This is a genomic window from Bradyrhizobium sp. SPXBL-02 (assembly GCF_051853065.1).
Classification (GTDB): Bacteria; Pseudomonadota; Alphaproteobacteria; order Rhizobiales; family Xanthobacteraceae; genus Bradyrhizobium.
This window is the reverse complement of the sequence record NZ_CP182474.1, coordinates 7,283,189-7,505,354: the sequence shown is the minus strand read 5'-3', so window position 1 is coordinate 7,505,354 and position 222,166 is coordinate 7,283,189. Positions and strand designations below refer to the sequence as shown.

General features: G+C 65.1%; 214 protein-coding genes, 3 tRNA genes, 4 pseudogenes and 1 riboswitch (2 of these 222 cut by a window edge). Of the genes and pseudogenes, 114 read left to right on the top strand and 107 right to left on the bottom strand.

Features of this window, described 5'->3' with window-relative positions; genetic code table 11:
• From ACNJYD_RS34865 to ACNJYD_RS34845, 5 genes are all read right to left on the bottom strand, one after another.
• On the bottom strand, nt 1-105 hold the 5' portion of the coding sequence (locus tag ACNJYD_RS34865) for a hypothetical protein (protein WP_246708894.1). Its footprint begins 81 nt before the window's first position; the window shows 105 of its 186 coding nt (coding positions 1-105); the start codon lies at nt 103-105; its stop codon lies beyond the left edge, outside the window.
• Between the two features lie 410 nt (nt 106-515).
• Complete coding sequence (locus ACNJYD_RS34860; RefSeq protein ID WP_439364681.1) at nt 516-893, bottom strand: TadE/TadG family type IV pilus assembly protein; 378 nt, start codon at nt 891-893, stop codon at nt 516-518.
• Complete coding sequence (locus ACNJYD_RS34855; protein ID WP_257187558.1) at nt 890-1,330, bottom strand: TadE/TadG family type IV pilus assembly protein; 441 nt, start codon at nt 1,328-1,330, stop codon at nt 890-892. Before ACNJYD_RS34855 ends, ACNJYD_RS34860 begins: the two co-directional genes overlap by 4 nt.
• Before the next feature lie 74 nt (nt 1,331-1,404).
• Entirely contained in the window at nt 1,405-2,640 is a 1,236-nt protein-coding gene (locus ACNJYD_RS34850) for a TadE/TadG family type IV pilus assembly protein (protein WP_439364680.1), read from the bottom strand.
• Between the two features lie 438 nt (nt 2,641-3,078).
• A complete protein-coding gene (locus ACNJYD_RS34845) occupies nt 3,079-3,303 on the bottom strand; it encodes a DUF2093 domain-containing protein (protein WP_260381011.1) in 225 nt (74 codons plus the stop codon).
• Between the two features lie 194 nt (nt 3,304-3,497).
• Here ACNJYD_RS34845 and ACNJYD_RS34840 point away from each other — a divergent pair, with 194 nt between their 5' ends.
• On the top strand, nt 3,498-4,292 hold the full coding sequence (locus ACNJYD_RS34840; protein WP_439364679.1) for a dienelactone hydrolase family protein: 795 nt from the start codon (nt 3,498-3,500) through the stop codon (nt 4,290-4,292).
• 88 nt (nt 4,293-4,380) lie between these two features.
• Complete coding sequence (locus ACNJYD_RS34835) at nt 4,381-4,524, top strand: hypothetical protein (protein ID WP_260381009.1); 144 nt, start codon at nt 4,381-4,383, stop codon at nt 4,522-4,524.
• A gap of 258 nt (nt 4,525-4,782) precedes the next feature.
• Here the strand turns inward: ACNJYD_RS34835 and xseA are convergent, their stop codons facing one another.
• Entirely contained in the window at nt 4,783-6,402 is a 1,620-nt protein-coding gene (xseA, locus tag ACNJYD_RS34830; protein WP_439364677.1) for an exodeoxyribonuclease VII large subunit, read from the bottom strand.
• Nucleotides 6,403-6,538: 136 nt separating this feature from the next.
• Here xseA and ACNJYD_RS34825 point away from each other — a divergent pair, with 136 nt between their 5' ends.
• From ACNJYD_RS34825 to ACNJYD_RS34815, 3 genes are all read left to right on the top strand, one after another.
• Nucleotides 6,539-7,549 (top strand): alpha/beta hydrolase, encoded by a 1,011-nt coding sequence (locus tag ACNJYD_RS34825; RefSeq protein WP_439364675.1) that lies wholly within the window; start codon nt 6,539-6,541, stop codon nt 7,547-7,549.
• Between the two features lie 345 nt (nt 7,550-7,894).
• On the top strand, nt 7,895-8,449 hold the full coding sequence (locus ACNJYD_RS34820) for a hypothetical protein (protein WP_439364673.1): 555 nt from the start codon (nt 7,895-7,897) through the stop codon (nt 8,447-8,449).
• A gap of 4 nt (nt 8,450-8,453) precedes the next feature.
• Nucleotides 8,454-8,756 (top strand): winged helix-turn-helix domain-containing protein, encoded by a 303-nt coding sequence (locus tag ACNJYD_RS34815; RefSeq protein WP_439364671.1) that lies wholly within the window; start codon nt 8,454-8,456, stop codon nt 8,754-8,756.
• 372 nt (nt 8,757-9,128) lie between these two features.
• Here ACNJYD_RS34815 and ACNJYD_RS34810 read toward each other — a convergent pair.
• Nucleotides 9,129-9,314: pseudogene (locus ACNJYD_RS34810) on the bottom strand (DUF2806 domain-containing protein); the annotation flags it as partial.
• Nucleotides 9,315-10,120: 806 nt separating this feature from the next.
• Here ACNJYD_RS34810 and purD point away from each other — a divergent pair.
• Both purD and ACNJYD_RS34800 read left to right on the top strand, forming a co-directional pair.
• Entirely contained in the window at nt 10,121-11,404 is a 1,284-nt protein-coding gene (gene purD / locus ACNJYD_RS34805) for a phosphoribosylamine--glycine ligase (protein ID WP_439364669.1), read from the top strand.
• 205 nt (nt 11,405-11,609) lie between these two features.
• Nucleotides 11,610-12,512, top strand: a complete 903-nt coding sequence (locus tag ACNJYD_RS34800; protein WP_439364668.1) for an alpha/beta fold hydrolase — start codon at nt 11,610-11,612, stop codon at nt 12,510-12,512.
• A gap of 102 nt (nt 12,513-12,614) precedes the next feature.
• Here ACNJYD_RS34800 and ACNJYD_RS34795 read toward each other — a convergent pair whose 3' ends face one another.
• Nucleotides 12,615-13,073 carry a nucleoside deaminase gene (locus ACNJYD_RS34795; protein WP_439364667.1) on the bottom strand — a complete coding sequence of 153 codons (459 nt, stop codon included), beginning with the start codon at nt 13,071-13,073 and terminating at the stop codon, nt 12,615-12,617.
• Nucleotides 13,074-13,190: 117 nt separating this feature from the next.
• Between ACNJYD_RS34795 and ACNJYD_RS34790 the strand changes: the two genes are divergently transcribed.
• Together ACNJYD_RS34790 and rsmD are read left to right on the top strand one after the other, a co-directional pair.
• Nucleotides 13,191-15,215 (top strand): pseudouridine synthase, encoded by a 2,025-nt coding sequence (locus ACNJYD_RS34790; RefSeq protein ID WP_439364665.1) that lies wholly within the window; start codon nt 13,191-13,193, stop codon nt 15,213-15,215.
• Between the two features lies 1 nt (nt 15,216).
• Nucleotides 15,217-15,774: a 16S rRNA (guanine(966)-N(2))-methyltransferase RsmD gene (gene rsmD / locus ACNJYD_RS34785; protein ID WP_439364664.1), complete on the top strand. Its 558-nt coding sequence runs from the start codon at nt 15,217-15,219 to the stop codon at nt 15,772-15,774.
• A gap of 82 nt (nt 15,775-15,856) precedes the next feature.
• Here the strand turns inward: rsmD and mutL are convergent, their stop codons facing one another.
• Nucleotides 15,857-17,671, bottom strand: a complete 1,815-nt coding sequence (mutL, locus tag ACNJYD_RS34780) for a DNA mismatch repair endonuclease MutL (RefSeq protein ID WP_439364662.1) — start codon at nt 17,669-17,671, stop codon at nt 15,857-15,859.
• Between the two features lie 317 nt (nt 17,672-17,988).
• On the opposite strand from mutL, the gene ACNJYD_RS34775 reads away from it, so the two are divergent.
• Entirely contained in the window at nt 17,989-18,297 is a 309-nt protein-coding gene (locus ACNJYD_RS34775) for a hypothetical protein (RefSeq protein WP_439364661.1), read from the top strand.
• 58 nt (nt 18,298-18,355) lie between these two features.
• Here ACNJYD_RS34775 and arfB read toward each other — a convergent pair whose 3' ends face one another.
• The 7 genes from arfB to ACNJYD_RS34740 all read right to left on the bottom strand — a co-directional run bounded on the left by arfB (nt 18,356) and on the right by ACNJYD_RS34740 (nt 27,360).
• Nucleotides 18,356-18,772: an alternative ribosome rescue aminoacyl-tRNA hydrolase ArfB gene (gene arfB / locus ACNJYD_RS34770; RefSeq protein ID WP_172788784.1), complete on the bottom strand. Its 417-nt coding sequence runs from the start codon at nt 18,770-18,772 to the stop codon at nt 18,356-18,358.
• Nucleotides 18,773-18,892: 120 nt separating this feature from the next.
• Nucleotides 18,893-20,257 (bottom strand): M16 family metallopeptidase, encoded by a 1,365-nt coding sequence (locus tag ACNJYD_RS34765; protein WP_439364660.1) that lies wholly within the window; start codon nt 20,255-20,257, stop codon nt 18,893-18,895.
• Complete coding sequence (locus ACNJYD_RS34760) at nt 20,254-21,648, bottom strand: M16 family metallopeptidase (protein WP_439364658.1); 1,395 nt, start codon at nt 21,646-21,648, stop codon at nt 20,254-20,256. The genes ACNJYD_RS34765 and ACNJYD_RS34760 overlap by 4 nt, the downstream gene beginning before the upstream one ends.
• Before the next feature lie 188 nt (nt 21,649-21,836).
• The gene (locus tag ACNJYD_RS34755; RefSeq protein ID WP_439367549.1) at nt 21,837-22,562 is read right to left on the bottom strand and encodes a hypothetical protein; all 726 of its coding nucleotides are present in this window, start codon (nt 22,560-22,562) and stop codon (nt 21,837-21,839) included.
• A gap of 97 nt (nt 22,563-22,659) precedes the next feature.
• The gene (gene lspA, locus ACNJYD_RS34750; protein WP_212259353.1) at nt 22,660-23,154 is read right to left on the bottom strand and encodes a signal peptidase II; all 495 of its coding nucleotides are present in this window, start codon (nt 23,152-23,154) and stop codon (nt 22,660-22,662) included.
• Nucleotides 23,155-23,164: 10 nt separating this feature from the next.
• On the bottom strand, nt 23,165-26,173 hold the full coding sequence (gene ileS / locus ACNJYD_RS34745; protein ID WP_212259354.1) for an isoleucine--tRNA ligase: 3,009 nt from the start codon (nt 26,171-26,173) through the stop codon (nt 23,165-23,167).
• Between the two features lie 203 nt (nt 26,174-26,376).
• Nucleotides 26,377-27,360, bottom strand: a complete 984-nt coding sequence (locus ACNJYD_RS34740; RefSeq protein ID WP_212259355.1) for a bifunctional riboflavin kinase/FAD synthetase — start codon at nt 27,358-27,360, stop codon at nt 26,377-26,379.
• A gap of 230 nt (nt 27,361-27,590) precedes the next feature.
• On the opposite strand from ACNJYD_RS34740, the gene ACNJYD_RS34735 reads away from it, so the two are divergent.
• Nucleotides 27,591-27,986, top strand: a complete 396-nt coding sequence (locus tag ACNJYD_RS34735; protein WP_008567674.1) for a response regulator — start codon at nt 27,591-27,593, stop codon at nt 27,984-27,986.
• Nucleotides 27,987-28,126: 140 nt separating this feature from the next.
• Here the strand turns inward: ACNJYD_RS34735 and ACNJYD_RS34730 are convergent, their stop codons facing one another.
• A complete protein-coding gene (locus ACNJYD_RS34730; protein ID WP_212259356.1) occupies nt 28,127-28,981 on the bottom strand; it encodes a TIGR01459 family HAD-type hydrolase in 855 nt (284 codons plus the stop codon).
• A 15-nt stretch (nt 28,982-28,996) separates the two neighbouring features.
• A complete protein-coding gene (locus tag ACNJYD_RS34725; protein ID WP_212259357.1) occupies nt 28,997-30,475 on the bottom strand; it encodes an EAL domain-containing protein in 1,479 nt (492 codons plus the stop codon).
• A gap of 313 nt (nt 30,476-30,788) precedes the next feature.
• On the opposite strand from ACNJYD_RS34725, the gene ACNJYD_RS34720 reads away from it, so the two are divergent.
• A complete protein-coding gene (locus tag ACNJYD_RS34720; RefSeq protein ID WP_212259358.1) occupies nt 30,789-31,628 on the top strand; it encodes a class I SAM-dependent methyltransferase in 840 nt (279 codons plus the stop codon).
• Between the two features lie 47 nt (nt 31,629-31,675).
• Here the strand turns inward: ACNJYD_RS34720 and ACNJYD_RS34715 are convergent, their stop codons facing one another.
• The 7 genes from ACNJYD_RS34715 to uvrC form a co-directional block, all read right to left on the bottom strand.
• On the bottom strand, nt 31,676-32,806 hold the full coding sequence (locus tag ACNJYD_RS34715) for a YihY/virulence factor BrkB family protein (RefSeq protein WP_260380988.1): 1,131 nt from the start codon (nt 32,804-32,806) through the stop codon (nt 31,676-31,678).
• Nucleotides 32,806-33,390, bottom strand: coding sequence for a phage holin family protein (locus ACNJYD_RS34710; protein WP_439364655.1), 585 nt, complete (start codon nt 33,388-33,390; stop codon nt 32,806-32,808). Before ACNJYD_RS34710 ends, ACNJYD_RS34715 begins: the two co-directional genes overlap by 1 nt.
• Nucleotides 33,391-33,481: 91 nt before the next feature.
• Nucleotides 33,482-34,441 carry a 50S ribosomal protein L3 N(5)-glutamine methyltransferase gene (gene prmB / locus ACNJYD_RS34705; protein ID WP_439364654.1) on the bottom strand — a complete coding sequence of 320 codons (960 nt, stop codon included), beginning with the start codon at nt 34,439-34,441 and terminating at the stop codon, nt 33,482-33,484.
• A complete protein-coding gene (locus ACNJYD_RS34700; RefSeq protein ID WP_172788773.1) occupies nt 34,441-34,908 on the bottom strand; it encodes a molybdenum cofactor biosynthesis protein MoaE in 468 nt (155 codons plus the stop codon). The genes prmB and ACNJYD_RS34700 overlap by 1 nt, the downstream gene beginning before the upstream one ends.
• Before the next feature lie 237 nt (nt 34,909-35,145).
• Nucleotides 35,146-35,397 carry a molybdopterin converting factor subunit 1 gene (moaD, locus tag ACNJYD_RS34695; RefSeq protein ID WP_172788772.1) on the bottom strand — a complete coding sequence of 84 codons (252 nt, stop codon included), beginning with the start codon at nt 35,395-35,397 and terminating at the stop codon, nt 35,146-35,148.
• Entirely contained in the window at nt 35,394-36,011 is a 618-nt protein-coding gene (pgsA, locus tag ACNJYD_RS34690) for a CDP-diacylglycerol--glycerol-3-phosphate 3-phosphatidyltransferase (RefSeq protein ID WP_172788771.1), read from the bottom strand. The genes moaD and pgsA overlap by 4 nt, the downstream gene beginning before the upstream one ends.
• A gap of 96 nt (nt 36,012-36,107) precedes the next feature.
• Nucleotides 36,108-38,168, bottom strand: coding sequence for an excinuclease ABC subunit UvrC (gene uvrC / locus ACNJYD_RS34685; protein ID WP_439364653.1), 2,061 nt, complete (start codon nt 38,166-38,168; stop codon nt 36,108-36,110).
• A 248-nt stretch (nt 38,169-38,416) separates the two neighbouring features.
• On the opposite strand from uvrC, the gene ACNJYD_RS34680 reads away from it, so the two are divergent.
• Nucleotides 38,417-39,040, top strand: a complete 624-nt coding sequence (locus ACNJYD_RS34680) for an outer membrane protein (RefSeq protein ID WP_172788769.1) — start codon at nt 38,417-38,419, stop codon at nt 39,038-39,040.
• Nucleotides 39,041-39,111: 71 nt separating this feature from the next.
• On the opposite strand, the gene ACNJYD_RS34675 is transcribed toward ACNJYD_RS34680, so the two are convergent.
• The 4 genes from ACNJYD_RS34675 to ACNJYD_RS34660 all read right to left on the bottom strand — a co-directional run bounded on the left by ACNJYD_RS34675 (nt 39,112) and on the right by ACNJYD_RS34660 (nt 41,854).
• Nucleotides 39,112-39,327 (bottom strand): cold-shock protein, encoded by a 216-nt coding sequence (locus ACNJYD_RS34675; RefSeq protein WP_008544396.1) that lies wholly within the window; start codon nt 39,325-39,327, stop codon nt 39,112-39,114.
• 266 nt (nt 39,328-39,593) lie between these two features.
• Nucleotides 39,594-40,454, bottom strand: coding sequence for a 23S rRNA (adenine(2030)-N(6))-methyltransferase RlmJ (locus ACNJYD_RS34670; protein WP_439364652.1), 861 nt, complete (start codon nt 40,452-40,454; stop codon nt 39,594-39,596).
• A gap of 128 nt (nt 40,455-40,582) precedes the next feature.
• A complete protein-coding gene (locus ACNJYD_RS34665) occupies nt 40,583-41,275 on the bottom strand; it encodes a ribonuclease T2 family protein (protein ID WP_439364650.1) in 693 nt (230 codons plus the stop codon).
• Between the two features lie 117 nt (nt 41,276-41,392).
• Nucleotides 41,393-41,854 (bottom strand): hypothetical protein, encoded by a 462-nt coding sequence (locus ACNJYD_RS34660; protein WP_172788766.1) that lies wholly within the window; start codon nt 41,852-41,854, stop codon nt 41,393-41,395.
• 182 nt (nt 41,855-42,036) lie between these two features.
• Between ACNJYD_RS34660 and ACNJYD_RS34655 the strand changes: the two genes are divergently transcribed.
• Both ACNJYD_RS34655 and ACNJYD_RS34650 read left to right on the top strand, forming a co-directional pair.
• Nucleotides 42,037-42,345 carry a hypothetical protein gene (locus ACNJYD_RS34655; RefSeq protein WP_172788765.1) on the top strand — a complete coding sequence of 103 codons (309 nt, stop codon included), beginning with the start codon at nt 42,037-42,039 and terminating at the stop codon, nt 42,343-42,345.
• Between the two features lie 45 nt (nt 42,346-42,390).
• Complete coding sequence (locus tag ACNJYD_RS34650; protein WP_271509094.1) at nt 42,391-42,921, top strand: DUF3617 domain-containing protein; 531 nt, start codon at nt 42,391-42,393, stop codon at nt 42,919-42,921.
• Between the two features lie 188 nt (nt 42,922-43,109).
• Here ACNJYD_RS34650 and ACNJYD_RS34645 read toward each other — a convergent pair whose 3' ends face one another.
• From ACNJYD_RS34645 to ACNJYD_RS34635, 3 genes are read right to left on the bottom strand one after another with little or no spacing between them, the layout of a single operon-like run.
• Entirely contained in the window at nt 43,110-44,498 is a 1,389-nt protein-coding gene (locus tag ACNJYD_RS34645) for an ATP-binding protein (RefSeq protein WP_172788763.1), read from the bottom strand.
• 18 nt (nt 44,499-44,516) lie between these two features.
• Nucleotides 44,517-45,248 carry a response regulator gene (locus tag ACNJYD_RS34640; RefSeq protein ID WP_212259367.1) on the bottom strand — a complete coding sequence of 244 codons (732 nt, stop codon included), beginning with the start codon at nt 45,246-45,248 and terminating at the stop codon, nt 44,517-44,519.
• Entirely contained in the window at nt 45,245-45,787 is a 543-nt protein-coding gene (locus ACNJYD_RS34635) for a MarR family winged helix-turn-helix transcriptional regulator (protein WP_172788761.1), read from the bottom strand. The genes ACNJYD_RS34640 and ACNJYD_RS34635 overlap by 4 nt, the downstream gene beginning before the upstream one ends.
• A gap of 338 nt (nt 45,788-46,125) precedes the next feature.
• Here ACNJYD_RS34635 and ACNJYD_RS34630 point away from each other — a divergent pair, with 338 nt between their 5' ends.
• The 5 genes from ACNJYD_RS34630 to ACNJYD_RS34610 all read left to right on the top strand — a co-directional run bounded on the left by ACNJYD_RS34630 (nt 46,126) and on the right by ACNJYD_RS34610 (nt 50,629).
• Nucleotides 46,126-47,208 carry a branched-chain amino acid aminotransferase gene (locus ACNJYD_RS34630; protein ID WP_212259368.1) on the top strand — a complete coding sequence of 361 codons (1,083 nt, stop codon included), beginning with the start codon at nt 46,126-46,128 and terminating at the stop codon, nt 47,206-47,208.
• A gap of 264 nt (nt 47,209-47,472) precedes the next feature.
• On the top strand, nt 47,473-47,997 hold the full coding sequence (locus ACNJYD_RS34625) for a YegJ family protein (RefSeq protein ID WP_260380980.1): 525 nt from the start codon (nt 47,473-47,475) through the stop codon (nt 47,995-47,997).
• A gap of 203 nt (nt 47,998-48,200) precedes the next feature.
• Nucleotides 48,201-49,721, top strand: a complete 1,521-nt coding sequence (hisS, locus tag ACNJYD_RS34620) for a histidine--tRNA ligase (RefSeq protein WP_260380979.1) — start codon at nt 48,201-48,203, stop codon at nt 49,719-49,721.
• Between the two features lie 100 nt (nt 49,722-49,821).
• A complete protein-coding gene (locus tag ACNJYD_RS34615) occupies nt 49,822-50,025 on the top strand; it encodes a tautomerase family protein (RefSeq protein ID WP_025033847.1) in 204 nt (67 codons plus the stop codon).
• 199 nt (nt 50,026-50,224) lie between these two features.
• Nucleotides 50,225-50,629 (top strand): thioesterase family protein, encoded by a 405-nt coding sequence (locus ACNJYD_RS34610; RefSeq protein WP_439364647.1) that lies wholly within the window; start codon nt 50,225-50,227, stop codon nt 50,627-50,629.
• A 97-nt stretch (nt 50,630-50,726) separates the two neighbouring features.
• Here ACNJYD_RS34610 and proC read toward each other — a convergent pair whose 3' ends face one another.
• Together proC and ACNJYD_RS34600 are read right to left on the bottom strand one after the other, a co-directional pair.
• Nucleotides 50,727-51,551, bottom strand: coding sequence for a pyrroline-5-carboxylate reductase (gene proC, locus ACNJYD_RS34605; RefSeq protein WP_439364646.1), 825 nt, complete (start codon nt 51,549-51,551; stop codon nt 50,727-50,729).
• 178 nt (nt 51,552-51,729) lie between these two features.
• On the bottom strand, nt 51,730-52,230 hold the full coding sequence (locus tag ACNJYD_RS34600; RefSeq protein ID WP_439364645.1) for a YbjN domain-containing protein: 501 nt from the start codon (nt 52,228-52,230) through the stop codon (nt 51,730-51,732).
• 435 nt (nt 52,231-52,665) lie between these two features.
• A riboswitch (FMN riboswitch) is annotated at nt 52,666-52,825 on the top strand.
• A gap of 78 nt (nt 52,826-52,903) precedes the next feature.
• Between ACNJYD_RS34600 and ACNJYD_RS34595 the strand changes: the two genes are divergently transcribed.
• Nucleotides 52,904-53,461, top strand: coding sequence for a 6,7-dimethyl-8-ribityllumazine synthase (locus ACNJYD_RS34595; RefSeq protein ID WP_036027167.1), 558 nt, complete (start codon nt 52,904-52,906; stop codon nt 53,459-53,461).
• Between the two features lie 112 nt (nt 53,462-53,573).
• On the opposite strand, the gene ACNJYD_RS34590 is transcribed toward ACNJYD_RS34595, so the two are convergent.
• From ACNJYD_RS34590 to lgt, 7 genes are all read right to left on the bottom strand, one after another.
• On the bottom strand, nt 53,574-54,608 hold the full coding sequence (locus ACNJYD_RS34590) for a D-alanine--D-alanine ligase family protein (protein ID WP_439364644.1): 1,035 nt from the start codon (nt 54,606-54,608) through the stop codon (nt 53,574-53,576).
• Nucleotides 54,605-55,633 carry a putative zinc-binding metallopeptidase gene (locus ACNJYD_RS34585; protein ID WP_439364643.1) on the bottom strand — a complete coding sequence of 343 codons (1,029 nt, stop codon included), beginning with the start codon at nt 55,631-55,633 and terminating at the stop codon, nt 54,605-54,607. Before ACNJYD_RS34585 ends, ACNJYD_RS34590 begins: the two co-directional genes overlap by 4 nt.
• Before the next feature lie 221 nt (nt 55,634-55,854).
• A complete protein-coding gene (locus ACNJYD_RS34580; RefSeq protein WP_172788752.1) occupies nt 55,855-56,808 on the bottom strand; it encodes a ribose-phosphate pyrophosphokinase in 954 nt (317 codons plus the stop codon).
• Between the two features lie 193 nt (nt 56,809-57,001).
• Nucleotides 57,002-57,619, bottom strand: a complete 618-nt coding sequence (locus ACNJYD_RS34575; RefSeq protein WP_212259373.1) for a hypothetical protein — start codon at nt 57,617-57,619, stop codon at nt 57,002-57,004.
• Between the two features lie 113 nt (nt 57,620-57,732).
• Nucleotides 57,733-58,500 (bottom strand): peptidoglycan editing factor PgeF, encoded by a 768-nt coding sequence (gene pgeF, locus ACNJYD_RS34570; RefSeq protein ID WP_212259374.1) that lies wholly within the window; start codon nt 58,498-58,500, stop codon nt 57,733-57,735.
• Nucleotides 58,497-59,615 carry a class I SAM-dependent methyltransferase gene (locus ACNJYD_RS34565; RefSeq protein ID WP_439364642.1) on the bottom strand — a complete coding sequence of 373 codons (1,119 nt, stop codon included), beginning with the start codon at nt 59,613-59,615 and terminating at the stop codon, nt 58,497-58,499. Before ACNJYD_RS34565 ends, pgeF begins: the two co-directional genes overlap by 4 nt.
• Before the next feature lie 20 nt (nt 59,616-59,635).
• Nucleotides 59,636-60,481, bottom strand: coding sequence for a prolipoprotein diacylglyceryl transferase (lgt, locus tag ACNJYD_RS34560; RefSeq protein ID WP_172788748.1), 846 nt, complete (start codon nt 60,479-60,481; stop codon nt 59,636-59,638).
• Between the two features lie 196 nt (nt 60,482-60,677).
• On the opposite strand from lgt, the gene ACNJYD_RS34555 reads away from it, so the two are divergent.
• The 4 genes from ACNJYD_RS34555 (at nt 60,678) to ychF (ending at nt 63,784) form a co-directional block, all read left to right on the top strand.
• Complete coding sequence (locus ACNJYD_RS34555; RefSeq protein WP_100235986.1) at nt 60,678-60,938, top strand: accessory factor UbiK family protein; 261 nt, start codon at nt 60,678-60,680, stop codon at nt 60,936-60,938.
• Between the two features lie 359 nt (nt 60,939-61,297).
• Nucleotides 61,298-62,017: a 50S ribosomal protein L25/general stress protein Ctc gene (locus ACNJYD_RS34550; RefSeq protein WP_172788747.1), complete on the top strand. Its 720-nt coding sequence runs from the start codon at nt 61,298-61,300 to the stop codon at nt 62,015-62,017.
• A 58-nt stretch (nt 62,018-62,075) separates the two neighbouring features.
• The gene (gene pth / locus ACNJYD_RS34545; protein WP_439364641.1) at nt 62,076-62,681 is read left to right on the top strand and encodes an aminoacyl-tRNA hydrolase; all 606 of its coding nucleotides are present in this window, start codon (nt 62,076-62,078) and stop codon (nt 62,679-62,681) included.
• Nucleotides 62,682-62,686: 5 nt separating this feature from the next.
• On the top strand, nt 62,687-63,784 hold the full coding sequence (gene ychF / locus ACNJYD_RS34540) for a redox-regulated ATPase YchF (protein ID WP_172788745.1): 1,098 nt from the start codon (nt 62,687-62,689) through the stop codon (nt 63,782-63,784).
• A gap of 148 nt (nt 63,785-63,932) precedes the next feature.
• On the opposite strand, the gene ACNJYD_RS34535 is transcribed toward ychF, so the two are convergent.
• Nucleotides 63,933-64,229, bottom strand: a complete 297-nt coding sequence (locus ACNJYD_RS34535) for a DUF4282 domain-containing protein (protein WP_018648333.1) — start codon at nt 64,227-64,229, stop codon at nt 63,933-63,935.
• 179 nt (nt 64,230-64,408) lie between these two features.
• Here ACNJYD_RS34535 and ACNJYD_RS34530 point away from each other — a divergent pair, with 179 nt between their 5' ends.
• From ACNJYD_RS34530 to ACNJYD_RS34520, 3 genes are all read left to right on the top strand, one after another.
• Nucleotides 64,409-64,861, top strand: coding sequence for a MaoC family dehydratase (locus ACNJYD_RS34530; RefSeq protein ID WP_260380970.1), 453 nt, complete (start codon nt 64,409-64,411; stop codon nt 64,859-64,861).
• Nucleotides 64,861-65,340 carry a MaoC family dehydratase gene (locus ACNJYD_RS34525; protein ID WP_439364640.1) on the top strand — a complete coding sequence of 160 codons (480 nt, stop codon included), beginning with the start codon at nt 64,861-64,863 and terminating at the stop codon, nt 65,338-65,340. The genes ACNJYD_RS34530 and ACNJYD_RS34525 overlap by 1 nt, the downstream gene beginning before the upstream one ends.
• 280 nt (nt 65,341-65,620) lie before the next feature.
• Entirely contained in the window at nt 65,621-65,767 is a 147-nt protein-coding gene (locus ACNJYD_RS34520) for a hypothetical protein (RefSeq protein WP_027545961.1), read from the top strand.
• Between the two features lie 38 nt (nt 65,768-65,805).
• On the opposite strand, the gene ACNJYD_RS34515 is transcribed toward ACNJYD_RS34520, so the two are convergent.
• The 5 genes from ACNJYD_RS34515 to ACNJYD_RS34495 all read right to left on the bottom strand — a co-directional run bounded on the left by ACNJYD_RS34515 (nt 65,806) and on the right by ACNJYD_RS34495 (nt 69,249).
• Nucleotides 65,806-65,943 (bottom strand): hypothetical protein, encoded by a 138-nt coding sequence (locus ACNJYD_RS34515; RefSeq protein WP_007614812.1) that lies wholly within the window; start codon nt 65,941-65,943, stop codon nt 65,806-65,808.
• Nucleotides 65,944-66,222: 279 nt separating this feature from the next.
• A complete protein-coding gene (locus ACNJYD_RS34510; protein ID WP_172788742.1) occupies nt 66,223-66,645 on the bottom strand; it encodes a hypothetical protein in 423 nt (140 codons plus the stop codon).
• Nucleotides 66,646-66,891: 246 nt separating this feature from the next.
• Nucleotides 66,892-67,800 carry a hypothetical protein gene (locus ACNJYD_RS34505; protein WP_439364639.1) on the bottom strand — a complete coding sequence of 303 codons (909 nt, stop codon included), beginning with the start codon at nt 67,798-67,800 and terminating at the stop codon, nt 66,892-66,894.
• A gap of 371 nt (nt 67,801-68,171) precedes the next feature.
• Nucleotides 68,172-68,612: a nuclear transport factor 2 family protein gene (locus ACNJYD_RS34500; RefSeq protein WP_439364638.1), complete on the bottom strand. Its 441-nt coding sequence runs from the start codon at nt 68,610-68,612 to the stop codon at nt 68,172-68,174.
• Between the two features lie 199 nt (nt 68,613-68,811).
• Nucleotides 68,812-69,249: a nuclear transport factor 2 family protein gene (locus ACNJYD_RS34495; protein ID WP_172788739.1), complete on the bottom strand. Its 438-nt coding sequence runs from the start codon at nt 69,247-69,249 to the stop codon at nt 68,812-68,814.
• A gap of 633 nt (nt 69,250-69,882) precedes the next feature.
• Between ACNJYD_RS34495 and ACNJYD_RS34490 the strand changes: the two genes are divergently transcribed.
• The gene (locus ACNJYD_RS34490; protein WP_212259382.1) at nt 69,883-70,269 is read left to right on the top strand and encodes a hypothetical protein; all 387 of its coding nucleotides are present in this window, start codon (nt 69,883-69,885) and stop codon (nt 70,267-70,269) included.
• Nucleotides 70,270-70,373: 104 nt separating this feature from the next.
• Here ACNJYD_RS34490 and uvrB read toward each other — a convergent pair whose 3' ends face one another.
• From uvrB to ACNJYD_RS34470, 4 genes are all read right to left on the bottom strand, one after another.
• Nucleotides 70,374-73,334: an excinuclease ABC subunit UvrB gene (uvrB, locus tag ACNJYD_RS34485; RefSeq protein WP_172788737.1), complete on the bottom strand. Its 2,961-nt coding sequence runs from the start codon at nt 73,332-73,334 to the stop codon at nt 70,374-70,376.
• 92 nt (nt 73,335-73,426) lie between these two features.
• Complete coding sequence (locus tag ACNJYD_RS34480) at nt 73,427-73,654, bottom strand: hypothetical protein (RefSeq protein ID WP_439364637.1); 228 nt, start codon at nt 73,652-73,654, stop codon at nt 73,427-73,429.
• Nucleotides 73,655-73,702: 48 nt separating this feature from the next.
• Nucleotides 73,703-73,927 carry a hypothetical protein gene (locus tag ACNJYD_RS34475; protein ID WP_172788735.1) on the bottom strand — a complete coding sequence of 75 codons (225 nt, stop codon included), beginning with the start codon at nt 73,925-73,927 and terminating at the stop codon, nt 73,703-73,705.
• 100 nt (nt 73,928-74,027) lie between these two features.
• Nucleotides 74,028-74,942, bottom strand: coding sequence for a LysR substrate-binding domain-containing protein (locus tag ACNJYD_RS34470; protein ID WP_271509028.1), 915 nt, complete (start codon nt 74,940-74,942; stop codon nt 74,028-74,030).
• A gap of 261 nt (nt 74,943-75,203) precedes the next feature.
• Here ACNJYD_RS34470 and ACNJYD_RS34465 point away from each other — a divergent pair, with 261 nt between their 5' ends.
• The 3 genes from ACNJYD_RS34465 to ACNJYD_RS34455 all read left to right on the top strand — a co-directional run bounded on the left by ACNJYD_RS34465 (nt 75,204) and on the right by ACNJYD_RS34455 (nt 77,021).
• Nucleotides 75,204-75,983, top strand: a complete 780-nt coding sequence (locus ACNJYD_RS34465; protein WP_172788733.1) for a sulfite exporter TauE/SafE family protein — start codon at nt 75,204-75,206, stop codon at nt 75,981-75,983.
• The gene (locus tag ACNJYD_RS34460) at nt 75,980-76,210 is read left to right on the top strand and encodes a hypothetical protein (protein WP_212259384.1); all 231 of its coding nucleotides are present in this window, start codon (nt 75,980-75,982) and stop codon (nt 76,208-76,210) included. The genes ACNJYD_RS34465 and ACNJYD_RS34460 overlap by 4 nt, the downstream gene beginning before the upstream one ends.
• 115 nt (nt 76,211-76,325) lie before the next feature.
• The gene (locus ACNJYD_RS34455; RefSeq protein ID WP_212259385.1) at nt 76,326-77,021 is read left to right on the top strand and encodes a glutathione S-transferase family protein; all 696 of its coding nucleotides are present in this window, start codon (nt 76,326-76,328) and stop codon (nt 77,019-77,021) included.
• Between the two features lie 98 nt (nt 77,022-77,119).
• Here ACNJYD_RS34455 and ACNJYD_RS34450 read toward each other — a convergent pair whose 3' ends face one another.
• Complete coding sequence (locus ACNJYD_RS34450; RefSeq protein ID WP_246571893.1) at nt 77,120-77,323, bottom strand: cysteine-rich CWC family protein; 204 nt, start codon at nt 77,321-77,323, stop codon at nt 77,120-77,122.
• Between the two features lie 117 nt (nt 77,324-77,440).
• Between ACNJYD_RS34450 and ACNJYD_RS34445 the strand changes: the two genes are divergently transcribed.
• The 4 genes from ACNJYD_RS34445 (at nt 77,441) to ACNJYD_RS34430 (ending at nt 81,049) form a co-directional block, all read left to right on the top strand.
• Nucleotides 77,441-78,997, top strand: a complete 1,557-nt coding sequence (locus ACNJYD_RS34445; RefSeq protein ID WP_212259386.1) for a DUF1800 domain-containing protein — start codon at nt 77,441-77,443, stop codon at nt 78,995-78,997.
• A gap of 2 nt (nt 78,998-78,999) precedes the next feature.
• Nucleotides 79,000-80,217, top strand: a complete 1,218-nt coding sequence (locus ACNJYD_RS34440) for a DUF1501 domain-containing protein (protein WP_439364636.1) — start codon at nt 79,000-79,002, stop codon at nt 80,215-80,217.
• 70 nt (nt 80,218-80,287) lie between these two features.
• Entirely contained in the window at nt 80,288-80,659 is a 372-nt protein-coding gene (locus ACNJYD_RS34435) for an endonuclease domain-containing protein (protein ID WP_439364635.1), read from the top strand.
• 66 nt (nt 80,660-80,725) lie between these two features.
• Complete coding sequence (locus ACNJYD_RS34430) at nt 80,726-81,049, top strand: antibiotic biosynthesis monooxygenase family protein (RefSeq protein WP_260380961.1); 324 nt, start codon at nt 80,726-80,728, stop codon at nt 81,047-81,049.
• 31 nt (nt 81,050-81,080) lie between these two features.
• Here the strand turns inward: ACNJYD_RS34430 and ACNJYD_RS34425 are convergent, their stop codons facing one another.
• The 6 genes from ACNJYD_RS34425 to ACNJYD_RS34400 all read right to left on the bottom strand — a co-directional run bounded on the left by ACNJYD_RS34425 (nt 81,081) and on the right by ACNJYD_RS34400 (nt 84,967).
• Nucleotides 81,081-82,022, bottom strand: a complete 942-nt coding sequence (locus tag ACNJYD_RS34425) for an aldo/keto reductase (RefSeq protein WP_439364634.1) — start codon at nt 82,020-82,022, stop codon at nt 81,081-81,083.
• Between the two features lie 248 nt (nt 82,023-82,270).
• Nucleotides 82,271-82,726 (bottom strand): GNAT family N-acetyltransferase, encoded by a 456-nt coding sequence (locus ACNJYD_RS34420; protein WP_260380959.1) that lies wholly within the window; start codon nt 82,724-82,726, stop codon nt 82,271-82,273.
• Between the two features lie 86 nt (nt 82,727-82,812).
• Nucleotides 82,813-83,625 carry a PAS-domain containing protein gene (locus tag ACNJYD_RS34415; RefSeq protein WP_439364633.1) on the bottom strand — a complete coding sequence of 271 codons (813 nt, stop codon included), beginning with the start codon at nt 83,623-83,625 and terminating at the stop codon, nt 82,813-82,815.
• Between the two features lie 128 nt (nt 83,626-83,753).
• Nucleotides 83,754-83,912 carry a hypothetical protein gene (locus ACNJYD_RS34410; protein WP_212259390.1) on the bottom strand — a complete coding sequence of 53 codons (159 nt, stop codon included), beginning with the start codon at nt 83,910-83,912 and terminating at the stop codon, nt 83,754-83,756.
• 73 nt (nt 83,913-83,985) lie between these two features.
• Entirely contained in the window at nt 83,986-84,162 is a 177-nt protein-coding gene (locus tag ACNJYD_RS34405; protein ID WP_162832045.1) for a hypothetical protein, read from the bottom strand.
• A gap of 154 nt (nt 84,163-84,316) precedes the next feature.
• Nucleotides 84,317-84,967: a glutathione S-transferase family protein gene (locus ACNJYD_RS34400; RefSeq protein ID WP_172788723.1), complete on the bottom strand. Its 651-nt coding sequence runs from the start codon at nt 84,965-84,967 to the stop codon at nt 84,317-84,319.
• Between the two features lie 577 nt (nt 84,968-85,544).
• Here ACNJYD_RS34400 and ACNJYD_RS34395 point away from each other — a divergent pair.
• From ACNJYD_RS34395 to ACNJYD_RS34365, 7 genes are all read left to right on the top strand, one after another.
• Nucleotides 85,545-86,747, top strand: a complete 1,203-nt coding sequence (locus ACNJYD_RS34395) for a pyridoxal phosphate-dependent aminotransferase (protein ID WP_172788722.1) — start codon at nt 85,545-85,547, stop codon at nt 86,745-86,747.
• Between the two features lie 280 nt (nt 86,748-87,027).
• Entirely contained in the window at nt 87,028-87,507 is a 480-nt protein-coding gene (locus ACNJYD_RS34390) for a DUF992 domain-containing protein (RefSeq protein WP_172788721.1), read from the top strand.
• 154 nt (nt 87,508-87,661) lie between these two features.
• Complete coding sequence (locus tag ACNJYD_RS34385) at nt 87,662-89,710, top strand: elongation factor G (RefSeq protein ID WP_439364632.1); 2,049 nt, start codon at nt 87,662-87,664, stop codon at nt 89,708-89,710.
• Nucleotides 89,711-89,974: 264 nt separating this feature from the next.
• On the top strand, nt 89,975-90,247 hold the full coding sequence (locus ACNJYD_RS34380) for a helix-turn-helix domain-containing protein (protein ID WP_008566993.1): 273 nt from the start codon (nt 89,975-89,977) through the stop codon (nt 90,245-90,247).
• A gap of 104 nt (nt 90,248-90,351) precedes the next feature.
• Complete coding sequence (locus ACNJYD_RS34375; RefSeq protein ID WP_439364631.1) at nt 90,352-92,094, top strand: SulP family inorganic anion transporter; 1,743 nt, start codon at nt 90,352-90,354, stop codon at nt 92,092-92,094.
• 64 nt (nt 92,095-92,158) lie between these two features.
• Nucleotides 92,159-92,998, top strand: a complete 840-nt coding sequence (locus ACNJYD_RS34370) for a shikimate dehydrogenase (protein ID WP_439364630.1) — start codon at nt 92,159-92,161, stop codon at nt 92,996-92,998.
• A gap of 57 nt (nt 92,999-93,055) precedes the next feature.
• On the top strand, nt 93,056-93,682 hold the full coding sequence (locus tag ACNJYD_RS34365) for a hypothetical protein (protein WP_172788717.1): 627 nt from the start codon (nt 93,056-93,058) through the stop codon (nt 93,680-93,682).
• 129 nt (nt 93,683-93,811) lie between these two features.
• Here ACNJYD_RS34365 and ACNJYD_RS34360 read toward each other — a convergent pair whose 3' ends face one another.
• Nucleotides 93,812-94,948 carry an alpha-hydroxy acid oxidase gene (locus tag ACNJYD_RS34360; RefSeq protein ID WP_439364629.1) on the bottom strand — a complete coding sequence of 379 codons (1,137 nt, stop codon included), beginning with the start codon at nt 94,946-94,948 and terminating at the stop codon, nt 93,812-93,814.
• A 128-nt stretch (nt 94,949-95,076) separates the two neighbouring features.
• Between ACNJYD_RS34360 and ACNJYD_RS34355 the strand changes: the two genes are divergently transcribed.
• From ACNJYD_RS34355 to ACNJYD_RS34300, 12 genes are all read left to right on the top strand, one after another.
• The gene (locus ACNJYD_RS34355; RefSeq protein WP_172788715.1) at nt 95,077-95,244 is read left to right on the top strand and encodes a hypothetical protein; all 168 of its coding nucleotides are present in this window, start codon (nt 95,077-95,079) and stop codon (nt 95,242-95,244) included.
• Between the two features lie 219 nt (nt 95,245-95,463).
• The gene (glmM, locus tag ACNJYD_RS34350; protein WP_260380953.1) at nt 95,464-96,807 is read left to right on the top strand and encodes a phosphoglucosamine mutase; all 1,344 of its coding nucleotides are present in this window, start codon (nt 95,464-95,466) and stop codon (nt 96,805-96,807) included.
• 202 nt (nt 96,808-97,009) lie between these two features.
• Entirely contained in the window at nt 97,010-98,338 is a 1,329-nt protein-coding gene (locus ACNJYD_RS34345) for an IS1182 family transposase (protein ID WP_212257604.1), read from the top strand.
• A gap of 219 nt (nt 98,339-98,557) precedes the next feature.
• Nucleotides 98,558-99,808 (top strand): MFS transporter, encoded by a 1,251-nt coding sequence (locus ACNJYD_RS34340; RefSeq protein ID WP_212259977.1) that lies wholly within the window; start codon nt 98,558-98,560, stop codon nt 99,806-99,808.
• A gap of 237 nt (nt 99,809-100,045) precedes the next feature.
• Nucleotides 100,046-100,879, top strand: coding sequence for an outer membrane protein (locus ACNJYD_RS34335; RefSeq protein WP_172788712.1), 834 nt, complete (start codon nt 100,046-100,048; stop codon nt 100,877-100,879).
• Nucleotides 100,880-101,046: 167 nt separating this feature from the next.
• Nucleotides 101,047-101,934, top strand: a complete 888-nt coding sequence (locus tag ACNJYD_RS34330) for an outer membrane protein (protein WP_172788711.1) — start codon at nt 101,047-101,049, stop codon at nt 101,932-101,934.
• Between the two features lie 70 nt (nt 101,935-102,004).
• Complete coding sequence (locus ACNJYD_RS34325; RefSeq protein WP_439364628.1) at nt 102,005-102,595, top strand: glutathione S-transferase family protein; 591 nt, start codon at nt 102,005-102,007, stop codon at nt 102,593-102,595.
• A 17-nt stretch (nt 102,596-102,612) separates the two neighbouring features.
• A complete protein-coding gene (locus ACNJYD_RS34320; RefSeq protein WP_212259971.1) occupies nt 102,613-103,077 on the top strand; it encodes a GNAT family N-acetyltransferase in 465 nt (154 codons plus the stop codon).
• A gap of 157 nt (nt 103,078-103,234) precedes the next feature.
• Entirely contained in the window at nt 103,235-103,441 is a 207-nt protein-coding gene (locus tag ACNJYD_RS34315; RefSeq protein WP_439364627.1) for a hypothetical protein, read from the top strand.
• A 79-nt stretch (nt 103,442-103,520) separates the two neighbouring features.
• Nucleotides 103,521-104,693: a phosphoserine transaminase gene (locus ACNJYD_RS34310; RefSeq protein ID WP_260380949.1), complete on the top strand. Its 1,173-nt coding sequence runs from the start codon at nt 103,521-103,523 to the stop codon at nt 104,691-104,693.
• A gap of 169 nt (nt 104,694-104,862) precedes the next feature.
• Nucleotides 104,863-106,452 (top strand): phosphoglycerate dehydrogenase, encoded by a 1,590-nt coding sequence (gene serA / locus ACNJYD_RS34305; RefSeq protein ID WP_212259967.1) that lies wholly within the window; start codon nt 104,863-104,865, stop codon nt 106,450-106,452.
• Between the two features lie 217 nt (nt 106,453-106,669).
• Nucleotides 106,670-107,842, top strand: coding sequence for a thiolase family protein (locus ACNJYD_RS34300; RefSeq protein ID WP_172788976.1), 1,173 nt, complete (start codon nt 106,670-106,672; stop codon nt 107,840-107,842).
• Between the two features lie 180 nt (nt 107,843-108,022).
• On the opposite strand, the gene ACNJYD_RS34295 is transcribed toward ACNJYD_RS34300, so the two are convergent.
• Complete coding sequence (locus tag ACNJYD_RS34295; RefSeq protein ID WP_439364626.1) at nt 108,023-111,358, bottom strand: PAS domain S-box protein; 3,336 nt, start codon at nt 111,356-111,358, stop codon at nt 108,023-108,025.
• Nucleotides 111,359-112,019: 661 nt separating this feature from the next.
• On the opposite strand from ACNJYD_RS34295, the gene ACNJYD_RS34290 reads away from it, so the two are divergent.
• From ACNJYD_RS34290 to ACNJYD_RS34275, 4 genes are all read left to right on the top strand, one after another.
• On the top strand, nt 112,020-112,454 hold the full coding sequence (locus ACNJYD_RS34290; RefSeq protein WP_172788978.1) for a phasin: 435 nt from the start codon (nt 112,020-112,022) through the stop codon (nt 112,452-112,454).
• A gap of 426 nt (nt 112,455-112,880) precedes the next feature.
• Nucleotides 112,881-112,957, top strand: a tRNA-His gene (locus tag ACNJYD_RS34285).
• Between the two features lie 161 nt (nt 112,958-113,118).
• A complete protein-coding gene (locus ACNJYD_RS34280; RefSeq protein WP_439364625.1) occupies nt 113,119-114,312 on the top strand; it encodes a helix-turn-helix domain-containing protein in 1,194 nt (397 codons plus the stop codon).
• A gap of 50 nt (nt 114,313-114,362) precedes the next feature.
• Nucleotides 114,363-114,821 (top strand): DUF4411 family protein, encoded by a 459-nt coding sequence (locus tag ACNJYD_RS34275; protein WP_246709012.1) that lies wholly within the window; start codon nt 114,363-114,365, stop codon nt 114,819-114,821.
• A 109-nt stretch (nt 114,822-114,930) separates the two neighbouring features.
• Here ACNJYD_RS34275 and ACNJYD_RS34270 read toward each other — a convergent pair whose 3' ends face one another.
• From ACNJYD_RS34270 to ACNJYD_RS34260, 3 genes are all read right to left on the bottom strand, one after another.
• Complete coding sequence (locus tag ACNJYD_RS34270; protein ID WP_439364624.1) at nt 114,931-116,487, bottom strand: IS630 family transposase; 1,557 nt, start codon at nt 116,485-116,487, stop codon at nt 114,931-114,933.
• A 143-nt stretch (nt 116,488-116,630) separates the two neighbouring features.
• Nucleotides 116,631-117,035, bottom strand: coding sequence for a nuclear transport factor 2 family protein (locus tag ACNJYD_RS34265; RefSeq protein WP_439364623.1), 405 nt, complete (start codon nt 117,033-117,035; stop codon nt 116,631-116,633).
• 99 nt (nt 117,036-117,134) lie between these two features.
• Entirely contained in the window at nt 117,135-117,353 is a 219-nt protein-coding gene (locus tag ACNJYD_RS34260) for a hypothetical protein (protein WP_439364622.1), read from the bottom strand.
• A 328-nt stretch (nt 117,354-117,681) separates the two neighbouring features.
• Between ACNJYD_RS34260 and ACNJYD_RS34255 the strand changes: the two genes are divergently transcribed.
• Nucleotides 117,682-118,932, top strand: coding sequence for a vanadium-dependent haloperoxidase (locus tag ACNJYD_RS34255; RefSeq protein WP_439364621.1), 1,251 nt, complete (start codon nt 117,682-117,684; stop codon nt 118,930-118,932).
• Between the two features lie 133 nt (nt 118,933-119,065).
• Here the strand turns inward: ACNJYD_RS34255 and ACNJYD_RS34250 are convergent, their stop codons facing one another.
• Both ACNJYD_RS34250 and ACNJYD_RS34245 read right to left on the bottom strand, forming a co-directional pair.
• Complete coding sequence (locus tag ACNJYD_RS34250) at nt 119,066-119,989, bottom strand: HpcH/HpaI aldolase/citrate lyase family protein (protein WP_439364620.1); 924 nt, start codon at nt 119,987-119,989, stop codon at nt 119,066-119,068.
• A gap of 2 nt (nt 119,990-119,991) precedes the next feature.
• Nucleotides 119,992-121,158, bottom strand: a complete 1,167-nt coding sequence (locus ACNJYD_RS34245; RefSeq protein WP_439364619.1) for a CaiB/BaiF CoA transferase family protein — start codon at nt 121,156-121,158, stop codon at nt 119,992-119,994.
• Between the two features lie 365 nt (nt 121,159-121,523).
• Here ACNJYD_RS34245 and ACNJYD_RS34240 point away from each other — a divergent pair, with 365 nt between their 5' ends.
• On the top strand, nt 121,524-121,886 hold the full coding sequence (locus ACNJYD_RS34240) for a hypothetical protein (protein WP_439364618.1): 363 nt from the start codon (nt 121,524-121,526) through the stop codon (nt 121,884-121,886).
• A gap of 347 nt (nt 121,887-122,233) precedes the next feature.
• Nucleotides 122,234-122,911 (top strand): ParA family protein, encoded by a 678-nt coding sequence (locus ACNJYD_RS34235; protein ID WP_025032179.1) that lies wholly within the window; start codon nt 122,234-122,236, stop codon nt 122,909-122,911.
• Nucleotides 122,912-122,984: 73 nt separating this feature from the next.
• On the opposite strand, the gene ACNJYD_RS34230 is transcribed toward ACNJYD_RS34235, so the two are convergent.
• The 5 genes from ACNJYD_RS34230 to trxB all read right to left on the bottom strand — a co-directional run bounded on the left by ACNJYD_RS34230 (nt 122,985) and on the right by trxB (nt 126,960).
• Nucleotides 122,985-123,164, bottom strand: coding sequence for a hypothetical protein (locus tag ACNJYD_RS34230; protein ID WP_210268521.1), 180 nt, complete (start codon nt 123,162-123,164; stop codon nt 122,985-122,987).
• Between the two features lie 95 nt (nt 123,165-123,259).
• Complete coding sequence (locus ACNJYD_RS34225; RefSeq protein WP_172788974.1) at nt 123,260-123,415, bottom strand: hypothetical protein; 156 nt, start codon at nt 123,413-123,415, stop codon at nt 123,260-123,262.
• Nucleotides 123,416-123,697: 282 nt separating this feature from the next.
• Nucleotides 123,698-124,606, bottom strand: a complete 909-nt coding sequence (locus ACNJYD_RS34220; protein ID WP_439364617.1) for a 4-hydroxy-tetrahydrodipicolinate synthase family protein — start codon at nt 124,604-124,606, stop codon at nt 123,698-123,700.
• Between the two features lie 460 nt (nt 124,607-125,066).
• Nucleotides 125,067-125,990 (bottom strand): LysR family transcriptional regulator, encoded by a 924-nt coding sequence (locus tag ACNJYD_RS34215; RefSeq protein ID WP_025032176.1) that lies wholly within the window; start codon nt 125,988-125,990, stop codon nt 125,067-125,069.
• 4 nt (nt 125,991-125,994) lie between these two features.
• On the bottom strand, nt 125,995-126,960 hold the full coding sequence (gene trxB, locus ACNJYD_RS34210) for a thioredoxin-disulfide reductase (RefSeq protein WP_439364616.1): 966 nt from the start codon (nt 126,958-126,960) through the stop codon (nt 125,995-125,997).
• A gap of 266 nt (nt 126,961-127,226) precedes the next feature.
• Here trxB and ACNJYD_RS34205 point away from each other — a divergent pair, with 266 nt between their 5' ends.
• Nucleotides 127,227-127,706: an Lrp/AsnC family transcriptional regulator gene (locus ACNJYD_RS34205; RefSeq protein ID WP_172788989.1), complete on the top strand. Its 480-nt coding sequence runs from the start codon at nt 127,227-127,229 to the stop codon at nt 127,704-127,706.
• A 234-nt stretch (nt 127,707-127,940) separates the two neighbouring features.
• Here the strand turns inward: ACNJYD_RS34205 and greA are convergent, their stop codons facing one another.
• The 3 genes from greA to ACNJYD_RS34190 form a co-directional block, all read right to left on the bottom strand.
• The gene (gene greA, locus ACNJYD_RS34200; protein ID WP_036009537.1) at nt 127,941-128,414 is read right to left on the bottom strand and encodes a transcription elongation factor GreA; all 474 of its coding nucleotides are present in this window, start codon (nt 128,412-128,414) and stop codon (nt 127,941-127,943) included.
• Between the two features lie 212 nt (nt 128,415-128,626).
• The gene (carB, locus tag ACNJYD_RS34195) at nt 128,627-132,091 is read right to left on the bottom strand and encodes a carbamoyl-phosphate synthase large subunit (protein WP_172788990.1); all 3,465 of its coding nucleotides are present in this window, start codon (nt 132,089-132,091) and stop codon (nt 128,627-128,629) included.
• 142 nt (nt 132,092-132,233) lie between these two features.
• Nucleotides 132,234-133,403 (bottom strand): MFS transporter, encoded by a 1,170-nt coding sequence (locus ACNJYD_RS34190; protein ID WP_172788991.1) that lies wholly within the window; start codon nt 133,401-133,403, stop codon nt 132,234-132,236.
• 113 nt (nt 133,404-133,516) lie between these two features.
• Here ACNJYD_RS34190 and ACNJYD_RS34185 point away from each other — a divergent pair.
• A pseudogene (locus ACNJYD_RS34185) lies at nt 133,517-133,893 on the top strand (ArsR/SmtB family transcription factor).
• 82 nt (nt 133,894-133,975) lie between these two features.
• Here the strand turns inward: ACNJYD_RS34185 and ACNJYD_RS34180 are convergent.
• Nucleotides 133,976-134,051: transfer RNA gene (locus tag ACNJYD_RS34180), tRNA-OTHER, on the bottom strand.
• Between the two features lie 54 nt (nt 134,052-134,105).
• Nucleotides 134,106-134,807, bottom strand: a complete 702-nt coding sequence (locus ACNJYD_RS34175; RefSeq protein WP_439364615.1) for a class I SAM-dependent methyltransferase — start codon at nt 134,805-134,807, stop codon at nt 134,106-134,108.
• Nucleotides 134,808-134,921: 114 nt separating this feature from the next.
• Between ACNJYD_RS34175 and ACNJYD_RS34170 the strand changes: the two genes are divergently transcribed.
• Entirely contained in the window at nt 134,922-135,446 is a 525-nt protein-coding gene (locus tag ACNJYD_RS34170) for a Dps family protein (RefSeq protein ID WP_172788994.1), read from the top strand.
• Nucleotides 135,447-135,566: 120 nt separating this feature from the next.
• On the opposite strand, the gene ACNJYD_RS34165 is transcribed toward ACNJYD_RS34170, so the two are convergent.
• Entirely contained in the window at nt 135,567-136,088 is a 522-nt protein-coding gene (locus ACNJYD_RS34165; RefSeq protein WP_439364614.1) for a hypothetical protein, read from the bottom strand.
• 212 nt (nt 136,089-136,300) lie between these two features.
• Nucleotides 136,301-137,491, bottom strand: coding sequence for a glutamine-hydrolyzing carbamoyl-phosphate synthase small subunit (gene carA, locus ACNJYD_RS34160; protein ID WP_439364613.1), 1,191 nt, complete (start codon nt 137,489-137,491; stop codon nt 136,301-136,303).
• A 225-nt stretch (nt 137,492-137,716) separates the two neighbouring features.
• On the opposite strand from carA, the gene ACNJYD_RS34155 reads away from it, so the two are divergent.
• From ACNJYD_RS34155 to ACNJYD_RS34130, 6 genes are all read left to right on the top strand, one after another.
• Nucleotides 137,717-138,172: a GatB/YqeY domain-containing protein gene (locus ACNJYD_RS34155; RefSeq protein WP_172788999.1), complete on the top strand. Its 456-nt coding sequence runs from the start codon at nt 137,717-137,719 to the stop codon at nt 138,170-138,172.
• A 126-nt stretch (nt 138,173-138,298) separates the two neighbouring features.
• Nucleotides 138,299-139,435, top strand: a complete 1,137-nt coding sequence (locus ACNJYD_RS34150) for an epoxide hydrolase family protein (RefSeq protein ID WP_439364612.1) — start codon at nt 138,299-138,301, stop codon at nt 139,433-139,435.
• A gap of 183 nt (nt 139,436-139,618) precedes the next feature.
• Nucleotides 139,619-141,229, top strand: coding sequence for an acyl-CoA synthetase (locus tag ACNJYD_RS34145; protein ID WP_212259936.1), 1,611 nt, complete (start codon nt 139,619-139,621; stop codon nt 141,227-141,229).
• A 26-nt stretch (nt 141,230-141,255) separates the two neighbouring features.
• Nucleotides 141,256-141,723 carry a MarR family winged helix-turn-helix transcriptional regulator gene (locus tag ACNJYD_RS34140; RefSeq protein WP_172789002.1) on the top strand — a complete coding sequence of 156 codons (468 nt, stop codon included), beginning with the start codon at nt 141,256-141,258 and terminating at the stop codon, nt 141,721-141,723.
• Between the two features lie 98 nt (nt 141,724-141,821).
• On the top strand, nt 141,822-142,175 hold the full coding sequence (locus ACNJYD_RS34135) for a nuclear transport factor 2 family protein (protein ID WP_172789031.1): 354 nt from the start codon (nt 141,822-141,824) through the stop codon (nt 142,173-142,175).
• Between the two features lie 2 nt (nt 142,176-142,177).
• Nucleotides 142,178-142,621 (top strand): hypothetical protein, encoded by a 444-nt coding sequence (locus ACNJYD_RS34130; protein WP_212259934.1) that lies wholly within the window; start codon nt 142,178-142,180, stop codon nt 142,619-142,621.
• 1 nt (nt 142,622) lies between these two features.
• On the opposite strand, the gene ACNJYD_RS34125 is transcribed toward ACNJYD_RS34130, so the two are convergent.
• Entirely contained in the window at nt 142,623-144,851 is a 2,229-nt protein-coding gene (locus ACNJYD_RS34125) for an ATP-binding protein (protein WP_439364611.1), read from the bottom strand.
• Nucleotides 144,852-145,093: 242 nt separating this feature from the next.
• Here ACNJYD_RS34125 and ACNJYD_RS34120 point away from each other — a divergent pair, with 242 nt between their 5' ends.
• On the top strand, nt 145,094-145,867 hold the full coding sequence (locus ACNJYD_RS34120) for a DUF2189 domain-containing protein (RefSeq protein ID WP_172789004.1): 774 nt from the start codon (nt 145,094-145,096) through the stop codon (nt 145,865-145,867).
• Between the two features lie 183 nt (nt 145,868-146,050).
• Here the strand turns inward: ACNJYD_RS34120 and ACNJYD_RS34115 are convergent, their stop codons facing one another.
• The 3 genes from ACNJYD_RS34115 to ACNJYD_RS34105 are packed head-to-tail and all read right to left on the bottom strand — an operon-like array spanning nt 146,051 to nt 147,337.
• Nucleotides 146,051-146,563, bottom strand: coding sequence for an SRPBCC family protein (locus tag ACNJYD_RS34115; RefSeq protein WP_172789005.1), 513 nt, complete (start codon nt 146,561-146,563; stop codon nt 146,051-146,053).
• A complete protein-coding gene (locus tag ACNJYD_RS34110) occupies nt 146,560-147,030 on the bottom strand; it encodes an SRPBCC family protein (protein WP_439364610.1) in 471 nt (156 codons plus the stop codon). Before ACNJYD_RS34110 ends, ACNJYD_RS34115 begins: the two co-directional genes overlap by 4 nt.
• Nucleotides 147,023-147,337 carry an ArsR/SmtB family transcription factor gene (locus ACNJYD_RS34105; RefSeq protein ID WP_212259926.1) on the bottom strand — a complete coding sequence of 105 codons (315 nt, stop codon included), beginning with the start codon at nt 147,335-147,337 and terminating at the stop codon, nt 147,023-147,025. The genes ACNJYD_RS34110 and ACNJYD_RS34105 overlap by 8 nt, the downstream gene beginning before the upstream one ends.
• Before the next feature lie 123 nt (nt 147,338-147,460).
• Here ACNJYD_RS34105 and ACNJYD_RS34100 point away from each other — a divergent pair, with 123 nt between their 5' ends.
• A complete protein-coding gene (locus ACNJYD_RS34100; RefSeq protein ID WP_439364609.1) occupies nt 147,461-148,081 on the top strand; it encodes a LysE family translocator in 621 nt (206 codons plus the stop codon).
• 4 nt (nt 148,082-148,085) lie between these two features.
• Here the strand turns inward: ACNJYD_RS34100 and ACNJYD_RS34095 are convergent, their stop codons facing one another.
• Nucleotides 148,086-148,889 carry an N-formylglutamate amidohydrolase gene (locus ACNJYD_RS34095; RefSeq protein WP_439364608.1) on the bottom strand — a complete coding sequence of 268 codons (804 nt, stop codon included), beginning with the start codon at nt 148,887-148,889 and terminating at the stop codon, nt 148,086-148,088.
• A 76-nt stretch (nt 148,890-148,965) separates the two neighbouring features.
• Between ACNJYD_RS34095 and ACNJYD_RS34090 the strand changes: the two genes are divergently transcribed.
• Nucleotides 148,966-149,364, top strand: a complete 399-nt coding sequence (locus ACNJYD_RS34090) for a gamma-glutamylcyclotransferase family protein (protein WP_439364607.1) — start codon at nt 148,966-148,968, stop codon at nt 149,362-149,364.
• A 52-nt stretch (nt 149,365-149,416) separates the two neighbouring features.
• Here the strand turns inward: ACNJYD_RS34090 and ACNJYD_RS34085 are convergent, their stop codons facing one another.
• The gene (locus ACNJYD_RS34085) at nt 149,417-149,980 is read right to left on the bottom strand and encodes a chlorite dismutase family protein (protein WP_172789010.1); all 564 of its coding nucleotides are present in this window, start codon (nt 149,978-149,980) and stop codon (nt 149,417-149,419) included.
• A gap of 302 nt (nt 149,981-150,282) precedes the next feature.
• On the opposite strand from ACNJYD_RS34085, the gene dnaG reads away from it, so the two are divergent.
• The 3 genes from dnaG (at nt 150,283) to ACNJYD_RS34070 (ending at nt 155,764) form a co-directional block, all read left to right on the top strand.
• Nucleotides 150,283-152,283: a DNA primase gene (gene dnaG, locus ACNJYD_RS34080; RefSeq protein WP_439364606.1), complete on the top strand. Its 2,001-nt coding sequence runs from the start codon at nt 150,283-150,285 to the stop codon at nt 152,281-152,283.
• Nucleotides 152,284-152,660: 377 nt separating this feature from the next.
• On the top strand, nt 152,661-154,802 hold the full coding sequence (gene rpoD, locus ACNJYD_RS34075) for an RNA polymerase sigma factor RpoD (RefSeq protein ID WP_439364605.1): 2,142 nt from the start codon (nt 152,661-152,663) through the stop codon (nt 154,800-154,802).
• A gap of 455 nt (nt 154,803-155,257) precedes the next feature.
• Nucleotides 155,258-155,764: a DinB family protein gene (locus tag ACNJYD_RS34070; protein ID WP_439364604.1), complete on the top strand. Its 507-nt coding sequence runs from the start codon at nt 155,258-155,260 to the stop codon at nt 155,762-155,764.
• 139 nt (nt 155,765-155,903) lie between these two features.
• Here the strand turns inward: ACNJYD_RS34070 and ACNJYD_RS34065 are convergent, their stop codons facing one another.
• On the bottom strand, nt 155,904-156,272 hold the full coding sequence (locus tag ACNJYD_RS34065; RefSeq protein ID WP_439364603.1) for a hypothetical protein: 369 nt from the start codon (nt 156,270-156,272) through the stop codon (nt 155,904-155,906).
• A 1,033-nt stretch (nt 156,273-157,305) separates the two neighbouring features.
• On the opposite strand from ACNJYD_RS34065, the pseudogene ACNJYD_RS34060 reads away from it, so the two are divergent.
• Nucleotides 157,306-157,670, top strand: a pseudogene (locus ACNJYD_RS34060) (thiol-disulfide oxidoreductase DCC family protein).
• A gap of 18 nt (nt 157,671-157,688) precedes the next feature.
• Here the strand turns inward: ACNJYD_RS34060 and ACNJYD_RS34055 are convergent.
• Both ACNJYD_RS34055 and ACNJYD_RS34050 read right to left on the bottom strand, forming a co-directional pair.
• Nucleotides 157,689-157,925, bottom strand: a complete 237-nt coding sequence (locus ACNJYD_RS34055; RefSeq protein ID WP_212259907.1) for a hypothetical protein — start codon at nt 157,923-157,925, stop codon at nt 157,689-157,691.
• A gap of 415 nt (nt 157,926-158,340) precedes the next feature.
• Complete coding sequence (locus ACNJYD_RS34050) at nt 158,341-158,685, bottom strand: hypothetical protein (RefSeq protein WP_439364602.1); 345 nt, start codon at nt 158,683-158,685, stop codon at nt 158,341-158,343.
• A 512-nt stretch (nt 158,686-159,197) separates the two neighbouring features.
• On the opposite strand from ACNJYD_RS34050, the gene ACNJYD_RS34045 reads away from it, so the two are divergent.
• From ACNJYD_RS34045 to ACNJYD_RS34035, 3 genes are all read left to right on the top strand, one after another.
• Entirely contained in the window at nt 159,198-160,295 is a 1,098-nt protein-coding gene (locus tag ACNJYD_RS34045; RefSeq protein WP_439364601.1) for a hypothetical protein, read from the top strand.
• Nucleotides 160,264-160,821: a hypothetical protein gene (locus tag ACNJYD_RS34040; protein WP_439364600.1), complete on the top strand. Its 558-nt coding sequence runs from the start codon at nt 160,264-160,266 to the stop codon at nt 160,819-160,821. The genes ACNJYD_RS34045 and ACNJYD_RS34040 overlap by 32 nt, the downstream gene beginning before the upstream one ends.
• Before the next feature lie 300 nt (nt 160,822-161,121).
• On the top strand, nt 161,122-161,928 hold the full coding sequence (locus ACNJYD_RS34035; RefSeq protein ID WP_439364599.1) for a lytic murein transglycosylase: 807 nt from the start codon (nt 161,122-161,124) through the stop codon (nt 161,926-161,928).
• Between the two features lie 135 nt (nt 161,929-162,063).
• On the opposite strand, the gene ACNJYD_RS34030 is transcribed toward ACNJYD_RS34035, so the two are convergent.
• Nucleotides 162,064-162,894, bottom strand: coding sequence for an SDR family NAD(P)-dependent oxidoreductase (locus ACNJYD_RS34030; protein WP_172789017.1), 831 nt, complete (start codon nt 162,892-162,894; stop codon nt 162,064-162,066).
• Nucleotides 162,895-163,017: 123 nt separating this feature from the next.
• Between ACNJYD_RS34030 and ACNJYD_RS34025 the strand changes: the two genes are divergently transcribed.
• The 4 genes from ACNJYD_RS34025 (at nt 163,018) to ACNJYD_RS34010 (ending at nt 166,646) form a co-directional block, all read left to right on the top strand.
• The gene (locus ACNJYD_RS34025) at nt 163,018-163,392 is read left to right on the top strand and encodes a response regulator (protein ID WP_172789018.1); all 375 of its coding nucleotides are present in this window, start codon (nt 163,018-163,020) and stop codon (nt 163,390-163,392) included.
• 44 nt (nt 163,393-163,436) lie between these two features.
• A complete protein-coding gene (locus ACNJYD_RS34020; protein WP_212259901.1) occupies nt 163,437-164,048 on the top strand; it encodes a LysE family translocator in 612 nt (203 codons plus the stop codon).
• 738 nt (nt 164,049-164,786) lie between these two features.
• Nucleotides 164,787-165,986 (top strand): GGDEF domain-containing protein, encoded by a 1,200-nt coding sequence (locus ACNJYD_RS34015; protein ID WP_439364598.1) that lies wholly within the window; start codon nt 164,787-164,789, stop codon nt 165,984-165,986.
• A gap of 33 nt (nt 165,987-166,019) precedes the next feature.
• A complete protein-coding gene (locus ACNJYD_RS34010; RefSeq protein ID WP_439364597.1) occupies nt 166,020-166,646 on the top strand; it encodes a peptidoglycan recognition protein family protein in 627 nt (208 codons plus the stop codon).
• 121 nt (nt 166,647-166,767) lie between these two features.
• On the opposite strand, the gene rpoH is transcribed toward ACNJYD_RS34010, so the two are convergent.
• Together rpoH and ACNJYD_RS34000 are read right to left on the bottom strand one after the other, a co-directional pair.
• Nucleotides 166,768-167,667, bottom strand: a complete 900-nt coding sequence (gene rpoH, locus ACNJYD_RS34005) for an RNA polymerase sigma factor RpoH (protein WP_172789022.1) — start codon at nt 167,665-167,667, stop codon at nt 166,768-166,770.
• A gap of 218 nt (nt 167,668-167,885) precedes the next feature.
• Nucleotides 167,886-168,893, bottom strand: coding sequence for an RluA family pseudouridine synthase (locus ACNJYD_RS34000; protein WP_439364596.1), 1,008 nt, complete (start codon nt 168,891-168,893; stop codon nt 167,886-167,888).
• On the opposite strand from ACNJYD_RS34000, the gene ACNJYD_RS33995 reads away from it, so the two are divergent.
• The gene (locus ACNJYD_RS33995; RefSeq protein ID WP_172789024.1) at nt 168,892-169,236 is read left to right on the top strand and encodes a hypothetical protein; all 345 of its coding nucleotides are present in this window, start codon (nt 168,892-168,894) and stop codon (nt 169,234-169,236) included. The genes ACNJYD_RS34000 and ACNJYD_RS33995 overlap by 2 nt on opposite strands.
• Before the next feature lie 57 nt (nt 169,237-169,293).
• Nucleotides 169,294-169,368, top strand: a tRNA-Glu gene (locus ACNJYD_RS33990).
• Between the two features lie 158 nt (nt 169,369-169,526).
• On the opposite strand, the gene ACNJYD_RS33985 is transcribed toward ACNJYD_RS33990, so the two are convergent.
• Nucleotides 169,527-169,946 carry a CBS domain-containing protein gene (locus tag ACNJYD_RS33985; RefSeq protein ID WP_439364595.1) on the bottom strand — a complete coding sequence of 140 codons (420 nt, stop codon included), beginning with the start codon at nt 169,944-169,946 and terminating at the stop codon, nt 169,527-169,529.
• Between the two features lie 188 nt (nt 169,947-170,134).
• Nucleotides 170,135-170,605, bottom strand: a complete 471-nt coding sequence (locus tag ACNJYD_RS33980; protein ID WP_172789025.1) for an aminoacyl-tRNA deacylase — start codon at nt 170,603-170,605, stop codon at nt 170,135-170,137.
• 438 nt (nt 170,606-171,043) lie between these two features.
• On the opposite strand from ACNJYD_RS33980, the gene ACNJYD_RS33975 reads away from it, so the two are divergent.
• Nucleotides 171,044-172,861: a DEAD/DEAH box helicase gene (locus tag ACNJYD_RS33975; protein WP_439364594.1), complete on the top strand. Its 1,818-nt coding sequence runs from the start codon at nt 171,044-171,046 to the stop codon at nt 172,859-172,861.
• A 22-nt stretch (nt 172,862-172,883) separates the two neighbouring features.
• On the opposite strand, the gene ACNJYD_RS33970 is transcribed toward ACNJYD_RS33975, so the two are convergent.
• Both ACNJYD_RS33970 and ACNJYD_RS33965 read right to left on the bottom strand, forming a co-directional pair.
• The gene (locus ACNJYD_RS33970) at nt 172,884-173,837 is read right to left on the bottom strand and encodes an alpha/beta hydrolase (protein ID WP_246709015.1); all 954 of its coding nucleotides are present in this window, start codon (nt 173,835-173,837) and stop codon (nt 172,884-172,886) included.
• Nucleotides 173,838-174,023: 186 nt separating this feature from the next.
• Entirely contained in the window at nt 174,024-174,458 is a 435-nt protein-coding gene (locus ACNJYD_RS33965; RefSeq protein ID WP_172789028.1) for a hypothetical protein, read from the bottom strand.
• Between the two features lie 334 nt (nt 174,459-174,792).
• Here ACNJYD_RS33965 and ACNJYD_RS33960 point away from each other — a divergent pair, with 334 nt between their 5' ends.
• The 3 genes from ACNJYD_RS33960 to ACNJYD_RS33950 all read left to right on the top strand — a co-directional run bounded on the left by ACNJYD_RS33960 (nt 174,793) and on the right by ACNJYD_RS33950 (nt 178,163).
• Nucleotides 174,793-176,283, top strand: a complete 1,491-nt coding sequence (locus ACNJYD_RS33960; RefSeq protein ID WP_439364593.1) for an amidohydrolase family protein — start codon at nt 174,793-174,795, stop codon at nt 176,281-176,283.
• Nucleotides 176,284-176,286: 3 nt separating this feature from the next.
• On the top strand, nt 176,287-177,216 hold the full coding sequence (locus tag ACNJYD_RS33955) for a CobW family GTP-binding protein (RefSeq protein ID WP_439364592.1): 930 nt from the start codon (nt 176,287-176,289) through the stop codon (nt 177,214-177,216).
• Between the two features lie 77 nt (nt 177,217-177,293).
• Nucleotides 177,294-178,163: an urea carboxylase-associated family protein gene (locus ACNJYD_RS33950; RefSeq protein ID WP_439364591.1), complete on the top strand. Its 870-nt coding sequence runs from the start codon at nt 177,294-177,296 to the stop codon at nt 178,161-178,163.
• A gap of 37 nt (nt 178,164-178,200) precedes the next feature.
• Here ACNJYD_RS33950 and ACNJYD_RS33945 read toward each other — a convergent pair whose 3' ends face one another.
• Nucleotides 178,201-178,578 carry a tautomerase family protein gene (locus tag ACNJYD_RS33945; protein WP_212259879.1) on the bottom strand — a complete coding sequence of 126 codons (378 nt, stop codon included), beginning with the start codon at nt 178,576-178,578 and terminating at the stop codon, nt 178,201-178,203.
• Nucleotides 178,579-178,733: 155 nt separating this feature from the next.
• Between ACNJYD_RS33945 and ACNJYD_RS33940 the strand changes: the two genes are divergently transcribed.
• Nucleotides 178,734-179,330 (top strand): TetR/AcrR family transcriptional regulator, encoded by a 597-nt coding sequence (locus ACNJYD_RS33940; RefSeq protein ID WP_212259877.1) that lies wholly within the window; start codon nt 178,734-178,736, stop codon nt 179,328-179,330.
• 3 nt (nt 179,331-179,333) lie between these two features.
• On the opposite strand, the pseudogene ACNJYD_RS33935 reads toward ACNJYD_RS33940, so the two are convergent.
• Both ACNJYD_RS33935 and ACNJYD_RS33930 read right to left on the bottom strand, forming a co-directional pair.
• Nucleotides 179,334-179,809, bottom strand: a pseudogene (locus ACNJYD_RS33935) (hypothetical protein).
• A 14-nt stretch (nt 179,810-179,823) separates the two neighbouring features.
• Nucleotides 179,824-180,324 (bottom strand): hypothetical protein, encoded by a 501-nt coding sequence (locus ACNJYD_RS33930; protein ID WP_212259873.1) that lies wholly within the window; start codon nt 180,322-180,324, stop codon nt 179,824-179,826.
• A 287-nt stretch (nt 180,325-180,611) separates the two neighbouring features.
• On the opposite strand from ACNJYD_RS33930, the gene ACNJYD_RS33925 reads away from it, so the two are divergent.
• From ACNJYD_RS33925 to ACNJYD_RS33910, 4 genes are all read left to right on the top strand, one after another.
• The gene (locus tag ACNJYD_RS33925; RefSeq protein WP_439364590.1) at nt 180,612-182,294 is read left to right on the top strand and encodes a methyl-accepting chemotaxis protein; all 1,683 of its coding nucleotides are present in this window, start codon (nt 180,612-180,614) and stop codon (nt 182,292-182,294) included.
• 159 nt (nt 182,295-182,453) lie between these two features.
• On the top strand, nt 182,454-184,172 hold the full coding sequence (locus tag ACNJYD_RS33920; RefSeq protein ID WP_439364589.1) for an AMP-binding protein: 1,719 nt from the start codon (nt 182,454-182,456) through the stop codon (nt 184,170-184,172).
• Between the two features lie 12 nt (nt 184,173-184,184).
• Nucleotides 184,185-187,490 (top strand): carboxyl transferase domain-containing protein, encoded by a 3,306-nt coding sequence (locus ACNJYD_RS33915; RefSeq protein WP_439364588.1) that lies wholly within the window; start codon nt 184,185-184,187, stop codon nt 187,488-187,490.
• A 236-nt stretch (nt 187,491-187,726) separates the two neighbouring features.
• A complete protein-coding gene (locus ACNJYD_RS33910; RefSeq protein ID WP_439364587.1) occupies nt 187,727-189,580 on the top strand; it encodes a sigma-54-dependent Fis family transcriptional regulator in 1,854 nt (617 codons plus the stop codon).
• 200 nt (nt 189,581-189,780) lie between these two features.
• On the opposite strand, the gene ACNJYD_RS33905 is transcribed toward ACNJYD_RS33910, so the two are convergent.
• Nucleotides 189,781-190,302 carry a flavin reductase family protein gene (locus ACNJYD_RS33905; RefSeq protein WP_439367548.1) on the bottom strand — a complete coding sequence of 174 codons (522 nt, stop codon included), beginning with the start codon at nt 190,300-190,302 and terminating at the stop codon, nt 189,781-189,783.
• Nucleotides 190,303-190,424: 122 nt separating this feature from the next.
• On the bottom strand, nt 190,425-191,522 hold the full coding sequence (locus ACNJYD_RS33900; protein WP_439367547.1) for an LLM class flavin-dependent oxidoreductase: 1,098 nt from the start codon (nt 191,520-191,522) through the stop codon (nt 190,425-190,427).
• 234 nt (nt 191,523-191,756) lie between these two features.
• Between ACNJYD_RS33900 and ACNJYD_RS33895 the strand changes: the two genes are divergently transcribed.
• The 3 genes from ACNJYD_RS33895 (at nt 191,757) to poxB (ending at nt 195,164) form a co-directional block, all read left to right on the top strand.
• On the top strand, nt 191,757-192,671 hold the full coding sequence (locus ACNJYD_RS33895) for a 2-dehydro-3-deoxygalactonokinase (protein ID WP_439364586.1): 915 nt from the start codon (nt 191,757-191,759) through the stop codon (nt 192,669-192,671).
• Between the two features lie 14 nt (nt 192,672-192,685).
• Complete coding sequence (locus ACNJYD_RS33890) at nt 192,686-193,318, top strand: 2-dehydro-3-deoxy-6-phosphogalactonate aldolase (RefSeq protein WP_439364585.1); 633 nt, start codon at nt 192,686-192,688, stop codon at nt 193,316-193,318.
• 109 nt (nt 193,319-193,427) lie between these two features.
• Nucleotides 193,428-195,164 carry a ubiquinone-dependent pyruvate dehydrogenase gene (gene poxB, locus ACNJYD_RS33885; RefSeq protein ID WP_439364584.1) on the top strand — a complete coding sequence of 579 codons (1,737 nt, stop codon included), beginning with the start codon at nt 193,428-193,430 and terminating at the stop codon, nt 195,162-195,164.
• A gap of 76 nt (nt 195,165-195,240) precedes the next feature.
• On the opposite strand, the gene ACNJYD_RS33880 is transcribed toward poxB, so the two are convergent.
• Both ACNJYD_RS33880 and ACNJYD_RS33875 read right to left on the bottom strand, forming a co-directional pair.
• Complete coding sequence (locus tag ACNJYD_RS33880) at nt 195,241-195,633, bottom strand: hypothetical protein (protein WP_246571973.1); 393 nt, start codon at nt 195,631-195,633, stop codon at nt 195,241-195,243.
• Between the two features lie 68 nt (nt 195,634-195,701).
• Nucleotides 195,702-196,610 carry a PaaI family thioesterase gene (locus tag ACNJYD_RS33875; protein ID WP_172788451.1) on the bottom strand — a complete coding sequence of 303 codons (909 nt, stop codon included), beginning with the start codon at nt 196,608-196,610 and terminating at the stop codon, nt 195,702-195,704.
• A gap of 134 nt (nt 196,611-196,744) precedes the next feature.
• On the opposite strand from ACNJYD_RS33875, the gene ACNJYD_RS33870 reads away from it, so the two are divergent.
• The gene (locus ACNJYD_RS33870; protein ID WP_172788450.1) at nt 196,745-197,065 is read left to right on the top strand and encodes a hypothetical protein; all 321 of its coding nucleotides are present in this window, start codon (nt 196,745-196,747) and stop codon (nt 197,063-197,065) included.
• Between the two features lie 182 nt (nt 197,066-197,247).
• A complete protein-coding gene (locus tag ACNJYD_RS33865) occupies nt 197,248-198,474 on the top strand; it encodes an LON peptidase substrate-binding domain-containing protein (RefSeq protein ID WP_212259855.1) in 1,227 nt (408 codons plus the stop codon).
• Nucleotide 198,475: 1 nt separating this feature from the next.
• On the opposite strand, the gene ACNJYD_RS33860 is transcribed toward ACNJYD_RS33865, so the two are convergent.
• Complete coding sequence (locus tag ACNJYD_RS33860) at nt 198,476-199,951, bottom strand: amidase (RefSeq protein WP_439364583.1); 1,476 nt, start codon at nt 199,949-199,951, stop codon at nt 198,476-198,478.
• 119 nt (nt 199,952-200,070) lie between these two features.
• A complete protein-coding gene (locus tag ACNJYD_RS33855; RefSeq protein ID WP_439364582.1) occupies nt 200,071-201,174 on the bottom strand; it encodes a ring-opening amidohydrolase in 1,104 nt (367 codons plus the stop codon).
• Between the two features lie 1,273 nt (nt 201,175-202,447).
• On the opposite strand from ACNJYD_RS33855, the gene ACNJYD_RS33850 reads away from it, so the two are divergent.
• The 4 genes from ACNJYD_RS33850 to ACNJYD_RS33835 all read left to right on the top strand — a co-directional run bounded on the left by ACNJYD_RS33850 (nt 202,448) and on the right by ACNJYD_RS33835 (nt 207,394).
• Nucleotides 202,448-204,784 (top strand): Tex family protein, encoded by a 2,337-nt coding sequence (locus tag ACNJYD_RS33850; RefSeq protein ID WP_439364581.1) that lies wholly within the window; start codon nt 202,448-202,450, stop codon nt 204,782-204,784.
• A 301-nt stretch (nt 204,785-205,085) separates the two neighbouring features.
• The gene (locus tag ACNJYD_RS33845; RefSeq protein ID WP_212259847.1) at nt 205,086-205,541 is read left to right on the top strand and encodes a hypothetical protein; all 456 of its coding nucleotides are present in this window, start codon (nt 205,086-205,088) and stop codon (nt 205,539-205,541) included.
• Nucleotides 205,542-205,638: 97 nt separating this feature from the next.
• Nucleotides 205,639-206,331: a response regulator transcription factor gene (locus tag ACNJYD_RS33840; protein WP_172788444.1), complete on the top strand. Its 693-nt coding sequence runs from the start codon at nt 205,639-205,641 to the stop codon at nt 206,329-206,331.
• Nucleotides 206,318-207,394 carry a sensor histidine kinase gene (locus ACNJYD_RS33835; RefSeq protein ID WP_439364580.1) on the top strand — a complete coding sequence of 359 codons (1,077 nt, stop codon included), beginning with the start codon at nt 206,318-206,320 and terminating at the stop codon, nt 207,392-207,394. Before ACNJYD_RS33840 ends, ACNJYD_RS33835 begins: the two co-directional genes overlap by 14 nt.
• 11 nt (nt 207,395-207,405) lie before the next feature.
• Here ACNJYD_RS33835 and ACNJYD_RS33830 read toward each other — a convergent pair whose 3' ends face one another.
• Nucleotides 207,406-207,777 (bottom strand): response regulator transcription factor, encoded by a 372-nt coding sequence (locus tag ACNJYD_RS33830; protein ID WP_271508700.1) that lies wholly within the window; start codon nt 207,775-207,777, stop codon nt 207,406-207,408.
• Nucleotides 207,774-208,640: a S1C family serine protease gene (locus tag ACNJYD_RS33825; RefSeq protein WP_439364579.1), complete on the bottom strand. Its 867-nt coding sequence runs from the start codon at nt 208,638-208,640 to the stop codon at nt 207,774-207,776. The genes ACNJYD_RS33830 and ACNJYD_RS33825 overlap by 4 nt, the downstream gene beginning before the upstream one ends.
• 210 nt (nt 208,641-208,850) lie before the next feature.
• Between ACNJYD_RS33825 and ACNJYD_RS33820 the strand changes: the two genes are divergently transcribed.
• The 4 genes from ACNJYD_RS33820 (at nt 208,851) to ACNJYD_RS33805 (ending at nt 214,577) form a co-directional block, all read left to right on the top strand.
• Nucleotides 208,851-209,816 carry a VOC family protein gene (locus ACNJYD_RS33820; RefSeq protein WP_439364578.1) on the top strand — a complete coding sequence of 322 codons (966 nt, stop codon included), beginning with the start codon at nt 208,851-208,853 and terminating at the stop codon, nt 209,814-209,816.
• Between the two features lie 65 nt (nt 209,817-209,881).
• Nucleotides 209,882-210,757, top strand: coding sequence for a dihydrodipicolinate synthase family protein (locus tag ACNJYD_RS33815; RefSeq protein WP_439364577.1), 876 nt, complete (start codon nt 209,882-209,884; stop codon nt 210,755-210,757).
• A 170-nt stretch (nt 210,758-210,927) separates the two neighbouring features.
• Nucleotides 210,928-212,034 carry a S1C family serine protease gene (locus tag ACNJYD_RS33810; protein ID WP_439364576.1) on the top strand — a complete coding sequence of 369 codons (1,107 nt, stop codon included), beginning with the start codon at nt 210,928-210,930 and terminating at the stop codon, nt 212,032-212,034.
• 221 nt (nt 212,035-212,255) lie between these two features.
• Nucleotides 212,256-214,577: a xanthine dehydrogenase family protein molybdopterin-binding subunit gene (locus ACNJYD_RS33805; RefSeq protein WP_439364575.1), complete on the top strand. Its 2,322-nt coding sequence runs from the start codon at nt 212,256-212,258 to the stop codon at nt 214,575-214,577.
• Between the two features lie 119 nt (nt 214,578-214,696).
• Here the strand turns inward: ACNJYD_RS33805 and ACNJYD_RS33800 are convergent, their stop codons facing one another.
• The 3 genes from ACNJYD_RS33800 to ACNJYD_RS33790 are packed head-to-tail and all read right to left on the bottom strand — an operon-like array spanning nt 214,697 to nt 217,908.
• On the bottom strand, nt 214,697-215,893 hold the full coding sequence (locus tag ACNJYD_RS33800; protein ID WP_439364574.1) for an acyl-CoA dehydrogenase family protein: 1,197 nt from the start codon (nt 215,891-215,893) through the stop codon (nt 214,697-214,699).
• A 15-nt stretch (nt 215,894-215,908) separates the two neighbouring features.
• Nucleotides 215,909-217,048 (bottom strand): acyl-CoA dehydrogenase family protein, encoded by a 1,140-nt coding sequence (locus ACNJYD_RS33795; RefSeq protein ID WP_439364573.1) that lies wholly within the window; start codon nt 217,046-217,048, stop codon nt 215,909-215,911.
• A gap of 5 nt (nt 217,049-217,053) precedes the next feature.
• The gene (locus ACNJYD_RS33790; RefSeq protein ID WP_439364572.1) at nt 217,054-217,908 is read right to left on the bottom strand and encodes an enoyl-CoA hydratase; all 855 of its coding nucleotides are present in this window, start codon (nt 217,906-217,908) and stop codon (nt 217,054-217,056) included.
• A gap of 143 nt (nt 217,909-218,051) precedes the next feature.
• Between ACNJYD_RS33790 and ACNJYD_RS33785 the strand changes: the two genes are divergently transcribed.
• The 5 genes from ACNJYD_RS33785 to ACNJYD_RS33765 form a co-directional block, all read left to right on the top strand.
• A complete protein-coding gene (locus ACNJYD_RS33785; RefSeq protein ID WP_212259825.1) occupies nt 218,052-218,660 on the top strand; it encodes a LemA family protein in 609 nt (202 codons plus the stop codon).
• A gap of 132 nt (nt 218,661-218,792) precedes the next feature.
• Nucleotides 218,793-219,692: a TPM domain-containing protein gene (locus ACNJYD_RS33780; protein WP_439364571.1), complete on the top strand. Its 900-nt coding sequence runs from the start codon at nt 218,793-218,795 to the stop codon at nt 219,690-219,692.
• Nucleotides 219,693-219,695: 3 nt separating this feature from the next.
• Nucleotides 219,696-220,193: a TPM domain-containing protein gene (locus ACNJYD_RS33775; protein ID WP_439364570.1), complete on the top strand. Its 498-nt coding sequence runs from the start codon at nt 219,696-219,698 to the stop codon at nt 220,191-220,193.
• 398 nt (nt 220,194-220,591) lie between these two features.
• Nucleotides 220,592-221,578, top strand: a complete 987-nt coding sequence (locus tag ACNJYD_RS33770) for a hypothetical protein (RefSeq protein ID WP_439367546.1) — start codon at nt 220,592-220,594, stop codon at nt 221,576-221,578.
• Between the two features lie 93 nt (nt 221,579-221,671).
• Nucleotides 221,672-222,166, top strand: the beginning of a protein-coding gene (locus ACNJYD_RS33765) for a hypothetical protein (protein ID WP_439364569.1). 1,044 nt of this gene lie beyond the right edge of the window; the window shows 495 of its 1,539 coding nt (coding positions 1-495); its start codon is at nt 221,672-221,674; its stop codon lies off the right edge, out of view.

Sequence of the window (222,166 nt, the reverse complement as noted above, 5' to 3'; positions counted from 1 at the left end):
TGCGATAGCTTCTGCGCGCTCAGCTGCGATCAGAAGCTGTTTGCGCATTTCAGCGAGACGGGCGCGGCAATATTCACGATAGAGCAGTTCGAAAATGGCGGGCATGATCACCCCCATCGATTGACTTTGGATTACAGATATTCCACCGCGAATTTTCAAGGTGATCGGTAGCCCGTCGGGTGGCTCTTCGATATGAGCCCGTTCACAGACCGCGCCAATTCCAATGCTCGATGGCTGTTTGGTTGACCTGATCGTCCGTGCGATAAAAGAACAGGGCCAATTACCTAACATGCACTATAGCAGTGCTTTGTTTCAGCAGAACTTCATCAAACAACTCTAAGGCGCCGAACCGCAACAAAAAATCCAACCACAACGCGAAACGACTCACCAACGGCTGCAACGAATGTAGAACGCAATCGACCCGCACGGCAGAGACCATCTTGCCGAGTTGTCGGCAATGCGGCGCGGGCACATCGCCCTTTTCCTTCGCGCGGCAAAGCCGCCTGCCGGTGACCTCAACTCGGAAAACATGCACGCGCGGTCAGCGTCACCGGGGACAGGTTGATGATCTGCGGAAACTCGAATGAATAGGTCGCGCTGACCTGGTTGCCGCACGCGGCCGTGGCAAAGGTGAATGTCCCCGGAGGGAGCGTGAGGCCGAAGGCCTGCTGGGCAGCGTAGGTCGTGATCGCGCTGCTGCTCGGGCAGAGCGTGGTGTTGACGGTCGCGCAACGCGCCGCCATTTCGCTGCCATGCTGGATTCCCAGCTGAGTCCAGAACAGCAATCCGCATTCGACGATCCCGAATATGAACAGGAAGAACACGGGAGCGGTCAGCGCAAATTCCAGCGCCGAGGCGCCGCGCGTATCTCGCATTAGTGCGGTGAGCTTCACTGCAGCCTCGTGGTGGACTGCGCGGTGTAGGTGTAGGTGGCCGCGACGATCTGATAATCGATGATCGTATAATACGTCGCCCGCGCCGAGACCGTCGTGTATGTTCCGGCCGGCGCACCGCCGGTGCAGACCGTTCCGCAGCTGGTGGCGCTGACTCCCGCACTCGTTGGACATCCGCAGAATTGGACCGGCGGAGGTGAAGCGGTGATGTTGGTCGCACTGGTGGCGCTTGCGACCGCGTTCGCGATGCCGTTCGTGTCGAAGCCGCGCGCGATCGCGTACTGGGCTCCCGCTTGCGCGGCATTTTCGAGCTGCATCTTGCGATAGAGGGCAAGCCCGATGTCCGTGACCGAGACGACCATCAGAGACAGCAGGGGAATCAGGATGGCGAATTCGGCTGCCGCGACGCCCCGTTGATCGCCGGCAGCATTGCGCACGTGCCGCGCCAGAGAACCAAGCCATCGACGGCCGAACATGGATGAGAAATTCTGGATTTGCATCGCTCCAAACCTCATTCGACGAGCTGCGCGGTTTGCGATCCGATCGTCGCGGTGCCGAGCGCGGTGCAATTGACCTGCAGGTTCGACGTGCCGCTGAACGTCAGCGTATCCGCGATGATCTTGGTGCAGGATGTGCTGGTGCCGTTGCCGCCGCTGAAGCTGAGATTGGCCTTCGGCAGGTAGATGGCGCCGCCGAAATTCTGCGTGCTGCCGCCCGTCAGATTGAAATTGGTCCCGGCCGGCATGTTGCGGTCGCCGTACATGACGATGCCCTTCGTGGGGCCGCTGGTCGGCCCGGTCAGGTCGACGGTCGCGTTGCTGCCGATCGAGGCGGTGCCCCAGTCGCTTCCGGAGCCGGTGAACACCAGGGTGACGCCGCTGCCGGTGATGGTGGCATTTCCGGCGACGCTCAAGCTGGCCCCGTCCAGATAGTAGATGCCGGGATTGAGGTTCAGCACTGCGCCGGCATTGACCGTAATGCTGCCCATGTAGCAGCCGGGGTCGAGCGAGTTCGTCTTTCCGTTGGCGTTGACCGTGATCTTGGCATTGCTGCAGCTCGGCCGCGCCGGCGGAGAGACGTCGGCGTAGGGATCGGCGACAGGCGTGATGTGCGTCTTGACCCCGTTGGCCGCCGTGATGCTGCTTGCGCCGGAGACGTCACCGACCACGCCGACCTGGTTTGCCGCGACCGAGGCGCTGCCGGCGACATTGAGCGAGGGGCTTGCGCTCGAATTGCTGTAGAGATTGCACTTGATCAGGTTGAGCTGGTTGCCGCCGCTGACGTTGACGGCGGGGCTTGCGCTCGCGTTGAGCGCAAGCACGCAGCCGGTCCCGGAATTGGGCAGCGCGACCGAGCGCGCGGTGATTGGCACGCGGTCCGAGCCGAACAAGGCCGACAGCAGCCGGCGCTGCGGTTGGCTGACGATGACTTCGATGGCCTGCGCGTTCGACGCTTGACTGCCTGTTTTTGGCGGCTGGTTCACCGTGACCGTGACGTCGTTCGCCCCGTCGGTGTAACCGTAATTTGCCGCAACCGCTTTGGCTTCGGACGAGGGGTCGCCGCCTGCACTGGCAGCCGTCGCAGCGCTGACCGCGCCGGAATCTGCAACGCTCTGCATGTTCTTGTGCTTGTAGTACCACCAGCCCACTTCCGTTCCGAGGCCGGCGGTGCCGACCAGGACCGGCATGAGCACCGCAGAAATGAGCACGTAGCTGCCCTGCTCGTCGCGGATGAACCGTTCGAGCACATGATGCTTTGAGCTCGAAGGTGCACCGAACGAACGGCTGAAAGTTCTCCGGAGGCCCATGCGTTCCTGCCCGATTGCCATTTTATCCCGAGGCAATGTGGTGCGGGGCGGCTTAAATGCGCCCCAATGGAAGCCGGACAATTTTAAACATCGGCGAACATTCAGCCGGCATTCATGGCCGAAATCTTATCGATAAAGCCGCGTCCAGGAGAGCCAGATGAAATTGCGGTCTGCAATTCTTAACCCCAGCCTCATAGGCCTGCCGGTTTTGCCCGCCACGGAGCAGTGACAGTGCGATGCCGTGCGGTGGGCAAGGCGAAGTCTCGTAGGGTGGGCAAAGGCGCAAAGCGCCGTGCCCACCATCTCTTCGCAATCGCGACGCCCAAGGTGGGCACGCTTCGCTTTGCCCACCCTACAAGGGTCATGAGAGCCGAGGGATCACGGCTGCTTCAGCGCGCCGGGAAAATGCCGCTGCAGCACCGCGGCGGGCGTGGAATAGGCTTCCTGCAGATCCACGCTCCAGTACTTCAGCTCGTCGAGCGGGATTCGGGCGTCGGTGATCGCGCAGCGCACGAAGGTGCCCGGCGAGATCACGCGGAAATCGCCGTCGAGATATTGCACCTGCGCTTCGCCATGGCCCGAGGGGCCGAACTTGTTCAGCACGGTCGAAAGTCTCCGCGGAAGGCCTCTCCATGGAAACCCGTGGAAGGCACGATGTGTTGGACGGGATGTAGCATAGATGGGATGGCTTGTCCGCCCGTTAAACCCACCGGTTTGTGATGATTTGCCGCCGTTTTCGCGTGATAGGGCTTCAGTCGAAGGGCCACTGGTTCCAGCATCTCCTGCGGCAGAGTCCGATGCGCCTGCGCCTCACCGCTGTGTTCCTGACGCTGATGATGTCGGTTGCGCACGCCGCCCCGGCGCCGCAGCCGGTCGAAATTCCGCTCGCCTCCGGGGTGCTCCATGCGCAGCTCTACAAGCCCGAGGGCGCGGGGCCGTTTCCCGCCGTGATCGCGCTGCACGGCTGCGGCGGGCTCGGTAGCCATTCCGATCCCGTGCTGCCGCGCTATCGCGATTGGGCCGAGCGCCTGCTCAAGGCCGGTCATGCCGTGCTGCTGCCCGACAGCTACGGCTCGCGCGAGCTCGGCCCGCAATGCCGCGTCAAGGAGATGCACGTCAAGGCGCGGCGTGAACGCGTCGCCGATATCGCGGCCTCGCGCGCCTGGCTGATGCAGCAGCCTTTCGTGGCGCAGGACCGCGTCAGCCTGATCGGCTGGGCCAATGGTGCGAGCGCGCTGCTCTGGGCCGTGCGTCCGCAGAGCGCGGGACGCGATCCCGGTCCGGACTTCCGTGCCGCGATCGCGTTCTATCCGGATTGCCGGATCTCGGCGGGCCTCGGCTGGAGCACGCGGGTGCCGACGCTGGTCTTGATCGGCGCCGATGACGAGGTGTCGTCGCCGCCGGCCTGTCGCCAGATGGTGGACGGCGCGCGCGGCCGCAGCGCACTGGCGCGCATCGTGGTCTATCCCGGCGCCGATCACGATTTCGACCGCGCCACCCCACCGCTGCACGCAGCTGCCGCGCCCGAGCACGAGGATGCCGAGGCCCGCGCCGCCTCGCAGAAGGACGTCGCGCAATGGCTGGCGCGGTGAGGCGGATGAGCGGGCCTGCCGCGCCGTAGCTCGGTAGAGCGAAGGCGGGGCCATCATTCGACCACGATGTCGATTCAACGCATCTCACATGCGCAACCGCATCACACTCTTCGCGTCCGCCCTGATCGTCTTCACCGTCGCGATCCTGTTGTTCGAAGCCCAAGCCGGCGCCCCGCAGCCGGAACATTGCGGTTTCTGGACGACGATCGACGCTGGATTGTCGTGTCGGTAGGCGAACTGTCTCCACACCGTCATTGCGAGCGCAGCGAAGCAATCCAGAATCCCTCCGCGGAAAGACTCTGGATTGCTTCGCTGCGCTCGCAATGACGAGTTTGTGGCTAGGCGCGTTCCACACACGCGCTGTCATCGCCCGGCTTGACCGGGCGATCCAGTACGCCGGGGCGGCTGTGGGTCATCGAGAAGCCGCGGCGTACTGGATTCCCCGCCTGCGCGGGGAATGACAGCGAGGGCGGAGCACCGTCCTCCCTCCTCAGAACAAGCTGCCCTGATCCACCGGCTTGGCCACGCGCCTCAGTGCCGGCTTCGTCTCCGTAGCCGGCTTCGGCTGCCCCGGTGCGGGCTTGGCCGCGGGCGCCACACGATCCGCATCCGCGGTCGCGCCGACACGGCCGTCCGCGAACTCGATCTCGAGCCGCGCGCCGGGGCCGATCGCATCCGCTGCATGCAGGGGATGCCCGGCCTCGTCGCGCACCAGGGCAAAGCCGCGCGCGAGCACGCTGCGATAGGACAGCGCGGAGAGCAGCTTGCCGCTGTTCTCGACCCGCGCCTCCAACCGGTGCAGCAGCGTCGCCAGCGCGCGCTCTGCCCGTTCCGCCAGACGATGCGTGCGCTCGCGCTGGCGGAGAATCGCGTTGCGCTGCGCCTGCGCATTCACAAGCTTCGAGGCGCGCAGGCGCACCTCCAGCCCGGCAAAGCGGTCGCGCCGCCGCCGCAGCAGCGAGCGCGCGGACAGGCCCAGCCGCTCGCCGCAAACGGTCAGGCGATGATCGGCCTGCGAGATCTGGCCGTGCAGCACCCGCAGGGTCAGCTTTGAACTTGCCGCAGTAAACCTGCGGAAATGCGCATGCGTATTGGCCTTGAGGCAGCGGGGCAGGGAGCTGCCCGCCGAATCCAGCCGCTGCCGCGGGATCGCGAGCAGATCGCCGGCCGCCGGCAGCGCGCGCGCTGCGGCGCGCAGCTCGCTGCGGCGGCTCTCCCGGGCGCGTTGCCAATAGGCGCGGGTGCGGCGCCCGAGATCGCCCACCTCGACGAACAAGTCGCTGCGCACGGGCACCGCCATCTCGGCCGCCGCCGTCGGCGTCGGCGCGCGCTTGTCGGCGACGAAGTCGATCAGCGTGATGTCGGTCTCGTGCCCCACCGCCGAGATCAGCGGGATCATGCTCTCGGCGGCTGCCCGCACCACGATCTCCTCGTTGAACGACCAGAGGTCCTCCAGCGAGCCGCCGCCGCGCGCGACGATCAAGACGTCGGGGCGTGGAATCCTGCCGCCCTCGGGGAGCCCGTTGAAGCCGCGGATCGCGGCCGCGACCTGCTCGGCCGAGCCGTCGCCCTGCACCTTGACCGGCCACACCAGCACGCGGCGGGGGAAGCGGTCCTCCAGCCGATGCAGGATGTCGCGGATCACGGCGCCGGTCGGCGAGGTCACGACGCCGATCACCTCCGGCAGCCAGGGCAACAGCTGCTTGCGCGCCTCGTCGAACAGGCCCTCGGCGGCGAGCTTCTTCTTGCGCTCCTCCATCAGCGCCATCAGCGCGCCGATGCCGGCCGGCTCCAGCGCCTCGATCACGATCTGGTATTTCGAGGAGCCTGGATAGGTCGTCAGCTTGCCGGTGGCGATCACCTCGAGCCCCTCCTGGGGCTTGAAGCGCATGCGGCTATGCACGCCCTTCCAGATCACCGCCTCGATCTTGGCGCTCTCGTCCTTGAGCGCGAAATAGCAATGGCCGGAGGAATGGGCCCCGCGGAAGCCGGAGATCTCGCCGCGGACGCGGACATGGCCGAAGGCGTCCTCGACCGTCCGCTTCAGGGACAGCGACAGTTCGGAGACGGTGAATTCGGGCGCGTTGAGCAGTTGTTCCGCAGGCGGCATCTCAAAAACGATTCGGCATTTTGGGGTCAGGCCCGACGTTAAGGATTTTCGCAGGCCAGCGCCAATCCGAGGGTTGATCGGAAGAGTACTCTGTATTATAGAGTTCTCTGAAGTTGGACTAGACCGGGGGTGATCCATGGCGATGCAATTGCTGCGTGGTGCGCTGAGCTTGCTGAAATGGGGTCTTTGCGCGGTCGGCGCCGTGGCGCTGCTTCTGACCGCCCTGATCGCGACGCCGCTGCAGCGGCCAAGCGAGATGCGTTCGGTCTCCGAGTCCACCAAGGGGATCGACTGGTCCACGCTGCCCCCGCTCGAGCGCTTTCAGGCCCGTGACGGGACCTGGATCGGCTATCGCCATTATTCGCCGAGCGGCGCTTCGACCGGCGGCGGGGCGGTGTTCATCCACGGCTCCTCCGGCTCCAGCGGCGCCGTCAACCACGCGCTGACGCATGCGATCGCCGCGCGCGGGGTCGAGACCTGGGCGCTCGACATCCGTGGCCATGGCGGCTCCGGCACGCGCGGCGATATCGGCTATGTCGGCCAGCTCGAGGACGATCTCGTCGATTTCGTCGCGCATGTCCGAAAAAGTGCGCCCGACCTGCCGCTCACCCTGATCGGCCATTCCGCCGGCGCCGGTTTTTCGCTGCGGGTCGCCGCGACACCGATCATGCAGGACATGTTCGTGCGCACCGTGCTGCTCGCGCCCTATCTCGGCTATGACGCGCCGACCAACCGGCCGAGCAACGGTGGTTGGGTCAGTGCCGACATTCCACGCTTCCTGGGCCTTGCGGCGCTGCGCAAGCTTGGGATCGACTGCTGTTCCCAGCTTCCGGTGCTCGCCTTCGCGGTGCCGGTGAGCTCGGCGAAGTACCTCACCTCCACCTATTCCGATCGGCTGATGCGCAACTTTGCCACGCACGGCTATCGCATCGATCTTCCGGCGACGACGCGTCCGATCACGATCATCAGTGGCGCCGAGGACGAGATGATGATCTCGGACAAATACGCGGAAGCCGTGCACGCAGTGAAGCCGTCGGTCGACGTCAGGATCATCGACGGCGTCAACCACATGGGCATGGTCACGAACCCGAAGGCGGTCAATGCGATCGCCGAGGACGTGGCGACGCGCGGGAGCGGGCAATCATGATGCGCCTCGTGGCGGCAAGGCAATCGCAGGGAGCGGTGCTGTCACGGAGCCTCATCCTGAGGAGACCGCTGCAAAGCGGTCGTCTCGAAGGACGAGGCGCTTGCTCCGGCGTCACCGCGCGCGGGGCCATCCTTCGAGACGCCCGCCTGCGGTGGGCCCTCAGGATGAGGGCGGAGTTTGCGGCAGCCCCCTCAACGGGCATGGCTGCCACTGAGCCTCATCCAAAGGCAAAGCTCCCAATGAGCCTCATCCTGAGGAGACCGCGGAGCGGTCGTCTCGAAGGACGAGGCGCTTGCTCAGATCCCACCGCGAGTCATTTGCGATAACGGGCATAAAGAGAACGACATGATCGATAGCAAGGAGGCATCCGCAGCGCTGGCCGACATCGACGACATCGTCCAGCGCGTGAAGCAATCGCAGCTCTATGAGCTCGCGAGCCTCGCCGCGATATGGTGGGGCGTGCTGGTGTTCGCGGCCAATCTCGTAACCTGGCTTTGGCCGATCTACGCGGTCTACGCCTGGGTCTCCACGGACGTCCTCGGCGTCGGCGGGCTGGTCTTGCTCCGCTTGCTGAATCCGCCGCAACACACCAACAGCACCGCGGCCAGCATCAGGATGCTCCTGGTGCTCGTGCTGTTCTTCGCCTTCGGCTATCTCTGCACCGATGTGATCGGCCATTTCGGCCCGCGCCAGCTGGGGACGTTCTGGCCGCTCTATTTCATGCTGTTCTATACGCTGGCGGGCCTCTGGTTCGGCTCCGCCTTCGTGGCGATCGGCCTCGGCATTGCCGCGCTGACGTTGATCGGCTTCTTCTATATCGGCGAAGCCTTCCCGCTCTGGATGGCCTTCGTCAACGGCGGCGGCCTGATCCTCGGCGGCCTCTGGATGCGGCGGATCTAGCGGGATGGCCGAGCTCGACGACATCATCCACCAGCCGCTGCGGCTGAAGATCATGGCGGCGCTGAACGCGCTGCCGGCCACGGCCGCTGGCTTGGAATTCTCCCGCCTGAAGAAGCTCACCGGCGCCACCGACGGCAATCTCGGCGCGCATATCGAGACGCTGGCGAAGGCGGGTTATGTGTCGGTGGAGAAGGCGTTCGTGGGGAAGAAGCCGCAGACGACGGTGACGGCTACGGCTGCAGGGCGCGGTGCGTTCGCGCGCCATGTGGCGACGTTGCAGGAGATCATTGCGGGGAGGCAGGGGTAACCCATGGCTTCCGAAGAACTTGACTATGCGCTCAAGGTATTCCGGAGATGGATCGGGGTAGTCATTCGACAATTCGCGCAATTCGCCTCCAAAACGCGTGAGCGGAATGGAGGGGATGCTTATCCTAGTTTTTGTCTCAGCCTCTGCGACAACTGACTTTCCCCCGACCGGTAGAATGACCTTCCCCGGCTCGATTGTTACGTTCCAGTGCAATCCCGGCGATGAAGCTCCGCTCAGCACTCCAAGCTCTTCGGCAGTTATAAAATCTGTCAGATCAGGAATGCCTTGCGAGAAGATCATCTGGCCGGAGACCACGAGTGGCAAGATTTTATCGTGAATGAGCCTCGCATCATTGGCGCTTAGGTCCGCGAGGAGCCGCAATGACTGCAAGCTAAATGAACGAGGCTTACGTATCTCATTCGCGAGGATTTTCGCCCACAAGGCTTGGATGTCCGCGTTCGATTTCCCTCCTACGTGCTCGCTGAAGGCGTTCAGCCAGTCGTCATCGATTTCCGCTGACGCGTCCGGTCCGGCTGTCTTCGTGCTTGATGCTCCCATCGTAGCCTGCGCGTTCAGATGCTCCAGTGCTAGTCTCCCCACCCGCTCGCGACTCGACTGCTTCAGGATGCTATCCTTGAACGTGTAGTCCAAAGCCCTCTCCGCCAAGGCGGGGTCCGTCTTTAACTGTGCTGCAAATTTGGCGGCGGCTGACCTTATGATTGTCAGATCGGCTTCTGTCTTCACTTCTCTGATTGCGGTGTTCCTTTCAATTCTGCCAGACGCGTTGTCCAACCCCGCCGCCAGCAGCCGCCCGAAAGCCTTGTCGCCGTTCTTTATCGTTTGAGGCAAAGCGAGCTTAGGCAGTGCGAAAGGGACCCCGAGCTTACCGGCGAGCCATTCAAGGAACCCCGGGTTGTCTACGGCTGGAATATTGGGTTCGTCCATCCCTGGCCTCCCTTGTGTTGCCCATCAATTCGTCCCCCAAGGCATGTGCGTGTGCAGCATCGCAGGTGACGCGGCAACGTACGATCCTAACCGCTTCTAGTTCTGGTTGGCGAGCATCCGTCCACACGCGTCAGACGGTTCGTGGGGATAAAGCAGCCTGTGCGCACATCAGCAAACCGGAATCCTCGGATTTTGAAGGTGCGGGGCGGCCTGCCAGGCGTTGCAATTGGGGCATGTAAGTCGGCCGTCCCACGGTGGCGGGAGCAAATTCGTGGCCGAAGGAGTGGACGCCCGTAGTAGGCTACGAGATCGAAGTAGACCCCTGGGAATGACGGGCAGTTCGGCCCCATCCCCCTTGAGCCCCACCCCGATTCGTGCGACCTCCGCCCCCAGCAAAACCCCTCATTCCTGAGCCTTCGATGCACATTCTCCTGCTCGGTTCCGGCGGCCGCGAACATGCCCTGGCGTGGAAGATCGCGGCCTCTCCCCTGGTGACCAAATTCTGGTGCGCGCCCGGCAATGCCGGCATCGGGAAGGAGGCGGAATGCGTAGGCCTCGATGTCGCCGACCATGCCGCCGTGATCGACTTCTGCAAGCAGAACGCGGTCGCGCTCGTGGTGGTCGGGCCGGAGACGCCGCTCGCGGCCGGCATCGTCGATGATCTCACCAAAGCCGGCATCAAGGCGTTCGGCCCGAGCAAGGCGGCGGCCCAGCTCGAAAGCTCCAAGGGCTTTACCAAGGCACTGTGCACCGAATTCGGCATTCCGACCGGCGCCTACCAGCGCTTCACCAATGCCGACGACGCGCGCGCCTATGTGCAGAGCCAGGGCGCGCCGATCGTGGTCAAGGCCGATGGCCTTGCCGCCGGCAAGGGCGTCGTCGTCGCCAAGACCGTGCGCGAGGCCGAGGACGCCATCGCCATGATGTTCGAGGGCGCCTTCGGCGAGGCCGGCACTGAAGTCGTGATCGAGGAGTTTTTGCCGGGCCGCGAGATCAGCTTCTTTGCGCTGTGCGACGGCGAGACGGCGATTCCGCTCGCCTCCGCCCAGGACCACAAGCGCGTGTTCGACCACGACGTCGGCCCGAACACCGGCGGCATGGGCGCCTATTCGCCGACGCCGCTGGTGACGCCTCAGGTTCACGACGCGATCATGGCCAAAATCATCCTGCCGACGGTAGCAGGCATGAAGCAGCGCGGCACGCCGTTCCGCGGCGTGCTCTATGCCGGCATCATGCTGACGACGCAGGGACCAAAGCTGTTCGAGTTCAACGTCCGCTTCGGCGATCCCGAGTGCCAGGTGCTGATGCTGCGCATGATGAGCGACATCGTGCCGGCGCTGCTCGCCGCCTGCGACGGGCAGCTCAAGAATTTCGACCTGCGCTGGTATCCGGAATCCGCCATCACCGTGGTGATGGCGGCGAAGGGCTATCCCGGCGACTACCAGAAGGGCACGCGCATTGGCGGGCTCGAGGAGGCCTCGGAGGTCGACACTGTCGAGATCTTCCACGCCGGCACGGTTGAGAAGGACGGCGCGATCCTCGCCAATGGCGGCCGCGTGCTCAATGTCTGCGCGCTGGGGGCGACCGTGACGGAGGCGCAGGCGCGCGCCTATCAGGCCGTCGACCGCATCGACTGGCCGGACGGCTTCTGCCGCCGCGACATCGGCTGGCAGGCGGTGGAGGCGGAGAAGGCGAAAAATTAGCGCGCTATTCCGGACGGCGCGCCAACGCGCCGATGCGCAAATCTCGACGTTTTGCGTCACCGCGCCGCCACATCTACAATCCAGAATGTGCAATCAGCAGTTGGGGTTAGTTGCCCCGACCATAATACCGGTACTGTGCATGGGGTTGTTTTCGACGTTTGTTGTCGGGCCGGCCCCCGGGACTGACCCATAAGGATGCAACAAGATGTCCGATCTCGCCGACCTCTATCCGGACTTTGCCGCCGAATGGATCGATACCTCGTTCGGCCGCATCTTCGCCCGCGTCGGCGGCAAGGGCCCGCCGCTGCTGCTCCTGCACGGCTTCTCCGAGACCCACGTGATGTGGCACCAGGTGGCGCCTGAGTTGGCCGAGCACTTCACGCTGATCATCGCCGACCTGCCGGGCTACGGCTGGTCCGACATGCCCGCGAGCGATGCGCTGCACATCCCCTACTCTAAGCGCGCCATGGCCAAGGCCATGGTCGAGGTCATGGAGCGGCTCGGCCACGTGCATTTCGCGCTCGCCGGCCACGACCGCGGCGGCCGCGTCTCCTATCGCCTCGCGCTCGACCATCCCGGCCGGCTGTCGAAGCTCGCCGTGCTCGATATCCTGCCGACCTATGATTACTGGGAGCGGATGAACCGCGCCTACGCCCTGAAGATCTATCACTGGGCCTTCCTGGCGCAGCCCTATCCGCTGCCGGAGACGCTGATCGCAGGCCAAGGCGAGTTCTTCCTGCGCTTCAAGATGGCGAGCCAGACCAAGTCGAAGACGCTGGACGCGATCGACGAGCGCGCGCTCGAACACTACCTCGCCCCGTTCCGCGATCCCGCCCGCATCCACGCGATGTGCGAGGACTACCGCGCCGGCGCCTATTTCGACTACGACCTCGACAAGGCCGATTTCGAGGCCGGCAAGAAGATCACGGTGCCGATGCTTATCCTGTGGGGCAACGCCGGCATCGCCCAGGCCGCCGCGACGCCGCTCGACACGTGGAAGCAATGGGCCACCAACGTCGACGGCATGCCGGTGGATTCGGGGCACTTCCTGACGGAGGAGAATCCGGATGTGACTGCGAAGGCGTTGCTGGACTTCTTCTCGGCTTGATCCACCTCGTCATTGCGAGCGCAGCGAAGCAATCCAGACTGTCTCCGCGGAAAGACTCTGGATTGCTTCGTCGCTTCGCTCCTCGCAATGACGGGGAAGGGCCTACCGCCGCTCCCGAAAAAATTCCTTGAGCAGCCGCGCCGCCTCGCTCTCGCCGACGCCGGAATAGACGTCCGGCGCGTGGTGGCAGGTCGGCGAGGCGAAGAACCGCACGCCCGAGTCCACCGCGCCGCCCTTGGGGTCGGCCGCGCCGTAATAGAGCCGCCTCACCCTTGCAAACGAGATCGCGCCCGCACACATGGTGCAGGGCTCCAGCGTCACGTAGAGGTCGCAATCGACGAGCCGCTCGCTGCCGATCTTCGCGGCGGCGGCGCGCAGCGCGACGATCTCGGCATGGGCGGTCGGATCATGGTCGGTCAGCGTCCGGTTGGCGCCGGTGGCGATCACCTCGTGGTCGCGGACCACCACGCAGGCGATCGGAACTTCGCCCGATTTTCCGGCATTTTCGGCCGCCAGAAGCGCCAAATCCATGAAAGAAGGGGCTTTCATGCCTCGTATCATCGCCAGAAACCTGCTACTAGCTCCGCCTTCAGCAAGAGTGGATACCGATTTTGCCTGAGCATGCGGCTCGGAACGAGCGCGCACACTGCTCGCGCCACCCCTTAAGTGAGATTAGTCATGCCTCGCGACAGCGACAAAGACAACGATTCCCGCGGCCGGCGAGGCCCGGCCAAAGGCCGTAGCGGCAAGCCGCGCGGGCCCGAGAAGAAATTCGCCAAGCGCGGCTTCGAGGGCAAAGGCGCGCGCGACAGCCGCCCGCCCCGTGGCGACCGTGACAGCCGTCCATTCCGCCGCCGCGAGGAGGGCGATGCGCCGCGCCGCGATTTCAGTGACCGTCCCCGCTTCAAGCGCGACGACCGCGGCAGTGAGGGGCGCGGCGAGCGCAGCTTCAAGCCGCGCGGCGATCGCCCGTTCTCCGATCGCTCCTCGCGTGACGGCGAGAAGCGACCCTTCAAGCCGCGCGGTGATCGCCCGTCCTATGGTCGTGACGACCGTCCGCCGCGCAGGGATCGCGACGATGCCCGCTCGGCCGGCCGCTCCAGCGATAGGAAGTTCGGCGACAAGAAGCCCTACGCGCCGCGCGGCGACCGTCCAGAGCGCAAGTTCGACGGCGAACGGAAATTTTCGCGGGGTGGGCCGGATCGCGAACGCGACCGTGGGGATCGCGGGCCGCGCGAGGATCGTGGCGAACGCAGCTTCAAGCCGCGCGGAGACCGCCCGAATTTCGATCGCGGTGATCGCGCACCGCGCGGTGATCGCCCGCGCAAGTCCTTCAACAAGGATTTCGGCGGCCGCGATCGCGGCGAGGAGAAGCCCTGGCGTCAGCGCGACGATCGCCATGAGGGTGGCCGTGGCGAGGACCGTCCGCGTTTCTCCCGGCGCCGGGACGAGGGCGATGATCGCCCGCGTTTCTCGCGTCCGCGGGAAGAGCGCACCGGTGACGATCGTCCGCGTTTCAACCGCTCGCGCGAGAAGCGGCCGGAAGGCCGCATGGACTGGCAGGAGCATCCGCGCAGCGAGGGCCGCTTCCGCGATCGTCCGCGCCGCGACAACGAGGACGACAGCAGAATTTTCGAGAAGCGTCCGGCCTTCGGCGGCCGCGGTGCCTACCGCGAGCGCGATCGTGATTTCGAAGGCCGGCCGCGCCGCGACGACGCGCCGAAGCCGAAGAAGGCCGGCGAGCGCATCGCCAAAGTGCTGGCCCGCGCCGGGCTTGCCTCGCGCCGCGACGCCGAGGAGATGGTCACGCAGGGCCGCGTGACCGTGAATGGCCGCGTGATCAACTCGCCCGCGCTCGACGTCACCAAGAACGATGTCGTCATGGTCGACGGCAAGCCATTGCCGGAGCGCGAGCGCACGCGCCTGTTCCTCTACCACAAGCCGCGTGGGCTGATGACGACGCATGACGACCCCGAGGGCCGTCCGACCGTGTTCGACAATCTGCCCGAAGGCCTGCCGCGGCTGATCAGCATCGGCCGGCTCGACTTCAACACCGAGGGCCTCTTGCTGCTCACCAACGACGGTGGGCTTGCGCGCACGCTCGAGCTGCCGGACACCGGCTGGCTGCGCCGCTACCGCGTCCGCGCCCATGGCGACGTCACCCAGGCGCAGCTCGACGAGCTCAAGAACGGCATCGAGGTCGAGGGCGTCAAGTATGGTCCGATCGAGGCCACGCTGGAGCGCGACCAGGGCGCCAATGTCTGGCTGGTGTTCGCGATCCGCGAGGGCAAGAACCGCGAGGTGCGCAATGTCTGCGCCCATCTCGGCCTCGAAGTGAACCGGCTGATCCGCGTCTCCTACGGCCCGTTCCAGCTCGGCGAGATTCCGGAAGGCCAGGTCGAGGAGATCCGCGCGCGCGTGCTGCGCGAGCAGCTCGGCGACAAGGTGATCGAGAAGTCGGGTGCGCAGTTCGACGCGCCCTCGAAGTCATCCTCGCGCGCCGACGACGCACCGAGCGAGAAGAAGCCGACCAGCAAGCGCGCCGTCATCAACGACCGCAAGGGCCGCCGCGTGCTGGTGCAGCGCACCGGCAGCGAGGAGGCCCGCGAGCGCAACGAGATGGAGGCGAACGGCTACGGCCCGCCGCGGCGTCCCAAACGCGGCTATCACGGCAAGCGCGACCTGACGCCGCGGGAGGACTAGCTTGCGCGTCGTCGGCGGCAGGTTGAAGGGGCGCAATCTCGCCTCACCGTCCTCGCGCGACATCCGCCCGACGGCGGACCGCCTGCGCGAGTCCGTGTTCAACATCCTCGTGCACGCCTATGACGATCCGATCCAGGATGCACGCGTGCTCGATCTCTTCGCCGGCACCGGCGCGCTCGGCATCGAGGCGGTCTCGCGCGGCGCCAAGTTCACGCTGTTCGTCGACAATGGTGCGGAGGCGCGTGCGCTGCTCCGCAACAATGTCGAGGCCCTCGGCCTCGGCGGCGTCACCAAGGTGTACCGCCGCGATGCGACCGATCTCGGCCCCGCGCATCCCGTCGAGCCGTTCTCGCTGGCGTTCCTCGATCCGCCCTATGGCAAGGGATTTGCCGAGAAGGCGCTCGCATCCTTGCGCGACGGCGGTTGGCTGACGCCGGGCGCGCTGCTGGTGGTGGAAGAGGCCAAGGCCGCGCAGTTCGCGACGCCGGAAGGTTTTGAGGAGCTGGAGCGGCGGGCTTATGACGACACTGAGTTTGTGTTTTTGCGTAGGGCGGACTAGCGAAGCGTAATCCGCCACTGTCTCTCACCGCGGACGCAGAAGAGGTGGATTACGCCTTCGGCTAATCCACCCTACGGCACCGTCACCGCCTCCCGAACAGCTTCTCCACGTCGCTCAGCTTCAGCTCGACATAGGTCGGCCGGCCGTGATTGCATTGGCCGGAGTTCGGGGTCTCCTCCATCTCGCGGAGCAGCGCGTTCATCTCCTCCGGCCGTAAGCGGCGGCCGGCGCGCACCGAGCCGTGGCAGGCCATGGTCGCCGCGACGTGCATCAGGCGGCGTTCGAGCGGCAGTGCCTCGTCCCATTCAGCCATGTGCTCGGAAAGATCGCGCAAGAGGCCGCCGGCATTGGTCTTGCCGAGCAGCGACGGCGTCTCGCGCACCGCGACCGCGCCGGGGCCGAAGGATTCGATGGCGAGGCCGAACGACGCCAGCTCCTCGCTGCGCTCCAGCAGGCGCTCAACGGTGGCCTCGTCCATCTCGACGATCTCGGGGATCAGCAGGATCTGCCGCTGCACGCCGTTCGCGGCGAGCGAGGCCTTCAGCCGCTCATAGACGATGCGCTCATGCGCGGCGTGCTGATCGACGATGATCAGGCCGTCGCGCGTCTGCGAGACGATATAGGTCTCATGGATCTGGGTGCGTGCCGCGCCGAGTGGGCGATCGACGAGGTCGCTGACGGGCTGGGTCTCGATCCGCACGTCCGCGCTGGGCGCGCCGACATCGAAGGCGGCCTGCGCGCGCTCCGCGAAAGCCGGTGCGGCAGCGCCATCGAACGACGGCATTGGCGCCACGGGAGCGGATGGCGAGGTCCGCCAATCCCAGCTCGCCGGACGCTGTGGCGTGAACGCGGGCCGGAACGAGGACAGCGCACTTTCGCCGCTGTTGGCGGCGGTGCGTCGGCCCTCGCGCGCCAGCGCCTCCTTCAAACCGTGCACGATCAACGCGCGGACGAGGCCGGCATTGCGGAAGCGCACCTCGGTCTTGGCCGGATGCACGTTGGCATCGACCTCGCGCGGATCGAGCGTGACGAACAGCGCCAGCACCGGATGGCGGTCGCGCGGCAGATAGTCGGAATAGGCCGCGCGCACGGCGCCGAGAATGAGCTTGTCGCGCACCGGCCGGCCATTGACGAAGAGATATTGCCCGAGCGCGTTGGCCTTGGTTAGCGCGGGAGCTGCAGCATAGCCGGCGACCACGACGCCCTCGCGCTCGGCATGGACCTCGATGGCGTGGCTGCGGAACTCGGCGCCGAGGATGTCGCCGAGCCGGGTCAACCGTCCGGCCGCGCCGGGCAGCGCCGCAGCCCAGGTCACCGGCGCGCGCTCCTCGCCGGCGAGCGTGAAGGCGATGTCGGGCCGCGCCATCGCGAGGCGCCGCACCACTTCGCGGATCGCTTCCGCCTCGGTGCGGTCGGTCTTCAGGAACTTGAGCCGCGCCGGCGTCGCGTAGAAGAGATCGCCAACCTCGACGCGCGTGCCATGCGCCAGCGCCGCCGGCATGATCTCGGACTTTTCGCCGCCCTCGACCGACAGCGCCCAGGCGTGGGGCTCGCTGGCATGCCGCGTGGTGATGGAGAGGCGCGCCACCGAGCCGATCGAGGGCAGGGCCTCGCCGCGAAACCCGAGGGTGCGGATCTGAAGCAGGTCCTCGTCGTCGAGCTTGGAGGTGGCGTGACGCTCGACCGCGAGCCCAAGATCTTTCGCGGTCATGCCGCTGCCGTCGTCGGTGATGCCGATCCGCCGCCGCCCGCCGCCGTCGGTGAAGACGTCGATCCGGCTCGCGCCGGCATCGATGGCGTTCTCGACCAGCTCCTTGACCACGCTCGCCGGACGTTCCACCACCTCGCCGGCGGCGATGCGGTTGACGACCTGTTCTGGCAGTTGGCGGACGGGCATGAGGCTCACTCGGCGAATATTCTCAAGTCTAATGCCGCGCAGCAACAAATGCATGGGGGAGGTCGAGCTTCCCACACCCGAAATGGGGACATTTTCGGCGCGCACCGCCCGTCGGGAATGCGTGGCATGTTCCGCGCCGCCGCATATGAGGAGCACAATTCCGCGAAAGCGCCGCGAAAATCCTAAACGATCACCACACGGCGCAGCTTGCATCACACCGCGCCGTTCGAACTCTCTTTCGCGATGAACCGGTCCGGTGCAGGCGAACGGTGCAGAACGCAGCCGAACGGTTCATCGCGACATTCCAGGAGACATGGATGAAGTTGGTGAAGACCTCTGCGATCGCTTGCGCTCTCGCGGCCCTCGTTGCAACGCCCGTTCTCGCCCAAGGCACCTCGTCTGGGGCGAGGCCCGGCGGCACCGTACAAAGCAAGCCCATGCAAGGCGGTGCGTCAGGCAGCGAGGATGAGGATCTCGGTGCCCAGCAGGGCGCTGCCGGCGAGAAGGTCGGCATGAAGTCGAGCAAGGGCACGAAGGGGTCCGTCGGAACCACCGGCAGCGCGACGCGCAAGGGCACGGCCGACGATTCGGCGGCGGGTGGTGCTGCCACCGGCAAGCGCTACTGACGCCAGCGTGCGAATTGGCAAACCTCCGGTCGCTTCGCGGCCGGAGGTTTTTCATTGCCTAGTCGTCGAAACCGCGGCCGCGCTTCGCCTTGATATCGCTGCGGCGTTTCTTGCCCTCGAGCCGGCGCTGCTTGGAGGCGAAGGTCGGCCGCGTCGCGCGGCGAGGCGTCGGTCGCACCATGGCCTCCTTGAGGATCTCGACGAGACGGTCGATAGCATCCTGACGGTTGCGCTCCTGGGTGCGGAAGCGCTGGGCGTGGATCACGATCACGCCGTCCTTGGTCATGCGCTGGCCGGCAATGCGGGCGAGGCGCAGCGCCGCGTCCTCGGGCAAGGTCAGCTTGCGGGTGTCGAAGCGCAGCTGCGCGGAGGTCGCGACCTTGTTGACGTTCTGCCCGCCCGGGCCGGAGGCGCGGACAAAGCCGATCTCGATGTCGTCCTCGTCGATGACGAGATCGCGGGATATCCGCAGCATGCTGGCACCATTCGTGATGTCAGGACATACCGCGGACATCTGCCTTCAGCAATGGCGCTGCCGCGACACGCAAATGGCCGGGGCGAGCCCGGCCATTCAGAAAAACGTCCAGAAAAGAGATCAGTTCGACTTCGGTGTCGCAGCCGCCGGTTGCGCAGCGGCCTGGGGGGCCCGGCCGACCACGACAGTCAGCAGCCCCTGGCCCCAGAGCCGCCTGGCGGCCGCCTTGGCATCGTCCAGCGTCACGGCGTCGACGATGGCGTTGCGCTTCTCGATATAGTCGATCGGCAGCTTGTCCTGCTGATATTGCAGCAGCGCCTGCGCCAGCTTGGACGAGGTGTCGAGCGCCAGCATCTGCGAGCCCTTGAGGTAGGACTTGGCCTCATCGAGCTCCTTCTGCGTCGGGCCCTCCTGGGCGATGCGGCGCACCTCCTGTTCGATGGCCTCGATGGTGTCACCGGCACGATCGGCGCGGGTGCCGGTATTGCCGATAAAAACCGCGGAGTGCTGCATCCAGAGCAGCGACTCGTACACCGAATAGGCCAGCCCACGCTTCTCGCGCACCTCGCGATAGAGCCGGGAGGACAGTCCGCCGCCGCCGAGGATGTGGTTGACGACATAGGCCGCCATGAAGCTGGGGTCACTGCGCTTCACGCCCGGGCCGCCGAAGGTGATCACGGTCTGCGGCACGTCGAGCGTCACGAAGGCGCGTTGCGGCGGCTTCGCGGCCTCGACGTCGGGGACCGGCGTCAGATTGGCCTTGGCCGGCAGGCTGCCGAAGGTGTGGTCGAGCAGCTTTCCGAGCGTGGCCGGATCGACGTCGCCGACGACCGCTACTTTGAGTCCATCCTTGGCGAGGACACGGCCGACATAATCCCTCATGTCGGCGACCGTGATGGTCGGCACGCTGTCGAGATTGCCGTTGCTCTGCCGGCTGTAGGGGTGATCGCCGAACGCGACCTCCAGGAATTTGCGGCTCGCCAGCGAGGTCGGATTGGTGGTCTCGCGGCGCAGGCCCGAGATCACCTGCGAGCGGATGCGTTCGACGTCGGCCGTGTCGAAATGCGGCGAGGTCAGCGCCATCCTGAGCAGGTCGAAGGCTTCGTCCTTGTTGTCGCGCAGCATGCGCAGGCTGCCGCGGAAGGTGTCGCGGGTGGCGCTGAAGGAGAGTTCGATGGCGCGGCGGTCGAGCCGTTCATGGAACGTCTTGGAATCGAGATCGCCGGAACCTTCGTCGAGGAGATCGCCGACCAGGTTGGCGACACCGGGCTTGTCCTTGGGATCCTGCGCCGAGCCGCCGGCGAAGGAATATTCCATCGCGATCAGCGGCACGGTTGCGTCCTGCACGAACCAGGCTTCGATGCCGCCCGGCGAGATCAGGTGCTGGATCTTCGCGGCGGCCTGCGACGGCGAGGCCGCAGAGAATGCGAGGACCGCGCCGGCAGTAACGGAGAATGCAACGCGTCGAAGGAAGGAATAGGTCACGAGCGCTTCTCCTCGCGCTTGGCGGTTGCAGTGTCCTTGATCAGGTAGCCCGTCACCGAGCGCTTCTTCTCGAGCCATTTCTGCGCAACGGCGCGGACCTGCTCGGCGGTGACGGCGCGGATGCGATCGGGCCAGCTCCTGATGTCCTCGATCGACAGGCCCGTGGTCAGCGCGCCGCCGTACCAGCGCGCCAGCACAGTCTGGTTGTCCTGGGCGTAGATCGCTTCGGCGATGAGCTGGGTCTTGACGCGTTCGAGATCCTCCGCACGGATCGGGTTCTGCGCCACGTTGGCAATGACGCCGTCGACCGCCTGTTCAACTTCGGCGAAGCTGACGCCGGGTTTCGGCGCAGCCGAGATCGCGAATTGGGTCGGGTCGAGCGAGATGCTCGAATAGCTGGCGTTGGCGGAGACCGCGAGCGGCTTGTCGACGACGAGGGCGCGGTAGAGATAGGAATTGCTGCCGCTGCCCATCAGCTGCGCCAGCACGTCGAGGGCAGCGCTCTCGCCGGCCGCGGCCGTGGTCGCCGAGGGCACCAGATAATAGCGCCGCATGTTCGGCTGCTCGACGCGCGGGTCGGCAAGCGTGACGGTGCGCGGGGCGGCGGGCTCCGGCTCCTGCGGACGCACCCGCCGCGCCGGGATCGCGGGCTGGGCGGGAATCGAGCCGAAATTGCGCTCGACCAGCGGTCGGATTTCGGCGGCATCGACGTCGCCGGCGATCACCAGGATCGCGTTGTTCGGCGCATAGAACCGACGATAGAAGGCGAGCGCATCCTCGCGATCGAGCTTCTCGATCTCCTGATGCCAGCCGATCACCGGACGCCCGTAGGGATGGTTGAGATAGAGCGCGGCCATGATCTGCTCGTTCAATCGCGCATCCGGATTGTTGGCGACGCGCATGTTGTACTCTTCGAGCACGACGTCGCGCTCGGGCAGCACGTTCTCGTCCTTGAGGATGAGGCCCGTCATGCGGTCGGCCTCGAACTCCATCATGGTCGGCAGCTGCTCTTTCGGCACGCGCTGATAGTAGTTGGTGTAGTCGACCGAGGTCGAAGCGTTCTCGTTGCCGCCGACGCGCAGCACGGTCTGGGAGAATTCGCCGGCCGGATGCTTCGAGGTGCCCTTGAACATCAGGTGCTCGAGGAAGTGGGCGAGGCCGGACTTGCCGGGCGTCTCGTCGGCCGAGCCGACCTTGTACCAGATCATCTCGGTGACGACGGGGGTGCGGTGATCCGGGATCACCACGACCTGCATGCCGTTGGGAAGCGTGAAGCTGGCGGGCGGAGCCGATGTCACGGTGGTCTGGGCAAGGGCGGCGCCGGCCGAGAGGACACTCGTCGAAAGCAGCGCGGCAAGGAGGCAGGCAGCCGATCTGTAAGAGGACATCATGATCCCTGGTTGAGGTGCCGAGCCCGGATCTCCGGCTCGGAAGGCACGGCATGCTACACCGTGCGGCGGAGGCTTCGCGTCACGAAGCAGAGAACGCTAGTCAACTCGGGAGCAGCCAGCAGCTGAAGCTGCGTGCAGTGCCGGCAGCAATTGCGCGGCTGCCCAAATGTCGGGGCGGGGCAGGAGCGTTATCGCTCCTTCTCCTTGCCGGATAGGACGTCGAAATAGGTTCGCTTCGAATCATCCGGGCCGGAGCCGTAGGCGTAGTTCGGCGACGGCGTCTGATATCCGGGCGGCGGCTCCACCAGCGATTGGCGTGGCGGCTCCGACGTAAACTGCTTCGACTCGGGCGCGTTCCCTTTGAACAGTTTAAACAGCCCGCCGGTATATCCGAGTTCGGCTGGGCTCATCGTCGGATTGGCGATGTTGGTGCCTGGTTGGGCCGGATCATTGCCGGTCTTTTCGGCGGCGGCCGTCTTGTGGGCGTTCATCTCGGCGGGCGACAGCGGCTGGGCATTTTTCCAGTACTCCGTTGCCTTGTTGCCGGACTTCTTCCGCTCGGCGACAGCTTCCTTGCGGCGCTTCTCGTCGGGGTCCTTCGGCCAGTTTGGCGCAGCCGCGGCCTCGGCTGCGGCGGGTGGCGGCAGGTCGAGCTTGGGCGGCACGACCAGCGGCGAACGCTCGCGGTATTCGATGCCGGGTTTTCCCATGCTCTTGGCGCCAAGACCGGACATCAGGCCGTCGATGAGCTTCTCTTCGAAGGTCATGTCGTCGTCGTCATCGTCAGCAGCACGGGCGGCGCCGGTCGACATGACGAGGCCGATGCCGAGCGCGACGGCGGACAATTTCAGTGCCCGCCAGACCCCCGATTGGGAGTCTCGAACCATCGAACCACTGGTCTTCGAGCTGCGCATGACCGTACCTGTTTCAAATTGTAGCAGATTGCCGCTCGCACGCGGCTCAAACCCTTGCAAAAGCAGGGTTCCACCTGCCGGTCCGTATCGGCCGGGATCAGGGCGCTTTTGCGGCGGGTACCCCCAAGAAGGAATCATACAATAGCGCCGCCACCCCAGCAACGATGGCCACGTCCGCGAGGTTAAACACATACCAATTATAGGTATTTCCGGCGATCTCGATGTGGAACAGGGCGAAATCCACCACCGCGCCATAGGCCAGGCGGTCGATGCCATTGCCGATGGCGCCGCCGATGATCAGGCCGAGCGCGACGGTCGCGAGCACGGTGTGCGAGCGCGCCATCCAGATCGCCAGCGCAACCACGGCAATGGCCTTGACGGCCATCAGCGTGAGCTGCGCGGCCTGGCTGTCGTTCTGGAGCCAGCCGAAGCTGATGCCGATGTTCCAGGCCAGCACCAGGTCGAAGAACGGCGTCACCCGCACAGCGCCGCGACGGGCGAGGTCGAACACGTTCAGGAGCCAGAGCTTCGAGGCTTGGTCGGCCACGAGCGTGACCATGGCCGCGAGGATGCCGGCGCGGAGCGGGGTCATGGCCGGCCGGTCAGACCGCCACCCCCAACGCCTTCCATTCGCGCAGCGCCTTGGCGTCGCGCGGGGTGACGTCGGGATATTCGGCGTCTTCGCCGACCATCGGCGAGATCTTCCAGGAGCGGGCGCATTTGGTGCCGACCGCCTTCTCCACCGCGACCGCGACGCCGGGGACGGCATCGAGGCGGAATGCCGAGGCCGGCGCCTCGCCCTCCCGCACCTCGTAGTTCGAGGTGATGCAGACTTCAGCCAGATCGATGTCGAACAAGGTCGCCAGCATGCCGCGATCGGCGACATAGATCACAGGCGATGCCTCCAGCGACGAGCCGATGTTCTTGGCGGCGCGTTCCAGCTCGAGCGCGCCGGTGACGACGCGGCGGACGTTGCGGATCGCCTCCCACTTCGCGGCGAGCTCGTCGTCGCGCAAGGCTTCGAGATCGGCGGGGAACAGCGTCAGATGCACCGACGGTTCGGGGTCGGGCCGGTACATGCGCCACGCCTCCTCGGCAGTGAAGCTGAGGATCGGCGCCAGCCATTTCAGGATCGAGGCGCATAACAGGTCGATCGTCGTCAGCGCCGCCTTGCGCGTCAGCGAGGAGGGCGGATCGCAATAGAGCGTATCCTTGCGGATGTCGAAATAGAATGCGGAGAGCTCGCTGTTCAGGAAGGCGGACAGGATCGCGACCACGGTCTTGTAGTCGAACTCCCGATAGGCCTTGCCGATCGCAGCGGCGCGCACCGCGAGCTCGTGCAGCATCAAGCGCTCGAGCTCGGGCATCTCGGCGGGCGCGACGGCGTCGGCCGGCTTGTAATGATGCAGCGTGCCGAGCATCCAGCGCACGGTGTTGCGCAGCTTGCGGTAGGTCTCGACTGTGTTCTTCAGGATCTCGGGGCCGATGCGCTGGTCGTCGGTGTAGTCGCAGGACGCGACCCAGAGCCTCAGGATGTCGGCGCCGGATTCCTTGATGACGGCCTGCGGCTCGATGGTGTTGCCGAGCGACTTCGACATCTTGCGGCCGTCCTCGGCCTGGGTGAAGCCGTGGGTCAGCACGATGTCGTAAGGCGCGCGGCCGCGCGTGCCGCAGCTTTCCAATAGCGAGGAATGGAACCAGCCGCGATGCTGGTCCGAGCCTTCCAGATACATCACCGTGTCGGCGCCGCCGTCGACCTTGCGCTTGATGCCGGCGAGCCCGGGAAACTGCACGGGATCTTCGAGCACGAAAGCGTGGGTCGAGCCGGAATCGAACCAGACGTCGAGAATGTCGTCGACCTTCTGCCAGTCCTCGTTCGCGCGGGGCCCGAGGAAGCGCTCGCGCGCGCCCGTCGCGTACCAGGCGTCGGCGCCTTCCTTCTCGAAGGCTTCGCCAATGCGCGCATTGACGGCCTCGTCCTGGAGGATCTCGGCGGAGCCGTCACCCTTCTCGCGCACGAACACGGCGATCGGCACGCCCCAGGCGCGCTGGCGCGAGATCACCCAGTCCGGGCGCGCCTCGATCATGCCGTTGATGCGGTTCTCGCCCGACGGCGGCACCCATTGCGTCACCGAGATGGCATGCAGCGCGCGGGCGCGCAGCGTGTCGCCGCTCTTGGCCTTGCCGCCCTGCGCAATGTCCTTATCCATCGCGATGAACCATTGCGGTGTGTTGCGGAAGATCACCGGCTTCTTGGAGCGCCAGGAGTGCGGATATTGATGCTTGAGCCGACCGCGCGCGAGCAGCATGCCTCTGTCGACGAGCGCCTTGATCACGGCCTCGTTGGCATCGCCCTTCTCGCCCTTGTCGGTGATGACGCGCTTGCCGACAAAGCCCGGCGCATGATCGGTGTAGGCGCCGTTCTCGTCGACGGTATAGGGGATCGCGGTGTTGATGCCGCGCGCATCGAGATCGCGCGCCTGTGCCATCCAGGCATCGAAGTCCTCGCGGCCATGGCCGGGCGCGGTGTGCACGAAGCCGGTGCCGGTGTCGTCGGTGACATGGTCGCCGGGCAGCAGCGGCACGACGAAGTCGTAGCCACCGCCAACGCCCCTCAGCGGATGGGCACACTCGATCGCGTCCATGGTGTCGCCGGGGACGTCGCGGACTTTCTCGTAAGCCGTCACCCGCGCCTGCTTGAAGACGTCTTCCGCGAGCGCATCGGCGAGGATCAGGAGGTCGCCGGTCTTGGCCCAATTGTCGGCGGGGGCGTCCGTCACCTTGTAGAGGCCATAGGCGATCTTCGGCGAGAACGAGATGGCGCGGTTGCCGGGCAGCGTCCAGGGCGTCGTGGTCCAGATCACGACGCTTGCGGAGGCGAGCGCACCGTGCGCGGGCGAGGTCACCGGGAACTTCACCCACACCGTATCGGAGGTGTGGTCCTCGTACTCCACCTCGGCTTCGGCCAGCGCGGTCTTCTCGACCACGCTCCACATCACCGGCTTGGAGCCGCGATAGAGCGTGCCGTTGGCGGCGAACTTCATCAGCTCGCGCGCGATCTGGGCTTCGGCCGGATAGCTCATGGTGGCGTAGGGATGGTCCCAATCGCCGATGACGCCGAGGCGCTTGAACTCCTCGCGCTGCACGCCGAGCCAGTGCGTGGCATAGGCGCGGCACTCCTTGCGGAAATCGATCATCGCGGCGGAGTCGCGGAAGTCGGGCTTCTGCTTGCCCTTCTTGCGATAATGCTCCTCCTCGACCTTCCACTCGATCGGCAGGCCGTGGCAGTCCCAGCCCGGCACGTAGTTGGAATCGAAGCCGAGCATCTGCTGGCTCTTGGTGACGAGATCCTTCAGGATCTTGTTCAGCGCCGTGCCGATATGGATGTTGCCGTTGGCGTAGGGCGGGCCGTCATGCAGCACGAACTTGGCGCGGCCTTTCCCATTCTGGCGCAGCTTCTCATAGAGGCCGATCTCGTACCAGCGCTTGAGGATCTCCGGCTCGCGCTGCGGCAGGCCGGCGCGCATCGGGAATTCGGTCTGCGGCAGGAACAGGGTCTTCGAATAGTCTTTGGCTTCAGACTTTTGGGACTTTTGCGGCTTTTCGGACATGAGGCTGACTGGCTCGGAAAGGGCGCGGGAACGGATGGCGATGCGGAATCGCGGGTGAAACGACGAAATCCCGGTCTTGCGCCGAGCCTTCAGGCTCAGGCGGAAGCCGGGCCGCTAATCCCTATGATGCGCCGCGCAAACATGGGCTCTCCATAGCAGGGGGCCGGAGGAAGCGCAAAGGGCCGGCGAGGCCGGGTTTCGGCTCAATCGATCGCGCCCAGCCGCGGAAACGCGTCCGGCGCGGCGGCGAGCATGGCGCGGGCGCGGGCGGAATCGTCGTCCATCTGCCGGATCAGGGCCTCCAGATCATCGAATTTCAGCTCCTCGCGGATGAAGCCGATGAAGGCGCAGTCGAGCGCCTGTCCGTAGAGGTCGCCCTTGAAGTCGAACAGGAAGATTTCGAGGAGCGGAGCGCCATTGTCGAAGGTCGGGCGGCGGCCGAAGCTGGCCACCCCGTCCAGACGCTCCTGATCCTTTCCCTGGCCGCGGCCGACCCGCACCGCGTAGATGCCATGCTTGAGGCCGCAATTGGCGTCCAGGCGGATGTTGGCGGTGGGATAGCCGAGGTCGCGGCCGCGCTTTTCACCGTGGATCACCTCGCCGGTGATGAACCAGGGCGCGCCCAGCATGGTCGTGGCCTCGTCGAGCTGGCCCTCGGCGAGCGCGATCCGGATCGCGCTGGAGGAGACCGGCCGTTCGTCGATATCGACATGCGCCTGCACGTCGACCTCGATGCCGAGCCGGGGCGCCTCGTTGACGAGAAGGCTGGGCGAGCCGACCCGACCCTTGCCGAAATGGAAGTCGTAGCCGACGGCAATGCCGCTGACCCCGAGACGCCCGATCAGGTCATGGTGAATGAAATCTTGCGCGCTGGTTCCGGCACGGGCCTTGTCGAAGGTCATGACCACGGCGCCGGCAAGCCCGGTGCCGGCCAGAAGCCGCAGCTTGGCCCGCTCGTCCGTCAGGCGGAATTGCGGGGTGTTGGGACTGAAAAACCGCCGCGGATGCGGCTCGAAGGTCAATGCCAGCGCAGGGCGGCCATGCGCCCTGCCCATCTCCAGGGCAGCCGCGATGACGGCGCGATGGCCGAGGTGAACGCCGTCGAAATTGCCCATGGCGACCACGGCGCCCCTTGGAATCGCGGAATCCGGCGTTGTATCGCGGATGACGGTAAAAGGCGGAGCCATCAGGGGAATTCTCGAACCGGGCAGGACCGGCCCGGACCGTGGCGCGACCGGCCGTGCGAAGTCAAGCGGCGGGGCGGGCAGACATTGAACACGATTTCAGTCCTTCGGAGCTGCCCGCAGTTAACGCGCTGTTTAAGGCCTTGGTGCTAGTGCTTGAGGCGTGGAACTGCCGGGCGCCGGCCTGGCAGGTCCGATCGTAATATTCCTTGGTTTGCGTTGGGGGAGTCGAGATGGCGGTTGATTTGTCGATGCCGGTTCTGGTGGTGGATGACTACAGCACCATGATCCGTATCATCCGGAATCTGCTGAAGCAGCTTGGCTTTGAGAACATCGATGATGCCAGCGACGGTTCGGCAGCGCTGAACAAGATGCGCGGCAAGAAGTACGGGCTCGTGATCTCCGACTGGAACATGGAGCCGATGACGGGCTACGACCTCTTGCGCGAAGTCCGCGCGGATCCGAACCTCGCCACCACGCCCTTCATCATGATCACCGCGGAATCGAAGACCGAGAACGTGATCGCGGCCAAGAAGGCCGGCGTGAACAATTACATCGTCAAGCCGTTCAACGCGGCGACGCTGAAGACCAAGATCGAGGCGGTCTTCCCGGACATGGCGAGCGCGTAAGCGCGATCCTGTCCCGGACAAGGCGCGGCGCGTCAGTGACGCGACGCTGAGCCGGGACCCAGTCTATCCCACGACATCGCTCGCGGGTTCTAGGCCCCGGCTCTGCAGCTCTTCGAGCTGCGTCCGGGGCACGATATTTTCTACCACTTCAATTCGCGCATCAGCGCCTTCGGCGGGTGGCCGAACAGCTCCATCACCGAATTCGGGTCGAGCTGGTCGAGGCCCTCGAACTCCTCGGCATGGATGCCGCGGGTGACGAACAGGCAGTCGATGCCGAATTCGCGGGCGCCGGTTAAGTCGGTGCGGACGGAATCGCCGATCGCCAGCACCTTCTTCCGGTCGATCTGATAGCCATGGCGCTCCCCGGCGAGCGCCATGGCGCGCTCATAGATCGGCCGGTGCGGCTTGCCGTAGAAGATCACCTCGCCGCCGAGCTCGCGATAGAGCTCGGCGATGGCACCGGCGCAGTAGATCAGCCGGTCGCCGCGCTCCACCACGATGTCGGGGTTGGCGCAGACCAGCGTCAGCTTGCGCTCGCGCGCCTTCAGCATCATGCCGCGATAGTCTTCCGCCGTCTCGGTCTCGTCGTCGTAGAGGCCGGTGCAGACGATGTAATCGGCTTCCTCCAGCGGCGCGGTCACCGCATCGAGGCCGCGATATATCGAGTTGTCGCGCTCGGGGCCGAGCCAGAACATCTTGCGGCCGGGATGATCGGCGACATAGAGCCGGGTCAGATCGCCTGAAGATACGATCGCGTCATAGGTCTCATCGGGGACGCCGAGCTTGCGCAATTGCCGCTGCACGGAGTCGGCCGGGCGCGGCGCGTTGGTGATCAGGATCACCGTACCGCCGCGGCTGCGATAGGTGTGCAGCGCCTCGCAGGCCTCGGGGAAGGATTCCAGCCCGTTATGGACCACGCCCCAGATGTCGCTGAGCACGACCTCCACACCGCCCACGAGCTCGCGCAGGCCTTCGGCAAAATGCAGCGCGGTCATGACGTGCGCGGCCGATCAGATGCGGCGCGCGAGCGCCGCGTTGCCTGTGATGCGTTGGGACGGAGGCGCAGCGGACGTTGCGCCTGAGCTGGGTGTGGCGGAGCCATTGGATCCCTGAATGTCCTGCGCCTGGTTCGGCGAGGCCCCGCCGGTAGCAGATGCCCCTTCGGGCCGCAATGGCCGGGGCGGTGCGAACAGGAACCCTTGGCCGAACCGTACGTCATAGTCGAGCAGGTCGACCACCGCGCGCTCGCCTTCGATCCGTTCGGCGATCAGGTCGATGCCGAAGCGGCCGAGCAGGTCGGAGAGGTCGGAGGGGTGGATGTCGGAGGCGGAAGCCTGCTTGGGATCGAGCAGCAGCGCGGCCGGCACCTTGATGAAGCGGACCCCGCGATCGGCCAGCTCGCGCGGCTCGATGCGCAAATCCGTGACATGGTCGATCGAGAAACGGAAGCCGCGCTGGGCCAGTGCCGCGAGGTTCTCGGTCTCGGCCGGACCGAGATTGCGGAAGGTCGACTGCTTGAACTCCAGCACCAGCGAGGGCGCCAGCGCGCGGTTGGCTTCGAGGAAATCGAGGCATTGCGCGAAGGTGGTGGAATTGCCGACTGTGGAGGCCGCGACGTTGCAGAACACGCCGACGTCCTTGTTGCGCACCATCAGGCGCCGCAGCACCTGCACGCAGCGCAGCATCACCATGTTGTCGATGCGCCCGATCAGCCCGGAGGCTTCCGCGATGCTGATGAACTCCTCGGCCGCGATCAACTGGTCGCGCTCGTCGCGCAGGCGCGTCACCGCCTCGTAGAACCGCACCTTGCGCTGCGGCAGCGTCACCATCGGCTGCAGGAAGATATCGATGCGATTCTCGTCGACCGCATTGCGCAGCGTCGCCAGCAACTGGGTCTGGTTGCGTCCATTGGCGGCCTGAACCGGGCTGGCCGCTTGGACCTGGACCGGCGGCGGCGCCGGCCGTGGCGGGGGCTCCGGAAGCGGAGGAGGAGCGAACGGCTTCTCCTCGAAGGGGGCAGCCAGATCGATCGGCGTTTCCGGCTCGGGCCGCGTGACCGGGGCGGGTGCGGGCGCCGGCGCGTGGCCGGCGAGCAGATCCTCATGGGCCGCGACGGTGGTGGCGAGCTGCCTGACCAATCCGCCCAGTTCGTTGATCTCGCCGATGACCGACTGGATTCGGTCGGAATTGGTCGAATTCGACGAGGCGATGCGGCTCTCGATGGCAGCCAACCGGCGGCCGAACTCGGCCACCTGGCGGGCGAGGTCGGCGGTGCCGCGCGACAGGTCGGCGATCTGGCCGCCGACGTCGCTGCGGTCGCGCAGCCGCATCGACACCGCGTTGTAGAGGATCAGGAAGGTCAGCGCGGTCAGCGCCACGATCGCCGATTCCGTTCCGCTGATGCCGGCGACCGAATAGAGCACGAGCCCGAGCGAGGCCGCGACCAGGACCATGCAGATGGCGATGAAGATCGTCGAAATGCGAATCATGCCGCGCGTTATGCCTTTAAGAGCTGACTGCTTCACCCGGGAAAACACGGGTCGCGCTCGACTCCGTCACGCCTCATGCTCCCCCAAGCATCCATGAGCCTAACATCATTGTTGATTCGAGGGGATAGTGGCTGTTTCGCAGCCCGGTCGGTCCGCGGCCGAAAGCTTTCGAGGCAGCGGCTGCGAAACCTCGCACGGCCTCTGCGGCTCCGGTGCGGAAATCAAGACGCTCTCAGCGGAAAATCATGCCGCCCTCAAGGCCAGCGAGCCGCATGCGCTCTATCGTCCCGGCGTTCAACCGCAGGAGATTGCCATGTCGACATCCGCCGCCCTCAAGCCAGCTGCCCCCCAACCCGATCTTGCCGCCGTCAAGCAGCGCCAGCACGGCGCCTGGTCGTCGGGCGACTATGCCGTGGTCGGCACCACCTTGCAGATCGTCGGGGAACAGCTCTGCGAGGCCATCGACTTGCGCGCCGGCAGCAAGGTGCTGGACGTCGCCGCCGGCAACGGCAATGCGACGCTGGCAGCGGCGCGGCGCTGGTGCGACGTCACATCCACCGACTACGTGCCGGCGCTGCTCAAGCGCGGGCGCGAGCGCGCGATGGCCGAACATCTCACCGTCGAGTTCCGCGAGGCGGATGCCGAAGCGCTGCCGTTTGCCGACGCCAGCTTCGACGTCGTGCTCTCCACTTTCGGCGTGATGTTCACCCCGGATCAGGACAAGGCCGCGTCCGAGCTCGCGCGGGTCTGCAAATCCGGCGGCAAGATCGGTCTTGCCAACTGGACGCCGCAAGGCTTCATCGGCCAGCTGTTCAAGACCATCGGCAAGCATTTGCCGCCGCCGGCGGGCGTGAAATCGCCCGCCATGTGGGGCACGACGGCACGGCTCGAGGAAATGTTCGGCGGCGTGGCCGCGGAGATCGCCGCCGACCCGCGCATGTTCGTGTTCCGCTATCGCTCGCCGGACCATTGGCTCGACATCTTCAAGACGTTCTACGGGCCCACGCTGAAGGCGTTTGCTGCGCTCGACGCGAGCGGCCAGGCCGCGCTGACGCGCGATCTGCTGGCGCTGCTCGGGGAGTTCAACCACGCCGATGACGGCACGATCGTGGTGCACAGCGAATATCTGGAAGCCGTGATCACCAAGCGCTGACCGCGCCCGAGATGCGGTCGGGCCAGCTCCGGCCCGACCGCCACCGATCAAAATGGCGCGGTAGCGCCGACCGTGTCGGCGGAGACGGCGTCGCGGGTGCCGAGCGGCTTGGGAGACCCCTCGGTGGTGTCCTTGAGCGTCTGCCGCTCGATCTCCGAATTCAGCTCGGCGCCGAACATGATGACGATCGCCGACATCCACATCCACATCATCAGGCCGATCGCCGCGCCCAGAGAGCCGTAGGTCGCGTTGTAATTGGCGAATTCCGAGAGATACCAGGACAGCAGGGCAGAGCCTGCGATCCAGAGGATCGCGGCCATCACGGCGCCGAGGCTCAGCCATTGCCAGCGCGGCGCGTCACGGCTGGGCGCGAAGCGGTAGAGAATGGCGAGTGCGACCAGCAGGATGACGAACAGCAGCGGCCATCGTGCCAGCGCCACGATCAGCTTGCTTTCCGGCGCCATGCCGAGATGATTGAGCGCAAGCGGGAAGGCGACGACGGCTCCCACCATCAACAGCAGCGCCACGATGCCGCCGACGGTGAAGGCCAGCGAGATCATGTTCAGCTGGATGAAGCTGCGCTTCTCGCGTTCCTCATAGGCGACGTTGAGGGCGTCGAAGATCGCCTTGACGCCGGCATTGGCGCTCCAGATCGCAAGCAGCAGGCCGACCAGGAAGGTGACACCGAGCGTCGTATTGCCGTTCGACACCACGCGCGCGACCTGGTCCTCGACGATCTGGAACGAGCCCTCGGGCAGCATTGTCGCAAGCGTCTGGAGGTTGGCGCTGATCGTCGCGGGATCGGCAAACAGGGCATAGGAGGAGACGAGCGCGGTGACGGCGGGGAAGAGCGCGAGCAGGCCGAAGAAGACGACGCCGCCCGCCGTCGCGAGCAGGCGATCCTCGTCGATGCGCTGATAGGTCCGCCAGAAAATATCCTTCCAGCCCGCCCAGGGGATCTCGAACGGGCTTTTCGCCCGGCGGCCGCGGCCCGGCTGCATCGCCGCGCCGGCCGGGTGCGTTTCCGGGGAATTCGCTTCGCCCTTGCGGTGGTCTGGCGGAGGCCCGGGCCTCGCCAGGCCGGAATCCTGAAAGTAGTGCTCCGCGGTCAGCACGAACACGGCCGTCGCCGCCACCAGCAGCCAGGAGTCGATCTGTTCGGAGCGCCGCGCCAGCATCACGCCTCCAGACTGCGCCTGTTGCGTCGCCGCCGGGCGGCCGTCAGCCCGACCAGGCCGACCGCCGCGAGCATCAGGCCGAGCTGCACGGGATGGTTGGCGCGGGCCGGCCAGGTCTTGATGCCGCCGCGCTCGCCCGGTGCGAGCGGCGCGAGGGGAATCGTCGTTGCGACCTCCTTCACGGCCTCCTTGACCGTTCCACGCGGGATCCGGGGCGTGGCGACCGCCACGCGCAGACGGCTCGCGAGCGGCACCACCGGCTTGGCCTTGCGTTTCATCTGCGCCATGGCCACGCCGGCACAGACCGCAGCCAGCACCAGCAGCACTGCCGCGACCGCGCCAAATCCCCAGAATTGCCCGTAGGTGATCGCCACCCAGCGGTACAAGGCGATCAGTCCGACGAAAAACGCCGCGACAACGAACAGGCCCGCGACTGCGAACAGTCCGCCGGCCACCGCGTAAGACGTCAACTTGCCCGTGGCCTGGCTGGTCTGGTCACGCAGATAGGATTGAGCAGCGCGTTTGACGTGATTGAGCTTGAGCGCCATCCCGGCGCGCAGCAATTCGCCCGATGGCGCGAGCATGCGGACATCCTCCAAGGACTAGAAAATTCGTCGGGGGATGAACGTGGCGATATTTGACTTGTTCCGATTGAGCGTGACCGGCCGTGATGAATCAGGCGAGATCGGCGGCTGCGATCCAGAACACCTCGCCCTCGGAATCTTCGGTGTCGAGCCAGAGCAGCGGCAGTTCCGGAAAGGCCTCGTCGACCAGCTCGCGGCCGCGGCCGATCTCGCAGATCAGCCCGCCCTGCGGCGTCAGGTGATCGGGCGCATCGCGCAGGATCCGGCGCACCACGTCGAGACCGTCGGCGCCGCCATCGAAGGCGAGCTTCGGCTCGGCCCGGCACTCCGGCGGCAATGCCGCCATGCCCTCGGCATCGACGTAGGGCGGGTTGGTGATGATCAGGTCGTATCTGTTGCCGCCGAGCGGGGCGAACAGGTCGCCGCGATAGAGGCTGATCCGGTCCTCGAGCCCGTATTCGCCGACATTGCGCGCAGCGACCTCGAGCGCGCCCTTGGAGATGTCGACGGCGTCGACGGTGGCGTTCGGGAAATGATGCGCGGCGAGGATCGCAAGGCATCCCGAGCCCGTGCAGAGATCGAGCACGCGCTCGACCGCCGTCGGATCGTCGATCAGCGATCCGGCCTCGCCGTCGGCGCCGAAATGCGACTCCAGGAGCTCGCCGATGAAGGAGCGCGGAACAATGACGCGCTCGTCGACATAGAAGGGCAGGCTGCGCATGTAGATCTTGTTGACGAGATAGGCGGCCGGTTTGCGCGTCGTGACGCGCTGATGGATGAGATCGAGGAGGGTCTTGCCTTCCGCGGCGGTGACGCGCGCGTTGGCGAAGATCTCGAACTGGTCGGGAGTGAGATGCAGCGCCTCGCAGACCAGGAACGCGGCTTCCGCGACGGGATCGGTCGTGCCATGGGCGAAGGCGAGCTTCGCCTCGACGAAGCGGCTCACCGCGTAACGGACGAAGTCGAGCAGCGTGAGAAGCTCGCCGGGTCCCACCTTCGCGAGCTTCGGCGCGGCGCGGCCGCGCGCGGTCTTCTTCGTAACTTTAGCCATCAGGATTTCGTCCAGCGTGCGGCGGCTTCGTCGTCACGGGCATGGGCCTCGACCCAGCCGGTGCCGGTGGCGCTCTCTTCCTTCTTCCAGAACGGCGCGCTGGTCTTGAGATAGTCCATCAGGAACTCGGCCGCCTGGAACGCCGCCTGCCGGTGCTGCGAGGCGGTCACGACCAGCACGATGTTCTGGCCCGGCATGAAGCGGCCGACGCGGTGGATCACCGTGACGCCGTTGAGCGGCCAGCGCGAAATGGCCTCGTCGGCATGGCGCCTGATCTCTTCCTCCGCCATGCCGGGATAATGTTCGAGCGTCAGCGCCGCGACGTTGGCGCTGTCCTCGTCGGCGCGGCAGATCCCGGAAAAGCTCACGACCGCGCCGATATCGGTCCGGCTGCCGGTCAGGACCGAGATCTCGCGCGCGATGTCGAAATCGTCTTCCTGGATACGGATGGTGACGGGGCAGGTCATGATCGTGCCGCTTCGATGGTGCCGCACCTCTCCCATAGGGAGAGGTCGCGCCGAAGGCGCGGGTGAGGGGATCCGCCCTCTCGTGAGACCTGTGCCCCCTCACCCGGATCGCTTACGCGACATAGCCGAGGCTTTGCCTCGGCGTTCTCTAACACGGCCGCCGAAGGCGGCCTACGCCTCTCCCCTTTGGGGAGAGGTGAGCCGACACCGTACGCTCGTCTGTTCGAGAGCATCAGCCTAGCCGCCGGTCATGGGCGGGAAGAACGCGACCTCGCGGGCGCCTGCAATGGCGGCGTCCTGCTTGACGTGAGCGCGGTCGATCGCGGCGCGGATCACCTTCGGCTTCTCGAACGCATGCGCATAAGCCTCGCTTTGGCCGGAGAGCCAGGCGATCAGCTCCTCGACGGTGCGCACGCTCGCGGGCGGCTCGATCGTCTCTTCGGCCTTGCCGACGCGCTCGCGCACCCAGGCGAAATACTTCACCTTCATCCCTCGTCCTCCTTGATGAGGTGATGGATGCCGGCGCGGAAATAGTCGTAGCCGGTGTACATGGTGAGGATCGCCGAGGCCCACAGCAGTGCGAGGCCAATCATCGAGACCACTGGCACGACCTCGTCGCCGGCCGGTCCCGCGAGCAGGAACCCGATCGCTACCAGCTGGACTGTGGTCTTCCATTTCGCAAGCTTGGTCACGGGCACGCTGACGCGGAGCGCAGCCAGATATTCGCGCAGGCCCGAGACCAGGATCTCGCGGCACAGGATCACGATCGCGGCCCATAGCGACCAGCCGTGAATGATGCCATCCGCGGCCAGCATCAACAGGCAGGAGGCGACCAGCAGCTTGTCGGCGATCGGATCGAGCATGCGGCCGAAGGCCGATTGCTGATTCCAGATCCGCGCGTAATAGCCGTCGAGGTAATCGGTCACCCCAGCGGCGATGAAAATGGCGACCGCGAGCCAGCGCAGCCAGAGCGGCTGATCCAGAATCGACTGCGCATAGATGCATCCGACCACGACCGGGATCGCGGCGATCCGGCCGTAGGTCAGGATGTTGGGGAGGGACATCGCGCGGCTGGTGGTCCCTCGTGTCGTGGCGATGTTCATCCGTCCTACCAATACCGCTCAAGCCTGAAGGTCAACCGTTCCACTCCCAAATGGGATGCAGGATGCGACGACCATATGACCGCCGCCTCCTTTAGTTCACCCCGGCTGGGGATGGAAATACTCGAAAATCCTGCGGGCGCTCTCGGCGCTGACCCCCGGAACCTTGCCGAGATCGGCGATCGAGGCCCGCTCGATCTCTTTCAGGGTACCGAAATGATGCAGCAAGGCACGTTTGCGTGACGGGCCGATGCCCGGAATCTCCTGCAAGCCGGCCTCGCGGATGTCCTTCTTGCGCAGCTTGCGGTGCGAGCCGATGACGAAACGGTGGGCCTCGTCGCGCAGGCGCTGGATGAAATAGAGCACGGGATCGCGCGGCTCCAGCTTGATCGCCTCGCGCTCCGGCATGAACAGGGTCTCGCGGCCGGCATCCCGGTCCGGCCCCTTGGCCACCGACATCAGCGACACCTGGGTCAGGCCGAGATTGGCGAAGATCTCGCGCACCGCGTTGAGCTGGCCGCGGCCGCCGTCGATGATGACGAGGTCGGGCCATTGCGGGAAATCGTCGTCCTTGGCCTTGGTGGCGGCGTCCTCGGGCGGGTTGATCAGGCGCTTGAAGCGGCGCTCCAGCACCTCGCGCATCATGGCGAAGTCGTCGCCGGGCGTGATCCCTTCCGACTTGATGTTGAACTTGCGGTACTGGTTCTTCACGAAGCCATCAGGGCCCGCGACGATCATGGCACCGACCGCGTTGGTGCCCTGGATGTGGCTGTTGTCGTAGACTTCGATGCGCTTGGGCATGTGCGGCAGGCTCAGCGTCGCGGCCATGGCCTCGAGCAGGCGGCTTTGCGTCGCCGTGTCCGCGAGCTTGCGGCCGAGCGCCTCGCGCGCATTGGTCAGTGCGTGGGCGACCAGCTCCTTCTTCTCGCCGCGCTTGGGCGCGGTGACCTCGACCTTGTGGCCGGCCTTGATCGACAGCGCATTGGCGAGCAGCTCGCTCTCCTCGATCTCGTGCGAGAGCAGGATGTTCTTCGGCGGCGGCTTGTCGTCGTAGAACTGGGCCAGGAAGGACCCCAGCACTTCCTCGGGCGTAAAGCTCTTCTCCGCGCGCGGAAAATAGGCGCGGTTGCCCCAGTTCTGTCCGGTGCGGAAGAAGAACACCTCGACGCAGGAGAAGCCGCCCTCCTGGTGGATGGCGAACACGTCGGCTTCCTCCACCGTGCGTGGGTTGATGCCCTGCTGCGACTGGATCGCCGACAGCGCGGCGAGGCGGTCGCGGTAGAGTGCGGCGCGCTCGAATTCGAGCTCGTTCGAGGCCTTCTCCATCTCGCCGGCGAGCTCCTGCTTCACCGCATGGCTCTTGCCGGAGAGGAAGTCGCTCGCCTCGCGCACCAGCGTCGAATAGCCGCCGAAATCGATCTCGCGGGTGCAGGGGCCGGCGCAGCGGCGGATCTGGTGGAGCAGGCAGGGCCGGGTGCGGCTCTCGAAGAAGGAATCGGTGCAGGAGCGGATCAGGAACGCCCGCTGCAGCGCCGTGATGGTGCGGTTGACCGCGCCGGCAGAGGCGAACGGGCCGAAATAGCGTCCGGGCCGGGTCTGCGCACCACGATGCTTGAGGATCTGCGGCGCCCAATGGTCGCCGGTGATCAGGATGTAGGGAAACGATTTGTCGTCGCGCAGCTGCACGTTGAAGCGCGGCCGCAGCTGCTTGATGAGGTTGGCCTCCAGCAGCAGCGCCTCGGTCTCGGTCGTGGTCGAGACGATCTCCACGGTGACGGTGGCCGCGATCATGCGCAGGATGCGGGCCGGCAGTGGCGCACTCTGGCGCGCATAACTGGACAGGCGCTTTTTGACGTTCTTGGCCTTGCCGACATAGAGCACGTCGGCGTTCGCATTGAGCATGCGATAGACGCCGGGCGAGGTCGGCGCGAGGCGGACCGCGCGCTCGATCGCCTCGTGACCGGTCGCGAGCGGGCCTTCGCCGACGGCGCCGCTCTCTTCCAGGATGTCCGGCAGCAGCGCATCGTCCTCGTCGTCGCCGCCTGCCGCCGCGGGATCGACGTCCGGCGCGGCCAGCCGCTCGGGCGGGGCGTCGCTCGCAGCAGGCTGCGGCGGCTTGCGCGCGCGGTCGTCCGGATTGTCGGAGGAATCGTGAACCATGGGGCGAATTTAGGCGCTGGGGGTGCCGATTTGAAGTTCCGGCCATGCCGCACGCAAGAGGATGGCGGCCAGTTTCCGGTAACGCTTCCTTAAGTCTGTTAAGCGGGCGGTAACCCGACTTAACAGCCCTTTAACTTAAAACTCTCGATAAATCCTACGCGAAAAGTTCTTGGTTCCGTAACCGTCCGGTTTTGCTCGCGCGGCGGCGCGGACATCGCTCGGTTGCGACAGTTGCGTTGGAGTGAGTGATGAAGAGGCTCGTTGTGGGCGCAGCCGCGTTGGTTGCAGCCGGCTGGACAGCTTCGGCAGAGGCCGCCGATCTCAATTACGGGCAGCGTGCGCCCTATACCGTCAATCAGCCGCTCAATGCCTATAGCTGGGCAGGTCCCTATCTCGGCGGCAACATCGGCTATCAATGGGGCTCGGTCGACAACAATCCCACCAAGCCGTCCGGCTTCGTCGGCGGTGTGCAGGCCGGCTACAATTTCCAGAACGGCCCGTGGGTGTTCGGTGTCGAGGGCGACATCCAGGCCGCCGGCGCCGACGACACCTTTGCGCCGTGGAAATTCTCCAACCCATGGTTCGGCACCCTGCGCGGCCGCGCCGGCTATGCGTTCAACAACGTGCTGTTCTACGGCACCGCCGGCCTCGCCTTCGGCGAGCTGCGGGCGCAGACCTTCGGCTGGACGGAGTCGCACACCACCGCCGGCTGGACCATCGGTGCCGGTGCGGAAGTCGGCCTCACGCCGAACTGGAGCGCCAAGCTCGAATATCTCTACATCGATCTGTCGACCAGCCAGTTCGCAATTACGGGCGTATCAAACGGCTATAGCGCCAGCGTTGTCCGCGCAGGCGTGAACTATCGCTTCTGACATCCAAAGAAGAAAATACCGGACCAGCCTCCCGGCCGCTTGCGGCCGGGATTTTTTTCGCGCCAGGCTCGCTAGGAGAGGATCACAAGATTGACCGCCTTCGGTCCCTTCCCCTTCTTGTCCGGTTCGACTTCGAAAGTAATACGCTGTCCTTCGGCAAGGTCCTTCAGTCCCGCCCGCTCCACAGCGGTGATGTGAACGAAGACATCGCGACCGCCGTCGTCAGGCTTGATGAAGCCGTAGCCGCGCTCGCCGTTAAAGAACTTGACCGTTCCCGTCATGGCCATCGGGAAACTCCCCCTCATTGCTCCTCCGCCGCGACGCAGACTCACGTCGCGACATGACCGGGCCATACGGAGCCCGGGAGCTGGCCATCCCTTGGACGGACCTGATCGGTCCGGCGGGATCTTTCTTAGGGCCTTCACTCCGCCGCAACCATTCGCGGAAGCGGAACGTAAAGCCAGTCACGGAAATAGCATAATACGGTTCTTCGCAGATTGACTACCGGTCCTGCATATTTTTCCCAAGAATGCCGGAGTGTTACGGCCTGACGTTAAGGCTTGGGCGCCTCCAGTCGGAATCTGGCGGCCCCGCCCTGGCCGAGCGGTATTTCCAGCTCCGGCAGAATGGTCTTGAGCTCGCCGTGCAGCGTGTAGGGCGGGTTGACGATCAGGAGGCCGGTGGAGGTGAGGGCGGCGCTGTCGGCTTGCGGCGCGACGCTGAATTCGAGGCGCAGGCATTTTCCGGGTGGCTTTGCTGCAGCTGCGAGCCGCGCCACGGTTTGCGCCAGCATGTCGGTGGCGCGCCGGTTCTTGGCGGGATACCAGATTACGTAGATACCGGTCGGCCATTTCGCGAACGCCGCCGAGAAGACGTCGCCGAGCCGCTCGAACTCGTCCTTGGCCTCGAAGGGCGGATCGATCAGCACGAGGCCGCGCCGCTCCTTCGGCGGCACGAAAGCCGGCAGCGCCACCCAGCCGTCGAGATCGACCACGCGGGCCTGCTCGTCGCGGCGCAGCGCGTCGATCAGCGCTTTCCGTGCCTTCGGCTCGAGCTCGCAGGCGACGAGCCGGTCCTGCGGCCTGAGCAGGCCGCGCGCGATCAACGGCGAGCCTGGATAGACCTTCAGCTCGCCCTTCGGATTGAAGGCGCGGACGATGTCGAGATAGGGCTTCGTCAGCGCCGCGCTCTCGTTCGACAGGCGCGCCTGCAGCAGCCGGGCAATGCCGGTCAGCCATTCGCCGCCGCGGCGCGCCTCGTCGCTGTCGAGATCGTAGAGGCCGGCGCCGGCATGGGTGTCGATAACGCGGAACGCTGCCGGCTTGTCCTGCAGATAAGTGAGGATGCGCGCCAGCACGATGTGCTTGATGACATCGGCGAAGCTGCCGGCGTGGAAGGCGTGGCGGTAGTTCATGGGATAGGACTACGTTGTCTGGCGCGATCCCATCCCCTTGTCATTGCGAGCGCAGCGAAGCAATCCAGAATCTTTCCGCGAAGGCAGTCTGGATTGCTTCGTCGCAAGGGCTCCTCGCAATGACGGGCCTAGCCGCCCCTGATCGGCGGCATCGTCACCTGGTCGCGGCGGCAGGCGCGGCGCTCGATCTCGTCGCAGGCGCGGAATTGCAGGTCCTTGCTGAGGCAGATGCGGACCTCGGACAGCCGTGTCCGGTTGCAGGTGACCGAGACGGCGGCATTGCTGAGACCCGGATTGGCCTTGATGAAGGCCTCCTCGACGTCCGCCGGCGCGACGGTCTTGGGCTGTGACAGATCGAGATACTCGGTCGGAATCTTGATCGCGGCGCGCGCCTTGCGGATCATCTCGAAATAGCTGCGGCCCTCGAGCCCGGAACAGGTGCCGTGCTTGTCCCACTCGTTGAAGATCAGGCCCGGCGCCGGCATCAGGTCGAGCATCGAGGAGACGATGTTGCGGTTCAGGCGCGGCGCCGGCCGCTGGCAATATTCCGGAAAACCGTTCTCGTATTGCGGCCACAGCCCATGCACCACGAAGGCGTAGGGCCGGCCGCCGCATTGCATCTGGGACCGGCCGCCGCGTTCGGCTGCTTCCTCGCAGAACGAGGGCGACCACGACAGCGACAGCACATAGAAATCGAACTCGCCGGGTGCGTTCTGCCGCTTGTCCTGCGCCTTCGCACCGCCGGCGAGGGTGGCCAACCCAGTTGCGAGGGTCAGCGAGATCATCAGACGGGACAACGAACGCAATCGAGAGTGAAACATGGCGACGCCCCTCAACTAGACTGTGCACACAGCCTAGCAGGCGATGGGAACATTTCAAGAACAAAATTGGGGCGGCAGTCGTCGGCCGGCTGATCAGCCCGAATCAGCCGCTTCCGGTCAGGGCTTGGCGGCGCGGCAGGCCGGATTGTAGGCCCAGTTGCGGTCGACGCCGACCACGCACCACTCGACGCCGTTGCCGTAGCCGGCGAAGCCGCCATCCTCAATGAGCGAGAAATGCACCTTGCGTACCTTGCCGTCGGTGAGCATGGCGTCAGCGGTGCAATAGCGGCGCGGAATGTTGTCGGACTGCCAGGGGCGGAACGCGACCTCGCGAACGGCGGAGAAGCCGGTGATCTTCAACGGGGAATTCCAGAACCCGCTTTCCTTTTCCCAGAATTGGGTGGCGATCGTCGGCAGCGCCCTGTCGCAATCGGCCACGGCGCCGTCATAGCGCGGCCCGCTCAGCCAGAAATTCAGCTCGAGCGGATTGGCGGCCCTGGCCTCGCCGAGCGACAGCGCTCCCAACATGAGGCCGAGCACGGCGGCAAAGCGGAGCGATTTCTGGGAGGGGGCGCGCATGGTCAATCCGGACAGCTGGCTCTTGCGAAGGTCGGACGGTGCCGCGAAGGTTGGGGGAGGTCAAGTGCAGCGCGGCAACACTTCGCCAGGACTTGACCAAGATGTCGCGGCCAACAGGGTTCGGTTCTTTTCACGCCCCTCCCGGCACCGTAAACTGGCGCCAGCCAATTGGAGTGACGGGAATGCGAATCATTGCGGCCGCGGGCCTTCTTGCCAGCCTGGTTGTCTCGGGCATGATGGCGAGCCAGTCGGCGCGCGCCGACATCTTTGCTCCGGTGCCGCCGTTCAAGGGCAACGACACCGGCGGCATCATCGCCTATTCGATGGCGACCCAGGTCGATGCGCGTCAGGTCGCGGTCGATCACTGCGCCCGCTACGGCAAGGTCGCGAAATTCCTGGGCGTGCAGGCCTATGAGGGCGGCTACATCTCGTTCGCCTGCCGCTGGGTGCCCTATGGCGCCGCCGATCGGCCGATCCGCACGCTCTACTGAGGTGCTGTCGTAGCGCCGCACTTCTCTCAGCCGGGAGCCTTCGACATGACGCGCAAATTCGCTTTGCTCGGCTCGACGCTCTGCCTCGCGTTGTCGGCAGGCGGCGCCAGCGCCGACGACCTGCCGGTACGCAAACCCGGTCTTTGGGAGATGAAGCTGGTCACATCAGGCTCGCCGGTGCCCGAGATGACCATGCAGCACTGCACCGACGAGACCGTCGACAAGGAGATGAGCAATAACGTCTCCCCGATGGCCAAGCAGATCTGCGCCAAGCAGGAGATCAAGAAGACTGCGACCGGCTATGTCAGCGATTCCGAGTGCAGCGTCGCCGGCGTCAGCACGACCTCGCATGCGGAGATCACCGGCGATTTCAACTCGGCCTACACGGTGAAGACGACCTCGCATGCGCAAGGCGGCGTCGCCGGCACGGCCGGGCGCGATAGCACCACGACGCTGCAAGCCAAATGGCTCGGGGCCTGCAAGCCGGATCAGAAACCCGGCGACATCGTCATGCCCGGCGGCTTCAAGATGAACACGCGCGACATGGACAAGCTGAAGGCGCTGCTGCCGAAGTAGGGTCAGATGGTCGCGAGACAGTAGTCCGAAAATCGGTGCGCTCCCTCGCCCCGTTCTTACGGGGAGAGGGTTGGGGTGAGGGGCCTCTCTCCACACGTGCGGTCGTCAAGGGACCTGTACCCCCTCACCCGAATTCGATCTGCGATCGCATTCGACCTCTCCCCGCAAGCGGGGAGAGGTAAGAAAGCCTACACCGGAATCCGCACGCTCGCTCTCAATCCCCCCATCGGGCTGTCCCCCAGCGTGATGTCGCCGCCATGCGAGCGGGCGATGTCGCGGGCGATCGCGAGCCCCAGGCCGGTGCCGCCTTCGTCCTGGTTGCGGGCGTTGTCCAGCCGCAGGAACGGCTTGAACACCTCTTCGCGCAAGTGCGCGGGTATGCCCGGGCCGTCGTCATCGACGGTGACCGTCAAATAACGGTGATCGCGCTGGCCGGTGATGGCGATGTTCTTGCCGTAGCGCGCTGCATTGGTGACGAGGTTGGCGAGGCAGCGCTTGAACGAGGCCGGCTTCACCGTCACCACGGGCAGACCGTTGAAGGCGACGGTCGCGGTATGGCCGTGGCGCTCGGCATCGCTGCGCAGCTCCTCGAGCGCCTGCGCCATGTCGGTCGGTTGCGACTGCTCGCCGGAATCGCCGCGCGCAAACGCGAGGTAATCCTCCAGCATCATCGACATCTCGTCGACGTCCTTGCGCATGCCCTCGAGCTCGGGATTGTCGCCGATCAGGGCCAGCTCGAGCTTGAAGCGGGTCAGGATGGTGCGCAGATCGTGGCTGACCCCGGCGAGCATCGCGGTGCGCTGCTCCATCGTGCGCTCGATGCGCGACTTCATTTCGAGGAAGGCGACCGCCGCGCGCCGCACCTCGCGCGCGCCGCGCGGTCTGAAGTTCGGCGCCTCGCGGCCCTTGCCGAAACTCTCGGCGGCATCGGCAAGGCGCAGGATCGGCTTGATCTGGTTGCGCAGGAACAGCACCGCCACGATCAACAGGATCGAGGACGTGCCGACCATCCAGAACAGGAAAATCTCCGAGTTGGAGGCATAGGCGGCGCTGCGCTGCGCGAACACGCGCATCACGGCATCGTCGAGCTGGATGCGGATCTCGACCAAGTTAGAGCGGCCGACCGTATCGATCCAGAACGATCGCCCGATCTGGCGGCCGAGCTGCACCGACAGCGTCTGGTCGAGCAGCGAGAAGAACGGTTTTGGTCCCGGCGGCGGCATGTCGCCGGCGGGCAGGAAATCGACGACCAGACCGAGCCGCTGCTGCGCGATGCGGCGGATCTCGTTGCGGTCCTTGTCCTGCGGATAGCCCTTGTAGACGTCGATGAGTGCGGCGATGTCCTGCACCACCGCGGCCGACAGGCGTCGCGTCACCGTGTTCCAGTGCCGCTCCATGAACACGAAGGCGACGACCGATTGCAGCACCACCATCGGCACGATCATGATGAGGAGCGCGCGGGCGTAGAGGCCGGTCGGCATCCAGCCCTTGAACGCGTTGCCCATCCAGCCGTTGGCGGCGGAGACGCGGCCGGCGGCGCTCTTCAGAAGCGTCAGGCCGGTATCGATCGTGCTCATCTGGCGCGCTTCACTGGTTTATGGCGAGGCCACCAGCCGGTAGCCGATGCCGCGCACCGCCTGCAGGAACAGCGGATTGGCAGGATCGGTCTCGATCTTGCGCCGGAGGCGGTTGATCTGCACGTCGACGGCGCGCTCATTGACGCTGCCGTTGCCGGTCAGCGCGCTGCGCGGCACGGTCTCGCCCGGCGTCTCCGCGAGAATCCGCAGCATCTCGCGCTCGCGGTCGGTGAGGTGGATGACCTCCTCGCCCTGGCGCAATTCGCCGCGCTCGAGATGGTAGACATAGGGACCGAACGCGATCTTCTCGACCGCCGTGGCCTGCGGCGGCGGCGCGGCGCGCTTGAGGATGTTGTTGATGCGCAGCGCCAGCTCGCGCGGCTCGAACGGCTTTGCCACGTAATCGTCGGCGCCGATCTGCAAGCCCTCGATGCGGGCTTCCGCCTCGTGGCGCGCCGTCAGCATCACGATCGGCACCGACGACGAGGTGCGGATGAAGCGGGCGAGGTCGAAGCCGGTCTCGCCGGGCATCATGACGTCGAGGATCAGGAGATCGAAATGCAGGCCCATGAGCTTCGAGCGCGCATCGCCGGCGCTCGCCGCGGTGGTGACGCGGTAGCCTTCACTCGCAAGAAAGCGCGAGAGCAGGTCGCGGATGCGGCGGTCGTCATCGACCAGCAAGAGATGCGGGGCATCATCGGCCGGTTGCACCGGCGGGCGGGCGATCGTGGCAGCGAGCGGCACGGTCACTCCTTGGCGTCTTGGTTGACGGAAGCGAAGATCGTCTCGAGCACCTTGTCCGGATCGTCGCGGTCGATCATCGCGCGCAGGAAGCGCTTGACCGTCTCGGCATCCTGGGGCCCCATCTCGGCGAGCGCCCTGGTGATCCGCGTGGTCTGCAGTCCGGCGAGCTTCTGCACCAGCGCCTCGCCCTTCGGTGTCGCGTAGAGCAGGCGCTGGCGACGGTCATTGTCGCCGGTCTTCTGCACGATATAGCCCTCGTCCAGGAGCTGCTTCAGCACCCGGCCGAGCGACTGCTTTGTGATGCGCAGGACGTCGAGCAGATCGGCGACCTTCAGCCCGGGATAGCGGTAGACGAAGTGCATGACCCGGTGATGGGCCCGGCCGAAGCCGAATGCCTCCAGCTCCTGGTCGGGATCGCCGACGAAATCGCGATAGGCGAAGAACAGCAGCTCGATGATATCCCAGCGCAAATTGCCTCCGTCACCTGCGGCCGGCTTGGTCCCGGCGGCATCTTGAGGGGGAGTCGCGAAATTTATGTCAGGCATATTGACGTATCTTGGGTTCAATGTTACAAAAGGATCGACCCACACGAAACTTTAGATCGTTTCGCGCCGGGTGGCATCGGAGCAGGACGGCCGGAGAGAGCCGGACAGGCGGCGACGGCCGAAGCAGATCTACCGTGCGATTGTCGAGCGGCATTTCGGCAAAACATACTGGACTTCCGCCTTCCGCAAAAGCATGTCCTCGGGGACATGCTGGCCGCGGAAACCGGCCGTAACATGGCTGGTGGCGGTCCGGCCAGAAACCCAATCAAGCCAGCCGGGCCCGAACGGGCAGGCGGGCGCGAGAAACAGCGCCGCCACCGGCAGCGGGAGGCAAGGACATGAGCATGACATTCGACATCCAGCCCGCATCCAATCCGACGCCTGAGAAGGACCGTGTCGCCAAGCTGGTGGATCCCGGCTTCGGGCGGGTGTTCACCGATCACATGGCCATCGTCCGCTACAACCAGGCCAAGGGCGGCTGGTACGAGGCGAAGATCGAGGCGCGCGCCAACTTCCAGCTCGATCCCGCCGGCGCGGTCCTGCACTACGCCCAGGAGATCTTCGAAGGCCTGAAGGCCTACAAGCGCGACGACGGCGGCGTGAACCTGTTCCGCCCCGACGCCAATGCGCGGCGCTTCAAGGACTCGGCCGATCGCATGGCGATGGCGCAGCTGCCGGAAGACGTCTTCATCGAGGCGGTCGAGCAGGTCGTGCGCATCGACCGCGCCTGGATGCCGGGCGGCGAGGGCAGCCTTTACTTGCGCCCGTTCATGATCGCGAGCGAGACCTTTCTCGGCGTCAAGCCGTCGTCCGAATACATTTTCGCGGTGATCGCCTCGCCGGTCGGCTCCTACTTCAAGGGTGGGCCTGCGCCGGTCTCGATCTGGGTGTCGGAGAACTACACGCGCGCCGCGATCGGCGGCACCGGTGCAGTGAAATGCGGCGGCAATTATGCCGCGAGCCTGCGCGCCCAGGCCGAGGCGATCCAGCATGGCTGTGACCAGGTCGTCTTCCTCGATGCGGTGGAGCGCCGCTACATCGAGGAGCTCGGCGGCATGAACGTGTTCTTCGTGTTCGACGACGGCTCGCTCTCGACGCCGCCGCTCGGCACCATCCTGCCCGGCATCACCCGCGACTCCATCATCGCGCTCGCCCGGGATGCGGGCAAGACGGTGCGCGAGGAGCCTTATTCGCTCGATCAGTGGCGCAAGGATGCGGCCGCAGGCAGGCTCAAGGAAGCGTTCGCCTGCGGCACCGCCGCCGTGATCTCGCCGATCGGCAAGGTGCGTTCGGTCAGCGGCGACTTCGAGATCTCGGGCGGTGCGGCCGGCCCCGTCGCCATGGGCTTGCGCAAGCAGCTCGTCGACATCCAGTACGGCCGCACCAACGATCCGCACAACTGGATCCGCAAGGTGTTTTGATCTCGTCACCCTCCCCTGGAGGGGGAGGGTCGATCGCGCGCAGCGCGAGCGGGGTGGGGTGATCTCTCAACTCGGGCAGTGTTCGATGTGGAGAGACCGTCACCCCACCCCGTCTCTCATCTTCGCTACGCTCAGATGCGAGCCGACCCTCCCCCTCCAGGGGAGGGTAAGAAGCGCAAGGTTTGTGGACTTTTGCGCTATGAACTCCTCGCCACAACTACGCGACAAAGCCAGGACACAACAAGCATCCTGGACATCGCGATCATGGCAATGAAACTCTCCCAACCCATGAAATGGGTCGTACTCGCCGCCATCACCGGCGCTTCCGTTTTCGGCATCCTGACCATCGGCCCGACGGGCGAGGTCGCAGCGCAGGACCGCTCGCCGATCGTCGACGTGCGCACCGGCGATCCCGAGATGAATGCGGCGATCGCGCGAGCCCGCGCCACGCTCCCCACCTTCTGGACTTCCTATGAATCGCCAAAGCCGTCCGAGACCGGACACGCCCTGAAGGTACACTTTACGACCCGCAGGGGCGGCGAGCACGTCTGGATCGGCGAACTGAAGAAGCAGCCCGGCGGGACATATTCGGGCCTGTTCGCCAACGAGCCGCGCGATCTGCCGGGCAAACACGCAGGCGACGCGGTCAAGTTCACCGAGGCCGACATCTCGGACTGGATGTTCATGCGCAACGGCAAGATCGTCGGGGGCGAAACCATCAAGCCGCTGCTCAAATCCATGCCGAAAGCCGACGCCGACGCGCTCCGGGCGCGGATGGAGCAGCCGTAGAATGACCTTCTTCCTTCTCCCCTTGCGGGAGAAGGTGGCGCGAAGCGCCGGATGAGGGGTTGTTTCCGCGAACTCAGCATGGCGTTTGTGGATAGAGACCCCTCACCCGTCTCGCCGCTTCGCGGCGAGCCACCCTCTCCCGCAAGGGGAGAGGGTAAAAGCCCCCGGTTGCCGCCCCGCGCCGCGGCTGGTAAACGCCGCGCATGGCCGAGAAACCCAAAAAACCCCAGAAACTGAAGGCGCGTCTGCCGCGCGGGCTCGAGGATCGCGATCCCTCAGCGATCCGGGCGACGCGCGAGATGGTCGAGAAGATCCGCGCCGTCTACGAGCTCTACGGTTTCGAGCCGGTGGAGACGCCGGCGATGGAATACACCGACGCGCTCGGCAAATTCCTGCCCGACCAGGATCGCCCGAACGAGGGCGTGTTCTCGTTCCAGGACGACGACGAGCAGTGGATCAGCCTGCGCTACGACCTCACCGCGCCGCTCGCCCGCTATGTCGGCGAGCGCTACGGCACCGACGGTCTGGTGCTGCCCTATCGCAGCTACCGCGTCGGCTATGTCTTCCGCAACGAGAAGCCCGGCCCCGGCCGCTTCCGCCAGTTCATGCAGTTCGATGCCGATACGGTCGGTTCGGCGACGCCGGCGGCGGATGCCGAGATCTGCATGATGGCGGCGGATACGATGGAGGCGCTCGGCATCGCGCGCGGCCAGTACGTGGTGAAGGTGAACAACCGCAAGGTGCTCGACGGCGTTCTGGAAGCCATTGGCCTGGCGGGTGAGGAAAATGCGGCGCGCAGACTGACCGTGCTGCGCGCGATCGACAAGCTCGACAAGTTTTCCGCGGACGAAGTGCGCAAGCTGCTTGGTCCCGGACGCTGGGACGGTGGCGAGGAAGGCAAGGGCGACTTCACCAAGGGCGCCAATTTGAGCGCGGCGGAAGCCGACGTCGTTCTCGCCATCACCAAGCCGCGCGAGGATTGGAAAGAAGCAATTGCCGCGGCAGAAACCTATCTCGCCAAGAGCGAAGTCGGTCAGGCCGGCGTCAGCGAGCTGGAAGAGATTGCAAAGCTGGTCACGGCGTCGGGCTATGGCGCGGATCGCATCAAGATCGATCCCTCCGTCGTCCGCGGCCTCGAATATTACACCGGCCCCGTCTACGAGGTCGAACTGCTGCTCGACACCAAGGACGAGAAGGGCCGCCCGGTGCGCTTCGGCTCGGTCGGCGGCGGCGGGCGCTATGACGGCCTCGTCTCGCGCTTCCGCGGCGAGCCGGTGCCGGCGACCGGCTTCTCGATCGGCGTGTCGCGGCTGCAGGCCGCGCTGACGCTGCTCGGCAAGCTCGACACGCGGCCCGAGTTCGGCCCAGTCGTCGTTACCGTGTTCGACCGCGACCGCGTCGCCGACTATCAGAAGATGGTGGCGAGCTTGCGAGGTGCCGGCATCCGCGCCGAGCTTTATCTGGGTAACCCCAAGAACATGGGCAACCAGCTCAAATATGCCGATCGCCGCAACTCACCTTGCGTCATCATCCAGGGCTCGGATGAAAAGGCGCGCGGCGAGGTGCAGGTCAAGGATCTGATCGAGGGCGCCAAGGCGGCCGCCGCGATCGCCTCCAACCAGGAATGGCGCGAGACGCGGCCGGCGCAGTTCTCGTGCAGCGAGGCCGATCTCGTCGCCAAGGTGCGCGAGGTCCTGGCCCGCCATGACGTGAGCTGGGGCTAGCTATTCGCTGACGCCGTCATGCCCGGGCTTGTCCCTGGCATCCACGTCTTGTTTGATGGCGACCGTCAATGGCCGGTGTTCGGCCGCAAGGGAGAGAAAAATGCCTGAGATCACCATCAGCATGGCCGAAGGCCGTACCGACGAGCAGAAGGCCGGCATGATGCGCGACATCACCCAGGCGCTGGTGAAGAATCTCGGCGTCGATGCCGATGCCGTCGTCATCCAGATCAACGAAGCCCCGCTCCGCCACAAGATGAAGGGCGGCAAGACCTTCGTGGAGCGCGCGGCGGCGGCGAAGAAGTAGCCACCGCCGTTGCGGCGAGCACCGCTGTCGTCCCGGACAAGCGTCAGCGCAGATCCGGGACCCATAACCACAGGAAGTGGTTGTGAAGTGAAGCGGTCACTCCGAGTCCCCGCAACTACGACGTCCTGTGGTTATGGGTCCCGGATCGGCGCGCGCTTAAGGCGCGCTTGTCCGGGACGACACTGAGTTTGAGGTCCCCATGGACGCACGCGACTTCATCACAACAGGCATGAGCGCCGAGCGCACGCTGGTGGTCCCGGTGGAGCGCACCGTCGGACATTTCGTATCAGGCATGCCCTTTGTCTACGCGACCCCGATGATGATCCTGGAGATGGAGATGACATCGGGCGATGCGATCCGCGCCGCGCTGCAGCCGGGCTGGGTCACTGTTGGTACCGAGGTCGACATCCGCCATCTTGCCGCCGCGCTGGTCGGCGCCACCGTGCGGACCACCGCAAAGGTGGTCGCCGTCGAGCGCCGCGTCATCCGCTTCGAGGTCGAGGCGTTCGAGGGCACGCGCAAGCTCGGCGAAGGCCGCCACGCCCGCGGGCTCGTGAATGTCGAGATGTTCAACAAGCGGTTGGCCGCGGGCACGACGCCGTAGGGTGGGCAAAGGCGCAAAGCGCCGTGCCCACCATCTCTCCCGAATCTCGATCGAAATGGTGGGCACGCTTTCGCTTTGCCCACCCTACGGCACCTGATTACTTCGCCAATTCCTTCGAGCGCTTTGTCGCCGCCGCGATGGCGCGGATCATGAGATCGCGCAACCCCGGCTCGCCCATCAGCACGCCGAGCGCTGCGGCCGTCGTGCCGCCGGGCGAGGTGACGTTCTGGCGCAGCGTGGCGGGGGGAAGGTCCGACTGATGCAGCAGCTCGCCGGAGCCGGCGACGGTCTCGCGGGCGAGCTTGGTCGCCAGCGATTCGGGCAATCCCGCTTCAACGCCGGCGCGGGCGAGCTCTTCGGCGAGCAGGAATACGTAGGCCGGGCCCGAGCCGGACACGGCGGTGACCGCATCCATCAATCCTTCGTCCTCGACCCATTCGACCGAGCCGGTGGCGCGCAGCAGCGCATCCGCCACCGCGCGCTGCGCGGCGCTGACGTCGTTCGCCGCGACCGCGACGGTGATGCCGCGGCCGATCGCGGCCGGCGTGTTCGGCATCGCGCGCACCACGGCGCCGCCGCAAACCTCCTGGAGCGAGGCGATCGTGGTGCCCGCCATGATCGAGACCAACGAGGTCTTATCTGAGACGAACGGCTTCAGCTTGGCGCCGGCCTCGCGGAACATCTGCGGCTTCACCGCCACGACCAGCGTCTCGACAGCGCCTGCCGTCGTCACATCAGGATTGAGCACGACACCCTTGGCGGCCAGCGCGGAGATCTCGGGCGCAATGTGCGGCTCGATCACCGCGACGCGGCGCGGATCGAGCCCGCCTGCCAGCCATCCGGTCAGCATCGCGCCGCCCATCTTGCCCGCGCCGGCGAGCAGGATGGTGCCGGTGATGTTTTGGAGGGTGCTGTTCGCCACTGTGGTCACCACAAACAAAGGTGTCGTCCCGTCGAAGGCCGGGACCCATAACCACAGGCGGTTCTAATGGATGGAGAGCAGAGCAACAAGCATCGTGCGATACGGCGAAAATCACGCGGTATGGGTCCCGGATCTTCGCTTCGCTCGTCCGGGACGACGTTTGGGAGCGAGGCGAGCCCTACGCCTCCCCGACCGTGTCGAACATCGCCGCGTCCATGGCCTGCGCCGTCGTCTTGCCGGCCCACACCACGAACTGGAACGCGGGGAAGTAGCGCTCGCAGGCATGGATGGCGCCGGCGAGCATGACTTCGCATTGCGCGGGCGAAGCGGTGAGGCCGCCCGGCAGCACCAGGGCCTGGCGGTGCATCACCATGCCGGTGTTGGTCCACAGGTCGAAATGGCCGACCCATAGCTGCTCGTTCACGGCGGCGACAAGCCGCTGCACCTCGCCGCGGCGCGCGGACGGAATCTTCATGTCGAAGGCGCAGGCCAGATGCAGCGCCTCGATCTCGCCCATCCAGGTGAAGGAGAGCTGGTAGTCGGTCCATTGTCCCTTCGAGACAATCGTGAGTTCGTCCTCGCCGGAGCGTTCGAACGGCCAGTTGTTGCTGGCGGCGATGTCCTCGACCACCGCGAGCGGATGGTTTCTGGAATCGATAGTGCCTTCGAGCAGGGACATGCCGTCTCGACCTCTTGCCTTCTTGTTGTCTTTGATACGCACGCGGTTGGGCCCGGCACGCGCTCCCTAAACGTCGCTACGGCGTCCCCTCGGATTAGCCTATGCAATCTCCTCGGAGTCGCTGTTGCGATCCCTCGGATCAGCGCGGGCCTGTCGCGGATCAAGTGATGTGATTTGCGGAATCTGCGCAACGGGGTCGCGAGTCCGTCCACAAGCCAGGACTCGTTCGTCCACAGCTCATCTCCGCCACAATTCTTAACGGATGAGAACAAACCGGAATCGGATTCCGCAAAAAGGCGCTCGCCGCAAATTCCGCCGGGCGAGGGCGGGGCCGCCGTCCGAGCATGGGACCATGCGCTTTGCCCATGCGGAACACGCTTGCCGCGACCGCCCGCCGGCGGCATATTTCCGACTAGGCCGTTCATCCCGGACGGCCGATGTTCTCAGGGCGGGGTGAAAGTCCCCACCGGCGGTAAGGGCCGAAAGGTCCAAGCCCGCGAGCGCCTTCCGCGAGGGGTTATCCCGAAGGGAAGGGTCAGCAGATTCGGTGCAACTCCGAAGCCGACGGTTAAAGTCCGGATGAAAGAGAACGGTCGCTGGCAGACGCATCGAGACGATGCGGCTGTTTGTCGTTCCGTGTGCCCTGATTCTGGTCCTTAAACCGAGGAAAGCCATGAATCAGATGCTGCAAGATCCCCAAACCGAAACGTCCCAAACGCCGCCGCCGGTTCCCGTGGACCCGGCACCTGCGCATCCGCGCTTCGCCAAACCGCAGCGGGTGGCCTTCGTGCAGGCCTGCTGGCACCGCGACGTGGTCGCGGAAGCCCGCATCGCTTTCATGAAGGAGGCGGAAGCCCGTCACCTCACCCATGTCGACGTGTTCGAGGTGCCGGGCTCGTTCGAGATCCCGCTGCACGCGCAGGTCCTCGCCAAGACGCGGCGCTACACCGCGATCGTCGCCGCCGGCCTCGTCGTCGATGGCGGCATCTACCGCCACGAATTCGTCGCCGACACCGTGATCAAGGCGCTGATGGACGTGCAGCTGCGCACCGAGGTGCCGGTGTTCTCGGCCGTGCTGACGCCGCAGCAATTCCACGAGACCGAGGTGCATTACGACTTCTTCCGCAAGCACTTTGCGATCAAGGGTGTCGAGGTCGCGACCGCCTGCGCGGAGACGTTGCACGGCCTGGAGCGCCTGCGCGGCCAGGTCGCCGCGGGGATCGTGGGGTAGGCACACTGCCGTAGGGTGGGCAAAGCGAAGCGTGCCCACCTCTTCTCGCGAGACAAAAGGGTGGGCACAACGCTTTGAGCCTTTGCCCACCCTGCGATGCAATCGCCTCTCGTCACCCCAGCGACACACCCGCCTTGGCGCGGGTGATCCCGAGCGTCAGGATGCGATGCAGGAGATCTTTGTATTTCAGCCCGTCGTGCTGAGCCGCGGTGGCGAACTCCTGGCTCTTGGCGATCTCCGGGTTGGGGTTCGCTTCGATGAAATACGGCGTGCCGTCGGCGGCGAGACGAAAATCGATGCGCGCGTAACCGTCGAGGCCGAGCGCCCGGTAGATGCGTTTCGCGGCACGCTGGATGCGTGCGGCGACTTCGGGCGCAAGGTCATTCGCCGGCCCGTCGACGATGCCGACGCGTTCCTGGTACTCGGTGTCGTGCTTGGCTTTTTCGGTGGCGATGTGGCGTGACCTGCGCCCGCCCATGCTGCCGAACTTCAATTCCCAGACCGGCAGGACGCGCAGCCGGTTGTTGCCGAGCACGCCGACATAGAGCTCACGCCCCTCGATGAACTGCTCGGCGATGGCGGCGGTCTCCACGCGCTCATGGATGAAGGCGACCCGTTCCGCCAGCTTCTCGTCGGTATCGACGATCGAGGCCTGCGATATGCCAAAGGACCCGTCCATGTTCAGCGCCTTGACGATCAGCGGCAGCGCAAGATGTTTTGGCCGTTTCACCTTGCGGCGCATCGGGAAGACGGCGAAGGCGGGCGCCGCGATACGGCGGTGATGCGCGAGCGTCTTGGACAGATCCTTGCCGCGCGCCAGGATCAGGCCACGCGGGTTGCAACCGGTGTAGGGCACCTTCATCAGCTCGAGATAGCTGGCGATGTGCTGGTCGTAGGCGACGTTGTAGTGGAACTCCTCCAGCAGCGTGAAAACCACGTGCGGCTTGAACTCCTCGATCGCTTCGCGGATCGGTCTGATTTCCTCCTGCGCACCGAGCGGGCGCACCTCGTGGCCGGCCGCACGCAAGGTGCTGACGACGTCGTATTCCGTTTTCCAGATGTTGATCTCCTGCGGCGTGTATCCGTCGGAGGAGTCCGGCGGCAGGAAGTCCGGATGCATCAGCACCAGAATACGGAGACGTCTCATAGCGCGATCCATTTGCGCCGAGACGGGCCAAACAGCGCGTGCATCGTCTTTGCGGTCACGAGGACAATGAAATCGAGAACGAGCTTCTGTTCGGGACCCACGGCACGCAAATCGAGATCGCGGCAGCGGGAGATCATCTCGTCAAGCACGGCATCGAGCGTGAGCTGGTTCTCGCCTGTCCAGCGCGCGACCAATTGCCTGATCTGGGCGCGGTGCCGCCTGATCAGGGTCGAGGCCGGCGTTGACCGATGGTGCCGCGGATCGGCTGAAAACAGCCGGGAGAGTTCGCGGTCGTAGGTCTTTGGTGGCGTGAACGCGTAGAACGCCTGCTTTTTCTTGTAGTGCTCTTCAAGTGTCTGGTTGAGCCGGCCCAGCGGGTCGACACGCTCCCGCGTCGTGATCGACGGCCGCTTTCCGGCGATCTCGCCCATCAGCTCGTCGACATATTCGAGCTTCTTCAGCGCCGGCCAGCCGGCATATCGCGTTCGCCAGTTCGAGCGCGGCCGTAGCCACACCGCAAAGGTTTCGGCGAAATCTTCGTCCGGATGGCTCTGTGCGTACCAGAGCCGAAGGTGTTGAACGTAACGCCGGCTGGCGGGATTGGGCCGGTAGTAGCGCGGGTAGTGCTTCGACGATGGGCCGAACAGCTGCTGCCAGCGCCGCCGCCGCTGCAGCTGGTAACCATGCTGCAAGGCATGCCCGGCCTCGTGACGGAGGATGGCCATGCACTCGCGCCAGGTTCCGCCCTCGACGTCGAACATCATCTTCTTCTCGAGCTTCATCAGGCGCGGATGGGCGAGATAGAAGGGGATGGCGATGCCGGGCACGTCGCCCGGACTGAACCATTCGCTCGAGATCCATGTGTGCGGCCGCAGCCGGATGCCGCGCTCTTCGAGTTCCTCGTAGAGCGTGTCGACGCAGTCCTCGAGCCAGGTGCCTTCGACCGTAACCCTCAGGCTGCGGAGGCGTTGCTTGAGCAACTCGTCATCCGACAGCTTCTCCCAAGCAAATTTCCGGCGTGGCATCAGGCATCCAGAGGGCAGAGATGACTCGGTATCTGGATGATGTCATGGGTCGCCGACGGCAACAACCCGCGGGGGCTGTGAGGCGGGGACCGTGGCGTTGCGGGATGGTCGTCGTTCCGGGGCGTGCGTAGCACGTGCCGGGATCCATCGATCTACGCGGACCGGAAGATGGATTCCCGGTTGGCCTCCCCCAGGCGTCCGGAATGACGGCCGCAAAAAAATCAGTCGAACAGGCTCGACACCGATTCTTCCGCCGCCGTGCGCGCGATTGCATCCGAGATCAGGCTGGCGATTGGCAGCGTGCGGATGTTCGGCGCCTTGGTCACCGCCTCGGTCGGCAGGATGGAGTCGGTGATCACCAGCTCCTTCAGCCTGGAGCCGGCGATGCGGGCGGCGGCGCCGCCGGAGAGCACGCCGTGGGTGATGTAGGCGTAGACGTCCTTGGCGCCCTTGGCGAGCAGCGCATCGGCCGCATTCACCAGCGTGCCGCCGGAATCGACGATGTCGTCGACGAGGATGCAGGTGTGGCCGGAGACGTCGCCGATCACGTTCATGACCTCGGATTCACCCGGGCGCTCGCGGCGCTTGTCGACGATCGCGAGCGGGGTGTTGATGCGCTTGGCGAGGCCGCGCGCCCGGGCGACGCCGCCGACGTCGGGCGAGACCACCATCGTCTTGGTCAGGTCGAACTTGTCCTTGATGTCGCGCACCATCAGCGGCGCGGCGAACAGGTTGTCGGTCGGGATGTCGAAGAAGCCCTGGATCTGGCCGGCATGCAGGTCGAGCGTCATGACGCGGTCGACGCCGGCCTGCGTGATCATGTTGGCGACGAGCTTGGCCGAGATCGGCGTGCGCGAACCGGACTTACGGTCCTGCCTGGCGTAGCCGAAATAGGGCAGCACCGCGGTGATGCGGCGCGCCGAGGAGCGGCGCAGCGCGTCGGTGATGATCAGGAGCTCCATCAGATGGTCGTTGGCGGGGTACGAGGTCGACTGGATGACGAAGGCATCCGAGCCGCGGACGTTCTCCTGGATCTCGACGAAGATCTCCATGTCGGCGAAGCGCCGCACCACCGCCTTGGTCAGCGGCAGGTCGAGGCCTTGCGCGATCGCCTGGGCGAGGGCCGGATTGGAGTTGCCGGCGACGAGCTTGATGGAGCCGTTTTTGGCCGACATGGACGCTTCCTCCCGCGCTTTGCTGGATACGACCTTCAACATTGAAAATACCCGCTGGCAGCACGGTTACGACGGGCGAGGAAATATCAGGCGGAAGGCCGCAATGGCAACCCGGGATGATACGTTTTCCCTTTGAAAATCCTGAGTCGGGCCAACGGCTTGGCCGCAAGTTGCGGCCGTGGTTTAGCGGGGGTTATTGCTCGGCATAGCCGAGCGCAGAGGCCGGCATGTCAGGCGCGGGAGCGTCCTTGACGACGCTTGCAACTGCCGGTCCCCGCAACGCCGGAGCCGCGCCTGGTGCATCCGGCGCTCCGTTGATCATGTTGGAAAGTCCGCTGAATCCGGCCTGGGCGATCTTCCGCAGCACGAGGTCGTCGGCAGCAGCCCAGGCGTCGCGACCAGCCTTGGCCGAGGTCGGTTCCTCGCCGGAGAGGCGCAGCGCGCGCTGCTGGTTGGCGTCGTAGACGTCCCAGACCCAGGCGATCACGGTCTTGCCGCGCACCACCTGGGCGGAGAGGTAGCTGCGCACGCGATAGGCAGCCGTGCCCTCGCGGGAGACCACGGACAGGCTGCGCAGCTTGGATTCGCTGTCGAGCACGCCGACCATGCGGTCGAACACTTGCGGCGGTGGGCCGTCGATCGATTCGAAGGCAACGGTGGCCCCGCTGCCGGCGCTCGGCGCCATCGCATAGGAATTGGCGGCACCGCCGCCACCCCCGGCGCAGCCGCCAAGCGCAGCCGCTGCCGCCAGCAGCATGACCGCCAGCACGCGCGAACCCGCACGGCGGAAGATGAATGACGCATCCCTCATTATGGAGGGCAGCGATATCGTTAAAATCGATTAAGGTCTAGGGCAGGCGCGACACAGGCCACTGTCATCGTGCCGGGGCATCGCCCCGGAGAAACACGGAGTTGCCCGTGTGTTCACGCTTCCAGCGCAATGGCGTGAACGTGGCGGCCGTAATCCGGCTCCTTGCGGTGCACCGAGCGGCGATAGCTGAAGAAGCGCTCGTCGGAATAGGTGTCGAGACCGAGGTCGTCGATCATCAGGATGCCGGCGGCCTCCAGCCGCTTGCGGATGAAGCCGGCGAGGTCGAACATCGCGTGGCGCTCGCGTACCGAGGGGATGAAGAACACAGCGTTCTCCGCATCCGCCTCGATGAAGCGCGCGACGAACTCGTTGCCGACCTCGTAGCTGTCCTGGCGGATCAAGGGGCCGATCGCGGCGATGATGCCGCCGCGCGTGGCGCCGAGCTGCTCCATCGCCGCGATGGTCGCTTCCAGCACGCCTGTCAGCGCGCCCTTCCAGCCGGCATGCGCACCGCCGATCACGCGTGCCTGGGGATCGACGAACAGCACCGGGCCGCAATCGGCGGTGGAGACGCCGAGCGCGATGCCCGGCGTCTTCGTCACCAGCGCATCGCCTTTCGGCCGCGGCCCGCTCGGCCACGGTGCCTCGGCAATGAGCACGTCGGGCGAATGGATCTGGTGCAGGCTGATGAAGCGCTCCGGCGCGACGCCGACATGCTCGGCCATGCGGCGCCGGTTCTCGGCGACCAGGGCCTGGTCGTCGTTGGAGCCGAGCCCGCCGTTCAGCGCGGAATAGATGCCGCCGGAGACGCCGCCTTCGCGGGTGAAGAAGGCATGGCGGAGGCCGGGCACTGCCGACAGCAGCGACGAAGCGATCGTCATGAGGCCTCTCCTGCCTGTTCGAGATCGCTGAGGCCGGCAAGGCCCGTCAGCCGCGGCTCGGAGATGCCGAGCACCTTGAACATCGAGCCCATGCCGCCACGCCCGGTATCGGTCAGGCGCTTGAGCGCCACTGAAATGTCGGTGGCGACGTCGGGCGCAGCTTTCTGCATCAGGGCGGCGGCGCGGGTGTCGATGCCGATCCGCTTGAGGAAGTCACCTTGCGTCACCGGCCCATGCACGCGCGCGCCGACATCCTCGGCCGCGCGAGCCAGCGCCTGGAAATCGACATGGGCGGTGACGTCGGCCTGGCCCGGCGCCTTCAAGGGATCGGCGAAGGTGTGGCGTGCGATGGCCTGGAAGGTATCGCCGGCGTCGCTGCGCAGATGGCCGTAATCGATGATCAGCGCCGCGCCGTCCTGATCGCGCACGCGCGTGGCGAGCTTCATGATCTCGCCGTCGGGGCGCCACTCGAACACGGCACCGATGGGGGCGGCGCGCACCAGGGGCGGCAGCAGCACATCGAAGCGGGGCGTCGGCTCCGGCGCGGCGCCGAACTGAAGCTTGCCGTTGGGATCGATCTCGATCACGCGCTCGTGCCAGCCGTTCTCGAGCCGGACCATCTGGTAGATCGGCAGCACGTCGAAATATTCGTTGGCGAGGATGATGCTCGGTCCTTCCGGCACCTCGTCGATGCTGTCGTGCCAGGCGATGCTGCGCACGTTGGCGAGCGTCGCGCTCTGCCGGTCGCGCAACACGGGATTGACCTCGACCATGTGGATGTGGAGCGCCTGGTAGAGCGGCGGCAGCACGCGGAGAGCGCGCAGCGCATCCGCCATCATGGTGCCGCGGCCGGGGCCGAGCTCGATCAGCCGCAAGAATTGCGGCGAGCCCATCTGCTTCCACACCGAGGCGGTCCACAACCCCAACAGCTCGCCGAACATCTGGCTGACTTCGGGCGCCGTGGTGAAATCGCCCTCGCGCCCGAGCGGATCGCGCGAGACGTAATAGCCGTAGCGCGGATGCATCAGGCACAGTTCCATGTACCGCCAGACCGGCATCGGTCCAGAGGATTTGATCAGCGCCTTGATCTCGTTGAGGAGCGGCTGGTCGGTCACGGCGGTCTTCTCGAAATCAATTAACGAATGGCCTGGACGGGCGTCGGCGCACCGCGCCTGACAGCCCATACAATAAGTATGGCGCCGACGATAAGCATCGGGATCGACAACAGCATGCCCATGGTTAATCCGCCCCAGAGAAAACCGAGCTGCGCGTCCGGCTCGCGGAAATGCTCGCCGGCGATACGGGTCAGGCCATAGATCAGGATGAAGCTGCCGAGGATCATGCCGGGCCGCTTCAAGGCGCCGAAGCGGATCATGATCGCGAGCACGGTAAACAGCAGGATGCCCTCCATGCCCGCCTCATAGAGCTGGCTCGGATGGCGCGGCAGCTGTGTCGGATCGTTGGGGAAGATCATCGCCCAGGGCAGGCTCGGGTCCGTGGCGCGGCCCCACAATTCGCCGTTGATGAAATTGGCGATGCGTCCGAGCAAGAGCCCGACCGGGGCGACCGCGGTGGTGATGTCGCCGAGCGACAGGATCGAGATGCCGCCCCGATAGGCGAACCACATCACCGCGACGACGCAGCCGAGGAAGCCGCCGTGGAACGACATCCCGCCCTCCCACAATTTGAAGATCGCGGCGGGATGATCGATGAAGAAGGGCAGGTTGTAGAATAGCACGTAGCCGGTGCGGCCGCCGAGGATGATGCCGAGCGTGACCCACAGGATGAAGTCGTCGATCTGCACCAGCGACATCGGCGCCGGTCCGCCCCACAGGTGCTCCTTCTTCAGCAGCGAGCGCGCATAGAGCCAGCCGAACACGATGCCGCAGATATAGGCGAGGGCATACCAGCGGATCGCGAACGGGCCGATCTCGATCGCGATCGGCTTGAAGGCGGGAAAGTCGATCAGCAGAAACGGCATCGCGCCTTCTATGTCCAAGCGGGATCGCGGCGGTTGGGCGCCGCAGACGCCCCGTGATTCCTCTTATGCAGGGACGTTGAATACGATTGCAAGGAAACCGGCGCATGACAAGGATACCGCCGCTTCGCCCTTGAACCGGCCTCGTCGGATTGCCATTGTCTCCCGTGAGTTCGCGCAAAGTTTATCGGAGGCCAACATGACCCAGACCAGCAACCGGTTTTTCGACGAGATCGGCCGCCTGATGAACGACGCCGCCGGTGCTGCCCAGGGCGTCAAGCGCGAGTTCGATACGGTGATGCGCAGCCAGGCCGAAAAATTCCTGCGCGACATGGACCTCGTCAAGCGCGAGGAGTTCGAGGCGGTCAAGGACATGGCGCGCCTGGCGCGCGAGGAGAACGAAGCCCTGAAGGCGCGGATCGCGGCGCTGGAGGCAAAGCTGGGCGGTACCCCGACGTAAGCCGCGGTCTCTCTGACCCTCCCCTGGAGGGGGAGGGTCGATCGCGCGCAGCGCGAGCGGGGTGGGGTGATCCCTCCACACGGGGACTGCCCGAGGGGAGAGATCACCCCACCCCGTCTCACATTTCGCTACGCTCCATGTGAGCCGACCCTCCCCCTCCAGGGGAGGGTAAGAACCCGGGCCCTCTAGGGGAGGGTGCAACCCCCCGGGCTGCCAGCCCATTCTCCTTGTCATTTCCGCGTCTTCCGGGTAAAAGCCCGCCACGTCCGCGGCCCCCGCACCCCTGGAGGCTTGCTGTGGACCATGCCATGGGCCGCCTTGCGGCCCATTAACTTTTGCAAAAACAAGGACTTAACGACATGGCGACGACCGTCAAGGAATTGAAGGCGACCGCACGTCCGAAGAGCGGCAAGGGGGCCGCCCGGGCTGAGCGTCGCGCCGGGCGAGTGCCCGGAGTGATCTACGGCAACAACCAGCCCCCGCTGACGATCTCGATCGAAGATCGTGAACTGCGCCAGCGCATCCTCGCCGGCCGGTTCCTGACCACGCTGGTCGACATCGACCTCGAGGGCAAGAAGCACCGCGTCATTCCGCGCGACTACCACCTCGATCCGGTCAAGGACTTCCCGATCCATGTCGACTTCATGCGGCTGGGCGAAGGCGCCACCATCCGCATCAGCGTTCCCCTGCACGTGGTGAAGGCGGAAGGCTCCCCGGGCGTGAAGCGCGGCGGCACCGTCAACATCGTCGCCCACGCGATCGAGCTCGAATGCGGCGTCGAGAGCATCCCGCAATACATCGAGGCCGATGTCGGCGCGCTCGAGATCGGTCACTCCCTGCATCTGGCCGACATCAAGCTGCCGGCCGGCGTGAAGGCGCTGACCCGCGAGGACGCGACCCTCGTCACCATCGTGCCGCCGTCCGGTTACGCCGAAGAGCAGAAGGCCGCTGCTGCGGCTGCCGCTGCTGGTGCTGCCCCGGGCGCTGCGGCCGCTCCGGCCGCTGGTGCCGCGGCTCCGGCCGCTGCTGCTCCTGCCGCTGCCGCCAAGGCTCCCGCCGGCGGCGACAAGAAGAAGTAATCTCTCGAAGCTGGCGCGCGGTCCTTGACCGCGCGCCGAGCGGGGGGCGCGCCGCGTCATGCGACTCTTTGTTGGGCTCGGCAATCCCGGCGCGAAATACGCACGTAACCGGCACAATATCGGCTTCATGGCCGTCGACGAGATTGCGCGGCGTCATGGCTTTGCGCCATGGCGCCGCCGTTTTCAGGGCGAGACCTCGGAAGGTGCGCTCGGCACTGAGCGCGTGATCCTGCTCAAGCCCACGACCTACATGAACGAGTCCGGCCGCAGCGTTCAGGAAGCGGCGAGCTTCTTCAAGATCGCGCCAGGGGACACCACCGTGTTCCACGACGAGCTCGAGCTGCCGCCGGGCAAGGTGCGGGTGAAGATCGGCGGCGGCATCGCCGGCCATAACGGCCTGCGCTCGATCTCGGCGCATATCGGCAACGATTATCGCCGGGTGCGGCTCGGCATCGGTCATCCCGGCGTCAAGGAGATGGTGCACGGCCATGTGCTGTCGGACTTCGTCAAGGCCGACAACGAATGGGTGGCGACGCTCTGCGACGCGGTCGCCGAGCACGCCGCACTGCTCGCCAAGGGCACGGACGCGACCTTTGCCAACAGGGTGCATCTTGCGATGCAGGCGAAGGGATTTTTGACCAAGGACGAGAACGGCAAGGAATAACGCTCGTGGGATTCAAATGCGGGATCGTCGGATTGCCCAATGTCGGCAAGTCGACCTTGTTCAATGCGCTGACCGAGACGGCCGCGGCGCAGGCCGCGAACTATCCGTTCTGCACCATCGAGCCGAATGTCGGCGAGGTCGCCGTGCCTGATCCCAGGCTCGACAAGCTCGCGGCGATCGCCAAGTCGGGCCAGATCATCCCGACCCGGCTGACCTTCGTCGACATCGCCGGCCTCGTGCGCGGCGCCTCCAAGGGCGAAGGGCTCGGCAACCAGTTCCTGGCCAATATCCGCGAGGTCGACGCCATCGCGCATGTGGTGCGCTGTTTCGAAGACTCCGACATCACCCATGTCGAAGGCAAGATCGCCCCGCTGGCCGACATCGAGACCATCGAGACCGAGCTGATGCTCGCCGATCTCGACAGCCTCGAAAAGCGCGTCGACAACCTCACCAAGAAGGCCAAGGGCAACGACAAGGACGCCAAGGAGCAGCTCGATCTCGTCAACCGCACCCTGGTGCTGCTGCGCGACGGCAAGCCCGCGCGCCTCGTCGAGCGCAAGGCGGAGGAGGAGCGCGCCTTCTCGATGCTCGGCCTCCTGTCGTCAAAGCCCGTGCTCTATGTCTGCAACGTCGAGGAAGGTTCGGCCGCGACCGGCAACGCCTTCTCCAAGGCGGTCGAGGAGCAGGCTGCGAAGGAGGGCGCGGTCGCCGTCGTCATCTCCGCCAAGATCGAATCCGAGATCGCGACCATCTCGCGTGACGAGCGCGCGGACTTCCTGGAGACCTTGGGCCTCGAAGAGGCCGGCCTCGATCGCCTGATCCGCGCCGGCTACTCGCTGCTTCATCTCATCACCTATTTCACGGTGGGTCCGAAGGAAGCGCGCGCCTGGACCATCCATCGCGGCACCAAGGCGCCCGGCGCGGCCGGCGTGATCCACACCGATTTCGAGAAGGGGTTTATCCGCGCCGAGACCATCGCGTACGAGGATTACGTCGCGCTCGGCGGCGAAGCCGGTGCCCGCGATGCCGGCAAGCTCCGCCTCGAGGGCAAGGACTACGTCGTCGCCGACGGTGACGTGATGCATTTCAGGTTTAATACGTAGGCACCATCATCGGTGCCGTAGGGTGGGTTAGACGAGCATATGCGCGAAGCGCATCTGCTCGGCGTAACCCACCACTGTCTCGGTCCGCAGAGACAGAAGAGGTGGGTTACGGCTTCGCCTAACCCACCCTACGGCACTTGCGCCGACCTCACCGCATCCCGCCGCCCTGGTCCCGGATCGCGCCGAGATGCTCGTTGATGCGGAAGACGATCAGGATCAGCTCCGCGACGATGCGCGAGAACACGATGCCGACCACGACGCTGGCGATCGACGACAGCAGCACCAGGAAGCCGCCGAACGGGCTGATCGCCATCGCAGCGAGCCCTGAGAAGATGCCGGAGAGGCCGAACAGGCAGATCAGCGCGATCACCAGCCAGTAGAAGGTCTTGATGATCGTCGGCGTGATGAAGCGGTCCCATTGAAACAGGTCGCTGAATGAAAACATTGCTTTCCCCAAGGCAAATCGGGACGTCAAATTTGGGCCGCGTCGATGCATTCTGGCCCCCGGCTGATCCGACTCAAAACCGCGGCCACCCCGTATGTAGCACGAGCCATGCGGGCTGGCGGGTTGAGATTGCCGCAAAGTGCGGCCACAATCTGTCATTCCCGCAAAGCTTTCCCGAGATGACCCTGACCTTCGAAGATTTCCCGCCCGGCCGGTTCGGAACGTTCGGCCCGCGCCATGTCACCCGCGACGAGATTCTGGCCTTCGCCGCCGAGTTCGATCCGCAGCCGATGCACCTGGACGAGGCGGCCGCGGCCAAAAGCATGCTGCGCGGCCTGTCCGGGTCGGGCTGGCATCTGTGCTCGCTGATGATGCGGATGATGGCCGACGGCTTCATCACCCGCGCCGCGTCACTGGGATCTCCCGGCGTCGACGAGGTGCGCTGGCTCTCGCCGCTGCGGCCCGGCGACGATCTCACGCTCGATGTCGACGTCCTGGATGCGCGGGTCTCGAAGAGCCGTCCTGAGCTCGGCATCGTCAAGTTCAAATGCACCGCGCGCAATGCGGCGGGGCAGGCGCTCGCCGAGATGACCTCGCCGATCCTGATCAAGCGGCGCGAGGGAGCGGCCTGATGCGGTACTTCGAAGACATCGCGATCGGACAGCGCCGCGAGATCGGCGCGTACACGTTCACGGCGGAATCCATCAAGACATTCGCCGCCAAGTTCGATCCGCAGCGCTTTCACCTCGACGAGGAGGAGGGCAAGAATTCGCTGTTCGGCGGGCTCGCGGCCTCGGGTTGGCATGTCGGCTCGGCCTGCATGAGCCTGCTTGTCGCCGACGGCCAGCGTCTGGCGCGCGAGGCCGCCTCGCGCGGCGAAGAGGTTGCGGTATGGGGCCCGTCGCCGGGCTTTCGCGATCTGCGCTGGATCAGGCCGGTGCTCGCCGGCGACAACGTCTCTTACGTCAGCGTCGTCATCGACAAGCGCACCTCCGCCTCCCGTCCTGGCTGGGGCATTTTGACGGCCCGCACCATCGGCACCAACCAGCGCGGCGAGGAGGTCTATTCCATCACCGCCTCCGCCTTCGTGCCGCTGCGCAAGGGCGCGTGATTTAGAATTGATCGAGCGGTCGCGGTCCCTTCACCTCTCCCCGCTTGCGGGGAGAGGTCGAATTCTCACCCCAACCCTCTCCCCGTAAGAACGGGGAGAGGGGAAGAGAAACCGAGCGAGTGTTGCCCGCGCGCTATGGACGCGATTCCGGGTGGCTGCCATAAGCCTGCGCAACATGGTGACCCCGCGAAGCTTTTGGCGGAACCAGTGAGTTGCTAACTAATTATGAACCTGTCGCTGTCTATTTGAAACGAATTGGCAGAGACAGGGGACGAGGACCATGGCTGACCGCGGCGCACTCAAATTTGTTGGATTCATCTTCGCGACGGCGACGCTGGCCGTGATGCTGGTCGCCGGCATGGTGGTGAAAGGCTATGCCGATGGCGCCTACACGCTGGAAGCCTCGACCGTCGAAGCGGCCCGGTAAGAATTCGTTAATGATCGCGGCCGGCATCCGGCCGCAGCTCAGCGGCTGTAGACGAAGGCCAGGATGGCGATCGCAACCGCCAGCAACCCGACAAAGCGCAGCATGATCGTGCCGAACTGATTCGGCGCGGGCCGCAACGGGATCGGGTCCGTGGTGTCGGGCCGAATGCTTTCCATGACATGTCCCCTGAGCCCGGCCGCGACGGCACGGGCGCTTGGCGTTTGTCGCCGGGAAGGGGCGGTGGGTTCAAAGCGCAGTCTCGTGTCCCGGCCGCGCTGCAGCGTGCAACGCTGCTGCGCAGAGCCGGGACCCAGAAGGCCACACTGCGACATGGGCCCCGGCTCTGCGACGCGTCACTGCGTGCCGCATCGCGTCCGGGGCACGAGACCTCCCCCCAAATCAAAACCGCCGCGTCCCTTCCGGAACGCGGCGGCCAATGATGGCGTGCTGACCGATCAGCTGTTGCGCAGGCCGTCGGCGGCGCGCTTCCACTGCGCGACGTTGTCGGCGATCATGCGGGTCGACTTCATCGCGGCCTGGCTGAGCTGGGCGTAGCCGGAGATCTCGCGCTGGACGCGCTGGCCTTCGGCGTGGAGCAGGTCGCGCAGGCTCTCGAGCTCGGAGATCAAATTCTCGATCTCGGCGAGCGAGGTGCCGGCGACGCGCTGGATCAGCGAGTTGACGTTGTTGACGGTGGCTTCCGCGCTCGGATCGAGCGGCGGGGCGTCGGTGGTGGTCGCGGCCGGACGGCGTAGATAGGCGATGTCGTTGCGGACGAAATCGCGGATGCCGGCTTCGACCTCGGTCACGGCGGCAAGGTTGGTGTCGACCGTTTCGGTCTCGGTGGCTTCGACCTTTTCAGGACGCATGGCGTTCATCGTTGTTCCCCTGTTCGCGTTGAGCGCAGCGCGAGTGTCCCCCGCACGACGACGTCTGTGAGGCAGGCCGCATCAGGGCGTCCGATTTTGACCGCAAATGGGCCGAGATGCGGCAAGGACGGACCATTCGGGGGTTTTGCCGTGGCGTATGGTTAGGGATGTGTGAATCGGCGGCTGCGGCGAGGTTAGGGCGCAACTCGGCCGGTGCTTCACTCCCTCTCCCCGCAGGCGGGAGCGGCGAAGGGCTCACCAGCTCTTCTTGAAGCCCGCGGTCACGCTCTTGTTCAGCGTGCCTTGCGAGGTTTCACCAACCGAGCCGGAAACGGTGACGTTGTCGAACAGCTTCTGCTCCGCGCCGACCTTGCGCAGCCATTTGTCCTCGGTGGTCGACAGCGTCTGGCCGGCAATGACGCTGGTGCCGGTGTCGGTCACGGTGACCTTGGCGCTCTGGTCGGTCTCGTAAGTGCGCGTGACGTGGCCGCCGAGGCCGGGGACCGCACTGCTGCCCTGCTGGTTGACGCTGTACCCGTTCTGCAGCGTCAGCGAGGTGTCGCCCGACAGCGGCACCGATTTGGTCAGTGACGCCCCGATCTTGCTGTGCTCGGCGCCGGGATCGACCCTGGCTTCCACCGCGGTCTTGTCCCAGATCGCGCCCGCGCCCGGCGCGGTTGCCGTGGCCCAGGCGCTGCCCGAGGATTGCGGCAGGTTGCCGCCGTTGCTGGCCTTCTGCGCCAGCAGCTCGGACATCGTCTTGGGCTCGCTCGCCACCGTCATGTCGGCGCCGATCCGCGTATCCCAGAACGAGAAGACCGATTGCTTGACGGTCACCGCGGAGGAGCCGTTGGCATTGGGGTTCGACGACCAGTCGAGGCCTTCCCTGGCGGCGGCCTGGGCGCGCTTCTTGGCGGCCATCGGGTCGATGCCGGTCCCCGCATCGACCGCGAGCTGGCTCCAGTCGAGCTTGTCGACGTCGATGCCCTTCATGATGTCGGGATCATTGACCTCGGGAGCTTCGGCCGCCTCGGCCTGGTCGTCGGATGGCGGCGGAGAGAAGGGCGGAATGATCTGCGCCTGTAACGTCAGCGCCGAGCCCAAAATGAATGCGGCTGCCAGCAACGGCAGCCTGGTCCAGCCAAACCCTGTCGAGAATTCCATCGTCCTGCCCACGAACCCCAGCGCATGCTGTCCGCCGCACTATAGCGGCCGCAATGACCATGCGCCATTCCGGCGCTGAAGGTGCCGATTTATCGTTGCGGAATTGTGGCGGTTCGCCAGGGGACGCGAACCAACGGGCCGCGCGAAAGGCGCGCGCCCGATGACGAGCTCGTGATGCGACGGCATCCGGCGGGGCTGGAGGCCAGGACGTCGCGATCGCCTGTCATCGGTCCCGAACAGCGGGGCCCGTTGGCGTCCCCCCTAAAGCGCGATGATCTTCATCGTGCTTCAGGTTGTTGTTTGCGCATAATCTTTTCGGAAAACCGCTTCGCACTTTGCGCTAACGCGGCCCTTCGGGTCCGGATCATGCGTTAGCCGACGCTGGTCATCTTCGGCAGATGAATGGCGCGGCCGAGTGCCTGCTCGACCAGATCGAAGGTGTCGATCAGCACCCGCATGCTGACCAGCTTGCCGGCCTTGAACTGGGCGAACTGCGCCACGCGCAAGCTGATCGGCTTGTTGGAATCCAGGGCCGTCAGCGAATAGCGCAGCATCGAGGCGGCGGAATCGACGCCCAGCATGATGCTCTCGCGGTCGAAGCGGCGGACGTGGAAATTGTCGGCGAGCTGGCGGATGACGTCGAGCACGGCATTCTTGCCCTGGCGCGCGCCGAGGAACGGAAACATGTCGATCGGGCCGTAGAGCGCCCATTCGACGTCCTCGTCGATCAAGGCCTCGATATCCTCGAAATGCCGGTCGTTGATCGCGCGGTGCAACGCGCGCGAGAAACGCCAGAGGCTGTGCTCTGTCATTTGGGGCAGTCCTGAAGCTGGCTTTGCGGAAAAAACGGAAAACAACCCCACGCGCAGTCAGGCGCCGGGGCTCAACTCATTTGTATACGAATGAAATAGCAGATTTCGGCCAAAACGCAATTCACGTTTTTGCAATGCACACTTGATCGCTCTTTGTGAGATTTACAATAGGATCCCGTAATTGTCCGGGTCTCGACGCTCACCGCCCCGTGATCAGCGGCCCGATCTCCCGTTCCAGCACCTGCTGCACCAGGTCGTAGGAATCGATGATCTCGCGGATCTGCGCCACTAGCCCGCCGCGGAACGTGTAGAACACCGCGATGTCGAACTGCACGATGCGGTCGTTGCTGCGCTTCTTGAAAAATGCGTGCATGTAGGTCGCGACCGCCTCGCCCTCAGCGACGATGTGCGGCATCTTGTAGCGAATCTCCGAATAGCGCGACCAGACCGTCTGCCAGAGGTCGCGCAGCTCCTGCTTGCCATGGCGCGGCACCATGTGCGGCAGCACATCGATCGGCGCGTGGGTGAGGAAATAGACGTCGTCGGTGCAGCAGGCCAGCGCCGTCTCGATATCGCCGCGCGCGAAGGCATCGAGCAGATGCACGACGCGTTGGCGATTCAGCTGCTCCACCGTCATTCCTGCCCGTCCTCGTTTGGCCCCGTGACGTCGCGCAACGCTAACGCGCGGTGTCGCGCACCGGCAATCCGCGAAATCACAGGGATGTTGCAGACGTTTTGACGCATGAGCGCAATGCCCGGTTCATGGCACGCAACTGTGGGTTGAGTTGCGGGATGGCTGCACGAATTCGCGCCAAGTTCGGTTGCCTGGCGCGCAACGCGCATGGAGCCGTGCGCAACGTCCCGCCACGCAGGCGCCCAAACGCGAGATCTCCGCCACGCCCGCGGGCTACTCCCTCGCCCCGCTCTGATCCGCCGAAGCCTTGGCGAAGGCGGATGCTGGCCGCGACGAGCTTCGCTCGCGCTGGAAGGGTTGCCGATGAGATCGGGAGCAGCGCTCCTTCAACACGTCATTGCGAGCGCAGCGAAGCAATCCAGAATCCCGTCCGCGGAAAGACTCTGGATTGCTTCGCTGCGCTCGCAATGACGACGTTGAGAGCAGCTGCGAGCTCAACCCGGACTTTTGGCTTCCGGCCTGTCCCCGCATGCCGGGAAGAGGCGAAGCCCCGTACCGCTCCCCGCGTGACCCATCTCACATCATTCCGCCGGCGCCGCGGCTACCGTCATCGGCATGTCATCAGGGAGACGTGCCATGGCCGCCATCGCCACCGTCAGAAAGTCCCGCCTGCATAACGCGCTCGAAGGCCTCGCGCTGACCGCGACCCTGCAGAGCTTCCCGACCTTCGCCACCGCGGCCTTCCTGCTCAAGCTCGTGGGCAACCACGACCTCGTCGGCGACCCCGGCGTCGCCATCTTCGTCGCCTTCGCCTCGCTCGCCCACGCGATGCTGGCCGTGACCTTGGGTCCGAGCTTCCCGCACCTCTTCAAGACCGTCTACGAGCCGAAATTCTTCGAGGCCCATTTGTCGCTCTCCGACAAGATCACGGCATGGCGCACCCAGCCGGTCGCTTCGCTGCAACTGGTGACGATCATGCTGCTGCTGTCGGTGATGGCCGTGGTGACGGCGAGCGTGGGGTGAGGGGGAATCTCTCCGCGTGTCATTCCGCAGAGCGGCGAGCTATGATGCGCGATTGCGCATCTGAGAATCCATAACCACGAACGTCGCCGATAAACCTGCGTTGCCTACCTCTTCTTCCACCCCCCACGTCGTCCCGGTGCCCCGCCCGTCGACTTCGGCGCGGGCCCGAACTCCGGCCCCGACTGCCGCGAATCCGTCGGCTGGATGATGCGGCTGGTGCTGCCGAACGGCTTTGACGGCAGCGCGCGGCTCTCGCGGTAGGGCAGCGATTCCGGGCCGTGCATCTCGTCGAGATGCGGTTTGTGCACGCGGGAGCCCTTGCCGCCGCCGGCCTTGAGCGCGGTTGCTGCGCTCTTGTTCTTCATGGCGCTGACGGGCAGGTTGGCGGCGTCGCCATATTTCCTGGTGCCGGCATAAGCGCCGGCCTTGCCCGCGACCACGCGCTGTTTCGCGGTGGGGTCGTCGACCACGGCGAGCTCGGTCGCGCGCAGGCGCTTGACCTCGTCGCGCAGGCGCGCGGCTTCCTCGAAGTTCAGATCGGCGGCGGCCTCGCGCATCCGCGTTTCGAGATCGGCGAGCACGGCCTCGAAATTGTGGCCGATCGAGATGACGTCGTCGGTCATGTCGTGGCCGCCGACCTCGACCAGCACGTGGTCGCGCTCGTAGACCGAGTTGAGGATGTCGCCGATCTGCTTCTTCACGCTCTCCGGCGTGATGCCGTTGGCGTTGTTGTACTCGACCTGCTTCTCGCGGCGGCGGTTGGTCTCGGCGATGGCGCGCTCCATCGAGCCGGTCATCTGGTCGGCATAGAGGATCACCTTGCCGTCGACATTGCGCGCGGCGCGGCCGATGGTCTGGATCAGCGAGGTCTCGCTGCGCAAAAAGCCTTCCTTGTCGGCATCGAGGATCGCGACCAGCGCGCATTCGGGAATGTCGAGGCCTTCGCGGAGCAGGTTGATACCGACCAGCGCATCGAACGCACCCAAGCGCAGATCGCGGATGATCTCGATGCGCTCGATCGTGTCGATGTCGCTGTGCATGTAGCGGACGCGGATGCCCTGCTCATGCAGATATTCGGTGAGGTCCTCCGCCATGCGTTTTGTGAGGACCGTGATCAGCGAGCGATAGCCCGCTTGCGCGGTGGCGCGCACTTCCCCGACGAGATCGTCCACTTGCGTGCGCGCCGGGCGGATGTCGACCGGCGGATCGATCAGTCCGGTCGGGCGAATGACCTGCTCGACGAACACGCCGCCGCTCTCGTTCAGCTCCCAGCTGCCCGGGGTCGCGGACACCGCGACGGTCTGCGGCCGCATCATGTCCCATTCCTCGAAGCGGAGCGGGCGGTTGTCCATGCAGGAGGGCAGGCGGAAGCCGTATTCGGCCAGCGTCGCCTTGCGGCGGAAGTCGCCGCGGAACATCGCGCCGATCTGCGGGATGGTGACGTGGCTTTCGTCAGCGAAGATCAGCGCGTTGTCGGGCACGTATTCGAACAGCGTCGGCGGCGGCTCGCCGGGGCGACGCCCGGTGAGATAGCGCGAATAGTTCTCTATGCCGGCGCAGCTGCCCGTCGCCTCCATCATCTCGAGGTCGAAGGTGGTGCGCTGCTCCAGCCGCTGCGCTTCCAGGAGACGCCCCTGGTTGTTGAGCTGGTCGAGCCGCTGCTTCAATTCGAACTTGATCGACTTGATCGCCTGCACCAGCGTCGGGCGCGGCGTCACGTAGTGCGAGTTGGCGTACATCTTGATGAATTCGAGCTCGTCCTGCTTGTGGCCGGTGAGCGGATCGAACTCCTCGATATTCTCGATGGTGTCGCCGAACAGGTTCACGCGCCAGGCGCGGTCTTCATAGTGCGCCGGGAAGATGTCGATCACGTCGCCGCGGACGCGAAACGTGCCGCGGGTGAAATCGGCCTGGGTGCGCTTGTACTGCAACGCGACCAGGTCGGCGATGAGCTGGCGCTGGTCGATGCGCTCGCCCTTCTTCAGCGCGAAGGTCATCGCGGTGTATGTCTCGACCGAGCCGATACCATAGATGCAGGACACCGAGGCGACGATGATGACGTCGTCGCGCTCGAGCAGCGCGCGCGTCGCCGAGTGGCGCATGCGGTCGATCTGCTCGTTGATCGACGAATCCTTTTCGATGTACGTGTCCGTGCGGGGCACATACGCTTCCGGCTGGTAGTAGTCGTAATAGCTGACGAAATACTCGACCGCGTTGTCGGGAAAAAAGTTCTTGAACTCGCCATAGAGCTGCGCGGCCAGCGTCTTGTTCGGCGCCAGGATCAGGGCCGGGCGCTGCGTCGCCTCGATCACCTTGGCCATGGTGTAGGTCTTGCCCGAGCCGGTGACCCCGAGCAGCACCTGCGAACGGTCGTTGCGGTCGATGCCCTCGACCAGTTCGGCGATCGCCGTCGGCTGGTCGCCCTTGGGCTCGTAGGACGACTTGATCTCGAAGCGCACGCCGCCTTCGGACTTTTCCGGGCGCGGCGGCCGGTGCGGCGTCCACACCTTCATGGAGCCGTCGTTCTTGCGGAACTCCGGCCGGCCCTCGCGGATCAGCGATTCCAGCGCATCCGCGGTGGCCTTGACGCCCAGTGCCTCCATCTTGGAACGCGGCGGACGCGCCAGCGCTTCGGCATCGTCCTCCTCGGTGGGCAGGCCGAGCTGTCGCGCCAGTTCCGGATCGAGCGTCGGAATCGTGGCCGCGGTTCCGTAATTGGCTTGCGGCGCCTCCTCCAGCCCAGCAAGCTCACTGGACTGACGAGCGCCCGGCGGCTGCGGATTGGGCCGCAGCGGCATCGGCCGCGCCGCATCTTGCGGAAACTCCTTCGGCGTCGAAGCCCGCGCGCGATGCGCGGCGGCTTCGCCCCCGGCGCGGCGGTCGCGCGAATTGTCCGGCGGCGGCTGCAGGCCTGTGCCTGATCCCAAGCCCGCATCGCCGCGATTGATCGCGGGATTGAGCAATTCGGCGAGCGCCGGCCCGATCGGCTGCACATCGGGGCGATGCGCCTTCGAGTTCGGAGCCTTGGTTTTGGGGGATTTGGGGGGAGCAGGTTTCTTCGCCATGAGGCGAATATGGGACGAGTCTGCCCCGCAATAAAGGGTGAACGCCCGTGGCCATGCAGGCTGCTGACAGCAGGTTGGCAGCAGCCTTCCGTTCACGCCGCCGGCAGCGGCCCGTCGTCGTTCCCGGCGGCGACATTCGGCTCGAGGATGTCGAGATGAATGCCGCCGCAATCGGTGCAGCGCATGGTCCAGTACTCGCATCCGGCGCGGCCGCCGATCACGCGGAGCACTGTGAGATCGCCGTCGCATTCCGGGCAATTGGACAGCACTGCGCGGGCGTAGATCCGCGGCCGAGCTGCATCGGTTTCGATGATGGACATGACCGGTTTGCCCCCTTTTTTCGCCGCCCTGGTCCGGCTGCGGACCGCCTATTCGTCGTCGCTGTCGGCCCGCAGGCGGAAACGATCGATGTGGTGCTTGGCATCGGCAATCGCGGCATCGCGATCGGGCCAGGCGAAGCCGACTTCCATGGCCGGAAACAGCACGCCGTCGATGGCCACCGGGCTGAGATCGGCACGGCGGATCCGCGCGTGCCACAGCCCCTTGCCAGCTTCGAAGGATTCGATGTCAAAGCCGTCGTAGAGGGTCGTCATGAGTGTAGGTCCCACGTTTCTTTTCGGAGGGTCAGGGGACCACATTTGCGGATTTTGGGATGTGAAGCCGTTCACAAGCAGGCGGCTTTTTTGCCCGCCTTCAGTTCCGCGCTGCAGCGCGGCCGATCTTGCGCGGGCGGGCAGCGGGTTCCGATGCCGCCCGCATGATCCAGCGGCGGAACGCGGCAAAGTCGCGCTGCTCGGTCTGGAAGCTGCGATAGAGCAGGTACCAGCGCATGCCCTTGGGCACCGAGAGGTCGAACGGCGCCACCAGCCGGCCGGCCGCGAGATCGTCGTCGATATAGGGGCGGATGCCCATGGCGATGCCGAGCCCGTCGGCGGCGGCCTGCAGCGCCTGGCCGTAGAACTGGAACTCGGGCCCGCGCGCGCTGATCCTCGCCGTGCCCGCCGCCTTCAGCCAGATCGGCCAGTCCTCGGGTGAGTGCGCGACGCGGATCAGGCTCGGCCCCTTCAGGTCGGCCGGGCGCTTCAATCCGCCGGCCAGGCGCGGCACGCAGACGGGGGTGAGGTCGCCGGCGAACAGCGGCTCGGCGACGAGGCCGGGCCAGTCGCCGGTGCCGAGCTTGATGCCGCAGCTCCAGTCCTCGCCGAACGGCACCGCGGCGCCGCCGGTGGTGAAGCGCACCTCGATGTCGGGCTCCTCGCTGCGAAACTCCGACAGGCGCGGGATCAGCCAGCGCATCGCAAAGGTGTGGCCGACGCCGATGGTGAGCACGCGCACGCTGGCGGGCGCCGTCACCTGTGCCGTGAGGCTCGCCAGCGCATCGAAGATCGGGGTCAGCCCGCCTTGATAGGCGCGGCCCGCCTGCGTCAGCACCAGGCGATTGGCCTTGCGCTCGAACAGGGCGACGCCGAGCCGTTCTTCGAGCAGGTGCACCATGCGGCTGACGGCGGCCGCCGATACGCTCAGCTCCAGCCCGGCCGCAGCAAAGCTGCCGGTCCGCGCCGCCGCCTCGAACGCCTTGATGCCGTTGAGAAACAGCAGCCGCCGCAAATGACCCACCCTCAGGAAAGCTGATGCCAGGGCAAGATAACTCAGTTTGCGCGAGAGGGGCAAGCAAGGCACGTTCCTCTTCGCCTCTCCCCGCTTGCGGGGAGAGGCCGACGCGCGAAGCGCGGCGGGTGAGGGGACTCTCCGCGAATCCGACTGTTACAGTGATCGCGGATATAGCCCCTCACCCCACCCTCTCCCCGTAAGAACGGGGAGAGGGAGCAGACAGCCTTGCGTCCCTTGCTCGCTACCCCGGAGACCCTCGTGACGCCCATCATGATCGCTGCCCTCGGATTGCTGATGGTGGCCACCGCGTTCCTGTCGGGGCTGTTCGGCATGGCAGGCGGGCTGATCCTGATCGGCGTGCTGCTGGCCTTGATGCCGCTGCCGACCGCGATGGTGCTGCATGCGATCACGCAGATGGCCTCGAACGGCTGGCGGGCGTTCCTGTGGCGGGCGCATATCCGCTGGCGGCCGGTTGCGAACTACATGGTCGGCGCGACCGTGGCGCTCGCCGCCTGGTCGCTGACCCGCTACGTGCCGGACAAGCCGACGGCGCTGCTGCTGCTCGGCGCCACGCCGTTCATGGCGCGGCTCCTGCCCGCGAACATCAAGCCGGATCCTGACAGGCTCTGGCAGGGCACGGTCTATGGCACGATCTGCATGGGCCTGATGCTGATGACCGGCGTCTCCGGCCCGCTGCTCGACACCTTCTTCCTCGGCGGCGATTTCGGCCGGCGCGAGAAGGTGGCGACGAAAGCGATGTGCCAGCTCATCAGCCATTTCACCAAGCTGATTTATTTCGGCGGCATCATCGATCAGGCCGCGAGCCTCGATCCCGTGCTCGCTGCGGTCGCGATCGCAGCCTCGATGCTCGGCACCACGCTGGCGCGGCGCATCCTCGAAGCCATGACCGACCAGCAGTTCATCGCCTGGTCGAACAAGCTGATCACCACCATCGCCTGCTACTACATCGCCTATGGCGGCTGGCTGTTGCTGCGTGCGCCGGTTCTGGCCGCCTTCGACAAGGGAGGTTTGCAATGAGCGAGACGGCCGATCCGCTGGTGCTGGACTTCGTCGAATGGGTGGCGCGCGAGCCGCGCGCCTACGCCGAGGTGCTCGCGACCTGGAAGACCTCGTGCCCGCGCCTCACCATCTGGGAAGACGCCGCCGAGCGCGGCTACGTCGCGCGCGAGACGATTGCAGGTCTCGGGCTGGTGATCGCGGTGACGGAAGGCGGCGAGAGGCTGTTGCGCGCCAACGGGCGGTGAGACCCACTTCTGCCTCCACAAACGTCATTGCGAGCGCCAGCGAAGCAATCCAGAATGTTTCTGCGGCGGCAGTCTGGATTGCTTCGCTGCGCTCGCAATGACGGAGCACCAGCCAATGTCGCTCAAGCTCTACGAACTCGTCGGCACCGATCCCACGCGCCCCTTCAGCCCGTATTGCTGGCGCACGCGGATGGCGCTGGCGCACAAGGGCCTTGCGGCGGAGACGCTGCCCTGGCGCTTCACCGAGAAGAGCGCCATCGCGCCGCACGGCTCGGAGAGGGTCCCGGTGCTGCTGCATCTCGACAAGCCGGTGGTCGATTCCTGGACCATCGCGAACTATCTCGAGGACAATTTTCCGGATCGCCCGTCGCTGTTCGGCGGCGAGGGCGGCCGCGCCATGGCGCGCATGATCAATGCGTGGGGCGACATCGCGATCGTCGGCGGTCTCTCTCCGCTTGTTATCGCCGACATCCCGAAGAATCTGAATGAGGTCGATGCCGCCTATTTCCGCAAGTCGCGCGAGGCGCGGTTCGGCAAGGGCCTGGAAGAGGTCCAGGCGAGCCGCGACACCGGCATCGTCGCGTTCCGCAAATCGCTGGAGATCATGCGGCAGACCTTCAAGACGCAGCCCTTCATCGGCGGGAATGCGCCGAACTACGCCGACTACATCGTGTTCGGCGGATTCCAATGGGCGCGCGTGGTCAGCCCGTTCAAGCTGCTCGACGCGGATGATCCGGTCTATGCCTGGCGCGAAAAGCTGCTGGATGCGTTCGACGGCATGGCGCGCAAGTCGCCGGGATTTGCGGTGTAACGCACGTAGTTTCGTAGGATGGGCAAAGGCGCAAAGCGCCGTGCCCACCATCTCTCGCGATCGCCAAGAATGCGTGGGCACGCTTCGCTTTGCTCACCCTACGAGACTGCCTCCGCCGCCGCTTTCCTTAAACACTCCCGGCACAGGCAGTCCGCGCCCTCGATCGGCATCGGCAGCCGCGCCGTCTCTTCCGCGCACCAGCAATTGCCCGAGAGATCGCAGCCGAATTCGCTGCCGCAGCGGGAACACGTGAGACGGCGCGCAAGTGCCGGCGCTGACGGCATTTCTTTCGGATTTGTCATGATTTACGTCGAAGCTTCGCCGTCATTTTCATGTCGGGTTCATCTGTCGCTGCGGTATATTACGCGCCGCCCGCGTCGCAGGAAAGCACCTCCCAACGCGCGAAGGACAGATCATCGATGGCCCGCGATTCGCAAGCCGCCCTCATCGCGCTCAACCGCTTCGGCTTCGGCGCCCGCGGCGGTGCATCGGGCGATCTCATCAACGCAAGCTCCGACCCGCGCGGCTTCGTGAAGGCGGACCTTTCGCGTCCCAATGGCATGCTGCTGGAAGCGCCGGGCCTGCAATCGACGCCGCAGCTCGGGCAGGCCGTGTTTGCCTATCAGGACGAGATCAAGCAGGCGCGTGAGGCGGCGAAGGCCGCCGCGCCCGTCGAGACGCCGGCACAAGCGCCTGCCGATCAGAAGCCACCCTTGCGCCGCAATCTCTCGCTGAATGCAGCGGCAGAGATCACCGGCCAAATGGCCGATGCAAAGCCCGCCGACAGCGCACCGAAGCCGGAGGCCATGCAGCCGAGCGCGGCCGCGCCGCAGCCCGCCGCCAAGCCTGCGCCGCAACCGCTCAACGTGATCCAGAAAACCTTTCGCGCCGAGGCGCTGGCGCGGTTGCAGCGCGCCACGCTCGTCGAGTGCGGCTTCACCGAGCGCCTCGTCGCGTTCTGGTCCAATCATTTCTGCATCTCCGCCAGCAAGGGCGAGCTGGCGCGGATCTGGGCCGGCGCGTTCGAGCGCGAGGCGATCCGGCCGCACGTGCTCGGGCGCTTCGCCGACATGCTGAGGGCGGTCGAGCAGCATCCGGCGATGCTGTTCTTCCTCGACAACCAGCAGTCGCTTGGACCTGACTCGCGCGCCGGGCAAAACCGCAAGCGCGGGCTGAACGAAAATCTCGCCCGCGAGATCATGGAGCTGCATACGCTCGGCGTCGGCGGCGGCTACACGCAAGGCGACGTCACCTCGCTCGCGCGCATCATCACCGGCTGGACCTTTGCCGGCAGGCAGGGGCAGCTCGGAATCCCCGGCTCCTTCGTCTTCAACGTCAATGCGCATCAGCCCGGGCCGCAGATCCTGCTCGGCAAGACCTACGACCAGGCGGGCCTCGCACAGGGCGAAGCCGCGCTCGCCGATCTCGCGCGGCATCCCTCGACCGCGAGTTTCATCGCCACCAAGTTCGTCCGTCACTTCGTCGCCGACGATCCGCCGCCGGCGCTCGTTGCGCGCCTGCGCGACGTCTTCGTCAAGACCGACGGCGATCTCAAGGCGCTGGCGACGGCGCTGGTCGATTCCGATCAAGCATGGAAGGCGCCGCTCACCAAGATGCGCTCGCCATACGATTTCCTGGTTGCGAGCGGCCGGCTGCTGGCGCGCGTGCCGGAGGATCCCGGCGCCTATCTGAACAACCTCAATCTGCTCGGCCAGCCGCTGTGGTCGCCGCCGGGCCCCAACGGCTTTCCAGATACCAATGCCGCCTGGGCTGCGCCTGAAGGCATCAAGCTCAGGCTCGACATCGCGGCGCAGATCGGTGCGCGGCTCGGCAACAACATCGATCCGCTCGATCTCCTGGAGTTTGGCGCCGCCGATGCCGCCTCGGCCGAGACGCGGCGGACCATCGAGCGTGCGGAGTCGCGGCAGCAGGCGCTAGCGCTGCTGTTGATGTCGCCGGAAATGCAGAGGAGATGATGATGACCGACTGCGTCGAGAACCGGCTCCTCACGTCCCGCCGTGGTCTGCTGCTCGGCGGCGCCTCGTTTGCAGCCTGGGCCTACTTGCCGAAATTCGCCCGCGCGGCCGACGGGCGCGATCCGCGGTTGGTCGTGGTGATCTTGCGCGGCGCGCTGGACGGGCTCTCGACCGTCGCGCCGATCGGCGACCCCGATTATGCCGGCCTGCACGGATCGATTGCGCTTGCGGCCGATGGTGCGCATCCCGCGATCATGCTGGACTCGTTCTTCGGCCTGCATCCGGCGATGCCGGAATTCGCGCGCATGTATCGCGACAAGCACGCGGCGGTGATCCATGCGATCGCGACACCCTATCGCGACCGCTCGCATTTCGACGGCCAGGACGTGCTCGAAAGCGGCTATGCCGGCCCGGGCCGCGTGCAGTCCGGCTGGCTCAATCGCGCGCTCGAAGCGCTGCCGCGCGGCGAGCGCGTATCGAGCGGGCTTGCGGTCGGTCCCACTACGCCGCTGGTGCTGCGCGGCAGCGCGCCGACCGTGGGCTGGGCGCCGGTCGCGCTGCCGCAGGCCGATGACGACACCGCGATGCGCCTCGTCGAGCTCTACCGTCACCGCGATCCCGCCTTGGCCTCCGCGTTGTCGCAAGGCCTCCAGCTCGACAAGGCGGCGAGCGGCGACGACATGAAAGCGACACGCGGCAACGCCGTCACGCAGATGCGGCAGGTCGCGCGCGTCGCTGCAAAGCTGATGGCGGCCGATGATGGCCCGCGCATCGCCGCGCTCGCCTTCGACGGCTGGGACACGCATGCCAATGAAGGCGGCCCTGTGGGGCGTCTCGCCTTCCTGCTCGGCGGTCTCGACGGCGCGCTCGCCGAGTTCGAGAGCGGCCTCGGGAATCGCTGGCGCGACACTGTCGTGGTCGTCGCCACCGAGTTCGGCCGCACCGCGCGCATCAACGGCACCGAGGGCACCGATCACGGCACCGGCACGATCGCCTTGCTCGCCGGCGGCGCGGTGAAAGGCGGCCGCGTCATTTCGGACTGGCCGGGCCTCAAGCTCGCAAGCCTGTATGAGAGCCGCGACCTCAAGCCGACGACGGATCTGCGCTCGGTGATCAAAGGCGTGCTGCAGGACCAGTTCGGCCTGTCCGATCGCGTGCTGGCAGAGACGGTGTTCCCCGACAGCCCAAGCGCAAGGCCGATGAAGGGATTGGTGGTCTGACTTAAACCTCTCCCCGCACTTCTGCGGGGAGAGGTCGGATTGCGCAGCAATCCGGGTGAGGGGCAAGGCAATGCGTGGCCACAATGAAAAGTCTATCCGACTCGCGCGACAGCTGCGCGTCAATCAAACAGGCGCGGAGACGGTCCTCTGGAATCGCATCCGCAGTCGGAGGATCGATGGACACAAATTCGTCAGACAGGAACCAATTATCGGCTACATCTGCGACTTCGTATGCCGCGAGAAGCGACTCGTGGTTGAAGTCGATGGCGGGCAGCACAATGAATCTGCAGCAGATGCAATCCGCGATGAGCGCCTGAGAGAAAAGGGGTACAAGGTGCTTCGTTTCTGGAACAACGATGTCCTTGGCAACATTGAGGGCGTTCTGACTATAATTCAAACCGAACTCGCGGAGGCAGCCCCTCACCCCACCCTCTCCCCGTAAGAACGGGGAGAGGGAGCGAGAGAGCATCGCATCCCTGACGATCGCGCCTAGAGGAGACACCACCCCATGTACATCGCCATGAACCGCTTCCGCGTCGCCAAGGGCTCCGAGTCTGCCTTCGAGCAGGTCTGGCTCACGCGCGACACCCATCTCGACAAGGTGCCGGGCTTCGTCGAATTTCACCTGCTGCGCGGGCCGGAAGCCGAGGACCACACGCTGTACGCCTCGCACACCGTATGGGCGAATTATGCGGCGTTCGAGGCCTGGACCAAGTCGGAGGCGTTTCGCGCCGCGCATCATAGGGCGGGCGACAACAAGCCGCTTTATCTCGGTCATCCCCAGCTCGAGGGTTTCGAGGTGATGCAGACGGTGGGGCGCGGCGCGAAATAACGCCGCGCCGCAAAGGTCGGTCGTCGCAAAATCAACCCAGCGTGATCCTGTCGATCTCCGCCGTCTCCTCCGCGCTGAGCTTCCAGGCGATCGCCTTGACGTTCTCCTCGATCTGCTCGACGCGGGTCGCGCCCGCGATCACGCTCGAGACCTGCGGGCGCGCAGCGAGCCAGGAGAAGGCGAGCTCCAGCATCGAATGGCCGCGTGCCTTGGCGAAGGCGGCGAGCTTCTCGACGATGTCCTCGTTGCGCGGTGTGACGTAGCGATCGCGCAGCCGCGGCACCTTGCCGAAACGGGTGTCCGCAGGCGCGGCCTCGCCCTTCCGGTATTTGCCGGTCAACAGGCCGCTCGCGAGCGGGAAGAACGGCAACAGGCCGAGCTCGTATTCCGTCGCGGCCGGCAGCAGGTCCTTCTCGATGTCGCGCACCAGCAGGGAATATTCGTCCTGACAGGAGACGAAGCGGCTGACATTCATCGCACGCGCGACGTATTCGGCTTCCGCGATCCGCCAGGCCGGAAAGTTCGAGTTGCCGATGTAGCGGACCTTGCCTTGGCGCACGAGATCGTCGAGCGCGCGCAGGCTCTCCTCGATCGGCGTCAGCGGGTCGTAATCGTGCTGCTGATAGAGGTCGATGTAATCGGTGTTCAGCCTTTTCAGGCTCGCCTCCACGGCCTCCATGATGTAGCGGCGCGAGGCGCCCTGCTTGGTGCCGTCCTCGGCCATTGGCTTGGCGTATTTCGTCGCCAGCACGATATCCTTGCGGCTATCGCCGAGCACGGTGCCGAGCACGGTCTCCGAGCCGCCCATGTTCGAATAGATGTCGGCGGTGTCGAATAGCGTGATGCCGAGGTCGAGCGCGCGATGGATCACCTTGCGCGAGGTCTCGAGGTCGGTGCGTTGGCCGAAATTGTTGCAGCCGAGCCCGACCGCGGACACGCGAAGGCCGGAGGCGCCGAGATTGCGAATTTCCATGAAAGATCCTGTCGGAGATGAGCGGCGGATATTCTGACCACCACGCGCCGCAGCAGCAAGCGGGCGGCCGCGCTGCTGCCATGCCGGCAGCGCGGACAAAAAAATGCGGCCCCTGTCAGACGCGGCGACTGACGGGGACCGCTTGGGGCGCATGATCGGTGACGGGGGCCTGACCAGACGCAGGGGCAGCCTAGTCTTGCTATGTTACGCGCGGGTGACAGGCGGAGTTATCCACAGGCCCCCGGGGCTCAGAAGATCTTGCGATAGACGATGAAGCCGGAGCGCTCGGCGACCTTGTCGTACAGGCGCTGCGCCGTGAGATTGGTCTCGTGCGTCTGCCAGTAGACACGCGGCGATCCCGCCAGCTTCGCGCGCTCGTAGACGCCATGGATCAGCGCCGAGCCGACGCCCTTGCCGCGCGCGGCCTCGGACGTGAACAGGTCCTGCAAATAGCAGGACGGCTCGATCGCGGTGGTGCTGCGATGGAACAGATAATGCGTCAGGCCGAGCAGGCGGCCGTTGTCCTCGGCGACCAGCCCATGCATCGGCTCATAGGCATCAAAGAAGCGCTGCCACGTCATCCGCGTGATCTCGGGCGCGAGCGCGGTCGGACCGGAGCGGCCGTAAAAGGCGTTGTAGCCGTCCCACAGCGGCAGCCATTGATCGTAGTCCTGCCTGGTGACGGCGCGAATGATGAGCGACATGTGAATTTCCGCGATCTCGGGGGTGCGCGACGAAGGGATGTCCTTCATACGTGATGATCGTATTGCCGATCAATCGCACACTCGCCTCATTCCGCAGCGCGCAAGTACCGGATCAGCTTGCGGCCGGTCGGATCGCGCAGCGAGCGGTAGTAGTCGGCACTTGCCGGCGCATCGCTGTGGCGAACGAGGTCGGTCACGGGCGTGTAGCTCAGCATCCGCCCGCCGTCGGGCAGTGCGGTGCAGACGAAGCGCAGCACCTCGCCGTTGCGCAGCTTGATGTTGATCGGCGGCGCATCGCCGACCCGCACCATCTCCATGCGCTGCGCGATGAAGGTGCCGAGCTCGTCCTCGGGCAGCTCGAACGCGCCGGTGTCGCGGCCGTGATACATCAGCGCGATGAAGGGCGGCTTGGCGTCGGCGATCTCGTCCGGCACCGCAAAATAATCGCGGAACGCGCGGTTGATGAATTCGGCCCGGGTCTCGGCATCGAGCAGCACGATGCCGATATCGACCTTGTCGAGCGCGGCCGACAGCCGCGCGGCAGTGGCGTGGCTGCGGCGCTCGGCGGCGAAGCTGCCGAGCAGCCGCTCGCGCATCAGCCCGGTGATGCCGGCGGTGCCGAAAGCCGTGACGGCCAGGAGGCCGAGCGGCACCAGATCGGCGGCACCATGGCCGGAAACGCCGTGGCGATGGAGGAAGAACAGTGCCGCGCCGATCACCGCGACAATCGCGGTCGTCACGGCGGAGGCGAGTCCTGCGAGCGCGCCGGCGAGGGCCACGATGCCGACGAACAGCGGGGCGGGCGAGGGCGCGGGGACGAGGCGATCGAGCAGCAGCGCCGGCAGCAGGGCCGCTGCCGTCAGCGCCGGACCGGAGATCGCACGCCATCCGAACCGCATGGACCTGTCTCGCTCCTCCCGAACGAGGTAAGGCCGCAACACTGGCTGATCGTTGCGTGACCGCGCTGCGATTTCATGCGGCGTGCTTAAGATGCGCTTGTGCGCAAGCGTAAGGCTTTCGGAAGATTTTAGACCATCTGCGCGTGCTTGACGCGCTGCTGCAGCGTCGGCGCGTTCAGCGTCGACGTGCCTGCGCCCTTGCGCGTGCCGACGATGATCAGCAGCGAGGCCGCGACCAGGATGGCCGCAGTCAGGGTGATTGCAACGACTACCACAGGTGATTTCATCGACGTCCTGTCGCGATGCCGGTCGGCGCGGGCCGCACGGCGCCCTGAAGGCTGGTCCAGGATGAAACGGGAATCAGACCGGCAGGCCCATCGCCATGGTCGCCTTGGTCGACAGCACCGTGAGGGTGACGATCAGGCACAGCGAGAGCGCGGCGACGGCGAGAGAGGCCGCGACCGCATGGGTGAGCCGGGAAGACGCGACGGTAGCGGATGGGCTCTGAAAGCCCGCCGTGCCGGACGCCCGCATCATGGTCTAAATCCTTCAACACGCGAGCGAATCACCCGCGACTTTCCAGAATTTCCCAGTTTCAACCGGCAATATTGCGGCGGCGCCCGCGCCGAAAGTGGCGGGATTGCGGCAAAGACGGCCGTTATGCCCGCTATTCGCCGCAGCGGGCGCGCCGTCAGGCGCTCGCGGCGATGCTGGCGGGGTCGTCGATGTCGGCCGGGCGCCAGTCCATCGTCACGAAGCCGGGCGTGGCTTCGACGCGTTTCAGCCAGTCCCGGATCGCCGGGAAGGCCTGGAGGTCGAAGTCGCAGCGTTCGGCGAGGTGGGTGTAGCCGTACAACGCGATGTCCGCGACCGTGAGCTGGCGCGCGGCGAAATAGGGGGTGGTCTTGAGGTGGTTCTCCATCACCTGGAGCGCGCCGTAGCCGCGCTCCATCCAGTCCTCCAGCGAATGGGTCTGCAGGTCGCGACCACCCTTGACCAGCGACAGCCAGAAATAGGCCGCGCCGATATTCGGCTCGAGCGCGTGCTGCTCGAAGAACATCCATTGCAGCGCCTCGGCGCGGTCGATGCGGTTCTCCGGCGCGAGCGGTGTGCCGACGGCAACGTACCAGAGGATGGCATTGGATTCGGCGAGATAGCGGTCCTCGCCGACCTCGAGCAGCGGCACCTGGCCCGACGGGTTCTTGGACAGGAAATCCGGCGTGCGGCTCTCGCCGCGCAGAATGTCCACCTCCACAGCTTCGTAAGGCAGGTTGAGCAGCGCCAGCGCAAGGCGGACCTTGTAGCTGTTGCCCGAGCGTTGCATCGAATAGAGCTTGTACATTCTGGCGTTCGAATCCGAGGACGAGAAGACGCGGCGCTCGTTGCCCCGCGAGGCGGTTAAACAATGATGCCGATGCGAATCCGCCGCAAGAGCCGGCCGATAGAAAAACTCGAAAACCCTACCGCATTGCGATGCCTGGGAAGATCATTTCCGCGACGATGCAATTTAGTTCACGCTTGCGTCAACGCGGAGCGGGGCGCGTCGGATAGTCGTTAAGTCGGGGGACGATCGCGCACGCTCCCGCGTCGTCATGCCCGGGCTTGTCCCGGGCATCCACGTTCTTCGTGCTGCGCGGCCAGACGTGGATGGCCGGGACAAGCCCGGCCATGACGGAGAAGAACCTGACTCGCAACACGCAGAATTGCTCCGAGGACACGCTTTGCCGGATATGAGCAATTCCGGAGGCAAAGTTGTGCAAAATTGCGGGAAATCGCGGCTTGAACCGCTCCAAATCGTAAACTTTTCCGGGATCGGGCCGAAGTTTCTTGCGGCGCAGCGGCACACGTTTTAGGGTGGCTCATTCCCACAATCAGAGTCGTGAGGCGAAGGGCTTCACGACGCTCGCCAGGAGATGATGATGTCCTTCCTTGCCGCTGCGCTCGACCGTGTGAAGCCGTCCGCGACCATCGCGGTCACGGATAAAGCACGTGCGCTGAAAGCGGCGGGCCGCAACGTCATCGGCCTCGGAGCCGGCGAGCCCGACTTCGACACGCCCGCCAACATCAAGCTGGCGGCGATCCGCGCCATCGAGGCCGGCAAGACCAAGTACACCGCGGTCGACGGCATCCCCGAGCTGAAGGAAGCCATCATCGCGAAGTTTCAGCGCGAGAACGGCGTCGCCTACAAGCCGAACCAGATCATCGTCGGCACCGGCGGCAAGCAGGTGCTCTACAACGCGTTGATGGCGACCATCAATCCGGGCGACGAGGTGATCATTCCCGCGCCCTATTGGGTCAGCTATCCCGAGATGGTTGCGCTCGCGGGCGGTGAGCCGGTGCCGGTGGTCTGCACCGCCGCGACCGGCTTCAAGCTCCAGGCCGAGGCGCTCGAGCGCGCGATCACGCCGAAGACCAAATGGGTCATCCTGTGCTCGCCGTCGAACCCGACCGGAGCTGCCTACACGCGCTCGGAGCTGAAAGCGCTCACCGACGTGCTGATGAAGCATCCCCACGTCTGGGTGATGACCGACGACATGTACGAGCATCTCGTCTATGACGACTTCCAGTTCACCACCGTCGCGCAGGTCGAGCCCGGTCTCTACGACCGCACGCTCACGGTGAACGGCGTCTCCAAGGCCTATTGCATGACCGGCTGGCGTATCGGCTATGCCGGCGGCCCGGCGCAGCTCATCAAGGCGATGTCGACGATCCAGTCACAATCGACCTCGAACCCGTCGTCGATCGCGCAATGGGCTGCGGTGGAAGCGCTGAACGGGCCGCAGGACTTTATCCCCGCCAACAACAAGGTGTTCAAGGAGCGCCGTGACCTCGTCGTCTCCATGCTCAATCAGGCCAAGGGCATCGAGTGTCCGCGCCCCGAGGGCGCCTTCTATGTCTACCCGTCCTGCGCCGGCACGATCGGCAAGACCGCGCCGTCGGGCAAGGTGATCGACAATGACGAGACGTTCGTCACCGAGCTCCTGGAGACCGAAGGCGTCGCCGTGGTGCAAGGGTCGGCCTTCGGCCTTGGACCGGCGTTCCGCATCTCTTACGCGACCAAGACCTCGGACCTCGAAGACGCCTGCAAGCGCATCCAGCGCTTCTGTGGCAATCTTCGGTAAGACTGTCGCGATGGTGCAGGTTGGAAAGGGCCCGCTTCATGCGGGCCTTTTTTGTTCTGGCATGTGAAGATTTGCTTTGGGCTAAAGGCGCACCTCCATCCCCGTCATTGCGAGCGCAGCGAAGCAATCCAGAATCCCTCCGCGGAAACAGTCTGGATTGCTTCGCTACGCTCGCAATGACGGAGGATCTGGCACCATTGCCGCTCTTGTGGCATAGACCACCGCGCAACACGGGTGGGGCGCTCTCTCTGCTCGCATCACATCATCGCCGGAGATATTCATGCGCCGTTCGTTCCTCTTCGCCGGACTCACCGCTGCCGGCCTCATTGCTTCCGTCGTGAGCACTGGTGCGCAGCAGCGGATGGCGCGGGTCGGCGTGCTCGAATGCCGCGGCGGCGCCAGCGTCGGCTTCATCGTGGGGTCGGTGACCCATCTCGGCTGCGTGCTGCGCGCCGACGGCTTGCCTGACGATCGATACGTCGCGACCATCCGCAAGGTCGGTCTCGACATCGGCATCACCCAGGAGACGGCTTTGGCCTGGGGCGTGTTCGCACCGGTCGACCGGCTCGGCCCCGGCGACCTCGCCGGCAATTACGCCGGCGCGCAGGGCAGCGCCTCGATCGGCGTCGGCCTCGGCGGCAACGTGCTGGTCGGCGGCTCCAACAATTCGATCGCGCTCCAGCCGCTCAGCGTGCAGGGCCAGGTCGGACTCAATATCGCTGCGGGCCTCGAGAGCCTGGAACTCCGTCCGGGCCGTTAACACTTTTGCGTGTGATCGCGCCGCGCGAAGCGGCGCGATTTTACGGACGACGCACCGCAGCGACGTTTGTTGCTTGCCAAATCTCGGGGAGGGGCAGAGCATCGGCGTTTGCCGACCCAATCATGGGCCGAGCTCCACAAGAAGGAGGCGGCGAATGGGACAAGACGTCAGAAGTCCCCGAGGTCCACGGTGCATCGCGCTGGTGGGCCCTTTCCAAAGCGGTAAAACCACACTTCTGGAAGCAATATTGGCGCGAACGGGCGCAATCCCGCGCGCCGGCAGCGTGGACGCCGGAACGTCCGTCGGCGATGCCACGCCGGAGGCCCGTCATCACAAGATGACCGTCGGCCTCACTGCCGCCACCACGAGTTTCATGGGCGACAGCTACACCTTCCTCGATTGTCCCGGTTCCGTCGAGTTTGCCCACGACATGCGCGCCGCGTTACCTGCGGTCGACGCCGCAATCGTGGTCTGCGAGGCCGACGAGAAGAAGCTGCCGCAGCTTCAGATCATCCTGCGCGAGCTGGAACAGCTGAAGATTCCGCGTTTCCTGTTCCTCAACAAGATCGACCGCGCCAGCGAGCGCATCCGCGAAACCCTCGCGATGCTGCAGCCCGCCTCGCGCGTGCCGCTGGTGCTGCGCCAGATCCCGATCTGGAAGGGCGAGCTGATCGAGGGCTTCGTCGATCTCGCGCTGGAGCGCGCCTTCATCTATCGCGAGCACAAGGCCTCCGAGGTGATCGCGCTCGAAGGCGGCGATCTCGATCGCGAGAAGGAAGCCCGCTTCTCGATGCTGGAGAAGCTCGCCGATCACGACGATGCGCTGATGGAGCAGCTGCTCGAGGACATCCAGCCGCCGCGCGATGCCGTCTTCGACGACCTCGCCCGCGAATTGCGGGAAGGGCTGATTTGCCCGGTGCTGCTTGGCGCGGCCGCGCGCGAGAACGGCGTGTTGCGCCTGATGAAGGCGTTGCGCCACGAGGCGCCCGGCGTTGCGGAGACCGCAAAACGTCTCGGCGTTCCCGAGACCAAGGACGCGCTCGGCTACGTCTTCAAGACGCTGCACTCGCAGCACGGCGGAAAGCTGTCGCTGACGCGGCTGCTCGCCGGCCATCTCGACGACGGCGCCACGCTGCAATCCTCATCCGGCGGCGCAGGGCGCATCTCCGGCATCCTCGCCGTCAACGGCGCCTACGACACCAAGCGCGCCTCGGCCGAAGCCGGCGACACCGTGGCGCTCGCCAAGCTCGATCCGGTCAAGACCGGTGACACGGTTTCGAACGGCAAGACGGCGCCCGCGGCATTGATCACAATCGAGCCGACGCCGCCGGTGCTCGCGATCTCGGTCGCGGCCACCGACCGCAAGGACGACGTCAAGCTCGGCCAGGCGCTGACGCGCCTGCACGAGGAGGATCCCTCGCTCATGATCGTGCAGAACGCCCAGACCCACGACACCGTGCTGTGGGGCCAGGGCGAGATGCACCTGCGTGTCGCCAGCGAGCGCTTGCGCGACCGCTTCGGCGTCAAGGTTACCTCGCATCCGCCCGCGATCGGCTATCAGGAGACCATCCGCAAGCCGATCACGCAGCGCGGCCGTCACAAGAAGCAGTCCGGCGGCCACGGCCAGTTCGGCGATGTCGTGCTCGACATCAAGCCGCTGCCGCGCGGCGACGGCTTCAAGTTCGCCGAGAAGGTGGTGGGCGGCGCGGTGCCGCGCAATTACATCCCGGCGGTTGAGGAGGGCGTCGTCGATGGCTTGACGCGCGGTCCGCTCGGCTTCCCCGTCACCGACGTGCAGGTGACGCTGACCGACGGCTCCTATCACAGCGTCGATAGCTCCGATCTCGCCTTCCGCACGGCGGCGCGGGTCGGGCTCAACGAAGGCCTGCCGCAATGCCAGCCGGTGCTGCTGGAGCCGATCCACATGGTCGAGATCGTCTGCCCGACCGACGCCACCGCCAAGATCAACGCGATCCTGTCGGCGCGGCGCGGCCAGATCCTCGGCTTCGACACCCGCGATGGCTGGACCGGCTGGGACTGTGTCCGCGCCATGATGCCGGAAGCGGAGATCGGCGAGCTGATCGTGGAGCTGCGCTCGGCCACCGCCGGCGCCGGCAGCTTCACGCGCCAGTTCGACCACATGGCCGAAGTCACCGGCCGCGCCGCCGACCAGATCATCGCCGCACATCAGCACGCGGCGTGAGTCCGTCTCGCGCGCAGTGAGGGATGCACGCTCTCTCACGCCCTCTCCCCGTTCTTACGGGGAGAGGGATGTGCGGCGCTGTCTCTCCACGCGTCATTGCGAGCGCAGCGAAACAATCCAGAGTCTTTCCGCGGAGGGATTCTGGATTGTTTCGCTTCGCTCGCAATGACGGAGGAGACGCTTGCACCAGCCTCATGATGATGTATTTTACATCATTGTATATGTACAGAATATCACATATAAACTCTGATACGTGAGGCCAAGGTGATCACCTCGTTCCAGATGCGGGCAGCCCGCGCGTTGCTCGGCATCGACCAGAAAACCCTGGCCGAGCTCGCCGGCGTGTCGCTGCCGACCATCCAGCGGATGGAGGCCTCGACCGGCAATGTTCGTGGCGTGGTCGAGACCCTGATCAAGGTGGTCGAGGCGTTCGACCGGGCCGGCGTCGAGCTGATCGGCGAGCAGGCCCGAAGCGACAGCGGCGGACGTGGCGTTCGCTTGAAGGAGCCGGGGCCGCCGCGCCGCGTCGGAGCATGATCGCGCGTTGATCGTGCCCGGCATCAAGTTGGGCTAGCGCATCGTCGCACCTTGGGACGCACGATGCTTCGGAGCATCGTGGGCCAGCGGAGCACTTTGCTGACATGAGCATCACAGGCGATCAGGCAGGCCGGCTGCACCAGCTGCGTCAGCCGACCTTTGCCGAATTGTATCTGCCGAAGCTCGTCACCGTCTTTCGTGAAGGCTACGGCCTCGCGGATCTCCGCGCCGACGTCTTCGCCGGCCTGACGGTTGCGATCGTCGCGCTGCCGCTGTCGATGGCGATCGCGATCGCCTCGGGCGTGACGCCGGACCGCGGCCTCTACACCGCCGTCGCCGGCGGCTTCATCGCCTCCATGCTCGGCGGCAGCCGGTTCCAGATCGGCGGCCCGGCCGGTGCGTTCATCGTTCTGGTCGCGGCGACCGCGGAGCGCCACGGCGTCGACGGAGTCATCCTCGCCACCATGATGGCGGGCCTGTTCCTGATCGGCGCGGGGCTGCTCAGGGTCGGCACCTACATCAAGTTCATTCCCTATCCCGTCACGGTCGGCTTCACTGCCGGCATCGCCGTCATCATCCTTGCGAGCCAGCTCCGCGATCTCTTCGGCATCACGCTCGCGGGGAAGGAGCCCAGCGAGTTCGTGCCGAAGCTCGCCGCGCTCGCCGGCGGCCTCAGCACGATCAATCCATCCGCAGTGCTGGTCGCGATCGTCAGCATCGCCATCATCGCATCCTTGCGGGTCTGGCGTCCCTCCTGGCCCGGCATCCTGATCGCGGTCGTCTTCGCCGCATTCGTTTGTGCAATATTCGCGCTGCCGGTGGAAACGATCGGCTCGCGCTTCGGCGGCATCCCGCGCGAATTGCCATCGCCGGCGCTGCCCGCGTTCTCGCTGGAGAAGGCACGGGCCGTGCTGCCGGATGCGATCGCGTTTGCGCTACTGGCGGCGATCGAATCGCTGCTGTCGGCGGTGGTGGCCGACGGCATGACCGGGCGCCGTCACCGCTCCAATTGCGAGCTGGTGGCGCAGGGCGCGGCCAATATCGGCTCGGCGCTGTTCGGCGGCATCTGCGTCACCGGGCTGATCGCGCGCACGGCGACCAACATCCGCGCCGGCGCGCGCGGGCCGCTCGCGGGCATGCTGCATTCGGTGTTCCTGCTGCTGTTCATGCTGATCGCGGCCCCGCTCGCGAGCTACATTCCGCTGGCCGCGCTCGCCGCGGTGCTGGTCGTGGTGGCCTGGACCATGGCGGAGAAGCACGAATTCGCCACGCTCGTGCGCTCGTCATGGGGCGATGCCGTGGTGCTGCTCGCGACCTTCCTGCTCACGATCTTCCGCGATCTCACCGAGGGCATCCTGGTCGGCTTCGCGCTGGGTGCGGTGCTGTTCATCCATCGCATGGCGGAGATGACGGGCATCGAGGAGCGCTCGCCGCTGGTTGCGGATGATCGTCCCGACGACGGCAACGGCGACCGCGTGCGTTACGATCCCGCGCTTGCGGTCGACCGCGACGTGCTGGTCTATCGCATCACCGGCGCGTTCTTCTTCGGCGCGGCCTCGGCGATCGGCGGCGTGCTCGACGGCATCGCCGACCGGCGCAAGGCTTTCGTGGTCGACTTCGCCGCGGTGCCGTTCCTGGATTCGACCGCGGCCAACGTGCTCGGCCGCGTTGCCGCCAAGGCGCACCGCCAGGGCATCCGGCTGTTCATCACGGGGGCCTCGCCCGCGGTCCGGCGCGCGCTGCTCACCCATGGCGTCACGCCGCCGCGGGCACGCTACCGCACGAGCCTCGAGCGGGCCATCGCCGACATCAAGGGCCGGGCCGCCGACGGGTCCGCTGCGAGCTGACCGCGCGCTTGACAGAGCGGGCGCGACGCGAAATGGATCGCCTCGGAAACGACCCGAGGGAAAGATGACCGCGTCCAGGATCCCCGCAGCCTGTCTGATCGGATGGCCGGCCGCGCATTCGCGCTCGCCGCTGATCCACCGTCACTGGCTGCGCACGCTCGGCATTGAGGGCGGCTATGTCATCGAGGCGGTGCCGCCTGAGGATCTGCGCGATTTCGTGCTGCGGCTGTCGCTGCGTGGCTTCGTCGGTGCCAACATCACCATCCCGCACAAGGAAGCCGTGCTGGCGCTGTCGACCCCCGACGCGCGCGCCCGGGCCGTCGGCGCTGCGAACACGCTGTGGTTTGCGGAGGGCGAGCTGCGCTCGACCAACACCGATGTCGAAGGCTTCATCAACAATCTCGACGCCAGCGCGCCCGGCTGGGACATGGCGGAAGAGGCGCTGGTGCTGGGCGCCGGCGGCGCCGCGCGTGCGGTCGTGTTCGGCCTGCTCGAACGCGGCATCAGCTGCGTTCATGTCGCCAATCGCACCCTTGCGCGAGCCGGGACGCTGGCAAGGCAGTTCGGACCAAATGTGCATTCGCTGCCGTGGGATGCGATCGGGGACGTGCTGCCGCGCGCAAGACTTCTCGTGAACACGACCTCGCTCGGCATGCATGGCCAGCCTTCGCTCGATATCGACGTCGCGCGCCTGCCGCAAGACGCCGTCGTCGCCGACCTCGTCTATGTTCCCCTGGTGACCCCCCTGCTCGCCGCGGCCATGGCGCGCGGCCTGAAGACCGCCGACGGGCTCGGCATGCTGCTGCATCAGGCGGTGCGCGGTTTCGAGCTGTGGTTCGGGCGGCGGCCCGAGGTCACGGCCGAGCTGCGCACGTTAATCGAGGCCGATCTCACGAAGTCTTGAGAGAATAGTGCGGGGTCTTTCGGAGTTCTCTCTTCCTGGGGACAATCGGAGACCGTCATGTCTGTTCAACGTGCAACTTTCACACGTCCGCTGATCGCCGTCGCGATGGTGGCCGTCTCGACCTATTGCGCCTTCGCCCAGAAGGCGCCGGTGCCGACGCGCGTGCGCGGCACCATCGAAAGCGTCAATGGCGACACCATGCAGGTCAAGTCGCGCAGCGGTGAGGAGGTCAAGCTTCGCCTCGCCTCCGACGTGAACGTGTCGGGCGTTACCAAGATCTCGCTCGCCGACATCAAGCCGGGCTCGTTCATCGGCGCGACCACCGTGCCGGGGCCGGACGGCAGCCAGAACGCCGTCGAGGTGCACGTGTTTCCGGAAGCCATGCGCGGCACCGGCGAAGGCTCGCGGCCCTGGGACCTCAAGCCCAATTCCAGCATGACCAATGCGACGGTGGCCGAGAGCGTCGTCGGCAATGACGGTCACACGCTGCTGGTCAAGTACAAGGACGGCGAGAAGAAGGTGTTCGTCGCCGACGACACGCCGGTCGTGACCTTCGTGCCCGGCGACAAATCCGAGCTGAAGGCCGGCGCCAAGGTGATCGCCTTCCTGAAGCAATTGCCGGACGGCTCCTTCGAGACCAGCCGTGTCAGCGTCGGCCGCGACGGCCTGACGCCGCCGATGTGAATGATCGAGCGTTGAATTCGTAGGGTGGGCAAAGGCGCGCTTGCGCCGTGCCCACGCTCTCTCTCGCTCATTCGCGCACCAATGGTGGGCACGCTTCCGCTTTGCCCACCCTACGGCACCGCCGCGCACTCACACCGCAATGACGTGATCGTCGATCTCGTCGATCCGGTTGACGCCGCACAGGCCCATCGTGGTGAGCAGCTCCTTCTGGATGATGTCGATCGCCTTGGCGACGCCGGCCTGGCCGCCGGCACCGAGGCCATAGGCATAGGCGCGGCCGATCATGCAGGACTTTGCGCCGAGCGCGAGCGCGCGCATCACGTCCTGGCCGGAGCGGATGCCGCCGTCGAACATGATCTCCATCCTGTCGCCGACCGCGTCCGCAATCTCCGGCAGAACCTCGATCGAGGACGGCGCGCCGTCGAGCTGGCGGCCACCATGGTTGGAGACGACGAGCGCCTGCGCGCCGGTCTTGGCGGCTTCCTCGGCGTCCTCGACGTCGAGGATGCCCTTGATGATGAGCTTGCCCGGCCAGATGCTGCGGACCCACTCGACGTCCTTCCAGTTCAACGAGGTGTCGAACTGCGAGGCGGTCCACTCGGCGAGGCGGTTGAGATCCTCGGTGTTCTTCACGTGTCCGGCGATGTTGCCGAAGGTGCGGCGCTTGCCCTGCAGCACGCCGGAGACCCAGGCCGGCTTGCTGGCGAAGTCGAGCAGCTTCGACAGCGACCATTCGGGCGGCACCGTCATGCCGTTCTTGATGTCGGCGTGGCGCTGGCCGATCACCTGCAGGTCGACCGTGAGCATCAGCGCGCTGCACTTGGCAGCCATCGCGCGCTGGATCAATTCCTTGATGAAGCCGCGGTCCTTCATCACGTAGAGCTGGAACCAGAACGGCTTCTCGACACTGGCGGCGATGTCCTCGATCGAGCAGATCGACATGGTCGATTGCGTGAACGGGATGCCGGCGGCCTGCGCGGCGCGGCAGGCGTGGATCTCGCCGTCGCCGTGCTGCATGCCGAGCAGGCCGACCGGCGCGAGGATCAGCGGCATGGTCGAGGGCTCGCCGAGGATCGTGGTCGAGGTATCGCGCTTGGAGACGTCGACCAGGATGCGCTGGCGGAACTTGATCGCCTGCATGTCCTCGCGGTTGGCGCGCAGCGTCTCCTCGGCATAGGAACCGCGGTCGCAATAGTCGAAGAACGCCTTCGGCACGCGGCGCTGATGCAGCGTGCGAAGATCGTCGATACAGGTAATATGCTTCATGTCGTTTCCCCGGCCCGTCATGTCCCAACAGTCTTGCATCGGAAGATTTCGGGGTCATCTAGCATGGTTGGATGCACAGCCAAATCGTTTGCAGAACGTTTTGGAAGGAGAGCGCCAAGGAGAGCGTCATGACGAAGCCGCACGCGCCACCTTCGCCGGAAGAGATCAAGGAGAAGCACGATCTCGAGGAGGCGCTGGAAGAGGGACTGGAGGAGACCTTCCCGGGCTCAGATCCAGTCAATGTCACCCAGCCGGCCCCTAGCCGCGCCGACAGCCATGTGAAGCGCTCGGATTAGGCGAGTTCCGCCGCTTTTCGCTGGTCACGCAGGAATTACAATGTTAACAATATGTTATCGGGGCGGTCGCGGCGCCGGTTCCGTAACGATTCATCATATTTTTTGAAGCCAAGTTAGCCGCGATAGCTTTATAAGACCTCGGCAAATCAGGGATGCGGGTCCCGTTGGGGCAGCCCGTGGTTGTAGAGGGGACTCCCTGGTTGTTGCTTGGGGGACGATATGAGCCGCAAATATTTCGGGACGGACGGGATTAGGGGCCGCGCCAACGGACTGATCACGCCGGAGCTCGCGCTCAAGGTCGGCCAGGCCGCGGGCCTTGCGTTTCAGCGCGGCGACCACCGCCACCGGGTCGTGATCGGCAAGGACACCCGCCTGTCCGGCTACATGATCGAATACGCCATGGTCGCAGGCTTCACCTCGGTCGGCATGGACGTGCTGCTGGTCGGCCCGATGCCGACGCCGGCGGTCGCGATGCTGACCAAGTCGATGCGCGCCGATCTCGGCGTCATGATCTCCGCCTCGCACAATCTGTTCGAGGACAACGGCATCAAGCTGTTCGGCCCGCAGGGCTTCAAGCTCTCCGACGATGTCGAGCGGCAGATCGAGCAGCTGCTCGACGAATCCCTCGACAAGCGGCTCGCGCAGAGCGCGAGCTTGGGCCGCGCCCGCCGTATCGACGGCGTGCATGACCGCTACATCGAGTTCGCCAAGCGCACTCTGCCGCGCGACCTTTCGCTCGAGGGCCTGCGCGTCGTGATCGATTGCGCCAACGGCGCGGCCTACAAGGTGGTGCCCGAAGCGCTGTGGGAATTGGGCGCCGACGTGGTGCCAATCGGCGTCGAGCCCGATGGCTTCAACATCAACAAGGATTGCGGCTCGACCTCGCCGGAGGCGCTGTCGAAGAAGGTACGCGAGATGCGCGCCGACATCGGCATCGCGCTGGACGGCGACGCCGATCGCGTCATCCTGGTCGACGAGCGCGGCCATGTCGTCGACGGCGACCAGCTGCTCGCGGTGATCGCGCAGAGCTGGAAGGAGGATGGGCGGCTGTCGCGTCCCGGCATCGTCGCCACCGTGATGTCCAATCTCGGCCTCGAGCGCTTCCTCAAAGGGCAGGGGCTCGATCTCGTGCGCACGCCGGTCGGCGACCGCTACGTGCTCGAGCAGATGCTGAACGGCGGCTACAATCTCGGCGGCGAGCAGTCCGGCCACATCATCCTGTCCGATTACGCCACGACGGGCGACGGTTTCGTCGCGGCGTTGCAGGTGCTCGCCGTGGTGCAGAAGCTGCGCCGTCCGGTCTCAGAAGTCTGCCACCGCTTCGATCCGCTTCCGCAGATCCTCAAGAATGTCCGCCACAAGGGCGGCAAGCCGCTCGACGATTCCGACGTCAAGTCGGCGATCTCCGATGGCGAGAAGCGCCTCAACGGCCACGGTCGTCTCTTGATCCGCTCCTCCGGCACCGAGCCCGTGATCCGCGTCATGGGCGAGGGCGAGGACCGTCACCTCGTCGAGGACGTCGTCGACACCATCGTTCTGGCATTGGGGCAGGCGGCGGCGTAAGGTCTCTCTTACCCTCCAGGAGAGGTGAGCGACGAGCATCGTGGGGTGGGCAAAGCGAAGCGTGCCCACGCGTCTGTCGCCGTATCGGAAAGATCGTGGGCACGGCGCAAGGGCGCCTTTGCCCACCCTACGAGACTGTGAATCTTTTGTACCGCGCGTCAGACGAATGTGATTCTCTGGGCAGACTGATCTGCTGGAGAGGATGATGGCTGACGACGGACTTTTTGGTGAATTGCCGGAGCAGTCGGCACGAACCGAAGCGGTGCCGCAAGGCGCACCTCGGCTGCGCGAGCCTGTGCGCAATCAGGTCGAATTGCGAGCGGTCGATATCGACAGCCTGATCGGGCAGGATCATCCAGCGCGGGTGATCTGGGCTTATGTCGAAGGGCTGGACCTGAGCGAGCTGGAAGATCGCGTCAAGGCACGGGAAAACAGGCCGGGCCATCCGGCGCCATCGCCACGGTTGTTGCTGGCGCTTTGGCTGTACGCCGCGAGCGATGCCGTTGGCAGCGCGCGGGCGCTGGACCGGCTCTGCGACAGCCACGACGTCTACCGCTGGCTCTGCGGTGGCGTGTCGTTGAACCATCACGGGCTGTCGGACTTCCGGGTCGGCTGTGCCGACTTGCTCGACCGTTTGCTGGTTGAACATCTGGTGGCCCTGAACGAGGCAGGGCTGGTCGATCTGGAGAAGCTGACCCAGGACGGGGTGCGGATACGAGCGAATGCCGGGACCGGATCTTTCCGGCGGGAGGCGACGCTGGATCGGCAGATGGCGCAGGCCGAGGCCATTGTGGAAGAGCTCAAGCGCGAGGTCGATGCGGACCCGGAAGCCAGCAATCGGCGGATCCGGGCCGCCAAAGAGCGGGCGGCGCGCGAACGCAGCGAGCGGGTGCAAGCCGCGCAGGCCGCGCTGGCCGAGATCAAGCGCAAGCGAAAACAGCTCGACGACAAGGGCGGCAATGGCAAGAAGCCGAAGGAGCCTCGGGCCTCCACCACCGACCCGCAGGCCAGGGTGATGAAGATGGCCGATGCCGGCTTCCGTCCGGCCTATAATGTGCAGGTGGCTAGCGCGGCTGGCGAACTGATCGTGGTCGCGATCGATGTCGACAACAGCGGCTCAGATCGTGGCTTGATGCGCCCGATGCTGGAGCGAACGCGCGCTCGGCTGAAGCGCTTGCCACGCCGCTACCTCGCCGATGGCGGGTTCTGCACTGGCGACGACATCGAATGGGCGCATGGCGAGGGCATCGAGGTTTACTGTCCACCGCCCCAATCCAGGAGCGGTGTCGATCCCTTCTTACCCCGGAGCAGCGACGGTCCTGGCATAGCGGCCTGGCGTGCTCGCATGGCCAGCGAAGCCGGCAAGGCACAGTACCAGGCCCGTACCATCTGCGAATGCATCCATGCCCGCTGGCGCAACTGGGACCTCAGGCAACTGACCGTGCGCGGCATCGAGAAGGTCCGTGCCGTCGTGCTCTGGTACGCCCTCACCAACAACATCCTGCAAGGGCATCGTCTCGCAAAAGCATAGATAACCAACAGCCTGACGCCGCCGGCTTCCCCCATCAAGGGGCGATACCACCCCTTGATGCCGAAGCCGAAACAAAACGAATTGGCTCACAGGCTCTACGATATCCGACTCGCGGAGAGGGCCTCGCGCATCCCAGCCATTTGCGATTGACTGTGGTTTGACTGTTGCTTGCATCGTAATCAGCACCTCGCGGCAAACGGCCGCGCCGGGATTGCCGCCTTGAACAAGCCTGTCGTCGTCTCCGAGGAAACGCTGACCGAGCCCGTCGTCGTCGCCGACGTGGCGCCGGCCGCTGCCAAGGCGGCGGGGCCGGCTTACCTCGTGCTCGCCGGCATCAGCGTCTCGCACTTCCTCAACGACACCATGCAGTCGCTGATCGCCTCGGTGTATCCGATCCTGAAGGACACCTACGCGCTCGACTTCGCGCAGATCGGCATGATCACGCTGGCGTTCCAGTTCACGGCCTCGCTGCTGCAGCCGGTGGTCGGGCACTACACCGACAAGAAGGCGCAGCCCTATTCGCTGGCGGTCGGCATGGCCTCGACCTTCTTCGGCCTGCTGCTGCTCAGCGTCGCGCACCAATATCTCGTCATTCTCGTTGCCGCCGCGCTGGTCGGACTCGGCTCGGCGGTGTTTCACCCGGAATCGGCGCGCATCGCGCGGCTCGCTTCCGGCGGCCGCTATGGTTTTGCCCAATCGGTGTTTCAGCTCGGCGGCAGTTTCGGGACCTCGATGGGGCCGGTGCTCGCTGCGTTGATCGTGGTGCCGTTCGGGCAGGGCAGCATCGCCTGGTTCTCATCGATCGCGTTTCTCGCGATCCTCATTCTCTGGCGCATCGGGCGCTGGTACGCGCCGCAGATCACGACGAAGCAGGCGGCGGCCGCCGACACCCATCCGGGCGCGCCGAGCTCGCGTCGCGTCGCGCTCGCGCTTCTCGTGCTGGTCGCGCTGTTGTTCTCCAAGCAGCTCTACGTCTCGAGCCTGTCGAGCTATTACATTTTCTACCTGATCGACCGTTTCGGCGTGTCGACGCAGGCGGCCCAGATCTATCTCTTCGTCTTCCTCGCGGCGAACGCGGTCGGTGCGTTTCTCGGCGGTCCCCTGGGCGACCGCTTCGGCCGCAAGATCGTGATCTGGATCTCGATCCTCGGCGCGCTGCCGTTCACCCTGGCGCTGCCCTATGCCGGGCTCGCTGCCAGCGCCGTGCTCAGCGTCGCGATCGGCCTGATCATCTCCTCGACGACGTCGTCGATCATCGTGTTCGCGCAGGAGCTGGTGCCGCATCGCTTCGGCATGATCTCCGGCGTGTTCTTCGGCGTCGCCTTCGGCATCGGGGGCCTGGGTGCGGCCGTGCTCGGCAAGCTCGCCGACCACACCTCGATCGAGTTCGTCTACCAGGTCTGCGCCTGGCTGCCGGCGATCGGGCTGCTCGCGGTATTCCTGCCCAAGCTGCCGCGGCACGTGCGTTAACGCATCTCTCTTGCCGCGTTGCGGCTTCACACATCGTTAGGGAATGCGGCGCCGATGTCGCATTTTGCGCGGCAATTTTGCAACGCTCGCGCGGCGCGCGCGTGTAGGGTCAGAAAAAATCAACCTTAAAAATTAGGGTTAAGTGGCGCTTAAGCATTTGTTGGCATCGTCCTCCCCGTGAGTTTCCAGAACGTGAGGCGCCCGTATTTTGCCTCACCGGCCATAAGGACGAAGCCAATGCGTAGCGTTAAGTCTCTCCTTGCCGCGGGTGCGGCGACCCTGATCTCGTCGATGGCGTTCGCCGCCGACATGCCGATCGCCGCTCCCCCTCCCATGTACGCGCCGCCGGCTCCGCCCGCCGACTTCGGCGGCTGGTATCTGCGCGGCGACATCGGCATGACCAACCAGAGCGCCAAGCGCATCGAGAGCACCCTGCCGGCAGGGTTCACGAAGACGACAGAGGGCCTCGGCTTCGACTCATCCCCGCTGTTCGATCTCGGCGTCGGCTATCGCTTCAATAACTGGTTCCGCGCCGACGTGATCGGCCAGTACCGCGGCAAAGCCAATCTGCACGGCAGCGATAACGTCGTTGGGCCCGGCTTCGTGGGCGTTAACAACTACACCGGCAGCAAGTCCGAGTGGGTCGTGATGGCCAACGCCTATGTCGATCTCGGCACCTGGTGGTGCGTCACGCCGTTCATCGGCGCGGGCGTCGGCGGCTCCTACAACAAGATCAGCGGCTTCCGGGACGACGGCGTGTCCTTCAACCCGCTGCTCAGCAACAGCGTCGCCTACTTCGCCGATAACGGAAAGTGGAACTTCGCCTGGGCCGCTCATGCCGGTCTCGCCTACAAGGTCAATCCCGGGTTCACCGTCGAACTGGCCTACAGCTACATGAATCTCGGCGATGCGGCGCCCGGCAACTTCCGCTTGTTCGACAACAGCGCCTCCGGCCCGACCTCGATCAAGATCAAGGAGCTCACCTCGCACGACGTCAAGCTCGGTGTGCGCTGGGATCTCAACAGCCCGCCGGCCTACGTGCCGCCGCCGCCGCTGGTCACCAAGGGCTGATCGGAAGGCGGATCGGTTAGGACTTCTTAACGGCGCGGGATCATCCCGCGCCGTTTTGCTTTGCGTATTTTTCATGGCGAGCATCGACCAAAGCGCCCGCCGCAACCATTGGTTAAGGTTAACGGGCGATGATCATCGCAACAGTTCGAGTCCGATGGAGCGTGGTGATGCGTAGGCTGGTGTTGGCAGCGGCGATGTTGGGGACGGTATCGGCCGCGCAAGCGGCTGACATGCCGGACCTGCCCGTGCTGCGCGGCGGCTTCACCGACGGTCTGTCGAAGACGACCCGTAATTGGGATGGCCCCTACGCTGGCGGTCACTTCGGTTACACGACCGACTCGACCGATTTCGGCCAGAGCGTGGTCGGCCTGACCAACTACATCTTTCGTGACAGCGTGCTTCAGCAGCCGACCGCGTCATGGTCGCTCCTCAGCAAGAACACGGCACAGAGCACGAATTTCGGTGGGTTCGTTGGCCGCAACTGGCAATGGTACGACGCGGTGCTTGGTCTCGAAGGTACCTACACCTACTTCAACAACCTCAAGACCGCGTCGACCGGCTCCAACGCTCTCGACATCATCAACCCGCCTGGCGACACGGTGCCGCCAGGTGCCTTCAATCATTGGAACGTGACTCTGACCGGGGCCGCCACGGCTCAAGTCAAGGATATGGTCACGTTGCGTGGGCGCATGGGCTGGGATGGTGGTGACTTCATGCCGTATGTCTTCGGCGGCGCTGCCGTCGGCCGTATGGATGTTTCCCGCACGGTATCCAGCAACGTAACCCTGCGTACCGATACGACCACGACAGACCTATTGGGTAACACCATAATCGTGCCAGGAACGACTAATCCCGTTCCAGCTCAGTCGCAAACGCAGGGTCAGCACAAGACCAACGCCTTCGTGGTCGGCTGGACCGCCGGCATCGGACTCGAATATTGCCTGTGGGGTGGCTTGTTCGCGCGAATTGAATATGAGTACGTGCAGTTCTCGCCCGTCATGAACACGTCGGTGACGCTGAACAACGCGCATGTCGGCCTCGGCTACAAGTTTTGAGCCCTTCCTGCCTGGTTGACAAGTTTCTCGCCCCCTGATGCTCTGTCGTTCCGAAAGCGGGGCGGCAGCGATGAAGATCTATGGCGACAGCAATTCCGGAAACTGTCTCAAGGTGAAGTGGGTCTGCGACAAGCTCGCATTGCCCTACCAGTGGATCGAGATCGACACCCGCAAGGGCGAGACGCGCACGCCGCAATTCCTGAAGATGAACGGCGCCGGCCAGGTGCCGACCGTTGCATTCGGCGACGGCCGCACGCTGGCGCAGTCCAACGCCATCATCCGCTATCTCGCCCGCGACAGCGCGCTCGTTCCGCGCGACGCCTTCACGGCGGCCAAGATGGACGAATGGCTGTTCTGGGAGCAGTACAGCCACGAGCCCTACATCGCGGTGTGCCGCTTCCTCATGGTCTATCTCGGCAAGGACGCCTCCGAGCTCGATCCTGAAAAGGTTAAGCGCGGCTATGCGGCGCTCGATCGCATGGAGCAACATCTCTCATCCAGCCGCTTCTTCGCCGGTGACGAGGTGTCGCTCGCCGACGTGTCGCTGCTCGCCTATACCCGCCTCGCGCATGAAGGCGCCTTCGACCTCGGCCGCTATGCGTCCGTCCGCCGCTGGATCGGCGAAGTCGAAGCGTTTCTCGGCCTACTGCCGGCGCGTTGAATCCGGAGCTGTCTGACATGAGTGCCGAAACGGTCTCCATCCGTCCCGCGCGCCGCGAGGACGTCGCCGCGATCGTCGCGATGCTCGCCGACGATCATCTCGGCCGCGCGCGCGAGCGCGTGGAGGATCCGTTGCCCGCCGTCTATTACGACGCATTCGCGCGGGTCGAGCGCGATCCGAATCTCACGCTGGTGGTCGCCGAGAGCGAGGGCAGGGTGGTCGGCTGCCTGCAGCTGGCGATCCTGCCGGGCATCAGCTCGCAGGGCGGCATTCGCGGCCTGCTCGAGGACGTTCGCGTTGCCGCTGATTGCCGCAGCCGCGGCATCGGCGAGCGATTGGTGCAATGGGCCGTGACGGAAGCAAAGGCGCGGGGCTGCAATCTGGTCGAGCTTCTGACGCATCAGACGCGCGTCGATGCGCAGCGCTTCTACGAGCGGCTCGGTTTTGCGGCGAGTCACGTCGGCATGACTGTCCGCTTTTGATGCAGCACCACGCGGCCGTTGCGCAATCAGCGAAATCGGATCGCGCGTTCGTTCATGTTAAGAGCCGGTAAACTACCCAGCCGTCGTTCACGTTGATGAAGGAACGAACGGTGCTACGCAGCGTCAGGCACCGAGCTCGGTCGGTTCGGGGATTTCGATGACAAGCTATTCCATCATCAAGGTCGGCAACGATTACGTCGTGCAGGCCAATGACAAATGCATTTTGAAGGTCGGCAGCCGCCGCAAGGCCGCGCAATTGATCAGCGAAGCCACGGACTTGCTGAATGCGCTCGCTGTCGTCGAATCCCCTGATATTGCACCGGAAGCGCCATCATTGGCGCGTGGGGCCCCCGAACTTCCTTGACGGACCTTCCCGATTCCCGTATCAGCCGCGGCGGGACACCTCCCCCCAACGGGAGGCTTACTATCTGGAAGGGTAGATCATGACTGTAGCGAAGCCCGCTTCGCGGCCGAACGTGCCGCATTTCTCCTCCGGCCCCTGCGCCAAGCGCCCCGGCTGGAACGCCCAAAATCTCAAGGACGCAGCCCTCGGCCGCTCGCATCGCGCGAAGATCGGCAAGACCAAGCTCAAGCTCGCCATCGACCTCACCCGCGAAGTGCTCGAGGTCCCCGCCGATTACCGCATCGGCATCGTGCCGGCCTCCGATACCGGCGCGGTCGAGATGGCGCTGTGGTCGCTGCTCGGCGCACGGCCCGTCACCACGCTCGCCTGGGAATCCTTCGGCGAGGGCTGGGTCAGCGATATCGTCAAGGAATTGAAGCTCAAGGACGTCACCAAGCTCAATGCGGCTTACGGTGAGATCCCCGATCTGTCGAAGGTCGATCCCAAGAGCGACGTCGTCTTCACCTGGAACGGCACCACCTCCGGCGTGCGCGTGCCTGATGCCAACTGGATCAGCGCGAGCCGTGAAGGCCTGACCATCTGCGATGCGACCTCGGCCGCGTTTGCGCAAGCTCTCGACTGGGCCAAGCTCGATGTCGTCACCTTCTCCTGGCAGAAGGCGCTCGGCGGCGAGGCCGCGCACGGCATGCTGATCCTGTCGCCCCGTGCGGTGGAGCGGCTCGAGACCTACAAGCCGGCCTGGCCGCTGCCGAAGATCTTCCGCATGACCAAGGGCGGCAAGCTCAATGAAGGCATCTTCGTCGGCGAGACCATCAACACGCCGTCGATGCTCTGCGTCGAGGATTATCTCGATGCGCTGAACTGGGCCAAGTCGATCGGCGGTCTCAAGGCGCTGATCGCGCGCGCCGACGCCAACACCAAGGTGCTCGCCGACTGGAAGGCGAAGACGCCCTGGATCGACTTCCTCGCCAAGGACGCCTCGATCCGCTCCAACACCTCGGTGTGCCTGAAGTTCACCGATCCCGCGATCACCTCGCTTTCCGAGGACGCGCAGGCGGAGTTCAGCAAGAAGCTGGTGGCCCTCGTCGAGAAGGAAGGCGCGGGCTACGACTTCGCCTATTACCGCGATGCGCCGGCGGGCCTGCGCATCTGGTGCGGCGCCACGGTGGAAGCAAAGGATGTTGAGCTGCTGACGCAGTGGATCGACTGGGCCTTCGCCGAGACCAAGGCCACGCTAGCCAAAGCAGCGTAAGTTCTTACCCTCCCCTGGAGGGGGAGGGTCGACGCACCGTCAGGTGCGGCGGGGTGGGGTGATCTCTCCACACGGCGCACCGGCAATTTTCTTTGTTGCAGCTTCACCCCACCCCGGCGCTTCGCGCCGACCCTCCCCCTCCAGGGGAGGGTGTGAAGGACACATCCTCATGACCAAACCCAAAGTTCTCATTTCCGACGCCCTCTCGCCCGCTGCCGTGCAGATCTTCAAAGATCGCGGCGTCGAGGTCGACTTCCAGCCCAATCTCGGCAAGGACAAGGACAAGCTCGCCGAGATCATCGGCAATTACGACGGCCTTGCGATCCGCTCCGCGACCAAGGCGACTGCCAAGATCCTCGAGAAGGCGACGAAGCTGAAGGTGATCGGCCGCGCCGGCATCGGCGTCGACAATGTCGAGATCCCGGCCGCGACGGCCAAGGGTATCATCGTGATGAACACGCCGTTCGGCAATTCGATCACGACCGCCGAGCACGCCATCACGCTGATGCTGGCGCTGGCCCGCGAGATCCCGCAGGCCGACGCCTCGACCCAGGCCGGCAAGTGGGAGAAGAACCGCTTCATGGGCGTCGAGATCACCGGCAAGGTGCTGGGCGTCGTCGGCTGCGGCAACATCGGCTCGATCGTCGCCGACCGCGCGCTTGGCCTGCGCATGAAGGTGATCGCGTTCGACCCGTTCCTGTCGCCTGAGCGCGCCAAGGACATCGGGGTCGAGAAGGTCGAGCTCGACGATCTGCTCAAGCGCGCCGACTTCATCACGCTGCACACGCCGCTGACCGAGAAGACCAGGAACATCATCGATGCGGCGGCGATCGCCAAGATGAAGAAGGGCGTGCGCCTGATCAACTGCGCCCGCGGCGGCCTCGTCGACGAGCAGGCGGTGGTCGAAGCGCTCAACGCCAAGCACATTGCGGGCGCCGCCTTCGACGTCTTCGTCGAGGAGCCCGCGACCAAGAACGTGCTGTTCGGCCATCCCAACGTGATCTGCACGCCGCATCTTGGCGCCTCCACCACGGAAGCCCAGGAGAACGTCGCGCTGCAAGTCGCCGAGCAGATGTCGGATTACCTGCTCACCGGCGCGATCTCGAACGCGGTCAACTTCCCCTCGATCACGGCGGAAGAAGCGCCGAAGCTGAAGCCGTTCATCGCGCTTGCCGAGAAGCTCGGCTCGTTCGCCGGCCAGCTCACCGAGAGCGGCATCCTCAAGGTCGAGATCACCTATGAGGGCCACGTCGCCGAGATGAAGATCAAGGCGATTACCTCCGCCGTGCTGTCGGGTCTGCTGCGCCCGATGCTCGGCGAGGTCAACGTCGTGTCGGCGCCCGTCGTCGCCAAGGAGCGCGGCATGGTGGTGGACGAGATCGTCCGCGCCGCCCAGAGCGACTATGAGAGCCTGATCACCGTCACCGTCGCGACCGAACGCCAGGAGCGCTCGGTCTCCGGTACCGTCTATCACGACGGCAAGCCGCGCCTCGTCGACGTCAAGGGCATCCGGGTCGATGCCGAGTTCGGCAGGTCGATGATCTACGTCACCAACGAGGACAAGCCCGGCTTCATCGGCAAGTTCGCGGGGCTTCTGGGCGACGCCAAGATCAACATCGCGACCTTCCATCTCGGCCGCGTCGCCCCCGGCAGCGATGCCATTGCGCTGGTCGAGGTTGACGGTGTGGTACCGGCCGACGTGCTCGCCAAGGTGCAGGCCCTGCCGCAGGTCAAGCAGGCCAAGGCGCTGACGTTTTGATCTTCACCTCTCCCCGCTGGGGAGAGGTGACACAGCAGGCCAACAGAGTCGAATTCCTTCGCCTTCTACAGACATATTCCGACCCGCGGAACAACGCCGCTTCCTTCGCCGGGAGGCGGCGTTTTATTTTCCCCGCGCCTGCCAAACTGTGTACCAATGGCGCCAGAACGCCTCGTAAATACGCTCCGTTCAAAATCGTTCGACAAGGGAGAAAACAATGCGTGAAGCCGTCATCGTTTCCTATGCGCGCACGGGCCTCGCAAAATCCGGCCGCGGCGGGTTCAACATCACGCCGCCGATGTCGCTCGCGGCCCACGCCATTCACCACGCGGTGGACCGCGCCGGGGTCGAGAAGGACTATGTCGAGGATTGCTATCTCGGCAATTGCGCCCATGGCGCGCCGAACATCGGCCGCCAGGCCGCGCTGCTCGCCGGCCTGCCGAAGACCACGGCCGGCGTCTCGGTGAACCGCTTCTGCTCCTCGGGCCTGCAGACCATCGCGATGGCCGCGAACTCGATCCGCTCCGACGGCGCCGATTGCATCGTCGCCGGTGGCGTCGAGAGCATCTCGATTCCGGGCGGCGGCTCGCCGAAGGAATCGATCGATCCGGAGCTGCTCAAGGTCGCCCCCGACATCTTCATGGCGATGATCGACACCGCCGACATCGTCGCCGAGCGCTACAAGCTCAGCCGCGAATATCAGGACGAGTTCTCGCTGGAATCGCAGCGCCGCATGGCCGCGGCGCAGCAGGCGAACAAGTTCAAGGACGAGATCGTCCCGATGAAGACCAAGATGAAGGTCGTCGACAAGCAGACCAAGGCCGAATCGATCGTCGACTACGTCGTCGATCGCGACGAATGCAATCGTCCCGACACCACGATGGAAGGTCTGGCAAAGCTCGAGCCGGTGAAGGGCCCGGGCAAGTTCGTCACCGCCGGCAATGCCAGCCAGCTCTCCGACGGCGCCGCCGCCGTGGTGCTGATGGAAGCCAAGGACGCCGAGAAGCGCGGCCTCAAGCCGCTCGGCCGTTTCGTCGCCTGGGCCACCGCCGGCTGCGAGCCGGACGAGATGGGCATCGGTCCTGTCTTCGCGATTCCGAAGCTCTTGAAGCGCACCGGCCTCAAGATCGACGACATCGATCTGTGGGAGCTCAACGAGGCCTTCGCCAGCCAGTGCTTGTATTGCCGCGACCAGCTCGGCATCGATCCCGCCAAGTACAACGTCAACGGCGGCTCGATCGCGATCGGCCATCCCTTCGGCATGACCGGCGCCCGTCTCACCGGCCACCTGCTGCAAGAAGGCGCCCGCCGCAAGGCCAAGTGGGGCGTGGTGACGATGTGCATCGGCGGCGGCCAGGGCGGCGCCGGCCTGTTCGAGATCTACAGCTGATCCAGGCCGCAGCAATGCGAAAGGGCACGGCGCCGCAAGCGCCGTGCTTTTTTTTGCTCGAGCTGTATCCCCATCGTCATTGCGAGCGAAGCGAAGCAATCCAGAGTCTCACCGCGGAGGCAGTCTGGATTGCTTCGCTTCGCTCGCAATGACGGAGGACGAAGGCGATAGCCGTCGCGCCTACGCCCCCGCCAGCGCTGGCGCGAGCACCACCTCGATCAGCGTGCCGTGGCCGGCGCTCTTGATGTTGAACCGCGCGCGGTTGGCTTCGACCAGCGCTTTGGTCAGCGACAGGCTCAGCGCCGAGCTGTCGGCGGCGTCGCCCGGCGGCGGGGTGCGGAACGGCTCCATCGCGGCGGCGACCTCGCGCTCGGAAAGGCCATGGCCGGTGTCGCGGATGCGCAGCGCGATCTCGCCGCGGTCGGTCAGCGCGGTCGAGACGATGACCTGGCCGCCGGCGCTGGCAAGCCGGATCGAGTTCGAGATCAGGTTCATGGTGATCTGCCGCATCGCGCGCGCATCCACGCTCACCTGCGGCAACGCATGGGCGAGCGAGGTGCGGATGATGATGCGCTCGCGGTTGGCCTGCGGCTGCATCACCGTCACGCAGGCTTCGACCAGGTCGTTGAGGTTCAGATTCGAAAAATTCAGGTCGAGCTTGCCGGTCTCGATCCGCGACAGCTCCAGCAAATCGTCGATGATGGCGATGACGCGCTCGCCGGACGCGCGGATGTCCTTCATGTATTCGCCGTAGCGCTCGTTGCCGAGCGTGCCGAAGCGCTCGGAGATCATCACCTCGGCAAAGCCGATGATGGCGTTGAGCGGCGTGCGGATCTCGTGGCTGATCCGCGCCAGCATGTCGGCCTTGGCATTCGCCGCACCGTCGACGAGGCGGCGGGCGTGGGTCAATTCGCTCTCGCCCTTCTTGGCGTGCGAGAGATCGCGGAACACGGCGAAGAAGTTCGGCCCGTCGGGCCGCGTGCGGCCCATGATCATCGCGAGCGGAAGCACGCCGCCCTTCTTCTCGCGGCCCAGCACCTCGCGGCCGTGATCGAGCAGGCTGGAGATGTCCTGGCTCTTCAGGCTTTGCAGATAATCGGCGACGATTTGCTGGCTCTCGGGCGCGAACAGCGTCAGCAGATTCTGCTGCAGCAGCGCCTCGCCGTCATAGCCGAACAGCGCCTCCGCGCTACGATTGCAGGCGTGGATGTTGCCTTCGGCATCGAACATCACGATGCCCTCGGCCGTGGTGTCGAGGATGGCGGCGAGATCCTCGGCCTCGGCTTCGCCGGCCGCTGGCTCCGCGTCAGCTGCATCAGATTCTGCTGCCACCACGGTCTCCGCAACGGCAGGCGCGGCGATCGGTGCCGCCTCCGGCAGCGCGCAGATCAGCGCATGCGCGCCGTCGCCGTCCCAGTCGATGGTGTGCAGATGCGCTTCCGTCGTCGGAAGCGGTGCGTCGCCATTCGCAACCGCCGCGCTGATCGTGACAGGCGTGCCGCCTTGCGAGGTGCTGCTGGCCGCCGACACGCCCGGCTCGACATAGAGCGCGTCCAGCCCGCCGGCATGCTCCAGCGCGGTCAGGCTGTCATAGCCCATGCGCGCGAGGAAGGCGGGATTGGCGTAGAGCAGGCGGTCGAGCCGGTAGATCAGGATGCCCGTCGGCAACAGGTCGAGCAGCGTGCGGTCGCGTGCGCTCATCCCGCGCGGTGGTATTGCCGGCTCGGTCAGCCATTCAGCTGCGGCCTGCGGCGCCTCCGGCACTGGCGCTTCGGCTGTGATTTCCGCCACCGGCTCGGCCGCGTCGGTGGCGATGCTCTCGCGCTCGCGTTCGAGCCGCTCGGACAATTGCCGCGCGAGCTCGTTGAACGCGCTGTTCTCGACCGGCGTCAGCGTCGGAGACCGCGCATCGCCGTGCGGGCGGAACGGCACGACATTGGGAGGCGTTTCCACGGGCGTGTCCAGTTCGGTTGGGTGTGAAGTCGTCTCGCTTGTGGGCTCTGGCAGGTCGGGCTCGGCTTGCGGCGCGGGCTCGGATGGCGCGATCGGCGGCGGCGCCGCCACTGCTTCGCCCTCAACCTCTGTTTCCGCCGCTTCAGGCTCGGCCTCCGCATCGGGCGCGACGGCCTCAGTGGAGCGATCCTGCTCCGGCGGTTCGACGAGCAGCTCGAAGCGCCTGAGCGCCTCGAGCCGGTTGAGCGCATCGAGATCGCGGCAGACGCCAAAGCCGCGGAAGCCGGCGAAGTTGCGGTTGCGGTCGTAGACCGGCAGGCCCGCGAGCTCGACCGGAATGTGCTCGCCGCCGTCGGCCGGCCAGTTCACTGTGATGCCGGCCCAGGTGTCCTGGCTGTCGAGCGCCTTGGCCACGCGTCCCTCGGGATCGATCGAGAATTCCGCGGCGATCTCGCGCCAGGGGCGGCCGAAGCCGGCGGCCGTGTGCGTGCCCATCAGGCGGATGAAGTCATCGGAGCCGAGCACAAAGCGGCCCTCTTCATCCATCTGCCAGAGGAAGCGCAGCGGATGCTGACGCGGTGCGGCCGGCTCTTGCTGGCCCGAAGAGTCATGGCCTGAAGAGTCATGGCCTGAAGAGTGCTGGCCCGAAGTCGGCTCGACCATGCCCGCATTGATCGGCGCGGGCTGCGGCGACACAATGGCTTGCGGCTGGTTTTCAACCGGAGTTTTGGGCGCCTCGGGGACATCAGGCGCGTTCGTCTCGACCGGTGCCTCGGCCGGCTCGGCGAAAGCATCGAACAGCGCGATCGCAGACGGCGCCTCATCCGGCAGCGCAGGCTGCGCGTGATCCGGCACTGGGGCCGGCTGCTCGACGGGCGTGACCTCCGGCGCGGCATCGCGCGCCGCTGTGGTGGCGGCCGGCTCGATCAGCGCGACCAGCCCGACATCGGCGCCTTGGCCGACCCGTTGCAGCACCATCTGGCCGATGCCGATCGGCGTTGCGGCGCGACCGGTTGCCAGCGCATCGCTGCGCGCCCGGTCGAGCCCGGCCTCGAACAGATCGCGGAAGCCGAGCAGGGCGTGCGCAGCCTCGCTCGCGCCGACGAACAGCCCGTCCGGCGCGAACGCCGCCATCGGCACCTTGGCGCCGGCGACCAGCCGATGCAGCCGCTCGACCAGCGGCATCGTGCGCAGCGTCGGGTCCATCGCGATGATGAGCACCGCATGGCTGCCATCGGCAAAGTCGAGCCGTGCGCAAGCACAGGTCATCAGCGCCCCTAGCCGGGCGCCGAAGCCGCGCAGCCGCTCGAGCCGCATGGCGCCGCCTCCCGGCAGCTGCCGGGCGAGCCTGACGACCTGGCGGCGATGGCTGTCGGCGGGGCCGAACACCTTGTCCGCGAGCCCTGCGCTGTTGGCCGCGCCGAACAGTTTTGCGCCGACCGGATTGGCCCACAGCACGCGCGCGCCGTCGGTCGACCACAGCCAGGCCGGCAGGGCAGAGCTCGCATGCACGGCCAGCCGCGGATCGCCCACCCCTCGCAACTGGAAATCCGAACGCGTCATCAGGCCGGCTGCATCTCACGCTTCACGTGTGGCGGCTGCCGGGAATGACAGCCTTAAGAAAGGGTTAGTATCGCCCGGAAGGCGCGACCAGGTCCACGGCCCAAAGCCCGCAAGCGCCCCCCAAGCGGCGATAACCTTAATCCCGCCCACCTCGCAAGCCGAGCCGATGTTGCATCCAAGGGATTTGCGGGTTGGGGAGGGGCGCGCGGCATGCGCGCTGCCATCCTCCCTTGGAGGGGGAGGATCGGTTCGCACGCAGCGAAGCGGAGAGCGAACCGAGGTGGGGTGACAGTCTCTCCCCACGGGCGGTCCCCGAGTGGAGAGATCACCCCACCCCGCCCGCGCTTCGCGCGATCGACCCTCCCCCTCCAGGGGAGGGTAAGAAAGCCGCTCGCCTCCGTGCCTCTTCACTTCAACCCCCGGTTCCCCGCCTCCGGAACCTCATCCTCCCCGAGATTAAATTTCGCACCGCACGTCTCTGCCGCGTTGCGATGCACAATGTTGACATGATAGGCAGTCATAGTGCTTGGCGCTGGGCGAGCCATCTCGATTGTTTCGCGTTTCCAGTCTTCGTTCCCGCTCAATGCGAGGGCCCATGATGGGGGCCGGCGGGCGCGCCAGAAGGCTCACTCCATTTTTTCAATTAGCGTGAGGGACCAACATGACAGGTGCGACTGATCCGTTTTCTGCCTCGATCATCCCGTTCGAGGTTCCCGAGCAGATGCGTGCGTTCGCCGAGAAGGGCGCGGCGCAGGCCCGCGAGAACTACGCCAAGTTCAAGGACGCCGCCGAGACCCACAACGGCACCGTCGAGGCCGTCTTCACTTCCGCCTCCAAGGGCGCGAGCGAGTACACCGCCAAGCTGGTCGAGTTCATGAAGGCCAATTCGAGCGCCCAGCTCGACTTCGCCCAGCAGCTGTTCGGCGCCAAGTCGCCGACGGAAGCGATGGAGCTGTGGACCGGCCACGCCCGCAAGCAGCTCGAGACCTACCAGGCCCAGGCCAAGGAGCTGGTCGAGCTCACCCAGCGCGTCGCCGCCGAGACCGCCGAGCCGATCAAGGCCAGCGCCTCGAAGTACTATCCGTCCGCCGCCTGAGCGGTCGGATTGGTGTGAGATGCGAAGCCCGGGCCAAAAGGCCCGGGTTTTTTCTTTTGAAATGGGTTCGCTCCGCTCGCGCCCAGCACTCCGTCCACTTCTCCCGGAGGGAGAGGTCGGATCGCCCCCGGCGATGCGAAGCATCGTCCGGCGCGATCCGGGTGAGGGGCTCAGGTCTCACTGCGGGATGCGGCCCCTCACCCGGATCGCTCCGGCGCGCATTCGCGCACCAGAGCAATCCGACCTCTCCCCGCCGGGGAGAGGTGATCCCGCCCGGCCGATCGACCTGGTTTCCTGGTGTTTAAGAGGGGAAATATCGGGTTTTGCGGCCTTGCCAAACCGGGCCGTTGCACCTAGTTTCCGCCCCGTCCAGCCCCCTCAGGCGTCAGGCCCTTTCAGGCAGCCCAAGGCGCGGCTCGCAAGGATGCAGTTGTAGCTCAGTTGGTTAGAGCGCCTGTCTGTGGAACAGGAGGTCGGTGGTTCGAGCCCACCCAACTGTACCAGCGGGATCAAATCCCTAGCAGAAGTGACCCCAATATCGGGCTAGGGTGAAGAACGCCGCCCTTTGGTTGCGTTCGCGCTGCGGGCGCTTTCTCCGCAACCATGGCGCGAAGCGTTGAAACTCACATCATTCAGTTTACATTTTGCGCTAAGGTGACGCGCAATGGCTATCGCCCAGAAAAAAGAAAGAGCGCCGTTCAATCGCGACGTCCTTCAATGGGCGCGGAAGCGCGTGCGTCTGTCCGTGGAGAGCGCTGCGAAAGGAGCCGGGGTAACGCCCGATCACATACAGCGATGGGAGGCAGGCGCAGACCTCCCAACCGTGAAGCAAGCCCGTAAGCTAGCGAATGTCTACGACGTGCCGTTTATGGAGCTTCTGTCCAAGGAGCAGCCGCAGATAAAGGAGCTGCAACTGGTTCCGGATTTTCGGCTCCATTCAGAAGCCGAGGCTCCAAATGAGCAATACGAACTTCTACTAATCCAGGCAGAGGCCGAACAGACACGCCTCAATGCGCTCGACCTCTACGAAATTCTGGGAATCAAACCGCCCGTCCTTGACAGCTCATTCTACTGGCCCCTTGGGAAAAACCATGAAGCGGCGGCGGCGACTGTTCGCGAAGCGCTGAAGCTACCGATGGATGAGCAGTATTCGCGCAAGGGTAACGATAAGGCCAAGTTCGTCAGCGCATTCCGGGACTACCTAGAACGCGCGGGCATCATAACTATGAAGAATTCGGGTCTAGCGGCCTTCGGCGCGAGAGGCATGTGTCTCTTTGCAAGTCCTCTGCCCGTACTCGTCTTCAGCAAGGAAGCTCCAACCGCACAGGCTTTCACGCTTGCACATGAGCTCGGACACGTGGTCCTTAAGGAGAGTGGGATCAGTGGTCCAATAGGATCAGCGCCAAGCAAGACGCGGGCGCGGTCGGTAGAGGATTGGTGCGACGGCTTTGCGGGCGCATTCCTAATGCCCAAAACCGAAGTCGTTCGGCTACTCCAGCCAGTGCCGCGTCGACCAGAGCGCAGCATAGACGACGGAAAGATTGCAGCCGTGGCTAACGCATTCTGTGTGAGTCGACACGCTGCACTAGTTCGGCTCGTTGAGCTCGGTTACGTCGATCAAGATTTCTACTGGCGCGTAAAGAGACCTCAATTCCTTCAGCAAGAGAAGGAATTCAAGGGCGGCGGTCGTCCCGAATACTATGGTTCAAGATTTCGGTCATCCCGTGGTGACCTTTACACTGGACTTGTCCTTGAGGCGTGGTCCAACGGAATGATCACGAACCACAATGCGGCAGAATTTATGGGCATCAAAAATCTTGCCCACCTCGATGACATCCGAAATCATTTTAGAACCTGATGAAGAGATATTGCCTCGACACATCGGGGTTGAGCAACCCTCTGGAGTTCATGCCAGAGGACATCCATCCAACTATATGGGCGAAAATCGCTGGATTAGTTGTAGACGGGACGTTTGCCGTGACCGTCGAGATATTCGAAGAGCTCGAACACCTTCCCGGTCCGATTGGAGAGTGCATCAAGAATAACGCAATCGCACTTCAGATGGAAATAGAGGAAGAGAGCTGGGACTGGAAGACGTATGTGGCTCACTACGAGGAGATGAAGGTCCGACACGCGGCCGCCATCTCTGAGTACAATGGCAATCGGAAGGGTACTATCGGATTGAACGATCTAACGATCATTGCCCTGGCGAAGACTCTTGGACTTCCTGTTATCAGCAGTGAAAAGAAAACGAACGTAGATCAGGATAGCAGCAAACGACAAAAGATCCCTGATATTTGCGACAAGGAAGGTGTGATCCACCTCAGTTTCAACGACCTACTTCGCGCGGAAGGGATCAAGAACTAGGTGATCGGGTGGCAGTACATAAACCCCGATGCTGCAGAGCGCGTGCTATCTGGGGCGTTGGTCAAGATCAATTTGGTAGACCGTCATCCTAATTGCGCTTCCGTGCGTATCAACCGAGCTGCGGGTCCTTGCAGTTGTGCGACTGGAAGAATTCTGCAGGGACTCGCTCTTTCCCCCAGATTTTGTTGCCAGCCCTTCGCGGATTCGCGCGGAAATGCTCATTCCTTTCCTCAAAATATCGGTCGATCGCCGCTCTTGCCTCGTCAGGCGAATGGTAGTTGCTATTGTGAATGATGGCGCGTGCCATGCCGCTAAAGACCGATTCAATGACGTTGAGAAACTGCGCCCGAGCGGGCAACGGTGCGATCACTACTGTAGGCCCGACGATCCGGCTGTTGTGATCCTCTACCGCTTGGCTCAGCTCCTTCGAGATGTGCCAAGAGGCGGCGTCCCAAGACAGATAGATGCATCTGCAATTCTCGTATTGATCGAGCAGAATCTTCATCATCCGGATCATTTCGGCCGTGTTCTTCTTCTCGCTATAGAAGTGCGTTACCTGATTGGACGAAAGCTCGATTGCCGCCGTCAGCGTGACCTTTCCCCGAGATTTTTGCCATTGCTGAACGAGCGGCCGTTCGCCGGGACCCGTAAGCGATTTCCCGGGCTGGTGCTTGATGGCAAAGGGCCCAAACTCGTCGATTGAGAAGAATGCTTCGTCGGGGGCAAGGTTGCTTAAGATCGACTTGATGCGATCGAGCTTCTGAGAAAATTCCGGGTCGTTCGAGGTCAGCACGACGCGGGCTTTGCGCCACTTGTAACCCGAAGAGTTTATGATCTTGCGGACCGTATCCTCGCTCACTGGCTGTCCTTGCAGCGTGAGGACACCAGCAAGATCGACAACCCTCCATGTGGTGCGGTTGATCCCGAATCCGCTTGGCGGCCGGTGCAGGGTGTCAAAAAGGGCGTTCTTGAGTTCTTCTCTATCAAATTTTCGCGCAGGACTTCGGCGCCGCGCGAACAATGCATCCGCACCTCCTTCCGTGTAGATGCGAAGACACCGCCGCCAAGTGACAGGACTTAGCCCGATCAGTCCACACAACTTGCTTTGTCGAACACCGAGCCAATGTGTTATTAGCACTATGGCTCGCCTGCGGTCGAGTATCCGTCCGCTCAGCAAATGCTCGCCGACAATGCGGAGATCGAATCTGTCGATAGTGGGAGGCATCTTCGCCTTCCAGCACGCGGGCAGCTCGCCGGCTGGGTCGCCCGCGAGACGGGCGATCGCGGCCATAGCGTCCGCAGAGCTCAGTGCACCTCTTCGTGAGAGGATAGTTGAGATTGTCGATGGAGCCGGGATTCTTGCTCGACCGCTTTTGCGAAGTTCGCCCGCGATCCGCCGGGCGCCCCAGAGCGGATGAAGCGCCCGGACCGACAAGACTTCGTCCTCGATTTCTGCTGGCGTTCTCGAAGGATGGTGCCGAGGCCGCCGGGAGCGATCCTGATACCCATCAGACCCCATTGTACGAACACGCGCGAGCAGCTTGTAAGCCGTTTTGGGGCTGACGTTGAACTTGCGACAGAGGGCTCGGATGTTTGCGTGAGGCGAATTGGCTAAAGCGACAAACTCCTGCTTCGCCTCAATGAGCGTTCTGGATGTCCACGGCATGCTCTCCTCCATCGCTTGATGTTAAGAGCCGCAGCTGTTCTGAGTCAGCACAAGCGAGGGTCGCGTACCGATTTACACTGTACGCGGTCGCGCCGGCCACCGCGATCGTCGGCAGACGAGCCTCAATTCAGTCTCATCCCGCCTCACCCAATCACCGCCTTGATCTGCGCGGTATCCGCAAACTCGATCAGCTCGACGATCTTGCCATCCTGAAATCTGAACAGGTCCAGGATCTCGGTGCTGAAAGTCTTTCCGCCTGGATTGTATCTAACGAGAACCCGGGAATGGACTGCGACGCGATCGCCGTCGACGAGCTCGGCGAGGATCTCGCGGCTTTCGAAGCCGAAGGTGTCAGTGAACTGAGTGAAAGCGGCGCGCAGGGTCGGGTGCCCCTCCATGCGCCCCGTCAGTTCGAGCGCGCTCTTGTCGCCCATCAAGGTGAAGTGGCCCTCGGGATGAAAAGCCGTCACCAAGCCTTCGATGTCGCCCTTGCCGCGCGCGGCGTAGGCGGTCCTGATCAATGCGAGCATCTCTTCGCGCTGTGCCATGGGCCCCTCCCTGAAATGTGTATCGGGGCAGCCTAGCGACCTTTGCGTGCAAAGGCAAAATGATTGGGACCGTGCTGCGCGACCTCACCTCGCTACCACCTACACCACCACCGGCAACGTCACCGCCGCCAGCAGCGTCCCCAGCGCCACTGCGCCCGACACCGGGTTCACCAGCCGCTGATACTGCACGGCAAAAATGTACGCATTCGCGCCGATCGGCATCGCCGCGAACAGCACGCTGACGCCGGCAGCAGGGTCGAGCAATCTTGCCAGACGAACGCAGCGCCTGGCATTGCCGAAAGCTGGAGCGGCACGCATCACCACAATGCTCAGCCGCTCGCTCTTCACCTCGCGCGAACGAATAGATGCCGAGCTTGATCAGCGCCGTCGGCGAGCCCGAATGCACCAAGGATGTGATGATTGTTTCGGAAGACTGCCGAGATTGCAGGTCGTGCATCACGTAAGGCAGTCGATCTTACTCTTTGGGGCGCGACCTCAAACTCTTTTCGACGAAAGCGAGGACAGTGTAAACTGTTTCACAGCAGCGGGCTTGCTGCAATCTTAAGATCGTTCTGCACTTCTACGTTCTTGCGCGGCTCATCCGTACAAGATGTCGCTCTCTGTTGAAACAACGAGGAGCATGAAGATGAAGACGTTTCTTGCAACGAGATCTCCATTCCTGATCGTCGCCACTCTTGCAGTCTGCATCGGCACTGCGCGTGCCGATGTCATCATGGACTGGAACGCGAAAGCAGATGCGATTGCCGCCGAAAAGAAGGTGCTGCCTGTGCCACAGGCCCGCACGATGTCGATGCTTCACGTTGCCATGTTCGAGGTCGTCAACGCGATCGACAGGCGATACACGCCATACAAGCTGGATCTCGTAGCAGACCGCTCCACGTCCAAGGAAGCCGCAGCATCGACTGCGGCTTACAACATTCTTCTGACGATCTATCCGGACCAGAAATCTGCCCTTGATGCGGCATTGATCGCGTCGCTTTCCGGCATTCCGGACACGGAGGGAAAGGCGAATGGAATCGAGCTTGGAAAGCTTGCCGCTTCCGGCGTGATAGCGTTGCGCAGGGATGACGGCAGTGACGTTCAGGAGACTTATCGTCCCTATACTGCCCCGGGGACCTATGTGCCGACGGTGGTGCCGATCGGCACGACGGCTGGAGGAATGTCCCCTTGGGTCATGACATCGGTCTCACAATTCCGTCCAGCGCCACCACCGGCGCTTGATTCCGAGACCTGGACCAGAGACGTCAACGAAATTCGGGAGCTCGGCGCTCGCAACAGCACCAGCCGAACGGCAGAGCAGACCGCGATCGGACGAGTCTGGTTTCTGGTCGGGCCTCCCAGCTTCAATCCAATCGTCCGGCAGGTCGCCTTGGCCAAGCACATGGACGTCGTTGACTGCTCGCGCCTCTTCGCCCTCACCGAGATCGCTGCGAACGACGCAATCGTTGCCGTCCTTGATGCGAAGTACCATTACAACTTCTGGCGGCCTGTAACGGCCATACGCAACGCGGACATCACGCACAACCCGATGACGCCACGCGAACCGTCTTGGTTGCCGCTGGGTGAAACGCCGTTGCATCCCGAATACCCCTGCGCCCACTGCATCGTATCGGCGGCGGTTTCCACGGTTCTCCGGTCCATCGCCGGCGACGAGGTCGGAGAGCTGACGATGACCAGCCCTACTGCGCCAGGGGTGACTCGCAAATGGACCAAGCTCCAGGATTATAGCGATGAGGTCGCAAATGCCCGCATCTATGCCGGTTTCCATTACCGTTTCTCGACGGAGGTCGGAAAGGACATGGGCCGTAAGATCGGTGACTTGACTGTCGGGACACAGCTTCGCGGGCTGGAAGCGCGAGCTGAACCGAAGCAGTAAGCTGCTTCGCAGCCTCTCAGGATGAGGCTCAGCGCCATGGTTGACTGTTGCCGCGCCCGCCATCCTCATCCTGAGGGCCCGCGAAGCGGGCGTCTCGAAGGATGCGCCGCAGGGGGACTCGACCTCAACGCCGCTACGATCCCAGCTCGATGATCCGGCGCGCCATCCGCACATTGGCATAGTCGATCATCTTGCCGTCCAGCGTCACCGCTCCCTGTCCCAACGCCTCGGCCCGCTCCATGGCTTCGACGATCCGCCGCGCCTGCGCGAGCTCCTCGGCCGACGGCGTGAACGCGCGCAGCGTCGGCTCGATCTGGTCGGGATGGATCACCTGCTTGCCGTCAAAGCCCATCGCCGCGGCCTTTTGCGCGCTGGCCTCGGTCAGCCTGGCATCGCGGAACGCGCCGCAGGGGCCGTCGATCGCGCGCAGGCCGCACGCGCGAGCGGCGACGAGCAGGCGCATCATCGGATAGGCGAACAGGTCGAGCGGCGCGGCAGCGTAGCCGCTCTGCGCGGAGCCGACGTGGCGGTAGCCATCCGGCGAGATGCCGATGTCGGAGGTGCGGGCGCCGAGCGAGGCCGCGAGGTCGCCGACGCCGAGATGCAGCGCGGCCACGCTGTCGTGGCACGCGGCGAGGGCGTCGACATTGACGAGGCCGAGCGCGGTCTCGATCAGCAGCTCGAGCGCGAGTGGCGCGGCGCGATCCGGCGCGGCTGCGCGGAAGCGATCGGCGATGGCGACGATGTCGCTCACGCGCTCCGCCTTCGGCACGATCACAGCATCCAGCCGGGGCAGGGCCGCCAGCGTGCGGATCTCCTCTGCGATGAAGGAGCTGTCGACCGCATTGAGCCTGACCGCGACGTGCTTGTTGCCCCAGTCGAGCGAGGACAGCGCGCGGGCGGCTTCCTCACGCGCAACGCCCTTCTCGCCTGCCGGCACGGCGTCTTCGAGGTCCATGAATACCGCGTCCGCCAATGATGCCGCCGCCTTGGCGACGAGACGGGCGCGATGCGCGGGAACGGCGAGATAAGCCCGCGTCGGCCGGAGCGAGACCATGCTCACGTTCCCTTGCTGAGGCCGAGTTCGCCGAGGATCGACGCGTTGTGCTCGCCGACATCAGGCACCGGATCCATCCGCGGCGTCACGCCGGGAATGGTGAGCGCGGGCAGGAAGCTCATCACCGGCCCGCACGGTGATCCCACGCTTCTCACCCGCGCGCGGGCGTGAAGCTGCTCATGCTGCAGGAAAGCCTCGACCGAGTTCAGATGCGCATTCGCAATCGCGGCTTCGTCCAGCAGCCGCTGCACCTCCTCGCTGGTCATGGATGCAAAGCGCCGCTCGATATGGGATTGCAGATCGTCGCGGTTCTGCATGCGCAGCGGATTGGTGCGGAAGCGCAGGTCGTCGGCGAAGCCGGCATCGCCGAGCACGATGCGGCACAGCGACCGCCATTCCCGATCGTTCTGGATGCCGAAGAAGATTGTCGTTCCGTCGCCGACCCGGAACGGGCCGTAAGGCGCGATCGTGGCATGCCTGGCGCCGGTGCGCGGCAGCGGCCGGCCCGTACTCTCGGTGTAGAAGGCGGGATAGCTCATCCAGTCCGTGATGGAATCGAACAGCGAGGCCTGGAACGCCGTACCCTTGCCGGTGCGCTCGCGGGCGTACAGCGCCATCAGCACGCCGTTCAGGATGTACATGCCGGTGGCGATATCGACCACGGAAAGCCCGACCTTGGCCGGCTCCGCCTCGGTGCCGTTGATGGCGAGCACGCCGGCCTCGCACTGCACCAGCAGATCATAGGCCTTCTTGTCGCTGTAGGGGCCCCCTAGGCCATAGCCGGAGATGTCGCAGGCGATCAGGCGGGGATATTTGCGCAGCAGCGATGCGGCATCGAGGCCGAGCCGCTCCGCCGCGCCAGGCGCGAGATTCTGGATGAACACGTCCGCCCGCGGCAGCAGGGCGTCGAGCACCTTGCGCCCCTCGGGGCTCTTGATGTCGATGGCGAGGCTTTCCTTGGAACGGTTGGTCCAGACGAACTGGCTCGACATGCCGTTCATCACATGATCGTAGTCGCGGCAGAAATCCCCGGTGCCCGGCCGCTCGATCTTGATCACGCGCGCGCCCCAATCGGCGAGGTGCCGGCTCGCCAGCGGCGCCGCGATCGCCTGCTCCAGCGAAACCACCGTCACCCCGGACAGCGGCAGCTCCGCCTCATTCCCCGTCATGTGACCGCCTCCACTCCCGCTCGCTTCTGATCAGCGCGGGAGAACGAGCACCATCCACGCGCATTTTGATGATGACATGATGCCCCTGTTTTGCCCGACGAGTCAAACCGGGCTTCGAAAAATCCTAAAATTTAGCGACGTGAGTGTTTGCAATGACTTGGCTACTGTGCATGGGGTTGTTTTCGCAGTTTTTTGTTTGAGGCCCCGACGGCGGGGTCGTCGTCGCGTTCCCCGGGAACTGCCGAGGCTCCTGACCCCGCCCTGTTGCCGAGACCGCACACGTGTCGGCTTTCGCAACCCCCTCGGTTGCCAACGAACCGCCGTTCACCCACTATTCGCAACCGACTCGTCATGTGGGGGGATCGATGCCGGCGTTTCGCTTGAAGTCCTTTGCTAAGCCCTCGGCCGTTGCAAGCCTCGCGCTTGCCCTGGCCGTCCTGGCGCTGCCGCGCGCCGGTTTCGCCTATACCCAGGAGGAGCAGCAGGCCTGCACGCCGGATGCGATGCGGCTGTGCGGCGAGTTCGTCCCGAACGTCGATGCCATCACCGCCTGCATGATCAAGAAGAAGGCGCAGCTCTCGCCGCAATGCGCGGTGTTCTTCCGCCGTGGACCGGAGCCCGGCCAGGCCCGTGCCGGCAAGCCGACCAGCATCGCGCCGAAGAAGGCGTCAACGACCGCGAAGAAGAGCGCCAAGCCGGCGACGAAGAAGAAATCCAGCCAAGGCTAAGCGCCTAGCGGTCAAGGCTGAGCGACAGCCCCCGGACTCGTTTTGTTCGCACGACGCCGGCAGGCTTGCTCCGATTGACGCGCGTGGGCGCTCGAAAAGAGTCGGTGGCGGGTTTGCGCGGCAAGGTTGCATTTCAGTTTCCGCCTCGCTGCTCAAAAAACACACAGACGCCCCCACGAGCGGCCTTTCGTTGCGGCCCGTGTCTTTATCCTGCGAAGCAGTGTGACTCAAAAGCCAACACGCCTTGTTATTTCGTGGCTGTCGCGCGGCCCCCGACAAATTTTTCTTTCCCGAATCAGCGGCGTGATTCATTTTCGCGGCCTGGGGTCAATCTGGAGGCCGAAGGTATGAACGTCATTGTTTTTGCATCGCGTAAAGGCGGCTCGGGCAAGAGTACCCTGGCTGCACATCTTGCTGCGCAGATCAAGGCAAGCAAGCAGGTCATGCTCGTGGACGCCGATCCGCAGGGCTCGCTCACGTTGTGGCACAAGCTGCGCGGCACCAACGAGCCGCCGATCAAGGCGGCCGTCAACTCCGTCAGCGGCATCGTCTCCGCTGCCAAGCGCGACGGTTATGAATGGGTGTTGATCGACACGCCGCCGAACCTGTCGGCCGTCGTCGACGACGCGATCAAGAACGCCACCATGGTGGTCATCCCGGCGCGTCCCGGCGTGTTCGACGTCAACGCCGTGCAGGAAACCATCCAGATGTGCCGCGCGGCGCGCAAGCCCTACGCGGTCGTCCTCAACGGTGCTCCGGCCAAGCGCGACGAAGCCGAAAGCCCGATCGTCACCATCGCCCGCGAAGCGCTGGCGAAATTCCGCGCTCCGGTGTGGGGCGGCCAGATCACCAATCGTTCGGATTTGCTGATGGCGCTGAGCCACGGCGAAGGCGCGCGCGAGTATCAGGCCGAGAGCCGTGCGGCTCAGGAAATCGCAAGGCTCTGGGCGGCGATCGAGCGTTCGGTGAAGGCTATTCGCGGCACGGCGTCGGCATCCGGCGCGATGCACAAGCAGGCTGCTTGATTTTTCATTGTTTCATTTCGAGCGGCGAAAAACGCGCGGGAAGTCCGCGCGTTTTGCGTTTCCGGGCTTTCGCTCACGCCACCATCAGCATGTAGAACACGATGACCGGCGACAGGGTCAGGATCACCGACCAGATGCCGACGGCCCAGAGAATGTCCTCGGTGGTAAAGCCCTGCTGTTCTGCGTCGAAATGCGACGCCATTTCATTCTGACTATTCACAAACGCCCCCGCGATTTCTTCGCTTATGGGCATCAGTGATAGCAGCGATGTTTTAAGATCCGGATCGCATCGGCCAGTGGATTTTGAACACAGGTGCTACCACGGATTAACCATCCCGCGCGCCGGCCTCAGCCGACCAGCCAGACGCGAAACAGCAATACCGGCATCAGGCCGAGCATCACGGCCCAGAACCCGAACGACGAGACGACGAGAATTCCCCGCAAGAGATCGGCGGGCGCGAACTGGCTCGCGGCCGTAGGCCGGTTGCGATACCCCATGGTCATTCCCCCTTCGGTGACGTTGAGGACAACGATAGGCGCTGTCACGTAAACGAGACGTGGATGCGGATTGCGGCGGCTGCGAAGGCCGTTGGGGCGCGGTTAACCACGCGGGCCTCAACCCTCTCCCCTTGCGGGAGAGGGTGGCTCGCCGCGTAGCGGCGAGGGGGGTGAGGGGTCTCTCTCCTCACGAACAGTGTTGCGCGTCGAGAGAACCCCTCATCCGGCGCTTCGCGCCACCTTCTCCCGCAAGGGGAGAAGGAAGAGCTCGCGCGTAGAGAGAGAGCGCTACGCCGCGACCTTCATCCGTAGCTCGATCTCGCGATCGATCGTCGCCGCGAGCTCGCTGCTCACTTCCACCATCGGCAGGCGCACCTCCGGGCTGTCGATCAGGCCTGATCGCCACAGCCAGTACTTCGCCGGCGCGGGGCTCGGCTCGGCGAACAACAGCCGCGTCAGCTCGGCGACCTCGTGCCAGCGCGCCTGCGCCGCATCGTGGTTGCCGCGCTTCGCCTCCGTGTACACGGCTGCGAACGTCGCGGTCTCGACATGGGCTGACAGCACGATGCCGCCGTCGGCGCCGTCACCGAGCGCCTCGAGATAATTTGCGTCCTCGCCGGTGAGCACGCGAAAACCCTTCGGCCGGTCGCGCAAGAGCGCGATCGATTGCTCGCGGCTCGCGCCGCAATCCTTCAGGCCGATGATGTTCTTGTGCTCGGCAAGCCGCAGCATGGTCTGGTTGGTGATGTTGACCGCGCAGCGATAGGGAATGTTGTAGAGCGCGATCGGCCATGCCGCGTGGTCGGCGAGCGTCTCGAAATGCGCCAGCAGGCCGCGCTGCGACGGCCGCACATAATAGGGGCTGGCGATCAGGTAACCGTCGATCGGCCAGTCCGCGGTCTCGTCGAGGCGTTCCTGCAGGCGCGAGGTGTCGGCGCCCGACAGACCGAGGTAGATCGGCAGGTTGCCGCCGCCGGCCGCCATCTCCTCGCGCACCACGGCGACGAGGCGTTCGAGCTCGGCCGCGCGCAGCGTCATGCCTTCACCGGAGGTCGCGCCCAGGATGAAGCCGTCGATGCCGTGCGCGCCGTAGTGCCGGGTCAGCCGCCGCAGCGACCTCTCATCCAGCGCGCCGTCCTGGAACGGCGTCACCAGCGGCAGCCACAGCCCGTGCAAATGATCTCGAAGTCCGGTCATGTTTCCATCTCCTTCTCGGGAAAAAGCCTGAGACGGAGGGCACATGAAAAAACCCCGTCCAGGCGGCGGGGTTTTCGAAGATTTGCAGCGATGACGAAGTCAGCTAGCGCGCGCAAAGATCCGAGGCCCCGGGATGGGGGCCTTTTTTCGAGACGATGGCCTCGAACGAGATTGCGCACGACTTCGTGATCATTCGGAAATAATGCGGGGGATAGGTGGAACTGTCAATACACGCGGAGCGCGAAGCCACATTTTGACGAAAAAAAGCCGGACCCGAGGGCCCGGCTTAGGTATTGGCCACGTGAGGCCGACACAATCACCTTCCAAGAGGGATTACTGAACTCCCGCGCCACTGGAGGAGGGGGACAAATGCGCAACGCGAAGGCTCAGCGTGCAAACATTATGAGCTTGCCGAGTGCCTTGCAGCAACAGCCGAGGCCGCATGTCAGACATGCGGAAATCAGGACGGCCAGCGTTGCGCCTTGCTCACCACGAAGTCGCGGAACACCTGCACGCGCGCGACCGTCTTCAACTCCTCGGGATAGACGAAGTAGGTGTCGAGCTGGATCGAATCCGACTCGCCGAACAGCTGCACGAGCTTGCTCTGCTCCTCGACCAGGTAATCGGGCAGGGCGGCGATGCCGAGGCCCTGCGCGCAGGCGCGCACGAGACCGAGGATGTTGTTGACCTTGAAATAGGCTTCGCGCGGACCCGAGCCGTTGCGCCCGGCTTCGATCAGCCAGTTGCGGTTCTGCAGGTGCGGCGCGAAGTTGCCGTCCGACAGCGTGATGATGCGGTGGGAGTCGAGCTCCTCCAGCGTGCGCGGCGTGCCGAAGCGCTTGATGTATTCCGGCGAGCAATAGGCGTGGAAGCCCATCGCGAACAGCTTGCGCTGGATCAGATCCGGTTGCGTCGGCTTGCGGGTGCGGATCGCAACGTCCGCCTCGCGCATCGACAGATCGAGCTCCTCGTCGGTGACGATCAACGAGATGCGGATCTCGGGATAGAGCGCGGTGAATTCGCCGAGCCGCGGGATCAGCCAGTTGATGCCGACGCCGGGCGTGGTGGTGATCTTGAGATCGCCGCTCGGCCGCTCGCGGCTGTCGGTCAGCTTGGCGCGCGCCGCCTGCAGCTGCATGAACACGTCATGCGCGGTGCGGAACAACAGGTCGCCCTGCTCGGTGAGGATCAGGCCGCGGGCGTGGCGGTGGAACAGCGAGACCGAGAGCTCCTGCTCCAGCGCCGAGACCTGGCGCGATACCGCCGATTGCGACAGGCCGAGCTGCTCGCCCGCATGCGTGAAGCTGCCCGCTTCCGCCGCGGCGTGAAACACCTTCAGCTTGTCCCAGTCCATATCCGTAAATCCGTCGCGTGTTCGGGGCATGATTCTATTCCGCTGCCGCGCGCTCGCTGGCGCGAAGGGCCAAGAAACGTTCGGCTTCGAGTGCGGCCATGCAGCCGAGGCCGGCGGCCGTCACGGCCTGGCGATAGGTTTCGTCGGCGACGTCGCCGGCGGCGAACAGGCCGGGCACCGAGGTCGCGGTCGAGTTCGGGGCGACCTCGACATAGCCCGAGGGTTTCAGCTTGACCTGATCCTTGACGAGCTCGGTCGCCGGCGCATGGCCGATGGCGATGAAGATGCCGTCGGCCTTCACGTCCGTGAGCGCGCCGGTCTTGACGTTCTTGAGCCGGACATGGGTGACCTTGTTGGGGTTCTCGGTGCCGCAGATCTCGTCGACGGTGGCGTCCCAGATCACCTTGATCTTTGGATGCCTGAACAGGCGCTCCTGCAGGATGCGCTCGGCCCGGAAGTGATCGCGACGATGCACGATCGTGACCTGCGAGGCATGGTTGGTGAGGTACAGGGCTTCCTCGACCGCGGTGTTGCCGCCGCCGACCACGATCACCTCCTTGCCGCGGTAGAAGAAGCCGTCGCAGGTGGCGCAGGCCGACACGCCGCCGCCCTGGAACTTGGCTTCCGACGGCAGCCCGAGCCAGCGCGCTTGCGCGCCGGTGGCCAGGATCACGGTCTCGGCGAGATAGACGTCGCCGCTGTCGCAGGTGAGGCGGAACGGCCGCCGCGCCGTCTCCAGCTTGGTGACCAGATCGGTGACGATCTTGGTGCCGACATGGACCGCCTGCTTCTCCATTTGCTCCATCAGCCAGGGGCCCTGGATGACGTCGGCGAAGCCGGGATAGTTCTCGACGTCGGTGGTGATGGTGAGCTGTCCGCCGGGCTGGATGCCCTGGATCAGGATCGGCTCCAACATCGCGCGCGCGGCGTAGATCGCGGCGGTATAGCCGGCCGGGCCGGAGCCGATGATGACGACCTTTGCATGAACAGGAGCGGACATTTCGATGGACGCCTTTCACGGGGGATTTGCAGCGCGGGCGCGGAATGTGCCGGGAGGCCTCGCGGAGGCGCTGAAATATCAGAGCTAATCTAAGCCTTCTGGCGAGCCATGCAAGAATTGCATTCCCTCTCGGCGGATTTTTCCAACAGGGAACAAAAGTCGATTGCGCTGCACGCGCAATAAAATTGCGCTAGCTGTGCTGGTTAGGCTATGAGGATTTCGACAAATCACCCAATACCGCCGCAAAGGCCAGGAGTTCCAATCACGTGTCGCGGAACCTAGACGAGATCGACCTCAAAATTCTCGCCGAGATTCAGGCCGACGGTCGAATCACCAATGTCGAGTTGGCCAAGCGCGTCGGCATCTCGCCGCCCCCCTGTCTGCGCCGCGTCCGGGCGCTGGAGGAGGAGGGCTATGTCCACGGCTATCGCGGCCTCCTGGACGCACGCAAGCTGGGCTTCGACGTCACCGTTTTCGCCGCCGTGCACCTGTCCAGCCAGGCCGAGGCGGATTTGCGCGCGTTCGAGGAGTTCGTTCGCGCCGAGCCTTTGGTGCGGGAATGCTGGATGCTGTCCGGCGAGGTCGATTTCATCCTGAAATGCGTCGCCCCCGACATGGCGACCTTCCAGGATTTCGTGACGCACCTGACCGCCGCACCGCACGTGCGCAACGTGCGCACGTCATTGGTGCTGCACAATTCGAAATACGAGGCGGCGGTGCCGCTGGAGGTGAAGGGGCGGCGGTGAGGGTCTTCTCCCTCTCCCGTTCTTACGGGGAGAGGTGAAGACCGGTCCACAGTCCTCGTCATTGCGAGCGCAGCGAAGCAATCCAGAGTCTTTTCGCAGAGGCAGTCCGGATTGCTTCGCTGCGCTCGCGAGGACGTGTGGTGAGAGCGTGTGTCCACAACCCCAGCAACCCGCTGAAACAAAAAGGCCGCGCGTCGCGCGGCCTTTTCGAAACGTCAGCGCAGCGGCAAATCCTTACCGCCACTCCACCTTGGTGATCTCGTACGCCTTGGCGCCGCCAGGCGTGTTGACCTCGACCGTGGCGCCCTTCTTCTTGCCGATCAAGGCGCGTGCGAGCGGCGAGGTGATCGAGATGCGGCCCTTCTTGGCGTCCGCCTCGACCTCGCCGACGATCTGCCACACCGTCTTCTTCTCGGTGTCCTCATCGACCAGCGTCACGGTGGCGCCGAACTTGATGGTGTCGCCGGAGAGCTTGGAGATGTCGATGATGTCGGCGCGCGCGAGCTTGTCCTCGAGCTCGGCAATGCGGCCCTCATTGTGCGACTGCTCTTCCTTCGCGGCATGATATTCCGCGTTCTCCGACAGGTCTCCGTGCGAGCGCGCCTCGGCGATATGCTCGATGATCCGCGGACGGTCCACGGACTGGCGCTGCTTCAATTCTTCCCCGAGCGCGACAAAGCCGGCCTGGGTCATCGGAACCTTTTCCATCGTCTCTCTCGTCCTTCGATCGTGCGCCCCAGAATGCGGATGGGCGCCGCAACCTTGATTCGTCAGTCCTCCAGAGCCCAAAGAGGGGCTTCCGGACCTTGACAGATATGGGCTTTAGCGCCGGAACAGAACTGCCACCTGGCCGGACAGTTCCTCCGGCCATTGTGGCTTCATTGCCAATCACTTAGCGGAAGCTTCGCTGCCGCTAGCGATCAGGTTTCCGAAAAGTAGCTCTGCAGGGTACGAACCTCAAGGTCCCCGCCCAGATAGGCGCGGATGCCCTGCGCGGCCGCCACGGCCCCGGAAAGAGTGGTGTAATATGGCACTTTATGCAAGAGGGCCGCGCGCCGCAGCGAGCGGCTGTCGGCCAGTGCCTGCGGGCCTTCGGTGGTGTTGAAGACGAGCTGGACGTCGCCATTGGTGATGGCATCGACGATGTGCGGCCGCCCCTCCAGCACCTTGTTCACCTTCTCGGTCGGGATGCCCTGGTCGGTCAGGAAGCGTGCGGTGCCCGAGGTCGCCAGCACCTTGAAGCCGAGCGAATGCAATTCGCGGACGGCATCCGCAATGCGCGTCTTGTCGCTTTCGCGCACCGAGACGAACACCGTGCCCTTGCGCGGCACCCGCGTTCCGCCGCCGAGCTGACTCTTGGCGAAGGCCACCGCAAACGAGCGGTCGATGCCCATGACCTCGCCGGTCGAGCGCATCTCCGGGCCGAGCACGGTGTCGACGCCGGGGAAGCGTGCGAACGGGAAGACCGATTCCTTGACGCCGACGTGCTTGAGCGTTGCCTTCTTCAGCTTGAAATCGGCGAGCTTCTCGCCGGCCATGATGCGCGCGGCGATCTTGGCGACCGGCGTGCCGACCACCTTGGCGACGAACGGCACGGTGCGCGAGGCGCGCGGATTGACCTCGAGCACGTAGATCTCGCCATCCTTGATGGCGTATTGCACGTTCATCAGGCCGATGACGTCGAGGCCGAGCGCGAGCTCGCGCGTCTGCCGCTCCAGTTCCTCGATCATCTTCGCATCAAGCGAGTGCGGCGGCAGCGAGCAGGCGCTGTCGCCGGAATGGATGCCGGCTTCCTCGATGTGCTCCATGATGCCGACGATGAAGGTGTCCTTGCCGTCGCACAGGCAGTCGACGTCGATCTCTGTCGCGTCCGACAGATAACGGTCGAACAGCAGCGGGTTCTTGCCGAGCACGGTGTTGATCTGCCCGGTCTTGTCGTTCGGATAGCGCGCCTTGACGTCGGCCGGCACCAGCTCCGGCAGCGTGCCGAGCAGATAATCGTTGAGCTGGTTCTCCTCGCGGATGATCTGCATCGCGCGGCCGCCGAGCACGTAGGACGGCCGCACCACCAGCGGCAGGCCGAGATCGGCGGAGACGAGGCGGGCCTGCTCGACCGAATAGGCGATGCCGTTCTTCGGCTGCTTGAGGCGAAGCTTGTCGAGCACGCGCTTGAAGCGGTCGCGGTCTTCGGCGAGGTCGATGGCGTCGGGCGACGTGCCGAGGATCGGCACTTCGGCGGCTTCCAGCGCGCGCGCCAGCTTCAGCGGCGTCTGGCCGCCGAACTGCACGATGACGCCGTGCAGCGTGCCCTTGCTGCGTTCCTTGGCAATGATCTCCAGCACATCCTCGGCGGTGAGCGGCTCGAAATAGAGCCGGTCGGCGGTGTCGTAGTCGGTCGACACCGTCTCGGGATTGCAGTTGACCATGATGGATTCGTAGCCGGCGTCATGCAGCGCGAAGCAAGCGTGACAGCAGCAATAATCGAACTCGATGCCCTGGCCGATGCGGTTGGGACCGCCGCCGAGAATGATGACCTTCTTCTTGTCGGACGGCGTGCTCTCGTCCGCGGGTAGGCCCGCGAACGGCGCCTCGTAGGTCGAGTACATGTAGGCGGTCGGCGAGGCGAACTCGGCCGCGCAGGTGTCGATGCGCTTGTACACCGGGTGAACGCCGAGCGCGTGGCGCTTCGCCTTGACCTCGGCCTCCGTCGTCTCGGCCAGCACGGCGAGCCGCGCGTCGGAGAAGCCCATGGCCTTCAGCGTGCGCATGCCGAAGGCGTTGCCGGGCAGGCCGTTCTTCCTGACCTTCTCCTCCATCTCGACGATGCCGCGCATCTCGGCGAGGAACCACGGATCGATCTTGCAGGAGTTGAAGATGTCCTCGTTCGACCAGCCGAGCCGCATGGCCTGGGCGACCTGGAGAATGCGATTCGGCGTCGGCGTGCCGAGCGCGGCACGGATCGCGTTCTTGTCGTCGTCGCGGCCGAGGCCCTCGATCTCGATCTCGTCGAGGCCGGTGAGGCCGGTCTCGAGCCCGCGCAGGGCCTTTTGCAGGCTTTCCTGGAAGGTGCGGCCGATCGCCATGACTTCGCCGACCGACTTCATCGAGGTGGTCAGCGTGGTCGAGGCGCCCGGGAATTTCTCGAAGGCAAAACGCGGCACCTTGGTGACCACGTAGTCGATGGTCGGCTCGAACGAGGCCGGTGTTGCGCCGCCGGTGATGTCGTTGGCGATCTCGTCGAGCGTGTAGCCGACCGCGAGCTTGGCGGCGACCTTGGCGATCGGAAAGCCGGTGGCTTTCGAGGCCAGCGCGGAGGAGCGCGACACGCGCGGATTCATCTCGATGACGACCATGCGGCCGTCCTCGGGATTGACGCCGAACTGCACGTTGGAGCCGCCGGTCTCGACCCCGATCTCACGCAGCACCGCCAGCGAGGCGTCGCGCATGATCTGGTATTCCTTGTCCGTCAGCGTCAGCGCCGGCGCCACCGTGATGGAATCGCCGGTGTGCACGCCCATCGGATCGAGGTTCTCGATCGAGCAGACGATGATGCAATTGTCCTTCTTGTCGCGCACCACCTCCATCTCGTACTCTTTCCAGCCGAGCACGGATTCTTCGATCAGCACTTCGTTGGTGGGAGACGCATCGAGGCCGCGCTCGATGATGTCGAGGAACTCTTCCTTGTTGTAGGCGATGCCGCCGCCGGTGCCGCCCATGGTGAAGGAGGGACGGATGATCGCGGGCAGGCCGATCTCGGACAGCGCCATCATCGCCTGGCCCAGCGCATATTCCTGATAGCGCTTGCGGCGGTCGCCTTCGCCGAGGGTCCATTGCCGGTCGAGCTCTTCGAGCGCCGCGCCCGACAGCTTCTCGCGTTCGGCGTGATATTTGTCGCGGAACGACTTCTTCAGCTCCGAGGCGTTGGCAAGCCGCGACTTCGGGGTCTGCAGCCCGATCTTGGTCATGGCGTTGCGGAACAGCTGGCGGTCTTCGGCCTTGTCGATGGCATCGGCGGTGGCGCCGATCATCTCGACGCCGAACTTCTCCAGCGTGCCCTGCCGGCGCAGCGACAACGCGCAGTTCAGCGCGGTCTGGCCGCCCATGGTCGGCAGCAGCGCGAAGCCGCCGGGAATGACGTGACGTTCCTTCTCGATGATCTTGGCGACGATCTCGGGCGTGATCGGCTCGATATAGGTCGCATCCGCCAATTCCGGGTCGGTCATGATGGTGGCCGGGTTGGAATTGACGAGGACGATGCGGTAGCCCTCTTCCTTCAGCGTCTTCACCGCTTGCGTGCCCGAATAGTCGAACTCGCAGGCCTGGCCGATCACGATGGGGCCGGCGCCGATGATCAGGATGGTGGTGATGTCTGTACGTTTGGGCATCAACTCTCGCCGAAGTGGAATTTGGGCACAAAAAAAGGGCGCGCTTGCCGCGCGTCCCTTTTGCGAGAGCGCGGGGTCTTCCCTCGCGCGCGGGTGGGTCTTAGACCAGTTTTCAGGACGGCGAAACCCCGAAAAACGCCCATCAACCGGCAATTTTGACCGGTTTTGGCCGTGCCTGCCAGCCGCGGGCGAGGTGCACCAGAAGCGAGGCCGCAACGCTCGTTCCGCCGATCCAGCCGAGGTCATCAGGCGAGAGGGTGGCCAGCACCGCGCCGCCCAGCGCTCCACCAATGGCGAAGCCGAGATACATCGACGAGGCGTTGAGCGAGAGCGCGATCATCGAGGCCTGCGGCTCGATCCGGATGATGCTGGCGATCTGGGCCGGATAGAACGCCCAGCCCGAGAGTCCCCAGAGGAAGATCGTGCCGAGCACCGCATAATGCGCCTGTGCGGGCATCAGCTTCAGGACCAGCGAATGCAGGATCAGGGCGCCCGCCATGCCGGCGAGCCCGAGGCCTGCGGTCGCGAGCGTGCCGAGCCGGTCGGCCAGGACGCCGCCGAACATGTTCCCGATCGCCGCCGCGCCGCCAAACACCAGCAGAGCAAGGCTGATCTGCGAGGCGTCGAAGCCGAGGCCGCGCAGCGGGACTGCGAAATAAGTGAACACCGTGAAGCCGCCCAGGGCCCACAACATCGTGATCAGCAGCGCGACCACGACGTTGCGATGGCGCGCCACCGCCAGCCTCTCGCCGAGCGAGGCCGTATTGCGCGGCAGGCCGCGCGGCAGCCCGAGCAGCAGGCCGGCGAGCGCAACGGCGCCGATCAGGGCGACCATGGCGAAGGTTGCACGCCAGCCGAACAGGCTGCCGACGAGATTGCCGAAGGGAACGCCGATCACGGTCGCAACCGTGAGGCCCGCGGTGACGAGCGCCACCGCGCGGCCGCGCCGTTCGGGCGCGGCGACCGCCACGGACACGGCAAGCGCCGTCGGCATGCACAGCCCTGAGCCCAGCGCCATCAGCATCCGCGAGGCCAGCAGCAGGGCGTAGTTGGATGCGACCATCGCGGCGAGGTTGCCGGCGATGAAGGTCGATAGCGCCAGGGCCAGCACGGTCCGGCGATCGATATTGTTCAGCACGACTGCGAGGATGGGCGAGCCCACCGCATAGGTGAGGGCGTAGGCCGTGACCAATTGGCCTGCGGCCGAGACGGAAATCGACAGGTCGGAAGCGATCGCCGGCAAAAGCCCTGCAATGACAAAGCCTTCAGTGCCGATCGCAAAGGCCGCCAAGGCCAGCCAGAGCACGCTCATCGGAAACGTTCCTTATGTTCAAGATTCATTGAACTATCGAACGAAGCGATTTCGCTGTCAATTGGTTCAAGAACTATTGAACATTGCCGGCGCATCGTTATGATTCCCGGACCATGAGCCGCACGCCGCACCATCCCACCCGCGAGCAGATCGAACTGCCGATGGTCCTGGATTGCCTGAGCGATCCGATCGTCTGGCGATCGTCTACCAGCTCGCCCAGCAGGAACGTGTCAGCAGCGAACTCCGCTGCAGCGACTTCAGCGCGCTGAGTGGCAAGTCCAACCTCGCCTATCACTTCGCCAAGCTGCGCGAATGCGGCCTGATGCAGACGCGCATCGCGGGCACCAACCGCTTCATGCGGCTGCGACGAGAGGATCTGGAGGCGCGCTTCCCGGGCCTGCTCGATGCGGTGCTCAGCTCCGCAGCCAAGGATGCCGACCGGCTTCCGCTCGTGTCCGGCTGCGACTTGATCGAGGTCGATCGAAAATGAGACGGTTGCCCCGCCGCCGCTCTGCGAGCTACGGCGCGGCAAGGCTGGCTTGCCGAGCCGAAGCTGCGGTAGCAGCGAAGGCTGGAGACCCGGCCTGGATTTGAACCAGGATGTAGAGCGTTGCACCGCCCTCGCGTAGACGCTTCCGCCACCGGGCCGCGGCGATCATTACCGATTGCAGTGCGACAAGCCACAACGGCTAATTGTTATGCTTAACGGATCAGAGGCGGCCTGGCGATGAAGGTCATGCGCCAGCGGTTGTGGCCGATATTGCTGTGGGCGCGCTGGGGCGCGAAGCCCGCCGCCTTCAGCTTGGCCGTGACCTCGTCCTCGCTGTAGCGCTGCAGCCCGATCTTCGAGCGCAGCTGGCGATAATCCGACAGCGCGGTGCTGATCAGCCCGATCAGCGCGTCCTTCAGAAAGCCGTGGCGCAGACCGAAGCCGAGCAGCGCCATCACGTCCCTGGCCATGCCGACCTGCGGCTGGAGAATATCGCCGAGCACCAGCTTGCCGGAGGGTTTCAGGATCCGGCGGATGTTCAAGAGCGCCGCATCGAGCTCGTCCGGCGTCATGTATTGAGCGACCGAGTTCATCACGACGAGGTCGATCGATTGGTCCTGCATCTTGCGGACGTCGTCGAGCGAGCGGACGCGGATCTTGGTGTTCGGGGCAAAGCGCGCGATCAGCCGGCCGCGCACGCCGGGCGCGGGCTCGGCCAGGATCAGCTTGCCGCAGGCGGCTGCCACCTGGTTCGCCGACAGCGCTTCCCCGCAGGCATAGTCCAGCACCGTCGCATCGGGCGAGGGGATGTAGCCGATGATGTCCCGCGCAATGATCTGGAAGTGCAAGTCGCGATGCAGCTTGCTGACATAGATCGTATGCGTCGAGTCGTAATAATCGATCCAATCGTCCATGGTATTCGAAGGTCCCGGCCTAACGGTTCCGCTAGAGGAACCGGCGCTGTCCGCCTTGCGTTAGGGGTGCGACGGCGCGCCGTCAATGTCCGCGTCCTAACAGGAAGGTCTCCCGTGAGCAAAACCAACAACAAGGTCTCGCCCGAACTCGATACCCCCACCGATCTGTCGCCCGACGGGGTCAAGAAAGTCTCGGAGGCGCTCAACGTGCTTCTGGCCGACGCCTTCGCGCTTTATCTCAAGACCAAGAATTTCCACTGGCACATCAGCGGGCGCCACTTCCGGGATTACCACCTGCTGCTCGACGAGCAGTCCGACCAGATCTTCGCCACCACCGACCAGCTCGCCGAGCGTGTCCGCAAGATCGGCGGCACCACGCTGAAGTCGATCGGCCAGGTCGCAAAGCTCCAGACCATCAAGGACAACAACGAGGACTACGTCCCGCCGCGCGAGATGCTGCGCGAGCTGATGCAGGACAACAAGCTCGTCGCAGCCGCGATGCGCAAGGCGCACGACGTCTGCGACGAGGCCGGCGACGTCGCCAGCGCCAGCATTTTGGAAAACTTCATCGACGAGACCGAGCGGCGGACCTGGTTCCTGTTCGAAGCGACCCGGCAGGAAGGTGGCAACGAAGCGTAGGACACAGGGCGGTAGGGTGGGCAAAGCGAAGCGTGCCCACCAACTGGATTGTACGGATGGAGTGGTGGGCACGGCGCGCAAGGGCGCGCCTTTGCCCACCCTACCGCACCGCGCTTGTGGCTACCGCCACAACCGCATCAATGCCCCATCCTTCCCCGTCACGGGATCAGCCGGCGGCAGCGCGACGCGTGGAATCGTCTTCAGCGCTTTGGCATGATTCTCCGGCGTTGCCCGCGTGATCTCCATCTTCGCGCCCGGTGGATAGGCGCCGATCACGCAGAAATCATCGCTCGCCTTGATGCATTGATGTCCGGTGCCGGCGGGCAGGATCGCAATGTTGCCGGCCTGGATCTGAAGCTCCTGGCCATGGTCGCCGCCAAAGCGGACGCGGGCGCTGCCGCGCGCGACGCCGAGCACCTCATGCACCGTCGCATGATAATGCAGATAATCGTAGACGCCGTTGCGCCACGTCCCGCCCCAGCCGTTCGCTTCGAACAGAAGTTCGATCGTCTCTTCCGGGCGCTTTGGGTCGAGCTTCACCGCGCCCTGGTAGACCAGGAACGGAAGGATGTTGTTCGGCACGAGCCCGTCATCCTCGAACACGATGGCGAGCGGCTCGGCCTTGTCGCGGACGACGGACATGGCTGGGCTCCTGCTTCAGGGTAGCAGGAATCAACGAGAACAGTGAGGCGGCGTTCCTGGTTCTGTCATTCCGGGGCGACGCGCAGCGTCGAGCCCGGAATCCATCGTGCTGCAGAGTCTGTTGGCCGATGGATTCCGGGCTCGCGCTACGCGCGCCCCGGAATGACGAAAAAGCCCGGGCTTTGTCGTGAAGTATCCGAGGAGAACGCGTCTTACGCGCTCTTCTTCTGCCGCATCAGGTCGGCGAAACGCTGGAACAGATAGTGCGAGTCGCGCGGGCCGGGTGAGGCCTCGGGGTGGTACTGCACCGAGAACACCGGCTTGCCGTCGAGCTGGATGCCGCAATTGGAGCCGTCGAACAGCGAGATGTGGGTTTGCGTCGCGCCCTTCGGCAGCGTCGTCTCGTCCACCGCAAAGCCGTGGTTCATCGAGGTGATCTCGACCTTGCCGGTGGTCTCGTCCTTGACTGGATGATTGGCGCCGTGATGACCCTGATGCATCTTCTTGGTTCTAGCGCCGACGGCGAGCCCCAGCATCTGGTGGCCGAGGCAGATGCCGAAAGTCGGCGTGCCCGACTTGATCACGTCCCGGATCACGGGCACGGCATATTTGCCGGTCGCAGCCGGATCGCCGGGCCCGTTCGACAGGAACACCCCATCCGGCTTCATCGCCAAAATGTCTTCGGACGAGGTCGTCGCCGGCACCACGGTCACCTTGCAGCCGACGCCGGCGAGCAGGCGCAGGATGTTGCGCTTGATGCCGTAATCGATGGCGACGACGTTGAACTCGGGCTTGTCCTGCCGGCCGAAGCCCTTGTCCCAGGCCCAAGGCGTCTCGTCCCAGGTGAAGCGCTGGCCGCTCGTCACCATCGGCACGAGGTCCATGCCTTCGAGGCCCGGCCACTCGCGCGCCTCTTCCTTGAGGCCATGCAGATCGAACTCGCCGGTCTTCGAGTGCGCGATCACGGCGTTGGGCATGCCCTTGGAGCGGATCAGCGCGGTCAGCGCGCGGGTGTCGATGCCGGAGAGGCCGATGATGCCGCGGGCCTTGAGCCAGGCGTCGAGATGCTTGGTGGCGCGATAGTTCGAGGGATCGGTGATCGCGGTGCGCAGGATCACGCCGCGCGCGCCCGGCGTCGCCGCCATATTCACCGTCTCGATGTCGTCCTCGTTGGTGCCGACATTGCCGATATGCGGGAAAGTGAAGGTGATGAGCTGGCCGGCATAGGAGGGATCGGTCAGGATCTCCTCATAGCCGGTCATCGCCGTGTTGAAGCAGACCTCCCCGACGGCGTGGCCTTCGGCGCCGAGGCCAAAGCCCTCGAGTACCGTGCCGTCGGCAAGCACGAGGAGCGCGGTCGGTTTATGGTCCGGCCAGGCGGGATCGTTGTCATGTTGTGTCATGAGCGCGTTTCATAGTCCCCCCGCGCCCGCCCGTCAAAGCGGGAGAGGCCGGATTCACATGCGTTTTTGCATATTTGACAGGCGGCTTCAGGCACTTTGAGCCGGAACGGGCAATTTTGCGCCATTTCAACCGGTGGCGAGGAAACAATGAACCGGCGATCGCTCCGGTATGGCCTCTTGCCCGCGAACGGCTTAGATCAGGGGGTCAGATTGAGAGGACCCGACATGCTGCGCGACGACATCAACAATGCGGTCAAGGAGGCCATGAAGGCCAAGGACGAGCGCAAGCTGTCCACGCTGCGCATGGTCAACTCGACCATCAAGAATGCCGACATCGACGCGCGCGGCAGCGGCAAGCCGCCGCTGTCGGATGGCGACATTCTCGCGGTGCTACAGAAGATGATCAAGCAGCGCCAGGAGGCGGTCGAGCTCTACGACAAGGGCGGCCGCGCCGAGCTTGCCGCGCAGGAGCGCGAGGAGATCGCGGTGATCTCGGCGTATCTGCCGAAGCAGATGTCCGAGGACGACGTGAAGAAGGCGATTGCGGACGCGATCGCCGAGACCGGCGCAGCCGGCATGAAGGACATGGGCAAGGTGATCGCCGTGCTGCGTGCGAAATACGCAGGGCAGATGGATTTCGGCAAGGCCAGCGGTTTGGTGAAGGCCGCGCTGTCGGGTTAGCCGTCATTCCGGGGCGACGCGAAGCGTCGAGCCCGGAATCCATCGTGCTGCCGGCTCTGTTGCGAAATGGATTCCGGGTTCGCGCTACGCGCGCCCCGGAATGACAACAAAAACAAGGGAGGCACGGTGACCGCCATCCATCCATTTCGCATCGCCATCGGCGACGACATCCTCGCCGACCTGAAGTCGCGCCTCGCCCGCACGCGCTGGCCGGAGGCCGAACTGGTCGACGACTGGAGCCAGGGCGCGCCGCTGAAATGGATCCAGGAGATCTGTGCCTACTGGGCCAAGGACTACGACTGGCGGGCCCGCGAGGCGAAGCTAAATCGCTTCGCGCAGTTCACCACCGGGATCGACGGGCTCGATATTCATTTCATTCACGTGCGCTCGAAGGAGCCGTCGGCCCTGCCGCTGATCATCACCCATGGCTGGCCCGGCTCGATCGTCGAGTTCCAGAAGGTGATCGCGCCGCTCACCGATCCCGCCGCGCATGGCGGCAATCCCGCCGATGCCTTCCACGTGATCTGTCCCTCGCTGCCGGGCTTCGGCTTCTCGGGCAAGCCAAGGACCACCGGCTGGGGCGTCGATCGCATTGCCGCGACCTGGGCCAAGCTGATGGACCGTCTCGGCTATGCGCGCTACGGCGCGCAAGGCGGCGACTGGGGCTCGGCGGTGACGACCTCGCTCGGCGCGCATGACCCCGCTCATTGCGCCGGCATCCATATCACGCTCGCCTTCAACGCGGCGCCGAAGGTCGAGGGTGAGCCGACGGCAGAGGAGAAGCGCGCGCTTGCCGGCCTCAAGCATTATGTCGATCTCGATTCCGGCTACTCCAAGCAGCAATCGACGCGGCCGCAGACGCTCGGCTATGGCCTGACGGATTCGCCGAGCGGGCAGGCGGCCTGGATCCTGGAAAAGTTCTGGGCCTGGACCGATTGCAATGGCCATCCCGAGAACATCTTCAGCAAGGACGAGCTGCTCGACAACGTCATGCTCTATTGGGCGACAGAGACGGCGACGTCGTCGGCGCGGCTCTATTGGGAGAGCTTCGGCAAGCGCCGCACCACGCCGGTGGTGAAGGTGCCGACGGGCGTCGCGGTGTTTCCGAAGGAGATCATCACGCCGGTGCGGCGCTGGATGGAACCGAACTTCCCCAACATCACGCATTGGAGCGAGATGGAGAAGGGCGGTCACTTCGCCGCCTTCGAGCAGCCGGAGCTGTTCGTGCGCGATGTCAGGAAGTTCTTTGCGACGGTGCGGTGACCCCTGTCATTCCGGGGCGCCCGCAGGGCGAACCCGGAATCCATTGGGCCGCGGCAAACGCTACGCAATGGATTCCGGGCTCGACGCTGACGCGTCGCCCCGGAATGACGTCCCGAGCTCTTGTTCCGAGCATTCACAGCTCTAGACTGGGCCATAACAACACACCGGGAAACGACCAAGCCCATGCTCACCGAAGCCGCAACCTACGACGAGCTCGTCCGCAACTTCCGTTGGGACATCCCCGCGCGCTTCAACATGGTGGAGGCGTGCTGCGATCGCCATGCCGACGGCAGCGGCCGGCTTGCGCTGATCTATGTCGACGAGAACGGCGCCACCAGCCGCACCTCGTTCGACGAGGTCGCGGAGATGTCGCGCCGTTTCGCCAATGTGCTTAAGGCGGACGGACTTGTCCGCGGCGACCGCGTCGCGGTCTTCCTGTCGCAGTCGCTGGAATTGCCGATCGTGCACATGGCGGCGTTTCGCTCCGCCATGATCTCGATCCCGCTGTTCGCCCTGTTCGGCGAGGACGCGCTGGAGTTCCGCCTGTCGAACTCCGAGGCCAAGGCGATCGTCACCGACGAGGGCGGCTGGGAAAAGCTGTCGAAGATCCGCGACCGCCTGCCGGAGCTGAGGAACGTCTACATCGTTGGCGCGCGCGCCCCCGCCGGCACGAAATCGTTCTGGGCTTCGGTGAAAGCCGCTTCGCCCGACTTCGCGCGCGCGGATACCTCGGCCGACGATCCCGCGCTGATCATCTACACCTCGGGCACGACGGGTAATCCCAAGGGCGCTCTGCATGCGCATCGCGTCGTGCTCGGCCATTTGCCGAATGTGGAGATGTGCCACAACTTCTTACCCAAGCCCGGCGATCTCATGTGGACGCCGGCGGACTGGGCCTGGATCGGCGGGCTCATCAACGGCCTGCTCGCGTTCTGGTACCACGGCATTCCGCTGGTCGGCCATCGCGCGCGAAAATTCGAGCCGCAGGCAGCGATGCAGATGATGGCCGATCTTTCCGTCCGCAACGTCTTTCTGCCGCCGACCGCCCTGAAGCTGATGCGGCAGGCCGGCGTCAGGCATTCCGGCGTGAAGCTGCGCAGCATCTTCACCGGTGGGGAGTCGCTCGGCGGTGAATTGCTCGGCTGGGTGCGCGAGACGTTTGGTATCGATGCGCATGAGGTGTTCGGCCAGACCGAGTGCAACCTCGTGATCGGCAGCAATTCCAACCTGTTTCCGATCCGCCCGGGTTCGATGGGCAAGGCAACGCCCGGCTTCGACGTTCGCATCGTCAACGACAAGGGCGAGGAATTGCCGCGCGGTCAGCGCGGCATCATCGGCGTGCGCCAGCCATGTCCCGTCACCATGCTGGAATATTGGCGCAATCCGGAGGCGACGGCGAAGAAATATGTCGGCGACTTCCTGCTCACCGGCGATCTCGGCGTGCAGGACGAGGACGGCTATTTCTGGTACGTCAGTCGCGAGGACGACGTCATCATCACGGCCGGCTACCGCGTCGGCCCTTCCGAGATCGAGCACACGCTGATGAAACATCCGTCGGTGGCAATGGCTGCGGTGGTCGGCATTCCCGATCCGATCCGCACCGAATCGATCAAGGCCTGGATCGTGCTGCGTCCGGGCTTTGCCGGCAGCGACGCGCTGGCGCGCGAGATCCAGGACTTCGTCAAGGTGCAGCTCGCCGCGCACGAATATCCGCGCTTCGTCGAGTTCGCCGAGACGCTGCCGATGACGGCGACCGGCAAGGTACTGCGCCGCGAGCTGCGGGCCAAAGGCTGACTTCTGACAAGGACTGGCTTCCGACCATGGCAAAGACGTCTCAAGCCGCGGGGCTTCACCGCGCCTCGCTTGCAAAGCTGCACGAGCTCGATGCGGCGCTGGAGCTCATGTACTACGGCTGGCGCGGCATGACGCTGGAGGCCGACGCATATCTTGCCAAGCAGGGCCTGTCGCGTCCGCACCATCGCATCCTCTACGTGGTGGCGCGCCGGCCCGACATCGCCATCGGCGCGCTGATCGAGATCCTCGGCATTTCCAAGCAGGCCCTCAACCGGCCGCTCAATCTGCTCGTGGAGCGCAAGCTCCTGACCTCGAAGCGCGCGCCGGAGCAGCACCGCTCGAAACTGCTGCGCCTGACCGAAGCGGGGCGGCGCATCGAGCAACGGGCCTCGGACCACGAGCGCCAGGTCCTGCGCGAGGCGTTCGAGCGCGTCGGGGCGAGCGGTGCGGCGGGATGGATCGGCGTGATGGAGGCGATCGCCGACAACAATTGATGGAAATCTCAAGTCAACATAGTTGACATGAGGCGTGCGCTTTGCCACCTTCCCGGCCACGAGCCAAGGGGAGGATCCGTGTCGTGAGCGGACAGGCAATGAACCGCGCGACCGCCGCAAGCTTCGTCGCGGCATGGTGCGCGAATTGGTGCAGGGTCGATATCGACGCGGTCGTCGCCCATTTCGCCGACGATGCGCAGATGCGCAGCCCTCTCGCTCTCACCCTGACGGGGTCTCCGACCGTCACCGGCGCCGAGAACATCCGCGCCTACTGGCGCAAAGCCTATGGCCACATCGAAACTGCCGACCTGAAGATCCTGGGCTGGAGCTGGGACGAGGCGATCGCGCGGCTGACGGTGTGGTGGCAATTGGGCGACACGCGCGCCAGCGAATTCATGGACTTCGACGATGCGGGCCGTGTGGTGCGCAGTGAAGCTTTTTACGGGAAATAGCCATGCGGTTTTCGGACATCGTCCTGTTCCTCAACACGCTCTGGTTCGTCGGGGCGTTCATCCAGTTCAGCATCGCGCAAACCAACACGTTGAAGATCCTGCTGCCGCGGGAGGAGCGCAGCAATCCGATCGCGCCGACCCTTGCGGCGAGCGTCGCGTTCCTCGGCGGCATGAATCTGCCGATCGGGCTCTTGTCGCTCTATCTGCTGGCGGCCCGTCCGTCCTTCTTCCAGCCGGTCGAAGCGCAGCTCGCGCTGTTTCTGTTCTTTGCCGCCTGCCATTTCAGCCAGTTCGCCTACAATGTCCCGGTGCTGATGCGCGGCGGCCGCGTCGGGGTGGCCTATTGGCCGGTGTTGAAGGGGCCGATGCTCCGGATCTTCGTCATCGATGCGGCTCTGTTCGCGGCCAATCTCGCAGTGGCGCTGCAGCTCACGATCGCGTCCTGATCTACCGCGGCGGCTCCGACAGGGCCGTACGCAGCATCGCGGCGAGATCCTTGCGCCGGAACGGCTTGGTCAGAATGCGCGCGTCGATCCCGTCGGGCGTCTTGACCGGATCCTGGCTGTAGCCGGACGTGAAGAGCACCTTGAGTCCAGGCCGCAGTTGAAGGGCCTGTCTCGCCAGCTCCGGCCCGAACATGCCGCCGGGCATCACGACGTCGGTGAACAAAAGCTGGATGTCCCCGGACTGGCGCAGCGCGTCCAGCGCCGCAGGTCCGTTCGCCGTCGAGATGACGCGGTAGCCGAGCGCCCTCAGCTCGTTCTCGACATAGGCGCGCACCATGTCGTCGTCCTCGACGACGAGGATCGTCTCGTGTCCCTCGGGTGCGGCGACACGCTCTGCCGGTGACGGCTCCTCGTTCGGCGGCGTCGCGAGGCGGGGAAAGAACAGCCGGACCACGCTGCCTTGACCCGGTTCGGACTGCATCTGCACGAGCCCGCCGGATTGTTGCGCAAAGCCGTAGACCATGCTGAGGCCGAGGCCGGTCCCCTTGCCGACCTCCTTGGTGGTGAAGAACGGCTCGAATGCGCGCCCCAACACCTCGCTGCTCATGCCGGACCCGGTATCCTTCACGGCCAGCATGACGTAGTCGCCCGGGCGCGGCTCGCCGTTGACGTCGAGGTCGGATTCGCCGAGCGATGCATTGCGCACCTCGACCGTCAGCTTGCCGCCGTCAGGCATCGCGTCGCGCGCGTTGAGCACGAGATTGAGCACGGCTGTCGCCAATTGGCCGGGATCGACGCTGGCGAGCCAGAGATCCGGCGCGAACGCGAAGCTGGATTCGACGTGCTCGCCCAGGGTCCGCTGCAGAAGCTGCGTCATGCCGGTCACCTGCTCGGCGATGTCGATCTCTCGCGGCCGCAGCGGCTGCTTGCGCGCGAAGGCGAGCAGGCTCCGTGTCAGGTCGGAGCCGCGCTCGGCGGCGGTGGCAATGTCGTCGGCGATCCGGTGCAATTCCCTGTTCCCCGCAAGCCTGTCGGCGAGGTGCTCGGAATTGCCGAGAATGACGGTCAGGAGATTGTTGAAATCGTGCGCCACGCCGCCCGTGAGCTGGCCCATGGCTTCCATCTTCTGGGACTGGCTGAGCTTGTGGCTGAGATCGGCGATGGCGGCGCGCTGCTGCTCGAGCGATTCGGCCGTGCTGTTGAGCAGGGTCATCAATCCGCCGAGCTCGCCGCCCGGGTGAGGCTCCGGAATGCGCGCGCTGAGATCGCCCCGCCCGAGGCTCTTCGCCATGGCGGCGAGCCGCCCGACCTGCCGTCCGATGCTCACGGTCGTGAGAATCCAGAGGCCGGCGAGGAGCAGCAGCGAGGCCACTGCCAGAATCGCCATGTCCTCGTAGAGCCGGCGGTTCGCTGCCGCGACCAGTCCGTCCTTGGACCGCCCAACCAAAATGTAGAGTCCGGCCTTGCGGATCGCCGGCGAGCGGGCAACGCCCCAGATCTGCGTGCGGCCCCCGCGATCGGTGATCTCCCGGAATGGCTCGCCATCGGGCGCTGCCGCGAAGCGGAACAGGTCGGAGCCCGCAATGGATCCGCCGACGGGTACGCTCCAGCCGCCACCCTTGGGCGCGGCCAGGACCGTGCCTTTGGCGTCGACGAACAGGATGTCCTTCTCGGCGAGCAGCCGCTTGTGGTGAAACTCCGCGAATTTGTTCAGGTTAAACGATGCGAGCAGCACGAATTTCAGCGCGCCCGTATCCGATCGCACCGGATAGGCGATCTGCAGCACCGACAGTCCGGTGAGGCGGCCGAACACCGGCTCCACCGCGACGACGCCCTGGAGATTCTTGACCTCCTTGAAATAGCTGCGGTCGTTCAGGTCGAGCGTGCGGTTGGTCCGCAGCGAGTCACAGAACAGCCTGCCGTCGGGATCGATGGTCAGGATACCCGTGAACTGCGGATATTCCTCGCGGACATCCGACAGAAACGCCGAGCATGCCGCCTTGTCGCGCGTGTCGAGGTCGCGGGCGCGGGCGAGCCCGTAATGAAGTTGCGCAGTGCCCTGGATCTTCTCGCCGAGATCGCTGGCGATGTCGTCGGCCGATGCGGCGAGATTGGCCAGCGCCGCGTCGATCTCGCTGGCCCGGTTCTGCACGAAGCGCAGCCCGACCAGAATCGCCGGCACGAGCATGGCCGCGATGACGAGGATCAGTAACCGGGTACGCAGGCTCATCGGTGGGTGATCTGCTCTCTCGGGCGAGGGTGCTCGGAGGTACAATTTGCGGCACGAGCGTCCGCCCCGTCCATAGCCGTCGGCGCGAAAATCGCGCGAAAGGCTTAAGATTTCCGAGTGCGAGCGATGTTGCGTCGCTGCTCCTCATCGCGCCGGCCGGCCTCGAGTTGCGCCGCCGCGCGGCGGCGCTAATATCGCGGCATGCGCGCGACGAAGATCGCGCCGATGTGCGGAGGGAGCTGATGTCCATCTCGGGCAAGGTCGATCCGGTGGTGCGTCCGGTGGCGGCGGCCGACATCGCCGAGGCGCTGGTCGAGGGCCTGCGCGATTTCCAGGCGCTGCCGCTCTACGGTCTCTGCTTCGGCGCGCTCTACGCCGCCGGCGGCATCGTCATCATGCTCTGTCTCACCGCCTTCGGCATGGTCTATCTGGTCTATCCCCTCGCTGCCGGTTTTGCGCTGATCGGTCCGTTCGTTGCGATCGGCCTTTACGAAGTCAGCCGGCGCCGCGAGCGCGGCGAGCCGGTCTCGTTCTCTGCGATCTGGTTCGCAATCCGCGCGCGCAGCGAGATCGGCTGGATGGCCTTCGTGACGTTGTTCATGTTCGTGATCTGGATGTACCAGGTGCGGCTCCTGATCGCGCTGCTGCTCGGCCTCAACGCTTCGTTCTCGAGCTTGCAGGAGTTCATGACGGTGGTGCTGACGACCAGCGAGGGCCTGCTGTTCCTGGCCATCGGCAATGCCGTCGGGGCCGTGCTGTCGCTGATCCTGTTCTCGCTGACCGTGGTGTCGTTCCCGCTGTTGCTCGATCGCGAGGTCGATTTCGTCACGGCGATGGTGACGAGCGTGCGCGCGGTGGTGACGAGCCCGCTGCCGATGATCGGTTGGGCCGCCGTGATCGTGATGCTTCTGATCGTCTCGGCGCTGCCGTATTTTCTCGGCTTGATCGTCACGCTTCCGGTGCTTGGGCATGCGACGTGGCATCTGTACCGGCGGCTGGTGGCGCCGGTGCCTTAGTGTCGGCGCTCTTCCTTCTCCCCTTGTGGGAGAAGGTGGCGCGAAGCGCCGGATGAGGGGTCTCTCTCCCCGGACTCATTGAGAGAAGTGCGCGCGGAGAGAAACCCCTCACCCGTCTCGCCGCTACGCGGCGAGCCACCCTCTCCCACAAGGGGAGAGGGGAAGATGCTTGTCCTTCTTCAATCACGGCGTCTTGATGCCCATCGCCTTCAGCGCTTCCAGCAACCTCACCGGCGGGGACATCTCGATCTTCGGCGCCTTGCCCGTTTCCAGCAGGCTCTTCAATCCGGAGAGGATCGCGGGCCAGCCGGTGCGACCGCCGGAGAGGATGTCGTCGCTGAGCTCGCGGTCGTGACGTTCGCTCATGGTGAGGCGGACGGCTTCGCCGGCCTGCTCGATCTCGTAGGTGACAATGGTGGTGCCGAGCTTTTCCACGAGGCCCGGCCAATTGACGTTCCAGCTCACCGTGAGCCTCCTCGGCGGATCGTATTCGAACACTTCGCCGCGGATGTGCTCGGAGCCGTCGGGCGCGTGCACAATGAAACTGCCGCCGAGCTTCGGCTCCATCTCCACCGCAAAGCCGGAGAAATATTTTCGGCTGAACTCGGCGGACGTCAGCGCCTCCCACACCTTCTCCGGCGTCGAGGCGATGTAGATGGTGTAGACGGTCAGCGGCTTGAATTGATCGAGGTTCATTTTGCGTCGAATCCCTTGTTGAGCGCCGTGCGCGGGATGGCGAGGACCTGGCCTCTCTCCAGCAGGCTCTTGAGCCCGGACAGGATCGCCGGCCAGCCGTTGGAGACGGCGCCGAGATATTTGCCGCCCTCGACGAAGCCGTCATGCAGCACGGTCAAACGCACGAGCGGGCCGAACGGTTCGAGCGTGAAGACGACGCGCGAGGCCGGCTCGTTGCGCAGCTCCTCGAACTTGTGGTGCTTGAAGCTGTAGGACAGGCGCCGCGGCGGATCGGATTCCAGGATCTCGCCGGAATCGGTGACCTCGCCATCGAGCAGAAGCGCGAAGGGCGAACCTAGCTTCCAGTCCGAGCGAACCTCGGCGCCGAACCAATATTGCCTGGTGAACTCGCTCGACGTCAGCGCTTGCCACAGCTTCTCGGGCGTGGTCTCGATGTAGGTCACGTAGACGAACTCCGGCTTACTCATCGCGTTTCTCCAACTGGCGTTTCAATTCGCTGAGCGCGGCGAGCTTGCTGCGCTCGAACTTCTTGATCCAGCGTTCGCCGATCTGATGGATCGGCACCGGGTTGAGATAATGCAGCTTCTCGCGGCCCTGCCTGATGGTCGTGACCAGGTTGGCCTCTTCGAGAATGACAAGGTGTTTTGTGACGGCCTGCCGCGTCATGGCGAGGCCCTCGCAAAGCTCGTTCAATGTCTGGCCGTTCCTGGTGTGAAGCCTGTCGAGCAGCGACCGTCGTGACGCATCGGCGAGCGCTTTGAAGACTTCATCCATGGTCGAGATAATAGGCAACCAAATGGTTGCATGTCAAGTGAAGGCGAAGAGAGAGGGAACGTCTTCCGTTCCAACGCTAGCCATGCATTAATGCGGCGAAACCGCCGTCAGCGAGTCCCCTCCATGATGTCCATGCAAGCCTATTTCGCCTTCGTCGCCGCCTGCATTGCGCTGGCGCTGCTGCCGGGGCCGATCGTCACCCTCGTCATCGCCAATGGCTTGCGCCACGGCACGCGTGCGGCGCTCATCAACGTGACCGGCGCGCAGGCCGGGCTTGCCATCGTCATCGGCATCGTCGCGATCGGCCTGACCTCGCTGATGGCGACCATGGGCTATTGGTTCGATTGGGTGCGCTTTGCCGGCGCCGCATATCTCGTCTGGCTCGGCATCAAGCTGATCTGGGCGCCGGTCGAGGGCGTCGATATCGACGCGCCGCCTCCGCCGCCGCGCGGCGGCTTCTTCCTGCAGGGCTTCCTGGTGCTGCTGTCGAATCCGAAGGTGCTGGTGTTCTTCGGCGCTTTCATCCCGCAGTTCATGGACATGAGCCAGCCGCACTTCCCGCAGGTCGCGCTGCTGGGTGTCACCTTCATGGTGACGGCCGTGCTGACCGATGCGCTCTATGCGATTGCCGCCGGGCGCGCGCGAAAATTCTTCTCGGCGCGGCGCACGCGGATGATGTCGCGCATCTCCGGCGGCTTCATGATCGGCGGCGGCATCTGGCTGGCGCTGACGCGGGCGAAGTGACCGCTCACGCCATTCCCTGGTTGCGCAGCGTTGTCTCGATCTCTCTAAGGATCCGCGCCAGCCGCTCGGCCCATTGCTGCTGGCCGCTCGCCTCGGCGATCAGGTCCTGGCGGATCTCGATGCCGGTGTTGACGAGGCCGCGCGCCTCGCCGTGGACGGGAATGGTGTAGTCGGTGATGTCGCTCACCGCGTAAGGTTGGTTGTCGCCGACGACGAGCGCGCTCTCGTCCCGCAAATGCTGCAGCATCAGCCGCGGCAGCACGGTGTCGCGCCGATAGAGCGTGCCGATGTGCCAGGGCCGCGGCTCGCCGTAATAGACCGGCGTGAAGCTGTGCAGCGCCACCAGTACCGTCGGCTTGCCAGCGTTGACGCGCGCATCGATCGCCGCGCCAATCCGGCGGTGATAGGGATCGAAGATCTCGCGCCGGCGCATCTCCTTGGCCGCGGCCGATAGATCCTCATTGCCGGGGATGGCGGTTGCCTCGGAGATCACGGGGATCGAGCTTGCGACACCGGGCGGGCGGTTGCAGTCGATCACCAGGCGCGAATAGCGCTGCGCGATCAGATGCGCATCGAGCATCGCGGCGAGCCGCTCGGCGACGCCGGCGATGCCGATGTCCCAGCCGATGTGCCTGACGAGATCGCCCTCCGCGACCCCGAGATCGCCGAGCGCGCGCGGCAGCACCCGTCCGTAATGGTCCGCGGTGAGCAGGAACGGCGATGTCCCTGCCGTATTCACCTCATGCACCGGCGGAATGTCGCCCTCTCCGAGCAATTGATCCGCTACGTCGGCAATATCCAAAGCCATCCTGATTTGCCTATGGAATGACAAAGTGTGTAAACGGAGTAGCGGTATCGCACCGACGCCGCAACGTTGGAACAGCATGAGCTCGGATCGACTCTTCGTTTACGGCACCCTGATGCGCGGCTTCGACCACCCGATGGCGCGGCTGCTCGCGGGCCATGCCGAATTCCTCGGCGAGGCCACCTGCCGTGGCCGGCTCGTTCTGGTGAAGCACTATCCGGGATTGCTGCTCTCCGAGGCGCCGGCGGACATCGTTCATGGCGAGCTCTTTCACCTGCGCGTGCCGGACGAGCTTTTGCGCGAGCTCGACATGTACGAGGCCTGCGGCGAGGGCTTTCCCGAGCCGACGGAATATCTGCGGCAGATGATCGAGGTGACGTTGCCCGGCGGCACCACCGAGAAGGCCTGGACCTACGTCTACAATTGGCCGGTTACCGATCTGCCGCGCATCGAATCCGGGCGATTCCTGGAGCACTGACAGCGAATGCGGTTTCACCTCTCCCCGCTTGCGGGGAGAGGGAGCAGACCTTTTATGCCGACAGCACTTCCTTGACCACGCGCACGTCGACCTCGCGCTCGACATAGCTCCACTCCTCGGTCCGCCGCAGCATCGCCACCAGCTCCTCGAACAGCGAGGCGTGCGCGGGCGCGAATTCGAACCAGGTCAGGAAGTCGAAGGGGCCGCCGAGGTCGCGGCAATGATAGAGCTGGCGTGCGATCGCGGGCAGAAAGCGAAGACTGCTGGCGATGTGGTGCGACTTGTCCTCAAAAATCCTGCGGCGCTCTTCCTGGGTCAGGTCCCACCAGGCCTGCGACTTGCGGATCGGGATCAGCGCCGCGCTGGTTGCTTCCAGCCGGCCGAGGCCGGCCTGCACGGCGACGAGCTGCTGCTTCTCGGCCCGCTCGGTGTAGCGCAGGCTGCTCGCAACGCCGACCAGCCGCCAGGCATTGCGCGAGGGTACCAGCGGCAACGAGACGGCGTCGCTGTCGGTCACCGACAGCGCCGGCACAAAGGGCAGGGGCTCGCCCGTCACTGGCGAAATCGAGGTCACCCGCCAGCCCCCGCTGTGGCCGCCTCGAAAGGTCCTGAACATGGCGGTATGGAAGCGTGGAACTGGGCGCGGTTCAAGTGGCTCGTCATTCCGGGGCGCGCCCCTTGGCGCGAGCCCGGAATCCATTTCTCCGAGCGTCCCGGCGGCGCCATGGATTCTCAGGTGCGCAATTGCGCACCATAGCTCGATGCTTTCGCATCGCCCCGGAATGACGGGAGATGACGGAGGCCCTGTGCATAGGTCGAATAACCCGGATAAGCCCGACAAACCTGGCCTTTGGCCGCGCCGCACCTATATCCCTGATCCTTCGCCCGACTCACCCCGGTTCGCGCTACACAGAGCCCATGCGCTTCACGCCCCAGTTCCTCGACGAGCTTCGTGCCCGGCTTTCGGTCTCCGAGGTCGTGGGCAAGCGCGTCAAGCTGAAGAAGGCGGGGCGGGAGTGGAAGGGGCTGTCGCCGTTCCAGCAGGAGAAGACGCCGTCCTTCTACGTCAACGACCAGAAGGGTTTTTACCACGACTTCTCCTCGGGCAAGCACGGCGACATCATCAGCTTCGTGATGGAGACCGACGGCCTGCCGTTCGCTGAAGCCGTGGAGCGTCTCGCCAACATGGCGGGCCTGCCGCTGCCGGCGGTGACGCCCAACGCGGCGCGCGAAGAGCAGCGGCGGCGCTCGCTGCATGACGTGATGGATCTCGCGGCGAAATTCTTCGCCGAGACGCTGGCCTCGCGCGTGGGCGCGAAGGCGCGCGGCTATCTCGCCGATCGCGCCATCTCCCCAGTGACGCAATTGCAGTTCCGCCTCGGCTATGCGCCGGGCGAGAAATTCGCGCTGAAGGAGCATCTCGGCAAGCTCGGCGTCTCCGTCGACGACATGGTCGAGACCGGGCTGCTGGTGGCCGGCAACGACATCCCCGTGCCTTACGACCGCTTCCGCGATCGCGTGATGTTTCCGATCACGGATCTGCGCGGCCGCGTCATCGCCTTCGGCGGGCGCGCGCTGGAGAAGGACGTTCCGGCAAAGTACCTGAATTCGCCGGAGACGCCGCTCTTCCACAAGGGCGACAATCTCTACAACCACCAGACCGCGCGCAAAGCCACCCATGACGGCAGCCCGCTGATCGTGGTCGAAGGCTATGTCGACGTCATCGCCATGGTCACCGCGGGCTTTGCCGGCAGTGTCGCGCCGCTCGGCACCGCGCTGACCGAGAGCCAGCTCGCGCTGCTCTGGAAAATGGCGGACGAGCCGATCCTCTGCTTCGACGGCGACCGCGCCGGACAGAAGGCGGCGTATCGGGCTGCGGACCTTGCCTTGCCATTCCTCGCACCCGGCAAGAGTCTTCGCTTTGCGCTGCTGCCGGAAGGGCAGGACCCTGACGACCTCGTGCGCTCCGGCGGGCGCGGTGCGATCGAGGAGGTGATCGGCGCCGCCCGTCCGCTCGCCGACATGATCTGGTCGCGCGAGCTCGAGGGCGGCAATTTCGCCACGCCCGAGCGGCGCGCCGCGCTCGAGGCCCGCATCAAGGATCTCACCAACGGCATCCGCGACGAGGTGGTGCGGCGCTATTATCGCGATGACTTCGTCGAGCGGCTGCAGCGCACCTTCGCGCCCGAAGGCGGGCGCGGCTTTGGCGGCCGGGGCAATTTCCGCCCCGGTGGCGGCCGGCCGTTCCAGCCGCGGAGCGGGCCGAATCGATTCGGCGGACAAGGGTTCGGCGGCGGCCGTCGCGGCGCCCCGGGTCCGACCCTGCTGCCCTCCGGCCCCTACCAGGCGGCGAGTCCCCAGTTGGCGGCAAGCCCAATCATGCGGGGCCAGCGCAGCGCCATCTCCCGTCGCGAAGCCCTGATTCTGCAAAGCCTGATCAACCACCCCTGGCTGCTGCATGAGCATTTGGAGGAGGTCGCCGCCCTGGAGCTGGCCCATCCCGAGGCCCACAAGCTCCGGGCCGGCATCATCGCCGCCTTCGCCAACGACCATCACCACTCGCCGGACCCCGGCGAGCTGGCCGAAAAGATGCGCGGCGACCTCGAAAAGGGCGGATTTACTCAAACTCTTCAAAGGGTTGAGAATGTCATCACGACCCAGGCGGTGTGGGCCGCCCGCGAGGGCGCGGCCCGGGATGACGTTCTTGCCACCTGGCACCAGCTGGTTGCCTTGCATCGGCAATACCATTCACTACTTAGAGAGCTGAAAGACGCCGAGCTGGCCTTGGGGGAGGATCCCAGCGAGGCCAATTTGGCGTGGCTGCGAGACGTCAAGGCTCGGATAGGGGAAGTCGAGGGTACCGAGGCCCTGATCGAGGGTTTTGGCGAGCTGTCGGGCCGGCTCCAGAAGAGCATGTGATGAAAGAATCATGCGGACGGCCGCGGCCGGAACCGCTAAAAGACTCGCCAAATCCATGATTTGGCGGCAAAAACAGGGTTAATCGAGGCTTAACGGTCTTGTAGCACTTTGGCCCGGAGGCGGCCGCAGGCATAACAGACGCGTCAGGAATGAATCCGCGCAATCGCTGTTGGCACTACACCTGCATCCGCCGCGACAAAGAGGCTGACGAAGCGTTAGGCAATTCCGGCGAGAGAAAGTTGGGGGTGGCGAGAGGTTTGTGCGCCGCCCTTTCCGTGTCGAGAGCTGCCGAAGCGAGAGCGTCGAGCAACAGGTTCATGTGAATTCACGCGAAGGCGCGGCGGGCGTCTCGCATGAAGCGCGTTTAGGAGCAATGGATGGCCACCAAGGCAAAGACGCTGCAGGCGAAGGACAAGGAAAAAGACGACAAGGCAGCGGATGCGCCGGAGAAGGATTCCCAGGACGCGCCCTCGCCCTTGCTCGACCTGTCCGACGCGGCCGTGAAGAAGATGATCAAGCAGGCCAAGAAGCGCGGCTTCGTGACCTTCGATCAGCTCAACGAAGTCTTGCCGTCCGACCAGACCTCGCCCGAACAGATCGAGGACATCATGTCGATGCTCTCGGACATGGGCATCAACGTCACCGAAGCCGACGATAGCGAAGGCGAGGAGGAGAAGGACGAGGGCGAGGACGAGACCGATAACGAGCTCGTCGAGGTCACCCAGAAGGCCGTCACCGAGGTCAAGAAGAGCGAGCCCGGCGAGCGCACCGACGATCCCGTGCGCATGTATCTGCGCGAGATGGGCACGGTCGAGCTGCTCTCCCGCGAGGGCGAAATCGCGATCGCCAAGCGCATCGAGGCCGGCCGCGAGGCGATGATCGCGGGCCTCTGCGAAAGCCCGCTGACCTTCCAGGCCATCATCATCTGGCGCGACGAGCTCAACGAGGGCAAGATCTTCCTCCGCGACATCATCGATCTCGAAGCGACCTATGCCGGCCCGGACGCCAAGGGCGGGATGAACAACGCGATGATCGCAGGTCCCAACGGTGAGGGCGGCGAAGCCTCTGCCGAGGGCGGTGAAGCCACCGCATCTGCCGCCGCGCCCGCGCATGTCGCGCCGCCCGCCGCGCCGCCGTCGCCGACCCCGTTCCGCGCCGCGCCTGCCGGCGGCGGTGCTGATGCCGGCGAGGAGAAGGATCCCGGCGAGGCTGCGGCCGAAGCCGACATGGACGACGACGAGTTCGAGAACCAGATGTCGCTCGCGGCGATCGAGGCCGAGCTCAAGCCGAAAGTGGTGGAGATCTTCGATCGCATCGCCGACAGCTACAAGAAGCTGCGCAAGCTTCAGGAGCAGGACATTCAGAACCAGCTCCAGAACGAGTCGCTCTCGCCGCACCAGGAGCGCAAGTACAAGAAGCTGAAGGACGAGATCATCGTCGAGGTGAAGTCGCTGCGCCTCAACCAGGCCCGCATCGACAGCCTCGTCGAGCAGCTCTACGACATCAACAAGCGCCTCGTCTCGCATGAGGGCCGCCTGATGCGCCTTGCCGACAGCCACGGCGTCGCGCGCGAGGACTTCCTGCGCAACTACACCGGCTCGGAGCTCGATCCGCGCTGGCTCAACCGCGTCTCGAAGTTGTCGGCGAAGGGCTGGAAGAATTTCGTCCATCACGAGAAGGACCGCATCAAGGACCTCCGCCACGAGGTGCATCAGCTCGCCGCGCTGACCGGCCTCGAGATCGTCGAGTTCCGCAAGATCGTGCACTCCGTGCAGAAGGGCGAGCGCGAGGCCCGCCAGGCCAAGAAGGAGATGGTGGAAGCCAACCTCCGTCTCGTGATCTCGATCGCCAAGAAGTACACCAACCGCGGCCTGCAGTTCCTCGACCTGATCCAGGAAGGCAACATCGGCCTGATGAAGGCGGTCGACAAGTTCGAGTATCGCCGCGGCTACAAGTTCTCGACCTACGCCACGTGGTGGATCCGGCAGGCGATCACCCGCTCGATCGCCGACCAGGCCCGCACCATCCGCATTCCCGTGCACATGATCGAGACGATCAACAAGATCGTGCGCACGTCTCGCCAGATGCTCAACGAGATCGGCCGCGAGCCGACCCCGGAAGAGCTCGCCGAAAAGCTCGGCATGCCGCTGGAGAAGGTGCGCAAGGTCCTCAAGATCGCCAAGGAGCCGCTGTCGCTGGAGACGCCGGTCGGTGACGAAGAGGATTCGCATCTCGGCGATTTCATCGAGGACAAGAACGCGATCCTGCCCATCGACGCCGCGATCCAGTCCAATTTGCGCGAGACCACCACGCGCGTCCTGGCCTCGCTCACCCCGCGCGAAGAGCGCGTGCTGCGCATGCGCTTCGGCATCGGCATGAACACGGATCACACGCTGGAAGAGGTGGGGCAGCAGTTCAGCGTGACGCGCGAGCGTATCCGCCAGATCGAGGCGAAGGCGCTGCGGAAGCTGAAGCATCCGTCGAGGAGCCGGAAGCTGCGAAGCTTCTTGGATAACTGATCCGATCTCAATCAGAACGAAAACGGCGGGCCAACAGCCCGCCGTTTTTCTTTGACCCGGCTCTCGCCCCGTCATTGCGATGAGCGCTTGCGACGAAGCAATCCAGGCTGCGGTTTGTGCTCACCAGGCGATTGCCCGACCCATGTCCGCTTCTAGTCCAACAGCAACAAAAGAGCGGACGGTGCCCGACTTTCGAGATAGGCCAAAAGAGACCCTACTCCGGTGGCACACCAAATTTGATTTTACACCTCAAGTGACCGGCGATGGTCATGACAGAAATTTTGCTTTTGATCTTGAACCGTTCTGCATACACGTGCAAATTCTATGTGCGCGATTGAGCGGCCGCCAGCGCACAAGTAGCCGTCATACCAATGCAGCTCGCTGATGCCGACGCTATATGCGATCGGCATATGGAGGCTTGTTGCGGGGATTCTCTGATACGCAAGGAGAAGAACATGACGGCCAAGACCCTAATAAGCTTGTTGCTTCAATACAAAGCCGCCTCGAATGCGGAGTTGCTTCTCGCCTTGAACACCGTCGATGCTGAACCGCACACAACGGAATATCGGGCAGCACTGCGTGTTCTGAATCACGCCCACATGGTCGACCGAATATTTGCCGCCAATCTTCAAGGCGAACGTCACTCATACGCGGCGAATTGGAGCGCTGACACGCCCGTTCTTGCTCAACTCGCCCCAAGCATTCGACTAACGGACCAGTGGTACATTGATTACATTTCGCGAGCGAGTTCTTCTGACCTCGAAGAACTGGTCGATTTCACCTTTACAGATGGGACGCAGGGGCGGATGTCCCGAGAGGAGATGCTTGCTCATGTGGTTACCCACTCCGGGTATCATCGAGGTGAGGTAGGTCGTCTCCTTCCGAAAATTGAAAGTACGGCGATGCGTGATGTGTTCGCTGGATATCTGCATAGGTCCGATCCCTCGCGTACCCAGCGTTGATTGCATCAGCCGATGCTAGATGGCAGTTCTGGGTCAAAATCGGCGATCCAGATTGCTGCGATCAGCGTCCGCTCCACGCCCGACAGCCGACACCTCAACGGGCATTCTGCTTGGCCGCGACGGGCCACAAGCAGGCTTGTTACTCGCCCCTATAGACAGACACCTCAATGCCCATCCCTGCCTCGCCCGCAGCCGCGACAACATCGGCGGGGATGGTTAGATATTTGGCCATGAGCGAGTCGGGAAAGACCATAGCCACGTCCACGCTCGGTCGCCCGATCTCGCCTTTCGCCAACAGACCCGGAATGACGGCGCCAATCGAACGGATAAGATCGAGTAAAGCAGCCCATTGATCTTCATCATCTCCGTTATCGATTTGGGCATACGCAAGACGAGATGACGGTTCATAACGATCGACTTGTAGCTTCAATGATGTGTCCAGATCGGAACGCGAGAGAGCTACGTTTGGTATGCGAATTACCACGGTCAGCGGCTGGGATAGCTTCATACATAACCTCCCGTTTTTCTCAAGGCGTCCGCCGAGGTTCATAAGCGGTGCTCAGCGGGCATCGCCATGTAAGTCAGCCACCGACCGAGTGCGGACCTTCAAGACCGCCGAACTGCGCTCCCTATGATCGAAGGGGCAAACTTTTCAAATCCCAGGTAGGGCCGATCGGCTCGCGCGCTACTGGGCGTTCCACCAGCGTCGTACATTGGAGAACAGCCGTCCGAAAATGAACAGCCCAGCAGCAATGACGAGCACGGCTGTCACGAGAGCCGATACAAAGGTGATTGGGTCGCTCTCAAAGCTGACGGGTCTTGACCAGCCCATCCAACCAGGGCCGTAACCGCGCGAGTACAGTTCTCCTGTCGTGAATACGCGACATATCTGGGCTAGCCCAAGCCACGTCGCGAAGGCGAAGAAGGGCACGCCGACGGCGAGTGTGGCTATTGCCTTACCGGTTTGCAGCAATGCCCGCATTCGAACTAGTCGGTTCCCCCACACTACGATGATCGCTCAAGCGGCGGCCTTCCACAATCATAGTTGCAGCAAGGAAACCGACAAACACCCTTTGAAGGTTCACGAAAAGCCGCGACATCGATAAAGAACCGTTAAGGAAGCGATACCTCGACTGGCCGCTCGCCGCGAAAGTTTCGCTGCTATTCGAGGTCTGCATGGGTCAAAATGTGAGAACTCAAGTTTTAAAAATCAGGTCTGCTCTGCCGCCCATCCCCACAGACGCATCTCTGGATTGCTTCGCTGCGCTCGCAACGACGGGGACAGGGCCGAAGCCTACCTCTTCTTCGCCCCACCCTTTGAATCCGCTCGATCTCCAGCGCCGGCCTCGCGCTCTTTTCCGCGACTCGCGATCCTGCTCCCCAATGAAGTTGAGCGCGGCCTCGTCGCCGTCGAGGCCGCCGCGTAATTCGGCGGGCCTAGGGCGGCCGCCCTTCCTTGTGCCTTCGTATCGGCAGCTTTCAGCCAAAGACGTTTATCTAGCTTTCCCTCGGACTATAATTCCGACGAGAAAGGCGCATTGATGCCTACCCACCTCACCGTCTACTACAACACCCGCTGCCCCGTCTGCGACGCCGGCATCGACTGGTAGCGCAACAAGCTGCTGGCGTTGGTGCGCGGTTGAGTTCAGGGACATCAACGAGCAGCCTGATGCGCTGGCGCACTTTGGCGCCTCGCTCGACGACATCAGGCGCCGCCTGCATGCGACCGATGAGGCCGGCCGGCTCGTCGTCGGCGCGGATGTCGCGATTGCGCTTTCGCGGCTGACGCCGGGGGAGGGGTGGCTTGCGGCGCTATCAGGCAATCGCGTTGCCGGTCACGCGGTTTGTCTATGACCGGTTTGCCGATCTGCTGTTTGCCTGGAACAGATGGAGCGGGCGCTGGTGAGCGCCTGCCTTAGCCCGCCTACTTCTTCTTCGCCCCCACCCGCTCGATCCGCTTGATCTCCAGCACCGGCTTGCCGCTCTTTTCCGCGATCTCGCGGTCCTGCTCCATAATGAAGGCGCGGGCGGGTTCGTCGCCGTCGAGGCCGCCGAGCAGCTCGGCTGGCACGCGGCGGTTGGAGCGTTGGGAATCGTCGGCGTAGACGACGTTGAAGAAGGCGAATTCGCCTTTGGGGTTGGTTCCGGGTTTCTTGGCCATGGCGGCTTGTCCTCGATCAGGACGCCGCAGTCAAATGACTTTCGGGGTCGTCGCCACGCCCTTCAATAAACGGCGGGCCGAAGCCCGCCGTTTATCTCTTCAGCGTCGCCCGGGGCTGGCAGGGCGACAACCTAAAATAGAAGGCTATAGAAGGCGCGCCGCGATGGCAAGGCAAATCGTGGTGGCGTCGATGTCGCAGCCGGCGTATCAGATATGCACCCCTGTGCGACGTGTGATGCAGCTCCGCATCGAAACGATTGTTTGGAGTTCCAAATCAATTTGTTCATGTCGCCCGCTCTCGCAATGCAGCGAGCGCGCGACGTTCCTCCCGAGAGTGCGTTTGTCTGCACGTCTTCCCCCTCGCGTGCAAACCGTGGCATCCCACGTTCAGACGCAGGGTCGGATCGTTCGTCTTTCAATGCGCGCGCGGGCGCTGCGTCACCTCCTGCACGGCAAGGCGCGACCCGTGTCCGCCGCCTTTGGCGCCAGGCTCTCTTCGTCCCTGCGCCGTGATCGCGCTGCCCATCGCGGCCGAGCCGAAGGTGATGAGGAAGGAAGCGAGCAACAACACGAGCGTAATACCGGGCGTGCGGTCCGCGAAGATCAACTCGCGCAGATGCCCGGGGTTGAGCCAGAGCAGGCCGCCGACCAAGAGCACGGCGGCGCAGGCGCCGATCGCAAGATTGATGGCGAGCAGGCGAAACAGCGGGATGCGCAGGAGTGGCATGTGTATTAGAAGCCGGAACATCGTGGCGAACATCGCGAGTTCGAGAGGTTCAGCGCTCTCCGTACACGCTGACCGAGCATGTGCCTTGTTATTCGTGTCGATTTGTGGCGAAATTGCCATTTTTAAGGATAGCATATGGCGGACGCGCCTACATCAGACGTCGATGCGACGCGACCTGAGCGACCGCTCACACGAGCCCTGCGTACTGCCGTAGCGGACCTGAAGGGAATAGCCGGTCTGCTGTTGGCCTTGGCGGGCATGATCGGTGCCTATGTTGGACTTAGAGATGCGATCCATCTTCCACCGCCTTGGCCCATTATAGGCTGCATCGTACCTGTCCCCATCTTCTTTCTCTTTTATGTGCTGCCAGCCTGGCGGGAGGCGGTGGCCAACCGGCAGCTACACGATCTGGGCGTGAGGGGCCGGTTGAGGGAGCCTGGCTACTTCCGGTTGACGCCTTACGAAGCTCACGAAACGGACAAATACGTCAGACCGGATAAGGCCGATATCCGGGTCGACTGTTGTCGGGTTATGTGCATCGTGCGATGTCGGCCACAGACGTGCGCGCCCACTCCGCGAACATATTGCGCCCCCTCGTCACGAACGTGGGAACGAAGCGTTCGCTGCCTCTCGTCTCAATTGCGAGGGAAGCCAAAATCTCGACTGCGGTTGCGCGTGGCTGTTTGCTGCGGCTGGCGGATAGCGGTCTCGTCAGGGACATCGATCGAACGAGCGACCGCTGGGAAATCGCGCATGACTTTGTGGCGCGGCTGGTCCAGCCGATCGTCCAACACTGGACGAGGTCCTTTTGGGAGGTAGCAAGGGTGTGGGTCGCCCCGGCTGCGCTCACCCTTTGGATCATTGCGGTTTTGACCGGAGCCGTTTTCTATCCCAACTGGCAAGACGAACAGATCCGCAAGGAGCTCGATGCTGCCGGAATTGTTCCTGCGCCGTCCGATAAGAGCGGAGAAGTTGCGTTCCAATATAACGGCCAGGAAGCAGACGAAGATCAGCTGAAGCGGGCCACTCTGTTGCTGTCCAAGCTGCGGACACCCGTCGTGAAGCTCGATCTCAACAGCGCGAGTCAGCTGAAGAGTCTGAAGGGGGTCTCTTTTCCACCCACGCTTACGTCGCTAAGCCTGGGCGGGATGAGGAGCTTGGAAGGATTTCCCACCCTTCCCAATCTAAAGTTACTCGCGGTGAGTGGCTTCGCCTTGAAGAGCCTGTCGGGGCTGCCGGACCTTCCCGTTCTTGAGAGTCTGAATGTCCGATTTGGATCTTTGGAGGACCTGGTGAGCCTGCCTCCACTTCCCACCCTGCGACACCTTGCAATTTCGACCTATTCGGACAAGGCGACGCTGGTGGGAATGCCGCTGCTTCCCAGCCTGGAGAGCTTCGAGATCGACATCGACCTGCTGTCGAGCCTCAAGGGCATGCCGACGTTCCCGACCCTGCGTACGCTCTCGATCAAGGGCAACTCGCTTTCCACGCTATCGGACCTCCCGAAGCTGCCGGCGCTCGTTCGTCTTGAATATCGCCCCACTCGCACCGTCAACTTGGCTCGGTTGCCGATGTTTCCGGCCCTCAAGACCTTTGTCCTCGGCGAGCGGATTGACGACGTTGACGTCCCTGTTTGCCGTTAATCCGTCGATGGTAAATCGATGGAGAGTAACTGATCCGGGATTCGGCAGCATTGGAACGTTGGCTGATTTGCCGCCGCTTCCCAATTTGAAGGTTCTCACCGTGTCCGAAGACTTGGTCGAGAGCATCCCGGATCGCCTGAGGCCCGAGAAGATAGCGCTCTATGGCCAAGTGAAATCCCTGTATTCGCTTGCACGTTTCAAATCGACTTTGCGGGATTTGGAAGTGTATTCCGACGGGCCCGCAGACTGGAATTCCATCGCGGCACTCTCCAATTTGGAGAGGCTGAAAGTGTACTACAACAATAATTTCCGCGCGTTCAACGTCGTGCTCTCGATGCCCAACCTCAAGTCGCTGGTATTTGATGGTAGCGGCGAACTCGACCTCGAGCCTCTGGGCGGCTCAACAAAAGAAATGGAAATTGTCCTCGGGGAAGAGAACAGGAAGTCGATCAAACTTCCGTCGGCCCACCATCTCAAGGTCACGTGGCAGCGAGCGCGAAGATTCAGTCCGGCAGAAGACGACTGAGCTGGGCGCATGCAGTGGCGTGATCGGACTGACCCTGGCGGAGCTTCGCTCGGATTCCCGATCGCACGCGAGGGCCTCGCGCCGCCGGCGCAGCGCGCGCCGCCTGCTGCCGTTCCATCATGGTCTGCCACAGCGTCGCAATGCTCTCCTGCGTCTGCGGCGCGTCAGGCAGTGGCCCTCATTGTCGAAGCCGCAGAACCGCACGGAGGCGTCCTTGCCTCATGCTTTGACGGTCGCGGCGTTCCCGGGCATGATCCTTAGCACTGCTTCGCACTGGGATTCTCTAGGGGTTTGCTCCACATGCCGAGACTGCTTCTCGCCGCTGCGTTCGTCGTGTCTCTGGCCGGCGGATCGGCGCAGGCCGCCCGCTGCGGCGGCGACTTCAACGGCTTCATCGCCAGCATGGCGCAGGAGGCGCAGGCTGGCGGCGTCTCGGGAAGCGTGACCAATGCGGCGCTCAGCGGCGTGGCGCCCGACCCTGCGGTTCTCGCCTTCGACCGGCGCCAGCGTTACACCTTCAACAAGACCTTCGAGCAGTACGTCTCCACCCGCGTCGGCCCCGGCCGCATCAATGGCGGGCGCGCGCTGCTGCAGCGTCATGCCGCGCTGCTCTCGCGCATCGAGCAGCAGTTCGGCGTGCCCCGCTACATCCTCGTCGCGATCTGGGGCCTCGAGAGCGATTTCGGCAAGGGCGACACCGGCAAGCTGCCGGTGATCCGTACGCTGGCGACGCTCGCGCATGATTGCCGCCGCACCGATCTGTTCCAGGGCGAGCTGCTCGCCGCGCTCAAGATCGTGCAGCGCGGCGACCTGCCGCTGCGCGACCTCATCGGCGCCTATGCCGGCGAGATCGGCCAGACCCAGTTCCTGCCGTCGTCCTACATCAAGTACGGCGTCGATTTCGACGGCGACGGCCATGTCGACCTCCGCCACAGCATCCCCGACGTGCTCGCCTCGACCGCGAACCTCCTGAAAACGAGCGGCTTCAAGATGGGCCAGCCCTATGGCGAGGGCACGCCGAACTTCGAGGCGATGCGCGAGTGGAACCGCGCGGTGGTCTATCGCAAGACGATCGGCTATTTCGCCGACCGGCTGATGGGGCAGTGAGGGCGACACCCCGCCAGCCACACTCGTCATTGCGAGCGCAGCGAAGCAATCCAGAGTCTTTCCGCGGAGGCAGTCTGGATTGCTTCGTCGCTACGCTCCTCGCAATGACGGTGGAGAGACATTGCCTCCCCCAACTCACGTCCCCTTCGCCATCTTTTCCAGCTTCCGCTGCAACGGCGCCCAATACGTCCCAGGGCGGAAGCGCTGCAGCAGGTCCATGAAGCGGGCGTCGTTGCCGATCAGGATGCGCGGCTCGTTCCGCTCGATGCCCCGGATGATGCGCAGTGCGGCGTCCTTCGGCGAGGTCTTCGCCGCGTTCTCGAACCGCTCGATCGATTGCGCGCGGCGGGCATTGTCGGTGACGCCGACGCCGGTGCGGGCGTTGCGCGCGATCGCGGTGGCGACGCCGCCGGGATGCACGACCGACAGCTTCACGGGGCTGCCAGCGACGCTGAGCTCGTGCCGCAGGCTCTCCGAGAAGCCGCGAACCGCGAACTTCGCCGCGGCATAAGCCGATTGGCCCGGCGGGGCGATGATGCCGAAGATCGAGGAGAGATTGACGATGTGCGCCTCGCCCATCGTCTTCAGATGCGGCAGGAAAGCGCGCGTGCCGTGCACCACGCCCCAGAAATTGATGTCGAACAACCAATCCATCTGGGACTGGTCGATCTCCTCGAACGAGCCCATCAGCGCAACGCCGGCATTGTTGACGACGATGCCGAGGGCGGGATGCGCGGCGATGGCCTCGCTTGCGAATTGCGCGATGTCATCAGGCTCGCCGACGTCGACGCGATGCAGGCTGACCTTGCGCGTTGTTCCGATCTCTGCTCCGAGCGCCTTCAATCCGCCCTCGTCGCGATCGGCCAGCGCGAGGTCGCAGCCGCGTTGCGCGAGCTCGATCGCCAGTGCCCGGCCGATGCCGCTCGCGGCTCCCGTGATGGCGGCAGCGCCCCGAATCGTCGTCATGAATTTCCCCCGTCAAGCCCCTGATGATGGAACTATGCTTTACATTTTTTCAGAATGGAACCGAACCGTAGCGGGTCTCGGTTTTTAACATTCGTTATGGAGGCAATGCATTGGGAGCCGCCGATGGGACAAGCGACGCCATTTCGCGCGACAGCGCTGATCGTTGAAGACGACGCCATGCAGCGGGAGATGCTTTGCGTCCTGCTGGAGGAGAGCGGCTACCAGGTGATCCAGTGCGAGAGCGCCGAAGCCGCCGAGCGCGTCCTCGACAACAACGCCGGCGCGCTCTGCCTGATGCTGACCGACGTCCAGCTGGCCGGCCGCATGAACGGCGTCGAGCTCGCGCATGTCGCCAAGGACCGCAATCCGAAGCTCGACGTCGTGGTCACCTCGGGCCGCCCCTTGAAGCAGCCCTTGCCCGACGGCGCCAAGTTCTGGGCCAAGCCCTGGGCGCCGCTCGACGTGCTGCGCGAGGCCGAGATCGCTCAGCTGTCCTGACGCGCTCGCTTTCTCGCAGCGCGCTGCGGTGATAAGGTCGGACCATGACCTGGTCCTTCCTGCTCACCTCGCTCATCGTCGTCGCTTCGCCCGGCACCGGCGTGCTCTACACGCTGGCCGCGGCGCTGACCCGCGGTTCGCGCGCCAGCGTGGCGGCCGCCTTCGGCTGCACGCTCGGCATCGTGCCGCACATGGCGGCGGCGATGCTCGGCCTTGCCGCCGTGCTCCACACCAGCGCGCTCGCGTTCGCCGCACTGAAATGGTGCGGCGTCGCCTATCTGCTCTACATGTCCTGGCAGGCGCTGCGCGAGACCGGGGCGCTGGCGGTTGGCGGCGAGATCACGGAGCGCTCGAGCAGCCGGGTCATCGTCACCGGCTTCCTGATCAACATCCTCAATCCAAAGCTGTCGATCTTCTTCCTCGCCTTCCTGCCGCAATTCATCGCGGCGGACGAGGCCCATGTGCTGGCGCGCATGCTGGAATTGAGCGGCGCCTTCATGGCGATGACCTTCGCGGTGTTCGTCCTCTACGGCTTCTGCGCTGCCGCGGTGCGCGAGCGCGTCATCTCCCGCCCGGCCGTCATGGCCTGGCTGCGCCGCAGCTTTGCCGCCGGCTTCGCCGCACTCGGCGCCAAGCTGGCGTTGTCGGAGCGGTAGCACTTCCTTCACCTCTCCCCGCTTGCGGGGAGAGGTCGGATTGCATCGAAGATGCAATCCGGGTGAGGGGTACAGATATCTCGACGGCCGCGCGTGTGGATAGAAGCCCCTCACCCCACCCTCTCCCCGTAAGAACGGGGGAGAGGGAGCGAGAGAGTGGAGCGGGTCCAATCCAATAAAAAAGCGGGCCTTGCGCCCGCCAATTTCGATCGACCCGACGCCCGGGCGGAGCTGAGTCCACCCGGGCAAAGAAACAGAAGCCTCGTTACTTCTTCTTCGCCTTCTTGGCCTTTTTCGCCTTCTTCTTCGCCGCCTTCTTCGCTTTCTTAGCCATAGTATCCTCTCAAGGGTTAATGGTGGAACGCGACACGAGGGATGCTCGGCGGAGGGCCAGCCTCGCAACATCCTCGACGACAAACTCAGCAGATTCGGAGGCGGCTGCCCCGCGTCGTCACATCCGTGTCATCCTGTTATCCACAGCTCAGATGCATTTTCGGGTGATTTTTGGTCGCGAATCCGCCTCACGCGCCAGCACGGCCATCGGCGGCGACAGCCTTAACGATCCGACAATGGCGCGCGTCGTTCATGAATCCAAAACCAAGGGCGCGTTTTCAGAGGTCGCAGTGAGACTCCATTAAGCGCAACCGTCGCATTGTCTTCCGCAAGAAAACGGGGATGGGTCATGGACGGACGGCTGCCGGGAACGGGGGGCGGGACGCGGCGCGTGCTGTACGCGCCATGCTGAACGTACCGACATTGTGGACGGTCTTCGTCGTCAACTTCCTGGCGCTCGGCGTGATCTGGGCCTACGTGACGCGTTCCTATCCGAATTTCGCGGCTGCGCGGTTCTGGATGGCATCGGCCTTCGTCGGTGCGGCCGGCGCGATGACGGCCTTGATCCGTCTGTTCGTCGCCTCTCCCCTGCCGCTGCTGCTCGGCGCTGGCGGCGTCATCGCTGCGAGCTGCCTAGCCGCCATGGGCATTCAGCGCTTCTACGATCGGCCGGTGTCGTGGCGCCTGATGACCGCGACGGGGTGCTTGAGCCTCGTCGGCGTCGTGGTCTTCATGGTCGGCTTCGAGCACATGCAGCTGCGCATGCTGAGCTACACGTTCGGACAGGCCCTGCCGCTGGTGCTGGCGCTGCGTCTGTTGTTGTCGCCGGAAGGCCGCGTCAGTCCGGGCGCCAAGCTGTCCGGCATCGTCATCCTCAGCATCCTCGCGATTCTGCTCGTGCGCACCGTGGGCAATCTGCTCGGCTACGATCTCTCGGCGCGCGCCGGAGGCCAGGCCCATGCCATCATGGTGCTCGGGCTGCTGTTCCTGTCGATGACCCTCAATTTCGGCTTCCTGCTGATGGCGATGGACAGCTTGCGGGGCGAGGTCGCCGACCTCGCGCTGCTCGACGATCTCACCGGCGTCGCCAACCGGCGGCATCTGCTGCAGCGTCTGTCCGAGGAATGCGCACGGTCGGAGCGCAGCGGCGAGCCGTTCTCGCTGCTGGTGATCGATCTCGACGGCTTCAAGACCATCAACGACACCCATGGCCATGCCGCCGGCGATGCCTGCCTCAAGCACTTCACCCTGATGGCGCAGACCCGCCTGCGGCCCGGCGACATGCTCGCCCGCACCGGCGGCGACGAGTTCTGCGTCGTGCTGCCGTCCTCGTCCCTGCGCGAGGCTGCCGCGATCGCCCGCCGCGTGCTCGAGGTCTGCCGTCAGGACGCCGCCAGCTGCAGCGGCCGCGACATTCCGATCGCGATCTCGATCGGGGTTGCGGAGTGGGATCGCGGCATCGGCGCATTCCCCGACCGGCTGATGGCCAATGCCGACCACGCCCTCTATGCCGCCAAGAAGAACGGCAAGAACGATTTTGCGGTCTATGACCCCGCCCCGCCGCTGTCGCCCGAGTCTGTCGGGACGGTGCGGACATTCGCGTAAAGCCTGTTAGGCTCGGCGTCGCATGGGGCCTGCATGATGATGTTTCGCCTGCTCGCGGCCGTCCTCGCCGCTCTCGTTCCGATCGTCCCCGCCGCTGCTGCGGATGCCGAGCTCGCCAGGCTCGCGCGCGCCTCCGGCACGCCCGACATCCCCGGTCTGAAGATCGTCTGGCTGGCGCCGTGGGGCGAGGTCGGCAATGCAAGACCCTGGCGCAACATCATCGTGCACCAGACCGAGGGACCTGCGGGCTCCGCCCGCGGCGGCGCGCAGGCGCAGGCGAGGAACCCGACGCGGCGCGGCGTCACGGTCTGGGTCGAGACCGACGGCACGGTCTATTGGGCGGTCGCCGAGAACCTCGTGCCGACCCACGGCGACGGTGCCAACCGCAATGACAACAAGTACATCGACAACCGGCCGACCTACCGCCAGGTCGTGCGCGACAATTCGATCGGTGTCGAGTTCGCCGGCAATTATCCCGACGTGACGGCGGGGCCGACCGAAGCGCAGGTCGCGGCGTGGAAGATCCTCGTTCAGGTGCTCCGCGCGCGCTACGACATCCCGCCTGATCGCGTCTATGCGCACAACTGGATTGACTACAAGGACGCCCGCTATTGCGAAGGCTGCATCCTCGCGACGATGGCACGGGAATGGGGCGAGTAGGCGGTGTGCTCGCACACACCGCTATCGGGTGCAGCTCCCATCACAGCAACAAAAAAGCCGGCGTTGCCGCCGGCTTTCTGTCTCTTTCGATCCGCCAATCTCTGGCGCTGAACCGCCGCGCTTAATGCGCGGCTTCCAGCGCGGCCTGTTCGGCCTTTGCGATCGTGCCCTTGACCGCGGACTGCACCTTCTCGAAGGCGCGAACCTCGATCTGGCGGACGCGCTCGCGCGACACGCCGAACTCGGCAGCAAGGTCTTCCAGCGTCATCGGCTCATCGGCGAGGCGGCGGGCCTCGAAGATGCGGCGTTCGCGCGGGTTGAGCACGCCCATGGCGCCGTTCAGCGCGTCACGGCGGTGATCATATTCCTCGTGCTCCGCCATCATGGCTTCCTGGTTGGGCGTGTTGTCGACCAGCCAGTCCTGCCATTCGCCGGCTTCGCCGTCGTCGCGGATCGGTGCGTTGAGCGACGCATCGCCGCCGAGGCGGCGGTTCATGTCGATCACGTCCTGATCGGTGACGCCGAGGCGCTTGGCGATCACCTTGACCTGGTCGGGGCGGAGATCGCCTTCGTCCAGTGCGTTGATCTTGCTCTTCGCCTTGCGCAGGTTGAAGAACAGTTTCTTCTGGTTCGCGGTGGTGCCCATCTTCACGAGCGACCACGAACGCAGGATGTACTCTTGAATCGACGCCTTGATCCACCACATGGCGTAGGTGGCGAGACGGAATCCCTTCTCGGGTTCGAAACGCTTCACCGCCTGCATCAGGCCGACATTGCCTTCCGAGACGACCTCGGAGATCGGCAGGCCGTAGCCGCGATAGCCCATGGCGATCTTGGCCACGAGGCGGAGATGGCTGGTGACGAGTTGGTGCGCCGCGTCGCGATCGTCATGCTCGCGCCAACGCTTGGCGAGCATGTACTCCTCCTGCGGTTCCAGCATCGGGAACTTGCGGATCTCGGCGAGGTAGCGGGAAAGGCCGGATTCTCCATTGAGGACCGGCAAAGCAGCGGTACGGGCCATAGTGCGCCCTCCAAAAGGTTCAGGCCCCCGATAGCGGCGGGCCAGGCAGACGACCGCTGTGTTAAAGCCGGCCGTAGCTGCGATGTTCCGCGTTGGTGATTTCAACGCAGGCGCAATATACCCCATCGGGGGTCAAAAAGGGAAGGATTGCTGACGTCACGTCCCCGTGTGGCAGCTATAACTTTTTGTAATGTAAAGGCTTTCTGAAGCGGCCTGCGTCATAGCGCCGCTTTGAGGGTGCGTTCGAGGAGAAGCAAATCCTCCGGCAAAGGCGCCTCCCAGTGCAGTAATTCTCCCGTCCTTGGGTGCTCCAATACCAGCAGGTAAGCGTGTAAGGCCTGCCGCCCCAGCGCCGCCAAAGCTGCCAGCGACTCGGGGCCGAGCTGGTTGGCCTTGGTCTTGAAATGCGGGCCATAGACGGCATCGCCCATCAGCGGGTGGCCGATATGGGCGAGATGGACGCGGATCTGGTGGGTGCGGCCGGTCTCGAGCTCGCAGGCGAGCAGGGCGGCGACGCCCTTGCCGTCGCGCCCATGAAAGCTCTCCAGGATTTCCCAATGCGTCACCGCCTCGCGGCCGCCCTGGCGCACCGCCATCTTCTCCCGCGCATGCGGATGGCGGTCGATCGGCGCATCGACGGTGCCGCGATGCCGGTTCGGCACTCCCCAAGCAAACGCCATGTAGCCGCGCCGCATCGCGCCGGTTCGGCCGTGGTCGGCGAACTGGGCCGACAGCGAGGCATGGGCGAGGTCGTTCTTGGCGACGACCATCAGCCCCGTCGTGTCCTTGTCCAGCCGGTGCACGATGCCGGGCCGGCGCACCCCGCCGATGCCCGACAGCGAGGCGCCGCAATGGGCGATCAGCGCGTTCACCAAGGTGCCGGTCTCGTGGCCGGCCGCGGGGTGGACCACCAGGCCTTTGGGCTTGTTGATGACGATGATGTCGTCGTCCTCGAACACGATATCGAGGGCGATATCCTCCCCCTTGGGCTCGGCGGGCGCGGCCTCCGGCACGTCGATTATGATCGTATCGCCGGATGCGACGTGATAAGCGGGGTCGCGGACCGCGGAGGCCTTCAGGCGCACTGCGCCCGCCAGGATCAGGGCTTTCAGCCTCGATCGCGACAGCTCCGGCAGGCGCGCCGCCAGCACGCGGTCGAGCCGGGGCGAGCCCTCGGAGCCGGCGACGACAACCTCCAACCTTTGCGCTGACCCAGAGCTTTCCATGACGACGTCTGATACCGCTGTTCCCGAACCGACCCCCGAGCAGGCCGTGCTGTTCGCGCGGGTGCGGCGGATGATGCTGATCGCGGGGTTGACCACGGCGCTTGCGATCTGCGCCGTGCTGATCGCGGTGGGCTACCGCCTTTTCAAGTCCGAGGGAAGGGCGGCCGAGCCGGCGGGCGATGTCACCGCAACCCTGCCCAAGGGCGCCAAAATCGTCTCGACCGGGGTCGCCGGCGACCGCCTCGTGGTCACGCTGGATCTCGGCGGAATCATCGAGATCCGCACCTTCGACGCCCGCACATTGAAGCCGGCCGGACGGCTGAAATTCGCCAATGAGCCGTAAAAGGCCCGCCGGGGTCCTTGCGGCGGACAAATTTCGAGGCTATTGGCTAGCCCTCACGCTCCCTTCGTCTAGCGGTTAGGACGCGGCCCTCTCAAGGCTGAAACAGGGGTTCGATTCCCCTAGGGAGCGCCATATTCACGATATCCCAGCGCAAAACTCAAAATGAGCCATATCGCGACGTTGCTTCTGCGCCGCGCGATGGTTGCATGAGCGCATGAATCCGGCTCCCCTTACCGCCTGTTCGGACGGGGGATCGCGAGAGGAGCCTTGGCCATACCCTGGCCGCAAGTTCAGTGATGCGCCGAAACGCTCCTGACGGTCTCGGTCAGCATATCACCGGACGCGGAATGGCTGACGTCACCCAGGCTGATGATGCCGACCATCCGCTTGCTCTTGTTGATCACCGGCAGCCTGCGGACCTGCAGCTTCTCCATGTGATGCATCGCCTTGGCGAGGTCATCGTCCTCGCGGCAGCAATGGATGCCTTCGGTCATCACGTCACGTGCCTCCGCGCGGCCGGCATCGAAGCTGTGGCTCGCGAGTCCTTTGCAGACGATGTCGCGGTCGGTCACCATTCCGACCAGCTTGTCATCCTCGCCGATCGGAATGCAGCCGATGTCATGCGCCCGCATCAGTTTGGCTATCTCGGTGATTGGCGTATCGGGGCTGACCCAGTCGACACCCTTGTGCATCACGTCTTTGACTTTCATGGCGAGCCTCCGTTCGTGGGTTTTAAGTGCGTTGATGCAATCAATGCAGCGGCACCCCCAATTTTCCGAACTCCGACCAGGCAAGCGCAGACACTCTCGCCGCCACCTGCTGATCAGTATGACGGCGACCTCGCGGCCAGAGTTCCCGCCCAGGATCGCAACGGCAATGGGCGGTCTCCAAAAAATCCTCAGTCATGCGCGCTGAAGCGCCCATGCGGTGCGTTGGCCATCAGGCGCGCAAACTGCGCGTGACCCATATGGAGCAGGGTCTCATGGTCGCCGGCTTCCATATAGATGTCCGGCTGTGCCTCGATGCTGTCGTCGACGATCGTTTCCAATCCGTAGCATTTGCCGACGGCGGGAACCGCACCGTGTGCACAGTCGCTGAACAGCCGATTGACCTCGGTTTCATTGGCCATGTGGACATTGTCGCCGAGGCTTGTCCTCAGGTCCGCCAGGCGAAGATGATGCGAAGCGGGCAAGATCGCCAGCATGTATCCGCCGTCGCGCCGCAACACGATGCCCTTGGCGAGGCGGTCGCCCGGGATATGGCATGCCTCGGCCGTTCGAGCGGACGTCATGCTGAGTTCGTGCGGGATCACCTCGTACTGGATGTTCTCAGCGGCGAGGTATTTCTGGAGCGTGGGAGCAATGGCCATGGCATCACCTCCGATGCGGAATGCAAACCATCCACCGTGAGGTCGATCCTGCAGTCTCTCGCCATACGATGGGCGGCTGCTGACTAGACCCAACATAGGTCTTCCATCCGCAAGCTGCAATTCATCATGGTTGACCAACTTCATGGCGAGATGGTCAGCCAATCGTACGGTCCAGCGGTGGAGAGTATGGTGATGCCGCACTGCGCTTCCTCCTTCGAACCGGCGCCGCTGCGCTCCGTTTGGTGACATCAGGCATCGTCGGAGTTATATAGCAATTTCAAGGACATAAGCGTTTGCGATGTTGTTCTGAAAAGCGCGCCATCCAAATCCTAAGCCATTGAAAACCCGCACACTCTAGGCAACCATGTGAGCCTGGAGAGACCGCCCTGTTGCCCGTAGCTCACAAGGTGGTCCGCTAATGGTGCTCGCGGTCGTGACATGGCAATCCTGATCCCGAGTCTCGGCTTCGCGCGCTTCGACAGCCGTGGGGAGCTACGACTGGCGGAACGACTGAAGGACTTCCTCGAAGAGAACGCCGTCGTTTGGCACAACCTGCCCGTCGGGCCTCGCAACCGGCATCCGGATTTCATCATCATTCATCCCGCGAACGGCCTGCTCGTGCTCGAGGTGAAGGACTGGCGCCTGGAGACGATCGTTTCGGCGGACAAGACGAAGGTCGAGCTGCTAACAAGTCGTGGTGTGGTGCGGAAAAGCAATCCGCTGGAGCAGGCTCGCAAATATACGTTCGAGGTCGTGCGCACGCTGGAGCGCGACGGGCAATTGTTGTTTCCGCGGGGTCATCGCCTCGCGGGCCGGTCCATCGTTCCGTTCGGCTTCGGGGCCGTGTTCACCAACATCACGCGCAAGCAGTTCGACCAGACCGATCTCAAGGAGGTGTTCTCCGAGCATCTCTGCCTGTTCAAGGACGAGATGACGGAGGGCGCCGACCCCGAGGAATTCCGGTCGAGATTATGGCGCATGGTTCATCCGCGTCTCGAAGAGCAGCTGTCCATGCCGCAATTCGACCGCCTGCGCGCGCTGCTGTTTCCGGAGATTCGGATACGACAGATTGCCCTGCCTTTGGACGATGCGCCTCGCGCCGATTCTTCAGACCGGACGCTTGCGGTCATGGACCTGCATCAGGAGCAGTTCGCGCGCAGCCTGGGCGAGGGGCATCGCATCATTCGCGGCGTCGCCGGATCGGGCAAGACCCTGATCCTCGCCTTTCGCGCCGAGTATCTGGCGCGTGCGGCGGCAAAGCCGGTGCTCATCCTGTGCTACGCCAACGGCATTGCCGGCCGGCTCGAGGATGCCATGCAGAGCAGGGGCGTCGAGGACCGCGTTCAGGTTCTCACCTTCCACTCGTGGTGCTACCGGATGCTGCGGACTTACGGGATTCCGGCCCCGTCCGAGCGAGACTATCCAGACTACGCAGAGCGCCTGGCTGCGAGCGTTTCAGAGGTCGTGAAGGCGGTCGATCAAGGCCATATCCCGGCGGAGCAGTACGACGCCGTCCTGATCGACGAGGCACACGACTTCGAGCCGCAATGGCTCGCGCTTGCGGCCAAGATGGTGAACCCGCGCACCAAGGCGCTGATGGTCGTCTACGACGATATCCAGGCCATCTATAAGGGGCGTGAGCGCCCGGTGTGGAGCCAGCTCGGCATTGAAGCCAAGGGCAGAACGACCGTGCTGAAGGTCAACTATCGCAACACCGCCCAAATCGTTGCTTTCGCAAGACGGTTCGCCGCGGACGTCATCGGCGCTCCCGGCATCACGGCCGACGACGAGCACGCCATCCTGCTGCCGGAAGATGCGGGCCGGCAGGGATTGGAGCCGGACGTGCGGCGGTGCGTGAGCATCGACGCAGAAGCTCACTGCGTCGCCGAGTGGTTTCTCGACCGCAAAAAAGCCGGCTACGAGTGGTCGCAGATGGCGTGTCTCTACCCGGAGCACTGGATCGGCGGGCGGGTCGCGCAGATTCTCGCCAAGCATGGCGTGCCGATCGACATGGCCAAGGACAATCGCAACAGGGTTTCGGTCAAGCGGGTGGCCGTGCGGTTCTTGAGCATGCACAGCGCGAAAGGGCTGGAGTTTCCCTGCGTCGCCATTGCCGGCTTGGGCCTGCTCGGCCGCCACGGCGAGACCGTCGAGGAATGTGTCCGCCTGACCTATGTCGGGGTCACCCGGGCAACTCACGAGGCGCTCCTGACGTATTCGAGCGAGTCGGCATTGGTGCAGCGCCTGATCGCTTAGACGAATGCGTGCAGGCGCTGTTTCACGCCGTCGTGCCGTCGATCGAGCGGCGGATCACCTTCTGCACTTCCGTATTCGACAGGAACAGATCGTGGTTGATGATGCCCCAGCCTTCCTGGGAGGCATCGACCACGCGCACACCGAGCCCCGCGATGGCGGCCTTCTCGGCCGCGCCGACGCGGGTCATGCCGCCTGCGAGCTGCCCCGACAGTGCCAGTGCACGATCGTTGGTCGAGGCGATCACCGTGATCTTGCCGGCGAGCGGACCGATGCGCTGGATCGCCGACGAGAACACGTCCATGTCGATGTCGGGCGCGGCAAACACCACCGCGCCGATCTTGCTCGTCACCGTGTCGCCGTATCGCCCATGGAGCTGGCGCAGGCTTTCGAGCGTCAGCATGGTTCCCATGCTGTGCGCGACGATGTGCACGCGGCCGCCGCCTGGCGCCGACACCAGCGCAGAGAGCACGCGCTCGAAATTGTCGCGCGACCACATCGCGCTGTCGCGGTCATAGGCATAGTCGAACAGTCCTGCCTTGGATGGCCAGGAGAATGCCATGGTCCGGCCGCGGAACTTGATCCCGTCGGAAAGATGGGCCGCATCCAGCACCGCCGTCTCGAATGTCTGCTTGAAGCCGTGCACATAGATCAGCACGTCTCCTCCGCCGGCCTGCGCAGCGAGATCGCCGGCGTCAGTCGGCACCGGCTCGATCCGGTCAAGACGCCAATCCTCGAGTCCAACCGAGGCGAGGGAAAGTCGGCTCTCGTCCGGCGCCGCCAGCTTCGCCCGCGCGATCGTCATGCTCGTCGCACGCTCCGGCCCGAACCAGGGTTTCGCTCGGCCGCCGTTTACGGGCTTGCGCGTGGTGACGACGAGCAACGTGGGGTCAACGGACAGCGACGAGGCGTCAAAGCGCGCGCCGGTGGCACCGAGGCCAGCGCATCCGCCGAGCGCGAGCGCGCTCCCTGCAGACATAAGCCCACTGAGCACGGCGCGGCGCGACATGGAATGATTTGTGTGTAGAAGACGTCGGCCTATCACAAGGAACCCATCGGAACTTGCCCCCGACAGCATCGCCCCATCTGCTCTCTGAATGACAATGGAGGCGAGATCGCGGCGGAGCCGCCTCGCGCATGTCATGGCGTTCAAGTGAATGCCGGGTCAGTCGACGATCTCGATGGAATGGATCTGGCACCAGTCGCGTAATGCCCGTTCCGTCGCCTTGTTGCGGTAGTGATGCCAGGCATCGATCGCTCCTCGTCGGGAGAGCAGGCCCTTGAACTTCTGATAGGCGCCGCGTTTGCTGAAGATGTAGCGAACGTCGTCGAGATCGTTCGGCAGGAACTCGCGGACGAAGGCAATCACGAGAGGCTTGCCCAGGTCGAGGTCTCGTGTGTTCGGGATCTTCAAGTATTTGGTCTGGTCCTCAATATCGTCAGGCAGGTCGTCATCCTCGATCTCCTCCAGGTCGTCCTGATCGAACTGGTAGTAGATCTTTCCTGTCTGCCTGCAGACGAAGGTGTGGCATTGCCCCATGCCGCCGTCGATGTCGGCAAATTCAAAAGCCTGGACGATGTCTCCGAATTTTACGGGCATGGGACACCTTGCCAACGGAAGGACGGCGCAATGTCTGCGATCGACCCGAAGAGTATAGGCGGATCGTCCTTCGAGGCAATGAACCCTCCCAGTGTCCAGAAGGCAACAGCCCCGGCGTCGACGGGCAAAACACCCCGATCCGCTGTCAATCCCTCCCGCCAAAGATATTCCACTTTGCCGAAATTCTCCCAGCACGGACCTGCCCTCCAGCAAGCATGCCGCCTCGGCGTCCGTGGTGGTGGCCGTTCTCCCCAGAATCTGCACTATGCGTTCCGCCTCCGAAGCTGCTGCCGGGCCTTTGGAGATTTGGCAATTTGCTTTTCGGAGTGACGAGATGAGTGGTTTGGTGATCTCTGGCGGCCGGGTGGTGGATCCCGCGAGCGGGATGGACGCCGTCGGTGATGTGGCGGTGGTGGACGGCAAGGTCGCCGCCATGGGCACGGGTCTCGGCGACGCCGAGCGGGTGATCGACGCCACAGGCCTCGTGGTGGCGCCCGGCTTCATCGACCTGCACGCCCATGGCCAGTCGATCCCGGCCGACCGCATGCAGGCCTTCGACGGTGTCACGACGACGCTCGATCTCGAGGCCGGCGTGCTGCCGGTCGCGTCCTGGTATGAGCGCCAGGCGCGGAAGGGCCGCGTGCTGAACTACGGCGCGGCCACCAACTGGGCCTTTGCCCGCATCGGCGCGATGACGGGCTCCAACGCGGAGAGCTCGCTGGAGGCGTTCGGCAACGCCATGCGCGATCGCCGCTGGATGGACAACGTCGCGACCGATGCGGAGGTCGCAGGCATTCTCGAACGTCTCGGGCGCGGCCTCAACGAGGGCGGCATCGGCATCGGCATTCTCAACGCCTATGCGCCCGGCGCCGGCGTGCAGGAGCTGACCGCGGTGTGTCAGCTCGCGGCCGCCAATGACGTGCCGACCTTCACCCATGTCGCCTTCATGTCGCGCATCGATCCCGAGAGCGCGGTGGAAGCCTATATCCGCCTGATCGGCTATGCCGGCGCCACCGGCGCGCACATGCACATCTGCCATTTCAACTCGTCGAGCAAGACCGACATCGAGCGCTGCCGCGTGCTGATCGAAAAGGCGCAGGCGCAAGGACTGCCGATCACGGTCGAAGCTTACCCTTACGGCACCGGCTCGACCGTGCTGGCCGCCGCCTTCTTCAGCGATCCCAAATTCGTCGAGCGCAACGGCACTGGCTACGATTCCGTGCAGCGCGTCACCGACGGCTACCGCTTCCACGACCGCGAGGAGCTCTTGAAGGCGCAGGCCGAAGAGCCGTCCTCGCTGGTGCTCTGGCACATCCTCGACACCGAGAACAATGCGCATCACCGCGACCTGCTCGACATGTCGGTGCTGTATCCCGGCGGTGCCATCGCCTCCGACGCGATGCCGTGGACGCTGTCCGACGGCTCGACATATACCGGCGACGCCTGGCCGCTTCCGGATGACGCCACCTCGCATCCGCGCTCGGCGGGCTGCTTCACGAAGTTCATCCGCGAATGGGTGCGCGAGCGCAAGGCGGTGTCGCTGCTGGAAGGCGTGCGCAAATGCGCGCTGATCCCGGCCGAGATCCTGTCGCAGAGCACGCCGGCGATGCGCGCCAAGGGTCGGCTTACGAAGGACGCGGATGCCGACATCGTCGTGTTCGACTATGAGAAGCTCTCTGACCGCGCAACCTTCACGGCGATGAACCGCCCGTCGGAAGGCGTGCGGCACCTGATCGTCAGCGGTCAGCCGTTGATCAGCGACGGCATTCTCGATGTGACGGCGCGGCCGGGAAGACCGGTGCGGCGCCCCGTCGTGGAGAGCTGAGCCATGCCGGTCCCGGTTCTCCTGGTGACGGGTTTCCTCGGGGCCGGCAAGACCACCGTCGTCAACCATCTGCTGGCGCATGCGGACGGGCGGCGCATCGCTGCCGTCGTCAACGATTTCGGCGCCATCAACATCGATGCGGAGCTGATCGCGGGCGCGAGCGACGGCGTGGTCAGCCTCGCCAATGGCTGCATCTGCTGCTCGCTCGAGGGCGATCTGCTGCGCACGCTCGCGACGCTGCTGCGCCGTGATCCCAAGCCCGACTATATCGTCATCGAGACCAGCGGCGTCGCCGATCCCGCCGACATCGTGCGCAACCTGATGGACCCGGTGATCCTGCGCGAGGCGCCGCTGGAGACGGTGCTCTGCGTGATCGACGCGGGGACACCGCCATCGGCCCTGGACGACGCGGTGCTGCGGTCGCAATTGCGGGTCGCCGATATCGTGGCGCTCAGCAAGCTCGATCTTGCGGACGCGGCCGCGGGAACGCGGATGCGCGAAGCCATCCGCGCCCAGCGCGTCCCCGCCGTGGTGGTCGAGGCGAACCACGGCGAGATTCCGTCTGCGCTGCTGTTTCCGGCGAACGACGGCCGCGCGTCCACCCCGCGCGAGGTGGGACCGAAACGACCTGCGGAAGAGCGATTCGAGACGCTGAGCTGGACCTCGGACAAGCCGGTCTCTCTGCCCGGCCTGCAGCAGGCCATCAGCCGCCTTGCGCCGAAGCTGGCGCGCGCCAAAGGCCTGTTCGAGACGGTCGAGCAGCCCGGCCGCATGATGGTGTTTCAGTTCGCCGCCGGCCGCGCCACGCTCGCGCCAGGCGAGGCGCCGCCGCAAGGCGTGCCGCGGACACGGATCGTCTTCATCGCCGAGCTTGGCGTGCTCTCGAAAGCCGAGCTTGACGGGATCATGGAGGGGTGTGTTGCGGGGGGCTGAGGCAAGGCGGTAGGGTCAACCGCTACCCCCTGGAGGCACCGCCCCCTTCTCTTGCTGCGTCGATCCGAGACCGAACAATGCCCCCAAATATCCCACCCGCCCCCGCCGATGCCGCCGCGCGCCGCGCCGCCAAGCCGGCCATCGTCTATCCCGCCAGGACGATGCCCGGGCCGGATATGGCCACGCTCGAAGCTGCCCGCCGTGCGATGATCAAGACGCACGAGCTCATCGTGCCGCCACGCGATGCCCGTGCCTTTCGCGTGGCGCGCGGCCAGTTCTTCCGCATCGTCAGCATCGAAGGCCCTCAGGTCGGCGACCTCAATCTCTGGAACGCGGACAATCTCTCCGAGCGCTTCTTCAGCGGCAAGACGCGGGCGCTCCATGGCACGCATGTCGGCATCGGTGACCGGCTCTGGAGCAATATGCCCTATCTTCGGCCGATGGCGACCATCAGTCATGATACGCTCGGCTGGTACGGCTTCGACGCGGACGGCGCCGGCATTCACGATGTGATCGGCACGCGCTGCGATCCCTATACGAATCTCCTCTTGAACGGCACGGCTTACGATTTTTGCTGCCACTCCAACCTGTCGCGTGCGCTGGCGACCGAACTGAAGATGGAGCTGCATGCGGTGGAGCATCATGTCCACGACGTGCTCAACGTCTTCATGTGCACCGGCTTCACCAAGGACACGCACCAGTATTTCATGAAGGCAAGTCCGGTCCGCCCCGGCGACTTCATCGAGTTTTTCGCGGAGATCGACCTGCTCGGCGCGTTGTCGGCCTGTCCGGGTGGCGACTGCAGCGCAACCCATTCCAGCGATGCCGCGGCATGCCATCCGCTCAAGATCGAAATCTTCGAGCCGGATCGAACGACCCTGAAGGGCTGGACCTGGCCCTCGCCGAGTGCTTATCACCGTCACCACGGGACGCATGCGGGAAGCTGAATCTCAGTCCTCGACCGGTAGTCCGTCGCCGTGCACATCATGCGAATTGCGCGATGCCGTGCCCCACCGACCAGTTCTCCTTGGGGGCGTCGAGCACGTTCACGAACACGTCCTCGGGCCGGATGCCCGGGTTCTCGCCGAGCAACTCGGCGATCCGCCGGTACAGCGCCTTTTTCTGCTCGGGGGTGCGCGAGGCGAATACGGTGATCTGGATCAGCACGGCGTCCTCGCTGCGCGTCACGCCGTAAGCGTTGCCGCAGCGGAAGTTCGCTGCTTCATGCTCGGTGATTGCCATGAACGCGTCGCCCTCGGGCACGTTCAGCGCCTCGCGCATGGCGCGATAGAGACTGTCGAGGATGGCCTGGCGGTAGTCGTCAGGCTTTCCGGCACGCATCGAGATGTGGAGGAGAGGCATCGTACGTCCCTTTGCATGCGGGCCTGATCGGCCGGCCACATGGTCCGCGCCGGCCGTCGGCTTGACGAAACGGGATATCAATCCCAATTTGTTTTTGACACGATGTCGAGAAAGCATGTTCTTGACGAAGTGTCAAATATTTTGAGGAGCAACATTTGAGGCCGCGCGAGTTCGACCATGACGACGTGCTGCGCATCGCGTTCGACCAGTTCTGGCGCAAGGGCGTGCGCGGCACCTCGCTATCGGACATCGCGCGCGACGCCGGTGTGCAGCGCGGCAGCCTCTACAATGCGTTCGGCAGCAAGGAAGCGCTGTTTCTGCAGGCCTATGAGCGCTACGCCGGGGACTATCTGCTCGCCCTGCAAAAAGCGCTCGGGACGGGGTCTTTGCGCAAACGCCTCACCGCGTTCTTCGACCTCACCATCACCAATTTCCGTTCCGGCTCGCCGCCGCGGGGATGCCCGACCACGCGCGGCCTGATGGAGCTCGGCCCGGCGGAAGGCGAAGGGTTGGACGAAGAGGCGCGCCAGGCCTTTGCGAGCCTCGTTTCCCGCATCACCACGCTGGTTCAGGACACCTTGTCGGCGGGCGCCAAGCGTGGCGAGTTCAAGGGCAATCCGGCGGCCGCAGCGCTGCACATCATCACGGTGACGCGCGGCCTTGCCGTGCTCGAACGCGCCTATGGCGACGAAGCCCAGCTGCGCAAGATCGCCGCGCACGCGATCGATCTCGTGCTCGAGAAGGGAGGTTAGGTGTCAGCAGCAGGCCAGCGCCAGCGCGTTGATCGCCTGCGTTGTCGCGTCCTCTTTCCCGGAGCCGACGAATTGGCAGACCACCGACCCGAGCTCGCCCGGCTGCTTGCGGCGCGCGACTGCCAGCAGGCGCATCAATTCCGCCTCGTCCTTGGAAAGCCGCCTGCAGGACGGCGGCATGAAGCACAGCTCGCAGGGCCGGTCGCCGCGCAGGATCCTGACGAGCGCTGCCGCGCGCGCAACCAGCAGCGGGCTGTCGGCAATGCCGGGAGCGTCCTCGGCAAAGCGATAGGCCGCTTCCCAGCAATCCGATGCGCCGGTCGCATAGGCCGCTCCGATGAAGCGGAACAGTGCCAGCGCGACGCGGGAAAAATCATCGTAGCTGTCGATGCTCGGCCGGGTCGCCAGCGCGGCTTGAAGCGGACGAGCAGCGGCTCGCCCGCGTCCGGCTTCGGCGCAGAATCGCAAATGGCCCGCATCGTGAGTGATCTCGTCAATGCAACGTCGCGCTGCCCACGAACCAGCTCTTCATCGCCATCATCCGGTCATGCTCGAAAGACTGCACGTGACGGTCGGGCAGGATGAGGCCGGCCATGCGGAAGATCGTCGCAAGCCCCTGGACCGGCGCGAGCGCCCAATCGGCACCGACCGGCGGCAGCCAGCGCTCGAACTGCTCGCGCGCGACATCGACGCGATCCTGCTGGGCCGCGGCAATTGCGCTCAAGATGCCGTGCTCGCTGTCGGACATGCGCGGACAGGTGGGGCAGTGCACTTCGATCGCCGTATGCGCGGTACAGGCAAAGATCTCGATGATGGATTCCAGCGACAGCACGGCATCGCCGACGCGGAAATGGTCGTACACCTGCTTGATATCGGCCGCCGTGGGGACGGCGCTTCCGCTGCGGGCCTTCGCGCGAAATCCCCAGATGAAGAGCCGCTCCGCCGCGCACAGCGCAGGAAGGTCGAGGGGCCTTGTGTCTGTCGATCGATGCATTGTGCCTCTTGGCTCTGGCTGCGCTCACGCCAGCGCTGGCGCGGATGATCTGCGCCGATCGTTCTGCCAGAGAGCTCTCCAAGTCAACGCGCGGAGAGGCGATGTCGAGGTGTTCTAGTTTGGAAGAATTCGTATCTCGGACGCGGTCGGTCGCTCGCCCGCAGCGATGAGCAGCAGGGCCGCCCGCCCCCGCACAATTGCGGATGCCGGAACCCGAATGCTTAAGGCTTTGCTAAGGGGGGCGGGATAAACTGGCATATCAGCCCTTCCAATTCCTGTGAGCACCGATGATTTTCTCCCGCATCAGTTTCAAGCTGGTCCTGATTGTCGGCATCAGCCTCCTCGGCATGATCGCGCTGGCGCCGGTCGCGCTCTCGACCCTGCGCACGCAGATGGTCGCCGACCGCCAGGCCAAGACCCAGCACATGGTCGACGTCGGCTACGGCATCCTGGCGCACTACCAGAAGCTCGAGAGCGAAGGAAAACTCTCGCGCGAGCAGGCGCAGGCCGGCGCCATGGCCGAGATCAAGAGCCTGCGCTACGACAAGGTCGAGTATTTCTGGATCAACGACATGACCCCCAGGATGGTCATGCACCCGATCAAGCCCGAGCTCGACGGCAAGGATCTCTCCGGGATGAAGGATCCCGCCGGCAATGCGCTGTTCATGGGCTTCGTCGACGTCGTCACCAAGCACGGTGCGGGCTTCTACGGCTATCTCTGGCCGAAGCCCGGCTTCGACCAGCCGGTCGGGAAAATCTCCTATGTGAAGGGCTTTGCGCCCTGGGGCTGGATCATCGGCACCGGCATCTATCTCGACGACGTCGACGCCGCCTTCCGCCAGAACGCGATGACCTTCGCCTATATTTGTCTCGCGGTGCTGGTCGTGGTGCTCGGGGCCTCGTTCCTGATCGGCCGTAGCGTCACCCGGCCGCTGGCCCGGATCACCGCGCTCACGGAGCGCCTTGCCGCCGGCGACAGTGCCTTCGACGTGCCCTACACCGACCGCCGCGACGAGGTCGGCGGCCTCGCCAAGGCGCTCGCCGTGTTCAAGGACAATGCATCGGCGGTGAGCCGGATGCATGCCGAGCAGCAGGAGCTGAAGCAGAAGGCCGACGACGAGAAGCGCAAGACGATGGCCGATCTCGCCGGCAAGTTCGAGGCGAGCGTCCAGGCCGTCGTCCGCGACGTCTTCGACGAGGCGCGCGCGATGCAACAGGCCGCGCAGGGCATGTCGGAAACCGCCAACAAGGCGAGCGATCGTGCGAGCTTCGTCGCCACCGCATGCCAGCAGGCCTCGAGCAACGTACAGACGGTGGCCTCCGCCGCCGGCGAATTGTCGGCCTCGATCGCCGAGATCAGCCAGCGCGTGGCACAGGCCGCGACAGTGGCCGACAAGGCCGCCGCCGACGGCCAGCGCACCAACGACACCGTGCAGGGCCTTGCCGCCGCCGCGCACAAGATCGGGGAGGTCATCGACCTCATCAACCAGATCGCCTCGCAGACCAATCTGCTCGCGCTCAACGCCACCATCGAGGCGGCTCGCGCGGGCGAAGCCGGTAAGGGCTTTGCGGTGGTCGCGAGCGAGGTGAAGTCGCTGGCGAGCCAGACCGCGAAGGCGACCGACGAGATCGGCGCGCAGATCACCGCGATCCAGGCCGAGACCAATCAGGTCGTCGGCAACATCGAGAGCATCCGCGCCACCATCATGGAGGTCAACGAGATCTCCTCGTCGATTGCCGCCGCGGTCGAGGAGCAGGGCGCCGCCACGAAGGCGATCGCGCACAGCGTGCAGGAGGCGGCCTCCGGCACCGACCAGGTCTCGCACAACATCTCCGGCGTCACCGATGCGACCGCCGAGACCGGCCAGGCCGCCGGCCTCGTGCTGCAATCGAGCGGCCGGCTGACGCACAAGCTGCAATCGCTGCAGGACGAGGTCGGCGCCTTCGTTGCGGGCGTGCGGGCAGCGTAACTGAAGCGCTGCAGGTGATCTTTTTCCGCGTCGCGGCATCGGCCGTGATGCGGAGACTGTTTTCCTTGACATGAAGTCTGCCGTGCTCGACGTGTAGCGACGTCGACTGGCGGCACGTGCGTGCCGTCCCGAAAAGAAAAGCAGCACGGGAAGGACGTCATGAACGCGGGCCTCGACGAGAAGGACTACCTCGCCAATTTGCGCGGCCTGTGGGACAAGGCCTGGCCGAAGGATCTGCCGCGCTCGCCGAATTATCTGCATGGCGAAGTTCCCCTGACGGAATATCTGCGCGCCTGGGCGAAGCGGAGTCCGGAGCGGCCCGCCGTGATCTTCTATGGCCATGTGACCACGTATGCCGATCTCGATCGGCAGAGCGATCGCTTTGCGGCGCTGCTGCAGGCGAAGGGCGTGCGCAAAGGCGATCGCGTCGCCGTCTTCCTGCCGAACTGCCCGCAATTCCACGTCGTGTTCTTCGGTATCCTGAAGCTTGGCGCGGTCCACGTTCCCATCAGCCCGCTGTCGCGCGCGTTCGAGCTGTCCTACCAGCTCAACGACACCCAGGCCGATGTGATCGTGGCGCTCGACCAGCTCATCCCCGTCGTCGAGCAGGTGAAGAGCGAGGTGCGGTTGCGCGAGATCATCGTCACCAGCTTTGCCGATGTCGTGCCGGCGGCGCCTGCGTTTCCCGCGCCGGACTCGATCCGCACGCCGCGCGTCGCGATCGCTGCCGCGACTGATCTCCTGCCGGCGCTTGCGGCAATGCCCGCACCGACGCCGCTGCCGCCGCCTCACCTCGATGATGTCGCCGCGCTCAATTACACCGGCGGCACCACCGGCATGCCGAAGGGCTGCGTGCATACCCATCGCGACATGGTCTACACGGCCGCCGCCAATTACGGCATCTCGCTTCCCTCGGACGAGAGCAGCGTGTTCCTGTCGTTCTTTCCGGAGTTCTGGATTGCGGGCGAGAATTCCGGCCTGATCTTTCCACTGTTCTCGGGCGGCACGCTGATTCTGCTCGCGCGCTGGGACGCCGTCGGTGCGATGGCGGCGATCGACAAGTACAAGGTCACGATCACGGCGATGCCGGTCGATAGCGCGGTCGAGATGATGGACCATCCGCGCTGGAGCGAGTTCGACCTGTCGTCGCTGCAACAGGTGCGCGTGGTCTCCTTCGTCAAGAAGCTCAACGCCGGCTATCGCAGGCGCTGGAAGGATCTGACCGGCACGATCCTGATGGAGGCAGCCTGGGGCATGACCGAGACGCACACGTCCAACACTTTCACCGCTGGCTTTCAGGACGGGGATTTCGACCTCAACAGCCAGCCGATTTTCGTCGGCCTGCCGGTGCCCGGGGCCGAGTTCAAGATCACCGATTTCGAGACCGGCGCGCTGCTGCCTCTCGGGGCAGAAGGCGAGATCCGCGTGCGCACGCCGTCGCTGCTCAAGAGCTACTGGAACAAGCCGGAGGCGACGGCGGAGTCGCTCGTCGACGGCTGGTTGCGCACCGGCGATATCGGCACGATCGACAAGGACGGCTTTCTGCACTTCCTCGGGCGACGCAAGGAGATGCTGAAGGTCAAGGGCATGAGCGTGTTTCCGCCGGAGATCGAGGCGCTGCTGGGCCAGCATCCGAAGGTGCTGGGCTCGGGCGTGGTCGGCCGCGACGATCCTGACAAGGGCCAGGTGCCGGTCGCCTATATCCAGCTCAAGCCCGAAGCGATCGGCACGGTCTCGGAACAGGAACTGCGTGCCTGGTGCGCCGAGCGCATGGCCGTCTACAAGGTTCCCGAAGTCCGCATCATCGATGCGCTGCCCCTGACGGCCACGGGCAAGGTCAGGAAGCAGGACCTCAACCCAAATCCTCCTGCCGTATAGTTGAGAGAGACGATGTCGTTCAAGAAGCTCCTGATCGCCAATCGCGGCGAGATCGCCATCCGCATCGCACGCGCGGCGGCCGATGCCGGCATCGCGACGGTCGCGATCCATCCCGCCGATGACGCGCTGTCGCTGCATGTGCGCGTAGCGGATGAGGCGATCGAGATCCCCGGTCGCGGTGCGCGGGCCTATCTCGACATCGAAGCCGTGGTGAAGGCGGCCAAGACGGCCGGCTGCGATGCCGTGCATCCAGGCTACGGCTTTCTCAGCGAGAACGCCGCCTTTGCCAAAGCCTGCGCCGATGCCGGTATCGTCTTCGTCGGGCCGAAGCCGGAGGCGCTGGAGTTGTTCGGCGACAAGGTCGCTGCCCGGCAGCTGGCGAAACGCTGCGGCGTGCCGATCATTGCCGGCACCAGCGGGCCGTCGAGCCTCGAGGAGATCACGGCATTCTTTACCTCGCTCGGCAGCAGCGCTGCGATCGTGATCAAGGCGATGGCCGGCGGCGGCGGCCGCGGCATGCGCGTGGTGGAGAACGCGTCCGATCTTGCGGAAGCCTATGCGCGCTGTCAGTCCGAAGCCAAGGCGGCGTTCGGCTTCGACGGCGTCTATGCCGAGCGGCTGATCCGGCAGGCGCGCCACATCGAGGTCCAGATCATCGGCGATCGCCATGGTGCGATCTCCCATCTCTGGGAGCGCGAATGCACCATCCAGCGCCGGCACCAGAAGCTGGTCGAGGTGGCGCCGAGCCCGTCGCTGAGCGATGCCGTGCGCGGCCGGATCATCGAGGCGGCGAAGCAGCTGGCGACGGCGGCTTCTTACGACAATCTCGGCACGTTCGAGTTTCTGGTCGACGGCACCGCGGAGGACAGCTTCGCCTTCATCGAGGCCAATCCGCGGCTCCAGGTCGAGCACACCGTCACGGAAGAGGTGCTCGGCGTCGATCTTGTCCGCGCCCAGCTTGCGGTCGCCGCAGGCAGCACGCTGGCTTCGCTGGGTCTTGCGCAAGCATCCATTCCGAAGCCGCGCGGCTATGCCATGCAGCTTCGCGTCAACATGGAAACGCTGGACGAAGCGGGCGCCACGCATCCGACCGGCGGCGTGCTCGCCGTGTTCGAGCCGCCATCGGGCCCCGGTGTTCGCGTCGATAGCTTCGGCTATGCCGGCTACAAGACCAGCGCCGCCTTCGACTCGCTGCTGGCCAAGGTTATCGTGCACACGCCGAGCGAGGCCTGGCATGACGTGGTCGCGAAAGCCTCGCGTGCGCTACGCGAGTTCCGGATCGACGGTGTCGTCACCAACATTTCGTTCCTTCAGGCGGTGCTCGCGCATCCCGATTTCAGGACCAACCGCATCGCGACCGATTTCATCGACCGCAACATTGCCAAGCTCGTGGAAGCATCGGATGGCGCCGCCAAGCCGCTCTATTTCGCAGCAGCCGAGCGCAGTGGTGGCCACAGCGCGGAGGTGCACGTCGCGCAAGCCGTGCCCGAAGGCACGGTGATGGTCGCGGCGCCCCTGCAAGGCACCATCGTCACCATCCAGGTGAAGGAAGGCGAGATCGTCCGCCCCGGCCAGCAGCTTGCCGTGATCGAGTCTATGAAGATGGAGCATCTGGTGATGGCCGAGCAGGGCGGCCGGGTCATGAAGCTCGTCGGCGGCGACGGCGTCACGCTGATGCATGGCGAGCCGATCCTCTATCTCGAGCCCCTCGACGTCGCCGCCGACAGCACGACGGCGGAAGCCGATGTCGATCTCGATCACATCCGCCCCGACCTCGCCGAGCTGATCGCCCGCCAGGCCAACACGCTCGACGAGAACCGCCCCGCTGCGGTCGAGCGCCGTCGCAACACCAACCAGCGCACCGCGCGCGAGAACGTCGCCCAGCTCGTCGATGACGGCTCGTTCATGGAGTACGGCAGCCTCGCGATCGCGGCGCAGCGCCGCCGGCGCAAGCTCGACGACCTCATCAAGAACACGCCGGCCGATGGCCTCGTCATGGGCGTCGCCACGGTAAATGCAGAGAAGTTCGGGCCTGAAGGCGCGCGTTGCATCGTCGTCGCCTATGACTACACCGTGCTTGCGGGCACGCAGGGCCACATGAACCACAAGAAGATCGACCGCATGCTGAGCCTCGCGGAAGACTGGCGCGTGCCGCTGGTGTTCTATGCCGAGGGCGGGGGCGGCCGGCCCGGCGATACCGACCGGCTTGGCATGACAGGCCTCGACGGTCCGTCCTTCGTGCAATTCGCCCGGCTCTCGGGCCTCGTCCCAGTGGTCGGTGTCGTTTCCGGCTATTGCTTCGCCGGTAATGCCGCGATGCTCGGCTGCTGCGACGTCATCATTGCGACCAAGAACGCCTCGATCGGCATGGGCGGCCCGGCGATGATCGAGGGCGGCGGCCTCGGTGTCTATCATCCGGCCGAAGTCGGCCCTGTCTCGTTCCAGTCGCCGAACGGCGTCATCGACATCCTGGTCGAGGATGAGGAGGAGGCGACATCTGTCGCGCAGAAATACCTGTCCTATTTCCAGGGCGCGGTGACGCAGTGGGAGGCCGCCGACCAGCGCCTGCTCCGCCGCGCCATTCCCGAGAACCGCCTCCGCGTCTATGACATCCGCAGCGTCATCGATCTCGTCGCGGACAAGGACAGCGTGCTGGAGCTGCGCCGTGACTACGGCGTCGGCATGATCACTGCGCTGATCCGCATCGAGGGCAAGCCGTTCGGCCTGATCGCCAACAATCCGCGCCATCTCGGCGGCGCTATCGATGCCGACGGCGGCGACAAGGCTGCGCGCTTCCTCCAGCTCTGCGACGCCTTCGATCTGCCTGTTGTCTCGCTGTGCGACACGCCCGGCTTCATGGTCGGCCCGGAAGCGGAGAAGACCGCGATCGTGCGCCACGTCTCCCGCATGTTCGTGACCGGCGCCAGCCTCACCGTGCCGCTGTTCGGCATTGTGCTGCGCAAGGGCTACGGTCTCGGCGCGCAATCGATGATCGGCGGCGGCTTCCACGCCTCGTTCTTCACGGCGGCCTGGCCGACCGGCGAGTTCGGCGGCATGGGCTTGGAGGGCTATGTCCGCCTCGGCTTCCGCAAGGAGATGGAGGCGATCGCCGATCCCGAGGAGCGCGAGACCTATTACCGCAACAAGGTCGCCGAGCTCTACGCCAACGGCAAAGCGGTCTCGATCGCCTCCGTGTTCGAGATCGACAACGTCATCGATCCCGCCGAGACGCGGCGCTGGATCATGGCCGGTCTGCGCACAGTGCCGAAGCCCGCGCCGAGGACGGCGAAGAAGCGGCCGTGCATCGACACGTGGTGAGCGCAGTGCAGCACTAGTTGCATGATGATAGAGACGATCTATTTCCACGTCGTCATGCCCGGGCTTCCGGGCATCCACGTTCTTTCGCATTCGCGGTAACACGTGGATGGCCGGGACGAAGCCCGGCCATGACGGCGTTGAGGCATCACGCCATACAACTGCGTCCCGATTCCCGATTGACATCCCCGCCTGCGGTGCCAGACTTTGCACAATAATACAGGGTGGAGACGTCCGCGATGGCCAGCCTCTCGGCCTCGAACCATGTCGCCCGTGTCTTGTCCGTCGCCAATCATGTGGCCGACGTCGATGCCTCCTCGCGGATTGCCAATTCCTGGCGGCGCTGCCTCGTCAATCACAAGCTCGATCCCGCCCGCCAGGGCCCGCCGCAGACGCTCACCGAAGCCGAGATCCGTCATGTCGCCGGGCCGATGGAGGAGACGATCCGGCTCGTCACGCCCGAGCTCGACGATCTCGCCCGCGTGCTGCGCGACGCCGGCTATTGCGTCAATCTCGCGGATGTGAACGCGACCATGCTGTTCAGCCGTCTGCCGGGCGAAGCCGACGCAAGGATGTTTCTGGACTGGAAGATCTACACCGGCTCGAACTTCGCAGAGGCTTGCGAGGGCACCAATGGGCTCGGCACCGCGCTGGCCGAGGAGAAGCCGATTCTGGTGCATCGCGACGAGCATTTTCGCGCGCAATGGCACATGTTCTCCTGCGCCGTGGCGCCGCTGTTCGACCAGGCCGGCCGGCTCGCCGGTGCCATCAACATCACCTCCTGCCGCGAAGACCTGGAGCGCGCCGCGCATCAGCTTGCACTCGCGGTGACGATGGAAGCTACGCGGCGGATGGAGGGTGCGATCTTCCGCGGTCATTTCCGCAATGCCTGGATCGCAACCGTGCCCGGTGACGGCGGCAGCGGCCTCGTCGCTTACGACGACGACCGCCGCATCGTCGGCGCCTGCCGCTCGGCGCGTGCGCTGCTCGGCCTCACCGACGGCATGATCGGCTCCGGCATCGACCTGTCGCGCTACGTCAAGTTCGATCATCACGCCGCGCGTGGCACCGGCGAGATCGTCGAGCTGCACCATGGCGATGGCCGTCCGTTGGGGCAGGGCCATGTTGCGCCGCCCCTGCGTGCGAGATCGCAGGCGCCGCGCCGCGATGCGCCGGTCGATCGCTTCGACGCGTTGCATCGGCTCGCCGGCCGCGACCCCGGCCTGATCCGAAGTGTCAAGCGGCTGCGAAGCATCGGCGATCACAATCTGCCGGTGCTGCTGCATGGCGAGACCGGCGTCGGCAAGGACGTGTTCGCGCGGGCCATTCACGGTGCGAGCAACCGCGCGCGCAACAATTATGTCGCGCTCAACTGCGCGGCGATGCCGGAAAGCCTGATCGACGCCGAGCTGTTCGGCTACGAGGCCGGCGCCTTCACCGGCGCGCGGCGCGAGGGCTCGAAGGGCCTGATCGTGCAGGCCGACGGCGGCACGCTGTTCCTCGACGAGATCGGCGACATGCCGATCGGCTTGCAGACGCGCCTGTTGCGCGTTCTGGAAAACCGCGAGGTCTGGCCGCTCGGTGCGCTCAAGCCTGTCGCTGTCGACATCCGCCTGATCAGCGCCACGCATCGCGATCTCGGCCGCATGGCGGAAGCGGGGGCCTTCCGCGCCGACCTCTATTTCCGCCTGCGCGGCATCGAGGTGCGCCTGCCCGCCTTGCGCGAGCGTGCCGACCGCGCCGACATCATTCGCCAGATCGCGGGCGAGGAGGCGCCGAACTGCCGGCTCTCGGACGAGGCATGGTCGCAGCTCGCGGCCTATCCGTTTCCCGGCAACATGCGTCAGCTCCGCCACGTGCTGCGGCTTGCCGGCTGCACGGCGGAAGATGGCGTCATCACCGATGCCGATCTCGATCTGCCGCCGTTCGGCGGACGGACGGAGCCCGACCTTGAAGCGGCCGAGCGTGCGACGATTGTCGCGGCGCTTCGCAAGCACGGCGGCCGCGTCACCGAGGCGGCCCGCGCACTGAAGCTCAGCCGTGCCACGCTGTATCGCAAGATCAAGCAGCTGAAGATCGAGACGGCGCAGTAGCGCTCGATTCCACGCAGCGTGCGTCCTTTCCCTCTCCCCTTGTGGGAGAGGGTGGCTCGCCGCGCAGCGGCGAGACGGGTGAGGGGTTCTCTCCGCGAGCACGTCTCTCATCGGAGTTCGCGGAGACATACCCCTCATCCGGCGCTTCGCGCCACCTTCTCCCGCAAGGGGAGAAGGTGCACCGAGCGCGCGGCGCCCCTTTACGAAAAATCCGTCCAGCTCAGATGCCGTGCGTCGAGATCGCCGATCGCGATCGTCTCGCGGATTTCTCGCGGCGTGTGGAAATTGCTGCGCAGGTACACCAGCGGCGTGGCCGCAGCGGAATGCGAGGCGCTGCGGACCTCGCCGACGAAGATCGAATGCGTTGTCGTTTCGAACTCCTGCGCCAGCACGCAGTCGAACGCAGCCACCGCATCCGCCAGCACCGGTGCGCCGGTCACGCCACGCGTCCATTGCCCGAAGGCAAAGCGATCGTCGCCGTTGACGCCGTTCTGGCCGCTGAAGGTGAGGGCGAGCAGCGCGTGTTCCTCGTGCAGGAAGTTGATGGCGAAAGCACCTTCCTCGCGGATGCGGGCATGTGCGCTGGCGTTGCGGTTGACGCAGGCGATCAGCGAGGGCGGCTTGTCCGACAACGAGCAGGCCGAGGTCACCGTCAGCCCCGTGCGCTTGCCGTGATCGGCGCCCACCGTGACCAGCGCCACGGCACCGGCACATTGGCGCATCGCCTGCTTGAAATGCGTAGCGTCGAAAGAATTGGCGTCGAAAGAACTGGCGTCCACCGTCACGCGGAAATCTCCGACAATAGAAGCGGGTGCGGCACGATCGCGCCGCACCCGCTATCAGGTCAAGCCGCCTTCTTCGCGGAGCCGAGATGCGCAAGGCGCGGCATCACCTCGTTCTTCAGCAACGAGAGCGAGTGATGCCAGGCCTCCGCCTTGTGCTTATAGTCGAAGCCGAACACCAGCAGCACGCCGAAGCCGCCGACCTCGTCGTAGATCTTTTCGATCTTCTCGGCGACCGTTGCGGGCGAGCCGACGATCCAGTTCCGCTTGGCGCAATATTCCACCGTGACGTCGCTGTCGGGCACGTCAGGGGCGTGCTTCAGATAATCCTTGAAGCCGAAATGCCCGAGCAGCGGCAGGAAGTACTCGCTCATCATCCGGCCCATCATGTCGCCGGTCGAGAGCTTCCAGGCCTCTTCGTCCGTGTCGGCGACGAACACCTCGCGCACCAGCCGCCAATCCTGCCGGTTCGGCTTGCGTCCGGTCTTGGCCGCGCCGATCTCGACCGATTCCCAGTGGCTGCCGACATAGGCCGGATTGAGGTTGAGGCTCATCGGGATGAAGCCGCGCTCGCCGGCGAGCTTCAGCGTGTCCGAGTTCTTGGACAGGCCCGCAACGCCGATCGGCGGATGCGGCGCCTGCAGCGGCTTGATGTGGGGCTTGAGGAAATCGAACATGGTGTCCGGCTTGGTCACCGTCCAGTACTTGCCCTTGTGGGTGAAGGGCGCCGGCTCGGTCCACAGCTTCAGGATGATCTCCAGCGCCTCGCGCGTCATGTCGCGGTTCTGTCCGCTCATGCCGTCGACGTTGAACATCGCCCAGTCGCTCGGCAGGCCCGAAGCTGCGACGCCGAAATTGAGCCGGCCCTCGGAGAGATGGTCGAGCATGGCAACGCGGTTGGCGAGCTCGGCGGGGTGGTGATAGGGCAAGAGGAAGCCGCCCGGCCCGATGCGCAAGCGCTTGGTCTGCATCAAGGCCTGCGCGATCAGAAGGTCCGGCGTGGGATTGGGTTCCCAGGGCGCGGTGTGGTGCTCGCCGACCCAGGCCTCCTGGTAGCCGAGCTCGTCGAGCCAGCGCATGACCTGCAGGTCCCAGTCGTTCCCTTCCTTCAGGCCGCACTCCGGCGGATGCGAGGGCATCGTGAAATAGCCGATCTCCATGGGTTTCCTCATCTGATGTTGACGCGTCTTGTCGCGCGTTGACGGAGTTGAGTGATGAAGCTTGTTGAGTGATGAACCTTGAGCAAGCGGTGTGCCAGCGCGGCGGAGCCTCGAATTGAAGAGAAAGGACTGGTTTGCCCGCGCAATAGCCGGTATCTCGACGGGAGCCTGCTGGACATCGTCTCATCTGTCGCGAGACGGCGTCTTGGCCATGAGACGAGGACGAGACCTGATATGACCGAACCCGCTTATGTCGCGGTGGATTGGGGCACCAGCAGCTTCCGGCTCTGGCTGGTCGATCGCGCCGGGCAGGTGATTGCCGAGCGCCGCAGCGGCGAGGGCATGCTGGCGGCGGCGAAGACCGGCTTTCCCGCCGTGCTGCAAGCGCATCTGGCCGCGGTCGAAGCGCCGGATCATCTGCCGGTTCTGGTCTGCGGCATGGCCGGCGCCAAGACCGGCTGGGTCGAGGCCGGCTACGTCGACACGCCGGCACAGCTCCTGGCCGTCCTGAAACAGGCCGTGCGAGTGCCGGGCGAGGCGCGCGACACCCGCATCCTACCGGGCATCGCCCAGCGCGACGCCAAGGCGCCGGACGTCATGCGCGGCGAGGAGACGCAATTGCTCGGCGCGCTCGGCCTCGATGCCGCGGGCGAGGCGCTGGTCTGCATGCCCGGCACGCATTCGAAATGGGTTCGCGTGAAGGACAGCACGGTCGAAAGCTTCTCCACCTTCATGACCGGCGAGCTGTTCAGCGCTGTCTCGCGCGAGACCATCCTGTCGCTCGCAGTCGCCGGCGCTGAAGACTCCGAAGATATTGCGAGCTTCAAGGCGGCCGTGAAGGCCGCGTTCGACGCCCCGGCCTTTGCCGCCAACCTGCTGTTCACGGCGCGCTCGCGCCAGCTGCTGTTCGGCGGCACGCCCGCCGCGGCGCGCGAGACGCTGTCGGGCACGTTGATCGGCATCGAGCTGGCGGCAGGGCTCTCCGGCGCCGTGCCGCAAGCGGGCGTCCAGCTGATTGCCTCGGGCCGGCTTGCAATGCTGTATCGGCTCGCTTTCGAGGCGTTGTCGATGACCGCCAAGCCGGTCGATGCGGATGAAGCCGTCCGTCGCGGTCTGTCGATGGCGGCTGCCGCGATCTGGACGAAGTAGAAGGACTGCGAGAGATGAGTGTTCCCTTTCCGCCGATGCAGCGGCCGCTGGTCGCGATCCTGCGCGGCATCAAGCCCGAGGAGACCGAGGCGATCGTCGGCGTGTTGATCCAGGCCGGCATGACCGCGATCGAGATCCCCCTGAACTCGCCCGATCCGTTCCGCTCGATCGGGCTTGCCGTGAAGCTCGCGCCATCAGGCGTGCTGATCGGCGCGGGCACGGTGCTGACGACGGCAGATGTCGATCGCCTCAACGACGTCGGCGGCAGGCTGATGGTCTCGCCCAATGTCGACACCGAGGTGCTGGCGCGCGCGCATCAGCATGGCATGGTGACCATGCCCGGCGTCTTCTCTCCGACCGAAGCGCTGCTGGCGGCGCGCTCGGGCGCGTCGAGCTTGAAATTCTTTCCGGCGAGCGTGCTCGGCGCTGCCGGCATCGCCGCGATCCGCGCCGTGCTGCCGGCAGGCGTGATGATCGCCGCCGTCGGCGGCGTCTCCGACCAGAACTTTGCCGAATACATCAAGGGCGGCGTGACCGCATTCGGGCTCGGCTCCAGCCTCTACAAGCCCGGCACGAGTGCAGCGGATGTCGCAGCTCGCGCAGAGGTGACAATTGCCGCTTACGATCGGGCAATTCAGAGCGATTGAACCGACAATAAACTAGCCGTGATCCTGACCTGGCTTATTCTGCCATATGGTGGCGCGATGCCGACATGCGCGCATCATCTTATGCGACTGGATGAATCAGGAGACCGACATGGCGATCAACAACGTGGCCGACCTGTTCGTGGCAACGCTCGAGCAGGCCGGCGTCAAGCGCATCTACGGCATCGTCGGCGACAGCCTGAACGCGCTGACCGAGGCGCTGCGCCGCCGCGGCACGATCGAATGGATCCATGTCCGGCACGAAGAGGTCGCGGCCTTCGCAGCGGCCGGCGAAGCCGAGATGACCGGGAGCCTCGCGGTCTGCGCGGGCTCCTGCGGCCCTGGCAATCTGCATCTGATCAATGGCCTGTTCGATGCGCATCGCAGCCGCGTTCCCGTGCTGGCGATCGCGGCGCAGATCCCCACCGCCGAGATCGGCGGCGGCTATTTCCAGGAGACGCATCCGCAAAATCTGTTCCGCGAATGCAGCCATTATTGCGAGCTGGTCTCGGACCCGAGCCAGCTGCCTTACGTGCTGGAGAATGCGATTCGCGCGGCGGTGGGCTTGCGCGGCGTTGCCGTCGTCGCGATGCCTGGCGATGTCGCGTTCCGTAGTCCTCCGAAGCGCGCACTGTCGACGACGCGCGGCCTTGCGCTGGCTTCGCCACAGGTCGTGCCGCAGGCGGACGAGCTGAAGGCCCTCGCCGATCTTCTCAACGGCGCCGAGCGCATCACCCTGTTCTGCGGCCGCGGCTGCGCCGGCGCGCATGCGCCTTTGATGCAGCTCGCCGAGACCCTGAAGAGCCCGATCGTGCACGCGCTCGGCGGCAAGGAGCATGTCGAATACGATAACCCCTATGACGTCGGCATGACCGGCTTCATCGGCTTCTCCTCCGGCTACGCCGCGATGCACGCCTGCGACGCGCTGGTGATGCTCGGCACCGATTTTCCGTACAAGCAGTTCTTCCCTGATGATGCCAAGGTCGCGCAGATCGACATCCGCCCGGAAAATCTGGGACGGCGCTGCAGGATCAATCTCGGGCTCGTCGGCGACGTCAAGCTCACCATCGAGGCGCTGCTGCCGCTGCTCAAGACGAAGACGCAGCGCAAGCATCTCGACGAGGCCGTCGCGCATTACAAGAGAGCCCGCGAGGGTTTGGACTCGCTCGCCAAGGGCACGCCGGGAGCCAAGCCGATTCACCCGCAATATCTCGCCAAGGTGATCAGCGACCGTGCCTCCGACGATGCCGTCTTCACCGCCGATGTCGGCACGCCGACGGTGTGGGCGGCGCGCTATCTCGACATGAACGGCCGCCGCCGCCTGATCGGCTCTTTCGTGCACGGCTCGATGGCCAACGCCATGCCGCAGGCGATCGGCGCGCAGGCCGCCCAGCCGGGGCGCCAGGTCATCTCGCTCTCCGGCGACGGCGGCTTCACCATGCTGATGGGCGACCTGATCACGCTGACGCAAGAAAAGCTGCCGGTGAAGGTGGTCGTCTTCAACAACGGCGTGCTCGGCTTCGTCGCGCTGGAGATGAAGGCCGCGGGCTTCGTCGACACCAATGTCGACCTGGAGAACCCGGACTTCGCCGCGATGGCGCGCGCGATGGGCATCTTTGCCAAGCGCGTCGAGGATCCCGGCGAGCTTCCGGGCGCGATGAAAGAGGTGCTGGCGCACAATGGGCCGGCGCTGCTCGACGTCGTCACCGCCAAGCAGGAGCTGTCGATGCCGCCGACCATCACGGCCGAGCAGGTCAAGGGCTTCAGCCTCTGGGTGCTGCGCGCGGTGATGAACGGGCGCGGCGACGAGGTGCTGGACCTCGCGAGGACGAATCTGTTGCCGCGGTGATATCAGCTGGCGCGGTGGTTCACCTCTCCCGAAGGGAGAGGTCGGATCGCATTGAAAATGCGATCCGGGTGAGGGGTTAAGGTTTCGCCGGGTGCTGCGGCCCCTCACCCGGATTGCTGCGCAATCCGACCTCTCCCCGCCGGGGAGAGGTGAAGGTCTGCCAGTGCAGCACGATGCCGATCAGCAGCGCCGGCACGAAGCCGAGCGCGATCAGGAAATGCGGCAGCTCCTTCGGCGAGATGAAGGCGATGGCGATATCGGAGATCAGCCACAGCGCTGCGAACATCACCGCAAAATCCGTTCGCGGGCAGCGCAGGTAGTAGAACACGGCGGTGACGACGATGGCGGGTCCGATCGCGATGCCGATCATGATCGCCGTCAGCTCCTTCGGCGTCAGCGCGTCGAGCACCATCGACGCCAGCAGCCAGAGTGCGGCGAACATGGCGACGATGTCGAGCGGATGCCGCAATCCAATTCCTCTCGCGAAGCGCGCGCTATCGTTGTGGCCGGACCTGCGGCCGTCAAGTCAAAATGAGCTTATTCCTCGTCGCTTCCAGGCGTCGGACGCAGCATGAAGTGACCGAAAGCGGTGGCGATCGGCCTCTCCGGATCGTCCTGCCAGGCCCGCGCCTCGAAAGCGACGATGCGTCGGCCCTGCTTCACGATCGAGACGTCGGCAAACGTGTCGAGCGCGCGACCGGAGCGCAAATAGTTGACGGTGAGGCCGATCGGCTTGGGCGGTGCGGCAGCGCCGAGCTCGCGCGCCACCCCGATGATGGCGGTGGTCTCGAGGAAGGCGCCGGTCATGCCGCCGTGGATCGCCGGCAGGATCGGATTGCCGATGATCTGCGGCGAGAACGGCATCGTCAGCGTGCCGTCATCGTTGATGCGGATGCCGAGCGCCCGCGCGAACGGGCTGCGCGCAAAGGGCCCGTCCGGATCCTCCGGCGCCTCCAGCGTCGGGATGCTGCGCGCATCCATCCGGCGGTCGGCGAGCATGTTGGTGCGGTTGGCACCGATCATGAAGCAGGCGGTTGCGGTCGCGACCGGATCGTCTTCGGACTCCTGATAGGCCGTGGAGCGTACGAAGGCGATCGAGCGCGTAGTGCGGTAGCAGACCGAATGCGCCTTGATGTCGAGACCCGGCGTCGCCGGCTTCTGGTAGTCGATACGCAGATCGAGGGTTGCGATGGCGCGCGTGCCGTCGAGCGCAAGTTGCACCGCCATGCCGCAGCTCTCGTCCAGCATCGCAGTGACGACGCCGCCGTGCAGCACGCCGGTCTCGGTGTCGCCGACGAAGACCGCACGGTAGGGCAGGCTGGACCAGGCCTCGGCTGGCGCGAAGCGGTCGAGCTGGAGCCCGCTGATGTGGCCATAATCGGAGCGGCGGTCCTTGATGGCCTCGGCGAGTTCCTCGAAGGCAAGCGTGGTCGGTAAGGTGTTCATGGGGACGTTCTAGACCAGTGCCGGGCCGCGCAAAACCCCGAATGGGCCACGCACGGGGCGGTTTGGTCTCGACAGGGCGGGCCGAAGCGCCGATGGTGGGCGCTTCGTTCGTCGATGAACTGCAAGGAGCGCCCATGGCCGACCCCGAAACGCCCGCCACCAATCAGGGGCCCGTCACCATTTCGAGCTCCAGCTCGGAGCGGGCGCCGATCATCTATTTCGACGGCGCATCCTGCTTCGGCCACCACAACGGCGCGATCCAGATCGAGCTCGCCGCGAACCTGTTGATGCCGGTCGGCGCCGCCGTCAGGGTCGACGTGGTCCAGACCGCGCACTTACGTTGCAGTGTGGCTGCGGCGCTGGCACTGCGCGAAGCCCTCGACAAGGCGCTGGCGATGTATCAGCAGGGTCAGAAGCAGCCGGTGGCGGAGGAGATACCGGCAGTGAAGAACTGAGATCGCAATTGACAGCAAACTTTCTTTGCGCCACCTTTCGCGCAGGTTGATACGACCTGCCGGTTGCACCCTCCGTGGAATGGTGAACGTATCGAGCCCTGATCGGCCCCCTTTGCCCGAGCGACCGGGTCAGCAACGCAACCACCTGACACACCTGGATCGCTCATGCAGAGGACGAACCGATGCGCGATTTTCGCGATGCCAAGGCTATGGCGCACACCCTGCGCGAATCCCTGACCACCAAGGCCGTCACCATCAGCCACAGCGAGAGTCTCGAGCTCGTATCGAGGATGCTGGGTGTTGCTGACTGGAATACGCTCTCAGCGCTGCTTCACGCCGAACGGCGTGACACGGCGGCGCCGGTCGCACAGCCGAAGACCACAACGGCGCTCTATCCCGCTGTTCCGCTCCGCGATCTCGTTCCGTTTCCAAATGCGACATATCCGATGTTTGTGGGCCGAGAGAGCTCCTTCCAGGCCCTGAACCAGGCGTTTGAAGGCGGACGCGAGGTCGTGCTGGCGGTTCAGAGGGAAGCGGGCGTCGATGATCCCCGATTTTCCGACGTCTACGACATCGGTATCGTGGCCCAGCTGCTCGAACTCGAACCGCTCGCAGATGGCACTTTCAGGGTGCTGACGCGGGGACTGCGGCGAGTCGAGCTACGCGGCTTCGCTACCGAGTCGGCCGCCTATTGGGCTGAGGTGGTCGACGTCAGCGAGGGAGTTGCCCGCAATGCAAGGGATCTCATCCAAAGGATCTATCAGCGCTTCCAGGATTACACGGCGGTTCATGGGATTATTGTGCCGGATATCTGGCTGTTCTTTGATCAAACCCGTGATCCCGGACAGATCGCCGATATCGTTGCGACGCGGATGAAGTTGCCGATCAAGGACAAGTATGAGTTGCTGGCAACGCTCGATCCCATGACACGGCTCGAGCGGATCGAAGCATTGCTCGACCTGCCGCAGCGCCCGGTTTCGGCAAATTACGTGGCCACGAAACGACGGGCCCTCGATCATGCTGACCGGCGTCGCCATCAATACGCGACGCTCGAGCATCTGCTGCTCGCCCTGACCGATGATGCGGACGCCTCCGCCGTGATGAGCGCCTGCGACGCCGATCTTGGCAAGCTGAGACAAAGCCTTACGCAGTATCTCGACAATGAGCTCAAGCACATCGTGATCGAGGGCGGAAGCGCCGTGCCTACGCCGGCGTTCGAGCGAGTCGACCAGCGCGCCGTGCTTCACGCGCAGGAGGTGGGCAATCCCGCAGTGACCGGGGTCAATGCGCTCGTTGCTCTCTTTCCGGAGATGCGAAGCCCTGCAGCCCGCATGCTCGCCGATCAGGGCGTGTCGCGCTTTCGCGTAGACAAGGCCATTGTGCGATTGGCGGGCAAAGAGAAAGGCTAACTCACGCCTTCGTCACATGCACCTTCGCGGTCTTCCCGCCGTTCCACTTGCCGTCGAGCGCGCGCTCGATCTGGGCGGCGAGCTGCAGCAGCAGGCCGTCATTGGCCTGCTTGGCGATCGCCTGGATGCCGAGCGGCAGGCCGTGGTCTTGCGCCGCCATCGGCATCGAGATGGCCGGCATGCCGCAGAGATTGGCGAGCGGCGTGAAGGCGAAGAAGCGCCAGAGATTGTCGAACCAGTCGCGCACATCGGGGTTGTCGGAAATGGTGAGATATTCCCTGGTGCCGACCTTCGGCGTCGGCAGCGCCGTGATCGGGGTCAGGATCACGTCCCATTGCTCGAAGAAGCTGCCGAAGCCGCGCGAGGTCGTGTTGAACACGGCCTGCATCTTCGCTCGCTCGGCGAAGCTGGTGTGACGCCCGGCCTCCCAGATGCGGATGTTCATCGGCTCGATCAGATCCTCCGGCGGCTTTTCCAGTCCGCGCGCGGCGAGCATGTTGGAGATCACCACCGCGAAGTTCGAGATGTAGCAGGTGGTCTGCGCCTCGAAGGCGGCGGGGAGGTCGATCTCCGGCAGCGCGTAGTCGACGTGATGGCCGAGGCCTTCGAGGAAGCGTCCGGTCTTCTCAAGCTCGGCGGCGATCTCGGGCGTCGCGGTGTAGTTGCCCCATGTGTGAGACAGCGCGATGCGAAGCTTTGCCGGGTCGCGCTTGATCATCTCGCAATAGGGCTGCGCCGTGGTCCAGAACGGCATGAACTCGCCGGGCGCAGGCCCGCGCGCATGATCGACGAAGGCGGCAGTGTCGCGCACGCTGCGCGACTGGCAGCCCTGGATCGAGACGAGGCCGGTGAGGTCGGACATGTGCGGCGCCAGCGAGAACACGCCGCGCGAGACCTTCAGGCCGATATTGCCGTTGACGCCGGCGGGAATGCGGATCGAGCCGCCGCCGTCCGTCGCATGCGCGATCGGCACCACGCCCGCGGCGACCATCGCGGCGCTGCCCGCCGACGAGCCGCAGGTGGTGTAATCGGTATTCCAGGGATTGCGGGTGACATAGACGGCGGGGTTGTCGGCCGACGAGCACACGCCGAATTCCGGTGTCGTGGTGCGTCCGATCAGGTTGAGCCCCGCCTGGCGGAATTTACCGGTGAGGAACGTATCGGCGCTCGCGCGATTGCCGCGCATCAGCAGCGAGCCCATCTCCTGCAGCCGGCCCTTCATGGTCGGCCCGAGGTCCTTCATCAGGAAGGGCAGGCCGGCGAAGGGACCTGCGAGATTGGCGCCGTCCTTGGCGGGATCGGCGATCACGTCCTCGAACAGCTCAACCACGCCCGACAGCGCCGGATTGACCTTGGCAACGCCGGCGGCGGCCTGGCGCGCCAGCTCCTTCGCCGTCAGCTCGCCCTTGCGGACACGCCCCGCTAGCGCGACGCCATCGTGCTGCGCCCATTCATTCCAGCTCATCGGCAAAGTCATGAAGTCAAAGTCCCCTTAAGGTGCGGCGTCACCTTTTTCGCAAGGGACCGCGTGAATCAACCGAGCCGCCGCGAGGGGCAGGGTTGCATGGGACGGAGGGGTCGCAGAGGAAGGCCGTCTCAATCCGACAGTCGTGCGATCACTGCAACCGGGCCGCCACCGGCGGGTCCCTGATGCTCGGCGCCGCCGGAGACATAGACCGCGCCGGTGCCGGCAAGGCCCGCGATCAGGCCGCCGACCGCGGCGCGGGCGTGGCGGGTCGAGCTGATGTCGGTGTCCTCCAGCATGGTGTGGCGAAAGCCGCGCACGCTGCCGTCAGGCGAGGCCTCCGCCTTGGCGAAGATGTTGACGAGCGCGCGGCCCGGCTGCGGATTTGCACCAAGCCCGACGCTCTCCAATGCCGCGGTCACCGCCGCCGCATCGATGGCATCCCCCATCACGGCATGCCCGATCTCGAACTCACTCGCTGAAGATACCGAGTTGCCGAGCACGATGACGACATTATGCATCAGCTCGATCCCCGACGAGGTCGAGGCGACCTTCGAGAACAGGTCGTAGCGCCGCAGCACGTCCTCGTCCCTGATGGTGGAGGCGATCTCGCCGAGCGCGACCGCAACGCCGAGCGCGGAGGCGCCGCGCGAATAGGCCATCGAGCTGTAGGAGCTCGTCGTCGCCGTTGTGTTGCCGCGCGCATGTGCCGCCGCGACGCGGTCGCTGGTCAGCAGCGGGCATTTGATCTGCACGAAATGGACGTCCGCGGGATCGCTGATGCCGGCGTCTGCCATCGCAGCCTTCACGGCCCTGGCCGTCTCGGTGATCTGCGCCGAGCGCCCGAGCTCTTCCGGCAGAAAATCCCGCGTGTGCGCCATGCCGATGCTCAGGCGCTTGCCGGACAGGCCCGCCGGGCGCTCGGCCTCGCTGCGCGTGAACACCGTGATGTGCGGGCTCAGCACGCCCTCGGTGCCGCCGGACATCACGAAGGCGATGCGCTGCTCGACTGCCTCCGGCGACAGGCCGAGCTTGGGTGCCAGCGCCGTACATAGCGCGGCCACCGCGTATTCCCGGGTAAAATCATTGACGCCGCCATTGCCTTCGGTCTTGCCGAGAACGGCGAGGATCGCGTGGGGGTCGATCGCGCCGGACCCGATCAAGTCCATCAGGCCGGAGACGTCGCCGGGGCCCGTGGTGGCGATCCTGAAGACGCCGACCGATGTCGTTCGCATGATTGGTCCTTGGAGTTCGGTGGCCCGGCGAGCCCACCAGCCGTGGAACGGGGGTGATGTCAAGACCGTAGCCCCGACGGAAGTGCGTAGGGCGGATTAGCGAAGCGTAATCCGCCTCTTCTGTCTCCGCGGGGATCAAAGCGGCGGATTACGCCTTCGGCTAATCCGCCCTACAAGATCTTGCGTTGCCCGACGGGCAAAACACCCGATCGGCTGGTCAATCCGCATGCGCGAAAAGATTCGCCTTTACAGAATTTCCGATTTGTCGCATTCTCCCGCCACCTCATCCCTTGTCAGAGGGGCGTATCGCGATCGTCACGAACGTGGGGTGAGCCGTGGTGGACGCTCGTTACACCGGCGCGAAGGGTTTCGCAGGGCGGGCAACCGTGAGCGAAATACCTCGCGCACACGACCGGTGTGATCGGCGTACGGCAAAACCGTGTCGTCCTGACGCCCGGGGTCTGTGCGTCAAGTCTTGCGGTGATGTGGCGGCCCAACCGGGTGCGCGCGTTAGTTATCGGCAAGGCGACGGGGGCAATAGTGCAACGCTCCCCGGGGAGAGCTCGGCATAAGCCGTAAAACCACTGCGCAGGGAAGGCCGGTTGTTGGGCTTCACCTGTATGCCGCTGTGCAGCCTCTTGTAGCGCAACCTTCGCACAGTGGACCGTGGGTGCCCGGCCGGCACCCGGTCTTCCCTGCGCCCTCTGACAGAGGGTGTCGTGACCAGGCAAAGCTCGGGCCTATTCCGCCGCGAGGATGCAAAGGCATGTCTGCGCGCTGAATGCCAGCTGAAAGAACGACGTGATCGCCTCATACTCCGTCATTGCGAGCGCAGCGAAGCAATCCAGAGTCTTTCCACGGAGGGATTCTGGATTGCTTCGCTTCGCTCGCAATGACGAGGAGGAGAGTGTGCGCGACATATTCCGCTCTCGTGCCCCGGACGCCATCAGCGCGTTTACGCGCGTCTTCGACGCGCTATGGCAGCGTCCCTTCGACGGTGCGCTGCAGAGCCGGGGCCCATCTCGCCGTATTCCCGTGCCGCCTCTGGGTCCCGGCTCTGCACCGCATCGCTGGCGCGCTGCGCTGCGTCCGGGACACGAGAGCGCGGCCTCAAATCGACGAATGTGGCGAGATCGCATCGGTCGGGCAAAAAATCCTCTGTCGACGATTGCGCGCCGCACCTTGATGAATCAACCTTGGTTGGTCCATAAGCGGCGTCCCGCGGCCGGTGGTTCGCCCCCGCGCCCGCGTGCTAGGATAGAGGGAATCTCGCGTGGCCAACATCAACCAGAAGATTGCGCAGGAGCTTGGGGTTCGGGCCGAGCAGGTCGAGGCGGCGGTGACGCTGCTCGACGGCGGCGCCACGGTTCCCTTCATCGCCCGCTACCGCAAGGAAGCGACCGGTGCGCTCGACGACGCGCAATTGCGCACCCTGGAGGAGCGCCTGGTCTACCTGCGCGAGCTCGAGGACCGTCGCAAGGCCATCCTCGAATCGGTCCGCGAGCAGGGCAAGCTCGATGCCGCGCTCGAGGCCTCGATCATGGCGGCCGACAGCAAGGCCCGCCTCGAGGACATCTATCTGCCGTTCAAGCCGAAGCGCCGCACCAAGGCGGAAATCGCCAAGGAAGCCGGCCTCGAGCCGCTCGCCAATCAGCTCATGGCCGAGCCTGGCAATGATCCGAAGGTCGTGGCGGAGGGCTTCATCAATGCCGAGAAGGGCGTTGCCGATGCCGCTGCGGCGCTCGACGGCGCCCGCGCCATCCTGGTCGAACGTTTCGACGAGGACGCCGACCTGATCGGGAGCTTGCGCGAGGAGATGTGGACCAATGCGCGCATGGCCTCCAAGGTGCGCGACGGCAAGAAGACCGAGGGCGAGAAATTCGCCGACTATTTCGATTTCTCCGAGCCGCTGACCAAGCTGCCGTCGCACCGTATCCTCGCGATGTTCCGCGGCGAGAAGGAGGAGATTCTCGATCTCCAGATCCAGGCCGAGGCGGAAGCGCCGCCGCCGGGCGTGCCGAGCGCCTATGAATTGAAGATCATGAAGCGGTTCGGCATTGCCGACCTCAAGCGCGCCGGCGACCGCTGGCTGATCGACACCGTGCGCTGGGCCTGGCGCACCAAGATCCAGGTGCATCTCAATATCGATCTACGCATGCGGCTGTGGAACTCGGCCGAGACCGAGGCCGTGCGCGTGTTCGCCTCGAACCTGCGCGACCTGCTGCTGGCCGCGCCCGCCGGCACCCGCGTCACCATGGGGCTCGATCCCGGCTACCGCACCGGCGTCAAGGTCGCCGTCACCGACGCGACCGGAAAGGTCGTCGATACCGCCGTGATCTATCCGCACGAGCCGCAGCGGCAGTGGAACGAGTCGCTGGCGACCCTCGGCCGGCTCGCGATCAAGCACCGCGTCGAGCTGATCGCGATCGGCAACGGCACCGCCTCGCGCGAGACCGACAAGCTCGCCACCGAGCTGGTCAAGGGGCTGCCCGAGCTGAAGATGAACAAGATCGTGGTGTCGGAAGCCGGCGCATCGGTCTATTCGGCCTCGGCCTTCGCCTCGGAGGAGCTGCCCGGCCTCGACGTCACCCTGCGCGGCGCGGTGTCGATCGCGCGGCGCCTGCAGGACCCGCTCGCCGAGCTTGTCAAGATCGAGCCGAAGGCGATCGGCGTCGGCCAATATCAGCACGACCTCGGCCAGGCCAAGCTCGCCAAATCGCTCGATGCCGTGGTCGAGGATTGCGTGAACGCGGTAGGTGTCGACGTCAACACCGCCTCCGCGCCGCTGCTGGCGCGCGTCTCGGGCGTCGGCTCCGGCCTCGCCCAGAGCATCGTGGCGCATCGCGACGCCAACGGTCCGTTCAAGTCGCGCAAGGCGCTCAAGGACGTGCCGCGGCTCGGGCCGAAGGCGTTCGAGCAGTGCGCGGGCTTCTTGCGCATCCTCGGCGGCGAGGATCCGCTCGATGCCTCCGGCGTGCATCCCGAGGCCTATCCCGTGGTGCGCCGGATTCTTGAAGCGACCAAGAGCGACATCAAGGCGCTGATCGGCAACGGCGACGTCGTGCGCACGCTGAAGCCGAAGGATTTCGTCGACGAGACCTTCGGTCTGCCGACCGTGACCGACATCCTGCGCGAGCTCGAAAAGCCGGGCCGCGACCCGCGCCCGGCGTTCAAGGCTGCCGTGTTCAAGGAGGGCGTCGAGGAGATCAAGGATCTCAAGAAGGGCATGATCCTCGAGGGGACCGTGACCAACGTCGCCGCCTTCGGCGCCTTCGTCGACATCGGCGTGCACCAGGACGGCCTCGTGCACATCTCGGCGATGTCCAAGACCTACATCAAGGACCCGCGCGAGGTGGTGAAGCCCGGCGACATCGTCAAGGTGAAGGTGCTGGACTTCGAGGTCGCCCGCAAGCGCATCTCGCTGACGCTGCGCCTCGACGACGAGGTCGGCGCCAAGAAGGATGCCCCGGGCATGCAGCGCGACAACAATCAGCGCAACGCCAGCCGCATGACCTCGTCCGCGCCGCGCAAGCAGGAGTCTTCGGGCGGCGGCGCGCTCGCCGAAGCGCTGCGCCGCGCGGCGGAGAAGAACAACGGCAAGCGGGCGTGACCGCTTAACCTCTCCCCGCTCTCTGCGGGGAGAGGTCGGACCTCGCTCCATCCACGTCGTCATTGCGAGCGTAGCGACTTGTCCGCCGAAGCCTTCGGCGAAGGCGGAAGCAATCCAGACTCCCGCCGCGGAAAGACTCTGGATTGCTTCGCTGCGCTCGCAATGACGAGGTGAGAGTAGCGCCCCCTAACACCCGCGTCAGAATCTGGCGCGTTTGTAAGTTGAAGATGCCGGTCCCTTGCTCTCATCTGATCGTCCTCGGGCGGCGCCAAGGCGGCCGCACGGCAAGGAGGACGCTTCGATGAACAACAGGCTTCTCAAAGGCCTCACGGCGAGCGTGATCGCGGCCATGATGGCGGTCGCGTCACCGGCGCTCGCGCGCGGCGGCTTTGGCGGTGGCGGCCATGGCGGCGGCGGGCATGGTGGCCATTTCGGCGGCGCTGGGCATTTCGGCGGTGGCATGCACGCCGGCGGCTTTGGCGGTATGCGGGCTGGCGGCATGGGCGGTGCGCGCTTCGCTCACGTCGGCGGTTCCGGCTTCGGCGGGGCACGGTTCGCGCATGCGGCGATCGGGCCGCGCTTCGCCGGCGCGGGCTGGCATGGCCATCACGGCTTCCGCCATCACCACCATTTCCGTCGGTTCGCCGTCTTCGGCGCCCCCTATGTCTACGCCGGCTACAATGACGGCTGCTGGCGCAGGAGCTGGACGCCCTATGGATGGCAATGGGTCAATGTGTGCGGAGACTATTGGTACTAGCATCGCCGTGCCGCACCATTGTCGCGATCGCCACCGGGCGGTTCCGTCCAGCCCCGGAACGGGATAGTCTGGTGGCGATTGTCGCGCGGAGTTTTGCATGACCGGAGGTCACCGTCGCATCCTGGTCGTCGAGGACGATCCGGAGACCGCAGGCCAGCTCGTCGAGGAGCTGACGGTTTCGGGCTACGACGTCGACCTCGCCGCCACCGGGCGCGAAGCCCTCAGCCATGGCGCCGCGCGCGACTATGCGGTGATCACCATCGACCGCATGCTGCCCGATATCGACGGCATCAGCGTGATGCGCCAGCTGCGCGACGACGGCGTTGCCGCCCCCTTCCTGATCATCTCCGCGCTCGGCGAAGTCGACGACCGCGTGCGCGGCCTGCGCGCCGGGGGCGACGACTACCTCGTCAAGCCGTTTTCCTTCACCGAATTGCTGGCGCGGCTCGAGGCGCTCGGCCGCCGCAGCGAGACCATCGCCAAGGAGACGCTGCTGCGCGTCGGCGATCTCGCCGTCGACCTGATCGCGCGCAGCGCCTCTCGCCGCGGCCGCAAGATCCCGCTGCTGCCGCGGGAATTTCAGCTGCTCGAATATCTCGTCCGCAACGAGGGCCGCGTCGTCTCCCGCGCGATGCTGCTGCAGCACGTCTGGGACCTGCATTTCGATCCCTCCACCAACATCATCGATGTCTATGTCGGCCGCGTCCGCCGCAAGGTCGACGATGCCCAGGCCTATCCGCTGATCCACACCATCCGCGGCATCGGATATTGCCTCCGTGCTCCTGGTTAAGACGCTTCGCTCCTCGACCTTCCGCCTGGCGCTGATCGCGATCGCAGCGTTCGGAATGATCGTCGCGGCGATCATGGCGTACGTCTATTTCGGCACCTTGGCCTATGTGGAGAGCCGGCTCGGCACGGTCGGCGATCATGACGGCTTCACCGGCATGATCGAGCTCGCGATGGCTGCCGTCGCCGCGCTCCTGCTGGTGCTCGCCGGGCTTGCGGCCGTGCTGGTGACGCGGCGCACCGTGGGGCGGATCGAGCAGATCAATGCCACCAGCCGCGCCATCATGCTCGCAGGCCTCGACCAGCGCATCCCCTTGCGCGGCAGCAACGACGAGTGGGATCGCGTCGCCGAAAACCTCAATCAGATGCTCGACCGCATCGAGACGCTGATGGGCGAGGTCAAGCAGGTCAGCGACAATGTCGCGCACGATCTGCGCACGCCGCTGACGCGGATGCGCGGCCGGCTGGAAAAGGCCTATCACGCCCCGCGCAACAGCGAGGCGGATGCGGCGCTGATCGGCGACACCATCGCCGATCTCGATGCCGTGCTCGGCATGTTCGCCTCCATCACGCGGATCTCGGAGATCGAGACCCGCGCCCGCACCGGCGCCTTCCGCGCGCTCGATCTTTCCGAGATCGCCGCCGAGGTGGTCGAGCTCTACGATGCCGCCGCCGAGCAAGTTGCCACGCGCCTCAGTTTCGATGGCGACCGCGAGGTCGCGATCACCGGCGACCGCGACCTCTTGTTCGACGCCATCGCCAATCTCGTCGACAACGCGATCAAGCACGGCCGCAAGGGCGGGCAGGTGATTGTGAGCTGCCGCAGGGCCCATGGCGGCGCGGTGATCTCGATTGCCGACGACGGTCCTGGCATTCCCGCCGAGCAGCGCGATCATGTCTTCAAGCGCTTTTACCGGCTCGAGCAGAGCCGCTACACGCCGGGCAATGGTCTCGGCCTCAGCCTCGTCGCCGCGGTCGCGCGGCTTCATGGCGCCGAGATTGCGCTGCATGATAATGCGCCGGGCCTGAAGGTCGAGCTCAGCTTCCCGCCGATTTCGGCGAAGTGAGGCTCGGTGACTCAGAGCTCGATCACGCCGCGGCGTGCCGCATGCGCGACTGCATCGGTGCGACCGGTGGCATCGAGCTTGTCGAGCAACGAGCCGACATGGAATTTCACGGTGTGCACGGAGATGCCGAGCTGCCGCGCGATCATCTTGTTGGAGGCACCCTCGGCCATCAGCGCCAGCACGTCGAGCTCGCGCTGCGTCAGCGCGATGTCCGCAGGGCTGATGCGCGGATCGCGGGCGACAATCGTCGCCGCGGCGGCTTCGCCGGGCGCAGCGAGGCGCAGCCCGGCGACATTGCCGAGTAGGGCCGACAGGCGATCGGCGAGGGCGGGATCGTCGATCTCCAGGGCGAGTACGATCTCGGCCGTCTTGTCCTCGCTCACGCCTCCGGCCTCTCGCCGACCGTGACCTTGAAGCTGACCGGCTCGCCGCCGCGGCGCGCGGCGACCTCGACCACCACGCCGACGCTCGCAGGTCCCAGCGCCTGCGACAGCGCGCGCACGCCCGACAGCTTTTGATCGTTGACCGCCACGATCACGTCGCCCTGTCGGATACCGGCCGCGGCGGAAGGCCCGGCCTTGTCGACATTCATCACCATCGCGCCGATGCCGTCGTCGAGGCGCACCGGCTGCAGCCCGAGGCCGAGATAGCCGCGCGCGATGCGGCCGCGGCTTTCCAACTGCGGCGCGACGCGCTCGATCGTTGCCGTCGGTATGACGAGCACCCGCCGCGGCCCCAGCACGGCCATGCCGAAGGCGTCGCCCGATGCGTCGAGCGCGAGGCCACCCTGCTGACCGCGGCTGAGGCGAACGTCGAGCTCGATCCGGGCATCGATGTCGCCGCCGCGCAAGGAGCGCCAGCTCTTGCCGGACGCCGATACCATTCCGAGCGCCGCGCTCGGCGTCTCGCGGTTGGTGGCGACAACGATCGACAACGTGCCAAGCGGTGGGACCGTGGTGGCAAGCTTGACCGGCGTGACCGCGGCCTCGGTGCGCAGCAGCGCAATGTCGGTCGTGTGGTCGCGCCCGGCGATCGTGGCGGCGGCCCGGCTGCCGTCGGCGAGGCCGATCTCGACCTCGCCCTCGTCGGCCAGTGCCTCGTCGGCGGTGACGATCAGGCCGCTCTTCCAGGCAAAGCCGGTGGCGCGGGAACGATGCGAATGCACGGCAACGACGGACGGCGCGGTGCGCGCCACCAATCCCGCGAGCGCGAACGACAGTGAGGACAGGGGACTAAGATCGGTCATGGCGGGCTCCTGTAAGTTGCCCTCAATCTGGGATGCCGCAGGCGATTGCGAAACTGGCCGGGTGGCCAGGAGCAGAACGAGGACCAGAACAGGGGAGAGCGGCGGACCTCCGTAGGACCACGGCCGACGAACATGTGATTGGGAGCGCCTCACGGGAACGTGTAGCAATCCCGAAATTGCGCCCCGTGGCCTCTAGGATTTCGAGCCCTCATGACAATCGACCTCACCCGCCGCAGCCTGCTGCAACTCGCCGGCGCCACCTCGCTCGCGATGGCCGCCGCAGCCGCGGCCCGTGCCGAGGGCACACCGCAGGGCGGCGGCCCGACGTTTGCCAGCCGCACGCCGATGCGGGTCGGCATGGTAACGCTGCGGGTGAAGAACCTCGACAAGGTTGCCGATTACTACCGCGACGTGATCGGCCTCACCGTGATGGAGCGCTCGGCGGCCACAGCCAGGCTCGGCACGTCAGGCCTCACGCTGCTGGTGCTGGAGGCCCGGCCCGATGCGGCGATCGAGCCGCGCAGCGCCGCCGGCCTCTACCACACCGCCTTCCTGATGCCGACGCGCAAGGATCTGGCGCGCTGGCTGGTTCACGCCGCCTCGCACCGCGTGCCGTTGTCGGGCTTTGCCGATCACCTCGTCTCCGAATCCGTCTATCTCGACGACCCCGAAGGCAACGGCATCGAGGTCTATGCCGACCGCGATCCCTCGCAATGGCAATGGAGCGAGGGCAGCGTGAAGATGGCGACGGACGAGCTCAACATTCCCGACCTGCTGTCGCTGACCAACACGCGCATCCCTGATTACGCCAAGGCGCCGGACGGAATGCGCATCGGCCACATGCATCTGCGCGTCGGCGATCTCGCGCAGGCCGAGAGCTTCTACCACGGCACGGTCGGCCTCGACCCGACCCGCAAGCGCAACGGAGCAGCGTTCCTGTCGTCGGGTCGCTATCACCATCACCTCGGAATGAACGTCTGGCAGAGCCAGGGCGCCGGCCAGCGCGACGAGTCCGCGACCGGCCTTGCCTGGTTCTCGCTGGTGATGGCAAAGCCGGAGCTGCTCGCCGCGCAGGAAGAACGGCTGCGCAAGGGCGGCGCGAAAGTCACGCCGCTCGCGGACGGGGTGGAGGCGGTCGATCCCTGGGGCACGCGGGTGCGTCTGCTCAGGGTTTGATCGCCGGCGCCGGCATTGGTAAGAGCAGTCAGACGCAAACCAATCGACCGGGATCCGCGCCGACAATGTCCGAATTCCACGGTGTCTTTCCGTACCTCGTCTCGCCCGTCGATGCCGATGGCACGGTGCGGACCAACGTGCTGGCAAAACTCTGCGACGACCTGATCGGCGCCGGCGTGCACGGGCTGACGCCGCTGGGCTCGACCGGCGAATTCGCCTATCTCAACGCCGCGCAACGCACGGCGGTCGTGCAGACCACGATTGAGGCCGCGCAAGGCCGCGTGCCTGTTGTCGCCGGCGTCGCCTCGACTTCGACGGCGGATGCGGTGGCGCAAGCGAAAGCCTACCAGAAGTGTGGGGCCGACGGCATCCTGGCGATCCTGGAGGCGTATTTCCCGCTGGCCGATGCGCAGGTCGAATCCTACTTCCGCGCCATCGCCGATGCCGTGGACATTCCCGTCGTCATCTACACCAATCCGCAATTCCAGCGCTCCGATCTCACCCTCGACGTCATCGCGCGTCTCGCCGAGCATCCGCGCATCGGCTACATCAAGGATGCCTCGACCAACACCGGCCGGCTGCTCTCGATCATGAACCGCTGCGGCGACGCCTTGCGCGTGTTCTCCGCCTCTGCCCACATTCCGGCAGCAGTGATGCTGATCGGCGGCCGCGGCTGGATGGCGGGACCTGCCTGCATCATCCCGCGCCAGAGCGTCATGCTCTATGAGCTCAGCAAGGCCGGCCGCTGGAACGAGGCCATGGCGCTGCAGCGCCGGCTTTGGCGCATCAACGAAGCCTTCGCCCGCTTCAATCTCGCGGCCTGCATCAAGGCCGGCCTTTCGATCCAGGGCTATGACGTTGGCGAGCCCATCCCGCCGCAGGCACCGCTGACGGCCGAGGCGCGCAAGGTGGTGGAAGCGGCGTTGCGCGAGCTGACATAGCTGTTTGCCACGCGGCAATATGCCCCGGCACCCCTGCGGGAGCCAAAAAGGCCCTTACCCGCCCAACCGAGAAACTTCCGTCCGTTTGCGACGTTGCTGCGTCAGCGACCTCTGTCGCCTACGCATGCGCATGTCAGAGCCCGCGTTCAGCACAAACACGGTGGTCACCAATGAATCGTCGCTACGCGATTGCCGCGGCCGCCTTCGCCGCCCTGCTGCTCGCCGTCACTGCCGCGAAGATCCTGCATGTCCCGATCTCATATGTCCCTTGGGCGGCGCCCTCCGCACGTGCCGTCGAGCAGCGCGGCCCGCTGTCGGATGGCGAAAAGGCAACCATCGACATCTTCGAACGCGTATCGCCGTCGGTCGTTCAGGTCGCGGCCAGGTCGGCGGCAAGTCCCCTCATGGGCGAGGAAGGCCAGGACGGTGGCGGCGCCTCCGGTACGGGATTCGTCTGGGACGGCGAGGGTCACCTGGTGACGAACAATCATGTCATCGCCAATGGCGGCGAGATCGCCGTGCGCTTTGCGTCGGGTGAAGTGGCCCAGGTCGACCTGGTCGGCACGGCGCCCAATTACGATCTCGCGGTGCTGCGCATCCGCAGCGTGCGCCAGCTTCCAGCGCCGATCGCTCTCGGCAGCTCGAGCGACCTGAAGGTCGGGCAATCCGCCTTCGCGATCGGCAATCCCTTCGGGCTGGATCAGTCGATGACCTCCGGCATCATCAGCGCGCTCAAGCGCCGGCTCCCGACCCATGGCGGCCGGGAGATCGCCAATGTCATCCAGACCGATGCCGCGATCAACCCGGGCAATTCAGGCGGCCCGTTGCTGGATTCCGCCGGCCGGCTGATCGGCGTCACCACCGCCATCATATCGCCGTCCGGCTCGAACGCCGGCATCGGCTTTGCGGTGCCGGTCGATGTCGTGAACCGGATCGTGCCCGAGTTGATCCGCAATGGTCGCGTGCCGACGCCCGGCATCGGCATCGTGGCCGCCGGTGAGGATGTCGCGACGCGGCTTGGCGTCGAGGGGTTGATCGTGGTGCGCACGTCCCCCGGCAGTCCTGCCGAGCGGGCAGGCATTCGCGGCGTCAACTTTTCGACGGGCGCGGTCGGAGACATCATCACCGCGGCCGAAGGCAAGCCGGTGCGCCGCCTCTCCGACCTGACCGATGCGCTGGAGCAGGCCGGGGCCGGGAAGACCGTTCGGCTCACGGTCAAGCGCGGCTCCGACAGCCGCGATGTCAATGTGAGCATCGTCGATATCGACCGGTCCTAGAGCATGATCCGGAAAAGTGTGAAGCGGTTTTCCGAAGAGATCATGCTCAAACAAAGACCTTAAGCGCGATGACGATTCGTCCAAATCTCATCGCGCTTTAGCCGATCCGCGCCTGCAAGGGCTCTGATGCGCATTGCAGATGTGCCGGGGCTCGGTTGTCTGGCGCGCAAAATCGGTTAAAACCGCCGCGGTCGTTTTCCGGATCTCGAGGATACAGCGGAATGAACATTCTTCCCGGCAATTTGCGTTTCGGAGCGGGGCAGCCCGTCAAGCGTTTGGAAGATCAGAGGCTACTCACCGGGAAGGGACAGTTCATCGACGACAAGCCTGCGGACGGCGCCTTGTGGTTGCACCTGCTGCGCTCGCCGCACGCCCACGCGAAGATCGTCGCGATCGACACCAGTGCCGCGGCCTCGATGCCCGGCGTCGCCGCGATCTACACCGGCGCGGACCTCATCAAGGACGACATCGGCACCATCCCGACGCTGAACATCTTCAAGCGCCCGGACGGCAAGCCGATGACGGTGCCGCCGCGCCGGCTGCTCGCCCACGAGGTCGTGCGCTATGCCGGAGAGGCCGTGGCCGCGGTGGTGGCATCATCGCGCGTGGAGGCGCAGAGCGCGGCTGAAGCGATCGCGGTCGAATATGACGTGCAGCCCGCGGTGGTCGATCCCGTCGAGGCGGTGAAATCAGGCGCGCCCGTGGTGTGGCCGGAGGCGCCCGACAACATCGTCGGCGCGATGGCTTACGGCGATGCCGCCAAGGTCGACGAGGCCTTTGCCAAGGCGGCGCACACGGTCGAGCTCGATATCGTCAGCCAGCGTCTCGTTCCGTCCGCAATGGAGCCGCGCTCGACCATTGCCGAGATCGACAAGAAGTCCGGCCGTCTCCTGCTGCACGTGCAGTCGCAGACGCCGGCCTCGACCCGCGACGTGCTGGCGGAAGCCGTGCTCAAGCGTCCCAAGGACAGCGTCCGGGTGCTGGTCGGCGACATCGGCGGCGGCTTTGGCCAGAAGACCAATCTCTACCCCGAGGACGGCATCGTCGCCTATGCCGCGACCAAGCTGAACAAGAAGATCCGCTGGCGCGGCGATCGCACCGACGAATTCGTCGGCGGCACCCACGGCCGCGATCTGACCTCGACGGCCTCCTTCGCGCTGGACGAGAAGGGCAAGGTGCTGGCCTATCGCGTCAAGTCGATCGGCTGCACCGGGGCCTATTCCTCAGGCGCGGCCAACATCATCCCGCTGGTGCTCGGGCCGTTCGTTCAGACCGGTGTCTATGACCTGCCGCTGGTGCACTTTGAGGTGAAGACGGTGATGACCCACACCGCGCCCGTCGGCGCCTATCGCGGCGCGGGCCGGCCTGAGGCCGTCTTCATCGTCGAGCGCCTGTTCGACGCTGCTGCGCGAAAAATCGGCATGGATCCACGTGCGATCCGCAAAGCCAACTACATCAAGCCGGCGCAGCTGCCCTATACCAATGCGGCCGGCCAGGTCTACGATTCCGGCGCCTTCGCGCACATGCTCGATCGCGCCGTGAAGCTTGCCGACTGGGACGGCTTCGCCGCGCGCAAGAAGGCCGCGAAGAAGAAGGGCCTGCTCTACGGCCGCGGCCTCACCTCCTACATCGAGTGGACCGGCGGCCGCGCCCACACCGAGAAGGTCAGCCTGCACGCGACCTCGCAAGGGCGCGTCGTGCTGCATTCCGGCACCATGGCGATGGGGCAGGGCTTGCAGACCACCTACACCCAGATGATCTCCGACTCGCTCGGTATCCCCATGGACAAGATCGACGTCGTGCAGGGCGACACTGATCTGGCCATGGGCTTCGGTAGCGTCGGCTCGCGCTCGCTGTTCGTCGGCGGCACCGCGGTCGCGGTATCCTCCAACGATCTGATCCAGAAGGCGCGCGAGAAGGCGGCGAACGTGCTGGAGACCTCGGTCGAGGACATCGAATATCAGGGCGGCTTGCTCACCGTGGTTGGCACTGACCGCCGCATCAGCCTGTTCGATCTCGCCGAGAAGGAGAACGGCGCCAAGCTCAGCGTCGATTCCGAAGGCGAGGTGGATGGACCGAGCTGGCCGAACGGCACGCATATCTGCGAGGTCGAGATCGATCCCGAGACCGGCGTCTCCAAGGTCGTGCGCTACACCACCGTCGACGACGTCGGCGTCGCCGTGAACCCGATGCTGGTCACGGGGCAGATCCATGGCGGCGTAGCGCAGGGCATCGGCCAGGCGCTGTATGAGGGCGTCTCCTACGATGCCGACGGCCAGCTGCTGACCGCGAGCTACCAGGATTATTGCATCCCGCGCGCCGACGACGTGCCGCCGATCGTGGTGACGCTCGACGACACCGCGCCCTGCCGCACCAATCCGCTCGGCGCCAAGGGCTGCGGCGAATCCGGCGCCATCGGCGGCCCGCCTTGCGTCACCAACGGCGTGATGGACGCGCTCGCCGAGCTCGGCATAGACCAGCTGAATACGCCGCTGACGCCGCAGAAGATCTGGCAGGCGATCCGGGACGCGAAGGCGGGCTAACGGCCACAGTGCACCGTCATTGCGAGCGTAGCGAAGCAATCCAGTTTATCTCCGCGGAAAGATTCTGGATTGCTTCGTCGCAAGAGCTCCCCGCAATGACGGCGGAGAGGCCGTAGCCCTCAAATCCCCAGCATCATCTTCGCGATGATGTCGCGCTGGATCTCCGAGGTGCCGCCGAAGATGGTGTAGGCGCGGCCGTTGAGATATTCCGGCATCACCGTCAGCATCTCCTCAGGCGTCGCCGGCTCGTGGTTGAGCTTGTAGAGCGGGCGCATCGGCTCGACGGCGAGGGCGTCGTGGCCGATCACGTCGGCCCCGAGCCGCGTGACGGCCTGGCGGATCTCGCTGTTGCGCAGCTTCAGGATCGACGACACCGCACCGGGATTCTGGCCGGTCTGGAGTGCCGAGAGCACGCGCAGCTCCGTCATCTCCAGCGCGTCGATATCGACCTCCACCTCCGAGATCCGCGTTGCGATGTCGGGGCTGTCGATCGCGCGGCCCGTGAGGTCGGACTCGGCGAGGTCCGCGATCGCCTTCAATCCTTCGCGCAGCTTGGCCGAGGCGATGCCCGCGCCGCGCTCGAACTCCAGCAGATATTTGCCGTAGGTCCAGCCCTTGCCTTCCTCGCCGACGCGGTTGGCGACCGGCACGCGGACGTCGTCGAAGAACACCTGGTTGACCTCGTGGTCGCCGCCGATGGTCAGGATTGGGCGCGTGGTGATGCCCGGCGTCTTCATGTCGATCAGGATGAAGCTGATGCCGTCCTGCTGCCGCGGCCCGTCGCTGGTGCGCACCAGCGCGAACATGCGGTTGGCGTGATGGGCGTGCGTGGTCCAGATCTTGGTGCCGTTGATGATGTAATCGTCGCCGTCGCGCACCGCGCGGGTCTTGAGCGACGAGAGATCGGAGCCGGACCCCGGCTCGGAATAGCCCTGACACCAATAATCCTCGCCGGAGAGAATCCGCGGCAGGTAGAAATTCTTCTGCTCGGGGCTGCCGAAGCCGATGATGACGGGCCCGACCATCTTGACGCCCATCACGTTGACATTGGGCACGCCGGCGCGTGCGGATTCGGTTTCGAAGATCCAGCGCTGCGCCGGCGTCCAATCGGGGCCGCCATATTCGACCGGCCAGCCCGGCGCGCCCCAGCCTTGGGCGTGCAGCGCGCGCTGCCAGGCCATGCCGATGTCAGGGTCGGAGAACACCGATGGCGTCAGCGCGGTTGCGCGCTTCATCTCCTCGGAGAGATTCCTGGCAATGAATCCGCGCACCTCGTCCTGGAAGGCGCGCTCCTCGGCATTGAACGACAAGTCCATGATGCTCTCCCAGTGTCAGGCCCTGCGGCCCAGCGCGGCGTGGCGGGCATAGTGATGCGCGGTGCCGCCGAACAACGTGTCGAAGGCGACCAGCCGCTTGAAATAGGCGCCGACCTCGAGCTCCTCGGTGACGCCCATGCCGCCATGGAGCTGGATCGACTGCTCGCCGACGAAGCGCGCGCATTTGCCGATCTTCGCCTTCGCGCCCGACGCGGCCCGCGCGCGTTCAACCGGCGCGCTATCGGCCTTCAACGCCGCCCGCAGCGCCATCGAGCGCGCCTCGTCGACCTGCATCGCCATGTCGGCGAGGCGGTGGCGGATCACCTGGTTGGCGGAGAGCGGCCGGCCGAATTGTTTTCGGATCTTGGTGTAGTCGAGCGTGGTGTCGAGCAGCGTCTGCATGATACCGACAGCTTCCGCCCCTAACGCGGCCATGGCGCGATCGATCGCCCATTCGATTGCGGGCAGGGCGTCGCTGCCGTCGCCGAGCAGGGCGTCTTCCGGCAGATGCGCCTCGAGCAGCTCGATGTTGCAGGCCCGTCCGCCGCCGAGACGCGGATAATCGCTGATGACGAGACCTGACGTCGTCGCCTGCACGAGGAACAGGCCGATCCGCCCCTGGGGTCCCCGATGATCGTGGATATGGGCGGAGACGATGATCTCGTCGGCGGCATGTCCGTCAAGTACGGCGATCTTGCTGCCGGAGAGGCGCCAGCCTTGTCCTGTCTTGTTGGCGCTGGTCGTGACCCTGGCAAGATCGAACCGGGCGGCGCGCTCGGCATGCGCAAAGGCAAGCTTCAGCGATCCGTCCGCCACCTTGGGCAGGCTCGCCTGCTTCTGCTCGCTGGTGCCGCATCTGGCGATCAGCGCGGCCCCGAGCACGACCGTTGCGACATAGGGCTCCGACACCAGGCCCCGGCCAAAGGCCTCCATCAGGATGCCGATATCGACCGCGTTGCCGCCGAGCCCGCCATACTCTTCGGGAAGCGGCAGTGCCAGCCAGCCGAGCTCGGCGAATTGCTTCCAAACGGCCGGGCTGAAGCCGAGTGGGTCATTCGCCATCTTGCGGCGATGATCGGCGTCATAGCTTTCGACTACAAAGCGTTCCGCGCTTTCGCGCAGCAACTTTTGCTCGTCACTGAGATTGAGATCCATCGCGTCTACTCCGCGGCGGCCGGCGGCTTGCGCACGGAGGGATGCAGGCCGGATGGATCGACGATCATGCCGAACTCCTGGAGATTGTGCGCGTGACAGAGCTGATGCAGCGCAAAAGCCTGGTCGATCGCGGCCGGTTGGCCCATGACGTCGACCGAGCGGTTGACCGCCTCCTTGGTCAGCTTCAGCGCGAAGGACGGCTTTGTCGCGATCCTTCGTGCCAGCTCCAGCACGCGCGACGACAGCTCGGCGCGCGGCACGATTTGGTTGACCATGCCGAGCTGGTGCGCCTCCACGGCGCTCCAGCTGTCGGCGGTGAACAGGAACTCCTTGGCCTTACGCGCACCCAGCTCCCAGGGATGCACGAACCATTCGACGCCGCAGACGCCCATGGTGACAACGGGATCGCAGAACTGCGCATCGTCGCTGGCGACGATGAGATCGCAGGCCCAGGCCAGCATCAGACCGCCGGCGATGCACTTGCCATGGACCTCGGCAATGGTGGGCTTCGCCAGGTTGCGCCAGCGGCGCGTGATCTGGAGATAAATTTCCTGCTCGCGGGCGAAGCGGCCATGGGCGTTCGGCTCGGCAAAGCCACCCCAATTTCCAATCGGCGGAAAATCGACCCCTGCGGTATTCTTGTCTCCGGGACGCAGGTCGTGGCCGGAGGAGAAGTGCGGCCCGTTGCCGGCGAGAATGATCACCTTGACCGCGTCGTCCTGCACCGCCGCATCGAATGCGGCGTTGAGGTCGTAGGTCATTTGCAGGTTCTGCGCGTTGCGCGCCTCGGGCCGGTTCATCACGACACGGACGATCGCCGGCTCCGGCCGTTCCACGAGGATGGTCTCGAACGAGGACATCGCGTTCCCCCTGGCGTTTCCGCTTTTGTTTTGCGGGAGTTGACTATGTCGGCCTGCGATAGGCAAGAGGCTTGCGTCAGCCGGCTGCTTTTCTCGGGCGCGCAATCTGATAGTTTGCGTCGGATTCCACCGGGAGAAATTTAATGCGCAAGATCCTGACCGTGCTGGCCGCCCTGGCCTCGCTGAGCCTGACCAATTGCGGCTACAACGCGATCCAGAGCGAGGACGAGCAGATCAAGGCCAATTGGTCCGAGGTCGTGAACCAGTATCAGCGCCGCGCCGACCTCGTGCCCAACCTCGTCAACTCGGTGAAGGGCTTTGCCCAGCAGGAGAAGGACGTGCTGCTCGGCGTCACCAATGCGCGGGCCAAGGTCGGCAGCATCCAGGCGACGCCTGAGGTGCTGAACGATCCCGCCGCGTTCCAGAAATTCCAGGCCGCGCAGGGCGAGCTCTCCAGCGCGCTGTCGCGGCTCCTGGTCGTCACCGAGAACTATCCGCAGCTGAAGTCCGATGCCTTGTTCAAGGATTTGATGTCGCAGCTCGAGGGCACCGAGAACCGTATCACGGTCGCGCGCAACCGCTACATCAAGGCGGTGCAGGACTATAACGTCACCATCCGCTCGTTCCCGACCAACCTCACCGCGATGGCGTTCGGCTACAAGGAAAAGCCGAACTTCACGGTCGAGAACGAGAAGGCGATCTCGACCGCGCCGAAGGTGGACTTCAATCCGGCACCGGCGCCGTCGAAGTAAGCGCGTTCGGTCCCGATGCGCGTCCCACCCACCACTGTCATTCCCCGCGAAGGCGGGGAATCCAGTACGCCGCGGCCTCTCCGCATCCCGCCGGCGTCTCTGGAATACTGGATCGCCCGGTCCAGCCGGGCGATGACAGCGAGGGTGTGGTGCGCGGTCCTCGCCATCGCACTCCTCCTCACCTTTGCCTTCCCCACCCACGCCGACGTCGCCGTCCCCCAGCTCACCGGCCGCGTCGTCGATCAGACCGGCACGCTCTCAAGCAGCGACATCGCCACGCTCACGCAAAAGCTGCGCGACTTCGAGAACCGCAAGGGCAGCCAGATCGCCGTCCTGATCGTCCCGACCACGCAGCCGGAGACGATCGAGCAATTCTCGATCCGGGTCGCGGAGGCCTGGAAGATCGGTCGCAAGAAGGTCGACGACGGCGCGATCCTCGTCGTCGCCAAGAACGACCGGCATTTGCGCATCGAGGTCGGCTACGGTCTCGAAGGCGTGCTCACCGACGTCACCTCGCGGCGCATCATCGACGAGGATATCACCCCCAAGTTCAGGAGCGGCGATTTCGCCGCGGGCATCAGCGCAGGCGTCGACCGCATGATGCGGGTGATCGACGGCGAGCCGCTGCCGTCACCCTCGCGCAGCGTCAACTTCGCCCACAATCTGGACGACCTCGCGCCGGTGTTCGCGGTGGCGCTGTTCGCCTCGATCGGCGTCGGCGGGTTTTTCCGCGCGATCCTGGGGCGGCTGCTCGGATCATTGGTGACCGGGGGCATCATCGCAGCGGTGACCTGGCTCATCCTCGGCTCCGCTGCTCTCGCCGCGGCCGTCGGCGTGCTCGGCTTCGTCATCGGATTTATCGCCGATCTGTTTTCGGCGATCACGCCGGGTACGGGCCGCTCGCGCGGCGGCGCATGGTCGAGCGGCTCCTCGGGTGGCTGGAGCAGCGGATCGTCAAGCAGCAGCGACAGCGGCGGCTTCAGCGGCGGTGGCGGCAGTTTCGGCGGCGGCGGTGCCTCGGGGAGCTGGTAGGACATGAGCATCAAGCGCATTGCCCGACATCTCGTCCAGCATCATTGGCGGGCGAAGCAGATTTTCCCGCAAGCCGTGCTCGACCGCATCGAGCAGGCGATCCAGCGCGGCGAAGCCACCCATTCCGGCCAGGTCCGCTTCGTCGTCGAAGGGGCGCTCGACGGCCGTCCGCTGTTCCGCAACCAGCCGGCCCGCGCGCGCGCGCTCGACGTGTTCTCGCATCTGCGCATCTGGGACACCGCGCACAACAGCGGCGTTCTGATCTATCTCCTGCTCGCCGACCGCGACGTCGAGATCATCGCCGATCGCGGCATCGATGCGAAGGTTGGCGCGGAGGGTTGGGAGACGATCTGCCGCGCGATGGAGGCCGAGTTCAGGTCGGGCCGGTTCGAACATGGCGTCATCGCAGGTATCGACGCGGTGTCGCGCGAGCTGGCGCGCCATTTCCCGCCGGGCGCATCGCATCCGAACGAGCTACCGGATGCGCCGGTCGTGATGTGACGGAGTGTGATGTGAGAGGGGCGGGAGCCACTCCACATCCGTCATTGCGAGCGTAGCGAAGCAATCCAGGCTGCCGCCGCGGAGGAATTCTCGATTGCTTCGCTGCGCTCGCAATGACGCTGGAGGAGCAGCGCGCTCAACGCTCTCCGTCATCCTGAGGCGCGAGCGTAGCGAGCCTCGAAGGATGAGCGGCCCAGCGCCCATTCCGCCGCCGTTCATCTTCCCCCGATTACGAATTGTTTCACGCCCGCCACACCGGTTCCACTTTCCCGGCCCAATTCGGCCCCGGATAACTTCCTAAAATTTCGGTAAGCGGGTCCCGAGGTAAGGATTTCGCAAGCAATGAAAGTTACCAAAAGGTCAACCGAGACTGGAGTATTTGAGCCGTGAGCGAACCCATGCCCGAGCAGGCTGCCCAGGAGTCCGGTGCTGTCGACGCCGCAGCGCCGCAGGCCGTCGAGGTTGCCGCCGGTATCGACGCCCCCTCGATCGCCCCCGACCACGAAGCGCCGCCCAAGCCGGATCCGGTCAAGGCGGACGCCCCGAAGATTGAGCCGCCGCGGATCGAAGTGCCGAAGGTCGAAGCCAAGACTGAGGTCAAGACTGAGGCCAAGCCCGAGCCGAAGCCCGGCAAGCTGATTGTCATGGCGCCCTCGGATCGTTCGTGGGACCGTGAGGACTTCGCCCCCCATGTGAAGGCGGACGAGCCGCGCGAGGCCGGCAGCAAGCGTCGCCTGTCGGCCATGGCCGCGGTGGTGGCGATTGCCGCCAGCGTCGGCGCGATTAGCGGCGCGCTTGCGACCGCCGGCATGATGCATTTCGCTGCTCCAGCCCAGGCGCCGGTCCAGGTCGCCGACACCAGTGCGCTGGATGCCTCCGTCGCGCGGATCGATGCCGACCTTGTCGCACTGAAGGCCAATGTCGAGCAGAGCTCGAAGTCCGGCCTGAGCCAGTTCAACCGCGCCAACGACCGGCTGGACAAGCTCGAAAAGGCGCAGGCCGAGCCGCTGGCCAGGATCGCAAAGCTGTCCGAGACCGTCGACAAGCTCCGCGCCACGCCGCCTGCCGCGCCCGCGCAGGCCGCAGCAGCGATGCCCAAGGAGACCACCGGCTCGATCGCGCCGACCCAGCCCCAGACCCAGGTCGCGACCGCGGCGGCCCCGGCGCCCGCAGCTCCCAAGACTGAAGTCGGACGTCTGCCGACGATCGAGGGTTGGCGGCTGCGCAACGCCAGCAACGGCGGCGCGCTGATCGAGGGCCGCGACGGCCTCTACGAGGTCTATCCCGGCGATCCCATCCCCGGCGTCGGCCGTGTCGATGCGATCCGCCGCCAGGATGGCCGCTGGGTGGTCGTCACCAGCAGGGGGCTGATCACGGCGCGCTGAGCGTCCGGTATCCGACTTTCGAAGAGGCGCTTCACCGCGATGTGAGGCGCCTTTTTGCTTGAATAGGCATCCCTGCGCGGTGTTACCTCAGGCATGGGTCGCTTCTTGCGAATTCTCGTTGCTGCCGCCGCATTGCTGGGCGGTGTCGTTCCGCTCTTCGCAGCGGACAGCACTGCGCTGACCCGCGGCACCGCGATCACCGACCCCGCTCTCCTGCGCAAGCTCGACCAGACTAATGCGCTGACGATCTCGCGTCTTTTGTCGCCGGAGCGGAATTCCGACGTTCCGCTCACGACCGAGCTGATGTTCGCCTCGCTGCCGCAGCTGAAAGCGATTCTGCCCGCGATCGATGCGGAATTCGAACGGTACGCCGCCTGGTACAAGGCGACCTATCCTGGCGAGACCATCGGCGTCGGCGAGGGTTTCGACGCGCAATTGTTCGATCGGGCCAATCTGAAATCGCGCGAGGCGCGGTTCGTGCTCGCCGGCATCGTCAATCGCATGGACCGTGCCTATGTCTCGCAAGAGTCCTGCGGCGAGATCCGGCTGATCTTTCGTCTCGCGCGGTTCGACGGCGGGCCGGATGGC

Excerpts from the sequence above, each read along its gene's own strand:
- ACNJYD_RS34840 (WP_439364679.1), top strand. The coding sequence starts at position 3,498 with ATGCGCCTGCGCCTCACCGCTGTGTTCCTGACGCTGATGATGTCGGTT.
- ACNJYD_RS34835 (WP_260381009.1), top strand. The coding sequence starts at position 4,381 with ATGCGCAACCGCATCACACTCTTCGCGTCCGCCCTGATCGTCTTCACC.
- xseA (WP_439364677.1), bottom strand. The coding sequence starts at position 6,402 with ATGCCGCCTGCGGAACAACTGCTCAACGCGCCCGAATTCACCGTCTCC.
- ACNJYD_RS34825 (WP_439364675.1), top strand. The coding sequence starts at position 6,539 with ATGGCGATGCAATTGCTGCGTGGTGCGCTGAGCTTGCTGAAATGGGGT.
- ACNJYD_RS34820 (WP_439364673.1), top strand. The coding sequence starts at position 7,895 with ATGATCGATAGCAAGGAGGCATCCGCAGCGCTGGCCGACATCGACGAC.
- ACNJYD_RS34815 (WP_439364671.1), top strand. The coding sequence starts at position 8,454 with ATGGCCGAGCTCGACGACATCATCCACCAGCCGCTGCGGCTGAAGATC.
- purD (WP_439364669.1), top strand. The coding sequence starts at position 10,121 with ATGCACATTCTCCTGCTCGGTTCCGGCGGCCGCGAACATGCCCTGGCG.
- ACNJYD_RS34800 (WP_439364668.1), top strand. The coding sequence starts at position 11,610 with ATGTCCGATCTCGCCGACCTCTATCCGGACTTTGCCGCCGAATGGATC.
- ACNJYD_RS34795 (WP_439364667.1), bottom strand. The coding sequence starts at position 13,073 with ATGATACGAGGCATGAAAGCCCCTTCTTTCATGGATTTGGCGCTTCTG.
- ACNJYD_RS34790 (WP_439364665.1), top strand. The coding sequence starts at position 13,191 with ATGCCTCGCGACAGCGACAAAGACAACGATTCCCGCGGCCGGCGAGGC.
- mutL (WP_439364662.1), bottom strand. The coding sequence starts at position 17,671 with ATGCCCGTCCGCCAACTGCCAGAACAGGTCGTCAACCGCATCGCCGCC.
- ACNJYD_RS34775 (WP_439364661.1), top strand. The coding sequence starts at position 17,989 with ATGAAGTTGGTGAAGACCTCTGCGATCGCTTGCGCTCTCGCGGCCCTC.
- arfB (WP_172788784.1), bottom strand. The coding sequence starts at position 18,772 with ATGCTGCGGATATCCCGCGATCTCGTCATCGACGAGGACGACATCGAG.
- ACNJYD_RS34760 (WP_439364658.1), bottom strand. The coding sequence starts at position 21,648 with ATGATGTCCTCTTACAGATCGGCTGCCTGCCTCCTTGCCGCGCTGCTT.
- ACNJYD_RS34755 (WP_439367549.1), bottom strand. The coding sequence starts at position 22,562 with ATGCGCAGCTCGAAGACCAGTGGTTCGATGGTTCGAGACTCCCAATCG.
- lspA (WP_212259353.1), bottom strand. The coding sequence starts at position 23,154 with ATGACCCCGCTCCGCGCCGGCATCCTCGCGGCCATGGTCACGCTCGTG.
- ileS (WP_212259354.1), bottom strand. The coding sequence starts at position 26,173 with ATGTCCGAAAAGCCGCAAAAGTCCCAAAAGTCTGAAGCCAAAGACTAT.
- ACNJYD_RS34740 (WP_212259355.1), bottom strand. The coding sequence starts at position 27,360 with ATGGCTCCGCCTTTTACCGTCATCCGCGATACAACGCCGGATTCCGCG.
- ACNJYD_RS34735 (WP_008567674.1), top strand. The coding sequence starts at position 27,591 with ATGGCGGTTGATTTGTCGATGCCGGTTCTGGTGGTGGATGACTACAGC.
- ACNJYD_RS34730 (WP_212259356.1), bottom strand. The coding sequence starts at position 28,981 with ATGACCGCGCTGCATTTTGCCGAAGGCCTGCGCGAGCTCGTGGGCGGT.
- ACNJYD_RS34725 (WP_212259357.1), bottom strand. The coding sequence starts at position 30,475 with ATGATTCGCATTTCGACGATCTTCATCGCCATCTGCATGGTCCTGGTC.
- ACNJYD_RS34720 (WP_212259358.1), top strand. The coding sequence starts at position 30,789 with ATGTCGACATCCGCCGCCCTCAAGCCAGCTGCCCCCCAACCCGATCTT.
- ACNJYD_RS34715 (WP_260380988.1), bottom strand. The coding sequence starts at position 32,806 with ATGCTGGCGCGGCGCTCCGAACAGATCGACTCCTGGCTGCTGGTGGCG.
- ACNJYD_RS34710 (WP_439364655.1), bottom strand. The coding sequence starts at position 33,390 with ATGCTCGCGCCATCGGGCGAATTGCTGCGCGCCGGGATGGCGCTCAAG.
- prmB (WP_439364654.1), bottom strand. The coding sequence starts at position 34,441 with ATGGCTAAAGTTACGAAGAAGACCGCGCGCGGCCGCGCCGCGCCGAAG.
- ACNJYD_RS34700 (WP_172788773.1), bottom strand. The coding sequence starts at position 34,908 with ATGACCTGCCCCGTCACCATCCGTATCCAGGAAGACGATTTCGACATC.
- moaD (WP_172788772.1), bottom strand. The coding sequence starts at position 35,397 with ATGAAGGTGAAGTATTTCGCCTGGGTGCGCGAGCGCGTCGGCAAGGCC.
- pgsA (WP_172788771.1), bottom strand. The coding sequence starts at position 36,011 with ATGAACATCGCCACGACACGAGGGACCACCAGCCGCGCGATGTCCCTC.
- uvrC (WP_439364653.1), bottom strand. The coding sequence starts at position 38,168 with ATGGTTCACGATTCCTCCGACAATCCGGACGACCGCGCGCGCAAGCCG.
- ACNJYD_RS34680 (WP_172788769.1), top strand. The coding sequence starts at position 38,417 with ATGAAGAGGCTCGTTGTGGGCGCAGCCGCGTTGGTTGCAGCCGGCTGG.
- ACNJYD_RS34675 (WP_008544396.1), bottom strand. The coding sequence starts at position 39,327 with ATGGCCATGACGGGAACGGTCAAGTTCTTTAACGGCGAGCGCGGCTAC.
- ACNJYD_RS34670 (WP_439364652.1), bottom strand. The coding sequence starts at position 40,454 with ATGAACTACCGCCACGCCTTCCACGCCGGCAGCTTCGCCGATGTCATC.
- ACNJYD_RS34665 (WP_439364650.1), bottom strand. The coding sequence starts at position 41,275 with ATGTTTCACTCTCGATTGCGTTCGTTGTCCCGTCTGATGATCTCGCTG.
- ACNJYD_RS34660 (WP_172788766.1), bottom strand. The coding sequence starts at position 41,854 with ATGCGCGCCCCCTCCCAGAAATCGCTCCGCTTTGCCGCCGTGCTCGGC.
- ACNJYD_RS34655 (WP_172788765.1), top strand. The coding sequence starts at position 42,037 with ATGCGAATCATTGCGGCCGCGGGCCTTCTTGCCAGCCTGGTTGTCTCG.
- ACNJYD_RS34650 (WP_271509094.1), top strand. The coding sequence starts at position 42,391 with ATGACGCGCAAATTCGCTTTGCTCGGCTCGACGCTCTGCCTCGCGTTG.
- ACNJYD_RS34645 (WP_172788763.1), bottom strand. The coding sequence starts at position 44,498 with ATGAGCACGATCGATACCGGCCTGACGCTTCTGAAGAGCGCCGCCGGC.
- ACNJYD_RS34635 (WP_172788761.1), bottom strand. The coding sequence starts at position 45,787 with ATGCCTGACATAAATTTCGCGACTCCCCCTCAAGATGCCGCCGGGACC.
- ACNJYD_RS34630 (WP_212259368.1), top strand. The coding sequence starts at position 46,126 with ATGAGCATGACATTCGACATCCAGCCCGCATCCAATCCGACGCCTGAG.
- ACNJYD_RS34625 (WP_260380980.1), top strand. The coding sequence starts at position 47,473 with ATGGCAATGAAACTCTCCCAACCCATGAAATGGGTCGTACTCGCCGCC.
- hisS (WP_260380979.1), top strand. The coding sequence starts at position 48,201 with ATGGCCGAGAAACCCAAAAAACCCCAGAAACTGAAGGCGCGTCTGCCG.
- ACNJYD_RS34615 (WP_025033847.1), top strand. The coding sequence starts at position 49,822 with ATGCCTGAGATCACCATCAGCATGGCCGAAGGCCGTACCGACGAGCAG.
- ACNJYD_RS34610 (WP_439364647.1), top strand. The coding sequence starts at position 50,225 with ATGGACGCACGCGACTTCATCACAACAGGCATGAGCGCCGAGCGCACG.
- ACNJYD_RS34600 (WP_439364645.1), bottom strand. The coding sequence starts at position 52,230 with ATGTCCCTGCTCGAAGGCACTATCGATTCCAGAAACCATCCGCTCGCG.
- ACNJYD_RS34595 (WP_036027167.1), top strand. The coding sequence starts at position 52,904 with ATGAATCAGATGCTGCAAGATCCCCAAACCGAAACGTCCCAAACGCCG.
- ACNJYD_RS34590 (WP_439364644.1), bottom strand. The coding sequence starts at position 54,608 with ATGAGACGTCTCCGTATTCTGGTGCTGATGCATCCGGACTTCCTGCCG.
- ACNJYD_RS34585 (WP_439364643.1), bottom strand. The coding sequence starts at position 55,633 with ATGCCACGCCGGAAATTTGCTTGGGAGAAGCTGTCGGATGACGAGTTG.
- ACNJYD_RS34580 (WP_172788752.1), bottom strand. The coding sequence starts at position 56,808 with ATGTCGGCCAAAAACGGCTCCATCAAGCTCGTCGCCGGCAACTCCAAT.
- ACNJYD_RS34575 (WP_212259373.1), bottom strand. The coding sequence starts at position 57,619 with ATGAGGGATGCGTCATTCATCTTCCGCCGTGCGGGTTCGCGCGTGCTG.
- pgeF (WP_212259374.1), bottom strand. The coding sequence starts at position 58,500 with ATGACGATCGCTTCGTCGCTGCTGTCGGCAGTGCCCGGCCTCCGCCAT.
- lgt (WP_172788748.1), bottom strand. The coding sequence starts at position 60,481 with ATGCCGTTTCTGCTGATCGACTTTCCCGCCTTCAAGCCGATCGCGATC.
- ACNJYD_RS34555 (WP_100235986.1), top strand. The coding sequence starts at position 60,678 with ATGACCCAGACCAGCAACCGGTTTTTCGACGAGATCGGCCGCCTGATG.
- ACNJYD_RS34550 (WP_172788747.1), top strand. The coding sequence starts at position 61,298 with ATGGCGACGACCGTCAAGGAATTGAAGGCGACCGCACGTCCGAAGAGC.
- pth (WP_439364641.1), top strand. The coding sequence starts at position 62,076 with ATGCGACTCTTTGTTGGGCTCGGCAATCCCGGCGCGAAATACGCACGT.
- ACNJYD_RS34535 (WP_018648333.1), bottom strand. The coding sequence starts at position 64,229 with ATGTTTTCATTCAGCGACCTGTTTCAATGGGACCGCTTCATCACGCCG.
- ACNJYD_RS34530 (WP_260380970.1), top strand. The coding sequence starts at position 64,409 with ATGACCCTGACCTTCGAAGATTTCCCGCCCGGCCGGTTCGGAACGTTC.
- ACNJYD_RS34525 (WP_439364640.1), top strand. The coding sequence starts at position 64,861 with ATGCGGTACTTCGAAGACATCGCGATCGGACAGCGCCGCGAGATCGGC.
- ACNJYD_RS34520 (WP_027545961.1), top strand. The coding sequence starts at position 65,621 with ATGGCTGACCGCGGCGCACTCAAATTTGTTGGATTCATCTTCGCGACG.
- ACNJYD_RS34515 (WP_007614812.1), bottom strand. The coding sequence starts at position 65,943 with ATGGAAAGCATTCGGCCCGACACCACGGACCCGATCCCGTTGCGGCCC.
- ACNJYD_RS34510 (WP_172788742.1), bottom strand. The coding sequence starts at position 66,645 with ATGAACGCCATGCGTCCTGAAAAGGTCGAAGCCACCGAGACCGAAACG.
- ACNJYD_RS34505 (WP_439364639.1), bottom strand. The coding sequence starts at position 67,800 with ATGGAATTCTCGACAGGGTTTGGCTGGACCAGGCTGCCGTTGCTGGCA.
- ACNJYD_RS34500 (WP_439364638.1), bottom strand. The coding sequence starts at position 68,612 with ATGACAGAGCACAGCCTCTGGCGTTTCTCGCGCGCGTTGCACCGCGCG.
- ACNJYD_RS34495 (WP_172788739.1), bottom strand. The coding sequence starts at position 69,249 with ATGACGGTGGAGCAGCTGAATCGCCAACGCGTCGTGCATCTGCTCGAT.
- ACNJYD_RS34490 (WP_212259382.1), top strand. The coding sequence starts at position 69,883 with ATGGCCGCCATCGCCACCGTCAGAAAGTCCCGCCTGCATAACGCGCTC.
- uvrB (WP_172788737.1), bottom strand. The coding sequence starts at position 73,334 with ATGGCGAAGAAACCTGCTCCCCCCAAATCCCCCAAAACCAAGGCTCCG.
- ACNJYD_RS34480 (WP_439364637.1), bottom strand. The coding sequence starts at position 73,654 with ATGTCCATCATCGAAACCGATGCAGCTCGGCCGCGGATCTACGCCCGC.
- ACNJYD_RS34475 (WP_172788735.1), bottom strand. The coding sequence starts at position 73,927 with ATGACGACCCTCTACGACGGCTTTGACATCGAATCCTTCGAAGCTGGC.
- ACNJYD_RS34460 (WP_212259384.1), top strand. The coding sequence starts at position 75,980 with ATGAGCGAGACGGCCGATCCGCTGGTGCTGGACTTCGTCGAATGGGTG.
- ACNJYD_RS34455 (WP_212259385.1), top strand. The coding sequence starts at position 76,326 with ATGTCGCTCAAGCTCTACGAACTCGTCGGCACCGATCCCACGCGCCCC.
- ACNJYD_RS34450 (WP_246571893.1), bottom strand. The coding sequence starts at position 77,323 with ATGACAAATCCGAAAGAAATGCCGTCAGCGCCGGCACTTGCGCGCCGT.
- ACNJYD_RS34445 (WP_212259386.1), top strand. The coding sequence starts at position 77,441 with ATGGCCCGCGATTCGCAAGCCGCCCTCATCGCGCTCAACCGCTTCGGC.
- ACNJYD_RS34440 (WP_439364636.1), top strand. The coding sequence starts at position 79,000 with ATGACCGACTGCGTCGAGAACCGGCTCCTCACGTCCCGCCGTGGTCTG.
- ACNJYD_RS34435 (WP_439364635.1), top strand. The coding sequence starts at position 80,288 with ATGCGTGGCCACAATGAAAAGTCTATCCGACTCGCGCGACAGCTGCGC.
- ACNJYD_RS34430 (WP_260380961.1), top strand. The coding sequence starts at position 80,726 with ATGTACATCGCCATGAACCGCTTCCGCGTCGCCAAGGGCTCCGAGTCT.
- ACNJYD_RS34425 (WP_439364634.1), bottom strand. The coding sequence starts at position 82,022 with ATGGAAATTCGCAATCTCGGCGCCTCCGGCCTTCGCGTGTCCGCGGTC.
- ACNJYD_RS34420 (WP_260380959.1), bottom strand. The coding sequence starts at position 82,726 with ATGTCGCTCATCATTCGCGCCGTCACCAGGCAGGACTACGATCAATGG.
- ACNJYD_RS34415 (WP_439364633.1), bottom strand. The coding sequence starts at position 83,625 with ATGCGGTTCGGATGGCGTGCGATCTCCGGTCCGGCGCTGACGGCAGCG.
- ACNJYD_RS34410 (WP_212259390.1), bottom strand. The coding sequence starts at position 83,912 with ATGAAATCACCTGTGGTAGTCGTTGCAATCACCCTGACTGCGGCCATC.
- ACNJYD_RS34405 (WP_162832045.1), bottom strand. The coding sequence starts at position 84,162 with ATGATGCGGGCGTCCGGCACGGCGGGCTTTCAGAGCCCATCCGCTACC.
- ACNJYD_RS34400 (WP_172788723.1), bottom strand. The coding sequence starts at position 84,967 with ATGTACAAGCTCTATTCGATGCAACGCTCGGGCAACAGCTACAAGGTC.
- ACNJYD_RS34395 (WP_172788722.1), top strand. The coding sequence starts at position 85,545 with ATGTCCTTCCTTGCCGCTGCGCTCGACCGTGTGAAGCCGTCCGCGACC.
- ACNJYD_RS34390 (WP_172788721.1), top strand. The coding sequence starts at position 87,028 with ATGCGCCGTTCGTTCCTCTTCGCCGGACTCACCGCTGCCGGCCTCATT.
- ACNJYD_RS34385 (WP_439364632.1), top strand. The coding sequence starts at position 87,662 with ATGGGACAAGACGTCAGAAGTCCCCGAGGTCCACGGTGCATCGCGCTG.
- ACNJYD_RS34375 (WP_439364631.1), top strand. The coding sequence starts at position 90,352 with ATGAGCATCACAGGCGATCAGGCAGGCCGGCTGCACCAGCTGCGTCAG.
- ACNJYD_RS34370 (WP_439364630.1), top strand. The coding sequence starts at position 92,159 with ATGACCGCGTCCAGGATCCCCGCAGCCTGTCTGATCGGATGGCCGGCC.
- ACNJYD_RS34365 (WP_172788717.1), top strand. The coding sequence starts at position 93,056 with ATGTCTGTTCAACGTGCAACTTTCACACGTCCGCTGATCGCCGTCGCG.
- ACNJYD_RS34360 (WP_439364629.1), bottom strand. The coding sequence starts at position 94,948 with ATGAAGCATATTACCTGTATCGACGATCTTCGCACGCTGCATCAGCGC.
- ACNJYD_RS34355 (WP_172788715.1), top strand. The coding sequence starts at position 95,077 with ATGACGAAGCCGCACGCGCCACCTTCGCCGGAAGAGATCAAGGAGAAG.
- glmM (WP_260380953.1), top strand. The coding sequence starts at position 95,464 with ATGAGCCGCAAATATTTCGGGACGGACGGGATTAGGGGCCGCGCCAAC.
- ACNJYD_RS34345 (WP_212257604.1), top strand. The coding sequence starts at position 97,010 with ATGATGGCTGACGACGGACTTTTTGGTGAATTGCCGGAGCAGTCGGCA.
- ACNJYD_RS34335 (WP_172788712.1), top strand. The coding sequence starts at position 100,046 with ATGCGTAGCGTTAAGTCTCTCCTTGCCGCGGGTGCGGCGACCCTGATC.
- ACNJYD_RS34330 (WP_172788711.1), top strand. The coding sequence starts at position 101,047 with ATGCGTAGGCTGGTGTTGGCAGCGGCGATGTTGGGGACGGTATCGGCC.
- ACNJYD_RS34325 (WP_439364628.1), top strand. The coding sequence starts at position 102,005 with ATGAAGATCTATGGCGACAGCAATTCCGGAAACTGTCTCAAGGTGAAG.
- ACNJYD_RS34320 (WP_212259971.1), top strand. The coding sequence starts at position 102,613 with ATGAGTGCCGAAACGGTCTCCATCCGTCCCGCGCGCCGCGAGGACGTC.
- ACNJYD_RS34315 (WP_439364627.1), top strand. The coding sequence starts at position 103,235 with ATGACAAGCTATTCCATCATCAAGGTCGGCAACGATTACGTCGTGCAG.
- ACNJYD_RS34310 (WP_260380949.1), top strand. The coding sequence starts at position 103,521 with ATGACTGTAGCGAAGCCCGCTTCGCGGCCGAACGTGCCGCATTTCTCC.
- serA (WP_212259967.1), top strand. The coding sequence starts at position 104,863 with ATGACCAAACCCAAAGTTCTCATTTCCGACGCCCTCTCGCCCGCTGCC.
- ACNJYD_RS34300 (WP_172788976.1), top strand. The coding sequence starts at position 106,670 with ATGCGTGAAGCCGTCATCGTTTCCTATGCGCGCACGGGCCTCGCAAAA.
- ACNJYD_RS34295 (WP_439364626.1), bottom strand. The coding sequence starts at position 111,358 with ATGACGCGTTCGGATTTCCAGTTGCGAGGGGTGGGCGATCCGCGGCTG.
- ACNJYD_RS34290 (WP_172788978.1), top strand. The coding sequence starts at position 112,020 with ATGACAGGTGCGACTGATCCGTTTTCTGCCTCGATCATCCCGTTCGAG.
- ACNJYD_RS34280 (WP_439364625.1), top strand. The coding sequence starts at position 113,119 with ATGGCTATCGCCCAGAAAAAAGAAAGAGCGCCGTTCAATCGCGACGTC.
- ACNJYD_RS34275 (WP_246709012.1), top strand. The coding sequence starts at position 114,363 with ATGCCAGAGGACATCCATCCAACTATATGGGCGAAAATCGCTGGATTA.
- ACNJYD_RS34270 (WP_439364624.1), bottom strand. The coding sequence starts at position 116,487 with ATGCCGTGGACATCCAGAACGCTCATTGAGGCGAAGCAGGAGTTTGTC.
- ACNJYD_RS34265 (WP_439364623.1), bottom strand. The coding sequence starts at position 117,035 with ATGGCACAGCGCGAAGAGATGCTCGCATTGATCAGGACCGCCTACGCC.
- ACNJYD_RS34260 (WP_439364622.1), bottom strand. The coding sequence starts at position 117,353 with ATGCGTGCCGCTCCAGCTTTCGGCAATGCCAGGCGCTGCGTTCGTCTG.
- ACNJYD_RS34255 (WP_439364621.1), top strand. The coding sequence starts at position 117,682 with ATGAAGACGTTTCTTGCAACGAGATCTCCATTCCTGATCGTCGCCACT.
- ACNJYD_RS34250 (WP_439364620.1), bottom strand. The coding sequence starts at position 119,989 with ATGGTCTCGCTCCGGCCGACGCGGGCTTATCTCGCCGTTCCCGCGCAT.
- ACNJYD_RS34245 (WP_439364619.1), bottom strand. The coding sequence starts at position 121,158 with ATGACGGGGAATGAGGCGGAGCTGCCGCTGTCCGGGGTGACGGTGGTT.
- ACNJYD_RS34240 (WP_439364618.1), top strand. The coding sequence starts at position 121,524 with ATGCCGGCGTTTCGCTTGAAGTCCTTTGCTAAGCCCTCGGCCGTTGCA.
- ACNJYD_RS34235 (WP_025032179.1), top strand. The coding sequence starts at position 122,234 with ATGAACGTCATTGTTTTTGCATCGCGTAAAGGCGGCTCGGGCAAGAGT.
- ACNJYD_RS34230 (WP_210268521.1), bottom strand. The coding sequence starts at position 123,164 with ATGCCCATAAGCGAAGAAATCGCGGGGGCGTTTGTGAATAGTCAGAAT.
- ACNJYD_RS34225 (WP_172788974.1), bottom strand. The coding sequence starts at position 123,415 with ATGACCATGGGGTATCGCAACCGGCCTACGGCCGCGAGCCAGTTCGCG.
- ACNJYD_RS34220 (WP_439364617.1), bottom strand. The coding sequence starts at position 124,606 with ATGACCGGACTTCGAGATCATTTGCACGGGCTGTGGCTGCCGCTGGTG.
- ACNJYD_RS34215 (WP_025032176.1), bottom strand. The coding sequence starts at position 125,990 with ATGCCCCGAACACGCGACGGATTTACGGATATGGACTGGGACAAGCTG.
- trxB (WP_439364616.1), bottom strand. The coding sequence starts at position 126,960 with ATGTCCGCTCCTGTTCATGCAAAGGTCGTCATCATCGGCTCCGGCCCG.
- greA (WP_036009537.1), bottom strand. The coding sequence starts at position 128,414 with ATGGAAAAGGTTCCGATGACCCAGGCCGGCTTTGTCGCGCTCGGGGAA.
- carB (WP_172788990.1), bottom strand. The coding sequence starts at position 132,091 with ATGCCCAAACGTACAGACATCACCACCATCCTGATCATCGGCGCCGGC.
- ACNJYD_RS34190 (WP_172788991.1), bottom strand. The coding sequence starts at position 133,403 with ATGAGCGTGCTCTGGCTGGCCTTGGCGGCCTTTGCGATCGGCACTGAA.
- ACNJYD_RS34175 (WP_439364615.1), bottom strand. The coding sequence starts at position 134,807 with ATGGACGATTGGATCGATTATTACGACTCGACGCATACGATCTATGTC.
- ACNJYD_RS34165 (WP_439364614.1), bottom strand. The coding sequence starts at position 136,088 with ATGTCCGTCGTCCGCGACAAGGCCGAGCCGCTCGCCATCGTGTTCGAG.
- carA (WP_439364613.1), bottom strand. The coding sequence starts at position 137,491 with ATGACACAACATGACAACGATCCCGCCTGGCCGGACCATAAACCGACC.
- ACNJYD_RS34155 (WP_172788999.1), top strand. The coding sequence starts at position 137,717 with ATGCTGCGCGACGACATCAACAATGCGGTCAAGGAGGCCATGAAGGCC.
- ACNJYD_RS34145 (WP_212259936.1), top strand. The coding sequence starts at position 139,619 with ATGCTCACCGAAGCCGCAACCTACGACGAGCTCGTCCGCAACTTCCGT.
- ACNJYD_RS34140 (WP_172789002.1), top strand. The coding sequence starts at position 141,256 with ATGGCAAAGACGTCTCAAGCCGCGGGGCTTCACCGCGCCTCGCTTGCA.
- ACNJYD_RS34135 (WP_172789031.1), top strand. The coding sequence starts at position 141,822 with ATGAACCGCGCGACCGCCGCAAGCTTCGTCGCGGCATGGTGCGCGAAT.
- ACNJYD_RS34130 (WP_212259934.1), top strand. The coding sequence starts at position 142,178 with ATGCGGTTTTCGGACATCGTCCTGTTCCTCAACACGCTCTGGTTCGTC.
- ACNJYD_RS34125 (WP_439364611.1), bottom strand. The coding sequence starts at position 144,851 with ATGAGCCTGCGTACCCGGTTACTGATCCTCGTCATCGCGGCCATGCTC.
- ACNJYD_RS34120 (WP_172789004.1), top strand. The coding sequence starts at position 145,094 with ATGTCCATCTCGGGCAAGGTCGATCCGGTGGTGCGTCCGGTGGCGGCG.
- ACNJYD_RS34115 (WP_172789005.1), bottom strand. The coding sequence starts at position 146,563 with ATGAACCTCGATCAATTCAAGCCGCTGACCGTCTACACCATCTACATC.
- ACNJYD_RS34110 (WP_439364610.1), bottom strand. The coding sequence starts at position 147,030 with ATGAGTAAGCCGGAGTTCGTCTACGTGACCTACATCGAGACCACGCCC.
- ACNJYD_RS34105 (WP_212259926.1), bottom strand. The coding sequence starts at position 147,337 with ATGGATGAAGTCTTCAAAGCGCTCGCCGATGCGTCACGACGGTCGCTG.
- ACNJYD_RS34100 (WP_439364609.1), top strand. The coding sequence starts at position 147,461 with ATGATGTCCATGCAAGCCTATTTCGCCTTCGTCGCCGCCTGCATTGCG.
- ACNJYD_RS34095 (WP_439364608.1), bottom strand. The coding sequence starts at position 148,889 with ATGGCTTTGGATATTGCCGACGTAGCGGATCAATTGCTCGGAGAGGGC.
- ACNJYD_RS34090 (WP_439364607.1), top strand. The coding sequence starts at position 148,966 with ATGAGCTCGGATCGACTCTTCGTTTACGGCACCCTGATGCGCGGCTTC.
- ACNJYD_RS34085 (WP_172789010.1), bottom strand. The coding sequence starts at position 149,980 with ATGTTCAGGACCTTTCGAGGCGGCCACAGCGGGGGCTGGCGGGTGACC.
- dnaG (WP_439364606.1), top strand. The coding sequence starts at position 150,283 with ATGCGCTTCACGCCCCAGTTCCTCGACGAGCTTCGTGCCCGGCTTTCG.
- rpoD (WP_439364605.1), top strand. The coding sequence starts at position 152,661 with ATGGCCACCAAGGCAAAGACGCTGCAGGCGAAGGACAAGGAAAAAGAC.
- ACNJYD_RS34070 (WP_439364604.1), top strand. The coding sequence starts at position 155,258 with ATGACGGCCAAGACCCTAATAAGCTTGTTGCTTCAATACAAAGCCGCC.
- ACNJYD_RS34065 (WP_439364603.1), bottom strand. The coding sequence starts at position 156,272 with ATGAAGCTATCCCAGCCGCTGACCGTGGTAATTCGCATACCAAACGTA.
- ACNJYD_RS34055 (WP_212259907.1), bottom strand. The coding sequence starts at position 157,925 with ATGGCCAAGAAACCCGGAACCAACCCCAAAGGCGAATTCGCCTTCTTC.
- ACNJYD_RS34050 (WP_439364602.1), bottom strand. The coding sequence starts at position 158,685 with ATGTTCGCCACGATGTTCCGGCTTCTAATACACATGCCACTCCTGCGC.
- ACNJYD_RS34045 (WP_439364601.1), top strand. The coding sequence starts at position 159,198 with ATGTCGGCCACAGACGTGCGCGCCCACTCCGCGAACATATTGCGCCCC.
- ACNJYD_RS34035 (WP_439364599.1), top strand. The coding sequence starts at position 161,122 with ATGCCGAGACTGCTTCTCGCCGCTGCGTTCGTCGTGTCTCTGGCCGGC.
- ACNJYD_RS34030 (WP_172789017.1), bottom strand. The coding sequence starts at position 162,894 with ATGACGACGATTCGGGGCGCTGCCGCCATCACGGGAGCCGCGAGCGGC.
- ACNJYD_RS34025 (WP_172789018.1), top strand. The coding sequence starts at position 163,018 with ATGGGACAAGCGACGCCATTTCGCGCGACAGCGCTGATCGTTGAAGAC.
- ACNJYD_RS34020 (WP_212259901.1), top strand. The coding sequence starts at position 163,437 with ATGACCTGGTCCTTCCTGCTCACCTCGCTCATCGTCGTCGCTTCGCCC.
- ACNJYD_RS34015 (WP_439364598.1), top strand. The coding sequence starts at position 164,787 with ATGCTGAACGTACCGACATTGTGGACGGTCTTCGTCGTCAACTTCCTG.
- ACNJYD_RS34010 (WP_439364597.1), top strand. The coding sequence starts at position 166,020 with ATGATGATGTTTCGCCTGCTCGCGGCCGTCCTCGCCGCTCTCGTTCCG.
- rpoH (WP_172789022.1), bottom strand. The coding sequence starts at position 167,667 with ATGGCCCGTACCGCTGCTTTGCCGGTCCTCAATGGAGAATCCGGCCTT.
- ACNJYD_RS33995 (WP_172789024.1), top strand. The coding sequence starts at position 168,892 with ATGACGACGTCTGATACCGCTGTTCCCGAACCGACCCCCGAGCAGGCC.
- ACNJYD_RS34000 (WP_439364596.1), bottom strand. The coding sequence starts at position 168,893 with ATGGAAAGCTCTGGGTCAGCGCAAAGGTTGGAGGTTGTCGTCGCCGGC.
- ACNJYD_RS33985 (WP_439364595.1), bottom strand. The coding sequence starts at position 169,946 with ATGAAAGTCAAAGACGTGATGCACAAGGGTGTCGACTGGGTCAGCCCC.
- ACNJYD_RS33980 (WP_172789025.1), bottom strand. The coding sequence starts at position 170,605 with ATGGCCATTGCTCCCACGCTCCAGAAATACCTCGCCGCTGAGAACATC.
- ACNJYD_RS33975 (WP_439364594.1), top strand. The coding sequence starts at position 171,044 with ATGGCAATCCTGATCCCGAGTCTCGGCTTCGCGCGCTTCGACAGCCGT.
- ACNJYD_RS33970 (WP_246709015.1), bottom strand. The coding sequence starts at position 173,837 with ATGTCTGCAGGGAGCGCGCTCGCGCTCGGCGGATGCGCTGGCCTCGGT.
- ACNJYD_RS33965 (WP_172789028.1), bottom strand. The coding sequence starts at position 174,458 with ATGCCCGTAAAATTCGGAGACATCGTCCAGGCTTTTGAATTTGCCGAC.
- ACNJYD_RS33960 (WP_439364593.1), top strand. The coding sequence starts at position 174,793 with ATGAGTGGTTTGGTGATCTCTGGCGGCCGGGTGGTGGATCCCGCGAGC.
- ACNJYD_RS33955 (WP_439364592.1), top strand. The coding sequence starts at position 176,287 with ATGCCGGTCCCGGTTCTCCTGGTGACGGGTTTCCTCGGGGCCGGCAAG.
- ACNJYD_RS33950 (WP_439364591.1), top strand. The coding sequence starts at position 177,294 with ATGCCCCCAAATATCCCACCCGCCCCCGCCGATGCCGCCGCGCGCCGC.
- ACNJYD_RS33945 (WP_212259879.1), bottom strand. The coding sequence starts at position 178,578 with ATGCCTCTCCTCCACATCTCGATGCGTGCCGGAAAGCCTGACGACTAC.
- ACNJYD_RS33930 (WP_212259873.1), bottom strand. The coding sequence starts at position 180,324 with ATGCATCGATCGACAGACACAAGGCCCCTCGACCTTCCTGCGCTGTGC.
- ACNJYD_RS33925 (WP_439364590.1), top strand. The coding sequence starts at position 180,612 with ATGATTTTCTCCCGCATCAGTTTCAAGCTGGTCCTGATTGTCGGCATC.
- ACNJYD_RS33920 (WP_439364589.1), top strand. The coding sequence starts at position 182,454 with ATGAACGCGGGCCTCGACGAGAAGGACTACCTCGCCAATTTGCGCGGC.
- ACNJYD_RS33915 (WP_439364588.1), top strand. The coding sequence starts at position 184,185 with ATGTCGTTCAAGAAGCTCCTGATCGCCAATCGCGGCGAGATCGCCATC.
- ACNJYD_RS33910 (WP_439364587.1), top strand. The coding sequence starts at position 187,727 with ATGGCCAGCCTCTCGGCCTCGAACCATGTCGCCCGTGTCTTGTCCGTC.
- ACNJYD_RS33905 (WP_439367548.1), bottom strand. The coding sequence starts at position 190,302 with ATGCGCCAATGTGCCGGTGCCGTGGCGCTGGTCACGGTGGGCGCCGAT.
- ACNJYD_RS33900 (WP_439367547.1), bottom strand. The coding sequence starts at position 191,522 with ATGGAGATCGGCTATTTCACGATGCCCTCGCATCCGCCGGAGTGCGGC.
- ACNJYD_RS33895 (WP_439364586.1), top strand. The coding sequence starts at position 191,757 with ATGACCGAACCCGCTTATGTCGCGGTGGATTGGGGCACCAGCAGCTTC.
- ACNJYD_RS33890 (WP_439364585.1), top strand. The coding sequence starts at position 192,686 with ATGAGTGTTCCCTTTCCGCCGATGCAGCGGCCGCTGGTCGCGATCCTG.
- poxB (WP_439364584.1), top strand. The coding sequence starts at position 193,428 with ATGGCGATCAACAACGTGGCCGACCTGTTCGTGGCAACGCTCGAGCAG.
- ACNJYD_RS33875 (WP_172788451.1), bottom strand. The coding sequence starts at position 196,610 with ATGAACACCTTACCGACCACGCTTGCCTTCGAGGAACTCGCCGAGGCC.
- ACNJYD_RS33870 (WP_172788450.1), top strand. The coding sequence starts at position 196,745 with ATGGCCGACCCCGAAACGCCCGCCACCAATCAGGGGCCCGTCACCATT.
- ACNJYD_RS33865 (WP_212259855.1), top strand. The coding sequence starts at position 197,248 with ATGCGCGATTTTCGCGATGCCAAGGCTATGGCGCACACCCTGCGCGAA.
- ACNJYD_RS33860 (WP_439364583.1), bottom strand. The coding sequence starts at position 199,951 with ATGACTTTGCCGATGAGCTGGAATGAATGGGCGCAGCACGATGGCGTC.
- ACNJYD_RS33855 (WP_439364582.1), bottom strand. The coding sequence starts at position 201,174 with ATGCGAACGACATCGGTCGGCGTCTTCAGGATCGCCACCACGGGCCCC.
- ACNJYD_RS33845 (WP_212259847.1), top strand. The coding sequence starts at position 205,086 with ATGAACAACAGGCTTCTCAAAGGCCTCACGGCGAGCGTGATCGCGGCC.
- ACNJYD_RS33840 (WP_172788444.1), top strand. The coding sequence starts at position 205,639 with ATGACCGGAGGTCACCGTCGCATCCTGGTCGTCGAGGACGATCCGGAG.
- ACNJYD_RS33825 (WP_439364579.1), bottom strand. The coding sequence starts at position 208,640 with ATGACCGATCTTAGTCCCCTGTCCTCACTGTCGTTCGCGCTCGCGGGA.
- ACNJYD_RS33820 (WP_439364578.1), top strand. The coding sequence starts at position 208,851 with ATGACAATCGACCTCACCCGCCGCAGCCTGCTGCAACTCGCCGGCGCC.
- ACNJYD_RS33815 (WP_439364577.1), top strand. The coding sequence starts at position 209,882 with ATGTCCGAATTCCACGGTGTCTTTCCGTACCTCGTCTCGCCCGTCGAT.
- ACNJYD_RS33810 (WP_439364576.1), top strand. The coding sequence starts at position 210,928 with ATGAATCGTCGCTACGCGATTGCCGCGGCCGCCTTCGCCGCCCTGCTG.
- ACNJYD_RS33805 (WP_439364575.1), top strand. The coding sequence starts at position 212,256 with ATGAACATTCTTCCCGGCAATTTGCGTTTCGGAGCGGGGCAGCCCGTC.
- ACNJYD_RS33800 (WP_439364574.1), bottom strand. The coding sequence starts at position 215,893 with ATGGACTTGTCGTTCAATGCCGAGGAGCGCGCCTTCCAGGACGAGGTG.
- ACNJYD_RS33795 (WP_439364573.1), bottom strand. The coding sequence starts at position 217,048 with ATGGATCTCAATCTCAGTGACGAGCAAAAGTTGCTGCGCGAAAGCGCG.
- ACNJYD_RS33790 (WP_439364572.1), bottom strand. The coding sequence starts at position 217,908 with ATGTCCTCGTTCGAGACCATCCTCGTGGAACGGCCGGAGCCGGCGATC.
- ACNJYD_RS33785 (WP_212259825.1), top strand. The coding sequence starts at position 218,052 with ATGCGCAAGATCCTGACCGTGCTGGCCGCCCTGGCCTCGCTGAGCCTG.
- ACNJYD_RS33780 (WP_439364571.1), top strand. The coding sequence starts at position 218,793 with ATGACAGCGAGGGTGTGGTGCGCGGTCCTCGCCATCGCACTCCTCCTC.
- ACNJYD_RS33775 (WP_439364570.1), top strand. The coding sequence starts at position 219,696 with ATGAGCATCAAGCGCATTGCCCGACATCTCGTCCAGCATCATTGGCGG.
- ACNJYD_RS33770 (WP_439367546.1), top strand. The coding sequence starts at position 220,592 with ATGCCCGAGCAGGCTGCCCAGGAGTCCGGTGCTGTCGACGCCGCAGCG.